The sequence below is a fragment of the Paenibacillus pinisoli genome (genome assembly GCF_003605435.1).
Lineage (GTDB): Bacteria > Bacillota > Bacilli > Paenibacillales > Paenibacillaceae > Pristimantibacillus > Pristimantibacillus pinisoli.
Map to the genome: position 1 here is coordinate 458,741 of NZ_QXQB01000002.1, position 230,686 is coordinate 689,426.

At 52.4% G+C, this 230,686-nt stretch carries 195 protein-coding genes (2 of these 195 cut by a window edge); 58 read left to right on the forward strand and 137 right to left on the reverse strand.

The genetic code is table 11. The features are described from left to right. The 10 genes from D3P09_RS09510 to D3P09_RS09560 all read right to left on the reverse strand — a co-directional run. On the reverse strand, positions 1-417 hold the 5' portion of the coding sequence (locus D3P09_RS09510) for a 6-phospho-beta-glucosidase (RefSeq protein ID WP_120109295.1). Its footprint begins 891 nt before the window's first position; 417 of the gene's 1,308 nt are visible here — the first part of the coding sequence; it begins with the start codon at positions 415-417; its stop codon lies off the left edge, out of view. 65 nt (positions 418-482) lie between these two features. Further along, positions 483-1,454, reverse strand: coding sequence for an N-acetylglucosamine kinase (locus D3P09_RS09515; RefSeq protein WP_243644030.1), 972 nt, complete (start codon positions 1,452-1,454; stop codon positions 483-485). 122 nt (positions 1,455-1,576) lie between these two features. Then, the gene (locus D3P09_RS09520; protein WP_120109297.1) at positions 1,577-2,428 is read right to left on the reverse strand and encodes a helix-turn-helix domain-containing protein; all 852 of its coding nucleotides are present in this window, start codon (positions 2,426-2,428) and stop codon (positions 1,577-1,579) included. A gap of 121 nt (positions 2,429-2,549) precedes the next feature. Continuing rightward, a complete protein-coding gene (locus D3P09_RS09525) occupies positions 2,550-4,319 on the reverse strand; it encodes a stalk domain-containing protein (protein ID WP_165867371.1) in 1,770 nt (589 codons plus the stop codon). Positions 4,320-4,489: 170 nt separating this feature from the next. Beyond that, entirely contained in the window at positions 4,490-4,771 is a 282-nt protein-coding gene (locus tag D3P09_RS09530) for a hypothetical protein (RefSeq protein ID WP_120109300.1), read from the reverse strand. A 791-nt stretch (positions 4,772-5,562) separates the two neighbouring features. Further along, on the reverse strand, positions 5,563-11,907 hold the full coding sequence (locus tag D3P09_RS09535) for a polysaccharide lyase family 8 super-sandwich domain-containing protein (protein WP_120109302.1): 6,345 nt from the start codon (positions 11,905-11,907) through the stop codon (positions 5,563-5,565). Between the two features lie 201 nt (positions 11,908-12,108). After that, positions 12,109-13,548 carry a sulfatase family protein gene (locus D3P09_RS09545; RefSeq protein ID WP_120109305.1) on the reverse strand — a complete coding sequence of 480 codons (1,440 nt, stop codon included), beginning with the start codon at positions 13,546-13,548 and terminating at the stop codon, positions 12,109-12,111. Between the two features lie 11 nt (positions 13,549-13,559). Beyond that, positions 13,560-14,420 (reverse strand): carbohydrate ABC transporter permease, encoded by an 861-nt coding sequence (locus D3P09_RS09550; RefSeq protein WP_120109307.1) that lies wholly within the window; start codon positions 14,418-14,420, stop codon positions 13,560-13,562. Positions 14,421-14,456: 36 nt separating this feature from the next. After that, positions 14,457-15,350: a carbohydrate ABC transporter permease gene (locus tag D3P09_RS09555; protein ID WP_243644032.1), complete on the reverse strand. Its 894-nt coding sequence runs from the start codon at positions 15,348-15,350 to the stop codon at positions 14,457-14,459. 107 nt (positions 15,351-15,457) lie between these two features. Next, the gene (locus D3P09_RS09560) at positions 15,458-16,789 is read right to left on the reverse strand and encodes an ABC transporter substrate-binding protein (RefSeq protein WP_243644034.1); all 1,332 of its coding nucleotides are present in this window, start codon (positions 16,787-16,789) and stop codon (positions 15,458-15,460) included. A gap of 694 nt (positions 16,790-17,483) precedes the next feature. On the opposite strand from D3P09_RS09560, the gene D3P09_RS09565 reads away from it, so the two are divergent. Then, entirely contained in the window at positions 17,484-18,539 is a 1,056-nt protein-coding gene (locus D3P09_RS09565) for an ATP-binding protein (RefSeq protein ID WP_165867372.1), read from the forward strand. 22 nt (positions 18,540-18,561) lie between these two features. Next, positions 18,562-19,245, forward strand: coding sequence for a response regulator transcription factor (locus D3P09_RS09570; protein WP_120109310.1), 684 nt, complete (start codon positions 18,562-18,564; stop codon positions 19,243-19,245). 58 nt (positions 19,246-19,303) lie between these two features. Here the strand turns inward: D3P09_RS09570 and D3P09_RS09575 are convergent, their stop codons facing one another. The 13 genes from D3P09_RS09575 to D3P09_RS09635 all read right to left on the reverse strand — a co-directional run bounded on the left by D3P09_RS09575 (position 19,304) and on the right by D3P09_RS09635 (position 36,510). After that, complete coding sequence (locus D3P09_RS09575) at positions 19,304-20,515, reverse strand: glycoside hydrolase family 88 protein (RefSeq protein ID WP_120109312.1); 1,212 nt, start codon at positions 20,513-20,515, stop codon at positions 19,304-19,306. A 199-nt stretch (positions 20,516-20,714) separates the two neighbouring features. Continuing rightward, complete coding sequence (gene kduD, locus D3P09_RS09580) at positions 20,715-21,470, reverse strand: 2-dehydro-3-deoxy-D-gluconate 5-dehydrogenase KduD (RefSeq protein ID WP_120109313.1); 756 nt, start codon at positions 21,468-21,470, stop codon at positions 20,715-20,717. 22 nt (positions 21,471-21,492) lie between these two features. Then, the gene (locus D3P09_RS09585; RefSeq protein WP_120109315.1) at positions 21,493-22,248 is read right to left on the reverse strand and encodes a DeoR/GlpR family DNA-binding transcription regulator; all 756 of its coding nucleotides are present in this window, start codon (positions 22,246-22,248) and stop codon (positions 21,493-21,495) included. Positions 22,249-22,254: 6 nt separating this feature from the next. Continuing rightward, positions 22,255-23,088 (reverse strand): 5-dehydro-4-deoxy-D-glucuronate isomerase, encoded by an 834-nt coding sequence (gene kduI / locus D3P09_RS09590; RefSeq protein ID WP_120109317.1) that lies wholly within the window; start codon positions 23,086-23,088, stop codon positions 22,255-22,257. 364 nt (positions 23,089-23,452) lie between these two features. Next, complete coding sequence (gene guaA, locus D3P09_RS09595) at positions 23,453-24,991, reverse strand: glutamine-hydrolyzing GMP synthase (protein ID WP_120109319.1); 1,539 nt, start codon at positions 24,989-24,991, stop codon at positions 23,453-23,455. A 1,000-nt stretch (positions 24,992-25,991) separates the two neighbouring features. Then, entirely contained in the window at positions 25,992-28,877 is a 2,886-nt protein-coding gene (locus tag D3P09_RS09600) for a transglutaminase-like domain-containing protein (RefSeq protein WP_120109321.1), read from the reverse strand. Further along, on the reverse strand, positions 28,864-30,183 hold the full coding sequence (locus D3P09_RS09605) for a DUF58 domain-containing protein (protein ID WP_120109323.1): 1,320 nt from the start codon (positions 30,181-30,183) through the stop codon (positions 28,864-28,866). The genes D3P09_RS09600 and D3P09_RS09605 overlap by 14 nt, the downstream gene beginning before the upstream one ends. Continuing rightward, on the reverse strand, positions 30,180-31,223 hold the full coding sequence (locus D3P09_RS09610; RefSeq protein WP_120109324.1) for an AAA family ATPase: 1,044 nt from the start codon (positions 31,221-31,223) through the stop codon (positions 30,180-30,182). Before D3P09_RS09610 ends, D3P09_RS09605 begins: the two co-directional genes overlap by 4 nt. Before the next feature lie 109 nt (positions 31,224-31,332). Next, a complete protein-coding gene (locus tag D3P09_RS09615) occupies positions 31,333-32,877 on the reverse strand; it encodes a polysaccharide deacetylase family protein (RefSeq protein ID WP_243644036.1) in 1,545 nt (514 codons plus the stop codon). A 521-nt stretch (positions 32,878-33,398) separates the two neighbouring features. Continuing rightward, the gene (gene bcp / locus D3P09_RS09620) at positions 33,399-33,869 is read right to left on the reverse strand and encodes a thioredoxin-dependent thiol peroxidase (protein ID WP_120109326.1); all 471 of its coding nucleotides are present in this window, start codon (positions 33,867-33,869) and stop codon (positions 33,399-33,401) included. 21 nt (positions 33,870-33,890) lie between these two features. Beyond that, on the reverse strand, positions 33,891-34,682 hold the full coding sequence (locus D3P09_RS09625; RefSeq protein WP_120109328.1) for an ABC transporter permease: 792 nt from the start codon (positions 34,680-34,682) through the stop codon (positions 33,891-33,893). An 8-nt stretch (positions 34,683-34,690) separates the two neighbouring features. After that, positions 34,691-35,485 carry an ABC transporter permease gene (locus D3P09_RS09630; RefSeq protein ID WP_120109330.1) on the reverse strand — a complete coding sequence of 265 codons (795 nt, stop codon included), beginning with the start codon at positions 35,483-35,485 and terminating at the stop codon, positions 34,691-34,693. Further along, the gene (locus tag D3P09_RS09635) at positions 35,482-36,510 is read right to left on the reverse strand and encodes an ABC transporter ATP-binding protein (RefSeq protein WP_120109331.1); all 1,029 of its coding nucleotides are present in this window, start codon (positions 36,508-36,510) and stop codon (positions 35,482-35,484) included. Before D3P09_RS09635 ends, D3P09_RS09630 begins: the two co-directional genes overlap by 4 nt. A gap of 267 nt (positions 36,511-36,777) precedes the next feature. On the opposite strand from D3P09_RS09635, the gene D3P09_RS09640 reads away from it, so the two are divergent. The 5 genes from D3P09_RS09640 to D3P09_RS09655 all read left to right on the forward strand — a co-directional run bounded on the left by D3P09_RS09640 (position 36,778) and on the right by D3P09_RS09655 (position 40,810). Then, on the forward strand, positions 36,778-37,860 hold the full coding sequence (locus tag D3P09_RS09640) for an LCP family protein (RefSeq protein ID WP_120109333.1): 1,083 nt from the start codon (positions 36,778-36,780) through the stop codon (positions 37,858-37,860). A 170-nt stretch (positions 37,861-38,030) separates the two neighbouring features. Then, positions 38,031-39,341: a glutamate-1-semialdehyde 2,1-aminomutase gene (locus D3P09_RS09645; RefSeq protein WP_120109334.1), complete on the forward strand. Its 1,311-nt coding sequence runs from the start codon at positions 38,031-38,033 to the stop codon at positions 39,339-39,341. A 54-nt stretch (positions 39,342-39,395) separates the two neighbouring features. Next, positions 39,396-39,881: a GNAT family N-acetyltransferase gene (locus D3P09_RS09650; protein WP_120109336.1), complete on the forward strand. Its 486-nt coding sequence runs from the start codon at positions 39,396-39,398 to the stop codon at positions 39,879-39,881. A gap of 227 nt (positions 39,882-40,108) precedes the next feature. After that, the gene (locus D3P09_RS27620) at positions 40,109-40,270 is read left to right on the forward strand and encodes a hypothetical protein (RefSeq protein ID WP_165867373.1); all 162 of its coding nucleotides are present in this window, start codon (positions 40,109-40,111) and stop codon (positions 40,268-40,270) included. Positions 40,271-40,426: 156 nt separating this feature from the next. Continuing rightward, the gene (locus D3P09_RS09655; protein ID WP_120109338.1) at positions 40,427-40,810 is read left to right on the forward strand and encodes a hypothetical protein; all 384 of its coding nucleotides are present in this window, start codon (positions 40,427-40,429) and stop codon (positions 40,808-40,810) included. Between the two features lie 134 nt (positions 40,811-40,944). On the opposite strand, the gene D3P09_RS09660 is transcribed toward D3P09_RS09655, so the two are convergent. The 7 genes from D3P09_RS09660 to D3P09_RS09690 all read right to left on the reverse strand — a co-directional run bounded on the left by D3P09_RS09660 (position 40,945) and on the right by D3P09_RS09690 (position 47,858). Further along, positions 40,945-42,108, reverse strand: a complete 1,164-nt coding sequence (locus D3P09_RS09660) for a PQQ-dependent sugar dehydrogenase (protein WP_120109339.1) — start codon at positions 42,106-42,108, stop codon at positions 40,945-40,947. A 26-nt stretch (positions 42,109-42,134) separates the two neighbouring features. Then, positions 42,135-42,992, reverse strand: coding sequence for an inositol monophosphatase family protein (locus D3P09_RS09665; RefSeq protein ID WP_120109341.1), 858 nt, complete (start codon positions 42,990-42,992; stop codon positions 42,135-42,137). Positions 42,993-43,119: 127 nt separating this feature from the next. Then, complete coding sequence (locus D3P09_RS09670; protein ID WP_120109342.1) at positions 43,120-43,938, reverse strand: sulfite exporter TauE/SafE family protein; 819 nt, start codon at positions 43,936-43,938, stop codon at positions 43,120-43,122. A 2-nt stretch (positions 43,939-43,940) separates the two neighbouring features. Beyond that, on the reverse strand, positions 43,941-44,963 hold the full coding sequence (gene uvsE / locus D3P09_RS09675; RefSeq protein WP_120109344.1) for a UV DNA damage repair endonuclease UvsE: 1,023 nt from the start codon (positions 44,961-44,963) through the stop codon (positions 43,941-43,943). 3 nt (positions 44,964-44,966) lie between these two features. Further along, positions 44,967-45,284: a hypothetical protein gene (locus D3P09_RS09680; protein ID WP_120109345.1), complete on the reverse strand. Its 318-nt coding sequence runs from the start codon at positions 45,282-45,284 to the stop codon at positions 44,967-44,969. Positions 45,285-45,380: 96 nt separating this feature from the next. Then, positions 45,381-46,550 carry a D-alanine--D-alanine ligase gene (locus tag D3P09_RS09685; protein ID WP_120109347.1) on the reverse strand — a complete coding sequence of 390 codons (1,170 nt, stop codon included), beginning with the start codon at positions 46,548-46,550 and terminating at the stop codon, positions 45,381-45,383. A 45-nt stretch (positions 46,551-46,595) separates the two neighbouring features. Further along, complete coding sequence (locus D3P09_RS09690) at positions 46,596-47,858, reverse strand: amidase domain-containing protein (RefSeq protein WP_243644038.1); 1,263 nt, start codon at positions 47,856-47,858, stop codon at positions 46,596-46,598. A gap of 279 nt (positions 47,859-48,137) precedes the next feature. Here D3P09_RS09690 and acnA point away from each other — a divergent pair, with 279 nt between their 5' ends. Then, complete coding sequence (acnA, locus tag D3P09_RS09695; RefSeq protein ID WP_120109349.1) at positions 48,138-50,849, forward strand: aconitate hydratase AcnA; 2,712 nt, start codon at positions 48,138-48,140, stop codon at positions 50,847-50,849. Positions 50,850-50,974: 125 nt separating this feature from the next. On the opposite strand, the gene D3P09_RS09700 is transcribed toward acnA, so the two are convergent. Beyond that, entirely contained in the window at positions 50,975-51,718 is a 744-nt protein-coding gene (locus D3P09_RS09700; protein WP_120109350.1) for an IclR family transcriptional regulator, read from the reverse strand. Between the two features lie 298 nt (positions 51,719-52,016). On the opposite strand from D3P09_RS09700, the gene D3P09_RS09705 reads away from it, so the two are divergent. Next, positions 52,017-53,075, forward strand: coding sequence for an alpha/beta hydrolase (locus D3P09_RS09705; RefSeq protein WP_120109352.1), 1,059 nt, complete (start codon positions 52,017-52,019; stop codon positions 53,073-53,075). A gap of 87 nt (positions 53,076-53,162) precedes the next feature. Here D3P09_RS09705 and folE read toward each other — a convergent pair whose 3' ends face one another. The 7 genes from folE to D3P09_RS09740 all read right to left on the reverse strand — a co-directional run bounded on the left by folE (position 53,163) and on the right by D3P09_RS09740 (position 57,442). Then, a complete protein-coding gene (folE, locus tag D3P09_RS09710; RefSeq protein WP_120109353.1) occupies positions 53,163-53,756 on the reverse strand; it encodes a GTP cyclohydrolase I FolE in 594 nt (197 codons plus the stop codon). Positions 53,757-53,793: 37 nt separating this feature from the next. After that, positions 53,794-54,015, reverse strand: coding sequence for a YneF family protein (locus D3P09_RS09715; RefSeq protein ID WP_120109355.1), 222 nt, complete (start codon positions 54,013-54,015; stop codon positions 53,794-53,796). A 164-nt stretch (positions 54,016-54,179) separates the two neighbouring features. Further along, positions 54,180-55,340: a tRNA epoxyqueuosine(34) reductase QueG gene (gene queG / locus D3P09_RS09720; RefSeq protein WP_120109356.1), complete on the reverse strand. Its 1,161-nt coding sequence runs from the start codon at positions 55,338-55,340 to the stop codon at positions 54,180-54,182. Beyond that, on the reverse strand, positions 55,341-55,775 hold the full coding sequence (gene rnhA, locus D3P09_RS09725; protein ID WP_120109358.1) for a ribonuclease HI: 435 nt from the start codon (positions 55,773-55,775) through the stop codon (positions 55,341-55,343). Positions 55,776-55,790: 15 nt separating this feature from the next. Beyond that, positions 55,791-56,327 carry a signal peptidase I gene (gene lepB, locus D3P09_RS09730; RefSeq protein ID WP_120109359.1) on the reverse strand — a complete coding sequence of 179 codons (537 nt, stop codon included), beginning with the start codon at positions 56,325-56,327 and terminating at the stop codon, positions 55,791-55,793. Next, the gene (locus D3P09_RS09735) at positions 56,324-56,881 is read right to left on the reverse strand and encodes a DUF402 domain-containing protein (RefSeq protein ID WP_120109361.1); all 558 of its coding nucleotides are present in this window, start codon (positions 56,879-56,881) and stop codon (positions 56,324-56,326) included. The genes lepB and D3P09_RS09735 overlap by 4 nt, the downstream gene beginning before the upstream one ends. Positions 56,882-57,019: 138 nt before the next feature. Further along, positions 57,020-57,442 carry a GNAT family N-acetyltransferase gene (locus D3P09_RS09740; protein WP_120109362.1) on the reverse strand — a complete coding sequence of 141 codons (423 nt, stop codon included), beginning with the start codon at positions 57,440-57,442 and terminating at the stop codon, positions 57,020-57,022. 440 nt (positions 57,443-57,882) lie between these two features. Here D3P09_RS09740 and D3P09_RS09745 point away from each other — a divergent pair, with 440 nt between their 5' ends. Next, positions 57,883-58,494, forward strand: a complete 612-nt coding sequence (locus D3P09_RS09745) for a superoxide dismutase (RefSeq protein ID WP_119800326.1) — start codon at positions 57,883-57,885, stop codon at positions 58,492-58,494. Between the two features lie 69 nt (positions 58,495-58,563). Here D3P09_RS09745 and D3P09_RS09750 read toward each other — a convergent pair whose 3' ends face one another. The 5 genes from D3P09_RS09750 to D3P09_RS09770 all read right to left on the reverse strand — a co-directional run bounded on the left by D3P09_RS09750 (position 58,564) and on the right by D3P09_RS09770 (position 64,776). Continuing rightward, positions 58,564-59,739, reverse strand: a complete 1,176-nt coding sequence (locus D3P09_RS09750; protein WP_120109364.1) for a response regulator transcription factor — start codon at positions 59,737-59,739, stop codon at positions 58,564-58,566. A gap of 31 nt (positions 59,740-59,770) precedes the next feature. Then, the gene (locus D3P09_RS09755; protein ID WP_165867374.1) at positions 59,771-61,612 is read right to left on the reverse strand and encodes a sensor histidine kinase; all 1,842 of its coding nucleotides are present in this window, start codon (positions 61,610-61,612) and stop codon (positions 59,771-59,773) included. Positions 61,613-61,639: 27 nt separating this feature from the next. Continuing rightward, positions 61,640-62,470 (reverse strand): carbohydrate ABC transporter permease, encoded by an 831-nt coding sequence (locus tag D3P09_RS09760; RefSeq protein ID WP_207892469.1) that lies wholly within the window; start codon positions 62,468-62,470, stop codon positions 61,640-61,642. Between the two features lie 19 nt (positions 62,471-62,489). Next, positions 62,490-63,383 carry a carbohydrate ABC transporter permease gene (locus D3P09_RS09765; RefSeq protein ID WP_243644040.1) on the reverse strand — a complete coding sequence of 298 codons (894 nt, stop codon included), beginning with the start codon at positions 63,381-63,383 and terminating at the stop codon, positions 62,490-62,492. Positions 63,384-63,453: 70 nt separating this feature from the next. After that, the gene (locus D3P09_RS09770) at positions 63,454-64,776 is read right to left on the reverse strand and encodes an extracellular solute-binding protein (protein WP_120109368.1); all 1,323 of its coding nucleotides are present in this window, start codon (positions 64,774-64,776) and stop codon (positions 63,454-63,456) included. 212 nt (positions 64,777-64,988) lie between these two features. Between D3P09_RS09770 and D3P09_RS28300 the strand changes: the two genes are divergently transcribed. Continuing rightward, complete coding sequence (locus D3P09_RS28300) at positions 64,989-65,924, forward strand: hypothetical protein (RefSeq protein WP_165867375.1); 936 nt, start codon at positions 64,989-64,991, stop codon at positions 65,922-65,924. Positions 65,925-66,064: 140 nt separating this feature from the next. Here D3P09_RS28300 and D3P09_RS09780 read toward each other — a convergent pair whose 3' ends face one another. The 3 genes from D3P09_RS09780 to galU all read right to left on the reverse strand — a co-directional run bounded on the left by D3P09_RS09780 (position 66,065) and on the right by galU (position 69,473). Beyond that, entirely contained in the window at positions 66,065-67,177 is a 1,113-nt protein-coding gene (locus D3P09_RS09780) for a S1C family serine protease (protein WP_120109371.1), read from the reverse strand. 15 nt (positions 67,178-67,192) lie between these two features. After that, the gene (locus tag D3P09_RS09785) at positions 67,193-68,440 is read right to left on the reverse strand and encodes an FxLYD domain-containing protein (RefSeq protein ID WP_120109372.1); all 1,248 of its coding nucleotides are present in this window, start codon (positions 68,438-68,440) and stop codon (positions 67,193-67,195) included. A 148-nt stretch (positions 68,441-68,588) separates the two neighbouring features. Beyond that, positions 68,589-69,473: a UTP--glucose-1-phosphate uridylyltransferase GalU gene (galU, locus tag D3P09_RS09790; protein ID WP_120109374.1), complete on the reverse strand. Its 885-nt coding sequence runs from the start codon at positions 69,471-69,473 to the stop codon at positions 68,589-68,591. Positions 69,474-69,698: 225 nt separating this feature from the next. Between galU and trxB the strand changes: the two genes are divergently transcribed. From trxB to D3P09_RS09810, 4 genes are all read left to right on the forward strand, one after another. Then, positions 69,699-70,640: a thioredoxin-disulfide reductase gene (gene trxB / locus D3P09_RS09795; RefSeq protein ID WP_120109376.1), complete on the forward strand. Its 942-nt coding sequence runs from the start codon at positions 69,699-69,701 to the stop codon at positions 70,638-70,640. Between the two features lie 223 nt (positions 70,641-70,863). Then, positions 70,864-72,774 (forward strand): glycoside hydrolase family 13 protein, encoded by a 1,911-nt coding sequence (locus tag D3P09_RS09800; protein WP_120109377.1) that lies wholly within the window; start codon positions 70,864-70,866, stop codon positions 72,772-72,774. A 96-nt stretch (positions 72,775-72,870) separates the two neighbouring features. Next, positions 72,871-73,827: a LacI family DNA-binding transcriptional regulator gene (locus tag D3P09_RS09805; protein ID WP_120109379.1), complete on the forward strand. Its 957-nt coding sequence runs from the start codon at positions 72,871-72,873 to the stop codon at positions 73,825-73,827. 148 nt (positions 73,828-73,975) lie between these two features. Next, positions 73,976-75,247, forward strand: coding sequence for an MFS transporter (locus tag D3P09_RS09810; protein WP_243644043.1), 1,272 nt, complete (start codon positions 73,976-73,978; stop codon positions 75,245-75,247). Between the two features lie 143 nt (positions 75,248-75,390). Here D3P09_RS09810 and D3P09_RS09815 read toward each other — a convergent pair whose 3' ends face one another. The 4 genes from D3P09_RS09815 to D3P09_RS09830 all read right to left on the reverse strand — a co-directional run bounded on the left by D3P09_RS09815 (position 75,391) and on the right by D3P09_RS09830 (position 80,602). Beyond that, positions 75,391-77,043: an alpha-amylase family glycosyl hydrolase gene (locus D3P09_RS09815; protein WP_120109380.1), complete on the reverse strand. Its 1,653-nt coding sequence runs from the start codon at positions 77,041-77,043 to the stop codon at positions 75,391-75,393. 4 nt (positions 77,044-77,047) lie between these two features. After that, positions 77,048-77,893: a sugar ABC transporter permease gene (locus D3P09_RS09820; RefSeq protein WP_424452247.1), complete on the reverse strand. Its 846-nt coding sequence runs from the start codon at positions 77,891-77,893 to the stop codon at positions 77,048-77,050. Continuing rightward, a complete protein-coding gene (locus tag D3P09_RS09825) occupies positions 77,890-79,203 on the reverse strand; it encodes a carbohydrate ABC transporter permease (RefSeq protein WP_120109382.1) in 1,314 nt (437 codons plus the stop codon). The genes D3P09_RS09820 and D3P09_RS09825 overlap by 4 nt, the downstream gene beginning before the upstream one ends. 82 nt (positions 79,204-79,285) lie before the next feature. Next, the gene (locus D3P09_RS09830; protein ID WP_120109383.1) at positions 79,286-80,602 is read right to left on the reverse strand and encodes a sugar ABC transporter substrate-binding protein; all 1,317 of its coding nucleotides are present in this window, start codon (positions 80,600-80,602) and stop codon (positions 79,286-79,288) included. A gap of 531 nt (positions 80,603-81,133) precedes the next feature. Here D3P09_RS09830 and D3P09_RS09835 point away from each other — a divergent pair. The 3 genes from D3P09_RS09835 to D3P09_RS09845 all read left to right on the forward strand — a co-directional run bounded on the left by D3P09_RS09835 (position 81,134) and on the right by D3P09_RS09845 (position 85,625). Further along, positions 81,134-82,162 (forward strand): LacI family DNA-binding transcriptional regulator, encoded by a 1,029-nt coding sequence (locus tag D3P09_RS09835; RefSeq protein ID WP_120109385.1) that lies wholly within the window; start codon positions 81,134-81,136, stop codon positions 82,160-82,162. A 4-nt stretch (positions 82,163-82,166) separates the two neighbouring features. Then, positions 82,167-84,131, forward strand: coding sequence for a glycoside hydrolase family 15 protein (locus D3P09_RS09840; protein WP_120109386.1), 1,965 nt, complete (start codon positions 82,167-82,169; stop codon positions 84,129-84,131). A gap of 1,047 nt (positions 84,132-85,178) precedes the next feature. Then, positions 85,179-85,625, forward strand: coding sequence for a Dps family protein (locus tag D3P09_RS09845; RefSeq protein WP_120109388.1), 447 nt, complete (start codon positions 85,179-85,181; stop codon positions 85,623-85,625). A gap of 175 nt (positions 85,626-85,800) precedes the next feature. Here the strand turns inward: D3P09_RS09845 and D3P09_RS09850 are convergent, their stop codons facing one another. From D3P09_RS09850 to D3P09_RS09865, 4 genes are all read right to left on the reverse strand, one after another. After that, on the reverse strand, positions 85,801-86,436 hold the full coding sequence (locus tag D3P09_RS09850) for a fumarylacetoacetate hydrolase family protein (RefSeq protein ID WP_120109389.1): 636 nt from the start codon (positions 86,434-86,436) through the stop codon (positions 85,801-85,803). Positions 86,437-86,558: 122 nt separating this feature from the next. After that, positions 86,559-88,496, reverse strand: coding sequence for an ABC-F family ATP-binding cassette domain-containing protein (locus tag D3P09_RS09855; protein WP_120109391.1), 1,938 nt, complete (start codon positions 88,494-88,496; stop codon positions 86,559-86,561). Positions 88,497-88,688: 192 nt separating this feature from the next. After that, complete coding sequence (gene fumC / locus D3P09_RS09860) at positions 88,689-90,074, reverse strand: class II fumarate hydratase (RefSeq protein WP_120109393.1); 1,386 nt, start codon at positions 90,072-90,074, stop codon at positions 88,689-88,691. Positions 90,075-90,192: 118 nt separating this feature from the next. Continuing rightward, positions 90,193-90,861 carry a bifunctional 2-keto-4-hydroxyglutarate aldolase/2-keto-3-deoxy-6-phosphogluconate aldolase gene (locus tag D3P09_RS09865; protein WP_120109395.1) on the reverse strand — a complete coding sequence of 223 codons (669 nt, stop codon included), beginning with the start codon at positions 90,859-90,861 and terminating at the stop codon, positions 90,193-90,195. A gap of 151 nt (positions 90,862-91,012) precedes the next feature. Here D3P09_RS09865 and D3P09_RS09870 point away from each other — a divergent pair, with 151 nt between their 5' ends. Together D3P09_RS09870 and D3P09_RS09875 are read left to right on the forward strand one after the other, a co-directional pair. Further along, positions 91,013-92,260, forward strand: coding sequence for a winged helix DNA-binding domain-containing protein (locus D3P09_RS09870; RefSeq protein WP_120109397.1), 1,248 nt, complete (start codon positions 91,013-91,015; stop codon positions 92,258-92,260). 264 nt (positions 92,261-92,524) lie between these two features. After that, positions 92,525-93,199, forward strand: a complete 675-nt coding sequence (locus D3P09_RS09875) for a class I SAM-dependent methyltransferase (protein WP_120109399.1) — start codon at positions 92,525-92,527, stop codon at positions 93,197-93,199. A 709-nt stretch (positions 93,200-93,908) separates the two neighbouring features. Here the strand turns inward: D3P09_RS09875 and D3P09_RS09880 are convergent. After that, positions 93,909-95,132, reverse strand: coding sequence for a multidrug effflux MFS transporter (locus D3P09_RS09880; protein ID WP_120109400.1), 1,224 nt, complete (start codon positions 95,130-95,132; stop codon positions 93,909-93,911). A gap of 121 nt (positions 95,133-95,253) precedes the next feature. On the opposite strand from D3P09_RS09880, the gene D3P09_RS09885 reads away from it, so the two are divergent. Beyond that, positions 95,254-95,745, forward strand: coding sequence for a DUF1648 domain-containing protein (locus tag D3P09_RS09885; RefSeq protein WP_120109402.1), 492 nt, complete (start codon positions 95,254-95,256; stop codon positions 95,743-95,745). A gap of 173 nt (positions 95,746-95,918) precedes the next feature. Here the strand turns inward: D3P09_RS09885 and D3P09_RS09890 are convergent, their stop codons facing one another. Next, on the reverse strand, positions 95,919-97,100 hold the full coding sequence (locus D3P09_RS09890; RefSeq protein ID WP_120109403.1) for an MFS transporter: 1,182 nt from the start codon (positions 97,098-97,100) through the stop codon (positions 95,919-95,921). Next, the gene (locus D3P09_RS09895; protein ID WP_120110705.1) at positions 97,100-97,912 is read right to left on the reverse strand and encodes an undecaprenyl-diphosphate phosphatase; all 813 of its coding nucleotides are present in this window, start codon (positions 97,910-97,912) and stop codon (positions 97,100-97,102) included. The genes D3P09_RS09890 and D3P09_RS09895 overlap by 1 nt, the downstream gene beginning before the upstream one ends. Positions 97,913-98,086: 174 nt before the next feature. On the opposite strand from D3P09_RS09895, the gene D3P09_RS09900 reads away from it, so the two are divergent. The 7 genes from D3P09_RS09900 (at position 98,087) to D3P09_RS09930 (ending at position 106,177) form a co-directional block, all read left to right on the forward strand. Next, positions 98,087-98,974 carry a 3'-5' exonuclease gene (locus D3P09_RS09900; RefSeq protein ID WP_120109405.1) on the forward strand — a complete coding sequence of 296 codons (888 nt, stop codon included), beginning with the start codon at positions 98,087-98,089 and terminating at the stop codon, positions 98,972-98,974. A gap of 278 nt (positions 98,975-99,252) precedes the next feature. Continuing rightward, a complete protein-coding gene (locus D3P09_RS09905; RefSeq protein WP_120109407.1) occupies positions 99,253-100,173 on the forward strand; it encodes a DMT family transporter in 921 nt (306 codons plus the stop codon). A gap of 146 nt (positions 100,174-100,319) precedes the next feature. After that, entirely contained in the window at positions 100,320-101,852 is a 1,533-nt protein-coding gene (locus D3P09_RS09910; protein WP_120109408.1) for a PTS transporter subunit EIIC, read from the forward strand. Between the two features lie 14 nt (positions 101,853-101,866). Next, positions 101,867-102,706, forward strand: a complete 840-nt coding sequence (locus tag D3P09_RS09915) for a PRD domain-containing protein (protein WP_243644044.1) — start codon at positions 101,867-101,869, stop codon at positions 102,704-102,706. 250 nt (positions 102,707-102,956) lie between these two features. Next, positions 102,957-104,330, forward strand: a complete 1,374-nt coding sequence (locus D3P09_RS09920) for an extracellular solute-binding protein (RefSeq protein ID WP_120109410.1) — start codon at positions 102,957-102,959, stop codon at positions 104,328-104,330. Positions 104,331-104,404: 74 nt separating this feature from the next. Then, positions 104,405-105,313 carry a carbohydrate ABC transporter permease gene (locus tag D3P09_RS09925; RefSeq protein WP_120109412.1) on the forward strand — a complete coding sequence of 303 codons (909 nt, stop codon included), beginning with the start codon at positions 104,405-104,407 and terminating at the stop codon, positions 105,311-105,313. 12 nt (positions 105,314-105,325) lie between these two features. Continuing rightward, positions 105,326-106,177, forward strand: coding sequence for a carbohydrate ABC transporter permease (locus D3P09_RS09930; RefSeq protein ID WP_120109413.1), 852 nt, complete (start codon positions 105,326-105,328; stop codon positions 106,175-106,177). An 82-nt stretch (positions 106,178-106,259) separates the two neighbouring features. Here the strand turns inward: D3P09_RS09930 and D3P09_RS09935 are convergent, their stop codons facing one another. The 11 genes from D3P09_RS09935 to D3P09_RS09985 all read right to left on the reverse strand — a co-directional run bounded on the left by D3P09_RS09935 (position 106,260) and on the right by D3P09_RS09985 (position 121,794). Beyond that, positions 106,260-108,032: a sensor histidine kinase gene (locus D3P09_RS09935; protein ID WP_341538283.1), complete on the reverse strand. Its 1,773-nt coding sequence runs from the start codon at positions 108,030-108,032 to the stop codon at positions 106,260-106,262. After that, positions 108,029-109,597, reverse strand: coding sequence for a response regulator (locus D3P09_RS09940; protein ID WP_120109414.1), 1,569 nt, complete (start codon positions 109,595-109,597; stop codon positions 108,029-108,031). Before D3P09_RS09940 ends, D3P09_RS09935 begins: the two co-directional genes overlap by 4 nt. Before the next feature lie 114 nt (positions 109,598-109,711). Continuing rightward, complete coding sequence (locus tag D3P09_RS09945) at positions 109,712-111,388, reverse strand: extracellular solute-binding protein (RefSeq protein ID WP_120109416.1); 1,677 nt, start codon at positions 111,386-111,388, stop codon at positions 109,712-109,714. 70 nt (positions 111,389-111,458) lie between these two features. After that, positions 111,459-112,355 (reverse strand): carbohydrate ABC transporter permease, encoded by an 897-nt coding sequence (locus D3P09_RS09950; protein ID WP_207892470.1) that lies wholly within the window; start codon positions 112,353-112,355, stop codon positions 111,459-111,461. 32 nt (positions 112,356-112,387) lie between these two features. Continuing rightward, positions 112,388-113,359, reverse strand: coding sequence for an ABC transporter permease (locus tag D3P09_RS09955; protein WP_120109418.1), 972 nt, complete (start codon positions 113,357-113,359; stop codon positions 112,388-112,390). Positions 113,360-113,641: 282 nt separating this feature from the next. Beyond that, positions 113,642-114,559, reverse strand: coding sequence for a proline dehydrogenase family protein (locus D3P09_RS09960; protein WP_120109419.1), 918 nt, complete (start codon positions 114,557-114,559; stop codon positions 113,642-113,644). 201 nt (positions 114,560-114,760) lie between these two features. Continuing rightward, complete coding sequence (locus tag D3P09_RS09965; RefSeq protein ID WP_120109421.1) at positions 114,761-115,138, reverse strand: hypothetical protein; 378 nt, start codon at positions 115,136-115,138, stop codon at positions 114,761-114,763. A gap of 582 nt (positions 115,139-115,720) precedes the next feature. Beyond that, positions 115,721-116,380 carry a hypothetical protein gene (locus D3P09_RS09970; protein ID WP_120109423.1) on the reverse strand — a complete coding sequence of 220 codons (660 nt, stop codon included), beginning with the start codon at positions 116,378-116,380 and terminating at the stop codon, positions 115,721-115,723. A 208-nt stretch (positions 116,381-116,588) separates the two neighbouring features. Then, a complete protein-coding gene (locus D3P09_RS09975) occupies positions 116,589-117,989 on the reverse strand; it encodes an aldehyde dehydrogenase (protein WP_120109424.1) in 1,401 nt (466 codons plus the stop codon). Positions 117,990-118,238: 249 nt separating this feature from the next. Beyond that, entirely contained in the window at positions 118,239-119,621 is a 1,383-nt protein-coding gene (locus tag D3P09_RS09980; protein WP_120109426.1) for an MATE family efflux transporter, read from the reverse strand. Positions 119,622-119,919: 298 nt separating this feature from the next. Next, entirely contained in the window at positions 119,920-121,794 is a 1,875-nt protein-coding gene (locus tag D3P09_RS09985) for an LTA synthase family protein (protein ID WP_120109428.1), read from the reverse strand. A gap of 132 nt (positions 121,795-121,926) precedes the next feature. Here D3P09_RS09985 and D3P09_RS09990 point away from each other — a divergent pair, with 132 nt between their 5' ends. The 4 genes from D3P09_RS09990 to D3P09_RS10005 all read left to right on the forward strand — a co-directional run bounded on the left by D3P09_RS09990 (position 121,927) and on the right by D3P09_RS10005 (position 126,758). Further along, positions 121,927-122,607: a response regulator transcription factor gene (locus D3P09_RS09990; RefSeq protein ID WP_120109430.1), complete on the forward strand. Its 681-nt coding sequence runs from the start codon at positions 121,927-121,929 to the stop codon at positions 122,605-122,607. After that, entirely contained in the window at positions 122,604-123,977 is a 1,374-nt protein-coding gene (locus tag D3P09_RS09995; protein ID WP_120109432.1) for a sensor histidine kinase, read from the forward strand. The genes D3P09_RS09990 and D3P09_RS09995 overlap by 4 nt, the downstream gene beginning before the upstream one ends. 77 nt (positions 123,978-124,054) lie before the next feature. Further along, positions 124,055-126,292 (forward strand): MMPL family transporter, encoded by a 2,238-nt coding sequence (locus D3P09_RS10000; RefSeq protein ID WP_120109434.1) that lies wholly within the window; start codon positions 124,055-124,057, stop codon positions 126,290-126,292. Between the two features lie 25 nt (positions 126,293-126,317). Further along, complete coding sequence (locus tag D3P09_RS10005; protein WP_120109436.1) at positions 126,318-126,758, forward strand: hypothetical protein; 441 nt, start codon at positions 126,318-126,320, stop codon at positions 126,756-126,758. Positions 126,759-126,846: 88 nt separating this feature from the next. Here D3P09_RS10005 and D3P09_RS10010 read toward each other — a convergent pair whose 3' ends face one another. Both D3P09_RS10010 and D3P09_RS10015 read right to left on the reverse strand, forming a co-directional pair. Continuing rightward, positions 126,847-128,613 carry an ABC transporter ATP-binding protein gene (locus tag D3P09_RS10010; protein ID WP_120109438.1) on the reverse strand — a complete coding sequence of 589 codons (1,767 nt, stop codon included), beginning with the start codon at positions 128,611-128,613 and terminating at the stop codon, positions 126,847-126,849. Continuing rightward, positions 128,610-130,367 (reverse strand): ABC transporter ATP-binding protein, encoded by a 1,758-nt coding sequence (locus D3P09_RS10015; RefSeq protein ID WP_243644046.1) that lies wholly within the window; start codon positions 130,365-130,367, stop codon positions 128,610-128,612. The genes D3P09_RS10010 and D3P09_RS10015 overlap by 4 nt, the downstream gene beginning before the upstream one ends. 123 nt (positions 130,368-130,490) lie before the next feature. Between D3P09_RS10015 and D3P09_RS10020 the strand changes: the two genes are divergently transcribed. Together D3P09_RS10020 and D3P09_RS10025 are read left to right on the forward strand one after the other, a co-directional pair. Continuing rightward, positions 130,491-130,883, forward strand: a complete 393-nt coding sequence (locus D3P09_RS10020) for a DUF4190 domain-containing protein (protein WP_120109440.1) — start codon at positions 130,491-130,493, stop codon at positions 130,881-130,883. Positions 130,884-130,913: 30 nt separating this feature from the next. Continuing rightward, a complete protein-coding gene (locus D3P09_RS10025) occupies positions 130,914-131,669 on the forward strand; it encodes an exodeoxyribonuclease III (RefSeq protein ID WP_120109442.1) in 756 nt (251 codons plus the stop codon). Between the two features lie 80 nt (positions 131,670-131,749). Here the strand turns inward: D3P09_RS10025 and D3P09_RS10030 are convergent, their stop codons facing one another. Further along, complete coding sequence (locus D3P09_RS10030) at positions 131,750-132,433, reverse strand: TIGR00266 family protein (RefSeq protein WP_120109443.1); 684 nt, start codon at positions 132,431-132,433, stop codon at positions 131,750-131,752. Between the two features lie 251 nt (positions 132,434-132,684). Here D3P09_RS10030 and D3P09_RS10035 point away from each other — a divergent pair, with 251 nt between their 5' ends. From D3P09_RS10035 to D3P09_RS10055, 4 genes are all read left to right on the forward strand, one after another. Continuing rightward, complete coding sequence (locus D3P09_RS10035) at positions 132,685-133,524, forward strand: aminoglycoside adenylyltransferase domain-containing protein (RefSeq protein ID WP_120109445.1); 840 nt, start codon at positions 132,685-132,687, stop codon at positions 133,522-133,524. A 196-nt stretch (positions 133,525-133,720) separates the two neighbouring features. Beyond that, complete coding sequence (locus tag D3P09_RS10045; RefSeq protein WP_243644048.1) at positions 133,721-134,497, forward strand: hypothetical protein; 777 nt, start codon at positions 133,721-133,723, stop codon at positions 134,495-134,497. A gap of 207 nt (positions 134,498-134,704) precedes the next feature. Further along, complete coding sequence (locus D3P09_RS10050; RefSeq protein ID WP_120109449.1) at positions 134,705-136,486, forward strand: ABC transporter ATP-binding protein; 1,782 nt, start codon at positions 134,705-134,707, stop codon at positions 136,484-136,486. Further along, positions 136,486-138,330, forward strand: a complete 1,845-nt coding sequence (locus D3P09_RS10055; RefSeq protein ID WP_120109451.1) for an ABC transporter ATP-binding protein — start codon at positions 136,486-136,488, stop codon at positions 138,328-138,330. The genes D3P09_RS10050 and D3P09_RS10055 overlap by 1 nt, the downstream gene beginning before the upstream one ends. 68 nt (positions 138,331-138,398) lie before the next feature. Here the strand turns inward: D3P09_RS10055 and D3P09_RS10060 are convergent, their stop codons facing one another. After that, a complete protein-coding gene (locus D3P09_RS10060) occupies positions 138,399-139,568 on the reverse strand; it encodes a saccharopine dehydrogenase family protein (protein ID WP_120109452.1) in 1,170 nt (389 codons plus the stop codon). Between the two features lie 100 nt (positions 139,569-139,668). On the opposite strand from D3P09_RS10060, the gene D3P09_RS10065 reads away from it, so the two are divergent. Then, complete coding sequence (locus tag D3P09_RS10065) at positions 139,669-140,757, forward strand: helix-turn-helix transcriptional regulator (RefSeq protein WP_243644050.1); 1,089 nt, start codon at positions 139,669-139,671, stop codon at positions 140,755-140,757. An 827-nt stretch (positions 140,758-141,584) separates the two neighbouring features. On the opposite strand, the gene D3P09_RS10070 is transcribed toward D3P09_RS10065, so the two are convergent. The 6 genes from D3P09_RS10070 to D3P09_RS10095 all read right to left on the reverse strand — a co-directional run bounded on the left by D3P09_RS10070 (position 141,585) and on the right by D3P09_RS10095 (position 150,207). After that, positions 141,585-143,168 carry an alpha/beta hydrolase gene (locus D3P09_RS10070; RefSeq protein WP_120109455.1) on the reverse strand — a complete coding sequence of 528 codons (1,584 nt, stop codon included), beginning with the start codon at positions 143,166-143,168 and terminating at the stop codon, positions 141,585-141,587. Between the two features lie 19 nt (positions 143,169-143,187). After that, positions 143,188-144,216, reverse strand: a complete 1,029-nt coding sequence (locus D3P09_RS10075; protein ID WP_120109457.1) for a FecCD family ABC transporter permease — start codon at positions 144,214-144,216, stop codon at positions 143,188-143,190. Then, a complete protein-coding gene (locus tag D3P09_RS10080) occupies positions 144,209-145,216 on the reverse strand; it encodes a FecCD family ABC transporter permease (RefSeq protein WP_120109459.1) in 1,008 nt (335 codons plus the stop codon). The genes D3P09_RS10075 and D3P09_RS10080 overlap by 8 nt, the downstream gene beginning before the upstream one ends. 41 nt (positions 145,217-145,257) lie before the next feature. Beyond that, complete coding sequence (locus D3P09_RS10085; RefSeq protein ID WP_120109461.1) at positions 145,258-146,283, reverse strand: ABC transporter substrate-binding protein; 1,026 nt, start codon at positions 146,281-146,283, stop codon at positions 145,258-145,260. 103 nt (positions 146,284-146,386) lie between these two features. Beyond that, positions 146,387-148,042, reverse strand: coding sequence for an AraC family transcriptional regulator (locus D3P09_RS10090; RefSeq protein ID WP_243644133.1), 1,656 nt, complete (start codon positions 148,040-148,042; stop codon positions 146,387-146,389). Between the two features lie 233 nt (positions 148,043-148,275). After that, complete coding sequence (locus tag D3P09_RS10095) at positions 148,276-150,207, reverse strand: FAD-dependent oxidoreductase (protein ID WP_120109465.1); 1,932 nt, start codon at positions 150,205-150,207, stop codon at positions 148,276-148,278. Between the two features lie 103 nt (positions 150,208-150,310). On the opposite strand from D3P09_RS10095, the gene D3P09_RS10100 reads away from it, so the two are divergent. After that, positions 150,311-151,510, forward strand: coding sequence for an acyltransferase (locus D3P09_RS10100; RefSeq protein ID WP_120109466.1), 1,200 nt, complete (start codon positions 150,311-150,313; stop codon positions 151,508-151,510). A gap of 68 nt (positions 151,511-151,578) precedes the next feature. Here the strand turns inward: D3P09_RS10100 and D3P09_RS28305 are convergent, their stop codons facing one another. The 3 genes from D3P09_RS28305 to D3P09_RS10110 form a co-directional block, all read right to left on the reverse strand. Then, positions 151,579-151,707, reverse strand: a complete 129-nt coding sequence (locus tag D3P09_RS28305; RefSeq protein WP_279387121.1) for a hypothetical protein — start codon at positions 151,705-151,707, stop codon at positions 151,579-151,581. A 111-nt stretch (positions 151,708-151,818) separates the two neighbouring features. Continuing rightward, entirely contained in the window at positions 151,819-152,178 is a 360-nt protein-coding gene (locus tag D3P09_RS10105; RefSeq protein WP_120109468.1) for a Lin0512 family protein, read from the reverse strand. A gap of 14 nt (positions 152,179-152,192) precedes the next feature. After that, entirely contained in the window at positions 152,193-152,957 is a 765-nt protein-coding gene (locus D3P09_RS10110; RefSeq protein WP_120109470.1) for an SDR family NAD(P)-dependent oxidoreductase, read from the reverse strand. A 184-nt stretch (positions 152,958-153,141) separates the two neighbouring features. Between D3P09_RS10110 and D3P09_RS10115 the strand changes: the two genes are divergently transcribed. Beyond that, complete coding sequence (locus tag D3P09_RS10115) at positions 153,142-153,669, forward strand: PadR family transcriptional regulator (protein ID WP_120109472.1); 528 nt, start codon at positions 153,142-153,144, stop codon at positions 153,667-153,669. Further along, complete coding sequence (locus D3P09_RS10120) at positions 153,666-154,433, forward strand: CPBP family intramembrane glutamic endopeptidase (RefSeq protein WP_120109474.1); 768 nt, start codon at positions 153,666-153,668, stop codon at positions 154,431-154,433. Before D3P09_RS10115 ends, D3P09_RS10120 begins: the two co-directional genes overlap by 4 nt. Before the next feature lie 150 nt (positions 154,434-154,583). On the opposite strand, the gene D3P09_RS10125 is transcribed toward D3P09_RS10120, so the two are convergent. Both D3P09_RS10125 and D3P09_RS10130 read right to left on the reverse strand, forming a co-directional pair. Further along, positions 154,584-155,051: a hypothetical protein gene (locus tag D3P09_RS10125; protein WP_120109475.1), complete on the reverse strand. Its 468-nt coding sequence runs from the start codon at positions 155,049-155,051 to the stop codon at positions 154,584-154,586. A 381-nt stretch (positions 155,052-155,432) separates the two neighbouring features. Next, positions 155,433-156,191, reverse strand: coding sequence for a hypothetical protein (locus D3P09_RS10130; protein WP_120109477.1), 759 nt, complete (start codon positions 156,189-156,191; stop codon positions 155,433-155,435). Positions 156,192-156,303: 112 nt separating this feature from the next. On the opposite strand from D3P09_RS10130, the gene D3P09_RS10135 reads away from it, so the two are divergent. Together D3P09_RS10135 and tlp are read left to right on the forward strand one after the other, a co-directional pair. Further along, complete coding sequence (locus D3P09_RS10135; RefSeq protein WP_120109479.1) at positions 156,304-156,924, forward strand: helix-turn-helix transcriptional regulator; 621 nt, start codon at positions 156,304-156,306, stop codon at positions 156,922-156,924. A gap of 270 nt (positions 156,925-157,194) precedes the next feature. After that, complete coding sequence (gene tlp, locus D3P09_RS10140) at positions 157,195-157,410, forward strand: small acid-soluble spore protein Tlp (protein WP_120109481.1); 216 nt, start codon at positions 157,195-157,197, stop codon at positions 157,408-157,410. 85 nt (positions 157,411-157,495) lie between these two features. On the opposite strand, the gene D3P09_RS10145 is transcribed toward tlp, so the two are convergent. From D3P09_RS10145 to D3P09_RS10195, 13 genes are all read right to left on the reverse strand, one after another. Then, complete coding sequence (locus D3P09_RS10145; protein ID WP_120109483.1) at positions 157,496-158,050, reverse strand: NADPH-dependent FMN reductase; 555 nt, start codon at positions 158,048-158,050, stop codon at positions 157,496-157,498. Positions 158,051-158,113: 63 nt separating this feature from the next. Further along, positions 158,114-158,563 carry a MarR family winged helix-turn-helix transcriptional regulator gene (locus D3P09_RS10150; RefSeq protein ID WP_120109485.1) on the reverse strand — a complete coding sequence of 150 codons (450 nt, stop codon included), beginning with the start codon at positions 158,561-158,563 and terminating at the stop codon, positions 158,114-158,116. 539 nt (positions 158,564-159,102) lie between these two features. After that, on the reverse strand, positions 159,103-160,167 hold the full coding sequence (locus D3P09_RS28065; protein WP_243644052.1) for a hypothetical protein: 1,065 nt from the start codon (positions 160,165-160,167) through the stop codon (positions 159,103-159,105). Between the two features lie 12 nt (positions 160,168-160,179). Continuing rightward, positions 160,180-161,574: an FtsX-like permease family protein gene (locus D3P09_RS10160; RefSeq protein WP_120109487.1), complete on the reverse strand. Its 1,395-nt coding sequence runs from the start codon at positions 161,572-161,574 to the stop codon at positions 160,180-160,182. Then, positions 161,571-162,323, reverse strand: coding sequence for an ABC transporter ATP-binding protein (locus D3P09_RS10165; RefSeq protein WP_243644053.1), 753 nt, complete (start codon positions 162,321-162,323; stop codon positions 161,571-161,573). The genes D3P09_RS10160 and D3P09_RS10165 overlap by 4 nt, the downstream gene beginning before the upstream one ends. A gap of 109 nt (positions 162,324-162,432) precedes the next feature. Next, the gene (locus D3P09_RS10170) at positions 162,433-164,145 is read right to left on the reverse strand and encodes an alkaline phosphatase (RefSeq protein ID WP_424452264.1); all 1,713 of its coding nucleotides are present in this window, start codon (positions 164,143-164,145) and stop codon (positions 162,433-162,435) included. Between the two features lie 218 nt (positions 164,146-164,363). Then, entirely contained in the window at positions 164,364-164,522 is a 159-nt protein-coding gene (locus D3P09_RS27630; RefSeq protein ID WP_165867377.1) for a hypothetical protein, read from the reverse strand. 115 nt (positions 164,523-164,637) lie between these two features. Continuing rightward, on the reverse strand, positions 164,638-164,760 hold the full coding sequence (locus D3P09_RS28310; RefSeq protein WP_279387122.1) for a hypothetical protein: 123 nt from the start codon (positions 164,758-164,760) through the stop codon (positions 164,638-164,640). Between the two features lie 217 nt (positions 164,761-164,977). Then, a complete protein-coding gene (locus D3P09_RS10175; protein ID WP_120109489.1) occupies positions 164,978-165,322 on the reverse strand; it encodes a hypothetical protein in 345 nt (114 codons plus the stop codon). A gap of 72 nt (positions 165,323-165,394) precedes the next feature. Next, complete coding sequence (locus D3P09_RS10180) at positions 165,395-166,063, reverse strand: HD domain-containing protein (RefSeq protein WP_120109491.1); 669 nt, start codon at positions 166,061-166,063, stop codon at positions 165,395-165,397. Continuing rightward, complete coding sequence (locus tag D3P09_RS10185) at positions 166,044-167,339, reverse strand: MFS transporter (protein ID WP_120109492.1); 1,296 nt, start codon at positions 167,337-167,339, stop codon at positions 166,044-166,046. The genes D3P09_RS10180 and D3P09_RS10185 overlap by 20 nt, the downstream gene beginning before the upstream one ends. A gap of 158 nt (positions 167,340-167,497) precedes the next feature. Beyond that, positions 167,498-168,466, reverse strand: coding sequence for an acetylxylan esterase (locus tag D3P09_RS10190; RefSeq protein WP_120109494.1), 969 nt, complete (start codon positions 168,464-168,466; stop codon positions 167,498-167,500). Between the two features lie 128 nt (positions 168,467-168,594). After that, positions 168,595-169,224 (reverse strand): helix-turn-helix domain-containing protein, encoded by a 630-nt coding sequence (locus tag D3P09_RS10195; protein ID WP_120109496.1) that lies wholly within the window; start codon positions 169,222-169,224, stop codon positions 168,595-168,597. Between the two features lie 336 nt (positions 169,225-169,560). Here D3P09_RS10195 and D3P09_RS10200 point away from each other — a divergent pair, with 336 nt between their 5' ends. The 3 genes from D3P09_RS10200 (at position 169,561) to D3P09_RS10210 (ending at position 171,961) form a co-directional block, all read left to right on the forward strand. After that, positions 169,561-169,995, forward strand: a complete 435-nt coding sequence (locus D3P09_RS10200; protein ID WP_120109498.1) for a methylglyoxal synthase — start codon at positions 169,561-169,563, stop codon at positions 169,993-169,995. A gap of 159 nt (positions 169,996-170,154) precedes the next feature. Then, complete coding sequence (locus D3P09_RS10205) at positions 170,155-170,766, forward strand: TetR/AcrR family transcriptional regulator (RefSeq protein ID WP_120109499.1); 612 nt, start codon at positions 170,155-170,157, stop codon at positions 170,764-170,766. Continuing rightward, the gene (locus D3P09_RS10210; protein ID WP_120109501.1) at positions 170,756-171,961 is read left to right on the forward strand and encodes an Acg family FMN-binding oxidoreductase; all 1,206 of its coding nucleotides are present in this window, start codon (positions 170,756-170,758) and stop codon (positions 171,959-171,961) included. The genes D3P09_RS10205 and D3P09_RS10210 overlap by 11 nt, the downstream gene beginning before the upstream one ends. Positions 171,962-172,051: 90 nt before the next feature. Here D3P09_RS10210 and D3P09_RS10215 read toward each other — a convergent pair whose 3' ends face one another. From D3P09_RS10215 to wsfD, 16 genes are all read right to left on the reverse strand, one after another. Continuing rightward, entirely contained in the window at positions 172,052-172,717 is a 666-nt protein-coding gene (locus D3P09_RS10215) for a GntR family transcriptional regulator (protein ID WP_120109503.1), read from the reverse strand. 187 nt (positions 172,718-172,904) lie between these two features. Then, entirely contained in the window at positions 172,905-174,047 is a 1,143-nt protein-coding gene (locus D3P09_RS10220; RefSeq protein ID WP_120109505.1) for a Ger(x)C family spore germination protein, read from the reverse strand. Then, positions 174,047-175,522 (reverse strand): spore germination protein, encoded by a 1,476-nt coding sequence (locus tag D3P09_RS10225; RefSeq protein WP_120109506.1) that lies wholly within the window; start codon positions 175,520-175,522, stop codon positions 174,047-174,049. Before D3P09_RS10225 ends, D3P09_RS10220 begins: the two co-directional genes overlap by 1 nt. Continuing rightward, the gene (locus tag D3P09_RS10230; RefSeq protein ID WP_120109508.1) at positions 175,519-176,616 is read right to left on the reverse strand and encodes a GerAB/ArcD/ProY family transporter; all 1,098 of its coding nucleotides are present in this window, start codon (positions 176,614-176,616) and stop codon (positions 175,519-175,521) included. The genes D3P09_RS10225 and D3P09_RS10230 overlap by 4 nt, the downstream gene beginning before the upstream one ends. A gap of 219 nt (positions 176,617-176,835) precedes the next feature. Next, positions 176,836-177,945 carry a GerAB/ArcD/ProY family transporter gene (locus tag D3P09_RS10235; protein WP_165867378.1) on the reverse strand — a complete coding sequence of 370 codons (1,110 nt, stop codon included), beginning with the start codon at positions 177,943-177,945 and terminating at the stop codon, positions 176,836-176,838. Between the two features lie 32 nt (positions 177,946-177,977). Further along, positions 177,978-178,187, reverse strand: a complete 210-nt coding sequence (locus D3P09_RS10240; protein WP_120109512.1) for a hypothetical protein — start codon at positions 178,185-178,187, stop codon at positions 177,978-177,980. A gap of 14 nt (positions 178,188-178,201) precedes the next feature. Then, entirely contained in the window at positions 178,202-179,389 is a 1,188-nt protein-coding gene (locus tag D3P09_RS10245) for a Ger(x)C family spore germination protein (protein ID WP_120109514.1), read from the reverse strand. 12 nt (positions 179,390-179,401) lie between these two features. Further along, the gene (locus D3P09_RS10250) at positions 179,402-180,979 is read right to left on the reverse strand and encodes a spore germination protein (protein ID WP_120109516.1); all 1,578 of its coding nucleotides are present in this window, start codon (positions 180,977-180,979) and stop codon (positions 179,402-179,404) included. A 115-nt stretch (positions 180,980-181,094) separates the two neighbouring features. Next, positions 181,095-182,699 carry a response regulator transcription factor gene (locus D3P09_RS10255; protein WP_165867379.1) on the reverse strand — a complete coding sequence of 535 codons (1,605 nt, stop codon included), beginning with the start codon at positions 182,697-182,699 and terminating at the stop codon, positions 181,095-181,097. Continuing rightward, positions 182,674-184,515, reverse strand: a complete 1,842-nt coding sequence (locus D3P09_RS10260) for a cache domain-containing sensor histidine kinase (RefSeq protein WP_120109520.1) — start codon at positions 184,513-184,515, stop codon at positions 182,674-182,676. Before D3P09_RS10260 ends, D3P09_RS10255 begins: the two co-directional genes overlap by 26 nt. Before the next feature lie 23 nt (positions 184,516-184,538). After that, positions 184,539-185,372, reverse strand: a complete 834-nt coding sequence (locus tag D3P09_RS10265; RefSeq protein WP_120109522.1) for a carbohydrate ABC transporter permease — start codon at positions 185,370-185,372, stop codon at positions 184,539-184,541. Next, positions 185,372-186,253 (reverse strand): carbohydrate ABC transporter permease, encoded by an 882-nt coding sequence (locus D3P09_RS10270; protein WP_120109524.1) that lies wholly within the window; start codon positions 186,251-186,253, stop codon positions 185,372-185,374. The genes D3P09_RS10265 and D3P09_RS10270 overlap by 1 nt, the downstream gene beginning before the upstream one ends. A 130-nt stretch (positions 186,254-186,383) precedes the next feature. Then, positions 186,384-187,766 (reverse strand): ABC transporter substrate-binding protein, encoded by a 1,383-nt coding sequence (locus tag D3P09_RS10275; protein WP_120109526.1) that lies wholly within the window; start codon positions 187,764-187,766, stop codon positions 186,384-186,386. 204 nt (positions 187,767-187,970) lie between these two features. After that, positions 187,971-188,594 (reverse strand): hypothetical protein, encoded by a 624-nt coding sequence (locus tag D3P09_RS10280; RefSeq protein WP_120109527.1) that lies wholly within the window; start codon positions 188,592-188,594, stop codon positions 187,971-187,973. 76 nt (positions 188,595-188,670) lie between these two features. Beyond that, positions 188,671-189,627: an alpha/beta fold hydrolase gene (locus D3P09_RS10285; RefSeq protein ID WP_243644055.1), complete on the reverse strand. Its 957-nt coding sequence runs from the start codon at positions 189,625-189,627 to the stop codon at positions 188,671-188,673. A 174-nt stretch (positions 189,628-189,801) separates the two neighbouring features. Continuing rightward, positions 189,802-191,241, reverse strand: coding sequence for a glycan biosynthesis hexose transferase WsfD (wsfD, locus tag D3P09_RS10290; RefSeq protein ID WP_120109531.1), 1,440 nt, complete (start codon positions 191,239-191,241; stop codon positions 189,802-189,804). 170 nt (positions 191,242-191,411) lie between these two features. On the opposite strand from wsfD, the gene D3P09_RS10295 reads away from it, so the two are divergent. Continuing rightward, complete coding sequence (locus D3P09_RS10295) at positions 191,412-192,257, forward strand: ROK family protein (protein WP_120109533.1); 846 nt, start codon at positions 191,412-191,414, stop codon at positions 192,255-192,257. Between the two features lie 93 nt (positions 192,258-192,350). Here the strand turns inward: D3P09_RS10295 and D3P09_RS10300 are convergent, their stop codons facing one another. The 4 genes from D3P09_RS10300 to D3P09_RS10315 all read right to left on the reverse strand — a co-directional run bounded on the left by D3P09_RS10300 (position 192,351) and on the right by D3P09_RS10315 (position 199,862). Next, complete coding sequence (locus D3P09_RS10300) at positions 192,351-193,034, reverse strand: PspA/IM30 family protein (protein ID WP_120109534.1); 684 nt, start codon at positions 193,032-193,034, stop codon at positions 192,351-192,353. Positions 193,035-193,123: 89 nt separating this feature from the next. Then, positions 193,124-194,458, reverse strand: coding sequence for an ABC transporter substrate-binding protein (locus D3P09_RS10305; protein WP_120109536.1), 1,335 nt, complete (start codon positions 194,456-194,458; stop codon positions 193,124-193,126). Continuing rightward, positions 194,455-197,106 (reverse strand): putative bifunctional diguanylate cyclase/phosphodiesterase, encoded by a 2,652-nt coding sequence (locus D3P09_RS10310; RefSeq protein WP_120109538.1) that lies wholly within the window; start codon positions 197,104-197,106, stop codon positions 194,455-194,457. The genes D3P09_RS10305 and D3P09_RS10310 overlap by 4 nt, the downstream gene beginning before the upstream one ends. A gap of 1,019 nt (positions 197,107-198,125) precedes the next feature. After that, on the reverse strand, positions 198,126-199,862 hold the full coding sequence (locus D3P09_RS10315) for an ABC transporter ATP-binding protein (protein ID WP_243644057.1): 1,737 nt from the start codon (positions 199,860-199,862) through the stop codon (positions 198,126-198,128). Between the two features lie 254 nt (positions 199,863-200,116). On the opposite strand from D3P09_RS10315, the gene D3P09_RS10320 reads away from it, so the two are divergent. The 5 genes from D3P09_RS10320 to D3P09_RS27355 all read left to right on the forward strand — a co-directional run bounded on the left by D3P09_RS10320 (position 200,117) and on the right by D3P09_RS27355 (position 206,355). After that, positions 200,117-201,526, forward strand: a complete 1,410-nt coding sequence (locus tag D3P09_RS10320) for an ABC transporter permease (protein ID WP_120109541.1) — start codon at positions 200,117-200,119, stop codon at positions 201,524-201,526. Between the two features lie 14 nt (positions 201,527-201,540). Continuing rightward, a complete protein-coding gene (locus D3P09_RS10325) occupies positions 201,541-203,049 on the forward strand; it encodes an ABC transporter permease (RefSeq protein WP_120109542.1) in 1,509 nt (502 codons plus the stop codon). A gap of 133 nt (positions 203,050-203,182) precedes the next feature. After that, a complete protein-coding gene (locus D3P09_RS10330; protein ID WP_120109544.1) occupies positions 203,183-205,012 on the forward strand; it encodes an ABC transporter substrate-binding protein in 1,830 nt (609 codons plus the stop codon). A gap of 91 nt (positions 205,013-205,103) precedes the next feature. Then, the gene (locus tag D3P09_RS10335) at positions 205,104-205,562 is read left to right on the forward strand and encodes a hypothetical protein (protein WP_120109545.1); all 459 of its coding nucleotides are present in this window, start codon (positions 205,104-205,106) and stop codon (positions 205,560-205,562) included. 604 nt (positions 205,563-206,166) lie between these two features. Further along, positions 206,167-206,355, forward strand: coding sequence for a hypothetical protein (locus D3P09_RS27355; RefSeq protein WP_133304988.1), 189 nt, complete (start codon positions 206,167-206,169; stop codon positions 206,353-206,355). A 41-nt stretch (positions 206,356-206,396) separates the two neighbouring features. Here the strand turns inward: D3P09_RS27355 and D3P09_RS10345 are convergent, their stop codons facing one another. From D3P09_RS10345 to D3P09_RS10375, 7 genes are all read right to left on the reverse strand, one after another. Beyond that, positions 206,397-206,846, reverse strand: a complete 450-nt coding sequence (locus D3P09_RS10345) for a hypothetical protein (RefSeq protein ID WP_120109548.1) — start codon at positions 206,844-206,846, stop codon at positions 206,397-206,399. A gap of 217 nt (positions 206,847-207,063) precedes the next feature. Beyond that, complete coding sequence (locus D3P09_RS10350; protein ID WP_165867380.1) at positions 207,064-207,591, reverse strand: DinB family protein; 528 nt, start codon at positions 207,589-207,591, stop codon at positions 207,064-207,066. Positions 207,592-207,897: 306 nt separating this feature from the next. Continuing rightward, entirely contained in the window at positions 207,898-209,001 is a 1,104-nt protein-coding gene (locus tag D3P09_RS10355; protein WP_120109552.1) for a threonine aldolase family protein, read from the reverse strand. 69 nt (positions 209,002-209,070) lie between these two features. After that, positions 209,071-209,469 (reverse strand): ribosomal maturation YjgA family protein, encoded by a 399-nt coding sequence (locus D3P09_RS10360; RefSeq protein WP_243644059.1) that lies wholly within the window; start codon positions 209,467-209,469, stop codon positions 209,071-209,073. Positions 209,470-209,752: 283 nt separating this feature from the next. Further along, complete coding sequence (locus D3P09_RS10365; RefSeq protein WP_120109555.1) at positions 209,753-210,487, reverse strand: class I SAM-dependent methyltransferase; 735 nt, start codon at positions 210,485-210,487, stop codon at positions 209,753-209,755. A 116-nt stretch (positions 210,488-210,603) separates the two neighbouring features. Then, positions 210,604-211,191 carry a GNAT family N-acetyltransferase gene (locus D3P09_RS10370; protein ID WP_120109557.1) on the reverse strand — a complete coding sequence of 196 codons (588 nt, stop codon included), beginning with the start codon at positions 211,189-211,191 and terminating at the stop codon, positions 210,604-210,606. A 301-nt stretch (positions 211,192-211,492) separates the two neighbouring features. Then, complete coding sequence (locus D3P09_RS10375) at positions 211,493-214,972, reverse strand: choice-of-anchor I family protein (protein WP_243644061.1); 3,480 nt, start codon at positions 214,970-214,972, stop codon at positions 211,493-211,495. Positions 214,973-215,161: 189 nt separating this feature from the next. On the opposite strand from D3P09_RS10375, the gene D3P09_RS10380 reads away from it, so the two are divergent. Next, the gene (locus D3P09_RS10380) at positions 215,162-215,662 is read left to right on the forward strand and encodes a DUF2062 domain-containing protein (protein ID WP_120109559.1); all 501 of its coding nucleotides are present in this window, start codon (positions 215,162-215,164) and stop codon (positions 215,660-215,662) included. 15 nt (positions 215,663-215,677) lie between these two features. Here the strand turns inward: D3P09_RS10380 and D3P09_RS10385 are convergent, their stop codons facing one another. The 4 genes from D3P09_RS10385 to D3P09_RS10400 all read right to left on the reverse strand — a co-directional run bounded on the left by D3P09_RS10385 (position 215,678) and on the right by D3P09_RS10400 (position 217,958). Next, positions 215,678-216,244, reverse strand: coding sequence for a dihydrofolate reductase family protein (locus D3P09_RS10385; RefSeq protein WP_120109560.1), 567 nt, complete (start codon positions 216,242-216,244; stop codon positions 215,678-215,680). Continuing rightward, positions 216,234-216,794, reverse strand: a complete 561-nt coding sequence (locus tag D3P09_RS10390; RefSeq protein ID WP_120109562.1) for a dihydrofolate reductase family protein — start codon at positions 216,792-216,794, stop codon at positions 216,234-216,236. The genes D3P09_RS10385 and D3P09_RS10390 overlap by 11 nt, the downstream gene beginning before the upstream one ends. A gap of 191 nt (positions 216,795-216,985) precedes the next feature. Next, on the reverse strand, positions 216,986-217,531 hold the full coding sequence (locus D3P09_RS10395) for a DUF6199 family natural product biosynthesis protein (protein WP_120109564.1): 546 nt from the start codon (positions 217,529-217,531) through the stop codon (positions 216,986-216,988). Between the two features lie 88 nt (positions 217,532-217,619). Continuing rightward, positions 217,620-217,958, reverse strand: coding sequence for a VOC family protein (locus D3P09_RS10400; RefSeq protein WP_120109566.1), 339 nt, complete (start codon positions 217,956-217,958; stop codon positions 217,620-217,622). Between the two features lie 310 nt (positions 217,959-218,268). On the opposite strand from D3P09_RS10400, the gene D3P09_RS10405 reads away from it, so the two are divergent. After that, positions 218,269-219,066, forward strand: a complete 798-nt coding sequence (locus D3P09_RS10405; protein WP_120109568.1) for a carbohydrate-binding protein — start codon at positions 218,269-218,271, stop codon at positions 219,064-219,066. 187 nt (positions 219,067-219,253) lie between these two features. Here the strand turns inward: D3P09_RS10405 and D3P09_RS10410 are convergent, their stop codons facing one another. The 7 genes from D3P09_RS10410 to aroC all read right to left on the reverse strand — a co-directional run bounded on the left by D3P09_RS10410 (position 219,254) and on the right by aroC (position 226,280). Continuing rightward, complete coding sequence (locus D3P09_RS10410; protein ID WP_120109570.1) at positions 219,254-220,003, reverse strand: N-acetylmuramoyl-L-alanine amidase family protein; 750 nt, start codon at positions 220,001-220,003, stop codon at positions 219,254-219,256. Beyond that, positions 219,990-221,222, reverse strand: a complete 1,233-nt coding sequence (locus D3P09_RS10415) for a CapA family protein (RefSeq protein ID WP_120109571.1) — start codon at positions 221,220-221,222, stop codon at positions 219,990-219,992. The genes D3P09_RS10410 and D3P09_RS10415 overlap by 14 nt, the downstream gene beginning before the upstream one ends. Then, on the reverse strand, positions 221,219-221,983 hold the full coding sequence (locus D3P09_RS10420) for a M15 family metallopeptidase (protein WP_207892471.1): 765 nt from the start codon (positions 221,981-221,983) through the stop codon (positions 221,219-221,221). The genes D3P09_RS10415 and D3P09_RS10420 overlap by 4 nt, the downstream gene beginning before the upstream one ends. A 151-nt stretch (positions 221,984-222,134) precedes the next feature. After that, positions 222,135-222,917 (reverse strand): hypothetical protein, encoded by a 783-nt coding sequence (locus D3P09_RS10425; RefSeq protein WP_120109573.1) that lies wholly within the window; start codon positions 222,915-222,917, stop codon positions 222,135-222,137. Beyond that, positions 222,914-224,353 (reverse strand): sensor histidine kinase, encoded by a 1,440-nt coding sequence (locus D3P09_RS10430; protein WP_120109575.1) that lies wholly within the window; start codon positions 224,351-224,353, stop codon positions 222,914-222,916. The genes D3P09_RS10425 and D3P09_RS10430 overlap by 4 nt, the downstream gene beginning before the upstream one ends. Before the next feature lie 3 nt (positions 224,354-224,356). Then, entirely contained in the window at positions 224,357-225,013 is a 657-nt protein-coding gene (locus tag D3P09_RS10435; RefSeq protein ID WP_120109576.1) for a response regulator transcription factor, read from the reverse strand. A 211-nt stretch (positions 225,014-225,224) separates the two neighbouring features. Next, positions 225,225-226,280, reverse strand: coding sequence for a chorismate synthase (aroC, locus tag D3P09_RS10440; protein WP_120109578.1), 1,056 nt, complete (start codon positions 226,278-226,280; stop codon positions 225,225-225,227). 177 nt (positions 226,281-226,457) lie between these two features. On the opposite strand from aroC, the gene D3P09_RS10445 reads away from it, so the two are divergent. After that, complete coding sequence (locus tag D3P09_RS10445) at positions 226,458-227,075, forward strand: NUDIX hydrolase (RefSeq protein ID WP_120109579.1); 618 nt, start codon at positions 226,458-226,460, stop codon at positions 227,073-227,075. Between the two features lie 37 nt (positions 227,076-227,112). On the opposite strand, the gene D3P09_RS10450 is transcribed toward D3P09_RS10445, so the two are convergent. Both D3P09_RS10450 and D3P09_RS10455 read right to left on the reverse strand, forming a co-directional pair. Next, the gene (locus tag D3P09_RS10450; RefSeq protein WP_120109581.1) at positions 227,113-227,559 is read right to left on the reverse strand and encodes a YdeI/OmpD-associated family protein; all 447 of its coding nucleotides are present in this window, start codon (positions 227,557-227,559) and stop codon (positions 227,113-227,115) included. Positions 227,560-227,607: 48 nt separating this feature from the next. Continuing rightward, on the reverse strand, positions 227,608-228,003 hold the full coding sequence (locus D3P09_RS10455) for a winged helix-turn-helix transcriptional regulator (RefSeq protein WP_120109583.1): 396 nt from the start codon (positions 228,001-228,003) through the stop codon (positions 227,608-227,610). A gap of 142 nt (positions 228,004-228,145) precedes the next feature. Between D3P09_RS10455 and D3P09_RS10460 the strand changes: the two genes are divergently transcribed. Together D3P09_RS10460 and D3P09_RS10465 are read left to right on the forward strand one after the other, a co-directional pair. Then, positions 228,146-229,357: an MFS transporter gene (locus D3P09_RS10460; RefSeq protein ID WP_120109584.1), complete on the forward strand. Its 1,212-nt coding sequence runs from the start codon at positions 228,146-228,148 to the stop codon at positions 229,355-229,357. A gap of 58 nt (positions 229,358-229,415) precedes the next feature. Further along, a complete protein-coding gene (locus D3P09_RS10465; protein WP_120109586.1) occupies positions 229,416-230,258 on the forward strand; it encodes an aldo/keto reductase in 843 nt (280 codons plus the stop codon). A gap of 117 nt (positions 230,259-230,375) precedes the next feature. On the opposite strand, the gene D3P09_RS10470 is transcribed toward D3P09_RS10465, so the two are convergent. Further along, positions 230,376-230,686, reverse strand: partial view of a glycerophosphodiester phosphodiesterase gene (locus D3P09_RS10470; RefSeq protein WP_120109588.1) — the end only. It continues 1,462 nt past the right edge of the window; 311 of the gene's 1,773 nt are visible here — the last part of the coding sequence; its start codon lies beyond the right edge, outside the window; its stop codon occupies positions 230,376-230,378.

A 230,686-nucleotide genomic window follows, 5' to 3' on the forward strand; every position in this document is an offset into this window, starting at 1 on the left:
TTCGATGTCCTTACAGATATCGAGAATAACCGGAACCGTGCGAAGCGCTTTGAACATGCCGCCCGGGCCTGTAGTTTCTTGGCCGATTACGCCGTGAGAGATTGGGATATGCTCGTCGCGCTTTCTCGCTTCCAGCAATCCGACGCGCATTTGCGTCGTAACGAAGTCCGCGCCAGCGATCGCTTCGCGGCGGTCCAGCGTCAGATGCACTTCAATCGGCAGGCCAGCTTGCTGAACCATACGTTTTGCCAGTTCGCCTACGATTTCGAGCTTATGCTTGCCTGCTTCAATATCGACGAGCCACAGCTCGCGGATCGGCATCTCGTCATAACGCTTGATAAAGCCCTCTACGATTTCCGGTGTGTAAGAAGAACCTCCGCCGATAACGGCGATTTTCAACGCTTTTTTGTTAGACATAGCAGGTATTGCCTCCCTTAATAATATTGGTTTGTGTATATGACTTCTATTTCATACTTGTTGAATTAAAAAGTAATGCTTCTTAGCGCCGCATCTGTCGCAGCGTCAATCTCAATCCCGCTGTTGTCCATCGCGCTCATGACAGCGCCGATAACAGGATCAACAGCCAGCCTCACTACGCTGGCATTCGGAGCCGTCTTGGCTAACGCTTCCTTGATCGCGTCGACCATGTGCGGCGAGCTGCCGCGCGACATGACGCTGCCGATCAGCACCACATCGAACGTATCCTCCTGCATGCCGAGACGTCGGATCAATGCGCTGACCGCATTGGCATGCTCGAATCCGGCTTCGCGCAAAATCCGAATCGCAACCGCGTCGCCTTGGCCCGCCGCTTCAAACATCAGCTTCGCCAGGTCCTTCGGAGGGCGCTTGCCGTTGTCCAGCGCGTCGTCGTACATCGCTTGCACCGACTCGTAGCCTAGCTTCTCAGGCACCAGCTTGGTTAGGATGGAGTATTCCTCGCGGCCTTCCCAGCTTCTGACCGCTGTGCGGAATGCATGTACGGCCAGATCGGAGCCCGAGCCTTGTCCGTCGCCGAACAGATAACCGAAGCCGCCGTATTGCAATTCTTCGCCCTTCGCATTGCGCGCAGCGGCGTTGAAACCCGTCCCGCTAATAATAACCGCGCCGTGCGAGCGGCTGGTGCCGGCCCGCATGCCGATCATCGTATCGCAAGCGATGGCATGTCTCTCATATCCGAGTGAAGCAATCATCGGTCTCAAAATAGCGTAATCCGGCTCGCGGTCCGCGCCTGCCAGGCCGAAATAAGCAAAAGTAACCTGATCCTTTGTAATGCCGGCTTCGTTCAGTGCTGCATTGCAGGCAGATTCGATATTCGTGCGCGCCTGCTCGAATGCGGTCTGGTGATTGCCGTTGCCGCTGAGACCCTGGCCCAGCACCTTACCTTTCTCGTCTACCAGCAAGGCATGCGTCTTGGTGCCTCCTGCGTCTATACCAAGAAAAATGATATGTTCCACGCTCCTTAGCTATTCCATAACTTGGACTTCGTATGCTTTCTTGTCTTGATGTATCCATCATAAAACAAAAAACACCGCCTCTCTAATAAGAAAGAACGATGTTCTAATACTATTTTACTGTTTTATGACCGAAGCTCGGAAGGAAGCTTGCCGATATGCTGCTTGAACAGCCGGTTGAAGTTCGACAAATTGCGGAAGCCGCATTCCGATGCTATGTCAATAATCTTTCCGTCAGTCGTCTCGATAAGCTCTACCGCTTTCGACAGCCTGAGCTGGATCAAATAATCCATCGGCGAAGTGCCGACGACTTGCGTGAACAAGGAGCTGAATCTGGATGTGCTCAGGTGCGCACGATCGGACAATTCCTTCAGCGTCCACGGATGCTCCATCCGCTCTTCCATCTCATGCAATACGCTGCGGATTGTCTCCGTGCCTCTAGCATGGATAGAGCTATTGCCGGAACCCTTGGAGAAATACCGGTTCACATAAGCGAGAAACCGGACCAGCTGCGCCCGCACGACGGCCTCATAATGAGGCTCCTTGCGCAAATATTCCTCCCTCATCTCCGCCAGCAGCGTCCACAGCTTCTCCAGCTCGGGATGATCGCGGTCGAGCACATTATCGAACCGGAAGCCCATCTCGCGGAAAGGAACGAGAAGCTCCGTATCATACCGCTGCTCCAATGCCAGATACGCGGGGTCGAACATCACGATGCCCATCACAAGCGATTCCGTCTCTACGGCGCGATGCAGATCATTGGAGTTGATCAGGACAATATCTCCCTCGCGGAAGTCGTAACGGCCGCCGTTGATCAGATAATATCCGCTTCCTCTATAGATGAAATTAATCTCCAGCGGAGTATGCCAATGCAACCGCTGGAACGGCGGGCTGACGCCTTCGGTCTGCGACACAAGTATCGGAAAGCCTTGCGGCAAATCTATATGATCCCGGACTACGGGTGGTGACAGCTTCATGGATGGCTCCTCCTGTTAGTATGCCTGCAATTATTGTTCATTATAGCAGAGGTTGAAGGAGCCATGAAGACAGCCTTCTTTAAGTTTAGAAATGTCGGATGGTCAGCAGCTTTACGTCTATTTACATTTTTAAAGGATCGCCAACCGATATTACAAAGTGTGCAAAAATAGTGGGGTTCTGTTTGGAATAAACCTTGATACCGGCCACCCCGTCCTTCAGACCAATAACAACTCCATTCGCATCAACACTGGCAATATGGGGGGTAAAGCATTCCCAAACCAACTCCACATCTGTAGCATTTGCCGGCAGCAATTCGTACGGGATAGCAAATGATTCGCCAACAGCGATTTTATAATTGCTGGTCGGTATTTTGATCAGTTTCAAAGGAATATCCGTTGATACATTTCCATTATCATGAAAGCCATACCAATGAAATTCACTTACCGACGTCTCATGATAGGAGTACCCGTTGTCTGGCGTATAGTTGGACCATGTCAAAAACTGATTCGTATATGATCCAAAAATTTCTCGCGCAAGCGGGTGCAGCTCAATTGGAATACTTTTCGGAACAAGGGAGCCGGATTTATAATACCCTCCCGTCATTTTTTTGCCTGGCAATAAGTCCATTAATGTTCTGGCCGTCATCTCGGTATGTTCCCTTAATTGCTTGAAGAACTCTTTCTTTTGAGCTTCATCAAAAATAATCAGATCAAATAATTGATCAATATCAATATGGTTCATACCTGTACCGAGCCTATTATCGATCAAAATCTTTCCGATAAATTTAACTTCGTAATCATACAAGTAATACGTTCTGGTATTTTCCACTACTCTATATTCTAGTTTAATAATTCCTAAATTTGTATCCAAAATGGAATGATACTTTAGCAAATATTCTCTGACTTCCTGTTCAGTCTTCAACGTAATTCCGTTCGGAGCAGCAACAGGAATCTTGGCTTTATTGGCTAACAGCTCGTAGATATCCATATATTTCAACTCATAAGCCAAGTTCATAGGAGTGCGATAATAATTATTTACAGAATCGCTATTTGGGTACATTTTAACAGGGCTTGCTCCATGATCTATTAAGAATTTGACCATTTCATAGTCGTTATTCTCTATAGCCTTGAGGAGAGCGGAAATTGGTCGAAATGCAACAGGATAAATCTCCAGGTCAGGATCTATTCCGTTTTCTATCAGCATTGAAAGGGTATCAAAAAAACGATTTTCAAAAGCGGTTTTCAAAATATTCATTTGAATGTCTGATGCTAGCTTCCTCAAATTATAACCGTGCGAAATAAGCAGTTTCGCTATTGCTGCTTGATTATGTTTAACCGCTAATTCGAATTGCTCATGGGTAATAGCTTTTGTGGATTTCAACATTTCTATTACGGACTTCTCATTACCTGCAATAATACAATCGTTTAACGTTTTACAAGCTACATTATTTTGATTTTTTTCAGAAGCAATATTAATTTCTCTTTTTACGGAATCCCACTCTACAAGCTTTCCGCTATATTCGCTTATAAATCTTACCGGGACAAAAGTGTTTCCCTTTGTAATAAACGGCGGGTCTTTTAATTGCTGTACGGAACCATTAACGGTTGCCGAGGTGCTCCCTACAGTCAGATCCATTTTCTTCTCATTATTATGGGCTGTAATGCTTCTTTTAGCAGCGTCCCATGTGATTTGATACCCCAATGCTTCAAATATTGGTCTGAATTGTACAAACGTCGTTCCGTTTTTTAATATCGGATCGTTGCCGAAGTTCACTTTCACACCATCAATATATACCGTAATCACGTTCGCGCTAGCATTGGCATTAGCTTGCATAGCAGTTAGTGGCATACTCATGATGATAATCAATAATCCAATCCATAACTTCTTCAAAACATTCTCCTCCATTACGCTTATTAATCGTAGGTACAATACTGTTATCGGCATAAGGTGGAAAATATTATATTAATATTCCTTTCTTCGGTTCTTGCAACCAAAAAAGCTCCTTCCTTGCTTAAGCAGCAAGAAAAGAAGCTTTATTTCCATACGTTTATTTTTCAGTATCAATAAAAGATGTACTGATTTAAAAATCCGATGCTTTTTAGTTTGTATAAGTCCGTCACTTTGGTTTCACAAGTCCTGACAACCACGTATGAGTTGCAGCTGCTTGTCGTTTTAATTAACTTATCTCCTAATAAATCCACCCCAAGATTAACCCAAATATTATTTTCAGTCTCTTTTTTTATTTTATTTTTAAGAGCCTGATTGTAATCTTCCGTTGAGGGAACCGTAATAACAAGGATAACAAGAACAACGATTAAAGCTGCCGGCCACCATTTCTTCATGTCTGGATCCTCCAATCTGTATCATTCAGCTTCTAAAAAATTCAGGCTTTTCGCCATGCGTAAGAGTGTCTTTTCGTATATGCAGTTTTCGAATCTGCTGAAACAACGGCGCTTTCTATTCCTTCGTTGGGTAACTTTTTCTTATCTGAACATCCTGGCAGTAGTATTAATATCAGTAGAATTGGAGTATATTTCGACACATTATTTGACTCCTTCTAGTTCAACACTCCTACTTTACCATATTTTATATTAGCTCGCTATTACAGGGATTGTATGTATTTGATTTTCCCATAAAAAAATACTCCCATCCATCTGCAGAATTAAACAGATAAAAGGGAGACATGTTTTTATGCTATTGTTGTTATGGACGAATGGATAGAACAGCATGAAGCACGCAGCCTAAGCCATTTTATTAACTCACTTCTTAGGTCTATTTTTAATAACGACAATGATTCCTCCGATACAAATTCCAACTATAGCCCAACCTGCAATAAATAATACCGAATCCATGATGCACACTCCTTATTTGTTACTCTTTTAGTGATTTTATTTTAGTTAACCCACATGCTAAAACTGTAGTATCAACATTGATATTCCACTTATTAGTTCATTAGCGACTTCCATTAACAATAATATTTTAACACTCTTTAATCCTTCAATATAGTGAACAGCTAGTGACTATTAATAGTTGTATTCCTTTAATGTTACAGCATTATACAAAGCGGGGCTATCCCACAAGATCAATTTATGACCTAATGGGATAACCCCTTGTTTCGATACAAAATATTGCGTTAGAGGAAACGAACGGCTGCGAGCATTCGTCCTACAACGGCTGCGGCTTGCGCCCTCGTCATGCTAGCTTTGGGAGCAAACCGCTCGCCGTCCATTCCTCTCAAGATATGAAGACGCGTTAATTCGGCTGTATGACTCCGCGCCCATGATGCGATAGAGTCGCCGTCCGAGAAGCCCTCTAGCAAAGATGCATCGTCGCCAGCCGCGCTCATAGTGAATCCGGCGCAGGACATCGCCCTCGCGAGCAGTACACTCATCTCCTCTCGGCTCACTGTCGCATCCGGTCGGAAGCTGCCGTCCGCATAGCCCTCTACCAAACCCGCTGTAACCGCGGCGCCTAACCAGCCCTCGTACCAGGCGCCTGCCGACACATCTGCGAATGACGTTGCCCCCGCGTTTTCCTTGAGTCCCAGCGATCGAACAAGCAACGCCATAAATTCGGCTCGGGTAATGGCGGCTTCTGGCTGGAAGAACGACTCCGACTTGCCTTGTATGAGCAGCCTCGAAGCAAGTCTGTCGATATCGGCTTTCGCCCAATGCCCTTTAATATCCGCAAAGGTTTTTTCCTGTTCCCCCACAATCGCGAATAAGCCGGTATAAACGCTGCTGATCACCGCTCTCTTCACGCCGCCTTTCTCCTCGAATCGGGCTGGAACAAACCGGATATCGCCCGACTGCGGATCGTACATAACGGCGATTGCCTTCGACCAATCCACCGAATCATTTAATTCGATCGTTATGGCGGCATAGATATTGCCGAACTCGCTAAGCTCGGAATGTTTGTATCCTGCCCGGACCATGAGCTGCAGGTCTGCTATTTCCGTTAATGTCCGCAAACCTGCTGCACCGATCCGGTCGGCGAATTGGATTGCTTCGCGGCTGCCTTCGCGGTTCATGCTTGCGCTAAAGGATATATTCGCCAGCTCCAAGTTCAGCCGCTCGGCCAACTGATCGAATTCAATCCGCAAAGCGCTGATCGGCACCTCGAACGAAACGCCTTCGGCCTTCACCGTCCAGGACGACGTACCGGCTTGAAGCAGCTCCAGCAGCTTTTCGGCAGTTATCGTTCCGCCGTCCACACCCGCTTCCCCTCCGCTCTCCTCCGACGGCAATGAAGGAGAAGACGTTGACGTCGGTATTGGCGTTGACGTCGGTGTTGGCGTTGACGTCGGTGTTGGTGTTGGTGTTAGTGTTGGTGTTGGCGTTGACGTCGGCGTTGCTGTCGGTGTTGGCGTTGGTGTTGGCGTTGGAGACGGCTCTTGTCCGCCTTCGCCACCGTCAGTTTCCCAAGCGGGCACATCTCCCGCCAGATGATATACCTTCACATTATCGACGAACAGCTTCGCGTCCGCCGCGCCGTAACCGGAGCCGAATAGAATCGTATCTATGCTGTCCACATCCGTGAAGAACGGCACTCCCGCTTCCGCCAACACGCCGTCGAAATAAATATCGTACGAATGATTCGGAATATCGATGTCGAGCTTGACGGCATGCCACTTTTTGAGCTTTGTCGGAGCTTTCGCAATAATCGTATTAGCCGGCGCATTCGTCCCGAAGTAACGCAAGTAATTATTGGAGCTTGACGTCAAGCGCACAGCTCTCGTGCCGCCGGACAGCAGCTGGAACTCCGGGTATTTGCCTCCGGCCAGCTCTTTGTATGACCATTCCGCTATAAGCCGGCCCGATTGCGGCTCGAAGGTGCGTGATACAGTGGCTCTGAATGCAGAATCGTTGTCGTCGAGAAGCACGCTGCGATTCCGTTCCTCTTGGTCATACCAGACGTATACAGGCGCACTATCACGCTGAGTGATGATCCAGTCGCCAGGAAGCGCACCAGCTTCATACGACTCGAAATCATCGGCGGCGAGCTTCACGGCCCCCGTGACGTATACCGTTATATCGTCCAGGTAAGCGACCGCATTCTCATTGTGCCATCCCGTCTGAAATTGAATGCCGTCTACCACGTCGACATCGGCGATAAAACGGTAAATGCCCGCAACCCGCTCACCATTGACGTAGAGCATCCATTCCTGCCGTTCGGCATCGAGACGAATATGGATCGTATACCAGTGGGCCGGCTCCGTTACAAAGAGCAGCTGCTCTCCCCCACTGGCGTCGACACGATACAAACCATCCGGCTTTGCCGCCAACTCCGCCGCGATCTGATCCTCTCCGATCATGCGGAAGCGCAGTCCGCTGTTCCCTCTCGGATCGGCATATGTCCAGGAGAGCTCGAGATTCCCCGCCTGCTCTTCGAACCGTCCGGTCACCGTAACCGCTCCGTCCGGATTCCGGTCCATCAATTGCAGAACATGATCGGTATCACTGCCCATTGGTGATATGATGCCAAGCGTAAGCGGATCCTCTTCGATACTGAGCCCGGCTGGCCGATTACCCGGCTGCTCTTGATCGAAAAACGAATGCAAATGCGCGATCGGCTGTTCCGCTTCTGTCGATTCCTTAACATTCTCGATTGGCGGTAAGCCCTCTTCCGCATCCGGCCTCTCTTTCGCAGGATCGAGATCGAACGACGCATGGAACGAACGGCTGAAGGAACCTTCTACGCTCACGAGCAGCTTGATCGTCGGATGAAGCTGCGTCACGGTCACTTCCTCGTCCGCGGACAACACGGAAGCAGCCGAACGGTCAATTTCGAGCTCAATGACACCCGAATTGACGAAGCTCGGATCGGACAGGGCTAAGTCGAGCGTAGCGTCCGCATTTTCTTTCAGCATAACCGATGCTTGCCTGCTCGAGGTCACGCCGGCAGCCGTTGTTGTCCGATTCTGCCAGAAGTTAATGCCGGTCTGATTGCGGGATAGATCCCTCACCGCATGAGCCGCATCGGAATTTTCGACAATGCTTATCGTCGGTGACTCGGCGAATGACGCCGTTTCCGCCGCTGTCCGGTTCGGAAGCAGGACGTAGCTGTATGTCTCATTCGCCGGATTCGTCCCGTGATCGAACCAGAGCGATACGTAATTGCGGGTTCGAACATCGGCAGACGTACTAGCGTTCCGGTTAATATCGTACCAGGAACCGCTGTTCGCCGTTCGGGAGGCGTGAAGCGTCGCCGAGTCCGGGAAATAGTAACCGATGTCGGAGCCAGGCGTATTCCCCTCCAGATTCGCCCAGTCTACGCCGGTTAATGTATTAGTCCAGCCCAGATTGGCAGGTGCCGCATCTCCGTCGACGATAAGCGCGTTCGCGCCGTCATCGCCGATCTTGCGCTGCTCCACAATCGTCTCGATCACCCTTCCGTCGCTGCTGGTTATGCCCGATCCCAGCGCCACGATCACATCATCGAACATAAACCATGATTTGTTCGCTCTTAGTGTCGTGCCGACTTGCTGCAAGTTCATCCCCGACACGCCGTCGGTTCCGAGCGTCGCGCCCCCCGCCCATGTATTGTCCGGCGTTGTCTCACCATCTCCATACTGATAATGATCATTTGTTCTCGGCCGGGTATCCACGGTCGTCCCCGGAAGACGATAACGATTGACGGTCGGCCAATAATCGTCCGAGTATTGTTTGGCATCGCCGTTGTACAAATATGTCATGCCGTCTCCGGTATACCAGCCTTCACCGTTCTCTCCATTCGTCAACTCGTAGGTCGCGATTCGGTTAGAGCTCTTGCTGATTCCTAAGGCGAAGCCGTCCGCAACGTGAACCGTCCGGTTCATCGCCCCGAACTCCTTATGAAAAGGCGAATCGCCTTGCGGAACAATCGACTCGTCCTCCATAATATTCTCGAGCGGAGCGATCAAGTCGAGCTTTAAGGCGGAGTAGACGTCCAAATCCGGATCGGTGGACAGCACCCAATGCTTGATCAGACCTCGGATGCGAAGCGCCTCCTTCTCTGGAGCGGACATCGCGAGTCGGAGCATCCCGGATATCATGCCGATCGTCGCGACATGACCGCTGAGCGCTTCCCTTGCGATCGCCCTGCCGCGCACCATATCCATCATTTCGCCACGGTATACGACCGGTGCGACCGAATCAAATAACCAGCTGTACACATTCGCCACATCCGCATCCATCACTTCCCACGGGGACTCGTCCAGCAAGTAAAGCAGCTGCCCCAATCCCCGAATCAACACTTCCCCGTAGCTTCCAGTATACGGAATCGTCTTGTGCTGAATGAACGAACCGTCTTTATAGAATCCATCGCCCTCCGCCACATAGTCGAACAACGGACTGGTCTGAACCAGCACGTCATTCAAGCGGTCTGGATCCTTGGTGAGTATGCCCATCAACGTCTCGATCGTCATAATATCGGATCGGTTGGCGCCAATCTGCACGAATTCCGGGCCCATAATATCCCCGATGAATTTATCTGCCGCCCGAACATACCGATCAATCTGCTCTTCGGACAAATCGTCGTACAATATCACCATGATATCCATAACGCGAAGGGGAACGCCAATGTCGAAATTCCACCAGTTGCCGTATTCCTCGATATGTTCGTTGTATTCGTGTTCATATATCCAATCCAGCGCGGAGATGATGTCCTGCTTCATTGTAATATTATGGTATAGGCTGCCTCCTTTCGTGGAATACGCGTAGGCCATATCTCTCAAACGTGTCATGTATGTGTTGATAAAAGAAGAATCCGTCACCGAAGGCGGCACATCCGTCCAAAGCGATGTCCGTCCTTCGCCTCTTAGCATCGTCTCCCACCTCGTTCGGGCCAAGTCGTTGATCGAGGCGATCTGCTCTGCGACGACGGGTTCTCCAACATCCAGATCATGCCCGCCGTCGAGCACCGCCTTCCACTTGAGCCTCAGTTCATCGAACGCGTCAGCAGGCACAGCAGCCTCTGTCACTTCAACCTCGATCTCTGCCGCGACCGTCCCGGCTAGGCCGGTTATAGAAGCCGTTATGATCGCGGAACCCGGGGCAAGTCCAGTTATGTTCCCGTTCGAATCTACGCTGGCTGATTCCTCATTATCGGAAGCCCACCGAAAGACCGGGTTCGTCGCATCTTCCGGCAAGTAGCGAGGAGTAACGCTTATCGTATCTCCGACGTCGACGCGGGCTGAAGGGGGGAGCATAATGGACTCGACAGGCGTATTTCTTTCGACGACGGTGACTACGCTTTGCGCCGACGGCCCGTCCACGCTTGTGGCCGTAATAACAGCCGTACCTGTACTGACAGCGGTTACAATACCGTTCACATCGACATCAGCGACCGCCTTGTTGTCGCTGGACCATATCATCTCCTGATTCGTTGCCTGGGCCGGAATAATCGCTGCATCCAGCGCTGCCGTCCTTTCCGTTTCCATTTGCAACGAAGCTGGCACTACCGCAACGGATTCCACGGCCGTATATTCGCTAACGGTCACAACGCTTGCAGCCGCAATCGCACCATTTTCTTTGCTTCTAGCGGTTATCACTGCCGTGCCTGCAGCGACAGCGCTAACTACACCCCGGTCGTCAACCGTCGCGACCTCGGGATGATCCGACTCCCAAGCTGTATAGCGGTTCGTGCTATCCGCAGGCGAGTATGCCGCCTTAAGCTCCGCCCTATCGCCCGGCACCATATTTAGTGCGGTACGATCCACGGACAGGGCTTCAACCGGAATCCAGTCGTACACCTTGATATCATCCATCGTCATAACGCCTTCCGTATCCGCCGAACCAAGCTGAGTGAAACGGAAGGAACGGAAGTTGTCCCATCCGGAGGATGCTGCAACCGCAGCTCGAAGCTCGCCGTTCACATAAGCCTTTAACTCCCGTGAGGCCATATCCGCATACAACTGAATATGGTACCACTCGCCGCCTTCATACAGCCCCAGTTGTTCCGTAGCGTTGGCCCCGCTTGAAGACGGATAGAGCAAAAGAATCTTTCCGGTCTTGTCCATCGTGACGCGGATTTCACCGATAGTTGTTGTGTTCGGAGATTGAGACAGCGTTGCCGTGAACAGCCTTCTCTCAAGCGCCGTATTGTCGAACTTAAATCTGCCTTCCATCACGATAACCGAAGCTGCGCCTCCGCTTCCCGGAATCGTCAAGTTGTTTTTCTGTATATTCGGATTGTTCACGCTTTGATTCGGAGGTAGGTTCGAAACGATGCTCATGCTCCTGCCTTCGACACCAGGCACAGTCTCGCCAATCCCATATACGGAGCCCGCTACCGTACCGAAGAAGCTCCAGCTCCCGCCTCCGTCCGAAGTGCTCGTCGGATTCATCAGCGATGGCTCTGCCGGATAATCGTCAAAATTCAGATGAAGATATTTGTTCGATGCGGCCTCGATCGTACCGACCCAGCCTCCTCCCGCAGGAGCAAGCAGCGAACCAATCAAAGTAATGACCACCAATAATGCCGTTTTTCTACGAAACATACATCATCCTCCTATTATGCATTCATAATCTTGCCGGTGGAACGATTCAGCTCGCGGAACAGGTATGGAATCTGATTCGACATCTTGGAATCGACGGAGCCAGCCGGCTCGTCAGCATACCTCCTTTCTAAATCTGCTAGACTATGAAACAGATATAGCCCGTATATGTACAATGGAGCAGACATAATCGGGCTATCTATTTTAAGCTTGAGGATCAAACTCATCATTTGTCATTTTTAGATAGGCTATCAAGTACTGCTCCAGCTTCTCAGAGACAGGATGCTGCTTGGCATTGTCCAAATGAAGAGGCGAGCACTGCGAGGGATCCGCTCTCAAATCATACAGTAATCTTTGTACCGGAGAATCTGTCGAATATCCTCTATCTACAACATAGGTATAGCTTCTGGATCGTACCCCTCGCCATCCATAATGCAAGTGATTTAATCCATGCTGTTGAAATCGCTCGATGGCAGCCATCTGGCCTGGGAACGCACTTATATAGGCTACCTCGGCCCACTCATCTTCAGGTTTTCCTTGCTGCTGCTCATCAAGAATATGGGGAATCATGGATTGTCCTTGTACAGAGCTTGGTACGTCTAATCCAATTAACTCCAATAGAGTCGGCATAATATCGACCGTATTCAACACACATCGCGTACGCGCAGGCACTATTTGCTGTGGATAGCGAAGCATAAACGGTACACCGATTGATTCCTCATGCCAGGAATGCTTGGCAACGAAGCCATGCGCCCCCATTAGCTCACCATGATCAGCAGTAAGCACGACTATCGTATTGTCTGTCAAATGTAATTGCTCCAGCTTATCCAGCACTCTCCCAAATTGCCCGTCGATTCCTGTAATGGCTGCATAATAATCTGCAATCATCTGCTTCCAGACACTAGCTCCGCCAGGCACTTCTTCACCGGTATGCACTAGAAACGGGTCCCGGATCCTAACATTGGGCAATGGTTCAATAGACCGGCCTTCATACAGCTTCTTATACGAATCCGGAACAAGATCAAATGGGGAATGGGGCGGATTCCACGATAAGAATAAGGCGAACGGCTCGTTGCTCTCATGTACGCTCTCCAAATATTGCAGGGCCATATCCGTCTCATGCTTGACGGACCATTCATTAATCTGAATCATTTCCTCAGAATCCTGCCAATAGTGTGGAGTTAAATGCTCATCATACGTTCCATAAGAATACCAATAGTCGAATTGATGACGCTTTGCTCCCGGTGGCGTATAAGCATCCCAATCCCTCGCCCCAGACCTCGGAAGCGGCTCGAAATTTTGCTCCGGGCAATCCAGATGCCATTTCCCAATATAAGCCGTAGCATAATCTGCTTGCTTCAGAACATCACTTATCGTTACTTCTGATTGCTCCAGCCCTATGGTTAACCCAAGCTTGCAGTTCGTATATACACCTGTACTTAATGAGTATTTCCCTGTCATCAAGGAAGCGCGATGCGGCGAACAAATAGGCGTGCAGGTAATGGACTGTTCAAAGCATAATGCTTGCTCGGCGAACTGGTCGATACGGGGCGTAAGGACAGGCTCTTTCCCCATAAACCCTACTGCATCCCTACGCCACTGATCTGCAAAAATATAGACGACATTAGGAAGACTCTTCTTCATAGAATCACCTCTTACCCTTTTACTCCTGAACCCACTACTCCCTTAACAAAGTAATCCTGGGCCAGTATATATACCAGGACCGTAGGAACAATAGAAGAGACTGCCGCTGCCATGAGCAGCGAATATTCCGTATTGTATTGACCGATAAAATGCTGCATCCCTAGCTGCAAGGTGAATAATTCATCCTTCGTCAGATAGATTAGCGGTCCTAAGAAATCATTCCACGTATGCATAAAGGAGAAAATAACTAGCGTTGCAATGGCTGGCTTCATCAAAGGAAGAACGATTCTGGCATATATGCCAATCTCGGAAAGCCCATCAATCTTGGCTGCTTCCAGCAATTCATCTGGAATGGAGGAGAAGAACTGCCGGAATAGAAATACGCCAAATGGATTGACTACACCCAGCAATACCAGGGCCGCATGCGTATCGATTAGTCCAAGATTCTTCATTAATATAAATTGCGGAATCATGATGACCTGATAAGGAATCATCATCGTGCATAGGTATAAGAAGAATAGGCCATCTCGTTCGGGAAATTTTATTTTTGAAAAGGCGTACCCCGCCAAAGAACAAGTGATTAATAAAATAGCAATCGTGATCACAACGAGCTTAATGGTATTCAAGTAGTACAAGTGAAAAGGAATTTCCGTCCAAACTTTATAATAATTTTCCCAGTACACGGTTTCTGGAATCCACTTGATTGGGAATGTAAATATTTCATTGTCCGCCTTAAGCGATGATGACAACATCCACAGAAACGGAAATACCATCGTAATCGACGTAATAATCAACGCAACATATAGAAAGCCCTTCTTGAACAGGTTAGTTCTTCGTACAGATGGTTGTGTGCCTGCTGCAGCTTGACTCATTGCTCTCAATCTCCCTCCGCCATCGTGGTACTCTAATTAGTAGTTAACCCATTTTTTTTGCGCTCTGAATTGAATGAAAGTGATGACAAGAATGACTAAGAACAAGACATAGGCCATAGCTGATGCGTAGCCAAAATCAAACTGCTTAAATGCCGTATTGTAAATCGTATATACGAGCACCTGTGTCGAGCGCCCTGGCCCGCCTTGTGTCAATACATAGATCATGTCGAACACCTTGAAGGAATTAATAACGCCCATAATAACGGTGAAGAAAATTACCGGGGATAAAGATGGAAGCGTAATATGGAAAAACTTATGAATGATGCCCGCCCCATCCAGATCGGCAGCCTCATACAAATGATCAGGTATGCCTTGCAGGCCTGCCAAATACAAAACCATATAGTAGCCGATATGATTCCAGATATATACGATAGATACCGCAATTAATGCCCAGCTGGTTGAAGCGAACCACCCCGGAGGATTATCCATGCCCAGATTCATTAGAATCGTATTAACAGGACCTTTTGTAGGATTGAAAATCAATTGCCACACCACTGCTACTGCTATCGTCGATGTCACATAAGGTAAAAAAACGGCCGTCCTGAACAGCTTCAGCCATTTGATGCCTGAGTTTAACCACACAGAGACAATTAGAGCCAGGAATAGCGTAATTGGCACAGTGATAAGCATGAAGATGATGCTATTCCTGAATGAAATGATAAAATTATCATCCTGTAATAGCTTTGTATAATTATCAAAGCCGATAAATTTAAAAGCGCCAAAACCATTCCATTCCACGAAGCTCATTCCGAATGAGAAGAAGACCGGAATAAGAATAAAGGCTAGAAAACCAAGAATATTGGGCAACAAGAACATGTATCCGTTGATTCGATTGCGCTGTGTCATCGTTAAAGGCTTCTTACCGAACAAGTCTACCCTCTCCTTTAGAAGAAAAGAGCCTTGTCTGGAAGACAAGGCTCTTCATATAATCTAAGCCTTCTATCGATGCATGACATCATTGTAGTTATGCTCGCTTATTATTTAATCGAGAATTGCTCCTCATAGATGCTTGCCCATTCCTTCTGAACGCGTTCTTCCATTGCCGCTACTGCTTCTTGCGGCGTTTTGTCACCGATGAATACAAGCTCGCCTTCTTGGAGGAAGATACCGTCAACGACAATCGTCTTTACACCTGGCAGCATTGGATATTCCGCATATTCACTTGTTTCGTAGAAGTAGTTCAAATGCTCAGGCTGTCTACTTCCGTCGCCGTAGAAAGCTTGTTTCACAGCATCGTCCGTGTAGCCGGTAACGAAGCCTTTGGAAGCGAATACTTGCGCGCCTTTGCTGCCTGTAAAGAATTCAACCACTTTATAGGCTTCTTCTTTATGCTTGGAATTTTTATTGATCATTAGGGCTACAGGTGTAGCTAAGCTTGTATTGCTCTCCACGCCTTTTGGATGAGGAATAGGTACTACATCCCACTTAAAGGACATCTTCCCTTCGTCTTCAGCTTTTCTCAGCTGGGCTACATGCCAATCCCCAATAATGCTCATCGCAACCGTTCCGCTTTGGAAAATAGCATTATAATGAGCTCCGGTAGACTTCGACTCCGCCCACGGCATAATAGAGCCATCCGCTTCCATATCCAACCTTAATTGCAAGGCATCAACGAATGGAGACAGATCCTTGTCGATGACAGTTGCGCCTGCTTGAACGGCAGACATATACCAGGTCTGGGCCCAAGTGTGCAGGAATGCGCCATAGGTTTTATCAGCACCCGAGCCGGATGTAACCTTAGCAGCTAGTGCGCGGAATTCATCCCAAGTCATATCAGCGCTTGGATACTCGACGCCCGCCGCATCAAAAATATCTTTGTTATAGAACAACATCCAAGGAGATTTACGAAATGGCAATCCATAAATATTTCCGTTAATTGTCATTTCTTTATACAGCTCGCCATAGCCGGATACATCCGTATTATTGGATTTAATATAATCATTAAGAGGCTCAATAATTCCTGTGTCCACCATCTTGTCCAGTATCCCGCCGAATAAGTCATACTCTACTCCGCCGGATAATTGAGTTCTTAATTTTTCATAATATTGATTGGCTGGAAAGCTAATGAACTTGATTTGAATGTTAGGATGTTCTTCTTGGAACTCCGCATAAGTGGCTTCAAAGGCCGGCAAATCATCAGGTAGAACGGGTATCGTAAAATTCACGTTTTTGTCTGTGCTTTCACCCGTATTAGAGGATGAACCCGCATTCTGATTATTACTCTCATTGGTTGTAGATTTACTGCTGCATGCAATCAAAGCGCTTACAATTAGCAAAAAAAGCATCCCTGTAACAAGCTTTCTTTTCAATTTACATTCCCCTCTCGCCCATGCTATACTTGCTCACAACAAAATTATAGAATAATTCACAATCCGTTATAAGTTGAAAAAAATATACCCCTTTTTAAACTAAAATTAATAAGAGGATAACTACTTACCCATCACAAAAGTATTCCTGTAACATGTTTTTTCAATTTACATTCCCCTTTAGACCATGATATACTGCTCACAAAAATGATAGATTTATAAATTAAAATTACTAAAAGGATGATTACATGTGATCTATCTATCCTTATTTTTTTTAATTTATACCATTGCATTAACCTATAACAAATCCAAAAACATGATAACAATTAGCTTAATCGGCATCATATTTGGTTGGTTAATTTCCATTTTCTCGTATTTGTTTTATTTAAGTAAATTTAACGTATACTGGGCGGTTTTCAATGATTTCTACAATTTCAGCAAGGGCACCTGGAATCGCATTGTATTAGAAAACTTTGATGCCCTTATATTAATTCGTTTACTTAATTTTGGCATTTTACTTTTTCTTTTCAGCTTTCTACTCTTTTCAATCTCCTTCACCCATAGCAGAAGCAGAATCAATAAGCTTTACTATTACATACCATTAGCGATCTTGTTTATCGTTCAACTCTGCTACTATGATCCTTTCATACAATTAAAGCTTCAGAATTATTTCTTCTCGTATGAATACGCGTCAGGCATGAATTATAAGCGTGTAACTACCATCATTGATATCATCTTTCAATGCACGAAATTTGCGCAAATTATAATTACCTTCAGCTTGCTTATTCATTATTTGATCAAAAATTTCAGAATCCATTTTATTAGGCAATATACAATTTTTAATATCATGTGTTTATTTCCAATCACAATCATTCATATCATGATGTTCTGGTGGGCGCCTGCAGTTCTCATACGAGCGACCCAAATTGACAGCTTTCATAATTATTTGAAGCCTCCCATGAATGCTATTTTATTCAAATATAATATTTTCACAATTATTTCTTTGATCGCCTTTGCTGCCATGGTTTTTGCCTTTTCCAGATATCAAACCAAGCAGAAGCAGCATCATGTAGAAGCCGACGAGATTAACAAGAGGATCAATACCGCTTCCTTAGGCGTCAAAGCATTTACCCATTCGATCAAAAACCATTTGCTAGCTATACGTTCTGAAACTGAATATTTAAAGGAAAAATTCAAGGATGATGCCGACACGCTGTACAGCCTGGAGCTCATCTTCAAATCGTGCTACTACTCGTATGACATGATTAACAATGCATCCAGCAAGCTGGAATCGATTGATATTGTATTAAAGCCGGTAAAGCTGCATATTCCAGTCGAGCTGGCTCTTCAAAAGCTGTCATCCAAGGATCAAGCGGTGAACATTGAAGTTATTCGCTTATCGCATGGAAGCAAAGCTTTGTTGGACACATCTCACATGACTGAGGTTTGCTTCAATATCATTAAAAATGCTATTGAGGCCATGCATCAGACGAGCGATAAGCAGCTTACGATTACCATTGAGGATCAGGACCAATGGGGTTGTATTTCAATAGAGGACAACGGACCGGGGATTCCGCCGGAAAATATGAATGAAATTTTCTCCCCTTTCTTTTCCACCAAATCATCCGTTAGCAATTGGGGAGTAGGTTTATCCTACTGCCATAAAATAGTTACATCCCATCAAGGAAAAATCGAGGTTCACAGTACCGTTAACAAGGGTACGAGCTTCAAAATACTTCTCCCTTTATATTAATTTGGCTGGAGGCTGAGACTTTATGGAGAATATTAAATTAATTATTTCTGATGATATGGATGCGCATCGCAGAAGGCTTGAAAGAATTATTACGAAGCAGCCTAACATGACTTTACTTGCTTCCGTAGACAGCGGTGCAGCCACGATTGCTAAGGTGGAACAGGAAGTTCCCGACATTATATTGATGGATATTGAAATGGAAAGCAAATATGCGGGCATCGAAGCGGCAAATAAAATTCATGTCAGCTATCCGCATACAAAAATCATCTTATTAACGGTGCATGAGGACGATAATATTGTATTCGCGGCCTTTAAGACAGGCATCGTGGATTATATTATCAAATCTTTTCCCGAGGAGGAGATTGTCGAGGGGATTATTGCAGCCTACCGAGATGATTCACCCATACGTCCCATGATTGCCAAAAAGCTGCGCAACGAGCTGGTACGGTCTAAAAATCATGAATCCTTGCTGATGAATACCTTGAATATCATCTCCACTCTAACCGCTAGTGAGCTAGAGGTGCTGAAGCTGCTGTGCCAGAACAGAAACCGCCGGCAGATTGCTCTGCTTAGATCTGTTGAGGAGGAAACCATCAAAAAGCAAGTCAATAGTATTTTGCGTAAATTTAATAAGCGTCGTACCAAGGAAATCGTCAAATTAGTTACCGAGCTGCAAATTTTTAATTCCATATCTTATTTCAACTAATTACCACTAAGGAAGGACGTTCCATACTCCAAGAACTGTCCTTCCTCCAGCTGCTTATCTACCAGTACGGATTCCAATCCTTCTGCACCCTGATTAAAGCCTCCATATAGAAGTAATCTCCCCAAATCGTACATTCATCCACACCAAGATCAATAGGCAGACTATATACGCCATGTGCCAATATCCCTGTGCCTTCCTGTCTTTCCTTGATCACATAGTTCTCTGTTAATGATGTCAATATAGCTAATGCCGCTTCTTCATACAGTTGGCGATCACGATCCAATACTGGCAAATGATACGCTAATTCCAGCAAGCCGCATGCGGCAATAGCTGCGGCGGAAGTATCACGTTGCCCATCCTGTTGCAAAAACACCAGATCCCAGTTGCAGATCAAATCCTCTGGCAAATGATTCAAGAAGTAATTGGCTGCTGCTTTGGCTTGCTCGATGTATGCCATATCCTTCGTATAACGATAAGCTAATGGCAGACCGTACATTGCCCAAGCTTGGCCTCTAGACCAGCAAGCTTCATCCGCATAGCCTTGTCCAGTCCAGCCTCCTAATGCTTCACCCGTCTCAATATCGAGTCTAAACATCTGATAGATGGCTCCATCCTCACGTATCATATGCCGGGCCACGTTATCCATATGCCGTTTGGCTTTCACATAATAGGTTTGATCGCCTGTTACTTCTGCTGCCCAGAACAGCAACGGAACATTCATGGCGCAATCGACAATAAATACACCCTTTTCCTTATGCGCATCATCTTCTAAATAACCGCGCACCTGTATAATGCCTGATTTCTCTCTAAATCTCATCGCCAGCAGCTTCGCCGCATCAAGAGCAATATGCTTAGACTTCTCATCCTTTGCTAATTTATAGCCAGCCACACAGGATAAGCTATATAAAAAACCAATATCATGATGATTCAATATATCTCTAGTGACTAGACGCTCTTGGAAGCTATCCACATGCTTCTGCGCCACCTCTGCGTATTTATCCTCAGCTGTAAGCTCATAGGCCAACCAAACCATGCCGGTCCAGAATGAAGAGGTCCAATCCGAATAATAGGCCAAATCCGCATTTTTGACAGGCTGATACTGAAGGCCGACAGAGTGTGCTGACGGGAATTGATCTGTGAATAAAGCTAGATTACGCTCCACTTGCTGAATAACATCCTGCAATGCCTTCTCATAGTATGATTTATTGTTGTTGCCTTGGAAACGCTCCTGCTTCTCAACCTTGGCTGTCTTGAGTAGGTTAGCTGTCATTTAATTATTCCTCCCACAATGAAATAACAAAAAGTTAAGTTGATTATAGCTTCTCTATCTCATTGGGATAAGGAGTAAATATTATCCCCCTTTATCGCGCCAATAGAAAAAGGCTGCTTCATCACGATCCGAAATCGCGATGAAGCAGCCTTTGATTGACAGTGGCCATCCTTCCGACCGGCTGCTCTGATTATGAAAATTAACGGTTCATCCAGCCGCCGTCTACGCAAAGCACATGGCCGCTCATGTAATCGGATGCGGAAGATGCAAGGAAAATAGCCGCGCCCGCCAAATCTTCGCCGGTTCCCCAGCGTCCGGCAGGTATGCGGTCCAAAATTTGGGCGCTGCGAACCGGGTCATCGCGCAGAGCCTCCGTATTGTCCGTAGCCATATAGCCCGGAGCAATCGCATTCACCTGTACGCCTTTCGACGCCCATTCGTTGCCCAACTGCTTCGTAAGGCCGACAACCGCGTGCTTGCTCGCCGTGTAGCCCGGCACATTGATGCCGCCTTGGAACGACAGCATTGATGCGATATTGATGATTTTGCCGGAGCCTTGCGCGATCATCCGCTTGCCTGCTTCCTGGCTTAAGACGAAGACTGAGTTCAGATTGACGTTCAGAACGTCCTCCCAATCCTTGTAGCTGTGCTCGGCGGCAGGCGTACGCCGAATGATGCCTGCATTGTTCACCAGAATATCGATACGGCCGAATTCCTCGACCGTCTTGTCTATAATGCCCGACAGCTTGCTGTGGTCCGATACGTCCGCTTGGATCGTAATTGCTTTGCGTCCAAGTCCATGCACCTTGCTGGCCGTCCCTTCGGCCGGCGTGCTGTTCGTTACAAGCGCAAGATCTGCGCCCGCTTGCGCAAGCCCGACCGCAAGCGCTGCGCCGAGCCCGCGGCCCGCGCCCGTTACGACGGCAACTTTGCCCGTCAGGTCAAAATAATTCATGGATCCAGTCCTCCCTCATTCGCTACGCACGCACCATGCGGACGCCTGCATTCTCGTATTTAAGCGCAACAGACTCGTCAATCGCCGCATCTGTAATGATCGTATCGATATCGCCCAGTTCGGCGAACGTAATAAGCGCTCCCCGGTCGAACTTGCTATGGTCGGCCAGGCAATACACGGTCTTCGCACATTCCATGTACACTTTTTTCAAAGCGGCCAGTTCTTCCGTAAAAACCGTCAAGCCGTACTCCAAGTGGATTCCGGTCGCTGACAGAAACAGCTTGTGAACGTTCAGCTTGCGAATCCATTCATTCGACTCCGTCCCGATCAGCAGATTGTTCTGGCGGTAGCCGCCGGGAACGATAAGCCGGATCTGGTCTTTAAGCGTCAGCTCGCGGATAATCAACAGATCGTTCGTCAGTACCGTAAGCGGCATATTGCCAAGTCGCCTGGCAATCTCAAGCGTGGTGCTGCCGGCATCGAGGGCGATGATATCGCCCGTCTCGATCTCCGCGATCGCCTTGTCTGCAATTGCCGCCTTCTCCTTCTGGTACTTCACGTTCGGAATTTGGAGCGGGAGAAGGCTGTCTTCTCCGCCCGATTCCAGAACTGCCCCGCCGTGAATCCGGCGAAGCAGCCCCTTTTCTTCCAGCTTCTCCAGATCCTCGCGGACCGTCTTTTCCGTCACTTTGAATTGCTCGCTAAGCTTGGACACCTTGACGCTGCCCAGCTGCTCCAACTGCTCGATAATATGCCGATGGCGTTCCGCTGCTAGCATCGGCGTTTATTTCAAGTCTTTCATGGAGATAAATTCTTGATCCGAGAACGTATAGTTCTCGCCGGCCATCGCCCAGCAGAACGCGTAGTTGCTCGTACCTGCGCCGGAGTGGATCGACCAAGGCGGAGAAATGACCGCTTGCTCGTTCGCTACGACCAAATGTCTCGTTTCGCTAGGCTCGCCCATCATATGGAAAATGCGAGCTTCTTCGCTTACGTCAAAATAAAGGTATGCTTCCATGCGGCGGTCATGCACGTGAGTCGGCATCGTGTTCCAGATGCTTCCCGGCTTCAACGTCGTCACGCCAAGCATCAACTGGCAGCTTTGGATGCCGTCGGCATGAATATATTTGTTCAGGACGCGCTCGTTGGACGTTTCCAGCGAGCCCAGATGCGTAGGGTTCGCTTCTTCCGCCGTCATTTTGCGGGTCGGATACTCGGCATGAGCATTTGCGGATACGATATAAACTTTCGCCGGATCGTTTTTATCCTTGCTGGCGATCTGCACGTCTTGCTTGCCTTTGCCGACATATAGCACGTCAAGCTTCGAAAGCTCATAGGCTTCGCCGTCTACGGTAATAACCGCAACGCCGCCGCCAATGTGCAGGAATCCGGCTTCACGGCGTTCCAGGAAATATTCGGTCTTCAGCGTCTCCTGATCTTCCAGCCTCAGCGCTTCGCCGACCGGGGACGCGCCGCCGACGATCAGGCGATCGTAGTGGGAATAAACCATGTTGATTTTATTAGGCTCAAACAAACCTTCAACAAGAAACTCTTGGCGCAAGCGTTCGGTTGTGTACTGTTTGACATCAGCAGGATTAGTAGTATGACGGACTTCCATTCGGAATAACCTCCTTAGATTCATACCGGTGCGTTTGACGGTAAGCGAACCGGAATCGTTTGTTTTTGTTCGTTTTCACAATAACACACTTTTTCGAACATAAAAAGACATTTTATTGCAGCGAATAATTGAATACTGGATGATGGTTAGTCCTATCTATCCGTATTTCCGCCTTTTTGTCGTCGGTAATTCCCTGATTTTGGTCATAAAAAAACTCCCTTCTATCTGGTAAATAACACAGATAAAAGAGAGTAATTTTTTTGCACTCTATTGTTGTGGGTGAATTCGAAAATTCAACACCATCATCGCTTAGAAGACTTATGTATCAAGGCTTCTAAACGATTTTAAGTTAAATATTCCCAATCTATTCCCACTCAATTGTTGCTGGTGGCTTCGATGTTACGTCGTACACGATGCGGTTGACGTTGTCGACCTCGTTGACGATACGCACGGAGATTTTCTCCAGCACGTCCCAAGGAATACGAGCCCAGTCCGCTGTCATGCCATCGATGGATGTTACGGCGCGGATGCCTACGGTGTAGGAATACGTACGGGCATCGCCCATAACGCCTACGCTCTTCATGTTCGGCAGAGCCGTGAAGTATTGCCAGATCTCGCGGTCAAGTCCCGCTTTGGCAATCTCGTCACGCAGAATCGCATCGGATTCGCGTACGATCAACAGCTTCTCTTCCGTCACTTCGCCAAGTACGCGAATCGCAAGACCCGGACCCGGGAACGGCTGACGCCATACGATTGCCTCAGGCAATCCGCACTCTTCGCCAACTTTGCGAACCTCGTCCTTGAACAGAGCCTTCAGCGGCTCAACCAGCTTGAACTTGATATCCTCAGGCAATCCGCCTACGTTGTGATGCGATTTGATCGTTTGAGCCGTAGCCGTACCGCTCTCTACGATATCTGTATACAACGTACCTTGCGCCAGGAATTCGAAATCGTCCAGCTTGTCCGATTCTTCCTGGAACACATAAATAAATTCGTTGCCGATGATTTTACGTTTTTGCTCCGGATCGTCGACGCCTTTCAGCTTGCCGAGGAAGCGTTCTTTGGCATCGATTTTCAATACCTTCATATCGAACTTGCCTACGAACGTCTCCATTACGCCCTCAGCTTCGCCTTTGCGGAGAAGGCCATGGTCGATGAACATGCAAGTAAGCTGATCGCCGATTGCTTTGTGCAGCAGGATTGCTACAACCGAAGAGTCTACGCCGCCGGAGAGCGCGCAAAGCACTTTTTTGTCGCCAACCTGGTTGCGGATATCTTGAATTGTATCTTCGATGAACGATTCCATCGTCCAGTTGCCTTCGCACTCGCAGACGTTATATAGGAAATTGCGGATCATTTCGTTGCCGAATTGGGAGTGGCGCACTTCCGGGTGGAATTGCACTGCGTACAGCTTGCGGTCCGCGTGGCTCATTCCCGCGATCGGAGCATGCTCTGTGCTGGCGTCAACATTGAAGCCCGCTGGCGGCTCGATTACGAGATCGCTATGGCTCATCCATACCGTTTGGACACGGTCAAGGCCATGGGCGATGTGGCTGCCCTCCACAAATTCCACTTCCGCTTTGCCGTACTCGCGCTTGCCGGCGCGCTCGACTTTGCCGTTCAGCTGATGCGACATCATCTGCATGCCGTAGCAGATTCCGAAGATCGGAATGTTCAGGTCGTAAATCGCAGGATCTACGAGCGGAGAATTTTCTTCATATACGCTTGCCGGTCCTCCCGAGAACACAATGCCTTTCGGCTGCAATTCACGGATCCGTTCTACCGGCGTGTTGTAAGGCAGCAGCTCGCTGTAAACGCCCAAATCGCGAATACGGCGCGCAATCAGCTGGTTGTATTGTCCTCCAAAATCAAGAACAACGATCATTTCATTTTGCTTCGTCATTACCGAGCCTCCCTCAATTGATGTAGTAATTATATATAAGGCCCTTCAAGAGAGTCAAGGCGATAAACCCTGCCATCTCGGTTAATGCGCCAGATTGGATCGAAGGGGCTGGTATTTTAAGGTGAATGAGCATGAAACTGTTCTTAGTATTGCCATTAACCCGTCCCATTTCAGAACGGATTTAGCGGTGGATGGCGGCGATGCAGTGATTAATTTGTTTTTTAGGGGCGTGCAGCGGTGTGGGGCGGCGTTACAGCGTTAAGTTTGTTGGTTTTGAGCGTGCAGCGGTGGGGCGGTGTTGCAGCGGGCAGTTTGGTTATTTTGGGTATGCAACGGTGTGAAGCGGCGTTACAGCGGGCAGTTTGTTGGTTTTGAGCGTGCAGCGGTGTGTGACGGCGATGCAGCGGGCAGTTTGCTGGTTTTGGGCGTGCAGCGGTGTGTGGCGGCGTTACAGCGATTAGTTTGTTGGTTTTGGGCGTGCAGCGGTGTAAGGCGGCGTTGCAGCGGGCAGTTTGTTGATTTTAGGCGTGCAGCGGTGTGTGACGGCGTTACAGCGGGCAGTTTGCTTTTTTTGGGCGTGCAGCGGTGTGGGGCGACGTTGTAGCGGGCAGTTTGCTGGTTTTTGGCGTGCAGCGGTGTGGGACGGCGGTGCAGCGAGCAGTTTGTTGGGTTTGAGCGTGCAGCGGTGTGGGGCGGCGTTACAGCCATTAGTTTGTTGGTTTTGAGCGTGCAGCGGTGTGGAGCGACGTTGCAGCGTTAAGTTTGTTGGTTTTGAGCGTGCAGCGGTGTGGGGCGACGTTGCAGCGGGCAGTTTGTTGATTTTGGGCGTGCAGCGGTGTGAGGCGGCGTTGCAGCGAGCAGTTTGTCGTTTTTGAGCGTGCAGCGGTGTGAGGCGGCGTTGCAGCGGGCGGTTTGCCTTTTGAGGTCAGCGGCCACACCTCCACTAAATAAAGAAGACTGCACACTCAAGTGTCAGCTTGAGTGTGCAGTCTCAGAAAATCTATGGCTGAGCGTCGCCGGAGAATATCGGCGCTGCCTGCTTCTTGTTACGCTTAGTATCTTTCCAAGCGGATAGCTTCATGCAGACGCCACGCAATTCCTCGTAGCTCGGCATACCGGACAGCTGGCCCGGAGCGCCGAAGCTTGCCGCTTCCAGCCACTTCGATAATCGGTCCAGCTCGCCCCCCAGCTCCGCATCCATTCGCGAGCTAAAAAAACGGACAAGCTCCCTAATCGTAATGGCTTCCGTAACCTGCTCCAGCTCCTCCAGATCTTTCGAGGAGCTTTTGCGCTTCTGCCACAGCAGCTCCAGCGTAGCTTCGGCTGCGTCGATCAAGCTGCTGCGCTGCCATTCCACGGCTGCCATAGCCGCAGCTGTCTTTCTTGGACGACGTGGTCCAAGAAAGGGTTGAGCTTCCGTTGCTTCGGCAGCCGCTGATTTCGTTGGCGCAGGACTTCCGCCAGTAGAGGCTCGCGTGACAGCGTCGTAGTCTGCGGCAGGTTGGATTCGCGTCGCAGCGCCTAAGTATGTGACTGTAGAGGCTCGCATCGCAGCGTCTTGGTCTGCGACACCTTGGATTCGCGTCGCAGCGCCTAAGTCTGCGGCAGCTTCATGGTTTGTTGCCGTTGATTCTGCGACGGCAACATCCCCATGCGCGCCTCCGGCGTGCGCCGCAACCGCGGCGCTTGCCGCGCGGTAGCGCCGCAGCGCCAACAGCAGGCGCAGCCGCTGGCGCTGCGCGCCAACGAGCACGGCGGCGGCTAGCGCCAGTGCCGCCATCACCGCAGCGGCGGCCGCGAACGGCGCCTCCGCTGCGCGGTCCCATGCTCGCGCCGCCGCATCCATGGCGGCGCGCGCTCCGCGGGAGACGGCTGCGGCGCTTCTCTCCGCAGCCGCCTCCAAGCGCTCGGCCAGCGAGGCGTAGCCCCCGCCTGCCGCAGCGCTTCCGCCAGCGGCGCCATGGCCCGCCGCCGCTGACAGAGCATCGCCGCCGATAACTCCGGCGACGGAAGCCGCACCGGCGACGCCGTCATACCCCGGCGTTGGATCGAACGGCACCCAGCCCGCTCCAGGGAAGTACACTTCCACCCAAGCGTGGGCGTCTGTGCTGCGCACTTCATAGAGCTGCGCGGCATGCTTCGCTGCGCTGCCGCTTGTTCTGCGGACGCTCTCCTCATTCACCGGCGTACCCGGCGCAAAGCCCTTGACCCATCTCGCCGGTATCCCCTCCGCTCGCAGCATCACGGCCATTGCCGTTGAGAAATGCACGCAATATCCGCTTTGCTGCTCGAACAGAAAATGATCCACAAAATCCGAGCCAACAGGCGGAATCTGGCTCTCGGATTTGGAATAGCGATACGTATCCTTCAAATATTGCTCAATCGCCTTCACCCGGTCATACCGGCTCGTCACGCCGCCTCCCGCAATCTCCGCAGCCAGAGCGCGGACGCGTCCCGGCAGGGAATCCGGCAATTGCAGGAACGGAGCCAGCTCCTCCTCTGTCCAGCCCAACGCATCGCCAACCCGCCCTTGCGCTACCTCGGAGTCAGGCTCCAGCGACCTTAAAGCTGCCGCATCCGTTACCGGCAACCGGCTCTGTACCGTGTATTGCTCCAGCTTGACCATCTCGGACTGCGCATATAGAGAGTCCAGCTTTTCATTGATCGCATAGCTGCTCAGCTTGCGCCGCGGATCGGAAGCGATAAGCTCCGTAACTCTGCCGCTTGTTCCCGACATGAAGATCGGCATAGCCGCGATCGGACGCTCCCAGATAATCGTCTGCGAGATCAGATGGGCATCCGATATTCTCGAATCGCTTCCTGATTTGCCGCCAGCCTTTGCGCTGGCGCTAATCCCGTCATCCTTCATGCGGACAGGCAGCAAGGTCAGCTCGCTGTCGGCATTGCTCCATCCTCTGCCGTCATAGACGGCCTTCGCTTCCCCTCGCCAATAAGTGCTGAACGGCGAATACCCCCAGAATACAACAGAGGGATGATCGCTGATCGCACCGCCAAGCGTCGTATCGTCAAAACCATAGCCAGTCAAGCCGCCCCCCAGCGCTGAAGCATTCATCCCCCGAAGTGTCGTCACGCTGCCTCCTTCGCGGCTCAGCGAAGCGAAGCCCCGCTCCAGCCGTTCCGATACAGAGGAAGTCCAGCGCGCCGGCTCCAAAGTGCGCTCTTTGCCGCCCGCGGCGAGCAGCGCAATGCCGACAATGATAAGCAGCGTGAACAGGGAGCCAGCGAGCCACTTGCCCTCCACTTGCTTCAAGCGGTCCATGCCCGCGTCCAAAATCCTTCTTGCCCGGGGCATGGATACAATAGCAGCCAGCAGCAGCCCTTCCGCCGCTGCGCGTATCAAGCCGCCAAGCACATCCATGCCCAGCCATGCATATAGCGCCAGCAAATATACCATCGTCAACGCGGCGATGCCAAGCGCAGCCTGGCGCAGCCAGATCAATGCCTGCAGCGCAGGCGCAAGCATCGCCCAGCCCACGAATAACATCAATGTGCGGAGCTCGCCTGACATGGCCCACAGACCGCTTTTGACAATCATCACAATCTGCTCGCCGATAAGGACTGGAAAACCCAGCAGCCATTCCGCTGCGCTCTGTTGATCGCCTTTGAACAGCCACATTAAGGTAAAGAGGATCAGTACGGCATGCACCAAGACCGTCCAAATGCCTCTAATGCGGAAAATGCCTGCCGCCAATATACATCCGATTACGGCGAGCAAAGGCACGGGCTGGTATAGAACCGGCCATTCTCCCGCACTCGTCCACGGCAGCAGCCATTCCGCCAGCAGGCCAAACAAAAGCAAGCTCGTTATGAAGCGGTAGAATACGGAATCTTCTGCTTCCGTGCGGACGTCCTTATCCCAAAGCATAGGCGCCCTCCCCTTTCACGGCGGAAGACCGTGATTCCTTGCTTTGAACCGCAGGCAGCCAGTAACAATGAACGCCGCTGGCCTCCAGCAGACGCGCTGACTCTCTCATCGCAAATGAAGGAACCGCGCTTTTCGCAACCCCGTACAGCTCCAGCTTGAAGCCGTATCCGCCAGCCCGTTCCGCCAGCTTCAGCCAGCGGCTGGCATTCTGCCAATCGGCTGAATAGATCGTGAGCATCCGTTCGCCCCTGTATCGTTCATTCTCCAAGAGAGCCAGCCCAGGCCATTCCCTCTGCGTATTCGAAGGAGCCAGACGGGCAAGCATCTGCTTTAGCTCTGCCATGCGAGTCATTTGCTCCGGGCCGGAAGCCCCTGGCAGATGATAGGTCCATTCATCCGCATACAGCATCACGGACCCGCCCGCTTCCGAGCTGCGCTGAACATCCAGCAGCGCCCAGCTGATGCAAGCCTCGAATAATCGGCTGTCGCTGCCATAAGGCGCGGCGAAGGAATCTATCCATACGAACCGCTCTGTCCTGCTCTCATCGCCGTCATGCAGCTTCGTATACAGGCCGCGGCCCCTCGCGGCAGCTCGGAAATCCAGATGCCGAAGCGAATCCCCTTCACGGTATGGCCGGCTGTCAGGTCCTAGCCCCGCTTTGCCAAGCAAATCCGCATACGCATCCGTACCCTCGCCTCTGACGCTGGCAGACACGGTGTAAGCAGAAGTATCCGGCCGATGCCGGCCCGCCAGCTGAACCCGGCTTGCTCCATCGGTTTCAGGCAGTGCAGGCAGCACTGTAAATTCTGTCTCCCATTCTATTGTTCTGCGGATGGCAGTCAGTCCGAACAAATCCCCGCATGTCACGGTCACGCTTCCAAAATGGTAGACGCCTCGAGCCAGCTCTCCAAGCGAATAACTTACCCCAGACGTACCCGCAAGCATCGGCGCCAGCACGGTTGTATGCGGGACAGCTTCATGATTGAGCGAGCTCGTATTGCTGACCGTCTCTTCGATCGCAATCCACACCATCGGCACGCGCCATTTGCGTTCCAGCCGGAGTGTCACCTGAATGGAATCGCCAGCAGCGATCTCCGTCTCGGACACCATGCGCTGCAGCGTAATGCTTTTGGAGGCAGCGATTGGCAGCCAGAGGCTTATGGCTCCCATGCCCGCCAGCAAGACAAACATAAACCATTCCACAGCGCCGCCCCGTACGACAGCTGCAGCTCCCGCGCACAGCAGCCCTGCGAGCAGGACCGTCCATGCCGCCCATCTCGTGCGATAGCGACTCCGCCCTGTCATAGCCTTCTCCCTCTTCCGGAGCCGGCTGCCGCTTCCTTCGGAAATGGCGTCTCTCTTGTCACGCGCCGGATCAGCGCAGCAGCGCTGCCGCTTTGACGAGGCGAACCTGCGCGCAATACGATGCGGTGGGCCAAGGCCGTCTCAGACACGGTGAGCACATCATCCGGAATGGCATAACCTCTTCCCTCTATATAAGCATGCGCCTGCGATGCGCGCAGCCAGTCTCTAAGCGCCCGCGGGCTAAGCCCGAGCAGCACATCCGGCGATCTTCTGGTCGCCTCACCAATCGCCACCATGTAGCGCATAAGCGCAGGATGGACATGAACCTGCCTTGCTTCCGCCTGCATTTGGAGCCATTCCTGGACCGCTACGACCGGACGCAGCCTCTCCGGCTCCATCCTCTTGCCATCGGCATATTGCTCCAGCATACGCTGCTCATGCTCCACGCCTGGATAACCGATCGATATTTTCATCATGAAACGGTCAAGCTGCGCCTCCGGCAAGCTGCTCGTTCCTTCCAAGCTCAGCGGATTTTGAGTCGCAATAAGCATAAACGGCACAGGAAGACGTCTCGTCTTGCCTTCAATCGTCACCCTGCGTTCCTCCATCGCCTCCAGCAGTGCGGATTGCGTTCGCGAGGAAGCGCGGTTAATCTCATCGGCCAGCACTACATTAGCCATAATAGGTCCCGGTCTGTAGGCCAGCTCCGAAGTGCGCGCATCCAGCACCACACCGCCAATCACATCTGCAGGCAGCATATCGGAAGTGAACTGGATCCGTTTGAACTCGCCGCCTACCGCACGCGCAAAAGCTCCCGCCAGCATCGTCTTGCCAACACCCGGCACATCCTCCAGCAGCACATGCCCGCCTGCCAGCAGCGCCGTTAGCGTCTGCTTAATCGTATCTTGCTTGCCTAGCAGCACCGAATCTACCTTAAGCAGCAATCTGCGAAGCAGCGTCTGCGGCGGTTCCGCCCAATGCCTGGCATGCCCCGGCTGCGAAATATCCTCGTCGCCTTCATATAAATGGGAAGTGATCATACACTCTCGCCTCCTGAAAAATAAATCTATCTACTTTTCAGTGTCGCCAGCTTTATCACCCTTTAGACCTGCTAGATTCCCATTCCTTCCGGTAAAAAGCCCTCTTTCGCTACTCCCTGATCCATACCTCGCGGCGATCCTTCGAGATTGCATAGTCTTCAATATCAATGCCGAACTCGCCAAGCGTGGAGCGCAGCGGCACGTCCAGATGCGATCCGTTCTCCTCGGACGGCGGCCATGTATCGATCATCCAGAACAGCGATTTCCCCGCCAGGCTGGCTTCCACCACGCCGGACTGCTCATCCTGCTCCGCAGCGCCGCCCATCCATTCCACCAGATCTTTCAGCGGCACATAGATAGACCCTGAGGCAAGACGGTATTGACCGGCTTCAAGAACAAGCGTCGCATCGCCGCGATGCACGATAAGCGCAGGCTCACGATGCGCCGACTTCTGCCGCACTCCGCTTGCATCCAACTCTTTGCCGTATTTGATGATCGCCGCCTTATCGGCTTCCGTCACTTTCCCTCTGCTCCACTTCGACTTGCTGGCAGTCTGAAAGTGCATCGGCTTCACGCTATCGTCAAGAGGCTCGAACGTATACCCCAGATTTTTATAATAGTGAATAATGGCAGGCAGCGCTTTGACGGACTCCTCATGGCCCGCGCTGTCATGAATGAGAACGTTGAGCGTATCGGCCAGCTTGGACTTTTTGATATTCGCAATAATCTCCGTTGACGGTACGCCCCGGCGCTTGGAATCCCCGCTGTCTACATTCCAGTCATGCACACGGTACCCCGCCGCCGCCAGCGCGTCAAAATATCCCTGGTCAAAATTTGCATACGTCCCGCCCGGCGCCCGAAGCAAAGTCGTGCGCACGCCTGTCGCGGCATAGATCGCATCATCGGTTCGCATTACTTGGCCCGCAAATTCAGCGAAGCTGCCATACAGCTTCTCATATTTATGATTGTAAGTATGATTGCCGATCGCATGTCCTTCCTCTACGATCCGTTTGGCTATGTCAGGATTGCGCTCCACCTGCTCCCCCAGGGCAAAAAACGTCGCTTTAATTCCTTCCCTCTTCAATATATCCAGCACCTCAGGAGTATGCTTGCTTGGTCCGTCATCGATCGTCAGATAGACTACCTTTTTCTTCGCCGCAGCCGCTGGTTCAGCTGGAGGCTGATTCACCGTCTGGGAACTAAGCTTGGTGCCGTCTTCCCCGCTTGACGAGCCATTGTTGCTTTGACTGGCTTTCTCACTATGGTTGTGCCCCGTCCCTTCCGTTTTAGCTCCCGCCTTGCCTTCCTGCGTATTCCCGTTGCCCGCAGCTGCCGGCTTGGCTTCGTTGCCCGCTCCTTTATTTTCAGGCTCTGGCGTGCTGTTTGGGTTCCCTGCCTTCTTGCCCGCAGAGATCGAGGCATGTTGCTGCTTATCGCCGCTGGCGGCAGCTTGCTCCGGATTCTCCTTAGAGCCGTCTTCTGCAGGTTCCCCAAGCAGCGGACGCGCTTCATATTGCCGGGACACGGTCTGAACATAGCTTGTCTCCCCCAGACTGCGCGCCGCTTCTCCCTTATACAACAGGCCGCCTCCAAACTCCATGACGCCAAACCAAAATACCGCAGCACAAATAGATGCCTTCACTACTCGACGCATCGTCATTTCCACCCTTCTCTATCATCAAAATGGTTCGTATTCGAATTGATAGAGTATATGAAACAAGCCTCTACTAAATGCTACTAAATATTAATTTCATACCAATGCCAAAAACCTCTTACGAGGCTCGTTCTTCAGCGCCCGAGCGCTGTGTTTTAGCTTGTTTGCACTTATTGCTTAACCCTATTCATTCGCCTGAATCCATCTCGACGGCTTTTTTGGTTGTCCTATTGATTAATGAGATGAAATAAGTCGATATCGCCGACTCAAGCCTCTCTCTACCGCCCATTCAGAGCAGGTAAGTCGCTCACACCAATTTATACCTCACTTCACCGCATTCCTGAGCCTTAACGCCCCGCTCTGCTCTACAACTTTCCCATTTCATACTCCAAACAGCGCACCCTCATACTTGTTACTAAACAAAAAAAGCGGGATCCGACGCTTTATTAACGTCGATCCCGCTTTTCTCGCTTGCGAATGTGCCTGTGCTGACTGTGAATGAGATTAGCAGCCCAGCAGCTTCATTTGTTCAAACTCCGCGCCGCCTCCAGCACTTCCTGGGCATGGCCTTTCACCTTGACCTTGCGCCACTCGCGGACGAGGTTGCCTTTGGCGTCAATCAGGAATGTGGAGCGGACGATGCCCATGTATTCTCTGCCGTACAGCTTCTTCAGCTGCCATACGCCGTACATCTTGCAGACCTTGTGGTCCTCGTCGGCCAGCAGCAAGTAAGGCAGCTCTTTTTTTGCAACAAAGTTTTGATGCGACTTGATGCTGTCTCCGCTAATGCCAAGCACGACCGTATTGGCATCGACGAACTCGGAGTAGACGTCTCTCATATCGCAAGCCTGCACCGTGCAGGTTGCCGTCATATCCTTCGGGTAGAAGAAAATGACCACATTGCGCCCTCTCAGATCCATCAGGGATATCGTCTCCCCATTGGAGGCCGCCAGCTTGAACTTCGGCGCTTTTTTCCCAACTTCAAGTGTCATTGCATGCTCTCCTTCCTATTGCTATGAACCCGCTCCGCGGTACCGCTTCACGCCATGATTCCAGAAGGCCAGTCCCAGGCCGAAGACAATGAGTCCCATCACAGGGGTGAGCAGCGCCAGCTTCGAAATATCATCGGTCTTCTGCTCCAAGAAGTATGATGCCGGGATAACGCCGACGAAAGCGAATGGCAGCAGCCAAGTCAGCATGAAACGGATAATTTTATTATAAATGTTGACGGGATAACGGCCGTAGTTCTGGATGTTGTACATGAGCGGTACAATGCCCGTCGGCGCGTCGCTATAGAACGAGATCGCATTCAGCGCCGTGTACAAGCCCGCATAGATCAAGACCGCGCCAATGATGAACAGGAATAACATGACCAGATCCATCACGCTGAACGGCAGTCCCATCTGCGCCCAGCAATACGCCATAATGCCCGCGCCGACGAAGGAGCCGATCAGCGACGGCGGATCGACATTCTCGAACAGCACCTGGAACAGACTATGCGCTGGACGGGTAAGCACCCTGTCCATCTCTCCCTTTACGATATAGCGCTCGCTGAAGTTCCAGATGCTGAACAGCGTGCCGAAGATGCCGTACGGAATCATGAAGAAGCCGTAGACGAATACAACTTCAAGCTCCGACCATCCGCCAAGCGAGGCTGTATGCTGGAACACAATCAGAATAAAGATCAAGTTCATTCCCTGGAACAGCAGGTCGGAGATGACCTCGATCCAGAAGTCGGCCCGGTAGGTAAGACGGGTTTTGGCATAGTTCTTGATGTATTCCCAAAATAATGATGCGTATCTCATGATTTAAGTTAACCCCCTTGCACGAACAGCCGCTTGCGCGCCGCACGCCATGTCAGCCAGATCGGAATGAGCAGCAGCAGGAACCAGAACAGCTGCAGCAGCATGACGCTTCCCGCCTCTTCAAGCGGCGTCCTGCCGGTGAAGAAGGAGCTTGGCAGATATGTAATGGCCTGGAACGGCAGCCACTCCATAATGCCCGACAGCCACCCGGGGAAAAACGCAATCGGCACTACCACGCCGGAGAACAGATCGACCATGACGCGCTTCATCCGCATCATGCCTTCGTTATTCTCCACGAAGAAAGCGAACAGGCCGGTCAAGATGTTGATCTGGGAGTTAATCAGGAAGCTGAAGAACAGCATAACGAGATAAATCAGCCATACCTTCGGGTCGGTCGGAAGCGATACTGGGAAGATAAGGCATACGATGAAGAGGCCCGGCACCATAAAGAGCAGCAGCCGGAACAGCCCTTCTCCAAAGCCCTGCATCATTTTCACAAATAGATAGTTATAGGGCCGGATCAATTGAACCGCTACGCTGCCGTCCCTTATTTCATTGGCAATCTCGCGGTCGAGATTATTGAAGTAGAACGCACGGGCCATCCAGGATACTGCAATATAAGTGGTCATCTGCGGCACGGTGAAACCCGCCAGCGTATCCTGGCTTCCGTAGATCGCCTGCCACAAGAAATAGTAGGCCCCAATATTAATGGCATAAATAATAATGCCGCTATAATAGTTAACCCGGTAGGCCAGCATCATAAGGAACCGGATTCGGATAAAATCGACATACGCGCTCATCATGATGTTGCAACTTCCTTCTTCGCCACGTCAGCCGAGCCGGATTGATAGATGCCCCTTACAATCTCATCCGTATTGGTCTCGAAAATTTTAATATCGCGAATATCGGCTCCGCCGACGACTCTCGCCATCGCATCCGATACGCTTACTTCATGCGGAACGAACAGCTTGGCTGTTACGTCGTTCTCGATCGTCCAGCCTACGTTGATGCCTTCCGTCAATTGCTTCAGCTTCGCGAGCGGCGTCTGGCTTGCGAATTGGAACTGAATCTCGCGCCCCTTGCTCCACTTTGTCTTCAGCTCGTCCAATCCGCCGTCATAGATGACGCGGCCGTCATCGAGCATAATTACCCTCGAGCACAACGCTTCAATATCCTGCAAGTCGTGTGTGGTCAGCAGAATGGTCGTGCCTTCCTCTTTGTTCATCTGCATCAGGAAGTCCCGAATTTCCGTCTTCACGACGATATCCAGGCCGATCGTCGGCTCGTCCAGAAACAGAATGGACGGATTATGCAGCAGCGATGCCACCAGCTCGCAGCGCATCCGCTGCCCGAGGCTCAGCTTGCGGACAGGACGGTTAAGCAGATCACCCAATTGCAGACGCTCCACCAGATTGTCGAGCCGCTTGCGGAAGTCGGCCTCCGGCACCCGATACACCTTGCGGAGCAGCTGGAACGATTCAATAACGCCAATATCCCACCATAGCTGCGAGCGCTGGCCGAATACAACGCCAATGCCGTTCACGAACTTTTCTCTGTCCTTGAAGGGCACATAGCCGTTCACCTTAAGCTCGCCAGCTGTCGGCACCAGAATCCCGGTCAGCATCTTGATCGTTGTTGACTTGCCCGCCCCGTTCTCCCCTATGTAGCCGCAAATCTCGCCTTGGGGAATCTGGAATGAAATATCCTTTACAGCCCTTACTTCTCTATACTCACGCTTAAACAGATCCTTGAGCGCGCCCGACAGGCCTTCGCGGTTTTTTTGCACGCGAAAGTCTTTGCGCAGATCCTTAACGTCTATCGCCAGCATACTGTTAACAGCTCCTCTCGCCTCGACATTTCCTGGGAAATAGCGACTATATTGTTCCCTATTTGATAAAACTTGCATCAGGTTGGTCCTGAGCTTTATAATTTTATGATATGTAATCATACATCAGTTATCTCGATGCGTAAACTGTGTTGAAACGAACCATCACTTCCATTCATGGATACGGATATGTTCCATTCTTGCAGGCAGACAACATCGGATACGGAACAATTCTAATTGGCGTAGAGTGAAAGGAGACCAACGAACGCAATGCGTACAAGGTCAAGCAAAAAGGTCAAAAATAAATGGAAATGGCTTTGGATAAGCCTCTCGGTCGTTGTACTGCTCGTTATCGCAGGTGCTGTAGTATGGGGAGCAGGAATCTACAAGGAGCTGGACAGCTTCCAGAAGAAGCCGGAAGAATCGATATTCAAAGATATTGAGCCTGACAAAACAGTCGACATTCCAAAATGGGAAGGCAAAGAGCGCGTCAACATTATGCTGCTTGGCGGCGATGCGCGCGATGCCCAGGAAGGCGAAATCGCCCGATCCGATTCCATACTGGTTGCGTCCTTTGATCCCGTTACCAAAAAAGCACATCTATTCTCCGTCCTGAGGGATACGTACGGCGAGATTGAAGGCTATCGAGGCCGCATCAATTCCGCGATTACAGTCGGCGGACCGTCGCTTGCGATGAAGACTGTCGGCGATCTGCTCGGTCTGGAGATTCAATATTATGTCTACACCGACTTTGAAGGCTTCAAGTCGCTCATCGATACGATCGGGGGCATCTACTTCGAGGTTGAGAAGGACATGCGCTATAGAGACAATGCGGACAAAAACCGCTACGATATCAATCTGAAAAAGGGTTACCAGCTGCTGGACGGCGACAAGGCGCTCCAATACGTTCGCTTCCGCCATGATGCCATGAGCGACTATACGCGGACAGAGCGTCAGCGCAACTTCCTGAAGGCTGTTGCCAAGGAGCTTCAATCCACCTGGAACCTGATTCGGATGAAAGAAATTCTGGAGAGCGTCTCTCCTTATATCGAGACCAACCTGAGCGTCTCCGATATGCTCAAACTGGGTCAGCTTGGTGTCGACAGCCATATCGGCGGTACAGCGCAAATCCCGCCAATGGAGCTGGTGCAAGAGATGAATGTCGGCGGAGCATCCGTCATCGGCGTTCGCGACAAGGATGCGCTGCTCGGTTACGTTCAAGAGATTCTCTCCACCGACGAGACGATTCCGGTGCCGTCGGAGACTCCTGATGCGAGTGGGGACAATTCCAGCGGTTCGGCAAGCGGCGGAGGAGTATCGGGTAGCACCGGACGCACGGGAAGCCGCAGCTAACTTATAAGCCCATGAGAAAGAGCACATGCCGTGCTCTTTTTCTCTTTCCCCGATTCGGTTACACTAATGAAGTTGGACAAGCGGACGGAGAAGCGGTTTTTGCGTTCCAGCTCTGCGACCGCCTTCATTCATAGATCGTGAAGTTTGCATATCAGAAAGGAATGGTAGACATGTCAAAGCATAGACCAACTTCCGAGTCGCTTTATCAAGAGGCTCTGCAGCATATTGTAGGGGGCGTGAACAGCCCCTCCCGTTCATTCAAGGCCGTAGGCGGAGGCGCTCCCGTCTTCATGAAGCGTGCCGAAGGCGCTTATTTCTGGGATGTGGATGACAACCGCTATATCGATTATTTGGCGGCATACGGCCCTATCATTACCGGCCATGCCCACCCTCATATAACAGAGGCGATCATTCGCGCCGCCCAGAACGGCACGCTGTACGGCACGCCGACGGAGCTGGAGATCAAGCTCGCCCGCATGCTGAAGGAAGCGATCCCTTCGATGGACAAGGTGCGCTTCGTGAATTCCGGCACGGAAGCCGTCATGACAACGATCCGTGTGGCGAGAGCCTATACAAAGCGGAATAAAATCATTAAATTTGCCGGCTGCTATCACGGCCATTCCGACCTCGTGCTTGTAGCCGCAGGCTCGGGGCCTTCCACGCTTGGCATTCCGGACAGCGCGGGCATCCCGGCCAGCATTGCCCATGAGGTCATTACGGTGCCGTTCAACGATCTGGCTGCGCTCGAAGAAGCGCTGCAGCGCTGGGGCGACGATACGGCAGCCGTTATGGTAGAACCGATTGTCGGCAATTTCGGCATGGTAATGCCGCAGGAAGGCTTCCTTGAGGGTCTGTGCAAGCTGACACGCGAGGCTGGAGCGCTTGTCATCTATGACGAAGTCATTAGCGCTTTCCGCTTCCATTACGGATCGGCGCAGACCTACAGCGCGTTCCCGGATCATGCCGCCATCGAGCCTGACTTGACCGCGCTTGGCAAAATCATCGGCGGCGGGCTGCCGATTGGCGCTTACGGCGGACGCCGGCACATTATGGAGCAGGTTGCTCCGCTCGGCCCTGCCTACCAGGCTGGCACGATGGCGGGCAATCCCGCTTCCATCGCAGCAGGCATCGCTTGCCTGGAGGTGCTGCAGGAGCCGGGCATCTACGAGCGGATGGAGGGCCTTGCTTCGAAGCTCGCCTCAGGCCTGCTCGACTCAGCCCTGAAGCACGGCATCCCGCTTACTGTCAATCAAATCAGGGGTTCCTTCTCCGCCCACTTCTGCGATCATCCGGTCACAAATTATGATGAGGCGCAGGATACAGACGGCGAGAGATTCGGCAAGTTCTTCCGCCTAATGCTGGATCAGGGCATCAATCTCGCCCCTTCCAAATATGAGGCCTGGTTCCTGACGACCGCGCATACAGAAGCCGATATCGATGCAACTATCGAAGCCGCGGAACGCGCCATGGCATCTCTATAAAAGGAATTTGATCACGAAGCAGATCAGGAAGATTAGAGAGGAGCTGCGCACAGCATGAATGTCATTACACGGTTATCGGAAGCTGGCGACTTCGGAGCGCTTGCTGAACTGAACAATAGGCTTTGGAACGACGACACGTCCCCTGCCCCGATTCATTGGGATGGCGCGGAGGAGTACGCGCAATATCATACTCCGGGCTCGGAGATTGTAGCGGTATGCGATGGCCAGCTATGCGGCTATGTGAGCCTGAAGACGCCGACCAAGCTGGAATCGAACAAGCATGTTGCCGAGCTCGCCATTGGCGTCGACTCTCGCTTCAGAGGCATCGGCGCCGGGAGATTGCTGCTGAATGCCGCTTATGATTGGGCGAAGCAAAACGGCAAGCGCAAGCTGTCGCTCCGTGTGCTCTCGACGAATACGTCTGCGATTGCTTTTTATGAGAAATGCGGATTCCTGGTACAGGGCAGGCTGATTGAAGAGTTTTACCTCAATGGCCGTTACGTCGATGATATCTTCATGTATAAAATGATCGACGAATAACTGACCAACATCCCAATAGAAAGGGACTCTTCCAAAAGCGAATGGTTGTGCCACACAAGGTTAATCGTAAGCTGGAGCGATACTCAGTCAGCCAAATATAGCTTTTGGGACAGTCTCGTGCAGCTGTGCGGAAAACGGAACTGCTGGCCGAGAAACTCGGCTTAGTGAGCGCAGCCGAGCGCCAATCATAGCTGCTGGTCGAGAAACTCGGCTTAGTGGGCGCAGCCGTGCGGAAAACGGAGCTGCATGCCGAGAAACTCGGCTTGCAGTGTGCCGCCGAGCGGCAATCAAAGCTGCATGCCGAGAAACTCGGCTTACAGGGTGCCGCCAAGCGGCAATCAGAGCTGCATACCGAGAAACTCGGCTTACAGAGTACCGCCAAGCGGTGATCAAAGCTGCATGCCAAGAAACTCGGCTTACAGAGTACCGCCAAGCGGCAATCAGAGCTGCATACCGAGAAACTCGGCTTACAGAGTACCGCCAAGCGGCAATCAAAGCTGCATGCCAAGAAACTCGGCTTACAGAGTACCGCCAAGCGGCAATCAGTGCTGCATGCCGAGAAACTAGGCTTACTGAGTGCTGCCGAGCGGCAATCAGTGCTGCATGCCGAGAAACTCGGCTTGCAGTGTGCCGCCGAGCGGCAATCAGAGCGGTATGTCGAGAAGCTCGGCTTACAGAGTGCCGCCAAGCGGCAATCAGAGCTGCATGCCGAGAAACTCGGCTTAGTGAGCGCAGCCGTGCGGCAATCAGAGCTGCATGCCGAGAAACTCGGCTTAGTGGGCGCAGCCGTGCGGCAATCAGAGCTGCATGCCGAGAAACTCGGCTTAGAGAGCCCCTCCGTACGGAAAGCTGAGCTGCAAGACGTAAAACACGGCTTAGAGCGTGTGCGCAGGGTGAAAAGCCAAGCGGCAAGCCATGCCCTGCTTTGACAAGATTTCAAGCAAGTAAAAGCCTTCAAATCCACTTTGCGGTGGTTTTGAAGGCTTTTTTATCCAATATTTAAGAATGGCCTATCCATTCATTGCTTCACTTTTGGTTCCCTTTAGGGACTACCCCTTCATCATTACTCGTAAGGCATCGCGACTAGCCGGTCATCTGTGCTGCCAGGAGAGCCGCGTCCGTCGCGGTTATTCGTAATGAAATAAAGAGTTCCGTCCTTGAGTGCCAGATCGCGTATCCGGCCCTCTCCAGCATGATAGGTTTCCATCTCTCCGCTTTCAGGCGTATAGCGATAGATCGCCTCGCCGCGAAGACCAGCTATAAGCAGCCTTCCTTGATCATCGATGATAGTGCCGGACGGCGCAATCGCTTCGTCGCCTGTATGATAGAGCGGCGCAATCATGCCTTCCCGATTGTCATCGCCGATCACGGCAGGCCAGCCATAATTGCCGGACGGCTCAATCCGGTTAATCTCGTCATGCCCTCCGGGCCTTCCCGACGGGCCGTGCTCCGAGCTGTACATGATGCCATCCTTCGTCCACGCCAACCCTTGCGGATTGCGATGGCCATACGAATAGACATAAGAGCCTGGAGTCGGATTGTCATCCGGCACTGCACCATCCAGCGTCATACGGAGGATTTTGCCAGCGAGGCTGTCTCTGTCCTGAGACAGCGCCTGCTCCTGCGCATCGCCCGTTGTCACGTAGAGCATGCCTTCAGGCCCAAAGGCCAGCCGTCCGCCATTATGGTACAGATCGCCCGGAATGCCTTCCATCAGCGGACGCTCCTCGGCCCACTCCGAGCCCTCCTTCTTCAGCAGAACGACCCGGTTCATCGTCCCTTCCGCCCCCCGATACGTATGGTAGGCGAACGCTAGTCCCGACTGCTGAAAATCCGGAGCCAGCAGCAGACCTAGAAATCCGCCCTCTCCATCATGATGGACAGCCTTGGCAAGGCGGACGGTCTGGCGGTCGATCTCTCCGTCCTTAACGTGGACGATGCTGCCTTCCCGCTCGCTCATATATATTTCATTGCCGTCAAAAGCAATCGACCATGGAATGCGGAGGCCGGCGCTGATCGTGCCGTGCTGGACGGCTGGCGGAGAAGACTCTTCCGCAGGCTGGGACGGCGATGGCTTCTCTCCATTGGGGTCGCCTGGCGAAGGCTGCTCCGCGGCAGTCGGCGTTGGTCCGTTATCTTCAGCTGGCGCGTCCGAACGGCTGCAACCCGCTATGACGACCGCCAGCGTCATCGCAGCAGCCCCAAGCTTGATCCATTGCGTGTTCATCACTCCCGCCTCCTATCCTTTGGTCATTATGATCCGGCAGCTTCCGCTTTCTTCAATGCCGCGAGCAGCTCATCATGCAAGTAGCCGTTGCTCGCTGCGACATTGCGCACGCCAAGCGAATACGTATCGCCCTTTGTATCGGTCACGATTCCGCCCGACTCCTGAATAAGCAGCACGCCGGCTGCCATATCCCAGCTGTTCAGGCCAATCTCCCAAAATCCGCTCAGACGCCCAGCCGCGACATATGCCAGATGCAGCGCGGCCGATCCCGCAACTCTCAGATTGCGCACTTGCGAAGCAAGCTCAGCAATTCCACGCAGATTAACAGGCAGCGCATGCTCCCTCTCCGCTGGCAATCCAGTGGCGATCAAGCCTTCCTTCAATGTCCGGTCTTCCGATACTTGCATCCGTCTGCCGTGAACATAGGCGCCCTTGCCCTTCTCCGCGACGAACAGTTCATCCCTCACGGGATCATAGACGACGCCTACGATAATTTCTCCGCGGTAAGCAAGCGCGATAGACACGCAGAAGAACGGAAAGCCATGCACAAAGTTCGTCGTGCCGTCAATCGGGTCTACGATCCATAAGTACTCCGAGTCGCTTGCCTCCTCCAGCGCTTTGGCAGAGGCCTCCGGCCCCGGCTCGCAGCCTTCCTCTCCCAGAAATGAATGATGGGGAAAGTGCGTGGCAATCAGCTTCCGGATCAGACGCTCGGAACCCTTGTCCACTTCGGTGACAAGGTCATGCTCAGAATATTTTATTTCAAGGCTGGCGTAGTTGCCCAGCTTGGTCATAATCCATTCCCCGGCCTTCGCCGCACAGTTGATGGCAACAGCCGTGAAGCTTTTGCCGCCGACTACGAAGGCATTGTTCCCTTCCGTCACTTCGTATCACACTCCTCGCGAGTAATAGGGTTCTTCCTTGGTACAAGATCAATAAACAACACATCTATCATATTTAATACGTATGGAGCCCGTGACTCGTTTCGCCTGAATGGCAGAATATCGGGCGCTATACATGAGCTGCCCCTTCCCAAATAAGCTGAATCGACAACGCAATAAGCGTAACCCGCAGCAGCCACAATAGCCCCTTCCCGCTCATCCGCATCGCGATAGATGCCCCCAGCTTGCCTCCGATCCATGCGCCCGGCGCAAGCGCAAGCACCAGCAGCCAGTTCATCTCGCCAAGCGAGGCATGCATCCCGCTGCCCAATATGGACGACAGGAATATAACAAACATGGAGGTTGCCGTAGCAACATGCGCCGGAAAGCGGAATAGAAGGACCATAAGCGGCACGAACAGCGATCCGCCTCCGATTCCGAACAAACCCGATATGAGCCCGACGCCGAAGCCGATAGCCAGCGCCGGCAGCGTGCCATAGCTGTAGCTGTGTCTTACTCCTGAGGCGTCGACCAGTTCCCGCTTAATCGGCCAGTCCCTCGAAAACGGTTTCATATAATCGCGGGCAATCAACAGTCCCGCCATGCCAAGCATGAACAGTCCGAATCCGAGCTGGAATACGCCCATCGGCAGCTTCCCGGTAATGGCCGCTCCAAGCAATGCGCCCGGCCCGCTTGTGATGAAGAGCAGCAATGCGCTCCGCTTGTCGACCAGTCCCCTCTTGGAATAAGAGATGGTCGATGCAAGCGCTGTCACAACAAGTACTGACAGCGATACCCCTACCGCAACCGCATGGCCGATAGGGGCTCCTATAAGAGACGGGGCCGTATAGAGCAGAGCCGGCACGATAATAATGCCGCCTCCGAGTCCTACAATGCTGCCGAACATGGCTGCAATAACACCCAGCAATACAAGTAAAATCCATTCCATAGCTAATCAGGAGAAATCTCGACGCTTGCGCCGTCCAAGACCTTGACTCCTACACCTCTTTTCTCAAGCTCCTTCATATCCTCCATCAGCCGGAGCAGCGCAGCGTCCTTGCTCTTCGCCTCCAGCATGCAATCGACTGCCCCGCATTCGCGGGCAGCTGCCTTCAGAAACCGAAGCAGCGGCTCTGGCTCCACATAATCCGCATGGCCTCTCGGGTCAGACAGGCTCTTCGGGCTGGATGCGTGGATTTTCGGAGGCAGATCGCCTTCGCCGGCAAGACCGAGCCGCCCGCGCTCCCGCTCCCATGTGCGCACAATGCGCGGCCATAACCCGTGATGCAGCTCGTCCTCTTCTATGCCGCCAGTATTCACGGCATGATGGTGAATATCCAGCACCATCGGAACGCCGACCGTCTCGGCGGCTGCCAGCGTTTCCGCCGCATTGAACGTCTTGTCGTCGTTCTCCAGCGTAACCCGGTTCATGATGCGCGCAGGCAAGGCTCCGAACTGCTCGATGAACCTTGCGCCGGAGACAGCCTTGTCGCCATAGGCTCCCCCGATATGAATGTTGCACTTGCTGCGCTCGTCCAGCTCCATAAGCTCCAGCATGCGGACATGATGCTCCAGATCCTGCTCCGACTTGGCCAGCACCTCGGGCCTAGGCGTGCTGAATACGCAGAAGTGGTCAGGATGGAACGACACCCGCATGCCCCTCCGCTTCACATAATCGCCGATATCGCGGAAGGACTGCGCCAGAGGCGAATAAGCGTCCCAATCCGCCACCCCTTCATGCGTAGCGAGCGGAATCAGCTTGGACGAAAAACGGTACATCGCAATATCATGGGCATGGCTGTTCTTCAAGATGCGCAGCGTGCTTGCCAGGTTCTCCTCCGCAATACGCTCAAGCCGCCTCAGGCCGGCTTCCCGGTCATCCAGCCCGGATAACGTCTTGTACGTCATGGTCCGGGATGGAGAAGCGTTCTCCAGCAGCAGGCTCATCGCCACGAAGCCGAATCTGACAATCATACGTTACCCCCGCTCTCCAAAAAACATCTCGTACGCCAGGGCCGTCTGAATGCGCGCTTCCTCTTCAGTCAGCTTCCGCACCAGCTCCATCTCTACCTGCGTCACTTCTTCGCCTTGAAAGTTGATCTCCGCAATGGAGGCTGAGATTCGCACAATCGCGATCGCCTCATTGTTCGGCGTATAAGCGATTACCTTCTGTCCCGTCGGATAGACGCGGAACCCGCTCTTTACCATTTTGCCCTTGCCGTATTCCAACAATTCATACAGCTCTTGCTCCGACTTGAATTTGCATACCGAATTGAATTCCGTCTGAAATCCCATTGCAAACTTCATCCTCTCTTCACTCTATAATGGCATAGCCGCGCAGCAGCTCCCAGGGGAGCACCAGCGCGGCTTCATTCTGCCTTGATACATGACTTAGGCCTTGAGCGACTCTCCCGTAAAGTCAATTCGCTGCTTGTCCCTATGCCGCTCAAGCGCCAGACGAATCAGCGTGTCCAGCAGCTCCTTATAAGGAACGCCTGTCTCGCGCCACATCAATGGATACATGCTGAACGGCGTAAAGCCTGGCAGCGTATTCACTTCATTGATCAGCAGCTGATTGTCATCCTTCCGCAAGAAGAAATCCACGCGGGACAAGCCGGATCCGTCAATCGCCTGAAAGGCGCGGACCGCCATCTCGCGAATGGATTCGGTCAGTTCAGCCGATAGTTCCGCGGGAATGACCATCGTCGACTTGCCGTCGATATATTTTGCCTTGTAATCGTAAAATTCATTGGACGGTGCAATCTCGCCAGGCACAGAAGCCTTAGCCTCATCATTGCCCAGCACGCTAACCTCGATCTCACGGGCGTCGATGAACTCCTCCACAATAACCTTGCGGTCAAAGCGGAATGCGTAATTAACAGCCTCAATCAGCTCTTCCCTGTTCTTCGCCTTGGATACGCCTACGCTGGACCCCAGATTGGCCGGCTTAATAAAGCAAGGGTAACCGAGAGCGATTTCGCATTCCATAATGAAGTAGGAAGCGTCCTTCTCCCATTGCGTGCGGTTGAAGTGGCGATAGACGCATTGCGGCAAGCCTTCCTGCGCAAAAACCTTCTTCATCATAATCTTGTCCATCCCGACAGCGGAAGCCAAAACGCCTGCTCCGACATAAGGAATATTGGCCATCTCGAACAAGCCTTGGATCGTGCCGTCTTCGCCGAACGTGCCGTGCAGCAGCGGGAACATGACGTCAACCGTCTCTGCAGGCGCAGCCTGTGAGGAGTGGCTGCTGATCGTGGCTTCGCCCCCCTGGGCGATGGCCCCGCCAGCCGATTGATCAAGCGCGCTGAAGAGCGGCGCAAGCGAACGGCTCGACGTCATGCCCCCTTCGCCTCCGAAGCGGAGCGATTCCACCGATTCCGGCGCCGCCAGCAGAGTCGCCCCGCTTTTCCATTCGCCTTGCTTTGTAATATAGAAAGGTTTGATTTCGTATTGGTTATAATCAAATTCGCGCATGACGGCGAAGGCTGTCTGAAGCGACACCTCGTGCTCTCCTGACTTCCCTCCGTACACGAGTCCGACCCTTACTTTGCTCCCCATAGTCTATCCTCCGGTATGATATAATTTCCTTCCGTGCTTGCCTGCTCAAAGCAGATCGGGTATATGAAAAAAACGGTAGCGGGTTCGCCCGGTCCATGCATAAGAGTCCCGGTAATCCCAATAACGATGCCTGCTTGCAACCGTATTCGCATTTACAAGCGGCTGCCCGGCCGCATCGAAGGCCGTCACAATCGTACTGTGCTGATACCTTCCGTCTCCGGTCCAGTCATATGTAATGACATCGCCTAGCTGCAATTGGCCGGCTGATTGCACCTGTTCGGCGCGAAGCCCGGACTTGCGCGCTGCCGACAAATATTGGGTCATTGCATTGGAGACAGCCCAGCTGTAGCTCCACCACTCCTGGCCCTTGGCGCGTCCTTTGTACCACCAGCCGCTACCTCTTGTACCAGTATAGTTCATAGGGGCATTGCCTGCAAAGATACACTGGGACACATAATTTGTGCAATTCACATCGAACAGCTCGTAAGAAGGATTGCCTTCATCCCACCATCTGTCGGCATAGGCCGCAGCCAAATCTCTCCTGTAGCGAATGCCCGTAATCCGGTTTTTGAATTGGGGCATTAGGTCATAATTTAAGTAGGGTAAAGACGGCATGACATAGACCTCGTCTTGGGAAGGCTGCTCCGGCTCATCCTGCCATTGCAGCGTCGATATGCCATAACGGGGCCTGCGCTCCGCAATAACCGGCTCTACCTGCAGCACATCCCAGCCGCGGCCCGCTGCAGAGAGCCACAGCCGCTCGTATTCGTAGCGCTCTTCCATATAATAGCTGCCGCCCTGCTCCACCCTGCGTTTGACGTGAAGCCGCAGCAGCACCGATACTTCGCTGGCGGATTCATTCACGCGCACCAGCTCCGCCTTCGTCTCGCTTCCCGCCGGAAGGGCTCCGCGCAGCAAATCGCGCTCCCTCATGCGCGCAAGCCGTCCGGCCAGCCGCTCGCCGTGAACGGGATCCGCCATATAATCGGTTAGCACGCGCGGATGCTGCTCCGTCTCGGCCTGATTGAACAGACTGACATAACGGTGAATCGACGCCTTCCATTCCTCGCGCTCCCTGGTTTCGGACACGCGCCTTGGCGAGGAGTTCTGTATGAGAGAGGTTGGCTTTGGCTTGGACTCAAGCAGTTGTTCGCGCCCGCCGATTCCCTTGATCTGGACAGCTGCGGAAGGCTCCGCCTGCCCTTCTCGCTGAAGCGCGGCAGCAGGCGCGGCAGCGCGGCTTTTGGACATACGTTCCGCACGCTTTTTCCGGCCGCCTGCGGATTGGCGGCTACCTGATTTGGACAAATGCGTTCCCTCCCGATTCTGCCTGGCTTTAGGCGCTTCCTGCTCGGACGCCCCCAACGGCAAAGAATGACTGCTTCATTATATGAAGGCATCCGGTCAAACATGTAACATTTCTGGAAGCGGAAGTGCCATAATTCCAGGCAGGAAGCAGCTCGGAAAAGGCTAACATTGGACTTTACGTACCCCCACTTTTAACGTTATACTAGTGACATAAGGTTTTTGAAATTGTGTTTCGTCTAATGAAACTACAAACTTTACTACATGAAAAGGAGAATAGCGATGTCTAAACAAAATCAGTATTCTGTTCGCACAACGCTGGAGTCGGGCGGCAAAGAGTACGCCTACTACCGTCTAGGCGGGCTCGAAGAGCAAGGCCTTGGCGACATTTCCAAGCTTCCTTTCTCGATCAAGGTATTGCTGGAAGCAGCTGTTCGTCAATTCGACGGACGCGCCATTACGCCTGAGCATGTCAAGCAGCTTGCTAACTGGGCTAACGGCCGCGAAGACAAAGAAATTCCTTTCATTCCTGCACGTATCGTGCTTCAAGACTTTACGGGCGTTCCGGTTGTCGTTGACCTTGCCGCTATGCGCGACACGGTTAAGAAAGCCGGCGGGGATCCGAAGAAGATCAACCCGCTCGTACCAGTCGATCTCGTTATCGACCACTCCATCATGGTTGACGCTTTCGGTACTCCGGAAGCTCTGGAATACAACACGAAGGTTGAATTCGAGCGCAACGAAGAGCGCTACCGCTTCCTGCGCTGGGCGCAAACAGCGTTCGATAACTTCCGCGCGGTTCCTCCTGGAACAGGTATCGTCCACCAGGTTAACCTGGAGTACCTGGCATCCGTAGCCGCTACGAAGACGGTTGACGGCGAGACTGTCGTATATCCGGATTCCCTGGTAGGTACAGACTCCCATACTACAATGATCAACGGTCTTGGCGTTGTCGGCTGGGGCGTAGGCGGCATCGAGGCGGAAGCCGGCATGCTTGGCCAACCTCTATACTTCGTTATGCCAGAAGTTATCGGCTTCAAGCTGACAGGCAGCCTTGCTGAAGGCTCCACAGCGACTGACCTCGCGCTGACTGTTACCGAAATGCTTCGCAAAAAAGGCGTTGTCGGCAAGTTCGTCGAGTTCTTCGGCCCAGGCTTGTCCAACATCAGCTTGGCTGACCGTGCTACGGTTGCCAACATGGCTCCGGAATACGGCGCAACAGTCGGCTTCTTCCCGGTTGACAGCGAGACGCTGGACTTCATGCGTCAAACCGGCCGCCAAGAAGATCAAATCAAGCTTGTTGAAGCTTACTATAAAGCACAAGACATGTTCCGCACAGACGCTACGCCGGATCCTGTATTCTCCGACGTTATCGAGCTGGACCTGTCCACTATCGTGCCTTCCCTGGCTGGACCGAAGCGTCCGCAGGACCGCGTAGAGCTGACAGCAATGAAAGAAGCGTTCAACAGCATCATCCGCACGCCGATCGACAAAGGCGGCTACGGCCTGTCCGACGAGAAGATCGAGCAAGTGGTTCCGGTTCAGCACAATAACGGCGTTCATTCCAAAATGGGCACTGGCGCAGTTGTGATCGCTGCGATCACAAGCTGTACGAACACCTCCAACCCAAGCGTTATGCTGGGTGCCGGTCTCGTAGCGAAGAAAGCTGTCGAGCGCGGCCTGGTGAAGCCAGAATACGTGAAGAGCTCCCTGACGCCAGGTTCCCTGGTCGTTACGGAATACCTGAAGAAAGCGAACCTGCTGGAGCCGCTTGAAGCGCTTGGCTTCCACGTTGCAGGCTACGGCTGCGCAACTTGTATCGGCAACTCCGGTCCGCTTCCAGACGAAGTGAGCAAAGCGATCGCTGACAACGATATGACGGTAGCGGCTGTATTGTCCGGCAACCGTAACTTCGAAGGCCGCGTTCACGCTCAAGTAAAAGCGAACTACCTGGCTTCTCCGCCGCTGGTTGTCGCTTACGCTCTGGCAGGTACAGTGAACATCGACCTTGCTCATGATCCGATCGGACACGACCAAGACGGTCAGCCTGTATACCTGAAAGACATCTGGCCTACAAACGCTGAGATCAAGGAAGCGGTAGCGCAATCCTTGAACCCTGAGATGTTCAATGCGAAGTACGAAAACGTATTTACGCAAAACGAGCGTTGGAATGCCATCGACGTACCGGAAGGCGAAAGCTACGAGTGGGATGCAAAATCCACTTATATCCAAAACCCTCCGTTCTTCGAGAACCTTGGCTCCGTGCTGGCTGACATTGCCGACATCCCTGCAGCTAACGTACTCGCGCTGATGGGCGATTCCGTAACTACGGACCATATCTCCCCTGCCGGCAACATTACGGTGAACAGCCCAGGCGGCAAATATCTGATCGACAACGGCGTAGAACGCAAGGACTTCAACTCCTACGGTTCGCGCCGCGGTAACCATGAAGTGATGATGCGCGGCACATTCGCGAACATCCGTATCCGTAACCAAGTGGCTCCTGGCACTGAGGGCGGCGTAACGACTTACCTGCCTACTGGCGAGGTTATGTCCATCTATGACGCTTCCATGAAGTATCAGGCTGAAGGCAAAAACCTTGTTGTTATTGCCGGCAAAGAATACGGCACAGGAAGCTCCCGCGACTGGGCTGCCAAAGGCACTTACCTGCTTGGCGTTAAAGCTGTCATCGCTGAAAGCTTCGAGCGTATTCACCGCTCCAACCTGGTAGGCATGGGCGTGCTGCCGCTGCAATTCCAAGAAGGCCAAAGCTGGAAGACGCTTGGCATTACTGGAACGGAAACGTTCGATATCTCCGGACTTTCCAACGATGTTCAGCCTGGTCAGACGGTAACCGTTAAGGCTACCCGCGAAGACGGCTCGAACTTCGAGTTCCAAGCCATCGTTCGTCTGGACTCCCTCGTTGACGTAGACTACTACCGCAACGGCGGCATCCTGCAGACGGTGCTTCGCCAAATGATCGCTAACATGTAATATTCGCTGGATCTGGCGGCCCGTCCGGGCCGCTTTCCCAGCTATACAAAAACTCCGTTCCCTCGCTTTATGCGAAGGAGCGGAGTTTTTTTTAGTATTCGCAAGGCTGCAAGGCCTTTCATCCATTACCGGGTCATCGTCCCCATTCGCCTTGCCGCTTCCATCATGACGGGCGCATAATCGCGCATAGTAGCAAGCTTCATACGGCTTGCCGGTCCCGATACGGACAAGGCAGCGATCATGGTGCCCAAACGGTCGAAGATCGGCGAGGACAGCGCAGCCGCTCCTTCCTCCCGCTCCTCGAAGCTGGTCGCATAGCCTTGAGCCAGCACTTCCTGCAGTTGCTGCTTGTATTGCCGGATATCGATGGACGAGGGCCATGACGGGTCCTGCAAGATGCTCTCCTGCGTCGCCGGATCGGAGTAGGCTATCAGCACCTTGCTGGAAGCGCCGGCGTAGAGCGGCAATCTGACGCCTACAGGAGCGACTCTGCGCACAGCCTGATTGCTCTGCACAGCCTGACGCCTGATCCGCTCCGTGCCGTCGCGCACATAGATGCTGACCGTCTCGCCCAGCTGATCGCGAAGCCGCACCATTTCAGGCAGCCAGATCGTCGCCAGATCGTCGGATCGCGACAAGTTGGCGGACAGCTCCCATACCTTGAGACCCAGATGATAGCGGTCCGTCTCCCGGTCGCGTTCGATGAATCCCTTCTCCTCCAGCGTAGCCAGCATCCGGTGCACAGTGCTCTTATGAAGGCCTACATGCTCCGCAATTTCCGTCATCGCCCAGTCTGTCTTCGATGTAAAGCAAAGCAATATGTCAAGCGCGCGGTCCACTGCCCGGACCGTAGATTTCCCCTCTTCCAACTCCCGGCACCTCCTCATTCTTTCGGTCTTAACCCTCAATTGGCATCTTATTTGCATCTATACCTAAAAGATTCGAGTTTCATCGGCTGAAACCCTTTTTCAAAATGAGTGAAATCGATTCTCAATTAGTATACCTCATTCATTCGGCAATCGTAAAGCATTCTGCTACATTACAAAATGATTACAAGCCCCTAACAATCGCACGACACGAATTGACAGGCCGCTAGGACTTTACTACCATTAATGTATATAAGCGATAACGCTTTCATCATTGTTTCCAAGCAAAGGGGGATGCATCATGGACACCACGATCACAACGACACGCCCTCTGGAGAGCTTCGCTCCCGCGCTGCCCTCACCGGCTATTCAGACGGAGCCCGCAGCCCTTCCGCGAGCCAAGTCCAGCGGACGGCGCAAGCATCTCCTATTCGCTTCTATCGCCGCTTTGTTCGCGACGGTCCTGATCGCCATTATCGTCTTTCACGGTTATGTCGCCTGGATGCTCGCTTATCCTTATGTAGCGCCGCTGTCCTCCAATCCGCAGGATGCGATCGGAACAGCCTATGAAGACGTTGTATTTCCCAGCCACAGCGGCGAGACGACAGTAAGCGGCTGGTATGTGCCTGCTGCATTAGACGTCGCGGATGGGACCCCTTCGGCCCGTACAGTCGTATTCAGCCACGGCTACGGAGCCAACCGCGAGGAAGATTGGGTACCGATGTACGATCTGACGAAGCTTCTGCATGATTTGAGATATAATGTGCTTCTTTTTGATTACGGCTATGCTTCAACGGATTACAAGGCTCCCGCCACCGGCGGGCGCGAAGAGTCCCAGCAGCTGCTGGCCGCCGTCAAATATGCCAAGTCGCGCGGAGCCGACGATATTGTCGTCTGGGGCTTCTCCATGGGAGCCGGTACCGCTCTGCAGACTGCCCTGCTCACAGACGAGATTGATGCGATGATTCTCGACAGTCTCTTTATCCCAAGCTCAGAGGCTTTGTTCGATAATCTCAATCAATTCGTTCCGCTGCCGAGATTCCCTTCGCTTCCACTTATCGAATCCATGATTCCGCTCTGGACGGGAAGCAGCTTCGGCTCGATCCCGGCGGAAGAAGTCATTGCCACATCTTACGATATGCCCATCTATATCATTCACGGAACCAAGGACGCAAAGGCCCCATTCGGCACAGCCGAGGCGATCGCCCACAACCAGGGCAACGCATTGTCCCGCTCCTGGATCGTCCAGGACGGACAGCATGAGCTGCTGTTCCGCGCTCATCCTCGCGAATATGTGCAGCGCACAGCGCTTTTCCTTAGCCAGGTTGACGGCCAAGTACAAGCGAAGAGCGAAGGATGACGCCGAACGTACAAAACGAGCATGCCCTCCATGCCGCTATTGCGGGATCGAGAGCATGCTCGTTGCTTGTTATAGCTTATCTTGCGATTATTGCTTGAGCAATGCCAGAAACTCGGAACGAAGCGCCGAGCTTGTCCGGAATTCGCCGCGGACAGCGGACGTCACCGTCTTGCTTCCCGGCTTCTTCACGCCGCGCGCGCACATGCAGAGATGCTCGCCCTCTACCACGACCATTACGCCGTGCGGCGATAGCTCTTCATCCAGGATATCCGCAATCTGCGATGTGATGCGCTCCTGCACCTGCAGCTTGCGCGTAACGGCTTCTACCAGCCTTGCCAGCTTGCTCAATCCGGCAATCTTGCCGCTTGGCAGATATCCGATGTGAGCCTTCCCGAAGAATGGAGCCATATGATGCTCGCACTGGCTGTAGTAGACGATATCGCGTACGATAACCAGTTCTTCATGCTGCTCGTCGAACGTGACGCCAAGCACCTCGCGAGGATCTACATCGTAGCCTGCGAAAATCTCCTCGTACATGCGAGTGACTCGGGCAGGCGTCTCCAGCAGTCCTTCACGCTCGACGTCCTCCCCGATCAGCTTCAAGATTTCTTTCACATGAAATTCTATTTGTTCCCGGTTGTCCGATACCTTCGAATTGACGTAGTCTTTTTTGCCCGCCATTCGTCATTCGCTCCTTCCGGTTCCTCGCCTCAACTGCCTACTTGCGAGGGAACTTTTGGTTTTTCATCATATTTTGGGCGCGTGACATTTGCTGCTTGTTGAGATTGTATCCCATTTGCTTAGCCATGCGCTGAATCATCTCAGGATCGTTCTGCATCTTCTCGAGCTGCTTGCGCAGATAGAAGACGCCCGCGATGAAGCCGCCTACCGCTCCCACGATCAGCGTTACGATAGGAATTACGATATTATACCATTCCATCTATGTCACCAAACCCCTTCAATTATAATTGTCATATCCTTCAATAAGCCCAACATCCCTGTATCATAGCATGTTCGTGCTTGTTCCGCAACGAATCGAACACGACTTTTCGTGGAAAAAAATCGAGCCCGCCTTGCGAAGTTCGGCAAGGCTGCCGGCTCGATTTATGGATGCTGCTCATGCTCTGAATCCAGCATCTGAATAGCTGAAGCGATGGCATCCCGCGCCTCCGCGTCGCTCTCCGTGCGCATCGCCGCTTGCAGCGCCTCCGCTGCCTCTTCGCCGCCGATTCTGCCCAGCGACCAAGCGGCTGTGCCGCGCAGCACCGGCCTCGGGTCGTCCTTCAGCACGCCGATCAGATCGGGAACGGCCGCCTTCTCCTTGAAGTTGCCAAGCGCGATAACCGCATTGCGCTGAATCGGCTTCTTGCCCCGCCACGCTGAAGAGGTAAAGCCGTACATATCCTTGAATTCGCGGTTGCCGATCGTAAGCAGCGGCAGCAATAACGGCTTCGCCAGCTCATTGTCCGGCTGCAGCTCGGGCTGATGCGTCCAGTTTTTGCCGCGATTCTCGGGACATACCACCTGGCAAGTATCGCAGCCGTACAGCCGGTTGCCGATCTTGCGCATATACTCATCGGACACCATGCCTTTGGTCTGGGTCAGGAAGGAGATGCATTTTTTCGCATCCAGCTCCCCTGGCCCCACCAGCGCTCCCGTCGGGCAAGCATCGATGCATTTGGTGCATGTGCCGCAGCTCTCGGTGACAGGAGAGTCCGGCTGTATCGGCAAGTTCGTAATCATCTCGCCCAGATAGATCCAGGAGCCGAATTCCGGCGAGATGATCGCGCAGTTTTTGGCGCTCCAGCCAAGCCCTGCCCGCTCCGCCACAGCACGGTCCGACAGCGCTCCCGTATCTACCATGCTCTCTACTCGGATCTCAGGCACGCGCTCCCGCAGCCAGGCCTCAAGCCGCTCCAGGCGGTTGCGGAGCACCTTGTGATAGTCCTCTCCCCATGCCGAACGCGCCATAATGCCCCGTCTGGCTCCGGGCTCGGACTTAGGCGGGTCGATCAGCTTCGAAGGATAGGCGATCGCAATCGCAATAATGCTCTGCGGGTCGTCGAACAGCAGCGACGGATCGGTGCGCTTATCGAGATCGGGCTCCTCGAACCCCGATTCTCTCCCCAGCTCCCTGTGGCGGACCAGCCGCGCTTTAAGCGTCGTGAACACTTCAGCGGACGCCACGCCTACCGCGTCAATGCCAAGCTCCTTCGCCGCATCCTTCATCTCTTGCTTCAATTTATCCCAATCGTATTTCATCATCTATAACCGCTTGATCGCTTCGCGGGCGAGCTCGTCGCACCGATTATTGAATTCATTGTCGCTGTGGCCCTTCACCTTGATATACTCCACCGTGTGCAGCTTCATCAGCTCCCACAGCTGCTTCCACAGATCCTGGTTCTCGACGGGCTCCTTCTTGCTGTTCTTCCAGCCGTTGCGCAGCCAGCCGTGAATCCAGCCCTTCTGGAAGCAGTTGACGACATAAGCGGAGTCGCTGTATACCTGAACGCGGCAAGGCTCCTTCAGCAGCTTCAGCCCCTCGATAACCGCCTGAATCTCCATCCGGTTATTCGTCGTCGCTTTCACTCCGCCAGAAAGCTCCTTCTTATGGATACCATAGAACAATATTGCGCCCCAGCCGCCCGGACCGGGGTTGCCGGAGCATGCGCCGTCCGTATAGATCATCACTTCCTTCAATCTCCGCACCTCCTGTTACAGCGTCTTGATCTCCTTCAGCGGCCATACGATAAAATCGGCCCTGCCGGTAATCCAATCGCTATGAACGGGACCGAAGCTTCTGCTGTCCAGGCTTGCCCGTTCATGTCGATTGTCTCCCATTACAAAATATAGTCCCTGCCCGATTACAACAGGTCCGTAGCTTTCGCCTTCAATCTCGATATCGGTATAACTCTCATTCACAAGGTCCCCGTTCCGGTACAAATGCCCGCCCGCTATCTCGATGCGGTCGCCGGGCACGCCTACAACACGCTTCACAAGCAGACGCTTGCCGTCCTCCGCTTCATAAGGGTCCTTCAAGACGACAACATCGCCGATATCCGGATGGTCAAATAAATATACGAATTTATTGACGTAGAGCCATTCCTTCTCTTGGAGCGTCGGCTCCATCGAATGGCCTTCTACAGTCGACAAGTGGAAGACGAAATAATGAAGAAACACTACAATAGCGATTGCAATAAAGGCCGTCCTCAGCCAGTCTATCAACAATTTGGTCGGGCTAATCCCGCTCATTCGTCCACCTCCATGCCGGAGGCAAGCCAATGCTCGTAATAGGCGAGAGCTGTCTTGTCAGAAAAAGGGGATGCGCCGCGCTCGACGCGTTCCAGCAATTCATTCAGGCCCTCCCGCACCTTCGCAAGCACGGACTGCGGATAATGATATTGCTGCCTATGCTGCTCGAACTCGTCCTGATCGACAATGTACCGGTTGCCGTCGGCCGTGCGGATCACATCGAGATCATAGTCGATATAGGTCAGGATGCCTCCTTGGAGGTATGGGGGCGAAGCGATGTTGCAATAATAGCGCACCCCTCCCGCCTCCAGCAGCGCAACGACATTAAACCATTGCCCCGGAATAAAGAAGGATACCGCCGGCACCCGGCTTACCCATTGCTTGCCGTCGGATTCCTGGATCGGCGTCTGACGGTTAATTAGGACGATTACCGATTCTTCCTGATGCTCCTTATTAAGCAAATGGCTCGGCACCATCCAATTCCGCAGCCACAGCCGGTGCATATGACCGTCATGCTTGAAGCTCTTTATAATACAAGGTTCGAATGTGTCCATGCCTTTCGTGCTCCTCGATTCACTTTCATGCACTTTTTGAACAACCTCTTATAGTAATAAGAAAAGCATATCCAGAGGCCAAATGCAATGGCTTTCCAGATATGCCCATGCCAAACACGAATGAATAACAATCTCTATCTAACCTGTTACGATACTAAGCTTTTGGAACGACCGGAAAAAATCCGTAGTCGCAAATCCCATGGATTCGTAGAGCGGCAAAACCGGTTCGTTATGCTCGTCCGCCGTAATCAGAATCTTGGATACATTGCGTTGCGTGAAACGCTGGCGCAAAGCGGTTACCAAGCCTTTGCCTACGCCGCTGCGCTGATGTCCGGGCGATACCGCAATTCGGTAGTAATAGCCTTTGTTGTTATCGATCGTGCCGATAATCATGCCTACGATTTCTGATTCCTTGACAGCGACTAGAACTAAATCGCTATCCCATGATAATTGACGAGCAAATGCTTCCATCGTTTGCTCATAACATTCCGTTGTCAGAACTTCTTCTAGCAGTTCCGTAAGCGGTTTGTAGTCGGACAACTGGAAGGAACGAACATTCATTCAATTAACACCTTCTACCATGTCATAGTCTCGTACCCGTATATAATACGACGAAATGTTGCGTATTCCTTCTTTTTTCTTTAAATTTCTTTAAAAAATGTTTAAAATCGCTCATTTTCTCATGAAAACGCTTTATTATAAGCGCTTACATTTAAAATACTTCAATTAATTCATAATATATTTTTCCAGCGCCATCCTGCGGCCGCTTCCTGAATTCCTTACAATCTCTTCTCAAAGCTGTTTATTGTTCCATTATCGCATAGCTTTGTTTCATTTTGCGCATAATTGTCCAAGGAATGGGAGACGCTACTTTGCGGGCTTCAACGATGTCTGCATGCCCGCCTGAAGCGGCCAGCGACTTTTTCAACATAAATGTTGATTTATTCGTTCCGATAAGGGATAATGGAGTTGATCAACTACATATTCAGGAGGTAATAATCATGGCACATCAACTACCTGCTTTGCCTTACGCGCACAATGCGCTTGAGCCGCACATCGATGCGACTACAATGGAAATTCACCACGGCCGTCACCACAACACATACGTGACGAACCTGAACGCTGCTCTGGAATCTGCTCCTGAGCTGCAAAACAAATCGATCGAAGAGCTAATCGGCGATCTGGCTAGCGTGCCTGAGTCCATCCGCACAGCGGTTCGCAACAACGGCGGCGGCCATGCGAACCACAGCCTGTTCTGGGAAACAATCGGCCCTAACGCAGGCGGCGCTCCTACTGGCGCTCTGGCAGCGGCAATTGACAGCGAGCTGGGCGGCTTCGAAGCGTTCAAAGCTGACTTTGCAAAAGCGGCTACAACTCGTTTCGGCAGCGGCTGGGCATTCCTGGCTGTAGCGAACGGCAAGCTGAAAGTATACAGCCTGCCTAACCAAGACAGCCCGATCATGGAAGGCGAGACGCCAATCCTTGGCCTGGACGTATGGGAGCATGCTTACTACCTGAACTACCAAAACAAACGCCCTGACTACATTGCAGCTTTCTGGAACGTAGTGAACTGGGACGAAGTCGGCAAGCGCTACGAAGCTGCCGTGAAATAATAAGCCCTACATGCAAGAAGCCTCCTTCCGCCTATGCGGTAGGAGGCTTCTTCTATGTTAGGGAACCCTTTATACATTCGCTTTCTCAGCGCGAAAGTGGCTGGGCGTGCAGTCGTAATGCTTGCGGAACACCTGCGTGAAATGCCGCACATCGGGATAGCCGACCAGCTCCGCAATTCTCGTAATCGACAAGTCAGGGTCGGCGAGCAGCTCCTCCGCCCGCTCCATCCGCAGCTTCGTCACATACTCCTTGTAGCCTGTTCCTGTCTTCTGCTTGAACAGCTTGCTGAAATATACCGGATTCAAATACACCACCGAGGAGACGATCTCCAGCGACAAGTTGTCCTGAAAGTTGCTCTTCATATATTGAATGGCAATGTCGATCACGTCGCTTTTGCCGCCTTGCGCATGCTCATCGACACTGCCGGCTTCCGCAGCCGTCATGTGGAACTTGCGGATTTCATCCGGTATGTTGTAGAAGTCGCACAGCAATTCGCTCATATCGAACTGATAAGGCACCTGTAGACAGCGGTCCAGCTGCTTGACCGCCACTTCTTTGAAGGCGGCGCTCCCCATATCCTCCTGCAGCGTGAGCACACCTACAAGGAAATCGCCGTCCAGGTTCACGATAAACCCTTTCCCGTGCCGCTCGATCAGCTCCGTCATCACATTCTCCACGATGAAATTGCCGAGCGTCAGCTCCGGATTGCTGTTCAGCTTAATCCCGATCAGATGGAACTGCTCATGCTCATCCCGTATGGAACGAAGGTCGAAATTGCCGATATCAAGCCCCTGCACCCATCTGCGGAATACCGCCTCGCGCAGATAGTTCAGATTCTGCTCCAATAAGCCCCTTCCTGTCGGGCGGGCCGACTCCAGCCTCCACTCCTCCATCAGCGACGTTACGGACTCCACAACCTGCTCCTTGCCGAAGGGCTTTAGAATATAATCCTTGGCCCCCAGACGCAGCGCCTCCTGCGCATAAGCGAATTCGGAATAGGCCGATACCACAATCCACTTAATCCCTTTATGCGAATGGCGCGCCTCTGCAAGCAGCTCCAGACCGTTCATGCCCGGCATCATAATATCCAGAAAAACAACATGAATACGCTCGCTGCCAAGCAGCGCGAGCGCATCATTCGCCGATGCAGCCGTGCTGACCGTAATGTCATCGTACACGCTGCTAATCGTTCGTTTCAATCCTTCACGGATCGTCCTTTCATCGTCAACGATGAGTATGTGCATATCTTCCCCTCCTTGACGAGCTTCAGCTCCGTTATGCTCTAGGCATGATGGAAGGAACCATGACGGTTACCGTTGTGCCGATATTCTCCTCGCTGTCGATACGCAGGCCATATCCTGCCCCGTACTCCAGCACCAGCCTTCTGTGAACATTGAGGAAGCCTGCGCCGGAGCCTTGCGACTCTCCATAGATGGCCGGCTCCACAGACAGACTCTGGCGCTCCTCCTCCTTGAGCTGGCTCCATTCCAGCCGCTCTGCGCGTTTCAGCGACAGCTGCAGCTCATGAAGCTTCTTCGGAGGGATGCCCACGCCGTCGTCATGAATGAAGATATATACCATCTGCCCTTCTCCCTTGGCCGTGATCGTTATCGTCCCTTCGGCCGACTTGATCGACAGCCCGTGAATGACCGCGTTCTCGATGAGCGGCTGCAGCGTCATCTTCGGCAGCAGCGTCTCCATCAATTCCTCGTCTACACGATGCTGCACATGAATGCGACCATCCGAGCGCGCGCCGATAATGGTCATGTAATAATGAATCTGATCCAGCTCTTCCTTCAGCATGGCTGTCGAGCTGCGCCAATCGCTGCTATACCGGAACATGCGTGAGAGGGAATTGACCAGATTGGCCAGCTTCTCGTTCTCCTGCTCGTCAAGCAGCCAATAGATCATCTCCAGTGTATTATAGAGGAAATGGGGATTAACCTGCGACTGCAGCGCATGAATCTGAGCATTCTTCTCGCTCGCTGTCGCAATTTTGTTGCGCTCCACCAGACCGTTGATTTCACTGACCATCCGGTTGAAGTGCTCATTCATATAGTTAATCTCATCGTAGGAGGCGCGCGTATGCAATTGGGGACTCAGATCGCCGCGCTCTACCCGGCGCATCTCCTGTACAATCGACTTGATCGGCTTGGAGACTGAACGGGACAGCAGGAATGCAATGACGATGGCGGCAAGAACGATGGCAACGGATACGATGACAAAATACCGGTTCGCCGCGGCCTGTTCCACTCTCGCGACCGGCTTCGGCGTCACCGACAGCAGCTTCCAGCCAAGCTTGGGATCCATCGCTGTCACGATAAGCCGTTCATTATCGCTCGCATCGGCAGCATCCTCCAGGAAGGGATACTGGTCCAGCACCGACTTCTCCGGATAAGCCGATGTATCTTCAGGATGAGAGGTGACAAGCAAGGAGCCTGAAGACGAATAGACATAGGATCGGCTCTCCGGCTTGATCATCAGATTGTTCATCGAAGACAGGAAGGTTCTCGGATCCGCCTCAATAACAAGGAAACCGAGCGGCCTCGTCGTATACAGGTTGGTCATCACCCTTCCGAAGGTGAAGACCGGCTCCTCTTGCTCTTCGCGGATGGTGAGCGAATCCTCGCCCAGCATCCCGCCCCACACCAGCGAGCCGTCCGATTCCCGCAGCTCCTTCATCCATTCGCTTTTCATAAAACCATGATTAATTTTATGAGTCGTCGACTCGTAGCTGTATACGTTGCCGACCGGCGATATAATATGGATGCTCTTCACATCGTTATAGCTGTAGTAGATCGTTCCAAGCGCGCCCATCATCAGCAGCTGCTTGTTGAACTCATCCATGACAGTCGGTTCCTCGCGGGACAGCAGACGCTGAATCTCCGCATTGCTCATTATCGATTTGGTCAGGCTGTCATAGCCTCTGGCAAGCAACGAGAAGTTATCCATCGCTTGAGACACGTTGCGCTGTGCGGCTTCGCCGACTCGCATATCGATCTGTTGTGCGGTGTACTGATAGAAGATGCCGGTCAGAACGATCAGCAAAGCGAGCGTAGACAATAGTATCCATAGCAATAGCCGCGCGCGAAACGTATTCAGACGAATTCCCAACAAAGCGTTGCCTCCTTGCATGCAAGCCGCTTATCCTTTGACGGCCCCTGCCACCATGCCTTTCGTAATTTTGTCCGAAAGGATGAAGTAGAACGTGATGACAGGCAGCGCTCCAAGCACCAGATACGCCCCGATGGAGCCGTAATTCGCCGTGTACTGCCCGACAAAGCTGTTCACGCCGAACGGCAGCGTCTTGAGCGAATCCGCCGATATGAAGGTAGCAGCGATAATATATTCATTCCAGATCGAGATGAATGTCAGTATAGTAACGGTCATAATCGGCGGCATCATAATCGGAAGAACGATGCTGAAGAAAATCCGATAGATGGAAGCTCCGTCGATCATGGCGGATTCTTCGATTTCACTCGGGATTCCTCTCAGAAAGCCCGACAGGATAAATACTGCCACCGGTATAGAAAAAGCAACGTACGGAATGATGATGGAAGCATGCGTATTCAGGATACTCATATTTTTGAAAATAACCATCAAAGGCAGTAAAGTCGATTGGATCGGAATCATGATGCCGACCATGAACACCAGCATAATGATGTTGCCGTAACGCCACTTGAACCGGGTAATGGCATAGGACACCATTCCGCTAAGCACGATTGTCAGAATAAGCGTAATGCCCGTGACCCATATACTATTGCCAATATACTTCAAATAATTGCCCGAAGTAAATGCGTCTACATAGTTCTCCCACATAAACCTCTTCGGCAGGGCAAAAAACTGCCCCGATACAATCTCGCTGCTCGTCTTGAACGAATACAGCAGCAGCCATACCAGCGGATACAGCTGTGTAACGACAAGTATGCTCATCAATATCCATGCGCCCGTGCGCCTTACAATCCGGAAATCCATCTTCGTCATTCTCCTTTCTCTAAGAAGCGGCTTCTTCCGCGCGCTTGAACGCCAGATTCAACAATACCGTCATCACGAGGCAGAAGACGACCAGGAATGTGGAGATTGCGCTTCCGTATCCGTATTTGAAGGAATTGAACGTCATGTAGTACATATGCGTTGAGATAACCTCTGTCGTATTGGCCGGACCCCCGCCCGTCATAACGACGATGAGGTCGAACGCCTTCAGCGAGCCGATAACAGCCAGTACAACGGAGATTTTAATAACAGGCGACAGCAGCGGGAGCGTAATGTAACGGTCGGCCTTGAAGCCTTCCGCCCCGTCGATGCTGGCAGCCTCGTAGATATCGCTCGAAATATTCTGCACGCCTGTGAATTGAATCAGCACATGATACCCGATGTACTGCCAGAAGATCACGAAGCAAAGCGCAAAGATCGCCCAGTCGGTATCGGCAAGCCATGTCTTGGTCCAGGACTCCAGTCCAAACTTCACAAGCATCTGGTTCAGCATGCCGCCAAGCGACGCAGGGTTGTAGATCGACTTCCACAATTGGCCGATGACGACTACAGACAGAATGACCGGAAGAAAATAGCTGGAAATCAGGAAGTTCGCACGGCGGACGTAACGGCTGACCAGAATGGCAACCACGATCGCAATCGGCACTTGCAGCAAGGATGCGACCGAGATGTATAAAGTTCTCAGCACAGACGGCCAAAAGATTGGATCTTGCGTGAACAGCACCTTATAGTTGTTCAAGCCGACGAATACTTGATCGCCCATCCCTGCCCATACCACTAATGAATAATAGACCGACACCAGTATCGGCGCGAATACAAACGCCATGTAAAACAACAGACAGGGAAGGACGAACACCGCTATAGTCCATTTGCCTACCTTCAATACTCCGTTCACTAGCTTACCCTCCCATACGCTTGGAGCCACAAAGGGAACCTTGCGGCTCCCTTTGCGTCACGCTTTTTTTTTATTTTTTGTTCAATTCCCATGTCTTCTGATGCTCTGCCGCCAATTCTTCAACATTCACGTCTTTGATCAGCAAGCTTTGCAGGCCAGTCAGGTGCGTTTGGGTTGTTGCCGGCTCGATCACGTTGTCAAAGTTCATGTCGCCGCCTTGAACTTCATTGAAACGCTGCATCGCTTCAACCGCCAGGTCGGAGTAGCCGGCTGCCTTGAAGTCGCCATCCACTTTTTGCGCCAAGCCTACAGCCGCTTTTTTCTCAAAAGCAACTTTCGGATAGTTCACGAGCAGGTATTTCAGGAATTTCTTGCTCTCATCCAGATGGTCGCTGTTAGCGCCCAGCGCGTAAGCTGTGCCAGGTGCGATTACGTAGTCCTTCGGATCGCCTTTGCCGTTAACAGTCGGGAATGGCAGGAAGCCGACTTTGCCGCTTACTGTCTCGGAAGCATCAATGGAGGAAATCTCCCAAGTACCCATGAAGTACATAGCTGCTTTGCCGTCGCGGAACTGCTGGGAAGCTGTGTTGTTGTCGTATGTTGCCGCGCCCTCTTGGTAAGCGCCTGCGTCGATCAGCTCTTTTGTTTTTTGCAAAGCTTCTACAAATACCGGATCGGTGAATTGCTTGTTGCCTGATACTACATCATCCAGGAATTTCGGTCCGCCGTTCACACGCTGCAATACGTTGGTGAACATGAAGGACAGCGGCCATTTGTCTTTGCCGCCCAGCATCATCGCTGGAATGCCGGCTTCCTTGAACTTAGGAATCGAAGCAACGATATCTTCGAACGTCGTTGGCGCTTCTACGCCAGCTTTCTCGAACAGCTCTTTATTATAGAAAATGCCTGCAAGGTTCATGTTGTATGGAAGCGCGTATACATTGCCGTCGAAGGAGTAGTACTCCAGGACGCCTTCCAGGAAAGTGCCCTTCAGCTCGTCATCCAGCATGTCGTTCAGCGGAGCAAGGACTTTGCCGTTCGCGAACGGCTGCAGCTGAGCGCCAGGGTTAACCATCGTAATGTCGGCTACTTCGCCGGATGCAGCTTGCGTCTTCAGCTTAACTTTTTGCTGCTCCGTATCAAGGCGGTCCCACTCGATTTTGACGTTCGGATTTTCTTTCATGTAGTTATTTACGATTTCTTCTTCCACTTGATATTGAGGAGTCGACTTATCTGTCTGCAAGGTTTGAAGTGTCAGCGTAATTTTTTTGCCTTCCGGCTTTCCTTCAGCCGGTTTATTAGTGGAGCCTGGCTCTTTGTCGCCTCCACAAGCGGCAAGCGTCAAAGTCAGTGCCGTTGCAAGCACCAAGCTAATCGCGCGTCTTTTTTTCATTCTTAAAATCCCCCTCGAGTTGATATCGCTTACAACTATTACTCTACCCCTTATGCCCTCTTCTCCGAAATACAAAAAATCAACTTCTTTTGTTGAATTTTTCTACATTGTTGGCTTTTTTGCAAAAGCCGAGGTACACCGGATAGGCAGATGCCGCATAGGATGCAGGAGGAAAAACGCCTAATGCGCGATGAAGGAGATGGAAGGATCGTATGACTCATGAAAATAACAATGAAGTGTCCGCGCAGCCTCAGCTGGCTCGGGCTCATACCGTGAAGAACGGCTGCGGCTGCGGCGGGGAACGTGCGCTGCTGCCGATTCCCGGCGTTGTGCCGGTGCCATTCATTGCGGGCCCTGGCGTGCCGGGACCTTTGGTACCCGGGCCTTGGGGACCGGGATTAGCGCCATGGGGAATCGGGCCTTGGGGGACTGGGCCCTGGGGACATGGACATTGGGGACCAGGCGGGCCTCATGGACACGGACATTGGGGACCAGGCGGGCAGCATGGACATGGACATTGGGGACATGGCGGGCAGCATGGACATGGACCAGAGGGGCAGCATGGACACGGAATGGGCGATCAGCATGGTCACAGGCCATTTGAGCTGAGCGACTTCCGCCAGCCTTCGCAGCAGCCGGGACAATACGGCTCAGGACAATATGGTTCAGGAATGCATGGCAGTGGTCAGCATGGCTCCGGACACCACGGCTCCGGCATGCATGGCACGGAGCATCATGGCTCCGAACATCACAGCTCCGGTATGCATGGCACGGAGCATCATGGCTCCGAACATCACGGCTCCGGTATGTATGGCACGGAGCATCATGGCTCCGAACATCACGGCTCCGGTATGCATAGCACGGAGCATCATGGTTACGGGCACCACGGTTCCGGTATGCATGGCACGGAGCATCATGGTTACGGGCACCATGGTTACGGGCACCATGGTTACGGACACCATGGTTACGGTATGCATGGTTACGGTATGCATGGTTACGGACAACACGGGCAGCATGGCACAGGGTATCACCCAGGTCCGCTCTATCAACCGCATCCTTATGGGCCATGGTCTGGCCTGGGTCCTTGGGGAGGACCGTACGTGCAGCCGCTTCCTGTTCCTGTAACTCCGATGCATCCGGGAAGATAGCGCCGGGCAAGAGAGCAAAGTAATTGTTTATCGAGTCTCCCCATCCAGCCGTCCGACACAGTTACGGTAAATATTGTGCACAGGCGGGAAGATTTCATCACAAAAAAACGCCGAGAGCTCCATGGCTCTCGGCGTTGCTATTATTTGCGGATCGCTTTTCCTTTGCCGGACAGCAGCTTAAGCTGATCGTTCTCGTATCCGACCTTATAAGTCACCTGGTAGATGCTAAGCACGTTTTCACTGTTTTTGCGTTCATCGACCGACAATACCGCGGTCACCGTCGCCTCGTCGCCGCTGCTGGACACATGCAGGTTGTCGATCACGACATTGCGCGTCGTCAAGTAACCCTCGCGGAACTTGATGTAGCTTGTGCCTTCCTTCCAATTGCCGCCGAGCAAGGAATAAGCATACACATAGTCGCGGCTGTTCAAGCTGTCATAGAAATGCCTGACCAGATAATCGGACAGCTGGTCCAGCGTCGCCTCCTGCTGATGATCTTCCCGGTCCTCCGCCAGCGACAAATTCGGCAGCATCTTCATGGGCTCCCTGGACCAGCCCTCCACCATAGCCAGCACATTCGAGATCGGTATGCTGAAGCCGATTGTCCCTTCTTCCAGACCCGCTGAATTGATGCCCAGCACGGCGCCGGTCTTCATATCGACGAGCGGACCGCCGCTATTGCCGGGCGCAATTGACGCTGAGATCTGGTACAGATCCTTGTACGTATAAGGATCAATATGAAAGCTGCGTCCGACCCCGCTAATAATGCCGGTCGTCACTGTATTCTGAAAGCCGAGCGGACTGCCGACAGCCAGAACATCGTCGCCCACCTCTCCCCGCTCATACTTGACCAGCGAAAGAGGCTCCATGCCAGCCAAATCCGGTACGCGTACAACAGCAATATCCGTATCCGTGCTGATCCCGATTACCTCTCCGTCAAGCTCGCGGGCATCCGAGGTTTTCACCCTGACATGCCGCACGCCCGATACGACGTGGGCATTCGTGATAAGGTCGCCTTCATGATTGTAGAGGAAGCCCGACCCTTGCGAGCCCGTATCGGTCTCAATCATAACAACGAGCTTCTGCGTCTCGAAGATCACGTCCTTCAGCAGCTTCTTCACTTCGCCTACAGCGAGAAGCGGAGCGCCCTCCAGCTGCTTCGGCATCTCTGCCTTGACGGCGTATCCGGCCGCTGTGCCCGCGCCTATGATCAGTAAGGAGCCCAGAATGCCGATCCATATGCGTTTGTTCATTCTGCCACTCCCCCTTTAATCCAGATACCACTCCGCATTATCCACCACGACAGTCGTTTCTTCTGAGTAGATGCCGTAGACCGTCGTCGTGAACGTCATCTGCTCTCCGGGTTCAATATATTCCGGCGTGACGGTCGCTTTGCCGCGGCTAAGCACCGCTCCGTCCTTCGATTGGACAATGACCTCGACCACAACGGAATAAATCGCCCTTGTCGCGATGTTCTTGAGCGTTCCTTCGATCGTCAGATCGCCGAATTCATCCAGCGTTTTCTCGACGCCGACGACTTCGACGGCTGATGTGCGGTTGATCAGATCCTCTTCCGCCGCCCGCTGCATCGCCTGCTCAATCCGCTGCTGCTCCAGCCGTTCATACCGGCTTTGCTCTTCCTTGATTTTGTTAAGCAGCGCAAGCAGCTCCTTGTCCTCCCGGACCCATGCCAGAGAGCGGTTCACAGCGGCTGTCGCCCCGGTGAAGTTTTTGCGGGCAAGCAGCTGCTCCACCTCTCTTGCGGTAATATCCTGAATAGAGACTATAATGTCCCCGCGCAGCTCGGCAGCTTCTTCGCCGATTAATCCGTTCACGACGTTCAGCATCTCTCCCAGCTCTTTCACCGTGGTGAGCGTCTCGTATTCCTTCGTAAGCTTCAGAAGCGTGAGCTTCATGTTCAGCTCGTCCAGGCTGTCCCGAAGCTTATCGTAGATCGGCTCCTTGTGGCCGCCGAATTCGGTCTTCAGCCGGTTCAGGCCCGATTCTGCTTCATCGATCATGCCGATGGACAGACTCGTATCGATCTGGCCCGTCATCCGCTCAAGCTCCATGACATGCTGAATAATCTCAATATCCGCGGTTAGCGACTTAAAGCGGGGGCGGGCTTCAAGAGCATCCTCCAGCTTCTCCAGCGCTACTATGTATTCTCCGCTCAGGGCAGCGGTTTTCGCTTCCGACTGCAGCCGCAGCACCGTCTCATTAACGCCCTTTTCATATTGATAGTACATCACGACAGCTATCGCGACGACGAAGGCAAGCCCCGCAAGCGCAAGCGGAAGCTGCCAGCCCAATCCAGGCTTGTACATCGCCTCGGCAGGAGCCGCACGTCCGTCAAAGGCAGGTCCTCCTGCAAGCTCTATCGACGCCGCTCCTTCGGAACGCGCCTCTTCCCAGCCGGCTGATTCTATAATTCTATGGGAATGCAGCCTTCTTCCGCATTGACTGCAATATCTGGCATTCTCCGCATAGCTTCTTACGCAATGATGGCAATACACCTGCGTTCAACTCCCAGCCTATCTATCTTCTCTCTATGAATCCAAACTCTATTTTATAACAAATAGTAAATAATCTCCATTTTAAAATAGTGGAAGATACAAAACAAACGCCGCCCCGATCAGGAGACCGAGGACGGCGCCTCTATGGTTAGCCCTGGCTTATTCCGCCAAGACGCTCTAGCATATATTTTCTCACATCCTGCGCAAGATCTGCACGCTCTAGAGCGAAATCGATCGTCGCCTGCACGAATCCGAGCTTGTCGCCTACGTCATGACGGCGCCCTCCGAAGCGGAAGGCATTCAGCCCAAGCTGGCGATTGATCTCCTGCAAGCTGTCCGTTAATTGAATCTCCCCCGCCTTGCCCGGCTTCGCCTGCTCCAGCAGTCTGAAGATTGCGGGATGCAGCACGTAACGCCCTACAACCGCATAATTGGACGGCGCAAGGCCTGGCGCCGGCTTCTCTACGATATTCCGCACGGGTACAAAAAGATCCGATCCTTGGTCTATATCCACTATGCCGTATTTGTGAGTCTGATCCCACGGCACTTCCATAACAGCCACGACCGATGTCTGAGTCTGCTCATACGCATCCATCATTTCCTTCAGACATGGCTTATCGGCAGTTAGTATATCATCTCCAAGCAGAACTGCGAACGGCTCGTCTCCGATAAAGCGCCGGGCGCACAGCACGGCATGCCCAAGCCCTAGCGGCTCCTTCTGCCGCACGTAATAGATATCCGCCAATTGAGAGATTTCCCTGACGACGGACAGCATCTCTTCATTATGTCTTGCCTCAAGCTCCGCCTCCAGCTCAACCGACTTGTCGAAGTGGTCCTCAATGGCTCGCTTATGTCTGCCGCTTATAATGACGATGCTCTCAATGCCGGAATCCACGGCTTCCTCTACGATATACTGAATAGCCGGCTTGTCGATAAGAGGCAGCATCTCCTTAGGCTGCGCCTTAGTCGCGGGAAGAAACCTCGTGCCAAGTCCGCCTGCGGGAATGACCGCCTTCCTGATTTTGTTCGCCATTGCTACGTATGCCCCTCTCTCTTCGCTTAAGGAGTCGCACCTTTCATCTATCATATCATTATCGGGGGCCAGGGGCTAATGGAAGACGCCTATCTTATAGAATAGAGGCCGCTAATTCCGCATCTGCCGACTCTATGATGAAGGTTGGGTGAACTGTATTGACATTCGTTACAGTTTGTTATAGCTTTGAATTATACAATTCCATTCGTATTGGGGGATTAACCTATGCATAAAACAATCATTATCGGAACCGGCCCTGCCGGATTGACAGCCGCGATCTACCTCGCCCGCGCCAATATGGAGCCGCTTGTCATTGAAGGCTGGCAGCCCGGCGGACAGCTGACGACAACGACGGAGGTTGAGAACTTCCCCGGCTTCCCGGAAGGCATTCTGGGCAGCGAGCTGATGTCGAATATGCGCAAGCAAGCGCAGCGCTTCGGCGCAACCTTCAAGACGGGCTCCGTGAAGAGCGTAGATTTCAGCAAGCGCCCTTATACGCTTGAGGTTGAAGGTCTTGGCCAGCTGCAGGCGGAATCCATCATTATTTCAACTGGCGCGTCGGCCAAATATTTGGGCATCCCGGGCGAGCAAGACAACTTGGGACGCGGCGTAAGCACTTGCGCAACATGCGACGGCTTCTTCTTCCGCGGCAAGAAGCTGATTGTCATCGGCGGCGGCGATTCCGCGATGGAGGAAGCCAGCTTCTTGACCCGCTTCGCAACGGATGTGCGCCTCGTTCATCGCCGCGAGGAGCTGCGCGCTTCGAAGATCATGCAGGACCGCGCCCGCGACAACGAGAAGGTCTCCTGGAGCCTGAACCGCACTCCGCTTGAAGTCGTCGGCGGCGAGATCGGCCTGAAAGGGCTGCGCGTCCTGAACAACGAGACCGGCGAAGAAGAGCTGCTGGAAGCGGACGGCGTGTTCGTCGCGATCGGCCATACGCCGAATACCGGCTTCCTCGGCGGCCAGATTACGACTGATGAGCAAGGTTACATCATCGTCAAGCCTGGCACGACTGAGACGAACATTCCCGGCGTATTCGCGTGCGGCGACGTCCAAGACAAGATCTACCGCCAAGCGATTACCGCAGCCGGCAGCGGCTGTATGGCGGCGCTGGATGCAGAGCGCTATCTGGAATCGCTGGCTCATGACACGGTAAATGCTTAACTTTTTTCGCGCTGGCTACTGGCGTAAAATGTACAATTAATGTATAATTATTCACGTTGAGAGTTAAAAATATAAAGGCACTGCTACCGCATACCTATTGTTCGATATACGCTTCGCGAGAGCGGCGCTGAACATTACTAGGAAAAGGTACAACCTCGGCTGAGCAAGCAGAGGTTGTGCCTTTTTTCGTTTTTACCAACTATTTCGGAAGGGGAAATTCATCATGTTATTGGAAGCTATCTATCATCGTCCCAAGCAAAACTGGGCATACGCCTACGACGGACAAACCATCCATCTTCGCGTTCGTGCGAAGCGCGGCGACGTCAGCCGTGTGGAGGCTATCGTCGGCGACAAGTACGCCTGGAACCAGACTGTCATCTCTGTAGATATGCGCCTGCTCAGCTCCGACGAGCGATTCGACTATTGGGAGACATCCGTCAAGCCTCCGTTCCGCCGTCTGCGCTACGCCTTCCGCTTCCATAGCGGCGAAGAGACGGTCATCATGACCGAAAAGGAATTCGTGCGCGAGCTTCCTGACAATCCGAATACCTTCTTTGACTTCCCCTTCATCAATCCGGTAGATGTATTCGAGCCGCCGGCTTGGGTGAAGGATGCGGTGTTCTATCAAATCTTCCCGGAGCGCTTCGCGAACGGCGATCCGTCGCTTGACCCGGACAACGTCGAGCCATGGGGCGGCAAGCCGACGCCAAGCAACTTCTTTGGAGGAGACCTGCAAGGCGTTATCGATCATCTGGACCACCTGAGCAGCCTTGGCATCAATGCGATCTACTTCACGCCGCTGTTCGAAGCGACTACAAATCACAAGTATGATACGCAAGATTATTTGAAGGTCGATCCGCATTTCGGCAGCAATGAAAAGTTGAAGGAGCTCGTTGACGCTTGTCACAAGCGCGGCATCCGCGTGCTTCTCGATGCTGTGTTCAATCATTCCGGCCGAACGTTCGCTCCGTTCGTGGACGCGCAGAAGAACGGCCAAAGCTCCAAATATGCCGACTGGTTCCACGTTAGGGAATGGCCGCTTCAAGTTATAGACGGCGTGCCAAGCTATGATACGTTCGCGTTCGAGCCGCTTATGCCGAAGCTCAATACGGAGAATCCGGAAGTGAAAGCTTACCTCTTCGAGGTAGCCCGTTACTGGATCGAAGAAATCGGCATCGACGGCTGGCGCCTGGACGTTGCCAATGAAGTCGACCACCAGTTCTGGCGCGAGTTCCGCCAAGTCGTCAAGTCCGTCAATCCGGAGGCGTATATTCTCGGTGAGATCTGGCACGACTCCATGGCGTGGCTGCAAGGCGACCAATTCGACGCCGTCATGAACTATCCGTTCACGAATGCCGTGCTGGACTTCTTTGCTTACGGCACGATCGACGCTTCCGCTTTCGCTCAGGCTATCGGCACCCAACTCGCTGCTTATCCGCAGCAAGTCAACGAAGCGGCGTTCAATCTGCTGGACAGCCACGATACGCCGAGATTGCTGACCATCTGCGAGGACAATATCGACAAGCTGAAGCTGGCTGCCCTGTTCCAGTTCACTTACCCTGGCACGCCTTGCCTCTACTACGGCGATGAAGTTGGCCTGAACGGCGGCGCCGACCCTGGCTGCCGCAAGTGCATGGTATGGGAGGAGGAAGCCCAGGATCAGGACTTGCTGCGCTTCTATCAAGATACAATCAGCTTGCGCCACAGCCATGAAGCGCTTCGCACGACTGACCTGGCCTTCGCTTATGCAGGCCAGGAAGACGGGCTGCTCGCTTACGAGCGCCGCTCGGATGGCGAGCGTATCCTTATTGCGCTGAACGCGCGCGAAGATGAGGCAACGCTCGAGCTGTCTATCCCGTCTGCCGTGCAGGCTGACGCTCTGCCGCATGCCATTCCGTTCCGCGGCTTTGCCGCAGCTGCGGAAGCGGCTGCCGACGCTGCTACTGCGGCTGTTCAAGAGACTGCCGCTGCGCAACAAGCGGCCCCTCCTGCAAGCTTAGGCTCCTCCAAGTGGACCGTGCTGCATTCCAATGCGGATACATTCACAGCAGGCTCCGAGCTTGCGACAGGCAAAGACGGGCAGCTTCAATTGCCGCTTGGCGGCTACGGCTTTGTTGTTCTGAAGCAAGTATAGATGCTTTGCCAAAAAAGCCGTCTTGTCATAGACAGACAAGACGGCTTTATGCCATAATCAACTTAAACGTTTAAGTTAGCGATTGGAGTTACTGCCATGAACAAATCCAGCGACAAGAAAGCTACGATGAAGGATATCGCCAAGGCGGCACAAGTATCGGTCGCCACCGTCAGCTACGTCCTGAACAACGTAACGGGCCAGACGATTCCCGAGGAGACCAGGCAGCGTGTGCTGGATACGGCATGCGAATTGAATTATGTGCCGAATCTCGCTGCCCGCTCCCTTATTAAGCGGCAATCCGGCCTTGCCGGCATTCTCGTCAACCACCGTCAGGATGAGCAATGGTGGGAGCGTGCCTCCTATGCGCCAATCATCGATGCGATGGAACGGGAGCTGACCTTGCTCGGCTTTCATGTCATCCTGTCCAGTCTGGATGCCGAGGCCCCGAATATGGACATTATTGCGGAACGAAAGCTGGACGCCGTCTTTGTGCTGGGTGCGGTGCAGGATACCTTTCATCAAATCTCCCGCCACTTCCGTGTTCCGCTGATTGCCATCGACAGCCATATCGAGGATCCGCTCTTCTATCGCGTGAATTATGATTATGAACGCGCGGCGCTAGCGGCCGCTGAGCAAAGCAGCAAGCCTTGCAGCTTCCTTATTGCTGACCGGAATGCCAGGAGCGAAGCCCTTCAGCTGCAGACTCTTCTCTCCCTGCCCGTGAGCCAAGTACTGGTGCTAGAGAGGGAAGAACAGCTTCAGCCTTTTCTTGCCGGACAGACGGGTGAAGGCATCATCATCAATGAATATATCGGCCTGATTGCCTCCAGATGGATGGATCCTTCGCGCTATACCGTTCTATGTACGGCAGGCATGCCGGAATTGCTCCGTCCGCTTCCCCGCGTTTCCTCTATTGTGTTCGAGGATGGGAAGCATCTTGCGGCGGTTGAGCTGATGCAGTCCCTGCGGAACGACAGCTATTCCGGCCCGCCTAATAAAAGCATCCTAATAAACCCGCAGGCCCGATCCAATAGGGGGCCTGCATTCAATTAGCTTGGCAGCAATTGTACCCCGCCAGGCGTCACCTCTACCTTCATGCAGAGCAGCTTTCTCTGCATATTTCTTTAGCGACTTAAACGTTTAAGTTGCGCACCGTTAGGCATTATTTTCCGCAGACCTATAACCACAAGGAGGAATTAACATGGCTGAATTCGCAAGAAGCATGCCTGAGCACCGTCCCCTTCAACCTGCGCCGAAGGAAGCAGGCCTCTGGCGCAATCGCACTTTCCGGACGGTATTCGCCAGCTACAGTCTGTCGCTGCTCGGCAATACCTTTCACAGCATTGCGCTGAACCTGTGGGTGCTCCAGACGACGGGCAGCGCTAAGCTGATGTCGCTAGTTCTCATTACGCATTTGGTCATTAGCATGCTCTTCGGCTCCATCGCCGGTACGGTGGCCGACCGCGTCAATCGCCGCCAGCTTATGATTGCCGCCGACTTGTTCCGCTTTCTCATCGTGGGAGGAATCGCGCTGTGCATGGCGCTGCCCGATACTCCGTTCTTTCTCATTCTGGCGCTGACCGCCATCGTCGCTCTGGCCGGCGCATTCCGGGGTCCTGCCTTCCAGGCCTCCCTAATCGAGATAGTCGGCAAATCCGGCGTATCCGGGGCGGTGGCTGCCATTAGCGTCTCAGACAATCTGATCCGCATTGCAGGATATGCCGCTGGCGGCACCGCAGTAGCCCTGTTCGGAGGCGTCTTTGCCGTGGCGCTCGATGCGTCTACCTTCCTCGTGTCCGGGATGCTGCTCCTGTTCGCAGGGCGATTCCCATATGCAGCACCAGAGCGGCAAGAGAGGGAGAAAACCTCGTTCCGGGCCGACTTCGCCGAAGGCTTCCGTGTCGTCTGGAACAATCGTTTTGTCCGCGGAGCCGTCATGCTGCTGCCGCTGGTCATGTTCTTCTTTTTATCGACGTTTATGCTGATTCAAGTCATGGCCGTGCAAGTATGGCAAGCATCGCCGCTCATATTCGGGCTGCTTGAGGCCTGCATTCCGCTTGGCTACGTCGTCGGCTCAATCATCATTATGAGATTCGACAATCGTCTACGCCATCGCGGCAAGCTCGCTCTAATCAGCATTGTACTTATGGGGCCGCTCTTTACCGCCATATCGTTCATCGGCTCCGCCGCTCCGGCGCTGCCCTTGATCGGCTTAGTCGGCGTGCTGTTCTCCTTCAGCACAACGATTCTGTTCATCTTGATCAGAGTCGCCGTGGCCCCCTCCCTGCAAGGCCGCGTATTCGGCCTGCTCGGCACGCTGACGAGCGTCGCTCCGCCTGTCGGGCTTGCCGTATTCTCCGCATTGTCCGACCAATTCGGACCTGCTGTTATTATGACTTACAGCGGCATAGCCATGCTGATTGCAGGGACTGCCGCCTTTATCGGGCTGCGCTCCATGCGGGAGTACAACTAGCTTTAACTAGGGCTAAAGCGGGTTATGGGTGTACGCTGCGGCTCCATGATCAGGAGCGATTCAAGAATTACGAGCAACGGCCGCAGCTATCTGTAAGCTGCTAGAACAAAAGAGCATTCCCGCTTAATCGGGAATGCTCTTCTTTATTTCAATATGGCTGTGCTGTAAGGAGGCAGCGTCAGTGCCGTGCCATCAAGCTTCGCATCGACTGCGGTGCTGCGGGCAAGCTGCGTGAATGCTCCATACGATTCCGATGGAGCCAGCTCTGCCGCCTGCGTCTCGCCCGACAGATTGTGAACGACGAGCACCCGCTCCGCCTTCGTCACGCGGACGAAGGCGCTCAGCTTGCCGCCTGCCGTGTCAAGCTTATACTCTCCAATCGTGCCGTCGCGAAGGGCCGCCTCTTCATTCCGCCAGCCGATCAGCGTCCGGTAATGTTCCAGAAGCGAGCCGTCCTGCCCAAGCTGGGCCTCGACAGATCCTTCGCCCGCTTCCTTATTATGCTTGGATGCAATCCAGGTTGTCTGCCCTTCTCCGCCTGCCGGACTGCGATGCCACAGCATCGGCTCGCGGATATATTCATCCGGCTTCACGCCTTGCATGCCGATCTCTTCTCCGTAATAGAGATATGGCGTTCCAGGCAGCGTAAGCAGCAGAGCCGCCGCCATCTTCGCATGATCGGTAATGCCGCGAAGCTCGCTCATGACGCGATTCTGGTCATGATTGCTCAGGAACGGCGCATCGACGAATGTGCCGCCCGAAGACTTCTCATAGACTTTGTATGCGCGCTCCAGCGAGAAGGCAAGGTCAGGGTCGCTTTCATTCCTTGCCGCCCCGATCAACTTGTCGGCCAGATCGAAGTGGAAGGCGGAATCCAGCGCCTGATCGAAGTATGGCGCGATAATCGCAAGCGAATCCCACACCTCACCGATCAAGTAAGCATCCGGGTTCACTTCGTTCATGCCCGCCCGGAATTCCTGCCACCACTTCTTGTTGGCCGCCTGCACCCCCGGAGAGCCCGCCGTCGACTTAAAGTCGCCGTAGATATGCTTGGCCGCATCCAGCCGGAAGCCGTCAAGCCCTTGCTTCAGCCAATACTGTCCGATCTTGATCATCTCTTCGCGTACCTTCGGCTCATCGAAGTTCAGATCCGGCATGCCGCCCCAGAAGATGCCCAGATAACGCAAGCTGCCGTAGCTGTGCCAAGGATTGCCGTCCACCGCGCCGTCCGTCTGCAGCTTGTCGCCAGCTTCAGCGAACGAATACCAGCCCCGATACGGGCTATTCGCATCCGCAAGCGCCTCCTTGAACCAAGGATGCTCGCTGCTCGTGTGATTCACGACAAGGTCCATAATGACCTTAATATCCCGCTTATGAGCCTCGTCAAGCAGCCGCAACAGATCGTCCAGCTTGCCGTATTCCGGGTTAATCGCATAATAGTCGGTTACATCATAGCCATGGTAGCTAGGCGACTCGTTGATCGGCATCAGCCAGATGCCTCCGATGCCCAGCTCCTTCAAGTAATCAAGCTTTGCCGTCACGCCGTTCAAGTCTCCGATTCCGTCTCCGTCCGTATCATAGAATGACCGGACGAAGATTTCATAGTAGACGCGCGACGGCTGCTCATCGACATCATAGCTTGCCGGCGCTGCCGACGGCGGCTTATTGTCATTGGAAGGCGGATTCGGCGATTCGCCCGAATTAGCATTGTTAGGGCTTGCACAGCCTGTCAGAAGCGCCGTGACAAGCAGAATGAGAAGACTTGCGGTCTGAAGCTTTCTCCCATGATGCTTCATTCGATTATCCCTTCGATGCGCCGGAAGTCAGGCCCTGCACCAGGAAGCGCTGCAGGAAGACGAACAGCAGCGTAATCGGAATGGCGATCAGCACGGCGCCGGCTGCGAACAGCGTGAAGTTGCTGTTTTGATACGAGTTGACCAGATCCCACATGCCTACAGCCAGCGTCCAGTTCTCCTTGCTCCGCAAGACAAGACGGGCGAAGATAAAGTCTACCCATGCGCCAGTGAACGTCGTCAGCGCGACATACGTCAGCATCGGCTTCGACAGCGGAAGCATGATTTTCAGGAATACTTGCAGATGCGTCGCTCCGTCAATGCGTGCAGCTTCATCAAGGCTGCGCGGAATGGTGTCGTAGAAGCCTTTCACCACAAAGCCGCCAAGAACGGATCCTGCCGAGTACACGAGAATAAGCGCCGCATGCGTATCTAGCAGGTTCAATTGCAGCAATACGATAAAGATCGCGATCATGCTCATGAAGCCCGGGAACATGCCAAGAATTAGCATCATCGTGAGCGACGTCTTTCTTCCGCGGAAGCGGAATCTGGACAATGCGTACATCGACAGCGTCACCAGAATCGTCGAGAAGATCATCGACAGCGTGGCGATTTTCAGCGTGTTGAGATACCACACGCCGTATTTGAAGCTTTGATTCGTGAACAGTTCTTTATAATGATCCAGCGTAAAACGCTCCGGTATGAACGTCGGGCTGAACAAGCTTGTTCCGGGTCGCAGCGAGGAGAGCAAGACCCATACAGCCGGGTACAATGCGCAGACCGCAATCAAGCTGAGAATGATATAGCTTACGGTCAGACGTAGCGTAGATGCAGATTTCTGTCCCATTTTCATTGGATCATGTCCTCCTCTTTGTACGATTTCGTACGGCGATAGCTCCAGATCGACAGCGATGCGATAAGCAGGAAGATAATAATGCCGATCGCCGCAGACATATTGAACTGGCTATTGTTCAGCGTCAGCTTATAGAGCCACGTGACGAGCAAGTCGGTGCTGCCGGCAAACTGATAGTCGCCCTTGACCGGATCGCCGTTCGTAAGCAGGAAGATAACGTTGAAGTTATTGATATTGCCTGCGAATTGCGTGATCAGAATCGGAGCCGTAGAGAATAGAATGAACGGCAGCGTAATAATTCTGAACTTCTGGAAGTTCGTCGCGCCGTCTACGTCGGCCGCTTCGTACAGATCCTTCGGAATCGCCGTCAGGATACCCATTATAAGCACCATCGACACCGGGATGCCGACCCACATGTTAACCATGATAACCGTTACCTTCGCCCAGAACGGATCGGTCAGCCATGGCAGCTTGCCAAGTCCGAAGTAGCTCAGGTATTGGTTGATCGGGCCGAATTGCCCGTTGAACAGGTTGCGCATAACCAGCAAAGAGATCAGCTGTGGAATGGCATAAGGCAGAATGAAAATCGTGCGCCACATTTTTTTGAAGCGAACGCCTTTGGATTCAACCAGCAATGCGACAAGGATGCCGCCAAAATATGTTGTAACCGTTGCGATAACCGCCCAGATAATCGTCCATGAGAATACGCCGAAAAACGTTTTGCTCCATGTTTTGAGCGTTAGCAGGTTTTTGAATGTGTCAAAGCCTACCCAGTCCACCAAGGATTTCGGCGGAATATGATTAGGCGACGCATAGTTGGTGAACGCTAGCAGGATCATGAAGATGATCGGCATGATCGTGAAGAACAGCACGCCGATTACAGGGATGGAGAGCATAAGATACGGGAATTTCTTGTCCATCATATGCGCCCATGATTGCTTGATATTCGCAGGCTTCTCCCCGTTGTCCCTCAGCATTCCCGTACGATATGCGTCGCGAATATTCATAATGTAGATGATGAGGAAAATAAATAGAGCGAAAATTGTAATTAGACCGCTAATTAATAAGTAGATGGAATGGTCGCCTTCCACCCGGACCATAACCTTGCCGACCTTTTGCAAACCTTGCGTTTTCTCGCCGAGGGTCCAGACCCCCCAAATTGCTTTGCCTAGATTAGGAATAAAGTAGAATAGAGCTGCCGCTTCGACAGCTATTAATAACAAGCCTTTTACAATCTGGCGGTTATACAGTTGGCCGAGTCCCATAAAGAGAACTGACAAAGTAGCCGCAATGCCGCGATGACGATTCATACCGCCTGGCTCCCTTCCTTTCATGTAGACATCGGTTCACCCGCCGAATGGATCGACGGGTGAACGCGATGCTTCATTTGTCTTATTGAGCTGCCGCGCCATTGTTGGCGTCTTTGATTTGCTGCACAGCGTTGTCAAGTGCGTCCTTCGCGTTCTTGCCGGAGTTCCACACATCGGAGAACGCCGCCGCGATCGGGCTCCATACATTGCCCATCTCAGGGATGGAAGGCATTGGAGTGGATTGCTCGAACTGCTGCAGGAAGCCTTTTACGATTTCATCGCTTTGTACGCTTGGATCAGCAGCCGCATCTTTGTTAGCTGGAAGTGCGCCAGTAATTTCGAAGTCCTTCAGCTGGGCTTCTTTCGTCGATGCGTAGCGAGCGAACAGGCGCGCTGCGTTCGGATATTCAGAGAAGCTATTGACATACCATGCCTTGATGCCGGAGAAGGAAGATGCCGGCTGGCCATTGATGCTAGGCAGCGGAGCTACGCCGAAGTCGATGCCGGCATCTTTGTATTCCTTGATTGTCCAAGGACCGTTAATGTCCAATGCCAGTGTGCCGCCCATGAACAGGCCTTTTTTGATGTCGTATGTGACATCGCCGGAGTTCATTGGAAGAATATTTTTCAGGGAACCGTAGAACTCAAGGCCTTTAACTGCGCCTTCGTTGTTCAGACCGATGTCGTCTTTGTTTTGGCCGTTGTCGCCGTATACATAGCCGCCTGTCGAGATGAACGGGTAGTTGAAGTAGAAGTTGCCTACTTCCCACATCAGAGCGAATTTGTTTGCTTTTGGATCATTGTATGTTTTTGCGAATTCTACAACTTCTTCAAATGTTTTTGGCGCTTCAGGGATCAGCGCTTTGTTGTAGAACAATGCGTATGTCTCAACGGAACGCGGGTATCCGTACAACACGCCGTCATAGGATACAGCGTTGATTGCCAGCTCGGAGTTCTCAGCACGGGATTGCTCCTCATAGAAGTCGTTTGGCAATACCAGGCCGGCCGATACCGCTTTGCCCAGGTTGTCATGAGGGAACAGGACTACGTCAGCGCCAAGGCCTGCAGGACCGTCGGAGATCAGCTTGCCGACTTGATCGGCAGCGCCAAGCTCTTCGAACTTCACTTCAATGCCGTATTTCTCAGTAAATTCTTTTGCGATTGCTTCAACGAATGGACGCTCTTCTTTGGATTCCCATACCAGCAGCTTCGCGCCTGGCTCCGGAGTAATCTCTTCTCCGTCTTCTTCGCCGCCTGCGTTATTCGAAGGTGTGTTTGTAGCCGTGTTGCCCGGAGTGTTCGTGCTTGTGTTGCCCTCATTGCCTCCTTTATTCCCATTGCCGCATGCAGCAACGACGAACAAAGCAACGATCAGCGTCATGACAAACCATTTTTTCATTCTAATGATCCCCTTCCCAAATATGTGGATATGATCGAATGAATTCGCTTTCTCTTTGTTACGGCTTCAAACGTTCATACCCATAAAATGCGATATTTCCCTGCATCTTATGCGATTCGTCATGCTGTTCAGCCTGAGAGGCGCCGCGGTGCGGCAATGCCGGCCTTCTCTGCTGCGTGCAACATGCGCAAACGTTTGTACACTTTTCTCAAAAAATGGCGAGTTTCAATGCTCTTTAGGATTGAAATCGCTTATTTTTCGAAAATGGGACTTTTGAAAGCGTTCTATTCGTGTATTCAATATACTACATGCCATGTCATTTGTTAAAACGTTTGCACAGTTCATTTTAATTCAACTTCACGGGGAACGCTTTGTTTTTCTCACTATTTCTCTCACTAGCTCAGTTTTTCGTCATTTGTTAAAGCAGTCGCCAAGATATATATTTACATATGAGCAAAAGTTGCATTAGGATGAACATAATATTCATTATTAGCGCAGTCAATTAAGGTTGCTCGAGTGGGGGCTCGCACGATGGTTACAATTAAAGACATAGCGAAGGCCGCGGGAGTATCGCCTTCCACGGTGTCGAGGGTGGTCTCGAACCATCCGCGAATCAGTAAAGCTACATCTGCTAAAGTTAAAAAAATTATGGATGAGATGGGCTACCATCCGAATCTGATGGCAAAAAGCCTGGTGTCCAAAACGACACGTACGCTTGCGATCATGCTGCCGCGTCCGGCCGAGGAGCTGTTCCAGGACTTCTTCTTCGGGGAGCTTTTGCGCGGTATACTGACGCAGTCCACAAGAGCGGGATATGACATGCTGCTTGCAGCCGCCACTTCTCCGCAGGATGAGAACGAAACGATCTCCCGTCTTGTTCTTGGCCGCAGAGTCGATGGCGTTATTTTGTTATCCGCCAGAACGAATGACCCGCTCATCGATATATTGAACAACCATAACTTCCCTACTGTCCTGATCGGGCGTTCGGAAGGCCATCAGAATATTCTGTCTGTGGACAATGACAATGAACAAGCAGCCTACGATGCGACCCAACATATGATTATCCAAGGCCATGAGCGTATCGGCTTCGTCAGCGGACCGCCGAATTTGACGGTATCCCATGACCGGATGTCCGGCTACCGGAGAGCGATGCGCGAGGCGGGGCTGACCATGCGCTCCGAATGGATCGTGGAAGGCGAGTTCCTGCAGCAGAGCGGGTACCGCGCCATGTCCTTCATGATGAGCTTGCCGGAGCGTCCAAGCGGACTTGTCGTCATCGACGATGTCGTCGGCTTCGGCGTGCTTAGAGGGCTTAATGAGCTTGGCTACACCGTTCCGGATGACATCAGCCTCGTCAGCTTTAACAATATCGCATTATCCGAGCTTGCCACGCCGCCGATCAGCTCCATTGACATCGGCACCTATCAATTGGGATACACGGCCTCCCAACTGCTTATCCGCCGTATCATGGACGAAAATATTCATCAACCTCGCATGATCATTCCGCACAGGCTGATCGTACGCGATTCCTCCATACAAGCCGTAAACAAAAGGAGCTAAATTTATGACTAACAACAAGCCATATTTGGTAGACGCCATTATCGGCAATTCCTCTTTCCTGGCCTCGCTGGGCCGCACCGGACGCATGTACCGGCTGTGGTGGCCGAATATCGACACGCCCCAGCATGTCGATGCCATGCGCACCGGACTGCAAGTCGAAGGTAAAGCGCTCACATGGTTCGACGGCGAGCAAGACGGCTGGCAGCATGAAGCCGCCTATGTCAAGCGGAGCAATGTGCTTCGTGTAGACGCCCGTTCTTCTGAAGGGCCGATTTCAGTAGACAGCCTGCACTTTGCCGTGCCGGAGAGCAATGTTATCGTGCGCCAATACACTTTCAAAAACGACAGCAACGCGGCGCAAAGCTTCCGCTTCCTGCTCCACTCCTGCTTCCAGATCAGCGAGAACGGACTGTACAACACAACGATGTTCCAGCCTTCCGCCGATGCCTTGATCCATTTCCGCAACGGATACTTTTTTGCGCTTTCAAGTGCAAACGTATGCGCAAAGTTCCAGGCGGGACTATCCTGGGAAGCGGTGCAAAATGGCGAGCTGAACGGCAATATGATCGATATGCGTCCTGACGGCGCCATGTCCTGGGATATACAGAATTTGCAGCCGGGAGCGAGTGTAACGATTCCCCTCTACATCGCTGCTGGACACAACGAAGAGCAGGCGTTGGAGGAGCTCTCTGCAGCAAAAGGAAAAACGAGCGAAGAGCTTGCCCGCCTTACCAATGCATACTGGAACGCATATGTGGATGCTGCTGCGCCTTGCCCGATCGAAGGCGAGGATGTGAAAGAGCTGTACGAGCGCTCCGTCCTGATGTTCAAGCTGATGTCCGATGAGAAAACAGGCAGCATCATCGCCGCTCCCGAGTTTGACGAGAACTTCTCGCGCTGCGGCGGCTATTCCTTCTGCTGGGGCCGGGACGCTGCCTTCATTACGACCGCGCTTGACAAAGCCGGCCTGAACGAGCTGTCCGACCGCTTCTACGCTTGGACGCTGACCGCCCAATCTCCTGACGGCTCCTGGCAGCAGCGCCATTATCACGATGGCGGGCTTGCACCTTCCTGGGGCTTGCAGATCGACGAAGGCTCCTCCATTCTATGGGGCATGTGGGAGCATTATCTGGAAAAGCAGGACATGGCATTCGCGAGTCAGGTATGGCCTGCTGTCGAGAGAGGCGCAGGGTTCCTGATGACTTTCATTGATTCGGAGAGCGGCTTGCCGAAGCCGAGCATCGATCTATGGGAAGAGCGCGAGGCATCCCATACGTACTCCTCTGCGGCTGTATACGGCGGCCTGACGTCTGCAGCAAGCTTCGCTGAGCTGCTGGGCCATGGAGCGCTTGCGAAGGACTGGAGAAGCGCTGCAGCCCGTATTGCAGCCGTGATTATGAACGAGTGCTGGAACGAGGAAGGCAGCAGCTTCTACCGCGGCCTGAACCTGAAAGTGGGCAAGGACAAATACGACGCTGCAATCTCTGCAGGTCTCGCAGGCCATACCGAGCAGCTAGACAAAGGCTACGAGAAGCATGTGCTGAAGCACGATCCGATCGTCGATATCAGCTTGCTCGGCATCTCGGTGCCATTCGGCGCGGTAGCGCCTGAGCATGAGCGCATGCGCCGCACGGCCGACACGATCGAAGCGGCCCTGACGGTGCCAGGCGTAGGGGGCATCAAGCGCTACGAGGATGACATCTACATCGGCGGCAATCCGTGGATTCTGACAACGCTGTGGCTCGCTCACTATCGCGTAGCGACAGGCGACCTCGCCGCTGCCCGCAAGCTGCTTGACTGGGCGATGGCTCATCGCACCGAGACAGGCTTGCTGCCGGAGCAAGTCGACAAAGTGACAGGCGAGACAGCATGGGTTGTCCCGCTGACATGGTCGCATGCCATGTTCGTGCTCACCATCTTCATGCTCGCTGAAGCGGAAGAAAAAGCTGCGGTCGCAGCTTCGAACTAATTGGATAGCGGGGGCAAGCCGGTGTGGCCGGCTTGCTCCCGCTATTTGTATTTTGAAGCGGTGCAGAGGGTTGTAGGGCGGTATTAGCGTCTTTGCGCATATTCGCATTTGCTGTTCATATCCGTTGTGATGCGATGCGTAAACTGCGTTGTCTTGGGATAAGGTTAGCAATTTAACCTATTCTAGTTAGCCGTCATTTTTATTGTGTAACCAATCATGAGCAAGCAGTAAGCCTTAAAAAACGGGCTTTGAGCTTGAAAAGCCGCTCCCGCACGGGCTGTAACCCGTAAAATCCGGCTTACAGCTTGAAAAGCGGCTCCCATGCGGGTTGTATGCCGTAAAACTCGGCTTACAGCTTGAAAAGCCCCTCCCGCATGGGCTGTATGCCGAAAAACTCGGCTTACAGCTTGAAAAGCCGCTCCCGCGCAGGCTGTAACCCGTAAAACTCGGCTTACAGCTTAAAAAGCTGCAGCGGCGCGATCATATCCATATATGATCAAATAGCCCCCCAGTAAGCCCCCACTTCATGAGCACGCTACCAATCATACGCACCTTCTTTTTGAAAAATTGCGAATGGCACGCTCACGACGAAGCCTCTCCATATACACGTTCAATTTCTTTAGAAGTCCGCAGCCATTCGCGCAGCGTAATGCTCCCTACTCGATCTTCTCCACTCTACTTAGCCATCCATCCGAATGTCCTTTTACTCGCTAACGCTCACCGCCACTGCCGTCTGTAACAGCCCCTGCGCCCGCCGTTTCAAACCTCCTCAATTCGGGTAATCAATAAAAGCGCAATTACCTATTATCATCTACAAAATGAGTATGAAAAAGAGTTTTCGCTCATCCTTGACAAATGACTATTACTTTGTAATAATTATAAACAAGGAATTGATCTAATTCATATTCATTCCCTCATATTCATTCCCAATCGCCGTATTCCCCTCCTCGTTTTGGCACAAACTAGCGGGAGATCGGAACACGATACGACGACTTGCTAAGCTGAATGAATCCGCCAATCTACTATTGAAATTCAACTTTCGAAAGGATGATGATCATGCATAATGTACAACAACATCTGAACCGTCAAATCGCCAACTGGAGCGTGCTTTATATCAAGCTCCACAACTACCATTGGTACGTCAAAGGCTCGCAGTTTTTTACGCTGCATGAAAAGTTCCAGGAATTCTACGAAGAAGCAGCGCTTCACGTCGATGAAATTGCAGAACGTCTCCTTGCGGTAAAAGGCCAGCCAATCGCCAAAATGAGCGACTATCTGGAAGAGTCCAGCATCAAGGAAGCGAACGGCAACGAGACTGCCGTAGAGATGGTCGACCAGTTGATTCATGACTTCACCGTCATTATCGAAGAGCTGAAGCAAGGCATGGAAGTCGCCCAGCAATCAGGCGACGAGACGACAGCCGATATGCTGCTCGCTATTCATACGTCCCTGGAGAAGCACGTCTGGATGCTGAGCGCATTCAACGGCAGATAACACCTGCTGGAGCACATTCCCTTAACCAACTATTCATGACAAAAGAGCGGACCAGTCACACTGGCCCGCTTTTTTCATTTGTTGCAGAAACGGCTATATCCGCACAAATAAAGGCCGGTCAATATATCGACCGGCCTTAATTCTTATCTGCGTTGGACAGCTGCTAAATTCAGCCTTACCGCATCGCAATACGGCATTCGCCAAGCTTCTCTCCAGCCCACACCGCTTCCAGCACATCGCCGTCATGCAGCGCCGCTACGCCCGCAGGAGTGCCGGTATAGATCAAATCTCCAGCGCCAAGCCCGTAATGCTCCTCGATATAGCGCACTAGCTCCGAAATGCCGAACAGCATATCCTTGGAGCAGCCGACCTGCGCATCTTCACCGTTGCGCACCAGCTTGAACGTGCTCTCTGCCAGCGCCGCCTCGCCCGGATATGGAATCCAGCGACCGAGCGGCGCTGAGTTTTTGAAGCCTTTGGCCGCTAGCCAAGGCTGGCCCTTTGCCTTAAGCTTGGACTGCACGTCGCGCAGCGTCATATCCAGCCCAAGGGTCATTGCATCGAAGCACTCGCCCTCGGCCGCTCCAGGACGATATGAATCGCTAACGCGCAGCACGATCTCCAGCTCGAAGTGCACCTCGCCGACATGTGCCGGCAATGCGATTTCATTGCCATCCATAGCCGCTGCCGCGTGTGAAGGCTTCGTGAATACGAGGGGCTCCGATGGCACCTCGTTGCCTAATTCAAGCGCATGCAGCCGGTAATTCCGGCCGATGCAGTAGATGTTCCGAATGCTAGTATTGTCTGCCATGTCCATATGACCACCTTGTCGTTCTTTATTGTTGTGTGACTTGATCCATGTACGTTAAGCAATTGGAGCAGTTCGAGCAATTTGGGCAGATTGACGAACGAGAGAGCCCCGCCTCGCCTTGTCTAGCCGCGCTTCTGAGCCTCAATCTTCTCGGCTAGCTCGTTCAGCTCGGTCCAGCGCTCCATCAGCGCCTCCAGCTTTTCTTCCGCTTGCTGCTGCTGCGCCATCAGCTCCTGCAGCTTGGCTGAATCGCTGCTGGCCGCTTCCATCGCCGCAGCAATCCGTGTCAGCTCACCCTCGGCCTCTTCGATCCAGCCGTCTATTGCCTCGAAGTCCTTCTGCTCCTTATACGACATCTTGAGCGCGCGCTCCCTTGCCTGCTGGCTTGGCGCTGCAGCCCCGCTGCCCGCCACAGTGCTCTTGCCGGCTCCACTCTTATCCGCCGCCGCAGGCTCCGTCTGCTCGCGCTTCTCCGCACCGGACTGATAGTCCGAATAATTGCCTGTATGATGCGTAATTACGCCGTTCTCAAAAGCAATGATTTTCTCAACCGTACGATCCAGGAAATAGCGGTCATGGGAGACGACAAATACAACGCCTGGGAAGTCGTCCAAATAATCCTCCAGCACCGTAAGTGTGGCAATGTCCAGATCGTTCGTCGGCTCGTCGAGCAGCAGCACGTTCGGCGCGCTCATCAGGACACGAAGCAATTGGAGTCTGCGCTTCTCCCCGCCGGACAGCTTCGCAATCGGCGTCCACTGCATTGTCGGCGAGAACAGGAAGCGCTCCAGCATTTGTCCCGCGGAAATCGCCGTTCCGTCCGCCGTCTTCACCTGCTCGGCCTCTTCACGGATATATTCGATAACCCGCAGCGACTCATCCATCTCCTCGCGCTCCTGCGAGAACCATCCCAGCTTGACCGTCGGGCCAATATCAACCGTGCCGGAATCCGGCTCTAGCTTGCCCGCGATCAGCCTCAGCAGCGTCGACTTGCCGCTGCCGTTCCGTCCAACAATTCCGACCCGGTCCTCAGGCACCGCGATATAGCTGAAGCCGCGAATAAGCGTACGGTCGCCGTAGCTCTTCGAGATGTCCTCGATCTCGACGATTTTTTTGCCCAGCCGCGAGGAAGCGACGGAGAGGTCCAGCTTGCCGTCGGCCGCCTTCGGCCCGGCTGCCTTAAGCGCCTCGAAGCGGTCGATGCGCGCCTTCTGCTTCGTCGTCCGCGCTTTTGCGCCGCGGCGGATCCAGGCCAGCTCGTTGCGCAGCAGATTCTGCCGCTTCGCCTCGGATGCGGCCTCGCGCTCCTCCCGCTCCAGCTTCAGCTCCAGGAAGCGGCTGTAATTCGCTTGATAGAAGTGAGCCTCCCCGCGGTCAAGCTCAATGACTCTGTTGCTGACCCGGTCGAGGAAATACCGGTCATGCGTAATCATCAGCAGCGCTCCTCTGCGCTTCTGGAGCATTCCCTCCAGCCAAGCGACGGAGTCATTGTCGATATGGTTCGTCGGCTCATCCAGAATCAGCACATCGGACGGAAGCAGCAAGGCCGCCGCCATCGCAACCCGCTTCCGCTGGCCGCCGGACAACGTCTCGACCTTGGCGTCATATTGCTGGATGCCAAGCTTCGAAAGCGCAGTCTTCGCTTCATTCTCAAGCTGCCATGCGTCCAGCTCATCCATACGCTGGTTCGCGGCAATCAGCGCGGCCTGATGCTCCTCGCTCTCCGGATGAAGCGTGATCGCCTCCATCGCAGCGGCATAGCCTTGAACCGCCTTGAGCTGGGGCGAATCGCCGCCTAGCACATGCTCCAGCGCCGTCTCGCCAGGCTGGAAGACGGGATCCTGCGCCAGCATCCGCACAACCACCCGGTTGCCGACGGAGATCGAGCCGGAATCGGCTTGCTCGACGCCCGCCACTACTTTCAGAAACGTCGATTTCCCTGTTCCGTTGACGCCGATGATGCCAACCTTGTCGCCATCCTCCACGCCGAACGTAACATCCTTGAACAGCACTTTCTCGCCATAAGTCTTCGTTATATGTTCAACCGATAATAAATGCATGTCGCTACCCTACTTTGTCACATGATAGAGCCGCAAGAAACGGCTATTTGTATCATAGCACAGATCGACTTTCCTCCGCACCGAATATGACGTCAAGCCCTTAAAGGCAGACCTTCTTCAGCCTCCAAAAAAAGGCCATCCCCCAGGAACCGTGCGTTCCGGAGGATGGCCACTATCTATTCTATCGATCGATTAGCGCTTGCCGATCATATTTTCAGGACGAACATACTCATCGAATTGCTCTGAAGTCAGCAGGCCGCTGGCAATTGCAGATTCCTTCAGCGTCAGGCCTTTCTTATGAGCATTCTTCGCAATTGCCGCCGCATTCTCATAGCCGATATGCGGGTTCAGCGCTGTAACCAGCATCAGCGATTGATCCAGGTTGCGTTTGATGACCGCTTCATTCGGCTCGATGCCGACCGCGCAATTGTCATTGAAGGAAATCATCGAATCCGCCATCAGCGCAACGGATTGAATGAAGTTGTACAGAATAACCGGCTTGAAGACGTTCAGCTCGAAGTTGCCTTGGCTTGCCGCCATGCCGATTGCCGCATCGTTGCCGATAACCTGGCATACCGCCATAGTCATCGCTTCGCTTTGCGTCGGATTGACTTTGCCCGGCATGATGGAGCTGCCCGGCTCGTTCTCCGGAATCGTCAGCTCGCCGATGCCGCAGCGCGGACCGCTTGCCAGCCATCTGACGTCGTTGGCGATTTTCATCAGGTTCGCAGCCAGCGCCTTGATGGCGCCATGCGTGTAGACCATTTGGTCATGGCTCGTCAAGGAATGGAACTTGTTTCTCGCTGTGATGAACTTTTTGCCAGTCAGCGCCGTTACTTCCTCAGCTACCGCAACCGCATAGTCCGGATGCGCGTTAAGGCCCGTACCTACGGCTGTGCCGCCAAGAGCCAGCTCGCGCATGGTGTCGACGCTTTGAACAAGCATCGCGCGCGTATTGTCCAGCATGGAATACCAGCCGCTAATTTCTTGGCCGAGCGTAATAGGAGTCGCGTCTTGAAGATGGGTACGGCCGATTTTGACCAGATCATTGAACTTCTCTGCCTTCGCGTACAGCGTCGCGTTCAGCAGGTCCAGCGCCGGCAGCAAGCGGTCTTCAACTGCAATAACGCCAGCGATATGCATAGCCGCAGGGAACGTATCGTTGGAGCTTTGGGAACGGTTCACATCATCGTTCGGGTGGATGCGCGTCGCGCTGCCTCTTGCTTCAAGCAGCTGGTTGGCGCGGCGTGCCACTACTTCATTCACGTTCATGTTCGTCTGCGTGCCGCTTCCTGTCTGCCATACCACGAGCGGGAATTCGTCATCCCACTTGCCGCTCAAAACTTCGTCTACAGCTTCGCCGATAACAACAGCCTTCTCTTCATCCAATACGCCCAGCTTGCGGTTGGCAAAAGCGGATGCTTTCTTCACGATGGCCATTGCATATACAACTTCGATCGGCATGCGTTCGCCGCTAATTTTGAAGTTCTGCAGGCTGCGCTGCGTTTGCGCGCCCCACAGCTTGTCCGCAGGAACTTTGATCTCGCCCATTGTGTCCTTTTCAATCCGGTAATCCATTCAACCAACGACTCCTTTACGCATTAATATTAGTCCAAGCTTGTACATCCTGTTTCTGTTATAACCCTAATCGCCACTGGAAGCAAGCGCTCCCAAGGCCCATTCTCGCGGGGAAGGACTAGTTGCCCTTCGCCTCGCGGTATGCTGCAATATAAGCGGCCGATTTCTGTTCAATAATAGAGAAGTCTCCTGTCTTCACCGCTTCCTTCGTCAGGTCGGAGCCGATGCCGACGGCTACGGCGCCTGCTTTGATCCAATCCTTCAGATTATCGAGCGATACGCCGCCTGTCGGCATAATGTTCGCTTGTGGCAGCGGTCCTTTGATGGACGGAATCACGCTAGGCGAATACAGGTTGCCCGGGAACAGCTTCACGACGTCAACGCCAAGCTCAAGCGCTGTCTGAATCTCCTGAATCGTCATCGTTCCCGGCATAACCGGAATCGCATAACGGTTGCAAAGCTTAATCGTGTCAGCGTTCAACGAAGGCGCAACCACGTACTCGGCGCCAGCGAGAATCGCAGCCCGGGCCGTCTCCGGATCAAGCACCGTACCCACACCGATAATCGCAAAGTTGTCAGCGTCCGGCGACACGTCGCTGGAATATTCTTTGGACAATTGCTCGATCGCCTTAAGCGCGAACGGAACCGTCATCGTAATTTCAATCGCTTTAATTCCGCCTTTGATGGCGCGGCGGGCCATCTCCGCTACCTCTTCCGCCGAATCGGCGCGCAATACCGCCACAACTCCTGCATCAGTCAGCTGCTGCAGCACTCTAAGCTTCTTCATGATCCAATCCCTCTTCCCTTTATGTGCTTCTTTGTTCGATAATAGACTTAACCTACGGCCCATTATAGACCTTTTCGGGAAACGCATCAATCCGAATACCTAAGCAACTTGTCATGCCGTGGAATTTCGATAGATAAGGATGCGATAGAGCATGGGCGATCCAAGATCAACTAACCGGACGCTTTCTTTAAAAAGACTGAACCGCGCGCTGCTGGAACGCCAGCTGCTGCTGAAGCGAAGCACGATTTCGCCTCTTGAAGCCATCGAGCGTCTGGCGGGCATTCAAGCTCAAGCGCCGATGCCGCCTTATTATGCGTTGTGGAGCCGATTGGAGAACTTTCAACCAGAAGCGCTGGCGCAATTGCTAAGCAACCGCCAGGCGGTCCGAATCGCCTTGATGAGGTCAACGATTCATCTAGTGTCTGCGCGGGATGCCCGCTTTTTTCGGAGGACACTCGCCCCGATGCTGGAACGCAGCATAATTAGCTTTAACGGCAAAAAGCTGAACGGCGTCGATCTGAATCAGTTAGCTGCCGCTACGGTCAAGCTAGCCTCAGAGAAACCCGTCACTTTCGAGGAGCTCGGCAAGCTTCTTCAGCGGGAATGGCCGGAGCATACGCCAGCCGTGCTGTCATCCTCGGCGCGCAATCTGGTGCCGCTCGCCCAAATTCCGCCACGTGGACTCTGGGGACAAGGCGGCGCTGCCAGACATGTGCCTTTGGAGCATTGGCTGGGGAACGGTCCTCATCATTCGGAAGCAGATAGCGCAAGCGACGTTCGCCGCGAATATTCATATCACGGTGCTGATGGCACAAGCAACGTTCACCGCAATGATCCAGATAGCGGTGTCGATGACCCTGGTGCGCTGGAAACCAACCAGGATGCTGCCATCAAATCCATGCTGTTCCGCTATCTGAGCGCATTCGGTCCCGCTTCCATTAAGGACATGCAGGCATGGTCCGGCATGACTCGGCTCAAGCCTTATATACAAGAATGGATTTCGGAGCTTGAGTGTTTCCAGGATGAAGCAGGCAACGACCTGTATGATTTGCCTGGCGCCCCGCTCCCGCCGGAAGATACGCCTGCTCCCCCTCGCTATCTGTCCGAATTTGACAACATGCTTATTTCATATAACGACCGTTCACGAATTATGCCTGCAGCATATAAGCCTAAGATCATTACGATCAACGGCCTGGTTCGATCGACGTTTTTGACGGACGGCTTCGTAAGCGGCATATATTCAATCGAAGTAGATAAAGAAACAGCAACTCTTCGGCTTCAACCGTTCGAGCCAATCAGCAGTGCGGATCTGGAATTGCTTCGAGAAGAAGGGGCGCGCTTGCTCGAATTTGTCGCGCCGTACAAGCAGCATTGCTTTGTAGTTGATGAGATCCAATGAAATCCGCAAAGAATAGCGGTGTGCAGACCTGCAATATGTGAAGACCATTCCGGAATCATAGCCTTGATCCAGCATTGATGTCATTTTTGCGGGATTGAGGCTTTTGCTAATTGGATTTTATAGTTATAAACTATATAGTTTATTTATTTTATATATTTCAACTATGGAGAAAAGGCATGTAAGATGAAGTTATCGAATCGATTCGACATCCAAACAGCTAGTTTTATTGAAAATATGACTGTCCGATGACGAGGAGGATGTAACATGGAAAACAACGTTAAAAAGCAATTTGACCAAGCTGCGCCAAGCTATGATGACAAGCACGGGAAGCTGATTCCTTGCTATGAGGATTTCTACGGCGCTGCTGTAACTTGGGCGGAAGTAAATAATAACTCGCCTTATATTCTTGATCTGGGCGCAGGTACGGGAAGGCTCACAGGCATGCTGCTGGACAAATATCCCGGCGCGCATGTGACGCTAATCGATCTCAGCGAAGATATGCTGCAGAAGGCCAGAGAACGGTTTGCCGGCAACTCCAATCTGGAATACATTGCAGCCGACTATTTGAACTATGAGTACGATCGCAGCTATTGTATGGTCGTCTCCTCTCTTTCCATCCACCATCTGACTCACGAGGACAAACAAGCTTTGTTCCGCAAAATCCGCTCTCTGCTGAAACCCGGCGGCGTATTCGTCAATGCGGATCAGGCGGCAGGCTCCTCCCCTGCGTTCGTCGCCGAATTCAAGCGGCTTTGGCTGGAGGCGGTAACCGCCACCGATCTGAAGCCGGAAGATATCGAGGCCTCCCAAAAGCGCAGACTGCTGGACATTGACGCTACACTGACTGACCAGCTGCAATGGCTGCGCGACGCCGGCTTCTCCGAAGTCGACAGCGTATACCGCAACCGCGAGTTCACGGTGTTTGTCGCTAAGGCTTAGCGTTATGTAGGGCGCGTTCGCGGGCGTTTAAGCTCGCGAACGCGCCGTTAATTTGCCATTTCGAGCGCTCACGAACCTCTAAGCGCGCCACACGGCGCTAATCCAACATTCCGGGCTCTCGCGAACTGCTAAGCGCGCCACACGGCGCTAATCAGCCATTTCGAGCGCTCACGAACTTCTAAGCGCTCCACACGGCGCTAAGCCGCCATTTCGAGCGCTCACGAACCTCTAAGCGCACCACGCGTCGCTAATCCAACATTCCGGGCTCTCACGCACTTCTAAGCACGCCACACGGCGCTAAGCCGCCATTTCGAGCTCTCACGAACCTCTAAGCACGCCACACGGCGCTAATCCAACATTCCGGGCTCTCGCGAACTGCTAAGCGCGCCACACGGCGCTAAGCCGCCATTTCGAGCTCTCACGCACTTCTAAGCACGCCACGCGTCGCTAATCCGCCATTTCGAGCGCTCACGAACTTCTAAGCGCTCCACACGGCGCTAAGCCGCTATTTCGAACGCACAAGAGACGTCTAACCACGCACACACCGCTAATCCGTCATTTCGTTCTCACACAATCGTCTAACCGCACCCCAAAACACTATCTCGCTGACGGATCACAACCCGCACACCCCCATCGCCAAGCACTAAAACAAAAGAGCAAGCCGCACCCTATGGCGCGGCTTGCCCTATATAATAGTTATAAGTCCCTGCTACTTCCGTTTTGTCAGCAAAACGTAACAAATGAAGGCAGCCAATACGAGCGAAGAGATAACGATCGCGAGCGGCACGGCTGTGCCTTCGCCGCCCAAGCCGACTAGAGGTGCGGCGAGACCGCCGAAGATGAAGGACAGCATGCCGAGCAGAGCCGAAGCGCTCCCGGCGTTCTGACCCTGGTCCTGCAGCGCCAGGGATGTTGTCGTAGCGGACGTAATGCCTAGGCTGGATACGACCAGGAAGAATCCTGCGATGATCACCGGCAATTCCAGCTTCATGAAAGCCGTCGCGAGCAGCAGCACAGAGCCGCAAGCCGCCATCGCAAGTCCGCTGATGAGCAGCTTGCGCGCTTCTACCTTGCCAGCTAATCGGCCCGCGATCTGGCTTGCGATAATAATGCCGATGCCGTTCAGGCCGAAGATATAACTGTATGTTCTTGGCGTCACATTATAAATTTCTTGCAGCACGAACGATGAACCGGAGATGTACGCGAACATCGCCGCCATCATAAAGCCTTGCGTCATCGCATAGCCCATGAAGACGCGGTCGCCTGCCAGCCTGCCGAATATCCTCAGCGTATTGCCGAGTCCCCCGGACTGGCGGCGCTCCGCCGGAAGCGTCTCCTTCAAGCCAAAGTAGATCGCCGCCATCATTAGCAGCCCGGATACGCTCAGTACCGCGAATACGCCTCTCCACGAGGTGAAGTTCAATATTTCCGCTCCAATCATTGGAGCAAGAATCGGAGCAGCCCCGTTGATCAGCATCAATAGGGCAAAAAACTTCGTAAGCTCTACGCCGGAATACAAGTCCCTCACGCTTGCGCGGGCTATGACGATGCCTGCCGCGCCAGCGAGGCCTTGCACGAATCGAAGCGCGATAAAGGTCCATATATTCGGGGAGATTACGCATAGCAAGGATACAACCGCATACACGGCAATGCCGATCAGCAGCGGCCGCCTTCTCCCTATCACATCGCTTATGGGACCAACGATTAATTGTCCGAGCGCGATGCCGAGCAAGCAGGCGGTAAGGCTAAGCTGCGCGACTGAAGCCGAGGCGCCGAGCTCTCCGGCAAGCGCAGGCAGCGCAGGCAAATACATATCAATAGACAGCGGTCCGATACCGGACAGCGCGCCTAATATTAACGCGATCCATAACCGCTTGGATCGTCCTACTGGTGCAGTTGTTGCCGTATTAACGGCGGACTTTGCGGTATTCATGATGGCAACCCTTCTCTCTTCTCTATAGCAGCACAAAAAACATAAGTCCAATTGTACTCCTGAAACTTTATTCTGACAACCGCGTAGAGGGAGTAACAAATTGCCAGAAAGAGGTGATTTCATGACCGATCGACCCATAATTCCTATTCCCAGAACGAAGCTGGAATGGCTGCTCGATGGATTATCCCTTCTGGCTTTGGCACTTCCTGCAATCTACTTGTTTATGGTATGGGGAGAGCTTCCCGCAAAGGTGCCGATTCATTTCAACGCGGCTGGAGAAGCGGATGGCTGGGGCGGCAAAGGCACTTCGCTGATACTGCCGGTCATTGGGCTGCTCTTGTTCCTTGGAATGTCGCTGCTGCGCAAAATCCCCCATCACTTTAACTATCCCGTGAAGCTGACCCCGGAAAACGCGGCGCAAATATACCGCCTCTCTATCCAAATGATGAGCTGGATGAAATTCGAAATATCGCTGATGTTCGGCATCATTCTGTGGAATCTCGTCCGCACCGCGCAAGGCCATACCGATGGATTAGGCTGGCTCATGCCCGCTGCGCTTGCCGCTATATTCGGCACCATGATCTACTTCATCGTACAGCTCGCCAAAAAGTAATCAGACGCCAGGCGGTAGTTAGACTGGCTCATGCCGCTGCGCATGCCTCTATATTTGGCACCATGGCCAGGGAATACTCTGCCTAAGAGGTTCATCCTCCACCCTTAACCGCAAAACAAAAAGCTCGACGCCCCCATACCGGGAGAGTCGAGCTTCTTGTTTTTCACATGGTATCAACCCGCCGAAGCGCCTTCTGCAGTAACGCCTGTACGGCGAACCATTGCATACAGCGCGGCGAATCCGGCTACGCCGACCAATGCCATAATGGCGCCGGAGATGTACATCGACTGCGCGCCCATGTTCTGGAACAGCCAGCCGCCGATCACGCCGGCCGCCATGCCGGACACGCCGCCATAGATCAGCGCGTAGACCGCTTGTCCGGAAGCGCGGTATTGCGCTGGTACAAGCAGCGCCGTCAGCTGCGTGCCAATATAATAGAAGCAGCCGAACGTGACGCAGTGAAACAGCTGAACGAATATAATCTGCAATCCGCTGCCTGCTCCCGCCATCAGCGCCCACCGCAGTGTAAACAATAGGCTGACGAAAATCATGCAGAACAGCATGGTCTTGGTGTTGCGCTTCAGATAACGGTCCAGCAGCAGAAACACCGGAATTTCAAATATCGAGGAGAAGAACGCCGCCCAGCCGATCATATCCGCTTGCCCGCCAAGCTCGGCAATATACAGCGCAATGAAGGTCTGGTTCATCGAGTTCGGAACGGAAAGCACAAGGCCAAGCAGCAAGAACAACAGAAACGCCCGATTGGCAAAGATAGAACGATAATTCGTTTTCTCCGCTTTGACCTCTACCTTGGACTCCCCTTTCGGCAAGCCAAACGCGAACAGGATCGACATCAGCATCATCGCCGTGTACAAAATCCACAGCCGCTCAATACCGATCTGCCCGATTACCGGTCCTGATGCGGCCGCCAGAACGGCCCATCCCATCGAGCCCCATAAGCGGAACGAGCCGAATTTGTAATTCGTTCCCTCAATCGCATTCAGAATCAAGCTGTTGCTCTGCGAGAACATCGGCATTTGAAAAAAGAAGAAAAACAGCATCGCCGTATAAATTACGGTATACGATTGCGCCAGAAACACAATTTGCATAATGATGGTGGCGCCAGCCATCATAATGAGGATAACCATGCGAATATTGCGGAACCGGTCGCTTAGATATCCCCACAGCGGATTGGCAATGATAGATACAATGGGACCGCCAGCCATCAGCGTGCCAATCTCAAGCGTTGACCATCCGATCTTTTGCAAATACAGGGCAAAAAACGTACTGTACACCGACAGGGCGCCATAAATGAAAAAGTTGAACGCTTTAATGATGTTATAAGATCTCTTCATTAGAGGAACAGAAGCAACAAAATACCTGCCACGAAGCAATAATAGGCGAAATATTTCAGGTTGCCTTTCTCCATGATGTTCATTAGCCATTTCATTGCGAAATACGTCAGGACTAACGAAGCAAGGAAGGCAAGCGCGTAAGGACCGACCAATGACGATGGGATCGGATCGGTGGAGAAATCCTTCAGCCCCAGCACAACGCCGCCTAAGCTAATCGGAATATATAGCATGAAGGAGAATCTGAGCGCCGTCTCTTGTCTCATGCCTACTGCAATAGATGCAATCACCGTCGAACCCGATCTGCTGATGCCCGGAATAAGCGCAATCGCCTGAGCCAGGCCGACGATCAGGGCATCCTTCGCCTTCAGATCGCCCTCGCGCTTCTTGCCGCGCAAATTGCGGATAAGCCACAAGGCAAGGCCTGTTACCAATAGCGAGATCGCCACCATCTTCGCATGCGAGAAGATATCTTCAATATTCTCCTGGAAGAGGAAGCCGATAAGGCCGGCCGGAATCGTGCCCAGCACAACATAAACGATAAACATAAAGTCCGATTTGTACTCCGCCTTGCGGGTACGGATGAAGCGGTATCCATTCACAATCAACCGCCCGATCATCGCTCTGTAAATAAACAGAATCGCGATAAGCGAAGCCGTGTTCAGGAATATTTCAAAAGTAAGCCCTGTCTGTTCCATTCCCATTAATTCGCGCGCAATAATAACATGTCCGCTAGACGAGATCGGAATCGGCTCCGTGAAGCCTTGAACCGCGCCCAGCACCAAATACTTCAGCCACAAAATAAACTGTTCCATATGCTTTTTCGCTGCCTCCACTCACTGTCTCTTAAGCTTTCTACCGTTCCTAGTATATACGATTTTCATAGCCATTCAAATTACAATACTGTCACATTGCATTTTCAGGTTAAGCAATTGCGGCACAAATCTGCTAGAATGAATATTGCACGCCAAGAACCGGAGGTTATCGAATTGGACTACATCGTGTTAGACATTGAATTCAACGGGCGCAAATTCGCAAGCGATCTGCCCATGGAAGTTATCGAGATCGGAGCAGTCCGCTTGGACGCTTCGCTGCAACCTATAGACGAATTTACCGCATTTATAAAACCGGTCTACTTTCCGAAGCTGAACTCCTTTATCCAGAAAAAGACCGGCATTCCGCAGGAGGCCATTAACAAGGCTTCAGGCTTTCCGAAGGTTATCCGCGACTTTCTCGCATGGCTCGGCAAAAGCGAGCAGCCTGTGCTTGTCACATGGGGCGGCGAGGACTTGAAGCGGATTGTGCTGGATACGCGCATGCACAAGATGGATGACGCCTACTGGCTAGCCATCCCCTATTATGATTTGCTCAAGGGCTATATTCGCATGAAAGGGCTGACCAACGACGTCAGCGTAGAAGCCGCATTGGCGGAGCTGGGGTTGTCTTCGGACGGCTCCGCGCACCGGGCGCTGGACGATGCCCGAATGACCGCCGATATATTCCGCAGCGTATACGCGCAGCTCGACTTCAGCTATACGCAGCATTATAAGGATCTGTACACCAATGCCAAGGAACGCAGGCTGGTGAAGAATGCGATCCGGATGCTCCGTACCCAGAAGCTGGCTCCTACATGGGAGTCGTTCGTGGAGCATGTGCTGAAGGACAAAGTGAAGCTGGACGATCCGCGCAAGGGAGCGGAGCTGAAGAGCTATTTCGAGGCAGAGCTGGAGAAGCAGGCAAGCAAGCCGCTGCCGGAGAAGAAGCCGGCAAAGGCCAAAGCCGAGCCGCCATCGGAGCCGGCGTCCGCAGACCATACCTCGGCGCAGGATTCAGCAGCAGATGATAATATGGAAGCTGGAGATTCGGAGAAACAATAACCACTCGGATTCGAAAAGGAAAAGATCGCAGAATGCGCCTCCTGATGGCGTGATCTGCGATCTTTTTCGTTGCCGGAACGATCGTCAATGACCTTATCGGGGTTGTTCGAATTCGACAATTTCAAGATTGAACGGATTCCCTGTCTTTTTCCCAAAAATGTCTTTGACAGCGGTAGTCAGCGGGGGTATGATCTTCGTTGTGCATGATTGCGCAGCGCTTATTATTTATTGTTTTTTTAAACAAATATATAAATAAAGAACTGGAGAGAGCATCACCTATGACACGCAGCTTGAAAGGCTTTACCGGCATCGAGCTTCTCTATCTGATCGGTATTGTCGCTATATCTTTTTCTTCTATTTTTGTCCGGTGGTCTGAGGCCGATGTGGCGGTCATCGCGATGTACCGGCTTTATCTGACCAATGTGCTGCTGCTTCCTTTTGTATGGAAATACCGTTCATCGCTGTTCCGGCTCAGCAAGCGGCAATGGGGCTGGCTCGCCGCCTCAGGGGCCATGCTTGCCCTGCATTTTCTGCTATGGATGGCATCGCTCCGCTATACGACCGTCGCCAGCTCGACCGTCATTCTGACACTGGAGCCGCTGATGGTCATGTTAGGCTCGTACTGGCTGTTCCGCACGAAAGCGAACAGCATGATGTTATGGGGAATGGGCATCGCCATTGCCGGGTCAGTCGTCATTGGAGCCGGCGATTTCCGTCTATCCGGCACCGCCCTATATGGAGACGCATTGTCGTTCTTCGGCACCGTAGCCGTAGCGCTTCATATGCTGATCGGCAAGAAGCTCCGCGAGAGTATGGATGCTTTTCCGTATAATTTCTGGGTATTTGCCCTTGCCGCAACCTTCCTGGCCGTCTATAACGTCATTCAAGGAAATGCTTTCACAGGCTATGAGACCCGCGAGTGGGGAATCTTCCTGCTGCTGGCGATTGTGCCTACTCTATTCGGGCATTACTTGTTCAACTGGCTGCTGAAATATATGAACGCCACTGCCGTCTCGATGTCCGTGCTTGGCGAGCCCGTCATCGCTTCCCTGCTGGCTTGGGTGCTGCTGAAGGAAGCGCTGACCGCGTACCAGCTTGGAGCCGGCATCTTCATCTTGTTCGGCGTATGGCTATTTCTGCGTTACGGAGAGAAAGCCGAGATGCCAAAACCCGCGCCTGTTAACCAAAGTTTGCTTTGACAGGAACTAGGGCAAAATTGTATAATTTTTGTGAATAATCGTATAAAAATCCGAACGTGTTACCGAAAGGGCATTAGTTCAAGAAATGATAGCATTCTTGAGCTATGCCCTCTTTTTCTTCCATAAAATGGGGTGTCTAACAAAAAATGAGTTACATTCAGCGTATCGGCCGTTCATTTATGATTCCCATTGCCGTGATGCCTGCGGCCGCCATTCTGTACCGGTTCGGCAAGATTGAGTTCGGCCATCCTTTCCTGGTCAAGCTTGCAGCGATCTGCGAAGCCGCTGGCGGCGCTATCTTCGACCATCTTCCCCTGCTCTTCGCCATCGGCATTGCCATTGGCCTGACGCAGGGAAAAGGCGTTGCCGCCCTGTCCGCAGCCGTAGGCTATATGGTGTTCCAGGAAGTCATGCGCACCTTCGAGGTGATGCAGTCCAGCGATCTGGCCGAGACGAACATGCAGATGGGCGTTCTTGGCGGTCTGATTACCGGCGGCATTACCGCCTATCTCTACAATCGGTTCAAGGACACGCAATTGCCGCAGGCGCTTGGTTTCTTCGCAGGCAGGCGGTTCGTTCCCATCATTACCGCGCTTACGATGACCGTTATCGGCGGCCTGCTCGGTTTTATCTGGATGCCGATCCAGGACATTATCCAAGGCTTCGGACTATGGCTGGAATCAACGGGCGGAATCGGAACCTTCCTGTACGGCACCATTAATCGATTGCTGATCCCGACAGGGCTCCATCATATCGTGAACCATATCTTATGGTTCCAGATCGGCGAGTTCGCGGAAGCCGGAGGCAAGATCGCCCAGGGCGATTTGACGCGGTTTTATGCAGGAGATCCGACGGCGGGCACCTACATGACCGGCTTCTTCCCGATTATGATGTTCGGCTTGCCGGGCGCTGCGATTGCCATGGCGAGATGCGCCAAGCCGGAGAACCGCAAGGTCATTATGTCCATAATGCTAAGCGCAGCTTTCACCTCGTTCCTGACGGGCATTACGGAGCCGATCGAATTTGCCTTTATGCTGGTTGCACCTGCGTTGTTTATCGTTCATGCCTTGCTGACGGGACTCTCCATGATGATTATGCATCTTCTGGAGGTCAAGGTCGGCTTCGGATTTTCTGCGGGCTTCATCGATCTGGCCATCAACTGGAGCCAATCGACGAACCCTTGGCTGGTGTTCCCTGTCGGGGCCGCCTACTTTATCGTCTATTACTTTGTATTCTACATCTTGATCCGCGCGTTCAACTTTGCAACGCCCGGCCGGGCAGATGACAAAACGGAAGCGCTTGCGGAAGGGGGACCCTCGTCTTCCTCTCCCGCTCCAGAGCCTCTTCATGAGTCTGCTGTTGAGTCTGTGGCCTCCGTCCCGGCGCCTGCGGTCAGCGCGCTCAGAACGCCTAATCATAAGCTGATTGCCTACAAAGCTGCGGAAGTGACGGAGCTCATCGGCGGGTACGCGAACATGGTCGATATCGACGCTTGCATTACCAGGCTGCGCCTGACGCTGAACGATCCCGCTCTTGTCCAGGAGCAGAAGCTGCGCGAGCTGGGCGCCGCCGGCATTATCCGTATCGGGAGAAACGGAGTTCATGTTGTTTTCGGAACGGACTCCGAGCTGATCAAGGAAGAGATTCTGAAGGCGCAAACCAACCAAAACACGGAGTGAATGGAGGGTATGAAGTGGCCGCAATTGAAAGAAAGATTATTCATGTGCTTTCCAACAATGTCGTGATGACCAAGCTATCCTCCGGCAAAAATTCCATTGCTTTCGGCAAAGGAATCGGCTTCAAGCGACAGCCTGGCATGGCCATTGGCGAATCCGAAATTACACAGGAGTTTTTATTGCATACCATGGAAACGATTGAACATTACGAGCAAATCTTAAATAACGTCGATACGCGTATCGTAGGCGTCACGGAGGAAGTCATCGCTATGGCCCAGCAGCGGCTGGACGGCGAATTCTCGGAGCGGATTCATGCTGCGCTGGTCGATCATATCAACTTTGCCATCGAACGCTGCCGCCAAGGCGTGCTTATTACAAATCCGTTCTCGTATGAGATCAGGCTGATGTACCAGGATGAATACGATGCTGCCGCCGAGGCGGTCAGCTACTTGAACGAGAAGCTGGATGCGGGACTGCCCGAGGACGAGATTGCGTTCTTGGCCATGCACTTTCATGGCGCGCGCAACCGCGAACGCGGTACAGAGACGCTGGCCGTGGTCAGGCTTGTGGCCAAAATTATGGACGAAGCGAAGGAGCTTGGCCTTTATTTCAACGACTCCTTCTCCTCCCTCCGCTTTATCTCGCATCTCAAGGGATTGATTGACCGCGTCCGCAAGGAAGCGCATATTAAAAACCCGCTGCTGCACAAAATCAAGGTCGAATATCCGCTGTCGTACAGCCGTTCTCTCACGCTCAGCGCCATCCTGGAGGAGCAGCTCAAAAAGCCTGTTCCAGAGGATGAAATCGGCTTTCTGACGCTGCATATTGAACGGTTGAATCAGCGTGAGCAAACCTGATAAAAAATAAATGATTGACAGATCAGTAATTATTTATTAGTATTTGACTCGTAAAACCTCATACATTTCACGATAATGTGTTACCGAAAGGGCATTAGTTATCGAAGCAGGCAAGACGCGCTTCGTTTCTAATGTCCTTTTTTGCGTGTGAAGAAAGGAGGATCGTGAAATTACGGGTATTGCAGCAGCATGATTAACCCGCACTGCAAGCGCTTTCTATCACAAACATATCGAAGGGGAGATTGAATCTATGAACACTTGGAAAAACAAGTCTTTGCTGGTCGCTTTGATTCTCGCGCTTACATTCAGCATGCTGGCAGCCTGCTCCGGCGCAAACAACGAAAAACCTGCGCCTAGCAGCACGAACCAAGGCAGCGGCAACGGAGGCAATGGCGGCAATAGCGGCGGCGGAGACGGCGGCAGCGAAGGGCTGACTGGCGAATTTGAAGTCCAGTACTTTGTCGGCGGTTATGGCGACACTTGGTGGAAGCATGTGATTGGTGAATTCCAGAAGCAAAATCCGAACCTGAAGATCAAGCAGACAGCAGGCTCCCAAATTAACGATCAGATGAGACCGCGCTGGATTCAAGGCAACCCGCCGGATTTCGTGTACATCGACGGAGCCGGCTCCAACGAGGCGCAAATGGTAACCGACGCGCAGCTGATGGACCTGACGGAGTTCCTGAAAGGCGCAACGAACGGCGACGGAGAGAAGCTGCTCGATATCGCAATCGCGCAGCCAACGGACTACAACGGCAAAAACTTTACGATGCCGCTCGTATTCGGCTCCTGGGGAACGTTCTATGACAAAGCCTGGTTCAAACAGCAAGGCTGGGAGACGCCTACCGACTTCGAAAGCTTCATGGCTGTGAGCCAAAAGATTAAAGCGTCAGGCGTATCGCCTTACATCCACACAGGCGTATACCCTTACTACATCAACGGCGGTCTCGTAAACTCCGCGATCGTATCGGCCAACGGCGGCGACGCATCCATCATCTCCAGAATGGCTAGCCTGGAGGAAGGCATCTTCAAAAGCGAGCCTGTCATGAAGGCGCTGGACCGAATCGTGCAAATCCGCGATGCAGGCCTGATCGACCCGGGCGCAATCGCACTGAACCATACCGACTCCCAAATGTCGTTCCTCCAGCATAAAGCAGCGTTCATCCCGAACGGCCTGTGGCTGGAGAACGAGATGAGCAAAGACGTGCCGGACGGTTTTGAATTCGACTTTATCCCATCCGTTATGCAAGATAAAGGCGAGAAGTTCGTAGCCATTCCTTACACAGCTTCCGTAGCGATCGCAGAGAAAGCGAAAAATCCGGAAGCGGCAAAAGCGTTCCTGCAATTCATCTTCACGAAGCAATTCGCCGTAGACTGGGCAGAGATGACAGGCGCTATCATGAACGTAAAAGCCGATCTGGAGAACTCTACAGCAGGTCCAGTCGTGAAGACGGCTATGAATTACTTCAACAGCGACAACCTCGTTGTAGCACCGGCTCTGATCGTAAATGCCGATGTGGAGACAGCTCTGCAAGACAGCATCATTGCGTTGTTGGACAAACGCATCACGCCTGCAGAGTGGGGCGAGCGTCTGGAGAAGGCGGCAGCAGCAGCTAGACAATAGCAAGAAGCAAGGCGGGCAGCGGCAGGTTCTCTCCTCCCTGCCCGCATCATGATTTTACAAGGGGCGTGTAAGCCATGACAGCCAAACCAACATCCCATCGACTGAGACGTTCCCTGTTCATTCTGGGATTTATATTACCAACCTTCATCCTGTTCAGCGTCATTACCGCTTACCCGATGCTAAGGGGCCTGTATATCAGTTTTTTCAAATGGTCCGGTTATTCGGGCAATATGTCCTTTATCGGACTAGACAATTACAAGCGAATGCTGAAGGACGACATTATCGGCACAGCCATCTTCAACGATTACTTTCTCGTCTTCTGGAAAGTCGTGCTCATCCTGGCCATTGCAACATTCCTGGCTGTAGCGCTGACCCGCATGAGCGTAAAGCGCACCGGCCTGTTCCGGGTCATCCTGTTCTTCCCGAACTTGATCTCCGTCGTCGTCATCGGCGTTCTGTGGAGATACATCTACAATCCATCGGATATCGGATTTCTGAACGCGTTTCTCTCTCTCTTCACCAGCGAACCGGTCACCACCGTATGGCTTGGACAGACCAATACGGCAATGTGGTCCATTCTCGCTCCTGCTGTATGGGCCGGCATCGGCTTCTATATGATTCTGCTTATGGCCGCAATCATGAACATTCCTGAGTCGCTATACGAGGCTGCGGGTATCGACGGCGCCTCCAGATGGCATCAGTTCAAGCATATTACGATTCCGCTAATCTGGGAGCAGATGAAAGTATCGATTATCCATATTGTCATCACAACGCTGAACGGCTCATTCATTATTATCTTCCTGATGACCGAAGGCGGTCCCGATAACTCGACGCAGGTCATGGGCTCCTATCTGTACCAGATCGGCTTCCAGCAATACCATATGGGTTATGCATCGGCGATCGGCGTGCTCATTCTGACGCTGACGCTCATCACATCCCTCATCCTGAACCGCTTGCTCAAGCGGGAAACGATCGAAATGTAGGAGGCCTATCACATGAAACTAACCAAAAAAGAACTGCTCGTGACATGGGTCGTCCGGCTGCTGCTTCTGGTATGGACGGTTGCGGTCGTCTACCCTCTTATCTGGACGCTGCTTTCATCCCTGAAGGACAACAAGCAATTCTACGGCAACAAGCCGTGGGTGCTGCCGGAGTTCCCGCTGCAATGGTCGAACTTCTCGTATGTATGGACGGAGTACAAGTTCGGCGTATACTTCCTGAACTCAGTCGGCGTTACGTTCGCCGCGACAGCGCTTGCCGTCCTGCTCTCCGCCATGACGGCGTATGTGCTGGCCAGATACCCATTCAAAGGCAGCGGCGTGCTCTACTTTCTCTATGTATCCGCGATGATGATTCCGCTCATTCTGAGCCTGATCCCGCTGTTCTTCTTGCTGGACGGCATCGGGCTGACGAACAATCTGATCGGCCTTATCCTCGTCTATGGCGCAGGCGCCCTTCCATTCGGCATCTTCGTGCTGGTCGCCTTCTACAAGTCGCTGCCGAGGGAGATGGAAGAAGCCGCAGCGATCGACGGAAGCTCCGAGGCGGGCACGTTCTTCCGGATTATGCTTCCTCTCTCGAAGCCGGGACTCATAACCGTCGCCATCATGAATATTCTGACCATCTGGAATGAATACATCTTAGGAACGGTCATCATGAACGATCCGCTGAAGAAAATCTATACCCTCCCCGTCGGTATCGCCGTCATGCAAGGCGAGATGCAATACCGTACCGAATGGGGCCCCCTCTTCGCCGGACTCGTGATCTCTATGATTCCGATCATCATCCTATATTCCATCTTCCAGCGTCAAATTACGGGCGGCATTACTGCCGGAGCCGTGAAATAATAACTTCTCCGCATCAAAAAACGTCAAGCGCATGGCATGCTGCATAAGCAGCAGCCCCGTGCTTGACGTTTTGTATTGCCTGCTATTCAACCTTGGAGTTAGCCGGCTTCTCCGTCGGAATCCGGATCAATACCGTCGTACCGATGCCGAGCCTGCTGTAGATGCTCACGCCGAAGGCCGGACCGTAATACAGCTTAATACGCTGATGAACATTGCGGATACCGTAACCTATGCTAGTACTCTCCTCCGGATCGTTCATCTGTTCCAGCAGTTCAGCGCTAATGCCGACGCCGTCGTCGATAATCTTGAATACAATATGATTATCCTCCAGCTCGCCGACGATGCGCATATGAATGCGGTCGCCGCACCATGCATGCTCCAGCACGTTTTCTATAAACGGCTGAATAATAAGCTTAATCGTCGTGTACGGCAGAATCTGCGGATCGATATCGAATGTAACGCCCATTCGTTCTTCGTATTTGATCTTTTGAATATTGATATAAGCTTTCGCCTGCTCCAGTTCCTCTTCTATCGTAAGCAGAATGCGGCCTTCATTCAGGGACAGCCGATAGAATTTCGCCAGATCGATAACCATGCGCTGAAGCTTGTCGAGCTCGCCGAACTTGGCCAGACGGCTTATCGAGGACAACGTATTGTACAAGAAATGTGGGTTAATCTGCGCCTGCAGCATGTCCAGCTCCGCTTCCTTCTTATCCAGATCGGCCACGTATACCTTATGAATCAGCTCGCCGATATTTTGCCCCATCTCGTTCAACGCCCTAGAGATTTGACTGAACTCGTCATTGCCCTTAAAGTTCGTCCGTTTATGGAAGTTGCCCTCCTGGAAGGAGTCTAGAACAGATACGATCTTATTCACTTTTCTGGAGAAATAATTGGATAATAGCGCACCCGATACGAAATAAACAACCGTAAATATCAAGCAGATAATAAAAGTCAGCAGCCGAACTTCACTAACCTTCTCTTCAAAGATCGTATTCGGAATGACTGCGGCAACCTTCCAATCCAGCGATGGTATCACATTCTCGATCACCATATATTCCTTGAAGTCCGATGCATTCCATGCATCATCCGAGCGGTAGCTGGATGGACCCGATATCGTCTTGATCTTGTCGTTTTCGTCGATGACATAGATCGTCGCATCGCTGCCGATTTTCGTATAATCAACGGCTTGGAACAAGTCGGACAAGTACACGCTTTGGCGCATAAAGCCTATTTCTTGCACCTTTCCGGCAATTTGCATATTGACCAGTCTTCGCAGCAGCGAGATGCGGCCGAACTTGGCGTCATCCTCGATCTGCTTCCATACCATCGTCTCGCCGTATACTTCTGCCGGATGGTTCAAGTACCATATTTTTTTCTGAATACGGTCGATCTGATAGATGTCGTACGGGTTATCTGCATGGCTCTTCAGCGGATCATTGCCCCGATAATTTTTGTAGCTCTCCGGGAACAGCTTGTTATGCAAGTAGATAGACAGCCAGGTGTTCACGCTTGATGCTTGCTTGTATGCTTCTATCTTCGGATAAAAGAAATTAATTGTCGTTTCATAGCCGACCCAGCCCTCTTCAAAGTTGCGCAGCTGCCTGGCGATCGTATAATCGAAGTAGAAGAAATCCGAGACGCGGATCACATCTCCGGCTTTATAGGATACATTATCGATCATCTGGCTGACTGTGCCGTGTACGCTGCTCTCTAGCTGCTCGCGAATCGACTTCACATAGACGGAGTTGGCGAAAAAACTAATCACAATAACCGGGATTATGATGAATACGCAATAAGACAGCATCAGCTTATAACCGAACGGCAGGTAACGGTATTTGCGCATCATCTTCATAGTTTTCTTCTATATTCTAGCGGTGTTTTGCCGTGGTAGTCTTTGAATTGTCTGCTGAAATACGGCAAGTAGCGGTAGCCGATCAGGTTGGCGATTTCATAGACTTTCAGGTTCGTGTTGATCAACAGATCACCAGCCTTCTCCATTCTAAGCATGGCTACATAATCGCTGAAATTCGTTTTCATCTCTTCCTTGAAGATCTGTCCCAGGTAATTGGGCGAGAACGAGTATTTCTCGGCTACGTCCTTGAGCGTAATATTTTCATGAAGACGCTGTTTGACATCATCGATAATGTCCTGAACCAGCTTCCAGTTTTTCTTATGCTTCTTCGCTTGAAGCATCTCTGACAATTCATAAACTCTGTAACGCAGCCACGAATGGATCTCGTCAATCGTCTCGTACCGCAGCAATATATCCAAACTGCCGAAATCCAGGTTCAGCATACGGAACAGATCTTCATTCATCTTCTGAAGATACGCATCCAGCTTCATCAGCAGGAACATCGTAAAGTTCTGTATCGTAAACTTGGACCGCATGTTATTTGCCAGACTATAGAGCATCTCCAGCTCATCATGAACCTTGACCAGCTCATAATTCGTCATCGCCTCAAACAAAGCGTCGAGCTGAATATCCAGACTCTGCACATCTTTCATTTGCGTTGACTGCACAGCATCGTGAAAGATCATTTTTCCTTTGCCGTAAAAAACCTTATAGTCCAGCGCCGTCTGCGCCTTGCGATAGGAATCATTAAGCTCAATAATTTGCGACACCGCTTCGCCTACACCCGTCGTGACGGAAATCGGCGATTGATTCAGCATTTCATTGAATTTGTCTTTAAGCTTGTCTAGTTCCATGCCGTTCTCGATCAGAAGCGCCATACGTTTATCCGTTACCCGGCAATAGTGCCGGATTTCCAAATCTTTGCACAGGGAAATAAGGCCGTTCCAGAACGTATTGGACAGCTCTGTCTCATCAAAGCTTTCTTCAACATTGCGCTTGCGCATCCAATCATCGCGCTCGACCACAACGACTTGAACCGGCCACTTCAACTGATTGAACTGGTAGTTCTCAATTAGCGATTCAAGCGAATCCTTGCTCCATGTTCCTTCCAGCAGCTGCAGCAAATACTCGGTCTTCACAATCGGGAACATTCGCTGGTACAGCAGCTCCGTCTCCAATTGCTTCTGTTCCTCGTCCAGGTCAATCCGAAGCTTGCGCAGCGATTCTATTAATTCATTATCGTCCATCGGTTTTACGACATAACTGCACGCATTGAGCGACAGCGCTTGCTTGACATAATGGAAGTCTTGATAACCGCTTACAAAAATGATCTTAATATTAGGATGCAGATCAAGCGCTTTGCGCGCCAGCTCCAAACCCGACATATTCGGCATCCGAACGTCCGTTATCAGAATATCAATTCTTTCTCGCTCTATCACTTCGCTTGCCGCAAAGCCGTTCGTTACGGCCTCGACAACTTCCATGCCAAGCTCCTGCCAAGGGATAAATGTCTGCATTCCCTTCAAATCGAGAATTTCATCATCGACTAGCAGCACCTTGTACATTAGCATCATCTCCAGATTCTCGGCTAGTATCACGAATAGTAGTGGATTCGGACTAAGCCATAATCCAAAAAGGGTATACTATTATAGTATACCCTTTCGGACAACATTTTTTAATTAGCTACCAGCGATAATTTCTTTGTTTTTCTTCCACTCAACAGTACGCCATTCAAGAAGATCAGCATAACCAGCTGCTTGAGCGTCGCTTTCTGCTTTGTCAAGAATCTTATCAACTTCAGCATCGTCTTTCGCCATTACGGATTGAGCGTATGCTTGTGTGAAGATGTCATCCACACGTTGCTTCACGATACCCAGCTCGCTGTCTGGTTGTGGAACCAGGTTGATGAACTCAGTAGCGTTAGCTTGTGTAGGCCAAGTGATTTCGCTTTGGTAACGAGCTGCCCAGTTTTGCTCAGCAGCTGGAAGCTTGCTTTCGTATTTCATTTTCGCAGGGTCGATGTAGCCAGTGTTACCGTTCCACATGATAGGGTCATGTGCTTTTTGAAGCTCTAGAACTTCTTCAGCATCATAGTTCTCAGTGAAGATTGGGTGACCGTCAGCATCGAAGCCTTTCCAGTTGTCGCCTTCAGGACCGAAGAACAACAGGGATTGGCCTTCTGGACCAGTGTACCAGTCAAGGAATGCGAAAATTTTCTCAGGATCTTTAGCAGACTTCGTAATTACGTTAACGTTCCAGCCAAGTGCTGTGTAAGTACCTGGGAAGATTTTGTTTTTGTCCAGGCCTGGCTTGTGGATCGGCCAGATCATGAAGTAACCGGAATTAGGATCTTGCTTCACCATTTCTTGGTGAGCGTTCATTGCAATTACAGTCGGGTTGGAGCTTGCGTATACAGCTACGCGGCCTTGCATGATTTTCTCTTCGATTTGGTCAACAGTTTGCGTGAACGCATCTTGAGAAATCAATTTTTCTCTGTAAAGCTTAGCGATGTATTTTTGAGCTTCGCGGAACACTGGATCAGTGAACAGGGAAGTCAGTTGGTCGCCTTGCGGTACTGCGCGAACGCCAGCGTTCAGGTAAGTGTAAAGAGCGTTTTCGCCGAATGCTGTGTACAGAACGCCCAGACCTTGCATGTCTTTCGCAAGATGCGGCTCGAACGGAGTTACAGTGTCGCCGTACTTAGCTTTTACAGCTACCAGGTAGTTGTAAAGGTCGTCAGTCGTTTCAAGCGCCGGTTGGCCCAGCTCGTCGTACATTTTTTTGTTGATTACATAACCAGCGTTGCCGTTCGGGCGGCCAGTGTACCAGTTAGGGAACTGATAAAGCTTGCCATCGGAGGAACGAAGCAGGTTAAGGTCTTTACCCATCCAAGTTTTCAGGTTAGGGTATTTGTCCAGGTAATCGTCGAATGCAACCAGCATGCCAGCTTCGCGAAGTCTTTCCACGTCAGCGCCGCGGTCCATCCACATTACGTCAGGAAGAGTTTTGGAAGCGATCATTGTGCTCAATTTTTGCTCTGGGTTACCGCCAGCAGAAATTGGAACGATGTTCAATTGTTTGTTTTCTTTCAGCCATCTGCCTGCAACTGTGCTGTCCCATGCAGGAACATCATACCAGTTGTAGTGACCGTACATGGAGAACTCAAGTGCCTCGGAACCAAATTCCCAAACGTCGGAAGGAGGCTCTTCAGATGGAGTGTTTCCAGGCGTGCTGGTATTGCTCGACGGCGAAGGACTTGGTTGGTTCTTCTTGTCGGAGCTGCATCCAGCCAGTACTGTCGCCAGCACAAGAATTGCGGATACGATAAGCAGTGTTGTCTTTCTAGCTTTCGTCATGCTTGTACTACCCCTCTCGTAAACTTTTTTTTATGTCCAAAGCGGCGAACCGCCTCAAACCACAGGAATACTACTCTTTCAGCGAGCCGATCAGCACGCCTTTTACGAAGTACTTCTGAACGAATGGATATACCATTACGATCGGAAGAGTCGCAACCATCATGGTAGCCATGGTCAGGGACTTGGTCGTAATTGTTCGCATCGCATCAATCCGTGCCTGGGATGCCGTATCGATGTTGTTCGACATCTCGGTTACGATGTTGGCGTTCAATATCTGACGCAGCATCGTCTGGATCGGAACGAGCTTCTCGTTCGTGATGTAGATACTTGGAGTAAACCAGTCATTCCAGTGTGAAACTGCTGTGAATAGCGACAGCGTTGCGATAACAGGTCCGGAGAGCGGCAGTACGATACGGAAGAATATTCCCCAGTTCGTCGCGCCGTCGATCTGCGCTGATTCTTCGAGGCCTACCGGGAGGCCCTTAAAGAAGGTTCTGAATATGATCATATTCCATACGCTGATAAGCGCCGGGATAATGAACACCAGGAATTTGTTCATAAGGCCCAAGGAGCTGATGAGCAAGTACGTCGGAATGAGGCCGCCGCCAAAGTACATCGTGAATACGAAGAAGAACATAAAGTAGTTCTTGCCGATCAGCTCACGCTTGGACATGCCGTAAGCCAGAATCGCGGTCATCAGGATGGCCGAAATCGTACCTACTACTGTACGGGAGACTGAAACGAAGAAGCCGTTAATCAGCCGGTCGTCCTTGAATACAATTTCATAGTTCTCCCAAGTGAAAACCCTTGGCCAGAACGTTACTCCGCCTTTTGAAGTATCGATACCCAAGTTGAAGGATATGACAAGCGCGTTCCAGAACGGATAGAATGCGCTGAATGAAAGTACAATCAAAAATACGTAGATAAAAGTCATCATGAGTTTATCGCTAAATCCCAATCGCGCCAAAGCTGTTCGCCTCCTTATTCGTCAAATTCCTTCTACCACAAGCTGTTGCCTGATCTGCGAGCAATGTAATTCGCCATAGTGAGCAATCCAATACTGATTACAGCCTTGAACAGCCCCACCGCTGTAGCATAGGAATAGCGGAAGTTGGACAAACCTACGCGATAGACATACGTATCGATAACGTCTGACACCGGCCTTAGCACCGGGTTGTTCGCGAGCAAGAGGATATCCTCGAAGCCTGCGTTCAGAAGGCTGCCAATCGACAGAATCATGAAGATAACGATAACCGGCATGATTGTCGGAATTGTGATGAGATAGATTTGCTTGAATTTGCTTGCACCGTCGATATCAGCCGCTTCATAGAGATGCGGGTCGACGCCCGAGATCGCTGCCAGGTATACGATAGATCCGAAACCGATTTCCTTCCACACGTTAGCCGAGATCAGAATCGACCAGAAGTATTCGGAAATGGAGAGAAAGTTGACCGGCTCATCGATCAGATTGATTGATTTGAGCAACATGTTCACGCTGCCGTTCTCCGTGGACAGCATCGACATAACAAGGCCCGCTACGATTACCCACGACATAAAGTGCGGCAGATACGTAATCGTCTGTACGATACGCTTGAACATCATATGTCTGATTTCATTCAACATAAGCGCCAAGATAATCGGAGCAGGGAAGCCAATTACAAATTTCAATAAACTGATTACGATGGTGTTGCGCATAACATTATAGAACTCGGGTGAATCAAAGAACATCTGGAAATGCTTGAATCCAACCCAAGGATTAGCCCATATGTTGCCACCTGTGAAAATGTTGTAGTCCATAAATGCCGTCAATATTCCGTACATCGGCAAATACGCGAAGACGAAAATGAGCAAAACACCCGGCCATACCATAAGCTGAATATCCCATTGCTTCAAAAAGCGCGTGAAAGTATTCTTCTTTGGCTTTGGTTGTTTTTCTAACCGAGTCTGCTGCTCTGTTGTTGCTTGCGCCATTTGTATCCTCCTTGCTGCATAGTTGATAGCTTTATTGTAACGGACAGCTTCGGAGGGTACTATTTGCCTGATCAACAAAAAATGATACTTTACAACGATAATATATAAATCATGGTTGAGGAGACCCAGAAAAGTATAATAGCGCTGCCAATCCTCCATGCCGGGGCCGATTTTTGACATAAGCCGCTATAAAAAAATAAAAAACCGCAAAATCCGAATCGGACTGCGGCCCAACCTATCGTTGAATATTATCATAATATTGAGGAATTGAATCAATGTTTATTATTTCCTGCGCCAATTCCGGAGCAAAAACCAAAGATTAGCCGGCCTCTCCGCAAGCCTCCGCATGAAGTAGCCGAACCAATCCTCGCCGAATGGCACGTACACCCTGACTTTATACCCTTGCCGGACCAGGCGGTCCTGCAAATCCTCCCGTATCCCGTACAGCATCTGAAATTCGAACCGGTCGCGCCGAATGTCCCGGCTTCGGATCCAATCCTCCAAGCGGCTGATCAAAGCCTCATCATGCGTAGCGATAGCGGCGTAGGCTCCGTTCTCCAGATGCCTTCTTACCAACGTCTCATAAGATGCGTCTACATCGCTCTTTTTCGAGTAGGCTACCTTCTCAGATTCCTTATAGGCGCCTTTTACGATTCGGATATTCGTCCCGGCAGTTCCCAGGCGTTTTAGATCATCGGCGGTACGATAGAGATAAGCCTGCAGAACGATGCCTAGCTGTTCATAATCCTCTTTTAATTTATGATACAAATCAACGGTCGGCTGGCAATGCGTATAATCCTCCATATCGATGCGAACAAACCGGTTAAGCTTCATTGCTGTCTGTAAGATGGTCCGCATATGGCGTTCGCATTGCGCCCGATCAAGATCCAGCCCCAGGCTGGTCAGCTTAAGCGACAGATTAGAGCGCAGTCCTGCCGCATCCATGGCTTCAAGCGCTTGAATGCATTGATTGGCCGAGTTCTCGGCGTCCGCGGCGTTTCTAATATACTCGCCCAAATGGTCAATCGTGGCTTCCTTGCCCGCTTGATTGAGCTTTTGCACTGCGGCTATCGCATCGTTCAGCGTCTCACCCGCTACAAACCTGCGCGCTCCAAACCTCATGCCGTACCGCCGCATCAGTAATGCTGCTCCTTTGTTCTTGGCGATCATGAGCAACGCTCCGCGAAGCAGCTTCTCCATGTGATTCACCTGCCTGCCATTAATAAATGTGATAGAAGTCGGGTTCCGCCATTGCAGCAGCCTCTTGTCAAAGAGCGACCCCGCGAATGGCACAGGTCATTTGAGCCGCTCCGTCCTTGCAGTTCCATGCTCCCATGGCGCTGCACTGCGCAACGTTCACTCTGTACTCTGTACTCTGTACATTGTCATAGTCCATCCTATTCATCCGCGGCCCAGCCGGAAACTATGTCCGAGTGGATTTGTAAAAGATGGCGAATGCGCGGCTAGCATGTGCGCAGATGGCGCGTGCCCTAAGCCGAGTTTCTCGGCCTGCAACTGCTCGGACGCGGCTTTCGTGTGCTCTAAGCCGAGTTTCTCGGCCTGCAACTGCTCGGACGCAGCTTTCGTGGGCTCTAAGCCGAGTTTCTCGGCCTGCAACTGCTCGGACGCAGCTTTCGCGGGCGCTAAGCCGAGTTTCTCGGCCTGTAACTGCTCGGGCGCGGCTTTCGCGGGCTCTAAGCCGAGTTTCTCGGGCTGCAACTGCTCGGATGCAGCTTTCGCGGGCTCTAAGCCGAGTTTCTCGGCCTGCAACTGCTCCAACGCAGCTTTCGCGGGCTCTAAACCGAGTTTCTCGGCTTACAGCTGCTCGGGCGCAGCTTTCGCGGGCTCTAAACCGAGTTTCTCGGGCTGCAACTGCTCGAGCGAGGCTCGCTCGGGACCTAAGCCGGGTTTCTCGGCTTACAACTGCTCGGACGCAGCTTTCGTGTGCTCTAAGCCGAGTTTCTCGGGCTGCAACTGCTCGAGCGAGGCTCGCTCGGGCTCTATGTCGAGGTTCTCGGCTTACAACTGCTCGGACGCAGCTTTCGTGGGCTCTAAGCCGAGTTTCTCGGGCTGCTGCTGTTCGGGCACGGCTCGCTCAGGACCTAAGCCGGGTTTCTCGGCTTACAACTGCTCGGACGCAGCTTTCGTGGGCTCTAAGCCGAGTTTCTCGGGCTGCTGCTGTTCGGGCACGGCTCGCTCAGGACCTAAGCCGAGTTTCTCGGCCTGCTACTCCTCGAGCCCGGCTGGCTCGTGCTCTAAGCCGAGTTTCTCGGCATACAGTTGCTCGGACGCAGCTTTCGTGGGCTCTAAGCCGAATTTCTCGGCATACGTACTGTCATCCAAAGTAAAAACCTGCTGCGCTCATCTCAGATTTTTAATTAGTCCTGTTACCCGTTCAGCTAGTTGGTATTCGTGGTGCCTTATGCGATCACTTCTCTTTGGCTTCAACAAGTTTTTTTCAATCATGGATTTGAGAACACTTCTGCTCACATCCGGACACCTGCCGATCCATTCACACACATCTTCAATTCTTACCGCACGATCGAGCAAAAGCGCATTCCGCACAACCTCCCTCTCATAAAGAGTCAAACCACCGTCTACCGAAGTTCTATACTTCCCAAGGAACTCATATAAAGCACTTCTGCATGCTTCCGGCTTTTTGTTCAGCTCATCCCATGTGTAGGGATAATAGGTAACGCCTCTTGAAGCCATAGTCCTAACCCGGCTGCGCTCAAAATCAAAGCGGTCACGCGAAATATTCTCTGCATGCGCCACAAAACCTTCACTCTCAAATCCGATACGATATGGCTCATAGAATGCATCTACATATATCGTCACACCAGTTAACGTTACAAGCTCATACTGCATAACGAATCCTTTAAACGAACCAAAAATTGGCCACAGCACCTCTCTAAAAAGCTTTTCTTCCCCAATCAAATCCTTCTCCAACATCTCCAACCGTCTGCCAACTGCTCCACTCTTCTGTTCCTCAACAAACCGCCTAAACTCCTGTTCAAACAATTCTCATCCCTCCTCATAATTTCAACAAAAAAGCCGCTTATCTCCATATGGAGATAAGCGGCATGTTCCTCACGCGCGTTCAACTGAAATATGTGTAAATACAACTTATTACTGAGTACATTCTATTTGATTCTAACGCATGATGCAATCCAAATTTACCCACTCCGCATATACTCGGGATCAAGACCATACGTTGCACCACTACCCGCTACTTCAACACCTTGCGGAACAGCTTCAGCTTGCCCTCATATGGCGGGAATAGGATGCCGGGCTCGAATTTGGTGGTGCGCTTCAGCACGCTTTTGTGATGGGAGAACAGGTCGAAGCTATGCTTGCCGTGATAGCCGCCGATTCCGCTGTTGCCAACACCTCCGAACGGAAGATGATGATTGATTATATGCGATAGCGTATCGTTCACGCAGCCGCCCCCGAAGGAGAGCGTCCCCATTACGCGGTCTTGAACGCTGCGGTCCTCCGAGAAAACATACAGCGCCAGCGGCTTCGGTCTGCTCCGCACTTGGGATATTGCATCATCAAGATCCGTATAAGTCACAATCGGCAGCAGCGGGCCAAATAATTCATCTTCCATGGAAGCAGCGGTAAGGCTTCTGTCCGAGGCCTTGCCCACTTCAAGCAAGGTTGGCTCAATATACAAGTCGTCGCGGTCAGTTCGCCCGCCATGAATGATACTGGCCTGGTCATGCCGCAAAATCGAAGCAAGCCGGTCGAACTGCCTGTCATTAATAATCCGCCCGAAATCTGCGCTTGTCTGCGGATTATCTCCGTAGAAGACACGAATAATTTCCTGCAGCCTACTCACAAAAGAATCTTTCACCGACTCATGAACCATCAGGTAGTCAGGAGCGATACAGGTTTGTCCCGCATTCATCCATTTGCCCCATGCGATACGCTTGGCTGCAAGCTCCAAGTTCGCTGTCCGGTCGATAATAGCAGGGCTTTTGCCTCCGAGCTCCAGGGTGACCGGCACCAGATTGCGAGCGGCTGCCTCCATGACGATCTTCCCGACCGCCACGCTGCCAGTAAAAAATATGTAATCGAAAGGCGCATGAATCAGCGCCGACGTTATATCCTTATCTCCTTCGACAACCCGAACATACGATGGATCGAAGGTATCTCCAATCATGCGCGCGATCACTGCCGATACATGAGGCGAGTTCTCGGATGGCTTGATCACCGCGCAATTGCCCGCAGCAATGGCGCCCAGCAAAGGCTCCAGCACAAGCTGAACCGGATAGTTGAACGGACCGACGATCAGCACCGTTCCATACGGCTCGGGAACAATCCGGCTGCTCGTTCCGAACAGATGAAGCGGAGCGCCTACCTTCTTCGGCTTCATCCATTTGCGGACATGCTTGATCATATAAGAGATGCTGCCAAGCACAAGACCGATCTCCGAGCCGTACGCTTCCGTCTCGCTTTTGCGCAAATCCTTATGCAAGGCGTCCAGCAATTCCCGCTCATATTGCACAATAGCCGATTTCAGCTTTTTCAGCTGCTCTATCCGGAACCCCGCGTCCGCAGTCGCGCCAGACCGAAAAAACCGCGTATGCTCCTCCAGCATCTCCGTCACTCCGAGATTGCCTGCCATATCGCTTCGCCCCCCTCATATCAACCTCTGCATGCGATGATCTGCTTCTAAGTTGCTTTCTCCATTAAACCCGTCAAATCCTCCTATACAGAACAAACCGTGCACTAAAAACCGGACCACAAGCACCGTTTGTCAGCAGCCGCAGCAGTTCTTCGCAATATACGGCTGTATCTTACGCAACATGAATCCGATTGCCGCGAGGTTCAGGGAGGTACTCTGCTGATGCCGACTGCCGCGAACGCCAGTCCATTAAGCCCCCGCTTCCACAACTGCCGGGGCGGCGCCGAGACGAATGTTTTTCTGAATGCGCATCAGACGAAGCATGAAGCCTGCTGCAGCAAAGGTCAAGCCGATGATGATACCTGCCCAGAAGCCGTAGGCACCCATGCTGGTATAAGCAGACAGCAGATAGCCGGAAGGCAAGCCGACGATCCAGTATGAGACGAAAGCGATCAGGAACGGCATCTGTACATCCTTATAGCCGCGAAGCACGCCAAGCAGCGACGCTTGGGCCGCATCCGATATTTGATAGAAGATCGCAAAGATCAGGAACTGTGCCGCCAGCACGGCAACTTCAGAATCCTGCGTATACAAGTAAGCGATTGGCTCGCGCAGGAAGAATAGCACAAAAGCCGCAAGTCCCATCAGCCCTATGCCGCCCCCTACGCCCAGCAGGCTGTACTGCCGCGCAGCCTTCATCTTCCCGCTGCCTACGGAGTATCCGACCACGATCGTAAGCGCCATCGAGATGCTCAGCGGCACCATAAAGACAAGCGAGGAGAAGCTTAAAGCGATCTGGTGAGACGCAATCGTCCCCGTATCGAACAGCATGCCCATCAGAAGCGTCACGACGGAGAAGATGCTCACTTCAAAAAAGATGCTAAGCCCAATCGGTATGCCAATCGTAAAAAGCTCCTTCCACGCCTTCAAGGAAGGAGCTGCCCATTCGATGAACAGCCGATAGGACCGCACTGCCGGCATTTTGAACGTCATGACGATGCTGATGAGCAATATGAGCCAATACGTAATGGCCGTTGCGTATCCCGATCCAATCCCGCCGTAAGCAGGCACGCCAAACTTGCCGAAAATAAACACATAATTGAGCAGAATATTAAAGGGTACGGCAAGCAGCGTGATGAACATCGAAATTCTCGTAAACCCTTGCGCGTCAAAAAAGTAACGAAGCACATTGGATGCAAATAGCGGCACAATGCCGAACAGCAGCGCAACCAAATAATAATAAGCGATATGGGCAACCTTATCCTCCAATCCCATCAATCCAATTACCGGCTTGAACAGGAAAAAGCCCGCAATCACTACCGCCATCGCCACCATAAACGATACATACAACGCCTGGCTGATAAATCTGGCGATGCCGCTCTGCTTCCCGCTGCCCACCATCTGCGAGACGATCGGCGTTACTGCGAGCAATATGCCGTTAATTCCCGTAATTATCGGCATCCAGAGGCTGGAGCCGATTGCTACGCCTGCAAGATCCTGTTTGCTAACCCAGCCCGACATGATCGTATCGGTCAAATTCATCGCGTAAAGCCCTAGCTGGGTGACCAGAATGGGCCATAATATTTTTAGAAGGAGCTTTGTTTTATCGCTCCATGACTCCGCATGATACATCTCTCTCTATTCTCCTCTGTGTCTGAAATTCCGGCTCCAAAAATTCTGCCTAATCTATCCCTTTGCTCAAATGCGAGTTATCGTCTGGATAATAGGTCCAAGACCGTGTGGCCTCACACTCACATTTAGGCGCGCTAGTCTCGGCAGCCGCACTTGCTTAACGAACGGTCGTCAATCAATTTATATACTCTATCACGCACTTGTATGAAAGACAATGAGAAAACCTCGATCGAAGCTTGTGCGGCATACAAAGGCACCCTCCGTAACCGGAGGGTGCCAATCGTCCAATCAAGCTATATTATCGCTGAGGCAACAGCTTCATGTATTCATCCGAAAGCTTCATCAGATTGAGTACATAATCATAGTCTGCACGATATTTGCTGAAGTCCGTAACCGGCTCCATCGTCTTCAGATCGACTGCCGTGCCGTCCTCGAAACCTTTGCCGGGAACAAACATGATCTCATTGTTAAAGAAAGTGCCCGTCGGCATGTAGTATCGCATACCGATGACATTTTTTTGCGCGTTAAGCAGGTCTTGGCCAAAAACCGTATGGCCCTCTTCTTTCAAAGAGATGCCCATCAAATTCGCTACTGTCGGCATCATGTCGACTTGGCCGGCTACGCCTTCCATCGTCTTGCCTTCAACTCCTGGCACATGCACCAGGAACGGAATGTTGAAGCGGCTGACTTGGTCATGGTAGTTCACGCCAAGCACTTCCTCAACCCAAGCCGGATCGTTCTCCTTCGTCTGCAGACCGAAGTGGTCGCCGTATGCGACAAGAACGGTATCTTCCCAAATGCCCTTCTCCTTCAAGCCTTCAATAAAGTCACCCAGCGCTTTGTCCGTATAGTTGATCGCCGTAATATAATGTCCAAGCTGCGTGCCGCTCAATTCATGCGGGAGCTTGATGTTCAGAAAATCCGCCTTCACCCAGAACGGATGATGGCTGGACGTTGTTACGAATTGCGCGTAAAATGGCTTGCCTTGGTCATGCAGCTCTGTCAGACGCTCCAGGCCTACACGGTACATTTCGCCGTCAGATGCGCCGAAGGCGTTGAACTTGTCGTCCTTAAAGGACGGCCTGTCGTAATATTTGTCAAACCCGAGGGCAGGATATAGCTTATCGCGGTCCCAGAACGTAACGTCATTGATATGGAATGTATTCGTTACGTAATTCTGTTCTTCAAGCAATCTTGGCATACTCGGGATTTCCCGGTCTCCATATCCCTTGGACATCGCAATTGCGCCAGTCGGATAGACGCCTGTATTGGATATAAACTCGGCATCGGATGTGTTGCCTTGTCCAATCTGCTGGAAGGTATGAGGGAAGTAGAAGCTTCCGTTAGCAATCAAATCATTAAGCACAGGAGTAACTTCCTGACCGTTCACCTTTAGGCCGATCATCAGATTCTGGAACGACTCCATCTGAATGACAATCACATTTTTGCCTTTGGCTACGCCGTAGTAGTTCGGAGTGCCCGCTTCCACTTTGCCGCCATAGAACTCCTCTTCCAGCTGCTCCAGCGCCTGTCTTGTCTCATCGGTTGAGCCGTTTTTAATTGCGGTATTTTCTTTGTTTTCCTTCACCGCAGTTGCAATCTGATAGTTCAGCACGCCAAGGCGTTCTGCCTGAACCAGCTCATTGGGAATATTCAGATCCGAACGGATATAGAAGAACGATGCTCCAATAGCAATAATTAATGCAACTCCGACATACATCGGTTTGGCTGCCGGACGGCTGACAGCCTTGTCCCCCTTGCTGCGAATCGTAAGCAAGTACAAGAGGAGCAGAATCGCGAGATCCAGGAACAGCGCATAAAACTTTAATTCAATCGCCGATTCGACGCTTTCCTTAACTTGCCCAACCTGGCCAAGACCATGCAAGGCCGTATAAGTCGGAATGCTGCCGAAGAACGAGAAATAGACCGAACAAGCAAACAACAGCAGTGAAGTCACTGCATTGGCAGCGCTCATAACTATCGTTTTAAATCGAGAGGTCGTTATCAATTCCAAAATACACAATACAACCAGCACCGCTGCCGCATCGGACAGCAGCCTTCCCGCCAGTATGCCATCAAACGTAAATTGACGAAACAAAGCCATTTTCAACATAATAAGAATAAAGGTTGCCCAGAACGGCGCTTTGCGGTATACGTTCAGTATCGAGTTCATTGTACTCACTCCCCATGCTCCCTTTCCAAAAAGAAAAACCGTCCCAATTGACGGTCTCACGAATGATAATGTTAACACTATATTAACGCATTTCGATAGAGAAATAAATAGGGAATGATAGGAGGCCTCTCCATGAAAGTACATATCTTAACAGCAGACGACGATCCCCATATTCGAGAATTGCTGCGGTTCTACCTGCTCAAGGAAGGGTATGCCGTGCATGAAGCGGAGGACGGCGCGGCAGCAGCCAGCCTTCTTGAGCGCACCCCTGTTCATCTGGCCATCGTGGATGTCATGATGCCGAATAAGAACGGTCTGGAGCTATGCGAGGAAATTCGCCGCTACCATGATATTCCCGTCATTCTGCTTACCGCCAAAGGCGAGCAGCGGGACAAAGCGAAGGGCTTTCTGTCCGGTACGGACGACTATATCGTAAAGCCGTTTGAGCCGGAGGAGCTTCTGTTCCGGGTCAAAGCGCTGCTTCGCCGCTATCAGATGGTGTCATCCGACGTCATTACGCTTCATAATACAATTATCAACCGCCGAAGCTATGAGATTACGGTCCATGGCGAGGCTCTTCAACTGCCGCTCAAGGAATTCGAGCTGCTGTCTCAACTAGCCGCGCATCCCGGACAGCTGTTCACACGCGAGCAGCTGTTGCGGCTCGTATGGGGCGAGGATTACAGCGGGGACAGCCGTACGATCGATGTGCATATTAAGCGGCTGCGAGAGAGATTCGGCGGATCCGGCGAGGATTTTGTCATCACGACGGTAAGGGGCATCGGCTATAAACTGGAGGCGGCAGCAAAATGAGGTCACTCTACGTTCGCACCGCAGCAATCTTCATTCTGATTACCCTTATAAGCTCGGTTCTGGCGCTGTTCATTGCGAATGCCTATTATAGCAACCGGATGAAAACATACAATGAAAATCAGGTGCTTCCCGTCGCCGAACAAGTTCGCGACTTATTTGAATCATCTTCGGACGATATCGATACCTTTATGCATCGTATAGGAGCTATGGGCTACCAAATCTACTTAGTTGACGGAAGCGGCCAAGGAAAAGTCTACGGCTCCCCCTTCAAGCACTCGCAATTTGATCCTGGCATTGCAGAAGCAGTATTGGCTGGCGATACTTATTTGGGCATGCATAAAAAGCGGCAGTTTCTAGAGATTATGGGCTATTTCGAAAACAGCATCGGCAATACAATCGGTCTTCCGCTTAAGTCAGGCGATGCTGCATACGCCATGTTCCTTCGTCCCGATCTGCAGCAGCAGCTTGGTGAAATCCGCATTCTTCTGGCCATTCTGCTAGGACATGCCTTTCTTCTTGTGCTGGCTCTAATCGTCATTCTGACCCGTACAATCGTCGAGCCGCTGAAAGCATTGAAAGCCGCCACCCGCCAAATTGTAGGAGGCCATTATAAAATCGGGCTGGATGTGAAGCGGCGCGACGAGATTGGCGATCTGGCGAGAGATTTCTCGCATATGGCCCAAAGCCTGGAGCGGCTGGATGATATGAGAACCGAATTTGTGGCGAACGTCTCTCACGAGTTTCAGACGCCGGTTACGTCTATTCAAGGCTTTACCCAAGCCATTCTGGATAAGAAGACAACCGCAGAGGAAGAGAGGCAATATCTGACGATCATTCATGAAGAATCGCGCCGTTTGTCTTCCCTCAGCAAGCAGTTGCTGACCCTGGCGGCGCTCGATAAGGAAACAACGATTGCCCAAAGAAACTCCTTCCGCCTGGATGAGCAAATCCGGCAGGTGCTGATCGTCACCGAATGGCAGTGGTCAAAGAAGGAATTGGAGCTTGCTCCCGAGCTGCCCGAAGTCATGATAGCTGCTGACGAGGGGTTGCTGTATCAAGTATGGATGAATCTGATTGCCAACAGCATTAAGTTCACGCCTTCTGGAGGCCGCATTTCCATCGAATTGCAAGTTGACCGGAATATAACCGTTAGCATTGCGGATACCGGTACCGGCATCTCCCAGGGCGATCTGCCCTATATATTCGACCGTTTCTACAAGGCTGACCAGGCCAGAGGCCGCTCGCTTGCCGGAAGCGGACTAGGGCTTTCGATTTGCCGCAAAATCGTCGAGCTGCATGGCGGCTCTATTGCCGTCTTCAGCGAGCCCGGACATGGCACCCGCTTCGTCGTAACCCTCCCCCATTTGTAACACTCCGTTCATCTATCGTTCATAATCCTGTTCTACGATTAGCCATATCGCTAGAACAGGAGGTGCAACATACACTCATGCATTCATTTCTCGCTACACTCGCCCGCTTCGCCAGCAGCCGCAAGGGCAGCGTATGGATTATCGTTCTATGGCTTGCGCTTGCGGCCGGATTGTCCGCGCTTGCGCCCGGGGCCAAGGAACATGCTATCAGCAGCACGGAAGACAGCATCCGGCTTCATACGCCATCCGCCATCGCAAGGCAACTGGCGGAACAGCATTTCCCATCGGATGACGGGCTCCCTGCGCTTTTGGTTTTTCATGCAGATACTGCGATTACCGAACAACAACAATCCGCTATTGAACAGATAAGCCAGTGGCTGTCTTCGGATCAGAAGCCGGAGCATCTATCCGGCGCAATGCCGTATCATCTCTTCCCGCCAGAGGTTCAGGAACAGCTGTACTCCGAGGACGGCAGCACTCTGCTGCTTAGCGCAGTACTGAAGAAAGGCTCCGACTCCAAAGCGATCAGCGCTGCGTTGGAGGAAATTCGCAGCTATGCGGACAGCGTCGGGCTTCATGGGATGCGAATGGAGACGACAGGGCCGGCCGGCATTGCCGCGGATACAACCAAACTCTTTCAAAACGCGGATATGGTGCTGATGCTCGCAACGGTCGTGCTTATTCTCGTTCTTCTAGTTCTCATCTACCGTTCGCCGCTGCTTGCTCTGCTCCCGCTTGTCATAGCAGGCGTTGTCTATGCGGTTGTGGACCGGGTAATCGGCATCGCGGCTGCCAGCGGCTCCATCGTCGTAGACAAGCAGGCCATCTCGATTATGATGATTCTTCTATTCGCTGTGCTGACGGACTACTGCTTATTCGTCGTCTCCCGCTATCGGGAGGAACTGGCGCGTCTAGGCTCCAAGCATGATGCGATGAAAGCTGCCATGCTTGGCGTCGGAGAAGCGATTCTATTCAGCGGCGGCACCGTATTGCTCGCCGTCATCACACTGTTCGCAGCCGTGTTCCAGCCTTATCATTATTTCGCGCCTGTCTTCGCAATCGCGATGGTCATTATGCTGCTGGGCGGACTGACGCTCATTCCTGCTGTATTCACGCTGGCCGGCAGAGCTGCCTTCTGGCCGTTCAAGCCGAAGCTTGCGCCCGTCCAGCAGCACCGCGCAGGCTTATGGACACGGATCGGGCGGCTGGTCACGAAACGACCGGCTGTTGTATCAGCGGCGGTTGGAGGCTTGATGCTGCTGGCGGCTGTCAATGCGACAGGCATTCAATTCTCCTTCAATCTGTTGAAGTCATTCCCTAACGAGCTCTCCTCCAGACAAGGCTTCGAGCTATTGGAAGAGCATTTTCCGCAAGGACGGCTGGCTCCTGTATCGGTGCTGCTCGAAAGCGACGGAGAGCTGCAGCTTACGGAGACGCTTCGGGGCAGTCTGAGCCAACTGGCGGAGCGGATGAAGTCGATGGACGGCGTGGAGAGCATATCGCCAAGCCCCGAAGCCATTGCCTCAGCCGATGGCTCCGCTTCTCCGCCGCGCGGATTTCTCTCTGCCGACGGCAAGGCGGTCAAGCTCGAATTGACGCTGGCTGAACATCCCTATGAAGGCGAAGCGCTTGCCGCTCTGAAGCAGCTGCGCGATTCAAGCGATCAACTGCTTCGTGACAGCGGCTTTAGCCCAGGCAGCGCCAAGCTTCATTATGCAGGCGCAACAGCGCAGCAGCTCGATGTTCGAGATATGAACCAGAGAGATATGGTTGTGGTGTTCTCCCTTGTCACCGGACTGATTGCCATTATGCTTATCTTCCAGGCCAGATCGATTCTAATCGCCTTGACGATGATGGTTACGATGCTGCTCTCTTATGCCGCATCCTTCGGTATCGGCTGGGCTCTCTTGCACAACCTGCTGGGTTATGACGCTATTAGTTACCGTCTCCCGCTTTATGCCTTTGTGTTCTCCATTGCGCTTGGCGTTGACTACAACATTATGCTGGTATCCCGGATTGCGGAGGAAGCGCGCAAGCGCAGCTGGCGGGAAGCCGTCATGACAGGAGTGTCGCGCACCGGAGGGGTCATTTCCTCTGCAGGCATCATATTGGCAGCAACATTCTGCGTCTTGATGACCCAGCCGCTTCAGGAGCTGTTCCTGTTCGGCCTCATTATGGCAATCGGCATCTTGCTTGATACATTCATCGTTCGGGGCATGCTGCTGCCATCCTTACTTGTACTTCTAGAGCGATGGCTGCCCCGCTATCGTCCCTTGCCTCATGCACGGCAACAGGACTATCTGAATAGAACTTAATTCAATTTATTGGAGGTCATCATTCATGTACGGTCTTTTATTATTTTCTCATTTGGCAGGACTCATGGTATGGGTAGGCGCGATATTGGCAGTCATTGTTATGCTGTTCATGCTGAAAGGACAGCTTGGCACCCCGGAAGCGAACAGCTTATCGAAACGCATCATCAGCGTCTTCAGCCGATTCGCCCACCCTTCCGCATTTATCGTGCTCGTCAGCGGCGTCATTATGATCATCCAGCTCAACATGGGTTCCAGCAAGCCATTCTGGCTCGATATGATGGAGAAGGCCGGAGGCACTATCATTTTGCTATTCCTGATCGTAGTAGGCATCATGGGCGGCAAGCTTAAAAAACGTCTGCAAGCAGCCGCTTCCGGCACTGTCTCTATCTCTTCTTATGTGACGTCGCTTGCGATTTCGCTAATTGCGATTTTGGCTGTTGTCCTGATCGTCAGCTTGAAGCTGTAAGCTTAATAAGCTATATCCAAAATAACGCCGCTTGGTGCGGACGGCCATATCCGTCCCCCAAGCGGCGTTTTTGATGATCATATCTAAATTAGTGCTCATCGCCCTTCCACAATCGGCGGAACGACTCGCTTGAAGCAAGCAGCTCCTCCAGCTTCCCTTCCGCTTCAATCCCGCCGTCCTTCATCAGAATAATATGATCGGCCTGCGCAAGCGCAGCCTTGCGATGAGAGATGACGAGACAAGTCGCATCGCCGCGCTCCTGGAACAGCCTCGTCCAGAGCTTCTGCTCCGTCTCGACATCGAGCGCGCTCGACAGATCGTCGAATACGTACAGCTCCGCTTCCCTGACCAGCATTCTGGCCGCAGCCGTGCGCTGCGCCTGGCCGCCGGACAGCTTGACGCCCCGCGGACCGATCACCGTCTCCAGCCCCAGCGGCAATCCTGCCAGATCTTCCGTCATAACCGCGGTATGGATAGCACGCTGCAATTGGCCGCCGTCCTCGGATTGGCCGAGAAGGATGTTCTCCTTCAGCGTATCGCTGTACAGCCTTGGCACCTGCGCCGTATAAGCGCTTCGGGGAGGAATAAAAAACGACCCCGGATCCTCCACAAGCTTGCCGTTCCAGAGGACATCGCCGCTATCCTTGGGCAAGAGGCCTAGCAGCGTTCGGACAAGCGTTGTTTTGCCTGATCCGATAGGACCGGTGACGACAGTGAAGGAACCCCGTTCAAGCTTCAAATCAATATGCTCGATTCCCCTCCCGGTCTCGGGATACCGGTACGCCAAACCTGTTGCTGCAAGCTGACGCAGCTGCTCCTCAGATGCCAGCGGCTCCAACTTTGATGAAGCCTCGTTATCTTTCTTGCTCAGATGAAGCGGCTTGAACGCCGTGAGCAGCTTGGCCGGAGCGCCTTGCAGAATCCACGTTAAGCGGGATAAAGCCACTCCCATCTGCTTGAAATAGGTGAGGAACTTGCCGAAGTTGGAGATGAACTGGGTAACAAAGGTCAAGTAATAGACAAACAATGCAAAGTCGCCTACCGCAAAGTCCCCGCCCCGCATCTTGCTTCCTGCCAGCAATAGGATCATGCCTGTTCCCAGGTTGACCGTATTGGAGAAGATCGAATCCAGCCCCTCTGTCATCAGCTTATCCTTTAGCATCGTTTTACGGCGGGTATCATTGAGCGAGCGGAAGCGGTCCACAACCCGCTTCTCCGCTCCGGCCACCTGAATCGCCTGCACATTGCCGAACATATCGCTGATAGCGCCTGTAACCTGAGAAGTCGCTTCGCGGCTTGCGGAGCGGTACTTCTGCAGTCTCGTGGTCGCCAGCTGCGCGGCAATAACGACCAGCACGAGCGGCAAGAAGACAAGCATCGTCATCTGAGCATCAATCCGGACCAGAATAAAGCAGGCGACTGCGGCGAAGCAAGTCATGCCGAACACGTCAACCGACCAGCTTACCGCTTCCTCGCTCTGATCCACATCATCCCGGAAGTGGCTGATCGCCTCGCCCGGCGAGCATGGAATCGCCTTCGCGCCCGGCTCCTTCAGCACATGCTCCAGCAGGTTGCGTCGAAGCAGCATGCCCATGCGGAATCGGAAGTTCACATCAGTAATAAAGCCGATCCAGATGCTGGCGCTTCTGGCGATCGCCGCGCCCAGCAGCAGCGCGATGATAGTGCCTGTGCCAATTGCGGCTGCTCCGCTCAACTCCAGCGAATCGAAAAACATCTTCATCACCAGGCCGGGGAATATCGGCATGAGATAGATAATCGTCCACATCAGGGCATTGGCAATGTACCAGCCCTTGCGGTAGCCGATCAGACGCATCATATATTGGAATGAACTCATACTGTCGCCTCCTCCAGTCCCGCAGCCAGCATGCGGCTGAATCTTGAGGAGGGATCGCTTGCCAGCTTGGCTCGCTCGCCGGTTTCAACCATGCGCCCCTGCTCCAGTATCACAATGCGGTCTGCCCTTTGAATCGTTGATAATCGGTGCGCAATGATTACGCAAGTGCGCTCGCGAAGCAGCTTGTCGATCGCCTTCTCCAGACGATGTTCCGTAATAGGATCAAGCCGCGAGGACGCCTCGTCCAGGATGACCAGTCCCGGATCGTTCAGGAATACCCTTGCAAAGGCGAGCAGCTGCGCCTCGCCTGCCGACAGGCTTCCTCCTCCCGAGTCCAGCCGCGTATCCAGCCCATCCGGCAGCGAATCGTACCACGATGCCAAGCCTAGATCATACAGCACGCCAATGATGGTCTCATCCTCTATTCCTTCATTATAGAAGGTCAGGTTGTCCCGTACGCTGCCTTGAATAATCTCAATGTTCTGTGTCACAAGCGCAACCTTGTCTCTGACTTCCGATAGCCGGCAGTCTCTAATATCGATGCCGCTGAGCTTGATGCTGCCTTGCTGCGGATCATAGAACCGGAGCAGGAGACGGCCGATCGTCGTCTTGCCGCTTCCCGTCCGCCCCAGCAAACCAAGCACTTCGCCCGGCTTCAGCTGAATATCCAGATCGGATAACGTCGGCTGATCGTCATATCCGAATGTGACTTGCTCGATATGAACGGCCAGCGGTCCATCCGGCAGCGGGTCTCCCCGCCCGTCCTGCACTTTCGGCTCGAGCGCGAACAGCGCCTTGATTCGCTGTAAGCTGGCATCCGCCTTTTGCAAATCTTCAATTTGTGTACGAATCTTCTCGATCGGCTTGGCCAGCAATTCCGTATAGAAGAAGATCAGATAGACGGTACCAATCGTAATGCTGCCCGCCTTCCATAATGCGGCGCTAATCGCAAATGCCATCGCATTGCCAAGCGCAAATACGATAATGGTCGTAATCCACATCGAAGCAAAGCCGAGGAAAGCCTTCCTGCGCAGCGGGAGCATCCGGCGAAGCAACGAATAGAAGCGGCGCATGACGAATCCCGAGGCGCCATTGGCGCGGGTATCCTCCGTCCCTTCCAAATGCTCGCCGATAAAGCCATAAAACTCGGCGTTAACGCCCCGCCACTTCTGCCAGACCGGTGCCGCAAACTTGCGAATCCACTGAATGATGAACACGGCGAAGACAACGAATAGAAGCATCCCCGCTCCGATCCATAGATTTTCGCGGAACAGCAGCACAATAATGCCGATCATCAGAATCAGGTTGCCGGCCAGATGAATAATGAAGCTGGAGAAAAAATTGGCCAGCGCGTTCACGTCTCCGTCTACCCGCTCAATGAGCGAGCCGGAGGTATTGGATTTGTGAAACGACATATCCAGCTTGAGGCAATGCTCCGCAAGATCGCCCCGCAGCTTATTGGTTGTCCTCCATGCCAAATTCTCGCTGACATACGTTGCGATTACGCTTATCACTTGCCCGATCAAAGAAAAGCCGATAAAGGCCAGCGCCGCATAGACAAGCAGCTCCAGCGGCTGGTCCGATTGAGCCGTATCGATAAAATAGCGGATAATTTGCGGACTGATCAGCTGTACGCCAATAGAAATAAACAGAAGTATGGCTAGCCCGATCAAAGTTGACTTCTGAGGAAATAAATACCGGCGTAACATACTGTAGTAATGACTGACGGATTCAGGCCCTGCTTTCTTCTTCATATGGGTTCCTTTCCTCTCTTGCTTGACAATTCATTGTTGTATGCATTAGACATGTTTGATATGATTTTTACAGATTAGGCGCGTACTTACGGATCGCCTGGTTAGACAAAAGGAGGAAACGCGTTGAGTCACTATCAGAATGACGACCAGCAACAGCAACAACAATATCAATCCCAATCGGGCGGCTATTCACAGCAGCAGCATTACCAGCAGCCCCCGCATTTTCAGCCTTATTACCAGCAGCCCAAAACGAACGGAAAATCGATAGCCGCTTTGGTGCTTGGCATCTGTTCACTTATTCTCCCTTATGTCGGCTTTCTCATCGGCATTATAGGCATCATTTTCGGCGCAATGTCGCTCAAAGAGATCAAGCAATCGGGAGATCAAGGACGCGGTCTCGCAATCGGCGGCCTCGTCTGCAGCATTATCGGCACAATTCTATATGGCGTCATACTACTGATTATCGTTCTGGTTGTCGCATTCTACGCTACGGAATCAAGCAGCTATTATTACTAACGTTATACGCGCTAGAAGGAGCCTTACTCAATGACTACCTTTATATCCTGGAACGTGAACGGCCTCAGGGCATGTGTCAATAAAGGCTTTCTGGATTACTTCGCCTCTGTGGACGCAGATTTCTTCTGTCTGCAGGAGACGAAGCTCCAGCAGGGCCAGATTGATCTTCCGCTTGGGGATCAATATCGCCAATATTGGAACTATGCCGAGAAGAAAGGGTATTCCGGTACGGCGATTTTCACCAAAAAAGAACCTCTGTCGGTCTGGTACGGCCTGGAGGACAACGAAGAATTCGAAGGCCGGGTCATCACGCTGGAATTCGAAGACTATTATTTGGTCACAGTCTATACGCCCAATGCCAGACGAGATCTATCGCGCCTTGACTACCGGCTGGAATGGGAGGGCCGGTTCCTTGCTTATATCAAGGGGCTCGACGCCCGCAAGCCGGTCATCCTATGCGGCGACCTGAATGTCGCCCATCAGGAGATCGATATTAAAAACGCCAAATCCAATCACGGCAACTCCGGCTTTACGGCAGAGGAACGCTCTTGCATGACGCTGCTACTGGAATCCGGCTTTGTCGACTCGTTCAGACATCTGCATCCCGACCGTACGGACGCCTACAGCTGGTGGTCGTTCATGCCGAAGGTGCGGGAGCGGAATGTGGGATGGCGGATCGACTATTTCCTCGTTTCGGAGCGTCTGGCGTCCAAGATTGCCGATGCTCGCATTGATTCCGCTATTATGGGCAGCGATCATTGCCCAGTCGCGCTTATACTCGAATAAAGAGGTCCTTCTTCATGATTGCGGACGATTGCTGCCCGTCTCGATGAAGAGGGACCTTCTTTATGATCTGGACAATGCAGTTAACTGGAGGATTTCGGTATGAAGCGTTGAATCCAATTGCCGAACGCGCCGGGATTCCGGCTCTGGATCAGAACGGTGCCCTCTCCGCGGAAGCGGCATACAAGCATCTCCCCGCTCTTCCAGCTGGATACCCAGCCCTTCGAGGACTTCTCGATACTGTAAGCCATGTTCCCGGGCCATGCCACCAGATGTCCGTTGTCGATGACAATCTCTTCGCCCGGTCCCAGCTTCACTTCATGAATGGCCCCAAAGGAAGATAGAAACACCGTTCCGCGGCCTCTCACCTCCACCACAAAAAAGCCTTCCCCCGAGAACAAGCCTCTGCTCAAATTTTGCATTTTGGTGCTGACTTCAATTCCGTCCGTGCCGGCTAGAAACCCGTCCTTCTGCACCAACAGCGTGTAGGAGCCGTCCAGCTCCACCGCCTCGATATCCCCCAGCGTCTTAGGAGCCAGCGTCAGCTCGCCTCCGCCCCTGGCAGCATTCACTTCCTGGAAGAAAAAGCTCTCTCCGCTTAGCATTCGGCCCAGTCCCCGCATAATGCCGCCGTCAGTCGTGCCTCTAAGCTCAAGCGTGGAGGACATCGATACCATCGCGCCGGATTCCGCCTTCACGCGTTCTCCCTGCCCCAGCTTAAGACGAAGCATGGCAAATGCGCCTTTGTTCAACACTTCGTACTGCATCCCTTCATCCTCCTTCGAACACATCTATATTTAAGTCTTATTTACATGATCTAATAAAAATTAGTATACCGAAAAAACACGAACGTGTGTATTTATTTTCATTGTACGCTTTGCTGCGCATCCGGACAAGGTAGAGATTGACTATAGCCTTTGTTTTCCCTTGCGCGGACAAGCTTGCGTGCCTTAAAGTTCAGAATATCAAATGCATACGGCAATTCTTTACAGCAGCCGTACAGAAAAGGAGAACAACAATGAAAGGTATTCATTGGGAGGACAGTCCGCCGGACATTAGGCGCCAAGCCCTCCTAGTCAAAAAATATATGGAAGATTTCCTGGGTGACGCCTTGACCGGCCTCTATGTGCATGGCTCCTTATGTCTTGGCGCTTATTATCCCGGACGCAGCGATCTGGATATGCTGGCTATCGTGAACCGGCCGCTCTCGCCCAAGGAGAGAAATCATCTCATGCTGGCTTTCCTGCACCTGCACCGCAGGCCTGCCCCAATTGAGTTAAGCATTATGGTCCATGAAGATCTGACATTATGGAAGCATCCGGCTCCGTATCAATTTCACTTTAGCGACTATTGGCGGAAACGGTATGCGGAGATGGCCTATTGGGAAAATGAAGGGTTCTGGCACTACGAGGGTGAACGCTGCGATCCCGACCTGGCTTGCCACGTGACGCTTGCCCGCCAGTTCGGCATTGCCCTCTATGGTCCGCCGCTTGCCGTCTTGTCTGCTGCTGTGCCCGGAGACGACTTATGGCATTCGCTGCGCAACGATGCCGAGGAGCTGATGGCGCCCTTGGCTTCTCCTTCCCCTGACCATGAAGTCATGATTAAGACCCAAGAAGCGATCGGCGTCCTGACCTTAACGCGTATCTGGTCCTATCAAGAGACGGGGCTAATCTACGCCAAGCTGGAGGCAGCTGAATGGGCCATGCCACGGCTGCCGGAGAAGCTGCGCCCCCTTGTGGAACAATCCGCTGCGAATTATTTGGAGCCCTCCCGGACTTATTTCTGCCGTACTCAAGATTGGAACGAGCTTCGGGAGCTGCTCCTTGCCTCTTGTCCGCTTTCGCACACCGCATAGGCTATGAGCTCTCTCCCTCTTAGCCTTGGTGCTGCTGCTTTTTCCTGCCTATAGCCCCTCCCAATACGCTAATGGCCTGCCTTTACCCACAGCCGCTTTCGCAGCTCCCTTGTCTCACAAATATGCTAATCTACTTCTTAGTTTGTCCATACTCCTTCGCTCCGGTCTGAATAAGCTACCGAGGGAGGGGATACCAATGGGCAAAAAACAGGATAAAAAAGAAAAGGAACGAGAAAAGGAACGAGAAAAAGAACGCGCTAAAGAAAGAGTAAAAGAAAAAATAAGAGAAGAAATGAGAGAAGAAGCAAGAGAAGAAGCATTCACTCCGCTTCAAGAGGTTACGGTGGATTGCTTCTGCCATGCAGCAAACGGCTATAATAGCGATGCGCTGAGACTGGACTGCGAGGGCATGAATGATTTGAATGATGCGGCAAGCGCCTTCTTCCGGATTCCCGTTTTTTTCAGCCATCAAAATTTGTTCACGCTAGGTCCTCCGCAGCCGCCGTTATCGCCGGAGCAGCAATTTATTATTCGGATGTTCAATGAAATCAAAAAAGTGCTGCTATTCCCGCGAACGCTGCCCAACACCGACCAATACCCTAACACGACACTGGAGAATGTCCGCAGAATTGTGAAATCGAGCTATGGCACAGCCGCTGTGCTGTTAAAGCCTACCGGCCCCACCGGGCTCGGCGAGCCGTATTCGCCATTTCTGCAAATCGAGCCAGCCATGTCCTATCAATACGGGCTGCCTATCCTGCTGGTCAAGCAAAGCACGATTCAGGCAGGAGGCGTATGGGGTGACGCAGGACCGCTTGCGCCATTCACTCCTCTGATCTGGTTTTCCAGCTCGACAACGGTGGACCAGTTCTTTGACAGCGTCCAATGGAAGGAAGCGCTGCAGAACTGGGCGGCGCAAGTTCGCAACGGCTTCTTTATCCAGACAGATCCCGAGTTCAAATATTCTTGCTAACGGAAGACTTCACACCACATTTGAGAGACTGATGAATGAGAGACGACGCTCATTTCGGAAGACTCTCTTTTTCTTTTCATAAAAGCAAAAGCGTCGATTCATCTGCATCTCCGCCTGAAGACGTATATACGTTCATTCCAAAGGGGCTATTCACCTCTGCCCATTTATGACATTATTGGTTATAGAACACTATCGGAGGTGCGGGACTTGAATACTTCTTCGAAGCAGGGATCCCTATCTATCATTATGACTATGCTGCGGCGCGCCAAGAAGCATTGGCTTTCTTATGCCGGTGTAAGCGTTATCGCAGTGGCCGCGTCCATTCTTCCTGTCGGCTGGGCTGAAGCGATGCGGAGGCTCTTCGATGCGGCGTATGCGCTTGATAGCGATGCGCTATCGATAGCGGCGCTCTGGTTCGGAGCCATCTTCGCTGCAGAGCTTATCATTTCATTCGTTCAGGCATTCTTGATGCAGCGCTTATCCAATCGGACAACGCTCGATCTGCAGAAAGATATATTAAACGGATTGTTCATCATGCGCCTGATCAAATATAACGGCTGGCATACCGGCGACAAGCTTCAGCGAATGAACCAGTCAGCTGTCAGCGCCCAGACCGGATTGAACGAGAAGCTGCCTGAGCTTGTGCAGAACGTTTTGTCTATCGTGTTCCTGTTCGCTTACTTGACTGTGCTGTCTTGGCAGCTTATGGCGGGCGCACTGGTGGCGGCCTTGCTTATCCCGCTGCTTAGCAACATGCTCGGCAAGCCGATCCGCATGAACCAGGAGCGGACGAACAAGGCCCAAGCCGAGACGGATGCCGCCCTGCTGGACCAGCTTCAAGGCGCGGAGGTGACGCGCAGCTTTAATCGCCGCGAGGACTTTAACAAGAAATGGGTGCAGCAGGTGGAGACGACCAGACGCCGCTGGCTTCGTACGGATATGTACCGCGCCATCACCAATTCATCCATTATGATCGGCTTCCTGTTCGGGCAAACCTACATATTCGGCATGGGGGCCTGGATGGTCGTCCAGAGCACGCTCGGCATTGGAGCGATCGCGGCTTTTATCCTCTCTTATGAACGAATTATATTCCCGCTGGCCCATATCGCCAATACATGGGCTGCGGTGCAGGATGCGATTGCCCATGCCGGCCGTGTGCTTGAACTGGCGGAACAGCCGGCAGGCGCCGCGTCAAAGCAAACCGGCAGTAGCGATGAATCGCCTCAATGGCGCGAGGATGCCGACATCAATCTGGAAGAATGCACATTCTGTTATGGCGACAAGCCAGTGCTCCAAGGCTTCTCCGCTACCTTCAAGCATGGACAGAAGACAGCAATCGTAGGGCCTAGCGGAAGCGGCAAGAGCACGCTGCTTAAGCTGCTGCTTGGGCTTTATCCGCCGGATGAAGGCGTCATCCGCCATGGAGAGACGCCGCTGCACGAAGGCAACTGGAAAAAGTGGCGCTCACTGTCAGCGTATTTGCCGCAAGACTCCGTCATTCTCGACGCCACTGTCGCAGACAATATCCGCATCGGCAAGCTCGATGCCACCGATGAGGAAATCCGCCAGGCTGCGAGACTAGCCAATGCTCACTCGTTCATCGAGGACTTGCCGGGCGGCTATGAGCATCGGCTAGGCGAAGGCGGCGGACGGCTCTCCGGCGGCCAGAAACAGCGGCTCGCGCTGGCTCGCGCCTATATTCGCAACCCGCGCATCCTGCTGCTCGACGAGCCGACAAGCGCGCTCGATGCCGCCAATGAAGCGGCAATGCAAGATGCGCTGCGTACGATCGCAAGGGGCCGTACCGTCATTGTAGTCGCCCATCGCCTCTCAACTGTGCGGGATGCGGACTGCATTTTATATGTTGAAGACGGACAGTGCATGGAATCCGGCACCCACCAGGAGCTGATGCAGCTGCAGGGCCGCTATGCCGCACTAGTACAGGCGGGCGACTGGCAGGACAACGATGCAGAAGGGAGAACGGCCTGATGAGACAAGTGCCGCAACTTAGCGCGACCCCGCGTATTCGGGAGCTTATTCCGCTCCTATGGAGCCGGCTTGGCAGCAGCCGTACCCTGTTCGTCTTGGCTATTCTGCTCTGCCTGACCGACCTCGTCATTCACCTGCTTATTCCGATGATGATGGAATTTTACTTTAACTTTCTGGAGACAGGCGAGCTGGACAAGGTCAGGAATTTGCTTGTCGGCTTTAATATCGGCTTGCTGGTGCTGACCGTGCTTGGCCTGATCGGACATTATCTCAAGCAGAACAATATGAGCATCCTGCACCGCAACGTCGCGCTGGAGCTCGCTGACCATGCGCAGCGGCTGCCGCTGGAGAAAGCGCAGGCTTCCCATTCAGCCGATCTGCAGCAGCGCATTTATTGGGATTCGAACAAGGTCACGCTTCTGCCCGTCACCATCTTCAACAATATGGGAACCCAGATCCTGATGCTCGTCTTTGCCAGCATCTACATGTTCACGCTGCAATGGCAGGTCGCGCTGGGCGTCTTCCTGCTGATGCCGCTCTGTCTCCTGGGCAGCCATCTGCTACGCCATCGACTTATGAACATCGGCAAGCGGGTAGCCGACCAGGAGAGCGTGCTGAAGCAATGCCAGCAGGATGCCCTGCAAAGCATGGATATGCTTCGCGCCTTTGATGTGCAGGAATGGATGACGGACCGATTCGTTCAGGAACGGAAAAAGCTGAACGATCTGTACATGCGCCGGATGTGGTGGCAGGCGCTTGTCCATACGCTGTCCGTTACGTCCGCCCTGCTGATCGCATGGGGTACAATTCTGACCGTCGCCTGGCTCGCCGTACAGGGCAAGATTCATATTGGCGCACTGATGGCATTTTTCATCCTGATCTGGAGAGTGTATAATCCGCTTCTCGCGCTTGGGCAGCTATGGGGACAAATTCAGGAGTCCAAAGGGGCTGCGATTCGAATCGCAAGCATATGGAATGCAGCGAAGGAGCCGGAGCATCAAGGAGAGGCGAAGGAGCCTTCCCGCGGCACTATTCAGGATACAGGCCTGACCTGGCATAATGTACAATTCGGCTACGAAGAGCATGCGGGCATTCAGGAGGCTGAGAAGCAGCCGCATGGGGCAGAATCCGGAGCAAGCGCTCCGCTGCTTCATCAATTCAAGCTTGCGCTGGAGCCCGCTTCCTTCATGGCAATCGTAGGCTCCAGCGGCTCGGGCAAATCCACGGTCGCCAAGCTTGGCGCAGGGCTGCTCTTTCCTTCTGCCGGTACGGTGAAGGTATGCGGAGCCGCTACCGAAGAGAGCGCCGAGCATGCCCGGCAATTTGTATCCTATGTGCCGCAGCGTCCCTATCTGTATGCCGGGACGATTCGTGACAACCTGCTGATGGCTAAGCCGGAAGCAACGGAAGCGGAGCTGATCGAAGCGGCGGCAATAGCGGAAGCCCACGCCTTCATTCAAGCCCTCCCTGACGGCTACAATACCGTCATGAGCGAGCACGGCAATTCATTAAGCGGCGGACAGAAGCAGCGGCTGGCTATTGCGAGGGCAGTGCTTGCCGACCGTCCGGTCTGGATCTTCGACGAAGCAACCTCCGCGCTGGACCTGGAGACGGAGCGCAAGGTCATGGAGGCCATTCTGAGGCGGGCCAGAGAGCGCGGAAGCTCGGTTCTCGTCATTGCCCACCGCCTGACCACGGTCCAGGAGGCCGATACCATTGTCGCCATGGAGAACGGCAAAATCGTCGAGGCCGGGACGCATGCGGAGCTGCTTGAGCGGGAAGACGGACTTTACCGCAGCCTATGGCGGCAGATGGACGGCAGCCTTGCCCTGAATACCGCGTAGTACCCCTAGTTTCACCAAAAGACAACCGCGCAGAGGCACGTCATTAGACGTTCCTGCTGCGCGGTTTTTTACTGCGAATGAGCTGTACGCCATGTGTCCGATTGGCGCCATGTTTCCCAATACCGCTGAAGCACGGCCCCGTCGATTTTAGCTCTCAGCCGATTGGTCCTATTGCTCCAAGCGTCCTGTGTCGCCAATTGCAGCACTCCTTTCTGCTCCAGCAGATGAAAGAGTTCTTCAGAATGATAGACCCCCGCCGGAGGCTGTCCGGTGTATATGAGCTGCGACGTTGCCGCTGCTGCGGCAGCAGTAGCCTCCCCTTCCCCCCGGCCTGTCAGAAGCGCGCTGGAGCAGACCCGTTCGCCATTCTTCATCCCGAGCGTATCGACACGTACAGCGTAACGGTCCGATCCAAGGCTGAACCGGTCGAAGCTATCGGCAAGCTTGGCTTTTACGCCCTCTTTGGCCAGCAGCTTGGGGAGCCTGAGCGCCGCTGCCGCGCCAAGGCTTGCCGTGACAAACCGGGAATCAAAGCATAGCCTTGTCGCTACGCTAGCCGCCCCAATCGTCTCCGCCAGCGTCAGCTGATCGGAGAAGGGGAAGCGGTAAGCCGTCCGTCTACCGCTGCTTCCGAAATCCGCCTTCCTCCCGTCTGTAAACGGGCGCTTCCATACCGGCTGCCCGTTCTCTATCAGCTTGAATGGAGCTCCCGCATAACTGTCGATCGTCCACTCAATCGCAGCTCTGCCATGCTTTTCGCCAAGTCCAAGCATAATAGAGATCGCTATATCCGTGGCCTCATCCAGTTCAACTGCCGTCTCCAGTGCCAGCAAATTCGTCAGACCTGGAGCAAGCCCGACGCTGCATACTGCGGTAGCGCCAGCCTCTCGCGCCTTTCTGTCCAGCTTCTTCAGCTCCTGCAGGAATGGCGCCTTTGCTGATATATCCACATAATGCGTCCCGCTCCGCAAGCATGCTTCCGCCCAGGCTGTGTTCTGCTGGTCCAGACACATGACAGCCAGCTTGACTGAATCGAACCAGTCCCGGCTCGGAATTTCCTGCACATTCAACGCAAGAGGCCTGATTCTCCCCTCAGTCCGTTCGCTATAGGCTTGCGCCTTGCCCAGGCTTCGTCCAGCCGCTATCACCTTCCCTGGAAACAGCTCGCCCAGCCTCATGCATATGCCGCTTCCTACATGTCCGTATCCGCCAATCACTACGATATCCGTTTTATTCATGGCTGCAACCTCACTTTCCTTTCCAGCAATGCTCCCTTACAATGGAGTAAGAATTATTCTCAATTATAAGCCTGTGCCCCCAGATCGCCATCCCACATTCATGGGATTATTGGATGGGCAGAAAGGAACCGATATGCCCTCTTATGCCAAAAGAATCGAAACGCTGCACAGCCAGTCACCGCTTGCCCGCAGCTTCCGCGAAGGCTTGCTGCCGATTCTGCGGGAGCTGCTGCCCTTCGATGCGGCATGCTGCACCTCTGTCGACCCCATAACGCTTCTATCTACGGGCTCGATGACTGAAGAGGGCGTGGAGCCCATTCACAGCCAGCTGTTCGAGCTGGAGTACCGGACGGATGATCTCCATGCCTTTCATCTGCTGGCAGTGGCCCATCCCTCCGTTGCTTCCCTGCATCTCGCAACGGAAGGCCAGCCTGAGCAAAGCCTCCGGTATCGCACGATATTGAAGCCCGTAGGCTTCGGCGACGAGCTGCGCGCCGCGCTGACAGAAGACGGAGCATGCTGGGGTTTCCTGACGCTGTTCCGCTCCGTGCAGGCACCTCCCTTCGAGCAGCACGAGCTGGAGAAGATTGCGGATATCGCTCCCGCAATTGCACGAGCGCTGCGCTCCTATACGCTGACGGTGCCGGAAGCTGCCTCACATAGGCTGACTCGCCAAGAGCCCGCGCTCCTGATACTGGACGATACGCTGGCTGTCCAATACGCGAGCGGCATCGCTGACGAATGGGTGGCATACCTGCGCGAGTGGGAGCGCCTGCCGGACTCCGCCATGCCGAGGCCGCTTCAGGCAGTCTGTGCCAAAGCAATTTCCTCCGGCGACGAAGCCCGCACGACCGTCCGTATTCCGGACGGCACTTATTTGACCCTGCGGGCCGTACGGCTGGACGATCGGCGCGGGGATGCGGGAAGCTATGGCATCGCTGTGCAATTCGAGCTTGCGAAGCCGTCCGAGATCCTGCCGCTGCTCGCCAAGGCGTATGCGCTGAGCGCCCGCGAAATGGAGGTTGCTGAGCTCATCTTCCGCGGAGCCTCGACCAAAGAGATTGCCGCCAAGCTGCATATCTCCGCTTATACGGTGCAGGATCACTTGAAGTCGATCTTCGACAAAACTAGCGTGAACAGCCGGCGGGAGCTGCTTTGGCAGCTGTTCACCCGTTTCGCGCTGGATTAAGCAGCCTTTGTTAACCGTCATTCTGTAACGGTGTGCAGCATCGTTACATGCTTAGATTCGCCCCAAACTGCGATGTAGCAACGCCACACACCTTTAGACGCGACAAATAGGCGGATCCGCCTCTGTAGCGGTGTGTCGCAACGTTACATGCTCGGATTCGCCTCAAACTGCGATGTAGCAACGCCTCACACCGTTCGACGCGACAAAAAGGCGGATTCGCATCTGTAGCGGTGTGCAGCATCGTTACATGCTCGGATTCGCCCCAAACTGCGATGTAGCAACGCCACACACCGTTCGACGCGACAAAAAGGCGGATCCGCATCTGTAGCGGTGTATAGCAACGTTACAAGCTCGGATTCGCCTCAAACTGCGATGTAGCAACGCCTCACACCGTTCGACGCGACAAAAGGGCGGATCCGCATCTGTAACGGTGTGCAGCATCGTTACATGCTCGGATTCGCCCCAAACTGCGATGTAGCAACGCCTCACACCGTTAGACGCGACAAAAAGGCGGATTCCGCATCTGTAACGGTGTGTCGTAACGTTACATGCTCGGATTCGCCTCAAACTGCGATGTAGCAACGCCACACACCGTTAGACGCGACAAAAGGGCGGATTCCGCGTGTTGGGAGATTCGCGCGTTGTGAGCGCATCTATAGCATAGATTATTTACTAGCCAATCCCTGTGTAAATAATAAGTCAATTCGAAAGCCAAAAATGGCGGTGCAGGGAACACCCTGACACCGCCATTCTTTCTTTTTCGCCGGTAGCTCATTCATCCAAATGAGGTATCTTCCCGAACCGAATAAACCTGCTTAGAGACACCTCTACCTAATAAACCTTAACAGTTCGCTAACAAGCGGAGGCAATACCGATATATGCCCCTCACCGTCGAACCTCCGGTATTGCACCTTGAACTGCTCTCCCGCATAGGGGAGCATTCCCTCATATAACCGTTCCGCATCGGCTACCATGGACGGCTTCTCGTCCGATCCGATACCGATCAGAAGCGATGCCGCGATTTCTCCCCTTCGCAGCTTATCCTCTACCTTCGGCCATCTCTTCAGCAGATCATGCCCCTTCCACCAGATGGAGGGACTGCCTGCAATATAGGACTGGTAGGACTCTGGGCGGCTGAAAAGCGTATGAAGTGCGAAGAAGCCGCCCAAGGAATGGCCGAACAGCGCCTGGCGCTTGCGGTTAATCCGCACCAAGCCTTCAATGGCAGGCTTCAGCTCATCCTCAATAAAGTCCGAGAATGCTTCCGCCCCGCCTACCTCCGGCCACGCGGAGCCGTCCGGCCTGGCAGGCAGCTCGGATTGGCTGGCCGCTATCGTATAATCATAAAATCTCGGACCCGACACGATCGGTTCATCTGAATCGTAACCAATCGCTACAATGACTTGGGGCTCCATTCCATGAGGCTTGCGCCCTTGCAGCCTCATCGCCTCCGCAAGCGTGCCGAATGTGGCATTCCCGTCCAGAGAGTACAAGACGGAATAGCCCTCCTCCGGAGGTGCCGTCTTGGGCTGCCACACCATAATCCGATATTCCCTTCCCGTCTTCCGCGAGCGTATGGCGAATCGGCGGGTGCCCGGAATGCTGTATTCCGCCCCCTCTTGCGGCATGGGGACAAGCGGCGCCTCAAGCTGCGAAGGAGTCTCTTGTTCCGCTTGGGATGGGTACAGCCAAGCCAGCGACCGGAGCAGATGCTCCGACATGTAGAAGCTGTCATGGGTTCCGCCCTCCCTCAGCTCGAAGCACAGTTGCCCCGCCGGAAAGCCCTTCTCCACAAGCTGCTTCGACGCTTCGATGGTATAGGGAACCATATGCATCTGAATGCTGGTCTTATAGATGCCTTCGCAATCGCCAACCGACATATAAATTCGCAGCGAATCCGGCAGCGCGGGCTGCTCCTGAATGAAGGGCAGCACGCCCTCGAACCAGAATGAGGCTGAAAGCAGACCCAGCCTGCCGAACACGTCAGCCCGCCAATAGCCTGCAAATAACGAGATGAGCCCGCCGAAGGAGCCTCCTATGATGGCAGTATGCTCCGCTTCCGGCTTCGTGCGATATCGCTCGTCAATATAAGGCTTTAACCGTCCTGCAAGCTCATCCACATACTGGCGCCCCTTGCCGCCGAATGGAGGAAAGCCCTCCAGCAGCGGAGGAGCAGGCCAAGGCGTATATTCCTCATTCCGGTTATGCGGCTTCACCCCGACGAACAGAATTTCTTCCAGCTTCCCTTGAGCCGCCAGATGGTCGAGCTGATTGGATACCATCTCGAACAGCTCTCCCCCGTCCTGAACGTAAGCAACGGGGAACCTTCTGTCCGGCTGCCGATGGTATGAGGGCGGAAGATAGACGAGCATCTCGCGTCCCAATGCCTCGATACGCTCAAAATGAATCATATCGCTTCCCTCCTTCTCTCTAGCTTCTTGAACGGATTAACAAGTAGACGAAATACGGCACTCCGATAACCGAGATGACAATGCCGACTGCCAGCTCGGCGGGAGCAAATACCGTCTTCCCGATAAAGTCGCCGACAACGACCATAGCCGCTCCGATCAACCCGCTGACCGGAACGATCGAACGATGCTTTAGGCCGACCAGACGCCGCGCGATATGGGGCGCAATCAAGCCTACAAATCCGACGCTGCCGGATACGGCGACGCTTGCGCTGACCAGACCGATGCTGCAGGCAAGCAGCACATTTTTCTCCCGCTCGACTGGAACGCCAAGGCCCGTCGCATTGTATTCGCCCAGTTGGAGCAAATCAAGCGTACGCGCCCTCCACCACAACACTGGCGGAATCAAGATCAGCCAAGGCAGCATCGTGGAGACAAACTTCCAATTCGCGCTATAGATGCTTCCCGCCAGCCAGACGGTGGCCATCTCAAAATCATTCGGGTTCATCTTGAGCGACACGTACATCGTAATGGCGCCGAATCCCGAGGATATGGCGATCCCGACCAGAATGAACCGTTGCGGGTCCAGCCTGCCCTGCTGGCGGGCGAACATATAGATCAGCATTGTAGCCAGTAAGCCGCCGATTAGTCCGAACATAGGCATCATCATAACTGCAGACCATCCCGTCGACTTAATCGTCCCCTGGAAAAAGAACATGAACAGCACCACAGCCATTCCTGCACCCGCATTAATGCCCAAGATGCCAGGATCGGCAAGTCCGTTGCGCATTACGCCTTGAATGACAGACCCGGCCATGCCAAGGGCAAAGCCTACCAATATCGCAAGAACGATCCGGGGCAGCCTGAAGGTAAAGATAACGAGATCATGCTCGCGGCTGGATTCCCCGATTCGCAGCAGCGTCTTCACCACTTCTGCCACCGACATGTCGAACATGCCGTTCGTGAGGCTCAAGTAAGCGCCAAAGGCAATAATGGCGACAGCTGATACGGCAACCAGCCAAAAACGTGCCGGCGACTGCAGCTTAGACATGCTTGCCGCCCCCTCTCGACTTGATCAGATAGAGAAAGAACGGTACGCCGAACAGCGCCGTCACCACGCCGATTGGCGTCTCGAAGGGCTGGTTGATGAACCGGGACAAGACGTCGCAAAGCGCCAGGAACAACGCGCCAAGCACGCCCGACACCGGGATAATCCAGCGGTAATCGACACCGGTCAGAAATCTTGCGATATGCGGAATGATGAGACCGACGAACGCGATCTTGCCCGCGAGCGCCACCGCCACACCGGTAAGGATGACCACCGATAAGATCGCAAGGCCTTTGACAAGCGCCGTACGCTGTCCGAGCCCGGCTGATACGTCGTCGCCGAGCGACATGACCGTAATGGAGCGAGACAAGCCTATCGCCAGCGCCAGCCCGACGACCGCGAACGGAACAGCCAGCTTGATCAGCTCCGGGTCCATCTGATGGAGCCGCGCATTATACCAGAAGCTGAGCCCTTGCGAGATTTGAAAATAACTGGACATTACAGCTGAGAGCCCGCTCAGAAAGGTCCCGATAATAGTGCCCAATATGGCCAGCTTGACGGGCGACGTGCCGCCCGGGATAAGCCAGGCAATGCCAAAGACGATGCCCGCGCCAATAGCCGAGCCGATCATCGAGAAGGCAATCAGGCTGACCGGTCCGCCGCTAGGCACAAAAATCATAGCGATCGTGACAAGGAATACCGAGCCGTCGGAGACGCCCATAATGGAGGGCGAAGCCAAATAATTGCGCGTCATGCCTTGCATCAAAGCACCGGACACAGCAAGGAAAGCCCCGATCAGCAGCGCTCCGGCCGCCCTGGGAAGCCGGGAAACCTGAATGATTTGATGATCGACACTGTCCGGGTCAAACCGGAAGATCGCATCCCATATCGTCTCTGCGGAGATGCTCTTGGTGCCGAATGATATAGATAAGCAGATCATGAATATAGCGGCTGCCGGCGACATCAAGAGGATGACAACCGGCAGCGAACGTTTGTGTCGCATATTAACACGCCTTATAGATTATTGATGGAGAGAGTCCGGGGCTAGCCTTTCAGCTTTTCAACCGCAGCCTTCAGGAACTCGATCTTGCTGAATGCCGTGCCGCCTTGCGCAAGCGGATCTATCACGTTCACGAATGCTTTGCCGTTCTTGAATGCAGCAGCGTTCTTCATAATCGGGTTGTTCTGAAGATCTTCCAGCGCATTCGGAGTATCCTTGTTCTCGTCAGGCGAGAATTGGAGGAACAGATAGTCCGGGTTCATCTCGGCAAACTTCTCCACGGACAGCGCTTCCTGCGCCTTCGCTGCCGCAATCTCCGCCGGAACCGACAGGCCTAGCTCTTGATACAGAATCGGGTTGAAATAGACATTCTCCGGATAGACATACATTTGGCCGCCGCGAAGACGGACAACAACAACCTTCTTATCCTTCAGGCTGTCGCCCGTCTCAAGCTTGGCTGCTTCAAGATCCGCTTTATATTTGCTGATTTCCTCCTCAGCCTGTGCCTGCTTGCCGCTAAGCTCGCCCAGCAGCTTCAGATTCGCTTCCCAGTTTGTAGACACGTGGGAGTAGAGAATGGTCGGTGCGATCGCCGCCAGCTTCTCCGCCGCTTCCGGAGGGAACTTCGTCGAGCCGAGAATGACATCCGGCTTCAGCGATAGAATCGCTTCGTAGTTAGGCTCTGTTTTCTCCCCGACAGATACCGCATTCTTCGTAATCGACTCGAACAGCGGCGGGAATACGCCCGAGAAGCTGATGGCGCCTACGGGGTTCACATCAAGCACGATGGAATCTTCCATCGCTTCTACCGCACCGGCAATGACGATACGCTCCACCTTAACCGGCAATTCATATTCCTGGTCCAGATACGTAATGGTCCGTGTGCCGGACTCCTCTTCCTTGGCCGGCTCTTCGCCTGCCGTTCCGTTATTGCCCGCTGCCTTGTTTTGTTCTGTCTGGGCAGCTCCCCCTTGTCCGTTCGCCGGCTTATCCTCTTTATTGCCTCCGCACGCTGTCATAATCGCCGCCATCGCCACGATCAGCAGAACGCCCCAAATCGCTTTCTTCATCGTACTGTATTGCTCCTCTCTTTTTCTCTCTAATTGATAATGAATATCATTAGCAATTATAGGGTAAGAGCTTTCGCATTGCCATGGACATTATCCAGTTCCGTTATGGACGATTTCCTGTCAGCAATGACGCCATGTCCTCCAGCATGCGCTCCATCGCAAGCGGACTGTATTCCCGCCAAGGGTTCGACTCGATTTGGTGCAGCTGCCTGTTAACCACATGGGGCAGCGACATCCAGTCGGTAGAATGCTTGATGGCGGCCCAGTTCTCCAACGTCTCTGAGTCCTGGCGGACAAGCAGCAGCACCAAGTCTGCCTCCATGCCAGCCAGTTGCTGCAGTGTCAGCGGGAAGTTCTGCTGGGGCTCCACGCTAGCCTCAGCCGGGATCAATCCAAGCTCGTCATACAAAGCATTGTGGAGGCAGAAAGTATTGTGTATATAAAGCTGATTCTTCAGCAGCTTCAGTGTCAGCACACGAGATGGCAGCGGCTTCGCATGAGCCTCGATATGCTCACGCAGCGACAACGACTTCTCATCGAACTGGCTTAGCCACCGCTGTGCTTCCTCTTCCTCGCCAAGCCTTTCTGCCAGCCGAATCAGCTTCTCGCGCCAGCCAAGCCTGTCCTCTGGCATCACGAATAGGGGAGCAATAGCCGACAGTCTGTCCCGCTCCCACTGCTCCAAATCGTGATTGCACACAATCAGCTCAGGAGGGGCGCTCTCCAGCATCGCGATATTGGACTCCTTATACACATTCTGGCGGTAAGCATCCAGATGAACAGGGATATCAGCGCCGTAACGGTCGTAATAATACCGGCTCCACTTCAGATGGAGCGGCGCTGCGAACGGAACGATGCCAAGCGCAAGCAAATAGCCGGTTAGCGACGTCGAGCCGTAAGCGGCGATTTTGCGTCCCCGCTTCTTCATATAGGCGGATGGAGACATGCCCGCATGCTGCTTGAACTTGCGGCTGAAATAAAATTCATCCGCGTAGCCCACCTCATGCGCGATATCGCGGAGCAGTCGGTCCGAGCGAAGCATAAGCATTTTGGCATGTTTAATCCTTACGCCCGCCACATAATCCATAGCGCTCACGCCGTACGTTTTTTTGAAGACGTCTACAAAATATTTGGGACTAAGCTCCGCAATTGCCGCCAGGCGCTCAATAACAAGCTCTCCGTTGTAGTGGGCGTCAATATAGGTCCGCACGCGCTCCAGCGCTCCGCGGGTGCCCGACTGCCGCTCCTTCCTGCCCGCAGCCATGAGCTCGTACAAGAGCCCCTCGCAATCCAGCCGGGCACGCCAAAGCTGCATGGGCTCTCCGGATGCAAAGTGCTCCAGAATGGACCGGCTAAGCGCGGCGGCATGCCCCGGCGGGCCAATCATCCGTCCGTCCAATTGCTCGAATAGCATAGTCCTTGGACGCGGTTTACTCGGCTCTTCATCATAATGAGAACATTCCAAGCCCGCTTCCTCAAGATCCAGTCGAATCAGACAAACCGACAGCTCATCCTTCCCCCCAGCCTCCAGGCCAAAGGTGCTCTGAGGCCCGCATGCATAGACATGGTCCGGCTCCATGTCGACGCTGCTCTGCTCTCTTCTGAGCACGCCATGTCCGCCAAGCGGTATAATTAACGTCCCGTGCGAAGTCAAATGCTGCTTGACCAGCTCATCCGCGGCCCCGGTCAACAGCTCGACCGATCTCAGCTTCACGCTGAGCTGGCTTACATCGATGCCCCATTCGGAATCATATTTCATTTTCAAAAAAGACCACCCCCAATAAACGATAATGATTATCATTGTCGTTAATGAGTATACCAAATTCGGGACCTGATGAGAACCTTATCCGATCATAATAAGACAACGCAATCCTCCCATGCATCCGTGGTCCCTTGCTTGCCGTCCCGCTAATCCATTAATGCTCAGGAATTCACCATAGCAACGAAGCAAAAAAAAAACCTCAGGCCGACAAAGGCCCGAGGCTGATTGCTTTATTCATATACGACGCCTACATAATGCTGCACGATATCCCGCACAAGAGAGAACGTCTCTCCGTTCGTCAGCTTATTCGGGTCGGCGATAGACTGAATCGTCTCCTCCGCCAGCCAGCCCCGCCCCTTAAGCTCGTCCAGCGCGTTATCGCGGCTTGCCTCCACTCCCGCAGCAACGGCAGCCGCATAGGCGAGATGATTTAGGGTTAGCGGCAGCTTGCCCGGCTCCTCCATCCCCTCGAGAGCCGCATAGGGGTTGCCCTTGAAGAAATCAGGATGAATCGTCTTCACCATCATCATGCTGTTGGAGAAATGTCCGGCCGTCGCTCCGGCATCCAGCTGGAACGCCTCATTAAAGTCTCCACCGAATGTCAGAAGCATGCTGACCGCCGCGAGCAATCCCTTGTAGTGCTTATGCTTCATATAGTCAGGCTGCTTGAAGCTTGCTTGCTTCAGCTCCATCCCCTGATCAGTCAGCCGCTCGCGCAGCTCTGCAATGGCATTCTCCGACTTCGACAGCTCCCGGAAGGTTATTCCCTTCTCCGCCGCAAGCTTGACCGCGGCGCCTGCCGCTTGTCCGGTCGCCATGCCCAGCGGGATGACGCGAGCGCTGCCGTGCGGGATGCTGTCGAAGCTGGCCGCGCGCCCTACGACCAGCAATTGGTCCACTTCAAGCGGAACTAGCGTGCGGAAAGGCACGCCATACTGCTTCGGCGCTACGATAATGGCTCCCCGGTCGGCCGCATTGATTCGCTGTATGTCGACCTTATAGGAGCCGTAGGCTATAGCGTCCCAGAAATCGCGGTTGTCCACCACATCAACCGCGGTCAGGCGGTATTCCCCTTGCATATGACGCGTCTCTCGTACATACAGCTCCGGTGCCGTTCCGGCAAACTCGACATTCTCCAGCTGCTTATAAGTCTTGCGCAAATATTCCGCAATCAGAGGTGCTTCCTTGCTGCCAATCTCCAGCGCCTCCTGCACGGAAGCCGGATCAAGCGGATCGATGTCGAAGATATGCATCGCATTGATAAGCACCGTCTCATCGTTTTCCCTGCCTACATTAAGCGCGCGGATGCCTACGCGATCCGGATTGGAAGAGACGTAATCGCGGGCCGCCTTGAATCCCCATGCGCTCATCTTGTCGATGCCCGTTCCGTCGCCGATCGTGGCGAAGGAATCCCATACCTTCTGCGTAACCCCGCTCAGCCGGAAGACGAGCGTAACGGCCATCTGATCCTCCGGTCTCCCGAGATCGGCCCGTCCGACCGTATAAGGAACACCCGCCGCAGCCGCAATATCTCCATCCTGCGTTGCGTCGATTACGGCTGCAGCCCCGACCTGCTCGGCCTCCCCCTCTTCTGTCACGATATTCAACCCGGCTATGCGCTTCGCTTCTCCTGAATGATGTACGATAGGCTCCATGGAGCGCACTTTCATCAATAGATCGATATTCGGCTCTGCAAGCACCATCCGGTAGAATACATTAGCTGCGGTATTCGTATCGAACGAGGTGCCTTCGATCTGGTCATACCATTCCTGGAAAATTCCCTTGTTCAAAAAATTATGCTTGTCCGAGAGCTTCGGCTGCTCCGGCGAATAATTGAGGTCAAGCGAATTAAGCCAGCCAATCGTCATAAGCCCGCCGAGTATATCCCGGTCGCGCCCGTCCACAAGCAGCACAGACAACCCGTTGCGCGCTGCCGACAGCGCAGCCACGACTCCTTCCGGATCAGTGCCCGCAACAATGACATCATAGGATGGCTGAAGTTTTTTTACCGATTCAACCTTGATCAATGCTTGTCTGTGAAAGGTATTGCTAGTATCGTTTTTTTTCTGGTACAGCATCCATCCCGCCGCTCCCCCTGCCGCCAGCAGGCAGAAGACGAGCGCAGCGACAGCCACTGTTACCTTCCTGTTTCTCCTCAGCATAAAGCCTCCTTCTATAATTCCCCTTGACTAAAGTTGACCTTTCATCCAATAATGAAACTAGGTTTTATCTGGAAAATCTACTAATTGATTAGGAGAGTTCATCATGGAACGCGAGACCGTGAACCAGATGCAAGGAAACCGATTATCCGAGATCGACCTCGTACGCGCAATTGCAATTATCGGCGTGCTTGCCGTACATGCCACTTCCTTCTCTACCGTCGAGATGCTCGCCTATCCGAATAGCTTTCCCGTCTATAACTTTATCAATATATTTCTGAAGTTCGGTACCCCCGTCTTCATCTTCCTTAGCAGCTTCGTGCTGTTTCTCAACTACTATCATCGCCCTATATCGAAGGACACGATATTGATATTTTACAAAAAGAGATGGGTCCACATCATTATACCATATCTTGTATTTTCGACAATCTACTACCTATTAGTCTACTTTACCCGAGATGCCGCTGATCTGCCTTCAAGCTTTTTGTTCGATTTTGCTTATAAGATCGGCACGGGAACCGCTTATTCCCATCTATATTTTGTGTTTATCAGCATTCAATTCTATCTGCTCTTCCCGTTTGCCCTATGGTCGCTCCAAAAGTGGCCCAGGCTTCTGCCGTGGATCATCCCGCTCGGCCTGCTTCTTCAATGGTTATTCTTCGGATTGGACCAGCAGATTGATATTCCAAACGTAGGCAGCTGGGCATTCTCCTATATCAGCTTCTATCTTCTGGGCGCATACTGGGGCGTCCGTTATCCTGCGATCAAACAGTGGAGCGCAGCCCGTCTTCAAGGCAGCATGCCGCGCTTGCGCCTCTTGGCGATTGCCGCCTGCTGGTTCGTATGGCTGTTAGTCGGATTATGGCATGCCAGCGTATGGTTCGATCTGAGAATGCATACGATCGTACGGCCTCTATATGTATATACCGTGCTTTGGAATATGTACACTCTACTCTCCGCTTTGCTGTTCCTGTGGGCAGCTGCCATGATACTGAATCGATACCGTCCAGATCGCTTATGGCTGGCGAAGCTTAGAGAACTCGGCTCGCTGTCGTTCGGCATTTATTTGATCCATCCGCTGTTTCTCGCTGCATACCGCGTGGTCCGTTCAGGCGTCGCTTCGGAGACGAGCCTTCACCTTTGGTACGCAGGCGGCTTCTTGCTGGCGCTCCTCGCCTCTTGGGCATCAGTCTGGTTCGCGCACCGTTATCTGCCTGCGCTATCCGGACTCCTCTTCGGCAAAAACGAGCTTCGCGCGCTAAGGCGCGATGCCGCAAAAAGCAATACCGCCGCCACTGGCACATAGAGCAATAGTCTAACAAACAAAAAGCCGGTCAGCTCAATCGCTGACCGGCTTTCTTATGTCTGCCTGATTTATAGAATAGCGCCTTCCGCGCCTTGCCGCTGTTCCTGAACGAACTGAGAATTGTTGCGACCGGTAAAGACAATGCTAAACAGGCAGCCCAGTACGATTGCAAAATGATTGATCATGCGCTTGTCCATGTTGTCATCTCCTTTGTCCTTGGCCTATGACTCTATTCTAAAGGATGATGAAGATGACAACCATTGATCTAGCTTGCAATTGCGTGACATTATTGTAAGATTGCGTGAGCGTCAGTAGCCTACCTCTACCGAAGCAATGACGACATAAGCAAGATCGTTCGCATCTTCCTTATCCGGAAGCACAATCCCGCTTGTCGTCAGCATGCCCCCGTCTACAACCTCGAATGTAACCTGGCCATAGGGCAGCTTCTCTCTGACTGCTTCAAGATCAAGCTTCTCTGGGTCGGCAGGCACAGCCAGCCTGACATTCACCTTCATCCTGTTCAAATCTCCATCAGGCAGGACTGTACGAATGCCCGGCATGGAGTTATGATGAATGGCATTCTGCACAGCCCGGATAGCTGCTTTGGTCACATTTTGCCCATGCAGGTCAATGCCCATTCCAATCTCTACAAACATTAGCTGCTCCACTGCAGTTCCTCCTTCTATTGCGATGTCCAGCCGCCGTCTACAAGCAGCAGCGTACCCGTCACCAAATCAGCGGCGGGAGACGCCAGGTACACAACAGCGCCAGCTACGTCGTCAATTGTGCCGATGCGCCCGGCCGGTATGCGAGAGAGCACATTCGCGCGGAAGTCCGGCGTATCAAGCCTCTCTGCCGTACCCGGCGTATAGATGAAAGTCGGTCCTACCGCATTGATATTGACGCCTCTGCTTGACCATTCCAAGGCCAGCACTTTGGTCAGCTGGTTCACGCCGCCCTTCGATGCGCAATAAGCTGCGCCTTCCGGAATGCCGACGACGCTTACCTGGGAGCTGACATTGACGATCTTGCCATAGCCTTGCTCCAGCATGTACTTCCCTGCTGTCTGGCAGCAGAAGAATACGCCCTTCAGATTGACATCGAGCATGTCGTCCCAGTACTCTTCCGTTACGTCTTCTGCCAGCATTCCCTCTCCAAGACCGGCGTTATTCACCAAGATATCAATGCGCCCGAAATCTGCAGCAATCTCCCCGAACACCTCTTTGATCATGGCAACATTGCGCACGTCAAGCGCATAAGCCGCGGCTTCTCCTCCGGCTTCCTTAATCTCGGCTATGAGCGATGACAAATCCTCTTTCTTGCGGGCTGTCACAGCCACCTTCGCCCCGGCAGCCGCCAGCGCTTGCGCCAGCCCGTAGCCGATTCCTTTGCTCGCCCCCGTGACGATGGCGATTTTGCCTTCAATACTGAAATTTGGACCCTTCATCCTTAACCGCTCCTTTGCCCCATGCACATTTTTCAGCGCGATCCTGCTACAGAACATTTTAACATACCCTCATTCCTTAAGGATGTCTTTCCCATTTTTCAAAATAGCTATTGACAGCATTTGGGATGGGTCGTATATTAAATATATCTAATTGATATATCTAGACGATATATGGAGGCTGCGTATGGTCGAACAAGTGATTCTTGGCATGTTAATGCAGGGCAAAATGAGCGGCTACGATATTAAAAAAACGACGGAGCAAACCGTCGGACTCTACTTCACCATCAGCTACGGAAGCTTGTATCCCGCTCTGAAGCGTCTTGTGGAGAGCGCCATGGTGACTGAGGAAGAGACGAACAACAGCAAAAACAAAAAGCTGTACGAATTAACGGAAGCCGGACGGCAGAGCTTCCTGAGCTGGCTGCGCGAGCCGCTGCAATCGAATCGACGCGAATATCTGGTGAAGATTTTTTTCTACGACTATCTGGACCAGGACACGCGGGTTCGCAACCTTCAGCTGTTCATGTATGAACAATCTGCAGTGCTCTCGCGAATTGAAGCTGTCGAACGGATTGTCGCGCAGGAGCTGACCCAAATCCCGAATAAGGATGACTATTATTACCGCATGTCCGTCATGCATTATGGCATGCAGTTTTACCGCATGGAGCTGAATTGGCTCAACCAACTTATCGAAAAGAGGGATTTCGAATGAAGATGACCGGTACAGAAACGCCTATCGTTCGCAAGCCTTATCTCATTCTGCTATGGATCGAGCTGGCGCTAATACTATTCGTTGCCGGTGGCAGCGCCTACGTATCGATCGCCGAGCTTACGCATCCGGCCGCTCCGTTTCTTGGTTTTATCCCGATTGCGTTGTTCCTGCTATTCTTCCTCATGCGCAACAATCGCGCACGGACTTATTACTTAACCGGCCTCTCCGCCATCAAAGGCAAGCAGTGGCTCGACTATGCCCCGCTCTTGCTCATCCTGATTGTGCTCCTCGTTGCCAACAACGGCTTTGCGGCGGCGCCGGCTCCGACGTTCGTCTATCTGCTGCTTACACAGCTGCTGCTTGTCGGATTCGTGGAAGAAACGCTGTTCCGCGGCATTCTGATGCGAGTGTTCGCGCACCGGGGCGTCATGTATGCGGTTATCATCTCCAGCGTGTTCTTCGGCATTACCCATGCGCTGCAAGCGCTTGGCGGCCAATCGCTGGAGGATACGGTGCTCCAGATCGTATACGCGTTCGGAATCGGCTTCATGCTGGCGCTTTTGGTTGCGAAGCACAGAGCTGTTCTGCTCACGATTTTCTTTCATGGCTTGCATAATTTCATCAATATGACAGGCAATGAACCTGGCACCCATCTGTATGACTATATCGTGCTGGCGATTATCGCCGCATCTTGCCTGTGGCTGCTTCGTTCCGTACGCCAAACGAACTTTTCCAAAAAAGGGGTTGCTCCTTCCGTTTCGTAGAGTGAGTGCATTCATCCCGCATTCCTTCCCGACAAAAACTGACGAACATGTTCAATCTAGATAAGATGCTTGTCGCCTAAACGTAAAACCCGCCCTTCGGCAATCCGAATGGCGGGTTTGTTCATGCTTGCTTCGTATGTTGCAGCACGATTACTCTCTGAACAAGTAATAATTCGAGAATTGGATGCCGCGCAGGATCGGATACCCTTCCGAAATGGGGGACAGCATCGGGTCGATATCCTTCACTTCTCTCGTAATGTAATTCATAAAGCTTGGAATGGTAAGATGGCGGATGCCGTTGCCAAAGTCAATCGTAGCTTTGGCGGTGCCGACAATTGCAATCTGCTCTACCGTCGACACCTCCGTATTCAGCGTAAAGTTATATTTTTCGATGGGGATCGCAAACTTACGGGTAAATCGCTCTATTCTTATCGCATTGGAATCGCCGTCCATCGATGCTTCAACATGAATCAGTTTATTGGATTTATAATCGAAAGCGATTACGTCCATTTCCCCGCCATATCCTCCGTTTGGACGCTTATCATATTTAATATTGCTTCTGACGAAATATCCCGAATACGAATACCATTCATACGCAAGCTGCTCCAAAAAGTTCATGGTTAGTTGCTCCCCTAATTAAATTAACTTTTGGATCAAATGAAGCATTAGTAAATCTATATCCACTCTATTTTACCTCAAAAATCCATTTCAATCTAGTCACTACCAGATTTATTCAGAGTATTTGTAGATAGTATTTAACTCTATTTAGACTTTTTTGATCTCGTAAAGTGGCAAATTCCTTGACATATTCAGTATCATTAATTATTTGACTTTTATTTAGTCTTATGAATTATAATCATTCCCCAATTACCCCTAACAACTCATCTTTTTCCTTTTTAGAAAATATTTACTTTGATTTTTCATTACAAAATGATATTGTAGATAAATATAAAAAATACCAATAGACCCATTGAATATGGGTCTATTGGTATTTAGAATTTAATAATTAACAGGTTTTGAGAAGGTGCTATTATATATCGGAAGATCATTATTATTATAAGCCGCTTTACTGTTAAACACTTCTATCTTTACATTTACATTCCCATCAGAAGTATACCATGAAGTGTATTTAGTATATTGACCAGCAACCGGTTGAGGAAGCCCAGGAAAAGCATTAACAGATGCAGTAATTCCTGAGTACGTTGCCCATCCAGCTGAAGCAACTGCTACAACTCTAATTATTCTTGATTGTGGAAACAACTCAAATGCAATAGCAGGTAATGTAAATTGAACCACATAACTACCTACAGCTTCCAATGCTGTTGTTGTATGAAATCCTACAGTAACAGTGCTAGGATAATTGAAAACAACACCATGTCTTTTAATTTCCGAATAGCTTGTTGTATTGAATCTTACATTAACAACTAAATTCCCCACATACTTTGACTCTGGAAGATATGTTATATGAGTACCTTTAGTAGTATTCACACTAATAGCTTGCCTTTGATTTAATATGTTTGTGTATTCTAATGTCAAGTCTTGGTTAATACAAATTCCACCTGCACAAGGTCTTTTATCAAATGATTGTAACATTTCATAATAAATAGCTATTCGTCCATCAGTAGCTTTGAATGCACTATAAATTTTAACATAACTATCAATCACTGCAGTTGATGCATATGCCTTTTGAGTGCCTGCGTTACCAAAAACAATTCCAAACAACCCCAAACATAACATTACTAAAACAATTTTTTTCATATAATATACCTCCTCCTTTTATTAACTAAATAGTATCTCAAACACGGAGGTTGATTATAGTATCATAAATGATAAAAATTAGTATTATTAGTAATAATTAAAGTGGGAGGTAATGATGGAGGACTTAAATAATAAAATGAATCTATTGTTAAGGAAAATAAGTTCTATTCATGATCAAAGTAGCATTTTTTCTGACAGTATCTTCGTCATCACAAACACAAAACTTGATGTTATTTATGAATATGCACCAAATATGTTTTCTGAAAGTGCAAACTTAGACAATTTAATGAAAGAGAAAGAGAGTGCTTTTTCTTTATCATTAACGCAAGAAACTCTTACATATAGAATAAAAGAAGATTCTAAGCATTCTTCTATTGCAATTCCAATAATAATAAATAAAAAAATCGAAGGGTTATTTGGAATGTTTATAATGTATAATAACCTCTTAGGATTGGTATCATTAATTGAACTACTTTCCAAAATAATTTCTATGCAGTTTTCAAATTCCTCGAATAAGTCGAATGTTTTTTCCCAGTTAACAGAAAACGAAAAAACACTTCTCAATCATCTTTACTTAGGAAAACGTGATGATCAAATAGCATCAGAAATGATAATATCAAAAGCAACAGTAAGATCTTATATCAACAAGCTATTTGATCGTTTTAATGTTCGAAATAGGGTTGAACTTGCAAGAATTTTTAATGAATTAAAAAACAAAGGAGAATTTGAATGAAAAAAAATAAGATACTTTCTCTTTTTGCATTATTGGGACTGTTAATTGCAGTTTTGTATCCATTAGGAATTATAAAAAGCCCCTTATTGTTATTACTAATACCACTTAGTTTTCTGCTTATTTTTAAGTCATCCAAAATCAATAATAAGAAGTGAATTTTATTAATTGTAAAACCAAAAAACAGTACTTACCAAAGAATTAGATGTATAAGGATGTATAAATAAGTGCATTTTAAAGGAGGATTTTGAAACGAATAGGAGGATTTCCACAATGGCAAAACCGGACAACCGCGCTGACAACGCAGAGCATCTGCAGCAGCACATCAATAACACCGAACAAAATGTGCAGGAGACCAACCAATACTTGGCAGAGCACGCTGAAGAAATTTCAACTGTAGAAAAACAAAATCTGCTGGAGAAAAATGAGCGCCGTCAAAACAGCATTCAGGCGTTCGCGTCGGAGAAGCAAGACGAGCAAGGTCAATAATCCGGGCTGTTCCATTCCATAAAAAAATCCCCCGTCCGCTCACACAGTCTTGTGAGAATGATCGGGGGATTTTGCTATTGGACGATTAGTTGAAGCCTTTCGAATGGCGTCCGTGCCACTCGATGAAGTTGTTCACCACTTGATCCAGGAACGCGATCGTAGGCTCATGTGTCAATTCGCCTTGCGCGTTGAATTTCTCGTGTGCTGCGCCTACGTATACTTCATTGCCAGGCAGCAGCGGAGAGTTCACGCCAGGAGCGAACAGGATGTCGCGCAGATGCATTTGCGCCTTTACAGTGCCCAGCAGACCCATCGATGCGCCTGCAATCATGGACGGCTTGCCCACGAGTACTTTCTCACCTCTGGACAGCCAGTCGATTGCATTGTGCAGCACGCCGGAGATCGAACCGTTGTACTCAGGCGTTACCCACAGCACAGCGTCCGATTGCTTTACTTTATCGATAACCGCTTGAATGCCTGCAGGGGGCACGGCTTCGATGTCCTGATTGTACATTTCCACTTCGTTCAATGTGACAATTTCAATATCCAGACGGCCAGCGTAACGTTTTTGCATATGACGCGCCAGGCTGAGGTTGTAAGAATCCTTACGTACGCTTCCGATAATTGCTGCTACTTTCATATCGTTTCCCTCCAAAAGAGTTAATTTATCTAGTTGACATATCAACGATAAGGCTTATATATGCTAATCCTGCGGCATCCGAGCGGCAGACTGCACGTTCTCGCGAAGCTTCATAAGCAATCGGACAAGCTCATCTTGCTCATCTTTCGTGAAGCCCCTCTCGAGCAGTTCTCTCGTCGTTTCGGTGACCATGTCGATATAACCGCCCAAAGCCCGGCCTTCTTCAGTAAGATATACTTTTGTACAGCGACGGTCATTGGGACAGCCTTGTCTCTTAATAAAGCCCTTCTTCTCCAAACTGGCCAGCATGCGGGTTAAGCCGGACTTATCCTTGCGGAGTTGGTCCGCAATCTCAATCTGGGTCAGCCCTTCCTGCTTGAGCAGCAGCGCCATCACCAAATGCTGTTCAGGCGCCAACTGATATTGGCCCAGCCGGTGCTTCAAGTAGCTCGTAATTTCAAGGTCTATCGTATGAATGATCACGCCGACATGCTCCGTCCTTTGCTCACTCATCGCATACCGCCTCATTTAGTTGATATATCAATCATCTTTCGTCAGTATGCCAGAATCCACGCCCCCCTGTCAACCGGCAACGGCCTTCTTATTTCACCCAGCCCTGCTAGATGTAAGTAAAAAAGGGCAACGCATGCTGGCGTGGCGCTTAGGCTGCTGAGCATGGGCTGCAAGCCGAGACACTCGGCTTGCAGAGCCGTGCATCGCGCGAATCGGCGCTCTAGGCCGAGTTTCTCGGCTTGCAGAGCCGTGCACCGCGCGATTCTGCGCACTAGGCCGAGTTTCTCGGCTTGCAGAGCCGCGCACCGCGCGATTCGGCGCACTAGGCCGAGTTTCTCGGCTTACAGAACCGCGCACCGCGCGATTCGGTGCTTTATGCCGAGTTTCTCGGCTTGCAGAGCCGCGCACCGCGCGATTCGGCGCTCTAGGCCGAGTTTCTCGGCTTGCAGAGCCGTGCACCGCGCGAATTGGCTTGCTCTGTGTAGCCGGACAAGCGCTCTAAGCCGTATTTTATGGCTTGCAGCTTGCTAGCCTACAGCCTACTCTTTGATTTCCTCAAACTTGGCGTCATAGAGGCGGAACATCGTTTTGTAGCCGGATTCGTCGACTTTCACGCCGACATCCAGCCGTCCAGTCAGCTTAAGCGGCTTGTTCGTGTACCGCAGCTTGGAGCCGTCTTTGACAAATACGATCATGATTTTGTTCCAGTAGGTCTCATCTCCATTATCGAACGGGCACTCCGCGCCCGGCTCCGGAATAAGCAGGAACCAATTATCGTTGAAGGAGAGCACCTCACCCATAAACCCTTTTATCTGAACGGTCTTCCGTTCATCGGACAAATCCCAAAACCGGTTGGAAGGCGTCGTTTGCTCCTCATTATCAAAAAATTCATTCCACCCGATTTGCGGATATTTAGAGGATGAGCTGCTTCCAGATGCAGGCTTCTTGCCAGCATCCGCTGATTTGCCGTCTGTTCCAGATTTGGCTGGTTGCTCCTGCTTGGAACTATTCGAAGAACCCGGCTTATTGGTGACCGGCTCCTGCTTGGAGCCGTTCAAAGTACCCGTTTCCCCTGTCCCTTGCTTTGAACCGTTCGAAGAACCGGGCTTGTTTTGGCCAGTCCCCTGTTCTCCTGCACCTTTCTCATCCGATCCGTCCGATGCACCATTCGCACCCGCTAATCCCGTTTTTTGTCCGGTTGAAGTAGAAGTTTTATCGGCGCTCCCCTCGTTCTGAACCGTCTCCCCCTCAGACGATGCACTCTCTACCGTCGAACCAGTTAGATCAGATTTACCGTTACCTGCTTCCCCGCTCTTTCCCCCAGCATCTTGATTACTCCCTACTCCATCATCTGCACCAAACTCATCCGAGCCAGGCTCCGTACCCGCAGACTGTTGACCTTCGTCTGAAGCAGCAGCTTTACTATTCTCATCTATTCCTATCGTTTGCCCACCGTCGACCGCATTGGATGCTGCAACTACAGCATCGCCAAAAGAACTTGCACCGTCAGAGCCTGGCTTTGCCGCGCCGCAGCCGCTAAGCATGATCATTGCAGCAAGCAATCCAATACCGGCCCGGCCAATCCGCTTATAATAACGAATCATTTCATTTTCCTCCTAGTTTCTGAATAACGTCAACGCGTCTGTTCGATACACACGGAAAGCCGGCCCGGCGGATGCTGCGATACCAAGCAGCAAAGCCGCCGCAATCAACTGCCATTCATTCGTAGCCATCTGCATCGGCTGCAGTTGAACCCCAGTCTGCGTGAACATGTAATCACCCAGCCACCATGCAGCCAAACGGCTTGCTGCAAAACCTATCACAACGCCTGCAGCCGTAAGCGCGACTCCTTCACCGATCAGGCATGCAAGAATATAAGATCTAGATTTGCCTATCAATCGCAATAAGCCGACATCTCTCTTGCGCTCTTGAATAGAAGACATCAATGCCAAAAGCAAGGTCGATGCGGCGAGCAATGCACAAATCATCATTACGATCAGCAAAAGCTGCGAGCCGCTGTCTACGACATTCAACACATCGGCTACCGCCTTGCTGGAATAGACCGCCTGAATGTTATCCAGCGCATCATACTTAAGCTTCAACGATTGCGCACCCATCAGTGATTCAGGCTTTATCATGATTGCTGTAATTTCGCGATGGGCTTCATCCGTATCATGAACGGCCCAGGCATATTCCATCGTCGTGAAGATCGCCCGGTCATCCGCCGTATTCAGCCTGGGCAATATGCCGACCACTGTATAAATGAAACTGGCATGCGCATCCCCATGATGGTCCGAATGAACGCTCCCCGACTGCTCTGAATCATGAGCCCCTTCACCAACATGCTCTTCATCAGCATGTTGTTCATCTGCTGCGGGATGCTCTCCACCAGCATGATGTTCATCAGTTGTTGAATGCTCTTCACCAGCGTGATGTTCATCCTCAGCATGATGCTCATCTTCAGCAGCTTCGTCATGCCCCTCTGCTGAATCGTCGTTCAGATCCACATGGGCAACGAGCCCATGCGCCCCGCTGAACGTGTCTCCTACCTTAAGGTTCAGCGCCTTGGCTGCAGCAGCTCCCACCGTTACTTCTCCGAGACCGCCATACAGCTTCCCGGCAGCCAGGCTGCGATCCTCATAACGTGTCAGAAAATATGCGGGGTCAATGCCCACAATCGGGTATCCGTTATGGCTGTCGCCAGTCGTCATGCCGAATGCAGCCTCTGCCTCCCCGCTCTCGCGAATCTCCTCCAGCAGCCGGTGCGGAATATTGCCCGTAGGCGCACCTACCCGATAGAAGGTGTTCAGCACAAGCTGAGACTCGCTCCCGTCTGCGCCGATGGTCAGCTCGAACGGGCCATAGCCTTTTTTGGCACCTTGCTCAACACCATCTCTGCTCATTAGCAGCAGCGAAAATAAAGCGACCGTTACCGTTACCGCGATTATCGTCAACACCGTCAGAAACCCGCGATGCTTCATATTGCTCCACACATACTTCCATCCGCTCACGCCCGCTCACCTCCGACTTCCGCAAAGGCTCGCCGGTCTGCCTCGCTCGGAACCTCTTCACCGCGAGATGGGGACGTGCCCAGGCAGCGATTGACGGTTGCGAAGTCCAGCTTCGTCTTGAACAGCTCTGCCAAATGGCGGTCATGCGTCACGGTCACCAGCGTTGACCTACTCTCCTCGCATACCTCCAGCAGAAGTCCCATGATATCGGCAGCCGTCTCCCAGTCCAGGCTCCCTGTCGGCTCATCCGCAAGCACAAGCGGCGGACGGTTAATCATCGCCCGAATAATCGCCGCCCGCTGCTGCTGGCCTCTGGACAGCTTCGACGGAAGCTGATTCATCCGCTCCTTCAGCCCGACACGCTCGAACCAGCCCTCCAACAATGCCATACGCTCCGCTTTTCCCATTGAACGGGGCAGCACAAGCTCGACGTTCTCACGGACAGTCAGCGACGGCACCAGATAAAAGTCCTGGAATACATAACCGACCATCAAAGCCCGGTACGCATCCCGCTCCGACTCCTTCATTCCGCTAACCTTCTGACCCCCGACTTCCAGAACGCCTTTGTCCATAGGCAATACCCCGCCCAGCAGATGGAGAAAGGTGCTTTTTCCGCTTCCGCTCGGTCCAAGCAAAGCAATCGCATCGCCGCTTTGGGCGCTCCATTCTTCGATATCAATAATGAGCTGCGTATTCCCCTGATGCGGGAATGACTTCTGCAAGCCCTTCACCTTGATCATATCTGTCATGCCGAACCTCCCTGGCTCTGCCTTCCTTTTTTCAGCCCAAACAGCAAACAGGAGAGCCACGCTCTCCTGTCTGCAATCCATTCGTTCAAGCGAAGCGACGAATGTATGGTTATTTCACGATTCTTTCGGACAACGTGTCCCAAGTCATCTTTTTGCCGGTCAGCGTGTTGAAAGCCTCAAGCGGCAAGTACAGCTTGCCATTGTCAACGTCGCTAGCCAGGCTCGAAGCTGCGCCGTTCACCGTTACTTTTTTGCTGTCAAGGTTGACCGCGATCGTATTGCCTTCATGCGTAATCGATGCCGTGCGAGTCGATTCGCTCCATGCCACTTTCGCTCCAAGCGTCTCCGCAAGCGCCTTGGCAGGATACAGCACTTGGCCGTCTCTTGTTACTTTGAATTTCGGATACAGGTATTTGGCTTGCAGCTTAGCTGTAGCGCCAGCCAAATCTACGCCGATCACTTCAGCGGAAGCCATGGCGATACGCGTATTGTCGATTTGGCCTTTCACCAGGTCGGCAATCGGGCCGTATGCCCATACGCCTACGTCTACTGCAGAGTGGCCGTGGCCGCTCCAGCCGATCAGCAGCCTTTTGCTGACAACCGCATTATAGCTTCCTTCCTGTGCATAGGAAGAACCGTCGCCAGCCAGAATGTATGCCGCTTCTTCATCCGTCAAATCTTGAATCCATGTGTTGGCCTGAACGATCGACTTCACTTCTTCAATCGTTTTGGCTTCTTTCAGCTTGCCTGCGATGAATTCGGATGAATTTTTTTGCTGGTCCCACAGCTCCAGATTCAATTCATAAATGTTGTCGCGGGACAGGGACAAGCCGCCTGTCTCATGGTCAGCTGTAATGACGACGGAAGTATTGCCGTCCTTCTTCGCGAAATCCAGTGCAACCTTCACAGCTGCGTCGAAATCCAGCACTTCCTGAACCGTTGTCGGGAAGTCATTGGCATGGGCAGCATGGTCGATGCGTCCGCCTTCGATCATGACCGCAAAACCTTTCTCATCCTGCGACAGAATGCTCAGCGCCTTGCTCGTCATATCGGCGAGTGCAGGAACCGCATCCGTACGGTCAGGCACATAAGATACGTGGGAGCCGCCGAAGAGACCGAGTACTTTGCCATTGTCGGCTTTCAGGGCGTTAAGCCCTGCCTTGTCCGTTACATAATCGTAGCCCTTGGATTCAAAGTCCGCGATAATGCTCTTGTCGGAACGCTTGCCCTTCTCATCCTTGCTGAGGAAGAAGGAGCTGCCGCCGCCCAGAAGAACATCAACGCCGCTCTCCAAATATTGCGAAGCAATCGCCGTTTCATTATCGCGGCTTCTTACATGGGAGGCATACACCGCCGGTGTAGCATGCGTAATGCGAGCCGTTGTGACAAGGCCCGTTGATTTGCCCGACAGCTCGGCTGCTTCGATGACAGATGCAAATGGAACAGCTACATCTTCATTGGAAATGCTGATAGCTGCGTTATATGTCTTGTTGCCTGTTGCAAAGGCAGTGCCAGCGGAAGCGGAGTCCGTGACGACGCCGGATACGATCGTGCCGCCGTCTTCGCCGCGGTCCGCATACGTCGTTGCTTGTCCGACGTAGATGCTGTCCAGCGTCAAGTGGTCGATGCCTTTGTTGTACATCAGATAATTGCGCGCCGCACTCACTTGCGCCGGACCCATGCCGTCGCCGATGAGAACGATCAAATTCTTCGATGGGGAGACTTTTACGGGCGATGCGTCTTCAGCGGATACCGCCGATGCGGATAAAACGGATAATGCCATACAGCCTGCGAGAATAGCGCGTACTGCTTTTTTCTTCAAACCAATCTCCTCCAAATCGAATACAAAATGTCTAGCAGATTTAGTTCCAATTATGAGAGGGGAATATAAACGGCATATTATGCAGGCGTTAAGAAATGGTAAATGCGGGAACGGGCTTTACAGACCCGGAAGCTCTCGCCAAAATAACGAATAGCCCTTAAGCAGGGGGGCTTAAGGGCTTTTCGCCTATGAGGGGGTTTGGAGAACGTAAGTTTATATTATTGTGCGTAATACCAGTTCGTATCGAGGCCGGTCACGGGACAGTACGGGAACTTATCCCCTTCCTTGAGCGCAGTGCGGCGGCCTGCTTCGCAAATATAATCGCCTTCTCGCTCAACATATTCACCCGTCCGGTATGCCGTATCTGTTTGACTCATGGGACATGCACCTCTTTCGATTTAGTTGGCAAGCCGCCGTCGGTTCGTTAAGCGCCTGCAGCGACTTGCTTGTTCTTCCTTAACCCGATTCCGCCAGCTTGAAACAGCAAATCCATTATTTTTTAGAACGAGAGAAAGACTGGAGCGCTTGACCGAGCTTCTGGCGCGCCGTCTTGTTCTTCAGCAAATAAGCCGTACCCACGCCGAGTGCTGTAAACAGCCATTTTTTGCCTCGCATCGTCATAACCTCCTTTATCCCTTGATAGCCATGTATACCCGTTAGACGCCGCAATCAATCAGCCAGTTCTCCGCTAAGACCCGATCTTGCCCACTATTAGCGCCAGCGGACTCCAGCTTAGCCAGTCACAAAAAAACCTCCCGGCATTTTCGCCGAAAGGTCCCTTCTAGTTTTATAAGTATAGAGCTCGAAACATCAGTATCTTCAAGTGAATTGCCTATAGCGGAATTCGGTATTCCGAGTTCAGCTCGATAATATGCTCGCCTTCGTTGTATACCCAGCTGAACTCGAAGGCATTGCCCTCATAGCGGGTTCGTGTGCGAATATCCGGCACAATGGTAGAGTCCATGTGGCTAATAATGATCTCTTCCATCTCCCGCAGCTTCCGCAGCGTGTCAACCGCCAGCGCCGATGCTACATCCTCAGGCTGCGAATGCAGGAAGTAGCGCAGAGCAATCTCCTCATGAGACAGACCATCCTCCAGCGCGTAGCCGGACTTATTCAGCACTTCCTTCACTGTATTGATCCAGTCGGTGACCAAATCCATTGTAATCTCGTACATGATGCATACCCCTATTCCCAATATCATTGCCTTGTTTACCCTATCACAACCGAACAAGGGCATGCAACAAGGCTAAATCGAACCGTCCCACTCCGCATGAAATTGCGCCACATATTGCTCCATATAGCGGTGCCTCTCCTCGGCAATCGCCATCGCGGATGGCGTATTGATTCGATCCTTCAGCTTCAGCAGCTTCTCGTAAAAGTGATTGATCGCCGTACTGCCTTCATTGCGGTACTGCTCTTTCGTAATGGAATCGCGCGGCTTGATCGCCGGATCATAGATCGGATCGCCTATCTTGCCCGCATACAAGAAGCATCTGGCAATGGCAATCGCCCCGATTGCGTCCAGCCGGTCCGCATCCTGCACCACCTGGCCCTCCAAGGTACGCATCGGCGGGTTCAGCCCCGCATTATAAGACATTGTCGAGATAATCCCGATCACATGCCCGCGATCCTCCGCCGCAACAGGCTGGCTCTCCAGCCACTCCTGCACGCGCCGCAAACCGCTTTCCTTGGAATCATTCAGCTTCTCGTCGGCCACATCATGCAGCAATGCAGCGAGAAGCGCTACGAACCGGTCCGCGCCTTCAGCCTCGGCCAGCCGCTCCGTCATCTTCGACACGCGATGGATATGCCACCAGTCATGTCCCGTATCATCCTTCTCATGGAATGCCTTGGCAAATGCAACAGCCGCCGCAATAATGGCGTCTTGCTGCTCTTTATCCGTGATGGCCGTCATCCTCTTCACCTCTTAATCGAACAAAATAAGATAAGATATAGGATACCAAAAGCAGCATCAAGGGTACAACCGATATCAATACGCGGAAAGTCGTCTCGGGATCGTCTCCCGGCTTATCCCCGCTTTCATAGCCGAATATCATGCCTACGATGAGAAAGGCAAGCGCAGAGATGAGTCCGCTGGAGCGCGTAATAAAGCCGCTGACAGCCGTATAGATACCCTCGCGCCTGCGGCCTGTCTCCGCAAAGTCGCGGTCGATGATCAGGCTGTTGACGACAGGCGGCGTGACAAGGAAGCCCGCTAGTCCGAAGCCAACGATGATGCCCGCAAGAATCCCGCCTAGCAGGGTGCTGCCGAACCAAAGCGGAATGACCGATACGGCATAGGCAAGCAGCGAGAAGCGCCATGCTTTGACAGGGTCCATCCGTTTAATAATCCAGAACCATACGCCGACAAGCGGAATAACCGACACAAAGATAGATGCGAGCAAAACTGTAACCATACCCTCTTCGACACGAAGCACATACTTGGCATAGAACGGTATCATTGAGCTCAGCAGGCCGTTGACCGTCTGGGCGAATGAATTGGATATATTGAAAATCCAGAACGGCTTGTTCGTCAGCGTAGCCGCAAACGACTCCTTCAGCCCCATCTTCGGCGTGTCACGATAAGCTGTATCTTCCTGCGTAAAGCGCATACATAGAATCATAAATACAACAAACATGAATCCGAATATGATCGACATGCTGCCAAAACCAAGCGCATTGAACAAAATAGGCGCGACAGCGGATCCAATCAGAATCGCAACGATTTGGTAGCCCTGCTGAATGGCAGACGCTTTCTTCCGTATCGTATCCCCCCGGAACAATTCCGGGAATAGCGCTCCGTAATTCACCCATATAATCGTCGCGACGGCTTCATAGAACAATAGCGCAATAAGGAACCAGGTGAACAGCCCGATCTGGCTCATGCCCTCCGGCGCGCTGAACACTAGCACAAAGGCGATCATGAACAACGGAACCGACGCATAAATCCAAGGTTTTCTGCGTCCGTGCTTGGTGTTCGTCCGGTCGGAGAAATATCCAGCCATAGGCTGATTGACCGCGTCCCAGATCATAAAGATCGTTCTCGCGAGCGTCGCCAGCCCAAGCCCGAGCCCAAGCTTATCTACATAATAGTAGCTGTAAAACGTGCTGAACGCATGACTGGGAATCATCATCGCCAGCATGCCGAACGCATACATCCACGGCGAATTGACCGCCTTTCCTTGTCCCATACCGCTTCACCCGTCCCGAGAGAGATTGACATTCCTTCCTTCAGCATACTTGTATTGCTACATCCTGGCAATAAAAAATTCGACATGCCCGGCTCGCCTTATGAAGAAGAATGTCATCTGTCCGCAGAACCCGGCACTCTGCTTCCAAGCCCGGAAAATCATGAAGGCATCCAGTCCGCAAAGCGCTTCGCCAAGTAAGCCAGCTTCTTCTCCTTCTGCTTGGAGCCGCCGCCCTCATGGCCGTTGAACGGATAGATGACAATCTCCTTACTGCTCGTAATCCGGTTGTAGGTAGCGAAGTACATCAGCGCCGGGCAAGTCTCATCCTTGAGCGCTACAGAGGCAAGCACAGGGCAGCTGATCCGGTCAGCCATATTCATGGTATCAAAATAGCTCAGGGTGTCCATCACATCATTCGTCTGCTCCGGATGCTTCTTCAAGTAATCCGCGACAGCGGCGAATGCCCCATGGTTGCCCATTACGCGGGCAATCAGATTGCTGTTGCTTGGCACATCGACCATGGCAAGCTTGGGGCGGCGATCGAGCGCCGCAACCGCCATGGCAAGCGCGCCGCCCTGGCTCCCGCCTTCCAGCACGATTCGTTCAGGATCGATCTCCTGCTGTCCGCAAGCAAAATCTATCGCCTTCAAACAATCCATATAGACGTAGCGGTAGTAATATTCGCGCTTGTCCTGTATGCCCTTGCTCGCCACATTGCTCATGAAACCGTGAGAATAATGGGCGTGATTGCCCGTCCCGCCCCCTTGATCGCGGCAATCGATCGACAGCACAGCCATGCCCATCATCAGCCAATGCATGAAATCGGACGGCTCCCCCCGGTTATGGGCGAAGCCGTGATAATGAATCAGACACGGCAGGCGCTCTTCCCGCTCTCTCCCCGGTATCAGCAGCCAGCCCTTGATGCGGGTATCATCCATTCCGTTGTAAGCAATATCATACACCTTCACGCCCCGTACCGGATACGCAACCTGAGCCCTCTCCGGCTGCAGCGGAATCCGCTCTGCCTCCTCCATTGTCTCCTGCCAAAAAGAATCAAAATCATCCCGCTTCGTCAGCGGCGGACGGTAATTGTACAGCTCTCTTGTTACCTCTTCCATATACCCCATCTTGCCATTCCCCCCAGGATAGCTCGCGTTATTGGTCTCATCATAGCATGTGCAACTAAAAAAGGCTCCCCGGTTATCAGGAGGGCCCAAGGCGGTTCTACTATTCTGCTTCCGTGTGTCAGCCCGCCTCAGAAATAGGCTCGTCTAGCCGCTATGCTGACGGCTTCCGTACTGGACTGCGCGCCCAGCTTCTCAAAGATCACTTTCTTGTGGTGGTTCACCGTCGATTCCTTGATCTTCAGCTTATGCGCAATAGACTTCACGGTCTGCCCTTCCGAGATTAGCCGAAGCACATGGATTTGCCGTTCGGTCAATACCGGCTTATTCATCTCGCTCTCGATATCCGGAATGCTCAGCATATGCATCGAGATCAGCTTGGCAATGGCAATAAGCTCGCTCTTCAGCTCCTCGTCGACAGTCGAGACATCCAGATAACCGAGCAGCGTATTGCCCACTGTCAACGGCATCGCGTAGCAATGCCAGTTCTGGAAGAAGGGACTCTCATGCTCCTCCGGCTTCAAATATACGGAGCTGCGCCGCTCCATCGCCTCGGAGATCGCGTTCACGCCGCAATTTTCCCTGGAGAACACCAATCCCACCCTAATGGGGGACTGCTCCACCAGATCCTTCATCTCCGCGCTATTGTCCATTGCGAGCAGCTCGCCTTTGTCATCGGTTAATAAAAATAAATATTCGCCGGTCAAGTGCTCCTTTACCGCTTGAATCGATTCCAAAAACGTGTTCGTCCATACATTCATCTCTCTATTCCCCAACCTTCAAAAATGCCGGAACGCCCCTATGAATGGTCTGCGCTTCCCGTGCATTCCATATCTTGAAACACTCGTCCTTCATAGTCTAGCCTATCTTTTAACCGCTTTCAATATCTGGAAGGAGATCGCAAAGCTCATTTTTCCGGCAAGATAGCCGTCATTTTTTAAGCCTTGCAAAGAGCAAGTATATTAATGTTAGTAAATATAACATAATATAAATATACCCCTTCATTTATCGAGATTTGTGTTATATTATATAACATATACATTACAGACCGGAGCGGTCGATCGACACGACTCCATGCCAAGAGGGAGAGGTGCATCATGAAAATTGCCTTAATTGCCCATGATTCCAAGAAAAACGAGATGGTCAACTTCGTTATCGCCTACAAGCATATTTTCGAAAAGCATGACATCTACGCCACCGGCACAACAGGCACGCGCATCATGATGGAAAGCAAGGTTCCCGTCAACCGGATGAAATCCGGCCCGCTAGGAGGCGACCAGCAGATCGGCTCCATGGTCGCCTCCAACGAGATCGATCTGGTTGTCTTCCTTCGCGACCCTCTTGTCGCCCAGCCGCATGAGCCTGACATTATCGCCCTGCTGCGCTTGTGCGATGTGCAGTGCATCCCTCTCGCCACTAATATTGCTACAGCCGAGCTGCTCATTAAATCAATGGAACGTGCGGACTTTGCATGGAGAGATGTCGTGAAGCAGAAGTACAAGTTCGTAGCCTCAACCGGAACGGAGGGCTAACCCGCTCCACATCCCTCAATAACTCCCCCAATAAGACGGCCAGCCGGATCGATACCGATTCCGGCAGGCCGTCTTATTGTTGATCCCGCTTGCATTACGGTCCCGAATGGGATACACTACATACAAATTAGAGTAATTACTCTAAAACGGAGGTGAACCATGAGCCGTACCAAAGAGCGAATCCTTCACATTGCAGTAGGGCTGTTCAATTCTGAAGGAACAGGCCCCGTCTCGACCAATCATATCGCAGATGCGGCCGGCATCAGCCCCGGCAATCTCTATTACCACTATCCCAACAAAGCGGCTATCATCCGTGCCATCATGGATGCTATGTATACCGATTGGAATGCCGTATGGGAGCTTCCATCCCATCGCGAGCCCAGCCTGTCGGATTTGCAGTCCAAGCTGCATGACAACTTCGAGTTGCTATGGCGCTACCGCTTCTTCTACCGGGAAGCAATTGCTCTATTCCAGCAAGACGAGGAGTTGAAAAGCAGGCATATCGCCATGACGATGCAGCGGTTCGCCGATCAAGGCGCCTTTGCCAAACGCTTTATCGCTGCGGGCGTGCTTCACTCCTTCCGCGACGAAGCCCATATCGAACAGACGTTAACCGTCTGCTGGATGATCGCCATGAATTGGCTATCCTTCCTGGAGATGAACGGCTTGGAGATTAACGAGCAGCAATTCGCCAGAGGCGTCGCTCTCATCGAGACATTGCTGGAGCCCCACATATCGCATGCAAAGGAGGAACCAGACAATGGAACCTAAGAAAAACTCCGCCCAGCCGCAAGTATCGAGGAGGTCCTTCCTCAAAGCCGCCCTTGCGGGAGCCGTCATCGTCTCCGGCGGCACCGTATGGAAGGCGATCGATCAGGGTGTTTTCTCCGCTGGGAAAGGCCCTGCCTATGAAGCATGGAGGGATTGGGAAAGCGCCATGGAAGCGGCTCCCCATCCCATGCCTCTGATCAAGGCTGCTATTCTCGCAGCGAATGCACATAATGCACAGCCTTGGCTGTTCCGTATCAACGGCAATGTGATAGATCTCTTTGCCGATATATCCAGAAACTTGGGCTCAATGGACCCTATGCTTCGTGAGATGCATATCAGCTTGGGCTGCGCTTTGGAGAATTTGATACTGGCCGCACGCGCAAGCGGTTATTCGGCAGAAGCAACACTGATGTCCGGTGGGCATGAGCAGATTCATATCGCCAGAATCGCATTGACGCCCGGTGAGAAGAGCATCTCCGAACTATACAAGGCTATCCCGAACAGACATACAGACCGCTCCGCCTTCGAACGGACTTCAGAGCTGCCTTCAAGTCTGCACGCTTCCCTGCAAGGACTCATTGGCCAAGATGACGAGGTCTCACTTGCCTGGCTTCAGGATGAGCCGCTTAAATCAACGATGGGCGACATAATCATTAACGCCACGAAAGCGATTATTTCCGATGCCGAGCAGTCCAGAGACAGCCACCGCTGGTACCGCCATGACCGGGAAGTGCTTCATGCCATGAAGGACGGCACGACGCTCGATGCAACCGGCAGCTCGCCGCTCACACGGGCGATTGGCAAGCTGTTCCCGGTATCCGAGGCCACATCCAATCAATATTGGCTCAAGTCGACGAGGGATACGCAAGTTCCGACCGCCGGCGCGTTCGCATGCCTGCTCGTGCCAAATCGCGACCGGGCAAGTCTGATCAGAGCTGGCCAGGTTTTTCAGCGCATGCATCTATGGGCAGCGGCGAACGGATGGGCAGTCCAGCCGATGAACCAGCCTAATGAGCGGATTGACCGTGAGCACGAGAAGGATCTTGCGCCTAGCTTCAGAGAGGCTCTGGAAAAGCTGATCCCGCTCCCGGGCTGGCACAACATCTTTACTTTTCGTATCGGCTCCCCCGCGAATGTTCCTCTGCCCAGCCCGCGGCGCCCAGCCGAGGATGTATTATGGCGGAGCATCCCTTAACCGCTCCGCTTACAACAAAAAGACACCCGGCGTTAAGCAGCAGCGCCGGGTGTCGCATTTTCGTTTGTATGCATAAGTTCATCCTATTCCTTACATCACAGCATCCAGCTCATGCATAGGCCTAATCAAATTCTGCTTCATCCACTTGGCAGCTTCATCCGAACTGCGCTGCTCGAGCGCCTCTATAATCTTCGTATGCTCCTCGACAGAAGCCAGCGTCGCCGCAACCGGCTGCTTCAGGAACACATACTTGAACCGGCGGATATGAATTTGCAGCGATGCGCTGAAGGATGCCACATAGCTGTTGTCGCACAGCTCGACAATGAGATTATGAAACTGCTCGTCCAGCTCCATGGCCGGATATGGCTGGCCGGATTCAATCGCCTGCGCAAACTCCGCATTCAGTGCCGTAAGCTGTTCAATCTGCTCCGCTGTAACAAGCTGGGCCGCACGCTCGGCAGCCAGCGCATGAAGCGCCGCAAGCGTCGGGTACAGCTTCTGCAAGTCCTCGCGTTCAATATTCGTCACCCTGGTCTCTTTGCCCGGCTGCATCACGACCAGCCCCTGTACCTCCAGAAGCTGAAAGGCTTCCCGAATCGGCGTGCGGCTGACGGCAAGCGTCTCGGCAAGCTCCGCATCGATCAGCTTCTCTCCGGGGAGCAGCGTTCCTTCAATAATCCAGCGCTGGATTTGGGCAAATGCCCGCTCTTTGGCCGATAATCTGGCCGGCGTGGCAAAGTTTTTCGGTACTGGCATCACATTTCCACCTCAGTCTAATTCATTCATATGCAATATATCGGATAATTCGCTATGATGCAAGATAGCCAGCTTCTGACGCGGGTATACGGCCCCGCCAAATATTTGCGCACAACAAACAGAGCCTGCGGCTCACGTTATTCCGCCAAGCTCTGTTCGTCCTTCCTTTCTGCCAACCTCTTCTGACTCAAGGCTTGGTGCCCTTGTACTTGCCAGTCGTCGTCAAATGGACATGAATATCGATTTTGCTAATGGAGTCTTTGGTCAGTATATAGGGCTTGCTCGCTTTCATCCGGTTAAATTCCTTTGGATATTTTCGATAAAACTTTTGCGTCAATTCAAAAGGGTCGCTTTGGATACGGAGCCCATGATTAAATGTCTTTTTAATTTCCTCGCGAATATCCTCTTCCGCATAACGGGCCAGCGTCTCCAGATCGGCGTCCTTCACAATCTCCATTACGTAACCATCCGTGTCCACCCGCATGTCAAAACGAGGCTCTCCATTTTCCATATAGGAGCGAACGCGCATCTTCGGATGCTTGAACATAATCGTGGCAATCGCTTCCCCGCCCCTGTCGACTTCAATCGGTGTGCGCTCCAGACGAGAATCATCCCATCTGACGCCGGTCAGCTGCTCGGAAGACAGCCAGCCGATCATCTTCATCCCGTGGAAGAAATAGGCGCCGGATATCAGGGGCATCGGCTTGGCCTTCTTGTCCTCCGTCCAATCCACATCGTCAAAATCAATGGAGGGAATGTAAGCAGGCTCTCCTTTTTCATTGAGATAAGCGATGACCTTGTTTCCTGTAACCGGAAGAACGATAGACTGCACGGAGCTCATCTGCGAGGCTGTGAACATCGTCGTATCAAGCGGCGACAAATTCAATATCGATTTTTGCGTCAAAATATCCTTGATTGGACGCCTAGTGCCATAGACGAGTACGTTATAGCGCACCTCCCGATACCGATTCACCGTACCATAAATATTGTTGACCCCCATCTTCATAGCGCTCTCCGACATGACCGCTACCTTAACATGCCCCCAGAACATCCGAAGCTGTGCGGTTCTGCCGACATCCGTCAGCGCAAGCGCCAGCGTATCCCCTTTGCCCTCGCCCACCCAGACCGGGAAGCTCTTGCCCAGCGCAATCTGTTCCGTTCGAGCTACCGTGGCAAAATTAAGAATTTGCGCATAGGCGATCCACTTTCCATCCGCATAATCGATGCCGATCGCCGTTGCGTAAGCCATATTCTGCACCTCCGGCAGCCGGGTGCAGCCTCCGGTAAGCAAGCAGACGAGAAGCAAGATTACGAAGCGCCGCCCGCGCATTAAGAGTCCCCTCCTTTTTGACTGTCCGAATCAATGGTCTTGAGTGCGGAAGGCCGTTTTTTGATCAGACGGTATGGAAGCCGGAGGAACGACATGACCAATTCCCTGGCACTAAGGGGGGAGAGCGGCGCCAGATAAGGAACGCCGAATGAGCGCAGGCTTGCCATATAGCTGACCAGAAGCACGAACCCGAGGATAACGCCGTACATGCCCAGCAGCGCCGATAGCAAGAAGAAGAACAACCGCAGAATGCTCACCTGTGTACTAAGCGTCTGATTGACCAGCGTTACGCCGGATACAGCCGTAATTGCCCCTACGACAACTACGGAAGGAGACACCAGTCCCGCCCGTATAGCAGCGTCTCCAATAATCAAGCCGCCGATCGACGTCAGCGTCTGTCCAATAGCGCTCGGCAGCCTGACGCCGGCCTCCCGGAAGATCTCCAGCAGCGTCAGCAGCAGGAACATCTCCATATGCGAGGATAGCGGCAGCCCTAGCCGCGATACCGAGATGGTCGCCATCATCCGGAATGGAATCTGGTCCTGATGAAAGGACATCAATGCAACCCAAATGGCTGGAAGAAAGATCGAGAGGAACAAGCTAAGCCCCCGGATGATTCTAGCGAACGATACATAGGTGTAATTGAAATGCGCGTCCTCCGGCGATTTCAGAATGAGCGACAAGCCAGCTGGCGCAATCAGCACCATCGGCAGTCCGTCCACCACGATGACGGCCCTGCCCGACAACAGACTGTTCACCGCATAATCGGGCCGTCCCGTAAAGTCCATGGTTGGCAGCAGCTTCAAGGTCGAATCCGACATCAGCTCTTCGATCTGGCTGGTGCTCATGATGCCGTCGACATCAATGGTGCCCAGCCGCCTCCGGATTTCTTCTAAGGTCTTCGGATTTATAATATCCCGAAAGTAAAGCAACGCGACGCGCGTACGGGATCTTTTCCCCAAAATAACCTCCTCAACTTGCAGCGACTGGGTTCTGAGCCTTTTGCGAATGAGCGCAATATTGACGGTAATGTCCTCTATGAAGCCGTCCCTTGGACCTTTAACCGATATCTCTGTGCTGGATTCATACGGCTGCCTTGTCGGCTTGTCCGCAATGCTCAAGCTGCCCATAATGCCTGCTTCCAGAAACAACAGAACAAGCTGTCCGTCGAACACAATCTCGGATAATTCACTGTCCGATTGGACCGTTATCTCCTGAACGGGCAGCACGCTTGACATATGTGCAATCGGATCGGCAAACGAACCATATTCCGCATAGATTCGATTCAGCTCAGGAAGCACGAACTGGCCAATATCGGACGAACGGGTAAGCCCGTCCGCATAGACCATGACCACATCAGGAGCCGTCCTGCCCCCGTATCTGCAGGCTTGGATAATGACATCGGACGCTCCTTCGAACAATGTCCGTATCCTTTCTTCCGTCCATGGCTCATTTTTCTGTTGTCCATTGCTCATGTCGCTTCCTCCTTCTTGGCAGATCCCCACACCAAGGCCACAAGCATCCATACAAACGATAACGCCAGCAGGATGATGAGCGATATCGGCATGTAGTACTTGTACATCCATATGTAGAAGGCGTACTCATTCACATTAAACTGCGTCAATACGGTATAGCTCGCCATAATGATGCCGATCGCCCAATATTTGCTCCGTTTCCCCTTAATCTGAAGCAGCTCGACCAAGAGATAGACCGACAGGCTGATTCTGATGCTCGCTCCCGACATCCATTGGAAAATAGACAGAAAGTCCAGATGCTCAATGAACTGGCCGATCTGCACCAGCCGCCATTGCTCGTAAGGCGAGGTCATTTGATGCGAAGCTTCGATAGGGCCGAATTCCGTAATCGCGCCAAGAATAGGCCCAAGCGTAATAATGGCGGAAAAAACGCCATAGGCGAGCAGCTGCCAAAGCTTGATTTTTTTATTCAAATGGTGCTGCAGCAGGATGATCGCCAGCAACTCCACGTAACCGGCGCCCGCATACACGACGCCGTCCATAACAGGCTGCACCCCGTTCTCCAGTATGGGCTGCAGCAGAGTGTAGTCTTTGTGGGGACCGTTGAACGTACTGACGAATATGCCTAGAATCGTAACGAGCGGCAGCAGAATGCCGGACACGATCGCAATGACTCGAATCCCCCATAGCGTCATGGCTGCACAGAAAAGGATGAGGCAGCCTACCAGCATCAATTTGGGTGTGAACGGCAAATAATTCGTCGCCGTCCAGGTCGTCGTATGAATAACCGTCATTCCGCCTATCAGAAACATCTGTATCACAATAGGAATGATGAGAAGCCAGGCAACAAACGGCGTCACCCGGCTGCTCAGCCACTTCTTCCAATGCTGCTGACCGGAGCGCTTCATAATGATATACAAGAGCGGCATCCACAGGAGAAACAAGCCGCCCGACACAAGAGCCGTTATCCACGAGTCCCTTCCGGACGCATCCAGAATCATCGGATTGACAATGACATGGCTCGCCAGGCCATTCGCCAAAGAAAACATCATAAAGACTTGGGCAAAATTGATTCTGTCGACGTTATTCTTCATGACCCGCTCCCTCCTCACGCAATCCTGCCGCCTCCGGCATCCCTTATTTATGCCCTCTCCAGTATTTTCTATGCCAAAATTATGAAACAAGCCGCCCTGTCACAGGCGGCTTTGCACTACTATATAAAACTAAATGCCAGGAAGAAACTCTCCCTTCATGATGTCCTGCGCATGCTCGTGCATGAGCGTACATGGGATCTGGCGTATATTTGAATGTAATCAGGAGCTCGCGGCCTTGCCTTTCTTTTTTCGCAAGATCAGCCCTGCAAGCAGCAGCAGCGGAACAATGAAGCAGAACATAAGATCAAACCAATTGTAATAGTATTTGATGATTTGGTTATACACCGTTATATTGGGGGTGCTGACGACGGTCAGAACCAGCATAATCATGCCGAGCGGGACCGTCAGCATGTCGCTGTCGCGAAGCTTGAACCATTGCGCCAAACCGCTTGTCAGGGCAAAAAACAACAGCAGCGTCTTGTAAAACACCGTGATAATCCATAAAAAAGCCAAAATCGCTTCCAAACGTTCCAGGAAGTTGCCCACCGTTATTTTCTGGGCAAGCAAGAACGTGGGATAATATTTGGTTTCCATTAAATTCGGCCCAAGTACGAGCACGCAAAGCGCAACAATGATGAACAGAAAGAGGCCGCCCGCCGCAAAGCTTTTGAGAATAGGCTTGGTCAAGCTTTTGTTGGTTGCTACATGAGGAACAAGCGCCAGCAATACGACCATCTCGATGAATGCAACGGACATGACCGGAATGGCCCCTTCCATAATAGGCCATAACCCTTCGGCTGCAACTGGCTTTACATTCTCTATCTTGGCTTGAGATAGAGATAAAATGGCCAACACCATGAACAAGGCCGTGAAAGCCGGGAATAATAGCTCTCCCATACGCGCAAAGGCTTCTACGCCATACCGGTATGCTACAATGACAACAGTCAAAAAAATTAATATAATCGCGTTTACAGGAGTCTCTGGCATCAGCTGTGTCGTCATGAATTGGCTAAGCTCGCTTACAAGCGTCAAGCCGCACATGAAAAAATTGAACAGAAAGAGCAGCCCGACCACACTGCCCAGCCATCTCCCAAACCCCCTCCGTGCAGCGGCAATGAGGCTGTCTCCCTGCATCCGATTCGCAATAGCGGCAAAAAATCCCCCTATTAGAAGACCGGCCGCGTAAGCAATAAGCATAGATAACCATGCGTTCTGCTTCGCTGAAGACGCAATGATGGTCGGCAATATCAAGATCGAATCTCCCGTCAGGCCAAGGATGATCAAGATTTGGAATTGCCTGACGGAAATTTTCGCATTCGTGAATTCCAAGCTAATCTCCCCTTATAAGGCGGCATAAATATTCACATGACCCAACTGAACATAATCTTCACTAGCTCGAACGGATTAGGGAGGCTGGCTTCCATCACAAGCGCGCTGTAGAGAGCGACCCCAATGGCCAACAATATGAAAAACAAAACAAGCTCGCGCTTGTGCTCTCTATGAATAAGACGGGGCACTTCCAGCCATACAGCTGCGGCCGCAATTGCGAATACACCAATTAATGAGCTCATCGGACTCTCCTTCGCTATGATTTCTTCAGCGTCGTATTGCCTGTCGTGCCCGTCTTGCGAATAAACACCTTAATGTCGTACCGAATCTTCGCTTCAGGAAAATACTTCTCGTTCCAATCATCCCTAATACGCTTCCAATAAGCGGGATGATCCTTGCCTAATTGATTGCCGAATCCGAATACATCCGATTGTAATGCCTTTGCCCGCTTAACCGCCGCTATAGCATTCGACTTAATGGATAATGCAGATTCCTCTTCCAGCTTGCTTATCGCAGCCGGGTCAGTCAGGTCGATATGCTTGCAAGGCATATTGACGACTGCAGCCTCCGTTCTTAACCCAATGGTAACGACAGGGGTGTCTTCCACCAGATCCGCTTTCATTTTGGTTTCCGAAGACGTAATTTCGATACCAATGTAGTGTCGTGAGCCGCATGGCAGCTCGATGGTGGAGCTCCGCAAATTATCCGTAATATCCGTGTAGCCCTTGCTCTCCTTTTCATTCAGCCACCCTACCAGGCGGTCTCCCTTGAACACGGCAATCCCTTTGTAGCGGTACCGCCTTGAAGGAAGGAACGATTTCACATTGCCAGGAGAGTCCCCTGCCTTGGGGTCGCCGAATAACTGGATGCCCGTCAACGCAAGCTCATAGCCGTCGCCAGACAGACGGTCAAGCACTTCGTCCATCGTAATAGAAACGGTAGGCGCCCACAGCTTCTCGGAGTTGCGCAGCGATTGAAGCATGCTGTACGTCGGCAATTTCTCGATTGGGGTATACAGCTTAAGCACATTCTCCGCTCTTGTCCCCCTGGCGACTACCAGATTAAAATCCATTCGCAGCTCATTGTCTCTTAGAATATTGTCAATAAAATCATGTACGCCTTTTTTGGCAAGCGCCTCGCTTACGACATAAAGCTGCAAATGGCCAAAATACATCTTCCGCGGCGCCTCTGCCGTTACCGCTCTTGCCGCTTCGAACACCGTCTTGCCTCTTCCTTGAAAAAGCGAACCCGGCGGACGCTCACCCGTTTTCTTCTGCGCCGATATTTCGCTCGGACTCACGACTTGAAAGGAAACGAGATATTCCCCTTCCTCCCAGTCAAGCCCGACTCCAAGCACAATCAATATCTCGTTCAGCTCGCGCCTGCTCCAACAGCCAGTAAGCATGGCCAGGCAAAGAACGATAATAGCCACTCTCGTCCACATGCTCGCTCCTCCTTACCTCGGCTTCCGTATCCGTGTGCTTCCAGTCCCTTGTGAAGTTCCGGGACGCCTGTACATGAGCCATCTCGGCAGCCGGACAAGCGTATCCTCCAGTTCGACCGCCCTGTATGGCGAGAACGGAGACATGAACGGCTCTCCGAAGGAACGAAGAGCGCACAAGTGAAGCAGCAGCACGAACAATCCCATTATGACGCCGAACAAGCCGAAGCTGGCGGCTACTCCCATGAAGGCAAAACGCAGAATCCGCACCGGAATCGACATGCTGTACGCGGGCAATGTGAACGTAGATATCGCCGTTACGGATACAACGATAACCATAGCGGCAGATACAATGCCCGCCTCCACCGCCGCTTGTCCGATGACGAGCGTCCCGACGACGGAGACCGCCTGGCCGATGGCCCGCGGCATGCGCAGTCCCGCTTCACGCAGAATCTCGAACGTAACCTCCATGACGAGCGCTTCGACAAACGCCGGGAACGGGACGCCCTCGCGCTGAGCAGCAAGGCTGAACAGCAAGGAGGCTGGAAGCATCTCCCGATGGAAGGTCGTAATCGCGATATACAGCGATGGAAGCAGCAAGGAGATGAATACCGTTATAAATCTCAAGATGCGCAGCAGGCTCGCATAGACAGACCTTTGATAATAATCCTCTGTCGATTGAAAGAACGACACCAGCTGTGTAGGAACGAGCAGCACATTCGGCGTGCCGTCGACGATAATCGCCACTTTGCCCTCCAGCAGCTGGGAAGCTACATTATCAGGCAGCTCGGAATTGAAGACCGTCGGAAATAAGGAATACTTGTCGTCCTCAATAAGCTCCTCAATATATCCGCTGTCCAGCACGCTGTCGATATCAATGGCTCGCAGCCGCTTTCGGGTCTCTTCAATAACCGATGGCTTCGCAATGCCGTTCATATACATTAACGTAACGTCAGTTTTGGTCATCCGTCCGATCGTCATCGTCTCCAGCCAGAGCCGCGGATCTTTTATTTTGCGCCGGATTAAAGAGGTATTGACTCGAAGCGTCTCGGTAAAGCTTTCACGCGGACCTCTGACAGAGGTCTGGTTCGTCGATTCGGTAACGTCGCGCCCCTTCCACTGGCGAATATCCGCCCGGTAAGCATAGGCCGCTCCATCTATAAGAATTATGGCTTCTCCCGAAAGCAGATTGCGGTATAAATCAGCCATCTCGCTAACCGTGTGTATAGCCCCCATGCCGAACAGCATCTCTTCGGCAATGCTTACGATATCCTTATCATGGGCTCCCTTCGACCGGTGCGCGTTGTCCTCGTGTCCATCATCCTTAACGGAACTAGAGAGCAAATTAGAAATAAAGCTATTAATAACAGCGGAGTCGGACAGGCCGTCTATATAGACGACCGCAGCCGCAATAGCCTCCGGCTTCTCTCGCCGAATCTCCCGGATCACGACATCATCGCTGTCGCCCAGATCCTGCAGAATCCTGTTCATGTTGGTTAAGACCGACGAATCGATCGGCATGGACTCATATTGCTCCCACAACCGGTCTTCTTGCTGATGGGTCCGGTTACGGGCTGCTTTCTTCTGCTGCATAGGCTATGCTACCTTCTCCTGTAGATCATCTCCTCCCATTATGACCATCGGCATATGGAGATAAACGCCAAAAACCTTGGCGCAAGTTGCACGCCAAGGAATGCTTTTCCTCTCATTATCTTTCAGCTTGATGATGCTCGCGGTATTCGGACGGCGTCATGCCCGCGAATTTCTGAAATACTTTTGTAAAATATCTGCGTTCCGAATATCCCGACGCCGAACCGATTTCCGTTACCGTTTTGTCCGTAGTCAGCAGCAGCGACTGCGCCATCTCCATCCGAAGCCGGGTGACATGCTCGACGAACGTCTCGCCAAAGTGCGACTTGAACAGCAGGCTGAAATAGCTAATGCTTATGCCAAGATAATTGGCAAGCTCCTCAACGCCCAGATCGCCTGACAGCCGCTTATGGATATAGTCCTTGGCAGCGAGCATCAGCATTTCGCCCGTTTTTTTGCTAAAGCCCTTTTCCATCGCGTTATCCACCAGCTCGATGATCATCTCCATCACATTTTTCACGCTAATGCTATGCTGCAGCTTCCTCCATATTTTCTCTTCGTCTTGCGGCACTATCATATTCATCTCTCTCAATTCGCGAAGAAGATGGAGCAGCAAGTAATGGAGCACCTTCTCCGCGCAGTAAAACTCTTGTTCCTGCTCCTTGCTTACGCAATGCTTCAAATCGGCCAGCGCCTCACTCATCGCGCTCTGATCCAGCTTCCTCATTCTCGAGACGATGACATCCACCGCGCGCCATAGGGACGGGTCTTCACGCAGCCCCGCATCGGATGCCTTGCCCCTGGCACAAGCCAGCTTCCAGCTGCCGGCGGACTGTAGAAGCATCCGCTGCAGCTTCTTGTACGCTGACTCCATTTCCGTTATCCGTACGCCTTCAGGATATGCTACGAAGCTGACCGGCAGCTTCATTCGCTCCCTCATGCCATCCCTCAGCTGCTGCAGCCGCTCGTTCGCATGGTCCTGGCGGGTACGCCAATTCGCGCCTCTTGCCCGCTGCTCGATGATGCACCATTCCCCTTCACGCAGCTGCATGACTGCGGCGGAGCCCCCGCCAGCCGCGGCCAGATGCTGAAGCGCCTCGGTCATTTCGGCATTCCGGCTTCTTCTCTCTTGATCCGACCATTGCAAGGAAAGCTGGGCATATTGATCGACATCGGCAAGATATAGCGAATACCAGAGACGATCAAGCGACTCTCCATGCTCCGGCAGCCAGAAGCTGTCGCTTTCCGTATGAAAGCCCAGCAGCGCATGATAGAGCTGCTTCTCGTATGCCATGCTTGCCATGCGTCCCCATCGCTCAATCTCTTGCATTCGATCCAGCTTTCGCGTTCGGATCTGCTCGCACACTTGCCGTACGGATTGCTCCAGCTGATCATAATCGATTGGTTTTAGAATATAGTCGCGAACCCCTCTTTGCAGCGCTTCCTTTGCATAATCGAATTCCTGATAGCCCGTCAGCATGAGAAAGTCGCATTCCACATTATCCTTCCGCGCTTCCGATAGGAATGCCATGCCGTCCATGACCGGCATCCGAATATCGCAAAGAACCAGATCCGGCGTCAGCTCCCGGAAGCGGTCGAGCGCTTCCTTGCCATTGCGCGCAAGCGCTATCACCTCAACCCTCATGTCCTCCCATGGCAGAACAGCCTTCAAGTTATGCAAGATCGGCAATTCATCATCAACCAGCATGACCTTTAATTTCATGAATATCACCCGGCCCCATCTTTGGTAGGATGCACTGCACCTTCGTCCCGAACCCCGGCATGGAGCAGATGAGAAGTCCATAGGTCGGGCCATACTGTATCCGAATCCGGTCCGCAACGCTGCGAATGCCAAGCCCTCTGCGTTCCGGGTTATGCTCTGCGCCTTCACGGCTTGGAACGACGTTGCATTCATCCGACGCCATGTATTGGAATCGGGCCAGAATAGCGCTGTCGATCCCGACGCCGTTATCCTCCACCGTTACCCCAATGCGATCGCCGCGGGAGCAAGCGCGAATGATAATGCTTCCCCTCCGCTCCAGGCCGTCGAATCCATGCTGAATGCAGTTCTCGACTAGCGGCTGCAGGGTCAGCTTTTGCAGCATACACCCCAGCAAATCCTCAGGGATATCAATGGAATAATCAAAGCTGTCGGCAAAACGGAACTTCTGAATTTCCAGATAGCTGACCAAATGCTCGATTTCCTGTCGCAGCGGAATTTCTTCCTGCCCCCGAAAGCTGATCCGCAATATGTTCGCTAATCTTAGAACCATCTGGCTTACTTTCCTGCCTTCATTCTGAACCGCAAGCACATTAATGGATTCCAGCGTATTAAAGATGAAATGCGGCTTGATCTGCGTCTGCAGGACACGCATTTCCGCACGATTCTTCTGTTCTTGCTCCTGTCTGATCCTCTCCAGCAAATGCTGAATGCGGGATATCAGGCTGTTCAATCCGCTAGCCAGCAGCCCCAGCTCGTCCTTCCCCTGCACCGCCATCCGGATGCCAAGGTCCCCCTCTTCCACTCTCCGCATGAAACGCACCACCCGAATAATCGTCTTCGCAATGCGATTGACCGAGAACAACAGGAACAACATGGCGAGCAGCACGGTTATTGCAAGCAAGGCTGCTACCCATCTTGCATACTGGTCAATTTGGCTCGATAACGAGCTCCATGAGGCGACGGACACCAGATGCCAATTCTCCTTATGGAGGCTTACGCTGGACACGATGCTATCCTCGGACTGAAAGGACTGTCTGGCGCTTAGAAACGACGGATTAAGCTGAAAACGATTGTCGGTATAGTCCGCAATCGCCCCTCCATTCATTTCTTGAGAGCTGTCATACAAGATTTGGCCTTCTTTGTTCACGATGAAAAATCGGGTGCTATACCGTTCCTGGTTAAAGCGAAAATAGCGGAATACGGCATCAAGGGCAGAGCTTTTGGTCTGAACAAGCAGAATCCCCTTATCCTCCAACGTCTCCAAATCCTTGACCACCCGTATTTGGGTAAAAATAGGATCTGAGCTTGTAAGCTCCGGATACTCGTATGGCCCCACCCATAAAGGCAAGCCATCGCGGCGGCGCACCTCCGAATAGATCGGATGCTCCTTCAGCTTGGAGAAGGGCAATGCTTCAAAATAATCCTTGGAATAAATCGGAATAACGCGGTTGTCTTCAAGCGGATACATAAGCGCAAAGCTAACGGAGGGATGGTTAATCAGCAGGCTGCGGAAATTTTGCTGAATCTCATTTAGCTCCAGCATATGAATCTGGGATAAGTGCTCCATGTCGTATCCCTTCTGATTCAGCATCTCCTGCAGCGCTATGCTCGCAATGGTGCTGTCTGTCACCTTGTTCATCTCGCTGAACACGAACTCGACGTTCTGCCGGAGCGCCCTCAGCGTCAGCTCCGCTTGCTGCGCATAATTTTTCTCCACCGCTTGCGTAATGAAGTAATAAGCCGCTATCCCCAGCAGAAATAACGGCAGGATGACTAGTGCAAGAAACGCAGCGAACAGCTTAAAGCGAAGTGACATGCCTCTCCCCTCCCGCCCTGGCTTTATCCCTTCACGCTTCCGGCCGTTATCCCTTCAATGATCTTGTCTTGCAGGAATGCATATAGGATAAGGACAGGCAATACGCTGAATACGATTCCCGTGCATATATACGCATAATTCGTCTGGTACGCGTCCCGGAAGCCCACCATGCCCGTTGGCAATGTGCGAAGCGCATCTTTGCTAATAAAAAAGTTGGATAACAAGTATTCGTTCCACACGCCCAGAAAGTTGACAATAAATACGGTCACGAGCGCCGGGACCGTAACCGGCATAATAATTCGGAAGAATAAGCCGATCGAGCCTAGTCCATCCACGATAGCCGCTTCCTCCAGCTCGGCCGGTATCGCCTTCATGAATGCGGCGATCAGCAGCACGCTGATCGGAAGCGCTCCGGCTGTATAAGGCAGAAACAACGACCAATGCGTATTCAGCAGCCCTAGATCGGATACGAGGATATATTGTGCAATGAACAGGACATTGCTCGGTATCAGCATGCCGATTAATACGGCTTGATAGATGACTTTGCTTGTGCGAAGCAGCTTCATGCGGGTTAAGGCGAATGCCGTCGCGGCCGAGAGGATGACGCCCGCTATACCGGATGTCAGCGACAGATAGGCGCTGTTGAAGAAATACGTGCTGATTTTGGCCGATACCCAGGCATCTATATAGTTTTGAAACACCAATTCCGTCGGGAAGCCAAACGGATTCTCCGCAATATCGATATTGTTGTCCTTCAAGGAGGAGAAGACCACGAAGACAAAGGGGACCAGCACAGCCGCAACATAGATCATGAGAACGATATGCGGCAGCGTTTTTCTTGCCTTGACGAGCAGCATCAGTAAGTCACCTCTTCCTTCGTGCGGCCAAAGGTCAATTGATAAAGGGCGGTTAGGACAAGCGCGATGACAAAGATGAGCATCGCGAGAGACGTGCCGTATCCGTATTCCCCGTAGCGGATCGCACGGTTGACCATATAGGAAGCCATGACCTCAGTCGAGCTGACCGGGCCTCCTTTTGTCATGACAAGCACAATATCGACAACTCTCATCGCTCCTGCGATTGACAGCATGACGATGACAGAGATAATTGGCTTGATGAGCGGAACGGTGATGCGAATCGCCCTCTGGAAGCCCCCGGCTCCGTCGATCTCTGCCGCCTCATTCAATTCTCGCGGAATAGCCAGTATCGCGGCCAATACCAGGACGATATAGAAGCCCATCCACTGCCATGCATTCGTGATGAGAATAGCCCATAGCGCATACCTCATATCTGCAAGCCAATAGATCGTATCAATGCCGAACAAGCCAAGAAATTTGTTGACGATGCCGACCTCCGGGTTATAGATGAATTGCCAAAGTATGCCGATGACGGCTGTCGACAGAATCGAAGGCACAAATACCGTTGTTTTGTAAAAGCCCTGCAGCCGCTTCACGCTGCCGATCAGAATAGCGAACATAATAATGAGCGGAACCTGCACGAACACCGAAAATAAGATGAAATACATATTGTTGACAATAGAATTTTGGAAATAAGGATCCTGCAGAGCCGTAGTGAAGTTATGGAAGCCGATATACTTGGGGTCATTCAGTCCGTCCCAATCCGTGAATGCGTAATATGCCGAAGACAGCATAGGATAAATAGTGAAGAGGAAGTACAGGCCGATCGTCGGAATGACGAAAAGGGCATATACATATGGATTTCTCAGGGCGCTTCTCATCTTCGTTCCTCTCTCCTTCCTGCAAGGTATAGCCGGTTGTGCCGATTGCAAGAGGAATCCCTCTATGCGTAGGAAGAAGACGCCGCCCATAGGGAGCGGGCTGCGCCTTCATTTTCGTTCATGTGCGCCCTTACTTGCCGGCCTCCGCATCCAGTATTTTTTGAATGGCGTCTCCCGCCTGCTGGGCAGTTGCCTGGCCCGCAATAATTGCCTGGAGCTGAATCTCCGTCTCGGTGTATACCTTTGACGGGATACTGATCTCAAAGTGGGAGAAGGCTCCGCCAGAGGCAGCCGCTACATCAAGCACCTGCTTGACGACCGGATCTTCTACTTTGCCCATCGCATCGGCTGAAAGCTTCATGGCCGGCAGCACGCCATCCTCTAACAGGCCGCGAAGCTGCATCTCGTCATTGTACATGTTCTTGATAAAAGCCTTGACCGCCTTGAGCTCATTGTCATCCAGGGTTGCTGAGAAACCGTAGCCATTGCCGTAGTTTCCGTTCACATACGTCTGATCTCCCTTCCCTCCCGGAACAGCAGGGAACGGAATATAGGCCACGTCCTCTGATGTAATGTTCTTGGCCAGCTCCTCGTTCTTGAATGCAGATGAGCGCCAGCTGCCGTCGAACATCATGCCGGCTTTGCTGTTGAGAAATTCATTCAGCATCTGGTCATAGCTCAGGCCAAGCTCTCCTTTTGTGAAGTACCCCGCTTTGACCCATTCTTCATACTTCGAATAAGCAGCTACAATGTCCGGAGAATTAAACTTAAGAGAACCGTCTGAGACGCGCTCCACCAGATCAGGGCCTGCGTATCGGCCAATCAATGTGTTCACTAGCATATTAGGGATCCAACCCGCTTGCGAACCCATCGCGAATGGAGTAACGCCCGCTTCCTTCAACTTGGCCGCCGCAGCTTCCAGCTCCTCCAGTGTCGTCGGTGCCGCAATGCCATGCTCGGCAAACAGCTTTTTGTTATAGAAAATGCCCTCGTTGTTGCCTCCGATCGGCAAGCCGTATATTTTGTCCCCCACCATGAATTGGCCAAGGTTCAGAAACTTGTCTTTGATGCCCAGCTCTTCGAGTATCGGAGTCAGCTCCAGCAGGCGTCCGGCCTTTGCGTACTTCTGGGCGTCTCCCATGCCGCCGAACAAGTCGAATATAACAGGCGGATTGCCTGCAGCCATCTCTGCCGGCAGCTTCGTGTAGCGGTTGACCTGATCCTCGACTGCGTCCAGCTCGAATTTCAACCCTTTAATTTCGTCCTCGGTTTTCTTAACAACATCGTTGAGCAGCGCCTTGCGGAATTTCTGCGCATCGCCGATCTGGATGTGCCGGAGCGATACGGTGAAGGGCTCCACCTTATCTGTTCCAGGTGTTTCCTTGCCGCCGTTATTGGTGCTTTCCCCGTTGCTTGGCTTCGGATCGCTCTTGCTTCCAGTACCAGAGCAGCCGGCGAGTACAAGCGTGAAGCCAAGCGTGAGAACCAGCAGCATTTTCAGTCCTTTAATCATCTTCTTGACCCTCCCATAACTACCTTTGATGGTGTTGCTCCTTCATTATAGAAGCGCTTACTTAGGTCGAATAGGTGGATATTTCCACAATCAGGGACAAAAACATCCACTTTAGCAGAGTCATTCGTTCCATCATGTGAAATAAAAAAATCCTCCTACAAAGTAGAAGGATTAATAGCTGATGCAATTAGTATATACAGAGCGTCATAGAATCAGCTTGGCGAATACGCCTGTTAGGATGAGGTACAGCGTGATCGCCGCTATCAAGTAAGAAGCCGTCTTCTCCTTGCTGATGCCGCTCGCTTCGAGCCCTCCCTGAAGCGAAAGCGCCAGTGTGGTCAATAACGTAATAATGAGCGTTAACATGGACAGCGTGAAATGGAACGACAGCAAGCCAGATAATAGAAAGCCCGCTCCGGCTATGTATTGAATGCCGCCAATCCGGATCACAAAGAGCTTCCAGGCCGGCTGCGTCCCGCTTCTCCACCATCCCGCGAGCCATAACGCGCCCAGCAAAGCAACGAGCGACAGCAAGCCAAGCAGAAACATACGGCTGAAAATCGCAAAAGTAAGGGAATTCGGCGCAAACAATCCCCCGAAAGGAATAGCGCTATAGATGAAACCCGTTATTTTTTTCCCCAGAATCAATACCCATATCAGGTAACCAACGAATGATGCCGCGAGCCCCAATGCGCCGTAGATCCATTCTTTCGCTGTCAGATGCAAGCTTGCAAGGGGATTCCTGAGCAATGCAATCAGCCTGTTGCGCTCTACTTGCTTGAGAGAGTCTGTCACTTCGGTAAAAGCATGATTGTTTTTCGGTTCCATGCCCTTCCTCCTATCCGATATTTTGGGACTATTATATCGCATGACTCTCCCATACGTATATTATCTATTCTTCCGGTCACGGCCAGCCTTCTGTAATATACAGCAGTTCCAGCACCGCATCCGTTACCGCTTCCGGCCTGTAAATCTGTATGGAGTGCCAGCTGTCCTCGACAATCGTATGCTTTACCCTGTCCGACAAGAACAGGAGCGGCTGCTGATCCTGCTTCCATTCTTCGCTTTGTTTGCCGGCAGTCAGGACCAGGACGGGAGTGCCGGAATGAATCGGCGCCGCCTCTTTCAGCTGCAGTGCGCTTCGCTCCATATGCAGAAATTCCTCGTATGCCGCCTGGTATGCGTGGTTCCGATAGCCTGCCGATACAGCCGCGGCTTGCAGATGAGCCGGAAGCCCGTTATGGCCAATATGCTTCTTCATCAAACGGGGAATGCCGAGCGGTGACAGACGGTACCCCCACTTATACAGCCGCTCGTTAGAATGCCTCACCTTGGCTTTGGACTCGCTTCGTTCGCCGGGAAGAAAACGGCATTCATGCGCGGCGTCCACCAGCACGATGCCCAGCACATCATCCGGATACCGGGATGCAAACAAGCGGATAATCATTCCCCCGAAGGAATGGCCCACCAGCAAATAAGGCGGGCTCAGCTCCAGAGCCTCCAGCAGCTGCTTCAAATCATCAACATAGGCTTTGCATGTCGGCTCTCCCATCGGCTGAGCGCTCCACCCCAAGCCTGCCCGATCATATGACAGGACCGTGGAATGCCGGGACAGCTCTTGCTGAACCAGTGACCAGCCTATGGAGCAGCCGCCCATGCCTGCCTCTAGGATAACGGTTGGGCCCCCTTCTCCCGTCACGCAGGCATGCAGCTTCCGGCTGCCTATATCAACAAGCTTGCCCGACGGCGGGCAGCTGCGGACACTACGCTGCGACGCAGCTGCTTGGAATAACGTCAACGGGAACAGAATCGAAGCAAGCACAGTACGGATCCATCTATCTTTGCGGGCAATAAGCGTCATTATCTATTCACACCCCTATCCCATGATCGGTTGTTCTTCTTCATCGTAGAGGAAAAACAATGACCGAAAAAGTGTTAGTTTGCTTTCCAAAGTTTCATATTTTCCCCTTGCCCATAAAGAAAAAAAGAGATACCGCCCTTCATAAGGGTTGTATCTCTCTTCCTCTTTATCCCTCTAGCGCAGCTTATACGGCTCCCTGCGCCCTATTCTAGAGCAAATTCCGTAGACGATCCAGACCGCGCCTGTCACCAGCATCATATCGAAGATCGCATTGAACAGGAACAGATGCTTGCCCATATCCGCCTGTCCGTCGCCGACAATCGGTATGAGGAAGCTGAACACTCCCGTCAAGCCAAGCAATATCAGAAGCTCGACTCCCGCGCGCCGCTTTCTGTCCGCGCTTCTGAGCCACTCCCATGCCGCTGCCGCGAAATAAACCAGGAATACGACAGCGATGAACCATAACTGATGCGGCAGCGCGCCTTTTTTGAATTCGCTCCAGCCGCTATACTGGAAGGAGAGCGCACCGGGAGGCTTGCCCTCGCCCTTCTCATAACTGCCCAAGTAATACGGGCGGATCATCATCCCGTTCTCCGCAGCGTATTCCATATTATGAATGAGCCTGCCGGGATTTTTCAGATAGAACCACAAGACATCCCCATGCGAGATGCGATCATAGAAGTCAGCCGTTAGCGAAGGATCATTCTGCTTAATAGCCGTATCCGTCTGAAAATAGTTTGTGCCCGCCAGTACAGATAGATGCCCCGGGAGCCCCAGTTCCTTCAGATCTCCCTCGACGTCGGGAGAATCCTTCAGCACGCCGAAAAATACCGTTTGATACATATTGATATTTTTAAAATCCTTTGGCGCTGCAATATACATGGCCGCCGATACGATCAGCGTAACCGCCGATAATGACAAGCCAAGCCGGCGCCAAGCCTTCTCTCTCTTCAGCGTGGCATAGCGTAAGCCAAGCAGCGCAAAGCCGACGCCAACCGGCGCATTCTGCGTCTTGGAGCATACCAGCAGCAGGGCCGAGACAAAAAACAATACAAGCACGGCTCGCTTAGGCTCAGTCTGCTTCGTCAGCATTAATCCGAAGGCCAGCGTGAGCAGCAAAAACACCAGCGATGCCGGCTCGCCGTATAAGGAATTGAAATAAGCCAGGTAGGCGATGTCGAAAAACACAAACAAAATAAGCGCTGCCAGCGCAATCCCGGTTACGACAGATTTTGTTTTGTTGAACTTGATCAACAGATAGCTTGCCGCAATTAGCAAGATTGCATATATGGCGCCCAGCACGCGAACATCGAATGCTTCGCCATTGAACAGCTTTGCGATTCCTCTTGCCAAAGCTACCAAGATAAGCTGCGACGTCAGATAGAAGCCTCGGAAAAACTCATCATAAGCAAAATTCGCATGGGCAAAGCGGAAGAAGCGGTCCTCATACGTCTCGTTAGCGTCATAATAATTAAGTCCAATCGACCCCATAATCCGAAGGAAATCCCCATTATCCGCAACTCCGACGAATGTCCTTCCGAATAGAAGCGCGATCACTGCAATGATGGCGGCGAGCAGAAATACCCGCTCGACCGTAAGCCATTTTTTAACCATATTCACCAATCCTATTATGATAATTTTCTAGCGCTTGCTCCTTGCTGCCGATAGATTCGAATGCACACTGCTGAAGTCATGTAGAACAAATTGCCAAATATAACTTATATATGGTAGCATGTTATTCGAATGATTTCTAGCTGATCGCATGTTTAGGAGGAGTTATAAGAATGAATCCTTATGTAGGCATCGAGATTGACGGGGACCGCATGGTCCTGCTCGCAGATACGCCGGAAGGCTTGCTGGAACATTCAGTCCCAACGGGCAAAGAGTGCGAGCTTGCACATCTGCAGCGCGAAGTAGAGCAATTCGTCCAGCGCTTGCCCTATACCCCGGACGGCATCGGCATGGGCATGCCGGGACTGGTGGTCGGCCATGACAAGGTAGAGCTGAGCCACGTCGTTCCTGCGCTGAATGGCGCTACAGCCAGTCAGTTCGCCACTGCTGCCAACTTGCCGGTTGCGTTCATCAATGATGTGAAAGCGGCTACACTGGCGGAAGCAGCACACTATCCCGACCGCGATACGGTCGCAGTCGTCATGATTGACACGTTCATCGCTTCCGGTGTCGTCGTGAAGGGCAATCTGCTGATGGGCGCAAAGGGCTGGAGCGGCGAATTCGGCTATATGGTCATGTCGGTCGACGGTGAGCCCAAATCGCTTGACTTGCTTGCGAGCGGATATGCCATCACGCACCAAGCCGGCATGGATAGCGCCGCGATTCACCTGCAGCTGGAGCAGAATGACGCGGCTGCCCTCGACATTGTACGGAAGGCCGGCACTTATCTAGGCTATTCACTGGCCAATCTGATTCATCTGTACAACCCGGATGTCCTCGTCATCGGCGGCAGCACGCTGGCGTACAAGGGCTATATGGATGCGGTCATGTCCGCGCTGGAAGCCCAGGCGCTTCCCGAATTGCTGAAGTGCTGCTCCATTGAAGCCCCCAAAGTCAAGAGCCGTTCCATGGCGCACGGCGCAAGGGAATGGATACAGAAGCTCGGAGCTGCTACATAAGAACTTATACATTATCCCTAAAACCCGACATAAAAAGAAGAGAAGCCCGGCCTAGGCCGGGCTTCTCTATGCTTGCTGCCAGCTGCGCAGCTATTAGGACTTCTGTCCTTCAAGCTCCGCTTTAAGCGCTGCAAGCTCGTCATCTACTTGGGAATGCTTGACGTCCTTATCAAGCTGCTCGAACTTATCGTCCAGCGACTTGCCTTCGTTAGCCAGTTCGTAAGCTGCATCCGCCTGATCATGCATTTGCTTGATCTTCTCTTCCATACGGGTGAACGTTGCGCCCAAATTGTCTACGCCGACGCCGCTCATCGTTTTGTTGATGCGCTCCTGCGCCTTGGCCGCTTCGGCCTGAGCAATCAGCGAGCTGCGCTGCGTCTTCATCTCCGTAACCTTCGTCTTCATTTCCTTCAGCTGTCCGCGCAGCTTATCCGCAGTTGCTTTCGCGCGGTCATAGTTCACTTGAAGCGCATCGCGCTTGTCTGCATGGCGCTTCTTGTCCTCCAGCGCCTCACGCGCCAATGACTCATTGCCGCTGGCAAGCGCTTGGCGGGCCTGCTGGTCGCGCTTCGCAACGATCTCCGTTGCTTCCTGAAGCTCGCGCTCGAACCGCTTCTCCACTGCGATCTGTGAAGTAACGGCAGCCGTTACCTTCTCAATGTCCTCATCCAGCTCACGGAGCACTTGGTCAATCATTTTCACCGGATCTTCCATCTTGTCGATAGCCGCATTGACATTTGCCTTGCCTACTCTGAATAGCCGCTGAAAAATACTCATATTCCTTGCCTCCCCATTCCATCCATTAGTATACAATGTTATACGCTTCTGCCAACTGATTGGTTTCGTTTAGGACTATTTTCCCGGAATTACCGAAGTGCAACTTCTTTTTTCTTCTGTTCCGCGAGATACGCCTTAAGAATGTTAATATCTTTGCCAAGCGCACCCCGGATTTCTTTCTCCGCATCCTTAATAATCGCATCCGCCGTTCGATCGCGCTCAATCCCTTGATTGATCACTTTAGACCATATCGACTTAGCCGGCAGATCGATCGGAGTCGCGGGAGTCTCCTCCATCCGTTTGGCCAGCGATTCATTCAAGGCATACAGATTTTGCCCGCCAAAAAAGTCATTCTTGCGCTTCAAGCGCTCAGCTTGCCCCCTTGCCGGGTAATACGACGGGACACTGTTGCTCTTGAGCGCCATCATGCTCCATTCCGTCACGCAAAATTCGATGAACGTATAGGCCCAACGTTTGTTGTTGGCGGATGCTGGAATCATGAAGCTAGAGCTATTGACCCAACCGTACAAGTTGAAAGGCAATCGCGTCTGCCTCCATAATCCTGCCGTCTCCGGCGCCCATATCTCAATCTGGTCAGCTGCCCATGTTCCCATGTAGAGCATGGCAACCTTGCCCTTCTTAATCGCTTGATGGCCGAATTGCGTCCAGATGTCCGTCGAGGAGACTAGACCTTCATTATACAACGTTTTGGCAATTTCGATAGCCTTTCTGGTCTCATCGGTATTGCGGCCGAATTCCATATTCTCCACGAACAGCGGCTGCGTGCTGTCGTACATTTGTATGACATCCATCGGCCAGGATGCGAGATAGCTGTTGCTTTCCTTCAGCTCACGTGCAATCTTGAGCCAATTGTCCGGATTTTCCATGAACGCGCCAAGCTCATCCGGCTCAGAAGGGAATCCATGCTCCTCCATAATATCCGCCCGATAATAGGTAACCATCGGCGAGCTCCCGGACGGCAATCCGATCAAGGAGCTTCCATCGAACGACAGATTGCTCTTCCATAAGCTTTCGCTGAAATCGTCTTCATACTGCCCTGCTCCGAATTCAAGCAAGTTTTCAAGGCCCGTAATAGCGCTGAACTGGCCGAAGTGCTCGCTGTCGACGATCATTACGTCCGGCGTTTTCCCAACCGCCATGGCTTGCTGGTAAGCATTAACATACATATCATTAGGAAAGGTCTCCACATGTACGGTTACATTCGGATACTTCATCTGGAATGCCTCAACAATCGGCTCCCATCCCCCGTAATAGGACCAGAACAACAGCTCTACAGGGTCCTTGGACATATGGATGGGCGTTGCCCTCAAGCGGTCTTCCTTATCCTCTGGAGTCAGAGCGGCCTGATCGCAAGCCGTCAGCGCAATCAAGAACACCGCCAACATCAATAGTGTCTTCCTCATGCTTCCGCACCTCGTCTTTGAAAAGGTAAGCTGCGCATCTCGCTTCGGATGTAACGCTCGAATTGCTCGCTGCGTAGCGGTTTGCTAAAGTAATAACCTTGCAGCTCATCACAATGCAGTCCAGCGAAGAATGTCCTTTCCTCCTCTGTCTCGATCCCCTCCGCTACGACTCTCAGCCCCATGCTGTGGGCAAGCTCGATGACCGCCCGCACGACGGCCGACTTGCGTTCATCATGCTCCGCATCCTTAATAAATGTGCGGTCCAGCTTCACGATTGAAACCGGAAGCCTCTGGAGCTGGCTTAAGGAGGAATATCCCGTGCCGAAGTCGTCTATGGAGATTTCGATGCCTAATGCCTGCAGCTCGGACAGCATCTCAATTACGCTCTCCATCTGGCGGATGAAGACGCTCTCCGTAATCTCAATCACAACCAGATGCGGATCAATCCGGGTGTCTCTCAAAATATCGACGATGTTCTCAACCAAATTGCGCTGGTCGAAGTGCTTGGCAGACAAATTAATCGCTACCGGCAGCAATGGGAATCCCCGCTCCTGCCATTTTTTCGACTGGCGGCATGCCTCCCGGAACACCCACATGTCAATATCCAGAATCATGCCCGAGGCTTCGGCCAGCGGGATAAACCGTGCCGGAGGAATCAAGCCGATCTCATGGTGCTCCCAGCGCACCAGAGCCTCGAAGCCGATTGTCGCTCCTGTATTGGGGCATACCTTCGGCTGATATACCAGAAAAAACTGCTTGTTCTCCAGCGCCCGCCGAATCCCGTTCTCCAGCTGCATCTTGTCGTTCATGGATTGCTCCATCTCATGATCGAAGAAGTGGTAGCTGCTGCGGCCCTGCTCTTTGGCTTTATACATCGCCATATCGGCTTTCTTCACAATATCATCGATAGTCGCCCCGTTCTCCGGATACAGGCTGATGCCGACGCTGGTCGTCGTGTAGACGACCGACTCCGTGAGCTCGAACGGCTGGTTGAAGCAATCACATATGCGTTCAGCAAATTCAACAGGCGATTCCGGATCCTCGTAATGAAGCACAAATACAAACTCGTCCCCTCCAAGCCGGAATACATGGCAATTCTCCTCGGCAATTCCCGTGAAACGGGCTGCCACTGCCTGGAGCAGGACGTCGCCCGCCGCATGGCCAAGCGAGTCATTAATTTGCTTGAAGCGATTCAGGTCGACGAACATGACGGCGAATCGCTGATCGCTGCTGCCGGATACAGCCAGCATCGCCTCCAGCGTCTGCTGGAAATGATGGCGGTTCGGCAAGCCCGTCAAGTTATCAAAATAAGCCATCAAATGAAGCTGTTCCTCCGAATTGCGAAGCTGCTGATTCATTCGCTCGGCATCCTGAAGCATTAATGACAGATTGGTGGACATGTCCTTGAAATTGTGCACAAGCGAGTCAATCTCAAGAATTCCGCTATTGGGCCACTCCAGCGGCACGCCTGTCTTCAGCTTGATCGGCAGGTTCGTCGTAGAGCCTGCAAGCTGGCGCAAGCCGCGGCTCAGCCAGCGGTTGATGCCGTATGCCAATATGCCCGCCACAAGCACGCTTCCCAGCGTATAGAGCAGATGATAGATGTATTCCAGGAAAATCTGTTCCTTGAATGTCTCTACCGGAACGCTGACAGCAATCGAGATCGGCATATGCTCCATCTGCAGCCGATAGACGTAATTGGCGTCCCGCCATTGCTCCGTGGGCATAAGCATGACGCTTTGCTGCTGCGGCATCTCGATGCCAAAGTTGTCGGCGATCGGCTGTACGGTCACGACCTTTTGGTTATCTTCTTTCTTCAGCGACGTGGTGGCGAGCAGCCTTTCCCTATCGCCCTTCATGGTGATATCGAACAGCTTCTGGGAGGTATGCCGATTAATGATTTCGTTCAAATAACCGATCTGAATGACACTATGCAGCCGGACACCGAGTATATCCTCATCGCTCCACTGCGAGAGCTCGTCCGAAATGCTGGAGGCGGTATTGCTGACAGTCTGGAGAGTGGTGTTCGTAGAAGAATGATAGGAATTCCAGCCGCTGATGATCATAATGACCAGGAACGGCAAAGCCACAATCGTAATGGACAAGTGGAACAACGCCCGGCTGAACGGAATCGGCTTATGCTTGTCCACATCGAGATTCAGCCATCTGCGAAGCGGAAGATAGTCAACCAGAATTTCTGAGATGAGCGCGTTGAACATGCCGTTGGCAGCCGTAACGGCTAATAGAAGAATAAATTCTGTCGTAGAGAAGGGTCCGGACAAATAACAGCCCAGCAAGGTAAGCGGCGTGCCCATAATGATCCAGAAGGCTATCCCGGGCACCAGGACGGGAACCTGTTTCCTGCGCTGCCATATACCGATCCAGCAGGCTTCCAGCAGGAAGATAAGCATGTAGAGGGGGGAGTTGAACAATAGCACAGCTGAAGCGTAGGTGACGGCGCCAGCGGCCAGGCCGATACGAAGGCCGAAGAGACGAATAAGCAGAAGAAGCATAATATTCGTAAAAGCAAATGTGATTCCATAAATCAACTGAAGCTGCTCCGAGGCGCTGATCAATGCCATAATAATAATGCCTGCAATAAACAGCGTGCTGCGTCTGGTACGGGAGCTGTCTATACGTCTCAACATATGAACACGGCCCTTTCGAAACGAATCCTACACTAGCATATGAGCACCAGAGAATTCTCTCCTAAATCATACCATAATTCGCTAGAGTAGACATAGGTTACGATCATCAGGGACAGGGAGATTTTTCTATTATTTCATGTATGGGATTCCCCTCTTGGAAAGATAGATTGCAGCTTGCCGTCTAGCCGCAGCCGCGCATAAAAACAGCTCCAGACCGGGCTGCGATCTGGAGCTATTTATTGGGCGCGTAAATTCACTCTTTTGGAGCGTGCAACGGTGTGTGGCGATGCTATTTGACTTATTAGCGCCGTTCGGAGCCTCTAACGACGCTACACAACGCTATATTCGTCATTTCGCGCTTTTGGAGCGTGCAACGATGTGTGGCGATGCTATTTGACTTATTAGCACCATTCGCAGCCTCTAACGACGTTACACAACGCTACATTCGTCATTTCGCGATTTTGGAGCGTGTAACGGTGTGTGCCGATGCTATTTGACTTATTAGCGCCGTTCGCAGCCTCTAACGACGCTACACAACGCTACATTCGTCATTTCGCGATTTTGGAGCGTGTAACGGTGTGTGGCGATGCTATTTGACTTATTAGCGCCGTTCGGAGCCTCTAACGACGCTACACAACGCTATATTCGTCATTTCGCGCTTTTGGAGCGTGCAACGATGTGTGGCGATGCTATTTGACTTATTAGCACCGTTCGCAGCCTCTAACGACGCTACATAACGCTACATTCGTCATTTCGCGCTTTTGGAGCGTGTAACGGTGTGTGGCGATGCTATTTGACTTATTAACGCCGTTCGCAGCCTCTAACACCGCTACACAACGCTACATTCGTCATTTCGCGCTTTTGGAGCGTGCAACGGTGTGTGGCGATGCTATTTGACTTATTAGCGCCGTTCGGAGCCTCTAACGACGCTACACAACGCTACATTCGTCATTCCGCCCTCTCTGCTTGACGCATTGCCAGGCAACTCAATCTAGCTATAGAGACCAGCCCGCCTATTATTAACCATTAGCCACTGCAACCCAATGCCCCTTTTTCACTTCCACGAATTCGGAGCGGTCCAGTCCGTATGGATCGGCTTTGGATGCTTCCGTGTTCAGGATGAGCTTCTTCTGCGACTCCACCTTCGGATCCGGTACAGGAATCGCGGACAGCAGCGACTTCGTATAGTCGTGAAGCGGATTGGCGTACAGCTCCTCGCTCTCCGCCAGCTCTACAATCTTGCCCCGGTACATGACCGCTACCCGGTCGCTGATATGCTTCACCATCGACAGATCATGCGCAATAAACAGATAGGTGAGTCCAAGCCGCTGCTGCAGCTCCTCCAGCAGCTTCACGATCTGGGCCTGGATGGAGACGTCAAGCGCCGAGAGCGGCTCGTCGCAAATAATGAATTCCGGCTCCACCGCAAGCGTGCGCGCAATGCCGATCCGCTGACGCTGACCGCCGGAGAACTCATGCGGATACCGAAGCGCATGGGATGCGTTCAGACCGACCATCTCCAGCAGTTCCTCCACCCGCTTCTGCCGCTCCGCCTTGCCCATGGACATGCCATGCACGTCCAGCGCTTCGCCAATTATATCGATGATGCGCAGCCTCGGATTAAGCGAGGCATACGGGTCCTGGAAGATGATTCCCATATGGCGCCTCATCTTCTTCATCTCCCGCTTGTTCAGCCCCTGAAGCGGAATGCCGCGGAAGAGCACCTCTCCCCCCGTCGCCTCGTGAAGGCGCAGAATCGTTCTGCCCGTCGTAGACTTGCCGCTGCCGGATTCACCCACGACGCCAAGCGTCTCTCCTGCCTGAATATCGAAGCTGATATTGTTGACGGCTTTCACGATTTGGCCCTTGCCCAGGTCAAAATGCTGCTTCAACGACCGCACCTGCAAAATCGGCACATCGTCTTCCTGCCGGATGTAAGCGGGCTCCGGCTTCGGCTTCTTCTTCTCATCGAGCCTTGGCAGCGCATTAAGCAGCCTGAGCGTATACGGATGCTGCGGATTCGAGAAGATCTCTTCCGTGGTGCCCGTCTCAACAATCTCGCCTTCCTTCATGACGACAACACGGTCGCACATGCCCGCCACTACGCCAAGGTCATGCGTGATCAATATAATGGATGTGCCAAGCTGTTTCTGGATATCCTTCATCTGTTGAAGGATTTGGGCTTGTATCGTCACGTCCAGCGCTGTCGTGGGCTCATCGGCAATCAGAAGCGCCGGTCTGCACGCCAAAGCGATCGCAATCATCACACGCTGGCGCATGCCGCCGGAGAACTCATGCGGATATTGGTGGTAGCGCGCCTCCGGATTCGTAATGCCGACCAGCTTCAGCATCTCGACCGCTTCCTTGCGAGCCTCCGCCTTGCCAAGCTTGCGGTGCTTGATCAGGCTCTCTTCAATTTGATTGCCGATTCTCATGGTCGGATTAAGCGAGGACATCGGGTCTTGAAAGATCATGCCGATGTCTCTGCCGCGGATGGCTTCCATCTCAGAATCCGACTTGTCGGCCAGATTCTGTCCTTTGAAATATACCTCTCCGCCCTTCACCATGGACGGCGGCGAAGGCAGCAATCGCATAATCGTGCGGGCGGTCACGCTCTTCCCGCTTCCGGACTCCCCTACGATACCCAGCGTTTCTCCTTCCTTCACTTCGAAGCTGACTTTGCGCACAGCCTCTACTTCCTTGTCGCGCGAATAGAAGGATACGGATAAATCATTAACTTTCAATAATATATTCATGTTGTCACCCGCATTGTTATGATTTTCCATTACGATAAATGGTTTCGATCACTGCTATTCCATCGTTATTCTTCTCTATTGCCTATTATATAATGTATAATATAACTTGTGTATTTACCAATAATAAGGATGTTGACTTTTCGAAATCCTTAAAATAAAATCTACTATATTGATCGGAATAATGCAATTAAAAAATCCTGGATAAAAAGGAGCGGAGTTGCTTGATAGGGCAAGCCACCACAACAGGGGGCGGAATGGCTGAACGAATAGCTGCCGTCTACCGCAAAATGTTACTGCATCCGACCTATAGGCTGCTCTTATTGCTAACGGGAGCGCCCGTTTCCGTCATCGTATACATCTTCTATCAATATCGCAGATCCGCTCAGGGTTACCGCGGTGTGATTGATCATACGAGAAACGAATTGCTGCAGTCCGGCTACCGGGACAAGGTGCTGGCCGAGGCAAAGGACCAGCTTCAAAGGAAGCATCGCTTCTTCGGCAATACAGTGAGCGACAAGCAGATTGAGGCGGAAGCATCCCGAATCGCGGATCAGAAATTTGAAGATCAGCTGAACGAACGGCTGCAAGCCAAGCTCAGCAGCCATAATGGAACGCAGTATTCCTTCGGAGACACGTTCCAGCAGCTCATACAGCAGCCTCTTTTCTTTGTAATCTCGCTCATCATCGGTTTTCCGATGTATCTGCTGATGGCCGTGTATGCCAATCCTTATCTGAAATACATTATGGAACGCCTGATCATGGCGGTCTTCGTCATATTCGGCGTTGCGTTCGTCGTATTCACCATTCTGTACATTTCGCCGATGAATCCGGCGACCAATATATTGGGCGAGACGGCCACGGCGGAACAAATCGCGGCTTTCAATCATTTGTACGGACTGGATCAGCCCTATCTCACCCAATTATGGAATACGATTAAGGGCATACTAACGTTTGATCTGGGCAAGTCGTTCGCGGGCAATGAACTTGTATCAACCGCCATTGCGAACAAGTTCCCTGTCACTCTGACGCTGACCGTCATCTCCACCTTGATTGCGGTACTGATCGCATTGCCGATCGGCATCATATCAGCGACTCGTCCGAATTCGTTTTTCGACTATACCTTTATGTTCATCGCTTTGCTCGGACTTTCCATTCCGAACTTCTGGCAGGGCCTGATCTTTATTCTGAACTTCTCGATCAAGCTGTCTTGGCTGCCTGCGACGTACAATCCGGCCAACTGGCTGTCCGCCATTATGCCGATCGTCGTGCTGGGGACGGGGCTTACTGCCGCCGTAGCCCGGATGACCAGATCCTCTACGCTTGAAGTGATTCATGAAGACTACATTACAACCGCTAAGGCAAAAGGTCTGGCCCGCAGGAATGTGCTATGGAAGCACGCTGTCGGCAACGCCTTGATTCCGATTATTACGGTAATTGGCCTTCAATTCGGGGCAATGCTCGGCGGCGCAGCAGTAACGGAGAAAGTATTCAACATCAGCGGTATCGGAAGCTACATTGTCGATAAGCAATTTATTCCGGATATCCCTGCTATTATGGGCGGCGTTGTCTATACCGCCATCACGATTTCGATCGTCAATGTCATTGTCGATCTGCTATACGCTTTCTTTGATCCAAGAATCCGGTCCAAGATGAAACAATACTAAAGCAGGTGCTAACCGTGACAAATACAACTATCACCAAGCAAGAAATACGGTTCAAGCTGAAGTCCAGCTCCGAATACGGCCAGGCCAGCTTCGCCAGCATCGTCTCTTTGCTACTGGCTGTCGTATTTCTTCTGAATAGCTATTCGCCTGCCGAAGGTAGCTTCAAGCCAGCCGTCCTTGCCGTGAGCATTGTCTATTTTTTCTTTACTTTGCTTCAATTTGCAACATGGTATCTCATTCGCAAAAACTTGGTGGAGGGGGGCGAAATCAAGCGTTCGACAAGGGCGATTGGTTACGTGCTGATGCTCAGTCTGCTGTCGGCGAACGTGTTCGTAGCCGCAACCGCCTTCCAGCTCGTTAAGCGAAAGAAAAACGCCTTCTATACGCTCGCGGCCTACGCTTTCATTACGACGCTGCTTGTGTTCGCCGTATCGGCCCTGAATGTATTTAAGCCTTATGTAGCGGACAACTTTATTATCGGCATGCTCCTATTAATTGCAGCTGCTGTCATTCAATTAGCCAGCCTGCTCCTGGTCGCCAAGTATGGCGACCGGGATGTGCTCCCCCGCTGGATGGGTATAATCGCATTATTATTGATACTCACTGCCGTATCAGGCAATCTGTTCGCGCTTGGTTTAGGATTGCTGCTCTTCTCCAAGCTGCGCGACAAAGACTATACTTCCGGCTCCAAGCTGGGCGAAGTAGTCGAGAAGCTGTCCAGAAGCTCAACTTCTATGCTGGGACTTATGTTTATCTTGTTTTTGCTTACCATATCGATTACCAGCTATCTGACCTTCGATTACGGCTTGGCGATCGAAAACAATTACAGCAGCATTCTTCAGCCGCCGAGCTTGGTCCAGCCCCTTGGAACGGACAACTTCGGCAGAGACCTGTTCTCGCGCATCGTATTCGGTGCCCGAATCTCGCTAATTGTCGGCTTGCTGTCTACGCTTATTCCCGTCGTGATCGGAGGCGCGCTTGGCGCTATCTCCGGCTATTATGGCAGGCAGACGGACAACATCATTATGCGCGCCCTTGATATCCTGTATGCGATTCCCGGCTTCCTGCTGGCGATCGCTATTATCGCAGCTTTCGGCGCAAGCACCGTCAATCTGATCATTGCCCTCAGCGTCGGCGCCATTCCGACTTATGCCCGTACAATGAGAGCGAATGTATTGCTTGTATCGACACTGGAATATGTACAGGCTGCCCGCGCCTTCGGCTCAAGCGACCGCACCATTCTGTTCAAGCACATTGTGCCGAACTCTCTCGCGCCGATGATCGTCAAGTCTACGCTTACGATTGGCACCGCGGTCATCTCGACCAGCAGTCTTAGCTATCTAGGCCTTGGCGTCGAGCCGCATATTCCGGAGTGGGGCAACATCTTGAAGCTGGGCAGCGCTTATCTGGAGACGCATGCGTTCACCGCCATCTATCCGGGGCTTGCCATCATCGCGCTTGTGCTTTCGTTCAACTTCCTTGGCGACGGCTTGCGTGACGCGCTGGACCCTAAGCTCGACTAGAGAGCGGGTCCGCCTTACCTTTCGTAACCTCATTCATGTTCCATCGACTTCTACGTTTCGAAAACAGGACCGGACGATGAATGAATGTGAGTTAAACATACACATTTTTTATATACTGCAGGAGGGGAATACCATGAAGAAAAACGGCAAACTTGCTTTATTGCTGCTGCTCAGCCTGATGATTGTGCTTAGCGGCTGCACCCTGTCCACCAAGAACGACGTTAAGGAAACTCCGGCTCCAACCGACGGAGAGCCTGTCGTAGACGGCACTCCAGTAACGATCGAGCTGCTTGGCATGAGCTCGAACGAAGCGGATCTGAACATCGTCCGCGACCAATTGACGAAAAACGGCTTTAACGTCAAGCTGAATATGCAAGCTGACTACGGCAGCTTCAAAGCTCAGCAAGACGCAGGCAACTACGATATCGCCCTGTCCGGTTGGACTACCGTTACCGGCAACCCGGATTACGCGGTTCGCTCCCTGTTCAAAACTGGCGGCGACTACAGCATTCTGGCAGATTCCGAGATCGACGCTCTGATCGAAAAAGCTTCGACTCAGACTCCTGAAGAGTTCCAAGCGACTTACAAAGATTTCGATCAAAAGCTGGTCTTCGACAACGCTTATATCGCTCCGCTGTACAGCTCGCTTAAAGCGCAAGCTTTGAACCAGGATGTGCTGAACCTGGATTCTGTACGCATCTCGAAGTCCCGTTCTCTGCCTTGGGAAGAAGTAGACTTCAAAGATACGTCGAAGCGCGCGACAGACCCGTTGATTCTCCAATCGACGATGCCGACGCTGACGTCGCTTGACCCGATCAAAGGCAACGACGGTTCCATCAATATTATCAATACCAACATGTATGTGCGTCTAGTTAACCTGACAGACGACGACAAAGTAACATCAGTTGGTTCCCTGTCCTACAACCATGCGATTGCCGACGGCAATTCCGATTACTACTTCATTCTGCGCGACGACATCAACTTCGCTCAGATCAAAGACAAAAAAGCAGTTGATACAGGCGAGCGCGTAGGCGCGGACGATGTTATCTTCGCACTGAACCGTGCGAAAGACAAAAACTCTGTACCTGATCACCGTACGTACACGCTGCACGAGCATATCAAGAACGTTGAAGTGGTAACGGATCTTGCAGCACTTGAAGGCGTGAACGTATCCGGCGGCAGCGACAGCGTCAAGGCTGCTCTGGAGAAAGACCTTCCAACGAAGATCTCCGGACTTGTAGCTGACAAGAACCAAGCAAGCACAAAAGACGGCAAGTACCAAGTTGTGAAGCTGACAACGACAGTTCCGTTCCCGCAAGTTCTGAACTATCTGGCACACCAATCGGCTGGTATCGTATCCAAGAAGCAAGTTGAAAGCATCAACACTTATGATGTAGAGAAATTCGATGTGAACAAGGACATCCCTTACGGCGACCAAAACACGGTAACTGAAGGCAGCCAGTACAACAACACGCTGTACACAAGCGGTCCTTACATCCTGTCCTACAAAAACGATTACGAAGCGATCTTCCTGAAAAACCCGGCTTACATGACTGGCACAGACCATGCGCCGAGAATCGACAACATTAAAATCCGCTTCATCAAAGACGCTGACAGCTCGCTGGCAGCACTGCGCAGCGGTGAGATTCACTTGTTCTACGGCATCAGCGAGACCAAATTCGATGTCGTAAAAGGCGACAGCAAGCTGGCTCTTCAAACACTGCCAAGCAACGCGGTATCGTACCTGCTGTTCAACACGAAGAACCGTCCGGTAGCGGAGAGCGCGGATCTGAGAAAAGCCGTGCTGTACTCCATCAACCAAGACGAGTTCCTTGCTTACTACGGCGGCAACAAGTTCAAAGCCGTATCGACGCTAAGCCCGCTAGTTAACACAGGTCTTGAGCTGAAAGCCGACGCAGCTAAAGTGAAAGAGCATCTGAACGCCTACAAAGCAAGCAAATAAGAAACTTTTATTCGGAAAGAGACTGCATCCGTCACCTCTGGTGGCGGAGAGGTCTCTTTCTCCTATACGCCAATAAAGGAGCGATACAATCATGGGAAAAGGAACGAAACCGGAAACGAAGCTTTCGCAATGGGACGCGCTTTCGCTGGAATCGCTGAAGGCCCAAGGCTGGTCTGAAGATGAATTGATCCGCCGCGTGCAGAGCGGCAATCTGCCGCAGGATGAAAGCAAGTTCAAATTTGATTATGCCGGACTCGCCGCACTCGCTTCTGAGCAAGCTACTACCTTCACTGGGGCAGTCCGTGACGGTTATCAGATCAAATTCAATACGATTCGCGGCATTCACAGCTGGATCTTGATCGTATTTGGCCAAGAAGCGGAGCTTGTGCTGGAGCCTGGGGCCGAAGCGGTCATCGCATCCTTGTCTGAAGAAGAGGCCGCTCGTCTGGATGCAGTCCTTTCGTTCGGCTGGACGCTCAGCTTGCAGGATAATGGAGCTTCCGCAGCCGAAGGCAAGCAGCTGTACAAGATCGTGCCTGCGCAAGGCTAATCCCCCCTGTCTGCTATACCTTGCTGAAACACAAAACCGGACAATCTGCGCCAAATGCAGCTGTCCGGTTTTTCCATTTCAGGGATAACCATATTGTGGTTGCTGTGCTATACTAATCTTTAAATGCTATCAAAAGGAGTGTTGTACCATTTCAGTATTTGCTCGCAGATTAATAGCTTATGTTTTGATTTTTTTATTTTCATTCTGGTTGACGTCAATCGGCACTCCCATACTTTATGTGTACTTAATCATTATTGCGCTCGCCAGTTCCTTTATTCTCCCATACCTATACTCTCTGCTGCGGGATACCCGGATCGACCGGCTGGAGAAATTTTTAATACGGCATCACAAAAATCCGAACCTTCATCTCTGTTATTTGATGGCCAACAACCGGACTGATGAAGCCGAAGCCCTGTTGGGAAAGCTGATCGCGAAATCTAAAAGCTCTGCACGCACAGCTTTGTACATCGCAATGTGCGCTACTCATCAAAAAAATACCGAAGCCCTTAAAAAGGTGCTTCCTGACCTTCCAGCCGGAAAATATCGATCGTATTATGAAGCAACGGTTCATATTATGGAGGGGAATCTGGAGGCAGCCTACAATTTGATAGAAGCTCTCCCGAAGCCGTGGATGAGAGACAGCTTATTGTCGGAGCTTGAGCTTGCCAAGGGCAATCGGGAAGAAGCAGTCGCATATGCCCGTCAGGCCTGGCAAGGCTGCAGGGGCGTGCAGCGCTATGTGTCATACAAAAATTACGAGCTCTATCTGCCTGAAGCGCTCGCCAGCGCATAATAGACAATGACCAACAACCGCCTGCCTGCAGGCGGTTGTTGCTATTCGATAGGAATGGCAGGCACTCCCCGCTTCTGCCTCCGGTTCAGCCAGACCCCCAGCGATACCGGCAGGGCGAGATAGAAAGGATAGGCGATCGTCATGGCAATTATGATCAATCCCGTTACAGGAGCAGGGCGGTCGCCCTGGTAAGTCTCGGGGAACAGCTGTGCGGCCAGAAAAACAAACAAGACAAAATAAGGGATCCATAAGAGTAGCGACCAATAGCTCGACACTCTTCCCTCCAGCCACCTCCATACGATAAAGGCGCCAAGTATCAGGGATAGCGCCGCTATTCCGATATTGATACGGTCAACGCCGCTGACAACGGCCCCCAGCTCCCACTCCCATATTCTGCTTATGCGATACACATTCACCATTAACTCGGAGCTTATGCCAAGCAATGCGCCGAAGATGGCGCTGACCGCATTCAATTTCCAGAAATACTTCATCCGCGTCCCCCTTCATCTATCCGCCATCTGCAGAAAGCGCAACCCGCGCGCCGTTGAATCTGCCATTGAACTTATACCATTATTCTGCTTACTAATAAAACGCATGAAGGAAACAAATGGTTGCTGACACCTTAACTAAACCTGCTCAGCCATTTGTATTGCAGGCCAATAAAAAAGGACCGCCCTATCGGGCCGATCCCTCCGTCCTTCAATTATGTTAAATCTCCAGCATAGCGTCTTCGCCGCTCCCGTTCGAACGCGAGCGCGCTTCCTCAATCCCTCTCTGGTGATGCGCATCGTGATCGATAAATTCCTCCGTAATGTATATGACGGAATACGGAGTTCCCGTGTGAGGGCAGACGGCAGTTCCGTTAGCCGTAACGGGACGCTCCAGCGCTTCTTCCCCAATGCTCTCAAGCAGTCTGCATAATTCCAGGCGAGTTAAGCGGAATTGTTCAATCAGTTCGGGCTTCGTAACGCCTGATCGGGCATAAGCATAGGCTCGTGCATTAAAAGAATCAAATGCCGGAAAAACAATCGCCTGCTTCTGCAATGCATCCGGCACCGCCGTCTCTATCAAATAACGATCCCACTGAGTCAAATGAGCGATTATACCGGCAATAGAAGCCTTGCCCTCGGCAATAGGCCCGGACCATTCTTGTTCCGGCATATCACAGAGCCCGTCCACCCAGTCCGTAAGGCTGGCAAAACGATCAATAATGGCTTGATTACAGCTTGAAAGCATCCCATCTCCTCCTGCATCCATTGATATATCCAGTATAATATAAGAACGTATGTTTGTAAAAGTGAGTCCATCACCATTTTTCAATTTATAAAGAAATGTACAGCTTCCAATAAGCAAAAATAATTGGCCTGCTCGCGCTGCACATGTTACGTTCTAATAACCAAGTATAACCATTTCTATAATAAGAAATTGGAGGGATTCTCCTTATTGCTATCCCGCATTAGCCAGCCATACAGAAAAGGCAGCATCTCCGCACTAATGCGGAGCGCTGCCTTTCTTGTATCAGCCTATGCTGCTGTAGCGTCACTATTTGCCGCCAGTTTCATCCTCCAGACATTCTTTCAATAACCGGAAAGCTTCCTCCAGCTTGGCTTTAGGAGCATCAGCGTAACGGTCTCCCATGCTCACTTCGAAATAAACACCGCCAGCTTTATGCTCCCTAACCGTGCTGCACAAGCCGACTCCGGTCTCATCAGCTACGCGGATGAAGGCCGACTCCAGCTGCGCCTTCTCCAAGTCTGAATGAACATGGAACATGTTCGACACGGGCACCTCAGGCCTTACATGCAGCGCGCCGCATGCGCGATAGTACCCCGCCAGCTCGACAGCATCCCGGTAATACTGCTCCATGCGCTGCAAGCGTTGATCCATATAATAATCAGCGGCAACTATGTACGGGTATAAGCTGATCAGGTCGCCGCCATGCCTTCTCTTCCATACTTTCGACTGCTTGGTGAAGCTTTTCTCCCCAGCCAGCACTGCGCCCGCAATCCCGCCAATTCCTTTGTAGACCGAGATATATACGCTGTCGAATAACGCGCATACTTCCGCGGCGGACTTGCCGTAGTAAGGCAGCACTTCAAATAGCCGGGCGCCGTCCAAATGCAGCTTGATGCCTCTCTGCCTGCAGTAAGCCGACATCGCTTCAAGCTCCCCGTATTCCGGCAATTGTCCGCCGATCTCCCGCTGCGGCAGCTCCAGCAGCACGGCTGAGACATCGCCAGGCAGTCCATGCAGATCGCGCAGCAACACCGGCCGATTCTCATCCGCCAGCAGCAGCGGCTCCAGATGATGAAGCTCCTTCAGGCCGTCCTCCTCGTGGATTTCCAGATGGCTGAGCGGATGGTACGCGATCTTCTTCGAACCCTTCTCATCGCTCCATATCCTTAGCGCAATCTGCTGCGCCATCGTCCCGCTCGGGAAAAATACCGCCGCTTCCTTCCCCAGCAGCTTGGCCATCCGTTCCTGATATCGTTCGATCACCCTGCCCGAGCCATACATATCGCTGCTTAGCGAATCTTCTACATTGGCGAACGCTTCTTTCAAAACCTGCGCATTCCGCTTCCCGTGGCCGATTAGCGGATATGCCGTACCATTGTATGCCTCCATTAATGTCTGCGATTTTGTCATAGGCCCTATCCTTCTTTCGCTCTTAATATGCTTGTATCAAAGCAACCCTGTATGACAGAGTAAATTCCGCTAACGATGCCCTGCCCGCCTCTGGATCACGCGGTCCGCTCCATACACCAACAAGATTCCCGCCGCATAGCGGACCAAGTCAATGAATAGAAAACCGCTGCCCAGCACGAGGCTTCCAAACCGCGTTTCCCTTATTGCACGAATCCATTCTGCCTGATAAAGCTGGCTCGTCTCGATTGCAAAGCAGAAGAGCATGCTGCAGGCCAGCGCCCCTCCAAGCGGCTTGTGCGAAGCCAGGAAGCGGAAGCCGCTATAAATCATAGCCGCCCATATCGCATCGCCCCCATGAAACGCAACGAATTCCGGCAAATAGCCGCCCCACTGCCTAGTTGCCAATCCGGCGGCAATCAGAAGTATCGTCACGATGGCGTATGCCATTCTTGCTTTCAGCCTGCCCATCGGCATCCCCCTATCTACTGTGACGGCATGGATGGTTCGAGCTCCATTCTCTTCAAAAAACAAGACATATCTTATCGTTTTCCGCAGATGCGTGGCCTACATTTAGTATACAACTCCGCCGGATGCAGCGAAAGCTGTACAGTCTGGCATAGCGCTGTGAGAACACTTTAACGAGATCTTTCGATTATAGGCGCCCTGTATCCGACATCCCACACCCTCGATATTCCTGTGAGCTCTATTGAACACAAAAGACCGCCCCTTCCAGGCGGCCCTCCTTGTTCACTTATGCCTTCACTGCAGCGATAAGCAGAAAGATCGGCCTGCGGGCCTCATCCTTCATCTCAGGATACTGCAGCAGCGCCTCCTCTGTCGGCTGCGGCTCCGCTACTTTCGTAATGATAAAGCCCGCATCGATCAAATTGTTCATATATGTGGAGACGGTGCGGTGATACTTCACGACATCATGCCCCAAAAATCTGGCTTCCCGCAGCCCCTCGTCCTGATAGCCGTCAACCGGCCAGTGCAGCCGTTCCCCGCCTGGCCCATAATGCCAATCCTGCTCGGCGCGAGCCGTAAAAACAGGATGCTCAGCCGAGAAGACGAATGCTCCGCCCTGCGCAAGACTTTGGTGCACCTTGCGGCATGTCAGCTCGAACGACTCCACGTAATGAAGCGCAAGAGAGCTTAGAATGACATCGAACTGTCCTTCTTGAAAGTCAAAATCCTCAATCGCGAGCCGGCGGTATTCAATGCCGGAATCGTCGGTCAGCTCTCTGGCGCGCGCCAGCATATTATCCGACAAGTCGACGCCAATGACGCTGCTTGCCCCCATCTCCCTGGCATACCGGCAATGCCACCCGTATCCGCAGCCGAGGTCCAGCACCCTTTTCCCCTGCAGATCAGGCAGCATCCTCCGCAGCACAGGCCATTCCCCAGCCGCATCCAGACCGCCTGTCGAACGCGCCATTTGGCTATATTGGTCAAAAAAACCTTGATCATCATATTTGTTCTGTTTCATGCCTCGCGTCCCTCTCTGTTCGTTCAATATCAATATAGCTCACATATCCTTACTCTATCATTCCCAGCTCATGCAATGGCGGGTATTATTCGGTTTAAAAAGATTAGTTGGCTCGTCTACGAATATTCTGCGCCGCGAACCTTCGCAAAGATGCGCGTATGGCTTAACATGCCATACGCATCGCACTTGTCATTGCGAAGAGTGCCCTCCAGCGTGAATCCAAGCCGTTCCGCGATGCGAATGCTTCTGTCATTACGCGAGTCCACGCGAATTTCGATCCGGTTAGCCTGCAGCTCCTGGATGGCAAATTCGGTAATGCGATCCACCGCTTCCGTCATATAGCCTTTTCCGCAATGCTCTGTACTCAGCCAATAACCAATCTCGAATTTTCTGGCCTGCCAGTCGATCCGGTGAAGCCCGCTGCTTCCGATGAATTCGCCAGTCTCCTTGTGGATCACATACATTCTAAGGTCAGAGCGCTCCAAATAATGAATTCGTCCTTGCCGCGAGATGACTTCGGATTGCTCCTCTGTCGGCACTGTTCGCGCCCAAGGCATCCATGGACGCAGCTCGCCGATGCTCGCGCTCACGGCCGCGTTCACCATAGGACCGTCATCAAGCAGCGGTGCCCGAATGATAAGCCGTTCGCTCTCGAAACGCTCGGGAATAGAAAGTAGAATCGGATTGGTCGATTTCATATCCATGAAAAAGCCCCCTAGTTAGAAGAATTCCAACTACTATAGCGCAAGTGTCTTGGGCTTTCAAGGCTGAATGCTAGAATAGACCATGGCGATAATGGCAACCTGCGCAAGAAATGTTCTTCCGATCGCTGTTGTACCCAGATCCCTTGATAATATTAAAAGGAGGGGATCCGGGTACAAAGGCGAACCCTTACGCTTCTCCAGAACATATCTTGCTCCGTTTGTCTTCGCCATGGACATAGCAAAAAACACAAAATGGCGGCGCTCAGGAATTTAATCCCGGACACCGCCATTTTTTAAGTTTCTATTCCTTCACGAAGAACGATACGATCTTCGCAATTTCGGCTCTTGTAATTGTCGCCTGCGGATTCAGCTTGCCGCTCGCATTGCCCTCCAGCACGCCGGCTTGCGTCAGCGCGTTGACCGCTTCTACAGCCCACGGCGATACATCCGCCTGATCGGCATAGTTTGCGCTATTTCCAGCCGATGTATCGAGCTTATCCTTCAGTGCGCGATACAGCAGGACAAATGCTTCCTCGCGCTTAATTTCGCTGCTTGGGCGGAAGCTTCCATCCGGGAAGCCGGATATAATGCCGGCTGCGCTCAGATTGCTCACGTCCGCGCTGTACCAAGCTTGCATAGGCACATCATCGAATGCTGCCTGCGTTTGATTCGGCTTCAGCCCTAGCAGCCTGTTCAACACAGCCGCATATTCCGCTCTGGTCATCTTCTGATCCGGCTGGAAGCTGCCATCCGGCTTGCCCAGCAGAATGCCTGCCTTCGCGAGCTTATCGATGACATTCTTCGCCCAGTGCCCGCTCACATCCGTGAAGACAGGCGACTCTGGCGTCGGTTCAGGAGTCGGCACCGGCTTCTCCGGCTCTGGTGTAGGCTCCGGAGTCGGTTCCGGGCTTGGCGTGCTTCCGCCGCCACCGCTGGAAGCTACCGTCACGACCGCTTCCGCGCTGCCGTATCCGTCGGCGCTGATCGCAGTAATAACCGCTTTGCCTGCACGCAGAGGACGAATCGTGCCATTCTCATCTACCTTTGCTACCGTCTCATCTGAACTGGACCATGTGACAGTTGCCTCGCCTTCTGCCATTGGCTCAACCTCAGCGTTCAGCTTAAGCGATGCCCCGCCTGCTGTTAACGATACGGCCTTGCGGTCCAATGTTACCTTTGTCACTTCCAGCTGGAATATGCCTACTTTGCCGCCAACCTCAAATGCTACAAGCAGCAGCGGCAGTCCTGTAGGGCTTATGGAGGCCGGAATAAACTCAAGGCCTTCCGGTCCGGTATCCGTATCCAGGTTCACTTTGCCGTTCGCATCCAGGAATACGCGGGAATTCGTATAGTTCACAAAGGACGGTGCTTCAGGATTGGTTACATCGTACGTCATGAAACCGCCGACGCGCTCCAGTCCGACAAAAGCCATTACCCGGTTGCCGACGATGCCTGTTTTAATGTCCTCCGGCTCAGGTCCTTTTTTCGTGCTGCGATCGTCCATTGTAATCTTGCTGTTGCTGACGTTAAAGAAGTCAGGCAGTCTCTGGCCTGTAATCGTCTCAAAATCGCTGCCGCTGTCATACACCAGCTCCATCGTATCGGCATTCCAGATTGAGAAGGAACGGCCGCCGTACATATAGATGCCGTCATGGCCCATATCCGAGACTGCTTCCACACTGTCATATTTGGTCGTGCCATTCAGGAATTGATATGCGTCAGAATCGGGGCTCAGAGAGCCCTTCATCGCTCCGATCGTGCTGGCATTCGTACGGCCCGGCCACTCCGTCGCATCGCCTTCGTTCGCCGTGAACAGGTACGTCTGTCCGTTAATCGTATGGGACGCAATACCGTCAGGCATGTAGATGCCATGGAAAGGGGCGTTCTCCAGCAGAATCTTGCCGTCGCGCTGCAGATCCAGCGCATTCGCCGCATCGTTGAAATCTTTGAAGCCCAGACCCTTCACTGCATCTACTTTTTTGCCCGCAATATCGATAACGGCAATCGCATTATTTTCTTGCAGGGCTACGTAGGCCTTCTTGTTGTCCTTCGACAGCGCGATATATTCCGGCTCCAGATCGAAGTATGCGTCCTCCTTCGTCCCTTTGCCCTTGATGCGGCCGTCAAGAGGGTCTGCCGCTCCGCGGATATGGACCAGATCGTCGATTACCGACGGATCATTGAAGTACACCTGCGTCGATTGGCCCGTTCTCGTATCGACAACTGTCACACTGCCCGGAGGATCTTCCGTGCCCAGACGAGGCTCTGCCTCATCAGCCGTCAGCACATACCGCCCGTCCGGCGTCGATTTGATCATATCCGGCTGAATGCCGGCGGCATATTCCGCGATCAGCTTGCCGTCATAGTCCAGCGCAAGAATTTTCCCTTTCTTATGCGGATCGGCTTCCTGCACCGCAACATAAATACGTTTATTCGCAGTATTGATATCAACACTCGTCAAATCTCCGAATGCAAAGCCGTTCTTCTCGGCCAATTCCTTCACCAATACACTTTTTTCCTTTTTAAGAGCACCGGTTGCATTGCCCAAGTTGACAATATCCAGGCTTGGCGGATTCGCCGCGCCGTTAACCAGGTAGAAGCGTCCATTGTCGCTATTGAACTTGACGATTTCCGCTACGCCGCCATCTGCATTGAATTGCCCGACAGCATATTCGCCGATTTTCGTAATCTCGAATTGGTCCTCGATCGAAGCGCGATACGGTTGAACGTTCAGCGTAAGCTCTTTCGCAACTTGGGCAGCCGGAGTCTGGCTATCTTTAACTGTGACCGTGACGGCATAGCTGCCTGCTGTCTTGGCATCTCCGCTAATCACGCCTTCGGCTGTAATCGCCAGGCCTTCCGGCAATCCTGAAGCTTCAAAGGTGTAAGGGGCTACGCCGCCTGCCGCCTTCAACGTTGCGGTATAAGGCTGTCCGTCAAACGCTGTTGGAAGGGAGACCGTCTCCCATACAAGCGGATCAGGCATATTCGCCCAGTCGCCATCCGAGCCGTCGCGCGGACTAATTGCCGCCAGCTCAGCACCGACAGCCGTCTCGTAATCCACTTGTTTAAAATCCGTTTTGTTGTTGTCCGAATCCTTGAAGTCGACACGGCGCACTGCTTTTTTCTTGGAAGTGCCTTCCGCAGAACCAGTTGGATAATCCGTTTCATAGCCGTCGATCGTGCTGCCTTTGTCGTTGCTCGCCGTGCCCAGCATGTCCACATAGCCCTCAGGCTTCGACTCGAACGGATTCACGTCCAGCGTATTGTCCAACTGCTGTTGGTTGCTCATCAGTACAACCTTCAACCCTTTATTATTAATATAGCGGTCCCATTCCTGATCGCCCTTGTCCGTGAGATCAAGCTTCGGACTTGCGGAGCCGGTCGGCTTTCCTTTTACCAGATAAGATGATTTCGCCTTAATGACGCCTGTCAGGTCAAGCTTCTCCCAGCCCAGTGTCGGTCCCGTCTGTGCGTTGGTGCCACGATCGGCATATTGAAGCGACCAGCCGGACAGATCGACATCCTCGTCAGTAGGGTTGAACAATTCAATAAAGCCATGCGAAACAAGCACGCCTGTGTCGTCTGCAAGGCCCGCTCCATACACTTGATTAATAATGACATGGGGCACTTCCAAATTATACAGGTTGCCCGCCGCATATGGCGTACCCGGAATCGGGCTTGCAATCGGCTCTGCCGATGCCGCTCCCGCCATAATGGAGCCTACTGTCATTTGCGCTGCCAGTGCGAAGGTCAATACTCTCTTCGTCGTTCTTTTCACTCTGCAATCACTCCTAGCTAACGTTATTATCCATAAGTCTAAGGAGCAACTATTTGTCCATTGTTATCGATTTCATTAAACTATTGTAAAGCTGTTAACAATTCGTTAATGAAAAAGCGTATACTCCTACCCATACTTCTGCTACACTACTACTAATATTTCACATTTTGTCTGCAAGGAGCCACCCATGTGCTGCATAAGCTAAGAACATACTTGACCTATTACGGCATACGAATGCTGCGCATAAAAAAAGGCGATCATCGGATCGCCATCGGATTTGCAATCGGTTTTTTCCACTGCTGGTTCCCTACGTTCGGCATCGGGCTGCCGCTGTCGATTGCAATGGCACGTCTGGTCCGGGGCAATATGCCTTCTGCGATATTAGCTTCATCGCTCGGTTCCGTTCTGTGGCCGCTATTATTTTATTTGAACTATTGGACAGGCCATCTCATCACCACACTGTTCACTTCGCCGTCCTTCGATCTGGACGATGTGATCAATGAACAGATGCCGGAGCCCGATTATGTCGAGACCATCGGCCATTTCAGCGATATTACCGATATCGGCCTGGACTTCCTGATCGGCTCGATCATTAACAGCATTCTGTCGACGATTATATTGTACTTCGTATGCCGGGTGCTGGTCAGAAGGTATCGGACGCCGCTGCTTAACCTTCTCCGACGCAAATAAGCGTTTTTGGCATAATCAGCGGGTATATCGAAGCCTTACGACACCCGAGCGGAAGACTTGCGTATCAGCCAGGCGCAGCTTCATCGCTTCCGCCTGTAAGGGATACATTCGCTTGCCGCCTCCCAATACTACCGGGAACACGTACATGTGATACTCATCAATCAAGTCAAGCTCCATAAAGGAGGCAGCCAGACCGGGACCGCCAACCGACAGGCTCCCGCCCGGCTCCTTCTTCAATCTCGCAACTTCCTCCGCGATATCCCCGCCCGCCAGCGCAGCATTCCAATCCACATGCTTCAACGTCCGTGAAAAGACAACTTTCCGCATATCGAGCCACAATCGGGCATATTCCTGTTCTTCCTTGGCCGCCGCAGGATTATCCAATGCGTACGGCCAATACGTTGACATATTCTCATACAGTCCGCGTCCGTACAGGTGGACATCTACAGCCTTCTCCTGTTGATTGAAGTGCTCATGCAGCTCCTGATCCGGGAACGACCAATCAATCCCCCCATCCGGGCCTTCGATATACCCGTCCAGCGATACCGACAATACATAGATAACTGCTCGATTACGCGCCATTGCTGAGCCCCCTGTTGACGTGATAGTGAAGCAGCACATTGCCCGAAGGATAACTCTCTGAATGTACCAGCTGCAGGAGAGCTGGCTCGCGAATGTCTCGGAATAAAGGGATGCCGCGTCCAAGGACGATCGGCACAACCGTTAATTGTATTTCATCGACCAGTCCTGCGCGGAGCAAGGAAGAAGCCAGCGACCCGCTGCCGAGCACCGCAATGTCTTGCCCCGCTTCGCCTTTCAGCCTTGCGACCTCTTCGCATGCATCCTCCGGGACCAGCCGGGTATGCGGCCAATGCGCCGCGGTCAAGCTTTTGGAGAAAACAATCTTCTCCCGCTCATTCATAATCGAAGCAAGCTCATGCTTCGCCAATGGCCAGAATGCAGCCATAAGCTCATAGGTCACTCTCCCGAATAGGAGCAGATCAACGGATTGCAGGAACGACTTCGCATAGGACACATAGTCCTCATCCGCCTGATGCCAATCTATCTCGCCTTGCAGGCCCGCAAAATACCCGTCCAGCGATACCATCTCTTGCACAATCAATTTCCGCAACGCGCATGACTCCCTTCCTTTTGCCTAAAGTTAAGGTTAACTTCATTATAGGGGAACGGCCATGAGCGTATTTCTTCTTGATTGCGGCATTGCAGACAAAGAAACGTTCGCAGCAAAGCTTCAGCACGCATTCAGCAGCAATAACAAAACCTCCGGGACGCCTTTTCAGAGCGTTCCCGGAGGTTGTACCGTTAATCCTGATTGATTATGTTGGCTCTAATCCATGACTCGAGCTCCTGGCTCTCAATCCGGTACGCATGGCTTACTTCTCTTGGATGAAGCTCAATTCCGCCGGATGGGCCGAACAGGATCAGCTCCACCCTCTCGCCATCCCGGAAGGAAATTTCTCCCGAACCCGAATAGCCGTAACTTGATCCAAGCTCGAACCGCGTGAGTGTTGCTTCCTTGATCATCCCGACAAGCTCATCCTGCTCTTCTGCCGATATTCGTTTATGCCCATAGCCAAAAGTAATACTATCCACTTCTCCTGCCTCAACCCGCTCCTGGAACTGCTTCTCCCATTTCGTGCTGACGAAACCCGATGAGCAGCTCGAGACGATAAGAATGATGCCAATAATGACGCCAATTACGCCTGTAATCCGGTGCGTAGCAAGAGCCGCATCGCTCGGCTCGGCATCCCTGAACTTCCATCCGATGGACATATACCACGCAGACTGCGGCGATACAGCCGGTATGAGGCTAAAAACAATCAATATCAATCCGAACAATGCATTCATGTCTGAATCCCCTTTGCTCTATTGCATTGCTTCTCTTACGCATAGAGTCAGGGAAATGTTCCAGATTTTATCTTTTATATGCCAATCATTAGGCCATCACTTCTACGGTGAAACCTCCAGGCGCCTCAACATAGAAGGTCCATGCATGGGCTCTTTCGGGAGAGGTGGCGCTGAAGCCGTCATCAACCAGCCGCTTGTACATTTCATTGACTTTCTCCTCGCTCTCCTGGCCGAATCCAATATGGAACGTGGCGGGATAGTTCACTTCCTTCCCTTTCATCAAGGTCAGCACCATCCCATTATCGTCGAACAACGCCGCGAACGAGCGCCCCCGCTCTCCACCAAGCTTAAGGCCAAAATAGTTCATCAAAAAATCTTTCGCCGCGCCTACATCCGTAACCGTAAGATTGAGATGATTCAGCTTCATATTATCCGCTCCTTTAGCATCCTAATTGCTCTCTTCCTTATTATCGTACATTAATGCAAGTGATAAGCTTTGAGGGAAAGCAGATGCTATTCCCGCAAATATGCCGTCAAGTGAAGCTAACCTTTTGGAGGAGGCCCGCACTCCTCCGCTTCCCATAGAAGCAGCGGCACGCTTGCCCGGTGACAAGCGGCCGCAGATTCTTTTCATGGAGTTCTCACTGGCAAAATCAGCTCCGCTATACTAAGCGCAAATTAACAAGCATATAGTTATACCGCTACACCAATAAAACCATTTCTGGGAGGAATTGTTTATGCGCAAAAGAAGAACCAAATTAACTGCATCATGGCTTGCACTCGCTCTTCTTATGGTTTCACTCCTCGCTCCGTCTGCCGGCGCGCAATCCGCCGCTCCGCTTCAAGTATCGGCACAAGGTAAAGCTTGGGGCATCGGCACCAATTATGAAACCGCTGTCATAGATTTGCGCATTACGAATCTTTATGTGGACCCCGCTCGGAATAATACGATTTCTCCTTGGGTGCTTCAATTCGATTTCAACGGCACGATTGAATCCGTCGCAGGCGCTGTAATTACAGCCAAGGAAGGAACCCGCTATACGCTCAAGGGAGATACCGACACCGATCTCTCTTATGGCGAGACACTAGAGCTGCGCATCACAACCACACTGAACGGCTCTAGCTCAGCTTCATTCCAAAACCTCACGCTCAGACCCGAGGTTATTGCGGCGCCTTGGCGTTGGCTAGGCACATACAGCGTCAATGATATCGTGGAGTACAACGGGATCTTCTATAAGGCGATTCAAGCCCATACAGCCTACGCGACGAATTGGACACCCGTTCAGACCCCTGCGCTATGGCAGCCAGTTAGCATCGAATCCTACTCCTATTCCACATCGGTTGATGTCGAGCTGGACATCATCGAATCCTGGACGCTGGGCGGTACTTATACCGCGGGGCAAATCGTCTTCCATGACGGCTCCTTCTACAGCTGCGTGCAATCGCATACGGCCCACGCGCCGAATTGGTACCCGGGACCGCAAACGGCAAGCCTGTGGAAGAAGACTGCGCTGTCTTTCCAGCTCAATCCATAAGCTTAAGAATCGCACCTCCGCAAATAAAGGGACAGAACCGCTGGCAAGCGGTCTGTCTCTTTTACTGCCTGGAGAATTTGGCTGGGGGGAGGTTCGGCCAAAAAAAGCGCGCCCGCCAGGATAGGGAGCCGATACCCCAACCCGTCGAACGCGCTTCTCCATATACGAAACTTATAATAGCGAATTCCTACTCTTGCTTTCCTTCAAAATAATCGTTAAGCCCGTCTACAATGGCCTGAGCAACCCTGTCTTGCCAAGCGTTATCCAGCATCTGCGCCTCTTCCTGAGGGTTGGTCATAAATCCTACCTCCAGCAGGACTGAGGGCCGTTCGCTGCCAACGAGCACGCGCCACTGCTCCTGCTTCACTCCCCGGTCAGGGAAGCCCGTCGCCCCGATCAGCTTGTCGTGAATCGCGTTCGCAAGCGGGATGCTGATTAATGAATCGTAATACGTCTCGGTGCCTTTAATGCTTGGGTCTGTATACGTGTTGCCATGAATCGAGAGAAATGCGTCCGCCTCGAGTCCATTCGAATAAGCCGAGCGTTCATCCAGTTCCAGGAATGTATCGTCATTCCTGGTCATGTAAGGATCAAACTTGGGGTCCTGCTGCAGCAATGCATATACTTTCTTGGCAAGCGACAGCGTATATTCCTTCTCTTCCGCTCCGCTCGACCCGTTCGCGCCGGGGTCTTTGCCGCCATGCCCAGCATCGATTACGATCGTAAAGCCGCCTTTATTGCCGGAAATCGTAACCTCGCGCCCGTCTGTGGCCGGCGGTGCAAGTGCTGGGTCTACTACCAGCTTGCCCCGGGAATTGAAGTCGTATTGATTCAAGAAAATGGCAATAAGTGAAAGGATGCCGACAAGCAGAAATAATTGGCGAAAGCGCAGCTTTTTGCGATGGCCGGGATTCGGCCTGATATTAGGATTCATCATTTTGTACGCTCACATCCATCTGTGACATTGTGTCCTGGTAAGAACGTTCCATTCTTGCCTTGAAAGCTGCCGACAGCTCCAAGCTGCCGCTATAATCCTCAGCCGGCAGAATACGATACGCAAAGGCGTTGTCCCCCGGCTTCATATCCCTGTATACCCATGTCGGCACATAATCGACCTTGTGAATGCTTGTTGCGCCGGACTGCTTGTCCTTGCGGATCTCGAATTGCACGATGATACCATCCTCCGTAAAGACATTATCCAGCGTCTCCTGCCTCTGATTGGAGATAAAGTTGCCCATGGAATAGACGACGAACGTCTTGCGGTCTCCGCTTTGCAGCCACTCAGACTTCTGGATGACATGCGGATGGCTGCCCAATATAATATCTACGCCGTAATTCGATAAGCGTTGCGCCAATGCTGTCTGTCCGCTTGAAGGCTCGCGCTCGTATTCATTGCCCCAATGAAGCGAAGCGATGATCAGATCCGCTCCTTGCTCCTTGGCGTAAGCTATATCCTCCTGCATCTTCGCTTCATCCGCCTTATTCACCATCGCATCCAGCTCCTCTGGGGCCAGCAAACTCTCAAGTCCGTTCAGGCTTTCGGTATAAGACATAAAAGCGAGCTTGATTCCCTTCGCCTCTTTCATCAGCACCCTCGTATCGGGTCGGCTTGCGTAAGTGCCTACAGCGGATAGCCCATAGCTCTCGATCGTTTCCAGCGTCCGAATGACGCCCTGCTTTCCTGTATCCAGGCTATGGTTATTGGCTGTCGTCAAAATATCAAACCCGGCGTCCTTAAGCGCATCCACCGCTTCATCCGGCGAGTTGAACCGAGGGTAGCCCTGATGCTTGTACGGATGGCTGCCCGCGGTTGTAGTTTCGAAGTTGGCGACCGCAATATCCGCCGCTCCAATGATCGGCTTCACTTCTGCAAAGACCGGCTTGAAATCATAGCCGCCCGTTGCCAATTTCGCGCTTTCCAGCTGAGCATTATGGAACATGACGTCGCCGACTGCCGCCAGCTTTATGGTCTCGTACGATGTATCTTCATTGACAACCGGCACAGACGGCTCTATCGGATGACCAGCTTTGTCCGTCCCCTGGCTTCGGACATGCTGCAACAAATTCGCCGCTCCAATCGCGACACCGATGACGGCTAAAGCCGCAATGCCCCTGATTACCCACTTTCTCTTCCCGTTTCCTCTCCTGCTCCTCATGACGCTTCGTTCCCGCTCAAGTATTCTTCATAGGTCAGTCCGCTCTCGAACACCTTCGTCGCAAGCTCGTTCCCCAGATACCGGATATGCCATGGCTCATAGATATAGCCCGTAATATCCTCCCGGCCTTTGGGGTATCGGATAATAAAGCCGTAAAGATGGGCGTTCTCCGCCAGCCAGCGGCCTTCCTCCGTCTCGCCGAATTGCTCCGTCAAGCCCTTGGAGACGCTGTCGCTCGTCACATCCATCGCAAGCCCCGTCTGATGCTCGCTCTGTCCTGCTCTTGCACTATAGCGATTGGCCGCCCCCTCTCCTTCTCTGCTCACATAATCGGCGAACAAGGCTTGCTGCGTCTCATAGGAACGATAGCCTGACCGCGCATACAGCTTATAGCCGTCCTTCTCCGCGCCGGCGAACAACTCCTTCAGCGCCTCCGCCGCACCCTTCCGGAGCTGATTCACTTCCGAATTCTGAAAGATCGTCGGCACTTCTATCGCGACCAGATCATCCGGTGCATAGGAATTCTGCAGCGGATGCGTCTTGTTCACCAGCGCCGCAAGAGCCGGATCGGCCGGCGGCTCCTCCTCCTCTTGCGAGCCGTCAGGAACTTCGCTCGTTGCCGGGTCTGCTTGGGAAGAGCCTCCCGCCTTCGTCCCGCTCGCTCCGCCTTGAGCCGTCTCATTGGAGCATGCGGCGGTCATAAGGGAGAATACCAGCAGGGCTGTGCATACCGCTACAGATGTCCTTCTTTTTTTACTCATATCGGGTACTCCTCTTCGTCTATCGTTGTTGACATGCTGTTAGTGTACCGGAGCCAAATATGAGAAGTTAGATCAACTTGTAATGGAGTTGTAAAATTTGCGGGCGAAAAAGAAAAAAGAGACCCCTCGCCGTCTCTTCCTTCAATCCGTCCTATTTCTTATCCTTTTCTTCGTACATATATGCCGCCTTCATCTTATTCATCAATAACTGCAGGACGGTCATCATATCCTTGTAGAAGCCCAGGCCTTGACCTGTATTGGCATTAAGCAATACGCTCAATACAACCTCATCGCTGCCTTTCTTCAAATAATAATACTCGACGCTTCCACGGTAATAGAGGGCGTCGTCGAGCTCCAGGTCGCTGAGCTTGTATTCGCCGATGCTCTCCACAAACTCATTGGCGCGGCTCTCAAGCTCTTCATTCGTAAATAACTTCTGCGGCTTCTCCGCACTGGGATTCGTCACTTTCGATATGCCCAACACTTCCCCGTCCTTCGCGTTAATCACAACGCCATATGCATCCGAAGGGTCGTAAATGTTCATGACATTAGCCATATAGACGCCGCTTGCCACCTTCTTCAGTGGCTCCTTGTATTCCACCAGAAATCCGCGGTCCATCTTAACGTTGCTAGTGGCATCCGCCAGCAGCGTTTTGATCCCCTGCTGGTCCATGAAGAACATCTCGAACACAATATCTTCGAGCGACAGATTGTGCTCAAAATATTTGTTCACCGCATTCATGCTAAGCGTCTTGACCGTCTCTTCAGACAATACGCCGTTATATTCGACTACCTCATCCGGCTTCTGCTCGGGAATTTTCTTCACCATGACTGTATCCTTCGATACGCCGGAATAGAAGCCTGCGCAGCCGGACATAATCGCAGCCGCCAATGAAAGAATCAAGGCCGCAGCTATATATTTCACCGATTTCACGGATTCACCCCGCCCTCTTCTTGAGTCTGCGGAAATACGACGCGAATGGTCGTCCCGGCCTGCAGCTCGCTGTCCACTTCGATCTCCGCATGATGGATATCCGCAATGCTGCGGCATATGGACAGCCCCAACCCGGCTCCGTTATTGTTGCGCGTCCGGGCCTTGTCCGCCATGTAGAACGGCTCGAAAATCTTATCGAGATGCTCCGCAGAGATGCCGCTGCCTTCATCCGCAATCTCCAGCACACAGCTGCCCCCGCGCTCCAGCGTACGGATCACGACCATGCCTCCCTCCTTGGAGGCCTTAACGGCATTGTCCACGAGATTGAAGATGACAATCTTGATCAGATCCTTCTCAAGAGGGAGCCGGCTGTCCTCGCATTCCAGCACAAGCCGGATCCCCTTTGGCGCTACGATGTGCTTGAGCGACGGCTCCAGCTCCATCACGATATCCATCATATTGTCCGGCTTCATCTGGAACTGATGGTCCTTCAGCAGAATCAAGTCCATCAGCTTGGTTGCGAGCGCTTCAAGCCGCTTGCCCTCGCTGTAGATGGCATTCAAGCCTTCCAGAAAGGTAGCCTCATCGTATTTGGTCGATCTCATATAATTGGCATAACCGATTATGGAAGTCAGCGGCGTCTTCAACTCATGCGTAATATTGTTGATGAACCTCTGCTTCTCGCCGTTATTGCGCTCCAGCTCGTTGATCTTGTCTTCCACAACTGAAGCCATCTCATTAAAGTTAGCCGCCAGCACTCCAATCTCGTCCCTGGACTTCAACTGCACCCGCTCCGAGAAGTCGCCTTGCGCGATCTCCTTCGCTGTCTTCACCATCCTCTCGATCGGCTTGGTCAAGCCCTTGCTGATCAAGAACATGACGATAATATAGATCAGGCACGCCACAATATCCATTTGCGCAAAAAACGTATATTGCTCCATCCGCTCCGTATACAGCGGGGTTACATCCTTGATATACGTAAAGATATAGTTCTTCTTGTTAATGTCCGTCACATTCGTCGTAAAGAGCAGCGTGCGCTCTCCGATATCCCGCAGTATATATTTGATCTCGCCAGGCTCCAGCTCCTCGCGTTCCTCGCGTTCCCGCGGCATGGTGAAGTCCAGATTGCTGAACACGGTCTTGTCCTTGTCGTCGGCAATATCCAGATAGCTGCCCTGGTCGCTGTTGCGCCTGACGAACTCGCTGGCAATATTCGTGAGCACGGTCTTCTCATAATCGATGGAATCATAAATGCGCAAGATCGGCACAACGGCATTTACGCTGGAATTGATGCTCATATTCGCGCTTAGCGTATTGTTGATCTCCTGCTGCAGCATCTTGCTGTGATTGCGCTCGATAACCATGATGGAGGCCGCGTTAAAAATAATAATGAAGGTCAGAATGGAGAACAGGCATATTTTTTGCCAAAATTTCATCCGTTAATCCTCCAGCCTGTATCCGATCTTATAGATCGTTTTGATCTGATCCTGCAGATTCAGCTTCTTCCTGAGCGACTTGATATGCATGTCCACCGTGCGGGTCTCCCCGTAGAAATCGCCGCCCCATACCTTCTCGATGAACTGCTCGCGGGAGAGGGCGATATTTTTATTTTTGAGCAACACAAGGAGCAATTCGTATTCCTTGGGCGTCAGCTCGACAACCTCCTGGCTGACCGTTACTTCCCGCTTGTCCACGTAGACTTCGATATTCTGGAACGATAGAACCGATTCCTCCTTGCCATACCGGCGGAGCACGGTCTCCATGCGGGCCAGCAGCTCAATCGCCTCGAACGGCTTGACCATATAGTCATCCGCTCCCAGCTTCAGGCCGTTCACTTTGTCGAAGACGGCGTTTTTGGCCGTCAGAAAAATAACCGGAATGTTCATCGGCCGAATCTTCTCCATCAGCTCGAAGCCGTCCATGCGCGGGATCATGACATCCAGCAGAATGAGATCGAACCGGTCTCCTTTGATCCGCTCCAGCGCGTCCATTCCGTCATAGACTTGTTCCGTCTCATAGCCGACAAGGGTCAGATTCATTTTGATAATATTGGATATATGAATTTCGTCCTCGACGATCAGTATGCGTTTCTTCATCTTCGTCCTCCCCGCTCCTCTTGTAGGGCCGACTATCTCTATTGTATAAGAGCAGCGCCGCCGGCTGGAGCATCAATTTCTTCCACTCTTCTCTCAACATAGCATAGTTGGAGGAGCCAAGGAAAGCCCGCCAGAAAATGCAGCATAGCAAAAAAGCCCGGCAGCCGCTTCCTAAGAAGCGCTGCCGGACTTGATGCGGATAGGCTGTCGCTTACCCGTGCAATGCCGCTTGTCTCTTGTAGTGGTCTTCCAATACGAGACATGCCATCGCCTCAACAACAGGTACGATACGCGGACAGATGCAAGGATCATGTCTGCCTTCCGTGCGGATCTCACGCTCTTCGCCCTCTTTGTTGATCGTCCGTTGAGGAGACGAAATCGATGAAGTCGGCTTGACCGCTACCCGGAAGATTATCTCTTCGCCAGTGCTGATGCCGCCGACGATGCCCCCTGCGTGGTTGGTCAGGAATCCGTTCTTATCCATCGCGTCGTTATGCTCGCTGCCCTGCATAGACGCTGCTGCGAAGCCTTCGCCGAACTCAATGCCTTTCACCGCACCGATGGACAGCATCGCCTTCGCCAGCTCGGCATCCAGCTTATCGAAGGTCGGTTCGCCGATGCCCGGGGCTACGCCTCTGATCCGGCATTCCACGATACCGCCGCAGCTATCGCCGATTGCAGCCAGCGCTTCGATCTTCTCGACCATCCTCACAGCCGCATCGGGATCGCATGCCCGGACAGGATTCTTCTCGATAATGCTCTCGTCGAAGGTCTCGCACTTGATATCGCCAACTTGAGTCGTATAAGCAACGATGGATACCCCTCTGCCTTCCAGTGACTTGCGGGCAACCGCTCCGCCTGCAACCCTACCTGCCGTCTCGCGGCCCGACGCTCTGCCGCTTCCGCGGTAATCGCGGTGTCCGTACTTCTGATCATATGTGAAGTCGGCATGTCCCGGACGATACAGCAGCTTAATATCGCTGTAAGCTTCGGGCCTCATATCCGTGTTCTGCAATTGAATGCTGAGCGGAGCTCCTGTCGTCTTGCCCTCGAATACGCCGGACAGAATACGGATCGTGTCGTATTCCTTCCGCGGCGTGGTGACAGAGGATTGGCCCGGCTTCCTGCGGTCCATCTGCACCTGAATGTAGGCCTCATCTATCTCCATTCCAGGCGTTACGCCGTCGACAATAACACCGACTGCAACGCCATGGGATTCGCCAAACGTCGTAATTTTGAATCGTTCTCCGAATGTGCTTCCCGCCATCGTGATTCACCTCGTTAAATTTTTATCCTGCTCTTATTGTAGTCAATGATTTGAGATTAATGAAATCACAATTTCCTATAGCAGCTATAGATCGAATCTATAGCATCATGAAATGGCAACCATTCCAGCCAGACATGCGTTTAAGGGATATTCGAGCTTTTTGAGGAGGAAGGGATTATGGAGATCAAGTGGCTGGAGTGGGCCAAGGGGATTCAGGCTATTGCGCAGACTGGCCTGACTTATTCGAAGGATGTATACGATATCGAACGGTATGAACAATTGCGCCAGCTCAGCATCGACATCTTATCCGGCTATACCGATGCGGGGATCGACAAGATCAAGCTGACCTTCGCCAGCGATACGGGCTATGCGACGCCGAAGGTGGATGTCCGCGCGGTTGTTTTCCAGGATGAGCGGATTCTGCTCGTCCGCGAAAAAATCGACGGCGCATGGTCGCTGCCTGGCGGCTGGGCCGATGTGGGGCTATCCGCTTCCGAAGTGGCCGTCAAGGAAGTCGAGGAAGAATCCGGCTACCTCGTTGCGCCGATCCGGCTGCTGGCCGTTCTCGATAAGAAATTTCATGACCATCCGCCTGAGCCTTACCATGTCTATAAGATGTTCATCCAATGCCGGATTGTCGGTGGCGAGGCGCTTAGCGGCATCGAGACAAGCGAGGTTGCCTTCTACGGCATCGACGAATTGCCTCAGCTGTCACTGGAGCGGAATACGGAAGCCCAGGTTAAGACCATGTTCCAGTTCTTATATAATCCCAATAAAGAGACGATGCTGGATTGAGATTCCCTTTGCCCAGCGTGATGAGATGCCGCGCACGCTAAACTTTGCCTTCTTTCAGCCCTTCCACCGCTTTGCGAATGCGGCGCTCGCGCGTCTCCACCGTCTTGGCTTGTTCAATTTGATACACAATCCGATTCTGGTTGCTGTAGCTCAAGCCGGCGAAGAAAGCTGCCGCTGCCTCCTCCTGAGCCAGCACCGCTGCCAGATCATCGGGCACTGTGATCTCTCGTGGCTCCATATCCAACGCCAGCTCCACCTCCACGACATCGCCAGCTGCAACTCCGGCGCCTTGGCGATTCTCCGCATTCAGCGGCACCATGAATTTGCCGCCCATAACCGCAACCGTACTGCGATACGTATAACCGCCGATGGTCACGACTACAGGCGGTTTCTTCCCTTTTCCCAGAGACTCGACGACTTCACCGGGCACCTCGAAGCCCGTTGCCGTCTTGCCTCCCAATATAATCTCCGTCTTGAATTTCATGGGACATTCTCCTTCTATGGCAAGCCGCTGGCTGCTCCGTTATCTGCGCTATACCTTCTGCTTATCCTTATTGTTCAGTATATTATCCTCCAGCACGGCAAACTTGTCGCCGTACTCCCGAATAATATGGAGCTCGCCCCAATTGCACAAGGCATCCAATATAGAGCGAAGACTGCTGCCGTATTCGCTGAGCTCATATTCGACCTTGGGAGGCACCTGGTTATAGACGATCCGGTTCACGATACCGTCATCCTCCAGCTCTCTCAGCTGCTGCGTCAGCATCTTCTGGGTAATGCCCGGCATCAAGCGCTTCAGATCGCTTGTCCGCTTCTTGCCATGCGTCAGATGGCACAGGATGACACACTTCCACTTGCCGCCAATGACCTCCAGCGTCGCTTCAACCGAGATGTTATATTTTTTCTTTTGTACCGCTTCTGTCTCCATTATGCTTCCTCCTTGCTTCACGCTATGGGCACTTTTCAGTACCTATATCACTTGAAAGTGCGTACTGTTCATTTTGATCTGTGTCATTGATAATAGCACTTACCGGCCGGATATCACAATACGACAGAGTAGGAGTGGACCCATGACAACAGAGAAAAAAAACAGCCTGCTGGCGCTGCTTGCTTTGGCTATCAGCGCCTTTGCCATTGGAACGACCGAGTTTATCAGCGTGGGACTGCTTCCGCTCATCGCCGATGACCTTCATATATCCGTCACTACCGCCGGGTTGACGGTGACCTTATATGCGCTGGGCGTTGCGTTCGGAGCGCCGGTGCTCACGTCCATGACTTCACAGGTATCCCGGAAGAGGCTGCTCTTCTGGATTATGATCGTATTTATCGCGGGGAATATGCTGGCCGCCACCGCAGGAAGCGTGGCCGTTCTGCTTACTGCTCGCATCATCTCGGCATTGTCGCACGGCGTCTTCATGTCGATCGGCTCCACGATTGCCGCAGATCTCGTGCCGGAGAACCGCCGTGCCAGCGCGATCTCCATCATGTTCTCAGGACTTACCGTCGCTACGGTTACAGGCGTGCCGCTCGGCACCTTCATCGGCCAGCAGCTCGGCTGGCGCGCAGCTTTCGTCGCCATTGTCGCGGTAGGTGTAGTCGCTTTGCTGGCGAATATGCTGCTTGTGCCCTCCAATCTTCGGAAAGGAGCCAAGGTGCGGCTCGGCGACCAGTGGAAGCTTGTGACGAACGGCAGGCTGCTGCTTGCCTTTGCGATTACTGCTTTGGGCTATGGAGGAACGTTTGTCGTCTTTACCTATTTATCCCCGCTGCTCCATGATATAACCGGATTTGGCGAAAAGACTGTTGCTGTTATTCTGCTGCTTTACGGAATTGCCATTGCCATCGGCAACGTAATCGGAGGCAAAGCCGCGAACCGCAAGCCAATTCAAGCGCTCTTCTACATGTTTATCGTTCAGGCGGTAGTCCTTGTTGCGCTGGCATTCACCGCGCCGTACAAGATCGCCGGCCTGATCACCATATTCTTTATGGGTCTGTTCGCCTTTATGAACGTGCCCGGCTTACAAGTTTATGTCGTGATGCTTGCCGAGCGCTTCGCGCCGGAAGCGAAGGATGTGGCCTCCGCCGTCAATATCGCCGCCTTCAACGCCGGCATTGCCATCGGCGCGTACCTTGGCGGAGTCATCACCGATTCCATCGGACTCATCCATACCACCTGGATCGGAGCCATTATGGTAGCGGCTGCTGTCCTGCTGACAGGCTGGGCCCGTATATTGGAGGGGCGAGATCAAGCGTCGTCGCCATTATCCCAGCGGGCATCTTAATCCGTATTTTAGAATCATTTGCGCTAAATCAAATACAACTTACTGGAGGAATATCATCATGATGAAACATTTGCAAGACACCGTGACATTACACAATGGCGTAGCGATGCCGGGGCTGGGACTAGGCGTATTCAAAGTGGAGGAAGGCCCGACTGTTGTCCAGGCGGTGAAGGCAGCTATTGCGAATGGCTACCGCAGCATCGATACCGCTGCCATCTATGGCAACGAACAAACGGTAGGCCAAGGCATCCGTGAAGCGCTGGCGGAGAATGCGCTGAGCAGAGAAGACATCTTCGTCACATCGAAAGTATGGAATTCGGATTTGGGGTATGAAGCGACTTTGGCCGCTTATGAGACAAGCCTGCAAAAGCTGGGGCTGGAATATCTCGACCTCTACCTCATTCACTGGCCGGTGCAAGGAAAATACAAGGATGCATGGCGCGCCCTGGAGCACTTGTACGAAGCCGGCAAAGTGAAGGCGATTGGCGTCAGCAACTTCCAGATTCATCACCTTCAAGATGTGATGGCGGATGCCAAGATTAAGCCCATGATCAATCAGGTAGAGCTTCATCCGCGCTTAACGCAAAAGGAGCTGCTGGGCTTCACAAGAGAGCACGGCATTCAACTGGAAGCCTGGTCGCCGCTTATGCAAGGCGAGCTGCTGGATAATGAGGTATTGAAGGAGATCGGAGCGAAATACGGCAAATCGGTCGCTCAAATCATCCTGCGCTGGGATGTGCAGCATGGCATTGTCACCATTCCCAAATCAGTCAAGGAGCACCGGATTATCGAAAATGCTTCCATCTTCGACTTCGAGCTAAGTGCAGGGGAAATGGAACAGATTGACGCGCTGAACGAAGACCGCCGCGTAGGTCCGGACCCGGACAACTTCGATTTCTAATCCGCACCAATCGCAAGCCTGCTCCCTGACATACAGAAGACGCCGCTTCCCTGGGAGGAACGGCGTCTTTCTATCTTGATAATGCAGCTGATTGCATATCTCGGTCAGGCGCTCAACCTATAAATTCAGCTCCACCATCGATTGCGCCAGCACCGGATAATCGGTAATGATGCCGTCAATCTGGAACTTCAGCACTTCCTTCATATTGCGCCTCGTATTGACCGTCCATACCCATACTTCACGCCCGGAAGCATGCGCCTGCTTCACAAGCTGATCCGTCAGCATCACCTGTTCTATCGTGTAGAAGTCGACATCAAGCGCTGACAGGTTACCGAGCGCAAAATATAAGATCTGCCCAATCTTAATATCAGGGGCAAGCTCCCGTATCTGCTTCAGCGAGTAGCTGTCGAAGGACTGGATATAGACCT

Excerpts from the sequence above, each read along its gene's own strand:
- D3P09_RS09520 (WP_120109297.1), bottom strand. The coding sequence starts at position 2,428 with ATGAAGCTGTCACCACCCGTAGTCCGGGATCATATAGATTTGCCGCAA.
- D3P09_RS09530 (WP_120109300.1), bottom strand. The coding sequence starts at position 4,771 with ATGAAGAAATGGTGGCCGGCAGCTTTAATCGTTGTTCTTGTTATCCTT.
- D3P09_RS09535 (WP_120109302.1), bottom strand. The coding sequence starts at position 11,907 with ATGTTTCGTAGAAAAACGGCATTATTGGTGGTCATTACTTTGATTGGT.
- D3P09_RS09545 (WP_120109305.1), bottom strand. The coding sequence starts at position 13,548 with ATGAAGAAGAGTCTTCCTAATGTCGTCTATATTTTTGCAGATCAGTGG.
- D3P09_RS09550 (WP_120109307.1), bottom strand. The coding sequence starts at position 14,420 with ATGAGTCAAGCTGCAGCAGGCACACAACCATCTGTACGAAGAACTAAC.
- D3P09_RS09565 (WP_165867372.1), top strand. The coding sequence starts at position 17,484 with ATGAATTATAAGCGTGTAACTACCATCATTGATATCATCTTTCAATGC.
- D3P09_RS09570 (WP_120109310.1), top strand. The coding sequence starts at position 18,562 with ATGGAGAATATTAAATTAATTATTTCTGATGATATGGATGCGCATCGC.
- D3P09_RS09575 (WP_120109312.1), bottom strand. The coding sequence starts at position 20,515 with ATGACAGCTAACCTACTCAAGACAGCCAAGGTTGAGAAGCAGGAGCGT.
- kduD (WP_120109313.1), bottom strand. The coding sequence starts at position 21,470 with ATGAATTATTTTGACCTGACGGGCAAAGTTGCCGTCGTAACGGGCGCG.
- D3P09_RS09585 (WP_120109315.1), bottom strand. The coding sequence starts at position 22,248 with ATGCTAGCAGCGGAACGCCATCGGCATATTATCGAGCAGTTGGAGCAG.
- kduI (WP_120109317.1), bottom strand. The coding sequence starts at position 23,088 with ATGGAAGTCCGTCATACTACTAATCCTGCTGATGTCAAACAGTACACA.
- guaA (WP_120109319.1), bottom strand. The coding sequence starts at position 24,991 with ATGACGAAGCAAAATGAAATGATCGTTGTTCTTGATTTTGGAGGACAA.
- D3P09_RS09600 (WP_120109321.1), bottom strand. The coding sequence starts at position 28,877 with ATGCTTTGGGATAAGGACGTCCGCACGGAAGCAGAAGATTCCGTATTC.
- D3P09_RS09605 (WP_120109323.1), bottom strand. The coding sequence starts at position 30,183 with ATGACAGGGCGGAGTCGCTATCGCACGAGATGGGCGGCATGGACGGTC.
- D3P09_RS09610 (WP_120109324.1), bottom strand. The coding sequence starts at position 31,223 with ATGATCACTTCCCATTTATATGAAGGCGACGAGGATATTTCGCAGCCG.
- D3P09_RS09615 (WP_243644036.1), bottom strand. The coding sequence starts at position 32,877 with ATGCGTCGAGTAGTGAAGGCATCTATTTGTGCTGCGGTATTTTGGTTT.
- bcp (WP_120109326.1), bottom strand. The coding sequence starts at position 33,869 with ATGACACTTGAAGTTGGGAAAAAAGCGCCGAAGTTCAAGCTGGCGGCC.
- D3P09_RS09625 (WP_120109328.1), bottom strand. The coding sequence starts at position 34,682 with ATGAGATACGCATCATTATTTTGGGAATACATCAAGAACTATGCCAAA.
- D3P09_RS09630 (WP_120109330.1), bottom strand. The coding sequence starts at position 35,485 with ATGATGAGCGCGTATGTCGATTTTATCCGAATCCGGTTCCTTATGATG.
- D3P09_RS09635 (WP_120109331.1), bottom strand. The coding sequence starts at position 36,510 with ATGCTGGCGATAGACGTTAAGGATCTGCGCAAAGACTTTCGCGTGCAA.
- D3P09_RS09640 (WP_120109333.1), top strand. The coding sequence starts at position 36,778 with ATGCGTACAAGGTCAAGCAAAAAGGTCAAAAATAAATGGAAATGGCTT.
- D3P09_RS09645 (WP_120109334.1), top strand. The coding sequence starts at position 38,031 with ATGTCAAAGCATAGACCAACTTCCGAGTCGCTTTATCAAGAGGCTCTG.
- D3P09_RS09650 (WP_120109336.1), top strand. The coding sequence starts at position 39,396 with ATGAATGTCATTACACGGTTATCGGAAGCTGGCGACTTCGGAGCGCTT.
- D3P09_RS09660 (WP_120109339.1), bottom strand. The coding sequence starts at position 42,108 with ATGAACACGCAATGGATCAAGCTTGGGGCTGCTGCGATGACGCTGGCG.
- D3P09_RS09670 (WP_120109342.1), bottom strand. The coding sequence starts at position 43,938 with ATGGAATGGATTTTACTTGTATTGCTGGGTGTTATTGCAGCCATGTTC.
- uvsE (WP_120109344.1), bottom strand. The coding sequence starts at position 44,963 with ATGATTGTCAGATTCGGCTTCGTGGCGATGAGCCTGCTGCTGGAGAAC.
- D3P09_RS09680 (WP_120109345.1), bottom strand. The coding sequence starts at position 45,284 with ATGGGATTTCAGACGGAATTCAATTCGGTATGCAAATTCAAGTCGGAG.
- D3P09_RS09685 (WP_120109347.1), bottom strand. The coding sequence starts at position 46,550 with ATGGGGAGCAAAGTAAGGGTCGGACTCGTGTACGGAGGGAAGTCAGGA.
- acnA (WP_120109349.1), top strand. The coding sequence starts at position 48,138 with ATGTCTAAACAAAATCAGTATTCTGTTCGCACAACGCTGGAGTCGGGC.
- D3P09_RS09705 (WP_120109352.1), top strand. The coding sequence starts at position 52,017 with ATGGACACCACGATCACAACGACACGCCCTCTGGAGAGCTTCGCTCCC.
- folE (WP_120109353.1), bottom strand. The coding sequence starts at position 53,756 with ATGGCGGGCAAAAAAGACTACGTCAATTCGAAGGTATCGGACAACCGG.
- D3P09_RS09715 (WP_120109355.1), bottom strand. The coding sequence starts at position 54,015 with ATGGAATGGTATAATATCGTAATTCCTATCGTAACGCTGATCGTGGGA.
- queG (WP_120109356.1), bottom strand. The coding sequence starts at position 55,340 with ATGATGAAATACGATTGGGATAAATTGAAGCAAGAGATGAAGGATGCG.
- lepB (WP_120109359.1), bottom strand. The coding sequence starts at position 56,327 with ATGAGCGGGATTAGCCCGACCAAATTGTTGATAGACTGGCTGAGGACG.
- D3P09_RS09735 (WP_120109361.1), bottom strand. The coding sequence starts at position 56,881 with ATGGACACATTCGAACCTTGTATTATAAAGAGCTTCAAGCATGACGGT.
- D3P09_RS09740 (WP_120109362.1), bottom strand. The coding sequence starts at position 57,442 with ATGAATGTTCGTTCCTTCCAGTTGTCCGACTACAAACCGCTTACGGAA.
- D3P09_RS09745 (WP_119800326.1), top strand. The coding sequence starts at position 57,883 with ATGGCACATCAACTACCTGCTTTGCCTTACGCGCACAATGCGCTTGAG.
- D3P09_RS09750 (WP_120109364.1), bottom strand. The coding sequence starts at position 59,739 with ATGCACATACTCATCGTTGACGATGAAAGGACGATCCGTGAAGGATTG.
- D3P09_RS09760 (WP_207892469.1), bottom strand. The coding sequence starts at position 62,470 with ATGGATTTCCGGATTGTAAGGCGCACGGGCGCATGGATATTGATGAGC.
- D3P09_RS09770 (WP_120109368.1), bottom strand. The coding sequence starts at position 64,776 with ATGAAAAAAAGACGCGCGATTAGCTTGGTGCTTGCAACGGCACTGACT.
- D3P09_RS28300 (WP_165867375.1), top strand. The coding sequence starts at position 64,989 with ATGACTCATGAAAATAACAATGAAGTGTCCGCGCAGCCTCAGCTGGCT.
- D3P09_RS09780 (WP_120109371.1), bottom strand. The coding sequence starts at position 67,177 with ATGAACAAACGCATATGGATCGGCATTCTGGGCTCCTTACTGATCATA.
- galU (WP_120109374.1), bottom strand. The coding sequence starts at position 69,473 with ATGGCGAACAAAATCAGGAAGGCGGTCATTCCCGCAGGCGGACTTGGC.
- trxB (WP_120109376.1), top strand. The coding sequence starts at position 69,699 with ATGCATAAAACAATCATTATCGGAACCGGCCCTGCCGGATTGACAGCC.
- D3P09_RS09800 (WP_120109377.1), top strand. The coding sequence starts at position 70,864 with ATGTTATTGGAAGCTATCTATCATCGTCCCAAGCAAAACTGGGCATAC.
- D3P09_RS09805 (WP_120109379.1), top strand. The coding sequence starts at position 72,871 with ATGAACAAATCCAGCGACAAGAAAGCTACGATGAAGGATATCGCCAAG.
- D3P09_RS09810 (WP_243644043.1), top strand. The coding sequence starts at position 73,976 with ATGGCTGAATTCGCAAGAAGCATGCCTGAGCACCGTCCCCTTCAACCT.
- D3P09_RS09815 (WP_120109380.1), bottom strand. The coding sequence starts at position 77,043 with ATGAAGCATCATGGGAGAAAGCTTCAGACCGCAAGTCTTCTCATTCTG.
- D3P09_RS09820 (WP_424452247.1), bottom strand. The coding sequence starts at position 77,893 with ATGAAAATGGGACAGAAATCTGCATCTACGCTACGTCTGACCGTAAGC.
- D3P09_RS09825 (WP_120109382.1), bottom strand. The coding sequence starts at position 79,203 with ATGAATCGTCATCGCGGCATTGCGGCTACTTTGTCAGTTCTCTTTATG.
- D3P09_RS09830 (WP_120109383.1), bottom strand. The coding sequence starts at position 80,602 with ATGAAAAAATGGTTTGTCATGACGCTGATCGTTGCTTTGTTCGTCGTT.
- D3P09_RS09835 (WP_120109385.1), top strand. The coding sequence starts at position 81,134 with ATGGTTACAATTAAAGACATAGCGAAGGCCGCGGGAGTATCGCCTTCC.
- D3P09_RS09840 (WP_120109386.1), top strand. The coding sequence starts at position 82,167 with ATGACTAACAACAAGCCATATTTGGTAGACGCCATTATCGGCAATTCC.
- D3P09_RS09845 (WP_120109388.1), top strand. The coding sequence starts at position 85,179 with ATGATGATCATGCATAATGTACAACAACATCTGAACCGTCAAATCGCC.
- D3P09_RS09850 (WP_120109389.1), bottom strand. The coding sequence starts at position 86,436 with ATGGCAGACAATACTAGCATTCGGAACATCTACTGCATCGGCCGGAAT.
- D3P09_RS09855 (WP_120109391.1), bottom strand. The coding sequence starts at position 88,496 with ATGCATTTATTATCGGTTGAACATATAACGAAGACTTATGGCGAGAAA.
- fumC (WP_120109393.1), bottom strand. The coding sequence starts at position 90,074 with ATGGATTACCGGATTGAAAAGGACACAATGGGCGAGATCAAAGTTCCT.
- D3P09_RS09865 (WP_120109395.1), bottom strand. The coding sequence starts at position 90,861 with ATGAAGAAGCTTAGAGTGCTGCAGCAGCTGACTGATGCAGGAGTTGTG.
- D3P09_RS09870 (WP_120109397.1), top strand. The coding sequence starts at position 91,013 with ATGGGCGATCCAAGATCAACTAACCGGACGCTTTCTTTAAAAAGACTG.
- D3P09_RS09875 (WP_120109399.1), top strand. The coding sequence starts at position 92,525 with ATGGAAAACAACGTTAAAAAGCAATTTGACCAAGCTGCGCCAAGCTAT.
- D3P09_RS09880 (WP_120109400.1), bottom strand. The coding sequence starts at position 95,132 with ATGAATACCGCAAAGTCCGCCGTTAATACGGCAACAACTGCACCAGTA.
- D3P09_RS09885 (WP_120109402.1), top strand. The coding sequence starts at position 95,254 with ATGACCGATCGACCCATAATTCCTATTCCCAGAACGAAGCTGGAATGG.
- D3P09_RS09890 (WP_120109403.1), bottom strand. The coding sequence starts at position 97,100 with ATGAAGAGATCTTATAACATCATTAAAGCGTTCAACTTTTTCATTTAT.
- D3P09_RS09895 (WP_120110705.1), bottom strand. The coding sequence starts at position 97,912 with ATGGAACAGTTTATTTTGTGGCTGAAGTATTTGGTGCTGGGCGCGGTT.
- D3P09_RS09905 (WP_120109407.1), top strand. The coding sequence starts at position 99,253 with ATGACACGCAGCTTGAAAGGCTTTACCGGCATCGAGCTTCTCTATCTG.
- D3P09_RS09910 (WP_120109408.1), top strand. The coding sequence starts at position 100,320 with ATGAGTTACATTCAGCGTATCGGCCGTTCATTTATGATTCCCATTGCC.
- D3P09_RS09920 (WP_120109410.1), top strand. The coding sequence starts at position 102,957 with ATGAACACTTGGAAAAACAAGTCTTTGCTGGTCGCTTTGATTCTCGCG.
- D3P09_RS09925 (WP_120109412.1), top strand. The coding sequence starts at position 104,405 with ATGACAGCCAAACCAACATCCCATCGACTGAGACGTTCCCTGTTCATT.
- D3P09_RS09930 (WP_120109413.1), top strand. The coding sequence starts at position 105,326 with ATGAAACTAACCAAAAAAGAACTGCTCGTGACATGGGTCGTCCGGCTG.
- D3P09_RS09935 (WP_341538283.1), bottom strand. The coding sequence starts at position 108,032 with ATGAAGATGATGCGCAAATACCGTTACCTGCCGTTCGGTTATAAGCTG.
- D3P09_RS09940 (WP_120109414.1), bottom strand. The coding sequence starts at position 109,597 with ATGTACAAGGTGCTGCTAGTCGATGATGAAATTCTCGATTTGAAGGGA.
- D3P09_RS09945 (WP_120109416.1), bottom strand. The coding sequence starts at position 111,388 with ATGACGAAAGCTAGAAAGACAACACTGCTTATCGTATCCGCAATTCTT.
- D3P09_RS09955 (WP_120109418.1), bottom strand. The coding sequence starts at position 113,359 with ATGGCGCAAGCAACAACAGAGCAGCAGACTCGGTTAGAAAAACAACCA.
- D3P09_RS09960 (WP_120109419.1), bottom strand. The coding sequence starts at position 114,559 with ATGGAGAAGCTGCTTCGCGGAGCGTTGCTCATGATCGCCAAGAACAAA.
- D3P09_RS09975 (WP_120109424.1), bottom strand. The coding sequence starts at position 117,989 with ATGGCAGGCAATCTCGGAGTGACGGAGATGCTGGAGGAGCATACGCGG.
- D3P09_RS09980 (WP_120109426.1), bottom strand. The coding sequence starts at position 119,621 with ATGTATCATGCGGAGTCATGGAGCGATAAAACAAAGCTCCTTCTAAAA.
- D3P09_RS09985 (WP_120109428.1), bottom strand. The coding sequence starts at position 121,794 with ATGAACTCGATACTGAACGTATACCGCAAAGCGCCGTTCTGGGCAACC.
- D3P09_RS09990 (WP_120109430.1), top strand. The coding sequence starts at position 121,927 with ATGAAAGTACATATCTTAACAGCAGACGACGATCCCCATATTCGAGAA.
- D3P09_RS09995 (WP_120109432.1), top strand. The coding sequence starts at position 122,604 with ATGAGGTCACTCTACGTTCGCACCGCAGCAATCTTCATTCTGATTACC.
- D3P09_RS10000 (WP_120109434.1), top strand. The coding sequence starts at position 124,055 with ATGCATTCATTTCTCGCTACACTCGCCCGCTTCGCCAGCAGCCGCAAG.
- D3P09_RS10005 (WP_120109436.1), top strand. The coding sequence starts at position 126,318 with ATGTACGGTCTTTTATTATTTTCTCATTTGGCAGGACTCATGGTATGG.
- D3P09_RS10010 (WP_120109438.1), bottom strand. The coding sequence starts at position 128,613 with ATGAGTTCATTCCAATATATGATGCGTCTGATCGGCTACCGCAAGGGC.
- D3P09_RS10015 (WP_243644046.1), bottom strand. The coding sequence starts at position 130,367 with ATGAAGAAGAAAGCAGGGCCTGAATCCGTCAGTCATTACTACAGTATG.
- D3P09_RS10025 (WP_120109442.1), top strand. The coding sequence starts at position 130,914 with ATGACTACCTTTATATCCTGGAACGTGAACGGCCTCAGGGCATGTGTC.
- D3P09_RS10030 (WP_120109443.1), bottom strand. The coding sequence starts at position 132,433 with ATGCAGTACGAAGTGTTGAACAAAGGCGCATTTGCCATGCTTCGTCTT.
- D3P09_RS10035 (WP_120109445.1), top strand. The coding sequence starts at position 132,685 with ATGAAAGGTATTCATTGGGAGGACAGTCCGCCGGACATTAGGCGCCAA.
- D3P09_RS10045 (WP_243644048.1), top strand. The coding sequence starts at position 133,721 with ATGGGCAAAAAACAGGATAAAAAAGAAAAGGAACGAGAAAAGGAACGA.
- D3P09_RS10055 (WP_120109451.1), top strand. The coding sequence starts at position 136,486 with ATGAGACAAGTGCCGCAACTTAGCGCGACCCCGCGTATTCGGGAGCTT.
- D3P09_RS10060 (WP_120109452.1), bottom strand. The coding sequence starts at position 139,568 with ATGAATAAAACGGATATCGTAGTGATTGGCGGATACGGACATGTAGGA.
- D3P09_RS10065 (WP_243644050.1), top strand. The coding sequence starts at position 139,669 with ATGGGATTATTGGATGGGCAGAAAGGAACCGATATGCCCTCTTATGCC.
- D3P09_RS10070 (WP_120109455.1), bottom strand. The coding sequence starts at position 143,168 with ATGATTCATTTTGAGCGTATCGAGGCATTGGGACGCGAGATGCTCGTC.
- D3P09_RS10075 (WP_120109457.1), bottom strand. The coding sequence starts at position 144,216 with ATGTCTAAGCTGCAGTCGCCGGCACGTTTTTGGCTGGTTGCCGTATCA.
- D3P09_RS10080 (WP_120109459.1), bottom strand. The coding sequence starts at position 145,216 with ATGCGACACAAACGTTCGCTGCCGGTTGTCATCCTCTTGATGTCGCCG.
- D3P09_RS10085 (WP_120109461.1), bottom strand. The coding sequence starts at position 146,283 with ATGAAGAAAGCGATTTGGGGCGTTCTGCTGATCGTGGCGATGGCGGCG.
- D3P09_RS10090 (WP_243644133.1), bottom strand. The coding sequence starts at position 148,042 with ATGAAATATGATTCCGAATGGGGCATCGATGTAAGCCAGCTCAGCGTG.
- D3P09_RS10095 (WP_120109465.1), bottom strand. The coding sequence starts at position 150,207 with ATGCTGAGGAGAAACAGGAAGGTAACAGTGGCTGTCGCTGCGCTCGTC.
- D3P09_RS10100 (WP_120109466.1), top strand. The coding sequence starts at position 150,311 with ATGGAACGCGAGACCGTGAACCAGATGCAAGGAAACCGATTATCCGAG.
- D3P09_RS28305 (WP_279387121.1), bottom strand. The coding sequence starts at position 151,707 with ATGGACAAGCGCATGATCAATCATTTTGCAATCGTACTGGGCTGCCTG.
- D3P09_RS10110 (WP_120109470.1), bottom strand. The coding sequence starts at position 152,957 with ATGAAGGGTCCAAATTTCAGTATTGAAGGCAAAATCGCCATCGTCACG.
- D3P09_RS10115 (WP_120109472.1), top strand. The coding sequence starts at position 153,142 with ATGGTCGAACAAGTGATTCTTGGCATGTTAATGCAGGGCAAAATGAGC.
- D3P09_RS10120 (WP_120109474.1), top strand. The coding sequence starts at position 153,666 with ATGAAGATGACCGGTACAGAAACGCCTATCGTTCGCAAGCCTTATCTC.
- D3P09_RS10125 (WP_120109475.1), bottom strand. The coding sequence starts at position 155,051 with ATGAACTTTTTGGAGCAGCTTGCGTATGAATGGTATTCGTATTCGGGA.
- D3P09_RS10130 (WP_120109477.1), bottom strand. The coding sequence starts at position 156,191 with ATGAAAAAAATTGTTTTAGTAATGTTATGTTTGGGGTTGTTTGGAATT.
- D3P09_RS10135 (WP_120109479.1), top strand. The coding sequence starts at position 156,304 with ATGATGGAGGACTTAAATAATAAAATGAATCTATTGTTAAGGAAAATA.
- tlp (WP_120109481.1), top strand. The coding sequence starts at position 157,195 with ATGGCAAAACCGGACAACCGCGCTGACAACGCAGAGCATCTGCAGCAG.
- D3P09_RS10145 (WP_120109483.1), bottom strand. The coding sequence starts at position 158,050 with ATGAAAGTAGCAGCAATTATCGGAAGCGTACGTAAGGATTCTTACAAC.
- D3P09_RS10150 (WP_120109485.1), bottom strand. The coding sequence starts at position 158,563 with ATGAGTGAGCAAAGGACGGAGCATGTCGGCGTGATCATTCATACGATA.
- D3P09_RS28065 (WP_243644052.1), bottom strand. The coding sequence starts at position 160,167 with ATGATTCGTTATTATAAGCGGATTGGCCGGGCCGGTATTGGATTGCTT.
- D3P09_RS10165 (WP_243644053.1), bottom strand. The coding sequence starts at position 162,323 with ATGACAGATATGATCAAGGTGAAGGGCTTGCAGAAGTCATTCCCGCAT.
- D3P09_RS27630 (WP_165867377.1), bottom strand. The coding sequence starts at position 164,522 with ATGAGTCAAACAGATACGGCATACCGGACGGGTGAATATGTTGAGCGA.
- D3P09_RS28310 (WP_279387122.1), bottom strand. The coding sequence starts at position 164,760 with ATGCGAGGCAAAAAATGGCTGTTTACAGCACTCGGCGTGGGTACGGCT.
- D3P09_RS10175 (WP_120109489.1), bottom strand. The coding sequence starts at position 165,322 with ATGTACGAGATTACAATGGATTTGGTCACCGACTGGATCAATACAGTG.
- D3P09_RS10180 (WP_120109491.1), bottom strand. The coding sequence starts at position 166,063 with ATGACGGCCATCACGGATAAAGAGCAGCAAGACGCCATTATTGCGGCG.
- D3P09_RS10185 (WP_120109492.1), bottom strand. The coding sequence starts at position 167,339 with ATGGGACAAGGAAAGGCGGTCAATTCGCCGTGGATGTATGCGTTCGGC.
- D3P09_RS10190 (WP_120109494.1), bottom strand. The coding sequence starts at position 168,466 with ATGGGGTATATGGAAGAGGTAACAAGAGAGCTGTACAATTACCGTCCG.
- D3P09_RS10195 (WP_120109496.1), bottom strand. The coding sequence starts at position 169,224 with ATGAATGTATGGACGAACACGTTTTTGGAATCGATTCAAGCGGTAAAG.
- D3P09_RS10200 (WP_120109498.1), top strand. The coding sequence starts at position 169,561 with ATGAAAATTGCCTTAATTGCCCATGATTCCAAGAAAAACGAGATGGTC.
- D3P09_RS10205 (WP_120109499.1), top strand. The coding sequence starts at position 170,155 with ATGAGCCGTACCAAAGAGCGAATCCTTCACATTGCAGTAGGGCTGTTC.
- D3P09_RS10210 (WP_120109501.1), top strand. The coding sequence starts at position 170,756 with ATGGAACCTAAGAAAAACTCCGCCCAGCCGCAAGTATCGAGGAGGTCC.
- D3P09_RS10215 (WP_120109503.1), bottom strand. The coding sequence starts at position 172,717 with ATGCCAGTACCGAAAAACTTTGCCACGCCGGCCAGATTATCGGCCAAA.
- D3P09_RS10220 (WP_120109505.1), bottom strand. The coding sequence starts at position 174,047 with ATGCGCGGGCGGCGCTTCGTAATCTTGCTTCTCGTCTGCTTGCTTACC.
- D3P09_RS10225 (WP_120109506.1), bottom strand. The coding sequence starts at position 175,522 with ATGAGCAATGGACAACAGAAAAATGAGCCATGGACGGAAGAAAGGATA.
- D3P09_RS10230 (WP_120109508.1), bottom strand. The coding sequence starts at position 176,616 with ATGAAGAATAACGTCGACAGAATCAATTTTGCCCAAGTCTTTATGATG.
- D3P09_RS10240 (WP_120109512.1), bottom strand. The coding sequence starts at position 178,187 with ATGAGCTCATTAATTGGTGTATTCGCAATTGCGGCCGCAGCTGTATGG.
- D3P09_RS10245 (WP_120109514.1), bottom strand. The coding sequence starts at position 179,389 with ATGTGGACGAGAGTGGCTATTATCGTTCTTTGCCTGGCCATGCTTACT.
- D3P09_RS10250 (WP_120109516.1), bottom strand. The coding sequence starts at position 180,979 with ATGCAGCAGAAGAAAGCAGCCCGTAACCGGACCCATCAGCAAGAAGAC.
- D3P09_RS10255 (WP_165867379.1), bottom strand. The coding sequence starts at position 182,699 with ATGAAATTAAAGGTCATGCTGGTTGATGATGAATTGCCGATCTTGCAT.
- D3P09_RS10260 (WP_120109520.1), bottom strand. The coding sequence starts at position 184,515 with ATGTCACTTCGCTTTAAGCTGTTCGCTGCGTTTCTTGCACTAGTCATC.
- D3P09_RS10265 (WP_120109522.1), bottom strand. The coding sequence starts at position 185,372 with ATGCTGCTCGTCAAGGCAAGAAAAACGCTGCCGCATATCGTTCTCATG.
- D3P09_RS10270 (WP_120109524.1), bottom strand. The coding sequence starts at position 186,253 with ATGAGAAGCGCCCTGAGAAATCCATATGTATATGCCCTTTTCGTCATT.
- D3P09_RS10275 (WP_120109526.1), bottom strand. The coding sequence starts at position 187,766 with ATGATTAAAGGACTGAAAATGCTGCTGGTTCTCACGCTTGGCTTCACG.
- D3P09_RS10280 (WP_120109527.1), bottom strand. The coding sequence starts at position 188,594 with ATGGAACCGAAAAACAATCATGCTTTTACCGAAGTGACAGACTCTCTC.
- D3P09_RS10285 (WP_243644055.1), bottom strand. The coding sequence starts at position 189,627 with ATGACGCTTATTGCCCGCAAAGATAGATGGATCCGTACTGTGCTTGCT.
- wsfD (WP_120109531.1), bottom strand. The coding sequence starts at position 191,241 with ATGGTTAAAAAATGGCTTACGGTCGAGCGGGTATTTCTGCTCGCCGCC.
- D3P09_RS10295 (WP_120109533.1), top strand. The coding sequence starts at position 191,412 with ATGAATCCTTATGTAGGCATCGAGATTGACGGGGACCGCATGGTCCTG.
- D3P09_RS10300 (WP_120109534.1), bottom strand. The coding sequence starts at position 193,034 with ATGAGTATTTTTCAGCGGCTATTCAGAGTAGGCAAGGCAAATGTCAAT.
- D3P09_RS10305 (WP_120109536.1), bottom strand. The coding sequence starts at position 194,458 with ATGAGGAAGACACTATTGATGTTGGCGGTGTTCTTGATTGCGCTGACG.
- D3P09_RS10310 (WP_120109538.1), bottom strand. The coding sequence starts at position 197,106 with ATGTTGAGACGTATAGACAGCTCCCGTACCAGACGCAGCACGCTGTTT.
- D3P09_RS10315 (WP_243644057.1), bottom strand. The coding sequence starts at position 199,862 with ATGAATATATTATTGAAAGTTAATGATTTATCCGTATCCTTCTATTCG.
- D3P09_RS10320 (WP_120109541.1), top strand. The coding sequence starts at position 200,117 with ATGGCTGAACGAATAGCTGCCGTCTACCGCAAAATGTTACTGCATCCG.
- D3P09_RS10330 (WP_120109544.1), top strand. The coding sequence starts at position 203,183 with ATGAAGAAAAACGGCAAACTTGCTTTATTGCTGCTGCTCAGCCTGATG.
- D3P09_RS10335 (WP_120109545.1), top strand. The coding sequence starts at position 205,104 with ATGGGAAAAGGAACGAAACCGGAAACGAAGCTTTCGCAATGGGACGCG.
- D3P09_RS10345 (WP_120109548.1), bottom strand. The coding sequence starts at position 206,846 with ATGAAGTATTTCTGGAAATTGAATGCGGTCAGCGCCATCTTCGGCGCA.
- D3P09_RS10350 (WP_165867380.1), bottom strand. The coding sequence starts at position 207,591 with ATGCTTTCAAGCTGTAATCAAGCCATTATTGATCGTTTTGCCAGCCTT.
- D3P09_RS10355 (WP_120109552.1), bottom strand. The coding sequence starts at position 209,001 with ATGACAAAATCGCAGACATTAATGGAGGCATACAATGGTACGGCATAT.
- D3P09_RS10360 (WP_243644059.1), bottom strand. The coding sequence starts at position 209,469 with ATGGGCAGGCTGAAAGCAAGAATGGCATACGCCATCGTGACGATACTT.
- D3P09_RS10365 (WP_120109555.1), bottom strand. The coding sequence starts at position 210,487 with ATGAAACAGAACAAATATGATGATCAAGGTTTTTTTGACCAATATAGC.
- D3P09_RS10370 (WP_120109557.1), bottom strand. The coding sequence starts at position 211,191 with ATGGATATGAAATCGACCAATCCGATTCTACTTTCTATTCCCGAGCGT.
- D3P09_RS10385 (WP_120109560.1), bottom strand. The coding sequence starts at position 216,244 with ATGGCGCGTAATCGAGCAGTTATCTATGTATTGTCGGTATCGCTGGAC.
- D3P09_RS10395 (WP_120109564.1), bottom strand. The coding sequence starts at position 217,531 with ATGAATGCATTGTTCGGATTGATATTGATTGTTTTTAGCCTCATACCG.
- D3P09_RS10400 (WP_120109566.1), bottom strand. The coding sequence starts at position 217,958 with ATGAAGCTGAATCATCTCAATCTTACGGTTACGGATGTAGGCGCGGCG.
- D3P09_RS10405 (WP_120109568.1), top strand. The coding sequence starts at position 218,269 with ATGCGCAAAAGAAGAACCAAATTAACTGCATCATGGCTTGCACTCGCT.
- D3P09_RS10410 (WP_120109570.1), bottom strand. The coding sequence starts at position 220,003 with ATGATGAATCCTAATATCAGGCCGAATCCCGGCCATCGCAAAAAGCTG.
- D3P09_RS10415 (WP_120109571.1), bottom strand. The coding sequence starts at position 221,222 with ATGAGGAGCAGGAGAGGAAACGGGAAGAGAAAGTGGGTAATCAGGGGC.
- D3P09_RS10420 (WP_207892471.1), bottom strand. The coding sequence starts at position 221,983 with ATGAGTAAAAAAAGAAGGACATCTGTAGCGGTATGCACAGCCCTGCTG.
- D3P09_RS10430 (WP_120109575.1), bottom strand. The coding sequence starts at position 224,353 with ATGAAATTTTGGCAAAAAATATGCCTGTTCTCCATTCTGACCTTCATT.
- D3P09_RS10435 (WP_120109576.1), bottom strand. The coding sequence starts at position 225,013 with ATGAAGAAACGCATACTGATCGTCGAGGACGAAATTCATATATCCAAT.
- aroC (WP_120109578.1), bottom strand. The coding sequence starts at position 226,280 with ATGGCGGGAAGCACATTCGGAGAACGATTCAAAATTACGACGTTTGGC.
- D3P09_RS10445 (WP_120109579.1), top strand. The coding sequence starts at position 226,458 with ATGGAGATCAAGTGGCTGGAGTGGGCCAAGGGGATTCAGGCTATTGCG.
- D3P09_RS10450 (WP_120109581.1), bottom strand. The coding sequence starts at position 227,559 with ATGAAATTCAAGACGGAGATTATATTGGGAGGCAAGACGGCAACGGGC.
- D3P09_RS10455 (WP_120109583.1), bottom strand. The coding sequence starts at position 228,003 with ATGGAGACAGAAGCGGTACAAAAGAAAAAATATAACATCTCGGTTGAA.
- D3P09_RS10460 (WP_120109584.1), top strand. The coding sequence starts at position 228,146 with ATGACAACAGAGAAAAAAAACAGCCTGCTGGCGCTGCTTGCTTTGGCT.
- D3P09_RS10465 (WP_120109586.1), top strand. The coding sequence starts at position 229,416 with ATGATGAAACATTTGCAAGACACCGTGACATTACACAATGGCGTAGCG.